Source organism: Caulobacter sp. FW305-C-30-S16, assembly GCF_058783025.1.
The window spans coordinates 808,191-1,011,523 of sequence record NZ_JBYSYH010000002.1 but is presented as its reverse complement, the minus strand read 5'-3'; the positions used below and the strand labels follow the sequence as shown (position 1 = coordinate 1,011,523).

Annotated in this window: 194 protein-coding genes, 7 tRNA genes and 1 pseudogene (1 of these 202 only partly in view); 90 read left to right on the top strand and 112 right to left on the bottom strand. The window is 68.7% G+C overall.

Features of this window, described 5'->3' with window-relative positions; genetic code table 11:
* The 3 genes from AC3WJT_RS11930 to AC3WJT_RS11920 form a co-directional block, all read right to left on the bottom strand.
* Positions 1-77, bottom strand: a 77-nt coding sequence (locus tag AC3WJT_RS11930; RefSeq protein WP_245158267.1) for a hypothetical protein, incomplete at its 3' end; no start/stop codon positions are given.
* Positions 78-129: 52 nt separating this feature from the next.
* A tRNA-Gly gene (locus AC3WJT_RS11925) sits at positions 130-203 on the bottom strand.
* A gap of 78 nt (positions 204-281) precedes the next feature.
* A tRNA-Tyr gene (locus AC3WJT_RS11920) sits at positions 282-367 on the bottom strand.
* 91 nt (positions 368-458) lie between these two features.
* Here AC3WJT_RS11920 and rlmB point away from each other — a divergent pair.
* The 3 genes and pseudogenes from rlmB (at position 459) to AC3WJT_RS11905 (ending at position 4,427) form a co-directional block, all read left to right on the top strand.
* Positions 459-1,268, top strand: a complete 810-nt coding sequence (rlmB, locus tag AC3WJT_RS11915) for a 23S rRNA (guanosine(2251)-2'-O)-methyltransferase RlmB (protein ID WP_492343331.1) — start codon at positions 459-461, stop codon at positions 1,266-1,268.
* A 1,605-nt stretch (positions 1,269-2,873) separates the two neighbouring features.
* Positions 2,874-3,395, top strand: a pseudogene (locus AC3WJT_RS11910) (hypothetical protein); the annotation flags it as partial.
* Positions 3,396-3,614: 219 nt separating this feature from the next.
* The gene (locus AC3WJT_RS11905) at positions 3,615-4,427 is read left to right on the top strand and encodes a TerC family protein (protein WP_492343330.1); all 813 of its coding nucleotides are present in this window, start codon (positions 3,615-3,617) and stop codon (positions 4,425-4,427) included.
* A gap of 19 nt (positions 4,428-4,446) precedes the next feature.
* Here AC3WJT_RS11905 and metG read toward each other — a convergent pair whose 3' ends face one another.
* Positions 4,447-6,162 carry a methionine--tRNA ligase gene (gene metG / locus AC3WJT_RS11900; protein ID WP_492343329.1) on the bottom strand — a complete coding sequence of 572 codons (1,716 nt, stop codon included), beginning with the start codon at positions 6,160-6,162 and terminating at the stop codon, positions 4,447-4,449.
* A gap of 138 nt (positions 6,163-6,300) precedes the next feature.
* Here metG and AC3WJT_RS11895 point away from each other — a divergent pair, with 138 nt between their 5' ends.
* The 9 genes from AC3WJT_RS11895 to AC3WJT_RS11855 all read left to right on the top strand — a co-directional run bounded on the left by AC3WJT_RS11895 (position 6,301) and on the right by AC3WJT_RS11855 (position 13,647).
* Positions 6,301-7,407, top strand: a complete 1,107-nt coding sequence (locus AC3WJT_RS11895) for a polyamine ABC transporter substrate-binding protein (protein ID WP_492343328.1) — start codon at positions 6,301-6,303, stop codon at positions 7,405-7,407.
* Entirely contained in the window at positions 7,404-8,597 is a 1,194-nt protein-coding gene (locus AC3WJT_RS11890) for an ABC transporter ATP-binding protein (RefSeq protein WP_492343327.1), read from the top strand. Before AC3WJT_RS11895 ends, AC3WJT_RS11890 begins: the two co-directional genes overlap by 4 nt.
* Positions 8,594-9,484, top strand: a complete 891-nt coding sequence (locus tag AC3WJT_RS11885; RefSeq protein ID WP_492343326.1) for an ABC transporter permease subunit — start codon at positions 8,594-8,596, stop codon at positions 9,482-9,484. The genes AC3WJT_RS11890 and AC3WJT_RS11885 overlap by 4 nt, the downstream gene beginning before the upstream one ends.
* Entirely contained in the window at positions 9,481-10,278 is a 798-nt protein-coding gene (locus AC3WJT_RS11880) for an ABC transporter permease (RefSeq protein WP_492343325.1), read from the top strand. Before AC3WJT_RS11885 ends, AC3WJT_RS11880 begins: the two co-directional genes overlap by 4 nt.
* A gap of 130 nt (positions 10,279-10,408) precedes the next feature.
* Complete coding sequence (locus AC3WJT_RS11875) at positions 10,409-11,506, top strand: pentapeptide repeat-containing protein (RefSeq protein ID WP_492343324.1); 1,098 nt, start codon at positions 10,409-10,411, stop codon at positions 11,504-11,506.
* Between the two features lie 78 nt (positions 11,507-11,584).
* A tRNA-Thr gene (locus tag AC3WJT_RS11870) sits at positions 11,585-11,660 on the top strand.
* A 20-nt stretch (positions 11,661-11,680) separates the two neighbouring features.
* A complete protein-coding gene (locus AC3WJT_RS11865; RefSeq protein WP_492343323.1) occupies positions 11,681-12,124 on the top strand; it encodes an SEL1-like repeat protein in 444 nt (147 codons plus the stop codon).
* A gap of 19 nt (positions 12,125-12,143) precedes the next feature.
* Positions 12,144-13,025: an alpha/beta hydrolase gene (locus AC3WJT_RS11860; RefSeq protein ID WP_492343322.1), complete on the top strand. Its 882-nt coding sequence runs from the start codon at positions 12,144-12,146 to the stop codon at positions 13,023-13,025.
* Positions 13,026-13,173: 148 nt separating this feature from the next.
* Positions 13,174-13,647 (top strand): YaiI/YqxD family protein, encoded by a 474-nt coding sequence (locus AC3WJT_RS11855; RefSeq protein ID WP_492343321.1) that lies wholly within the window; start codon positions 13,174-13,176, stop codon positions 13,645-13,647.
* On the opposite strand, the gene AC3WJT_RS11850 is transcribed toward AC3WJT_RS11855, so the two are convergent.
* The gene (locus AC3WJT_RS11850) at positions 13,644-14,201 is read right to left on the bottom strand and encodes a DUF1579 domain-containing protein (protein ID WP_492343320.1); all 558 of its coding nucleotides are present in this window, start codon (positions 14,199-14,201) and stop codon (positions 13,644-13,646) included. The two genes, AC3WJT_RS11855 and AC3WJT_RS11850, sit on opposite strands and share 4 nt — an antisense overlap.
* Positions 14,202-14,310: 109 nt before the next feature.
* Here AC3WJT_RS11850 and arfB point away from each other — a divergent pair, with 109 nt between their 5' ends.
* The 3 genes from arfB (at position 14,311) to AC3WJT_RS11835 (ending at position 15,746) form a co-directional block, all read left to right on the top strand.
* On the top strand, positions 14,311-14,736 hold the full coding sequence (gene arfB, locus AC3WJT_RS11845) for an alternative ribosome rescue aminoacyl-tRNA hydrolase ArfB (protein ID WP_492343319.1): 426 nt from the start codon (positions 14,311-14,313) through the stop codon (positions 14,734-14,736).
* Positions 14,737-14,855: 119 nt separating this feature from the next.
* Positions 14,856-15,392, top strand: a complete 537-nt coding sequence (locus AC3WJT_RS11840; protein ID WP_492343318.1) for a c-type cytochrome — start codon at positions 14,856-14,858, stop codon at positions 15,390-15,392.
* Between the two features lie 9 nt (positions 15,393-15,401).
* Positions 15,402-15,746, top strand: a complete 345-nt coding sequence (locus tag AC3WJT_RS11835; RefSeq protein WP_492343317.1) for a nuclear transport factor 2 family protein — start codon at positions 15,402-15,404, stop codon at positions 15,744-15,746.
* A gap of 10 nt (positions 15,747-15,756) precedes the next feature.
* On the opposite strand, the gene AC3WJT_RS11830 is transcribed toward AC3WJT_RS11835, so the two are convergent.
* Together AC3WJT_RS11830 and AC3WJT_RS11825 are read right to left on the bottom strand one after the other, a co-directional pair.
* Positions 15,757-18,111, bottom strand: coding sequence for a thiamine pyrophosphate-binding protein (locus AC3WJT_RS11830; RefSeq protein WP_492343316.1), 2,355 nt, complete (start codon positions 18,109-18,111; stop codon positions 15,757-15,759).
* 162 nt (positions 18,112-18,273) lie between these two features.
* Positions 18,274-19,470 (bottom strand): hypothetical protein, encoded by a 1,197-nt coding sequence (locus AC3WJT_RS11825; protein ID WP_492343315.1) that lies wholly within the window; start codon positions 19,468-19,470, stop codon positions 18,274-18,276.
* A 216-nt stretch (positions 19,471-19,686) separates the two neighbouring features.
* Between AC3WJT_RS11825 and AC3WJT_RS11820 the strand changes: the two genes are divergently transcribed.
* Entirely contained in the window at positions 19,687-22,329 is a 2,643-nt protein-coding gene (locus tag AC3WJT_RS11820) for an FG-GAP-like repeat-containing protein (RefSeq protein WP_492343314.1), read from the top strand.
* Positions 22,330-22,447: 118 nt separating this feature from the next.
* Here the strand turns inward: AC3WJT_RS11820 and AC3WJT_RS11815 are convergent, their stop codons facing one another.
* The 4 genes from AC3WJT_RS11815 to AC3WJT_RS11800 all read right to left on the bottom strand — a co-directional run bounded on the left by AC3WJT_RS11815 (position 22,448) and on the right by AC3WJT_RS11800 (position 28,394).
* Entirely contained in the window at positions 22,448-25,600 is a 3,153-nt protein-coding gene (locus tag AC3WJT_RS11815; protein ID WP_492343313.1) for an efflux RND transporter permease subunit, read from the bottom strand.
* Entirely contained in the window at positions 25,600-26,715 is a 1,116-nt protein-coding gene (locus AC3WJT_RS11810) for an efflux RND transporter periplasmic adaptor subunit (protein ID WP_492343312.1), read from the bottom strand. Before AC3WJT_RS11810 ends, AC3WJT_RS11815 begins: the two co-directional genes overlap by 1 nt.
* A 123-nt stretch (positions 26,716-26,838) precedes the next feature.
* Positions 26,839-27,441, bottom strand: a complete 603-nt coding sequence (locus AC3WJT_RS11805) for a hypothetical protein (RefSeq protein WP_492343311.1) — start codon at positions 27,439-27,441, stop codon at positions 26,839-26,841.
* A gap of 176 nt (positions 27,442-27,617) precedes the next feature.
* A complete protein-coding gene (locus AC3WJT_RS11800) occupies positions 27,618-28,394 on the bottom strand; it encodes a class II aldolase/adducin family protein (protein ID WP_492343310.1) in 777 nt (258 codons plus the stop codon).
* A 151-nt stretch (positions 28,395-28,545) separates the two neighbouring features.
* Between AC3WJT_RS11800 and AC3WJT_RS11795 the strand changes: the two genes are divergently transcribed.
* Positions 28,546-30,054: an amidase gene (locus tag AC3WJT_RS11795; RefSeq protein WP_492343309.1), complete on the top strand. Its 1,509-nt coding sequence runs from the start codon at positions 28,546-28,548 to the stop codon at positions 30,052-30,054.
* A gap of 89 nt (positions 30,055-30,143) precedes the next feature.
* Here the strand turns inward: AC3WJT_RS11795 and AC3WJT_RS11790 are convergent, their stop codons facing one another.
* Positions 30,144-31,895: a class I adenylate-forming enzyme family protein gene (locus tag AC3WJT_RS11790; RefSeq protein WP_492343308.1), complete on the bottom strand. Its 1,752-nt coding sequence runs from the start codon at positions 31,893-31,895 to the stop codon at positions 30,144-30,146.
* A 185-nt stretch (positions 31,896-32,080) separates the two neighbouring features.
* On the opposite strand from AC3WJT_RS11790, the gene AC3WJT_RS11785 reads away from it, so the two are divergent.
* From AC3WJT_RS11785 to AC3WJT_RS11775, 3 genes are read left to right on the top strand one after another with little or no spacing between them, the layout of a single operon-like run.
* Complete coding sequence (locus AC3WJT_RS11785; RefSeq protein WP_492343307.1) at positions 32,081-32,644, top strand: carboxymuconolactone decarboxylase family protein; 564 nt, start codon at positions 32,081-32,083, stop codon at positions 32,642-32,644.
* An 11-nt stretch (positions 32,645-32,655) separates the two neighbouring features.
* A complete protein-coding gene (locus AC3WJT_RS11780) occupies positions 32,656-33,105 on the top strand; it encodes a YHS domain-containing (seleno)protein (RefSeq protein WP_492343306.1) in 450 nt (149 codons plus the stop codon).
* A 7-nt stretch (positions 33,106-33,112) separates the two neighbouring features.
* Positions 33,113-33,592: a hypothetical protein gene (locus AC3WJT_RS11775; protein WP_492343305.1), complete on the top strand. Its 480-nt coding sequence runs from the start codon at positions 33,113-33,115 to the stop codon at positions 33,590-33,592.
* A gap of 184 nt (positions 33,593-33,776) precedes the next feature.
* Here the strand turns inward: AC3WJT_RS11775 and AC3WJT_RS11770 are convergent, their stop codons facing one another.
* The 4 genes from AC3WJT_RS11770 to AC3WJT_RS11755 all read right to left on the bottom strand — a co-directional run bounded on the left by AC3WJT_RS11770 (position 33,777) and on the right by AC3WJT_RS11755 (position 39,378).
* Positions 33,777-36,479: a valine--tRNA ligase gene (locus AC3WJT_RS11770; RefSeq protein ID WP_492343304.1), complete on the bottom strand. Its 2,703-nt coding sequence runs from the start codon at positions 36,477-36,479 to the stop codon at positions 33,777-33,779.
* Between the two features lie 111 nt (positions 36,480-36,590).
* Entirely contained in the window at positions 36,591-37,085 is a 495-nt protein-coding gene (locus AC3WJT_RS11765; protein ID WP_492343303.1) for a DUF2497 domain-containing protein, read from the bottom strand.
* 110 nt (positions 37,086-37,195) lie between these two features.
* Positions 37,196-38,680, bottom strand: a complete 1,485-nt coding sequence (locus AC3WJT_RS11760) for a TolC family outer membrane protein (RefSeq protein WP_492343302.1) — start codon at positions 38,678-38,680, stop codon at positions 37,196-37,198.
* Between the two features lie 125 nt (positions 38,681-38,805).
* Positions 38,806-39,378 carry a protein-L-isoaspartate O-methyltransferase family protein gene (locus tag AC3WJT_RS11755; RefSeq protein ID WP_492343301.1) on the bottom strand — a complete coding sequence of 191 codons (573 nt, stop codon included), beginning with the start codon at positions 39,376-39,378 and terminating at the stop codon, positions 38,806-38,808.
* Between the two features lie 166 nt (positions 39,379-39,544).
* Between AC3WJT_RS11755 and AC3WJT_RS11750 the strand changes: the two genes are divergently transcribed.
* Positions 39,545-39,618 (top strand) — tRNA-Cys (locus tag AC3WJT_RS11750).
* A gap of 35 nt (positions 39,619-39,653) precedes the next feature.
* On the opposite strand, the gene AC3WJT_RS11745 is transcribed toward AC3WJT_RS11750, so the two are convergent.
* Together AC3WJT_RS11745 and AC3WJT_RS11740 are read right to left on the bottom strand one after the other, a co-directional pair.
* Complete coding sequence (locus AC3WJT_RS11745) at positions 39,654-41,036, bottom strand: alpha/beta hydrolase family protein (RefSeq protein WP_492343300.1); 1,383 nt, start codon at positions 41,034-41,036, stop codon at positions 39,654-39,656.
* A 167-nt stretch (positions 41,037-41,203) separates the two neighbouring features.
* Positions 41,204-41,578 carry a c-type cytochrome gene (locus AC3WJT_RS11740; RefSeq protein WP_492343299.1) on the bottom strand — a complete coding sequence of 125 codons (375 nt, stop codon included), beginning with the start codon at positions 41,576-41,578 and terminating at the stop codon, positions 41,204-41,206.
* 266 nt (positions 41,579-41,844) lie between these two features.
* On the opposite strand from AC3WJT_RS11740, the gene AC3WJT_RS11735 reads away from it, so the two are divergent.
* Positions 41,845-41,919 (top strand) — tRNA-Asn (locus AC3WJT_RS11735).
* 27 nt (positions 41,920-41,946) lie between these two features.
* On the opposite strand, the gene AC3WJT_RS11730 is transcribed toward AC3WJT_RS11735, so the two are convergent.
* Positions 41,947-42,159, bottom strand: a complete 213-nt coding sequence (locus AC3WJT_RS11730; protein ID WP_492343298.1) for a hypothetical protein — start codon at positions 42,157-42,159, stop codon at positions 41,947-41,949.
* Between the two features lie 68 nt (positions 42,160-42,227).
* Positions 42,228-42,398, bottom strand: coding sequence for a hypothetical protein (locus AC3WJT_RS11725; RefSeq protein ID WP_492343297.1), 171 nt, complete (start codon positions 42,396-42,398; stop codon positions 42,228-42,230).
* 130 nt (positions 42,399-42,528) lie between these two features.
* Here AC3WJT_RS11725 and AC3WJT_RS11720 point away from each other — a divergent pair, with 130 nt between their 5' ends.
* Positions 42,529-43,101, top strand: coding sequence for a methylated-DNA--[protein]-cysteine S-methyltransferase (locus tag AC3WJT_RS11720; protein WP_492343296.1), 573 nt, complete (start codon positions 42,529-42,531; stop codon positions 43,099-43,101).
* A gap of 35 nt (positions 43,102-43,136) precedes the next feature.
* Here AC3WJT_RS11720 and AC3WJT_RS11715 read toward each other — a convergent pair whose 3' ends face one another.
* Genes AC3WJT_RS11715 through kynU form a run of 3 tightly spaced genes read right to left on the bottom strand, consistent with a single transcriptional unit; the run spans position 43,137 to position 45,585 of the window.
* Positions 43,137-43,913: an SDR family NAD(P)-dependent oxidoreductase gene (locus AC3WJT_RS11715; RefSeq protein ID WP_492343295.1), complete on the bottom strand. Its 777-nt coding sequence runs from the start codon at positions 43,911-43,913 to the stop codon at positions 43,137-43,139.
* Complete coding sequence (gene gloA / locus AC3WJT_RS11710) at positions 43,913-44,353, bottom strand: lactoylglutathione lyase (RefSeq protein WP_492343294.1); 441 nt, start codon at positions 44,351-44,353, stop codon at positions 43,913-43,915. The genes AC3WJT_RS11715 and gloA overlap by 1 nt, the downstream gene beginning before the upstream one ends.
* 11 nt (positions 44,354-44,364) lie before the next feature.
* Positions 44,365-45,585, bottom strand: a complete 1,221-nt coding sequence (gene kynU, locus AC3WJT_RS11705; RefSeq protein ID WP_492343293.1) for a kynureninase — start codon at positions 45,583-45,585, stop codon at positions 44,365-44,367.
* 181 nt (positions 45,586-45,766) lie between these two features.
* Between kynU and AC3WJT_RS11700 the strand changes: the two genes are divergently transcribed.
* Together AC3WJT_RS11700 and AC3WJT_RS11695 are read left to right on the top strand one after the other, a co-directional pair.
* Complete coding sequence (locus AC3WJT_RS11700) at positions 45,767-46,843, top strand: efflux RND transporter periplasmic adaptor subunit (protein ID WP_492343292.1); 1,077 nt, start codon at positions 45,767-45,769, stop codon at positions 46,841-46,843.
* 28 nt (positions 46,844-46,871) lie between these two features.
* The gene (locus tag AC3WJT_RS11695; protein ID WP_492343291.1) at positions 46,872-50,156 is read left to right on the top strand and encodes an efflux RND transporter permease subunit; all 3,285 of its coding nucleotides are present in this window, start codon (positions 46,872-46,874) and stop codon (positions 50,154-50,156) included.
* A gap of 10 nt (positions 50,157-50,166) precedes the next feature.
* Here the strand turns inward: AC3WJT_RS11695 and AC3WJT_RS11690 are convergent, their stop codons facing one another.
* Positions 50,167-52,020 carry an ABCB family ABC transporter ATP-binding protein/permease gene (locus tag AC3WJT_RS11690; RefSeq protein WP_492343290.1) on the bottom strand — a complete coding sequence of 618 codons (1,854 nt, stop codon included), beginning with the start codon at positions 52,018-52,020 and terminating at the stop codon, positions 50,167-50,169.
* The gene (locus AC3WJT_RS11685) at positions 52,020-52,793 is read right to left on the bottom strand and encodes a hypothetical protein (RefSeq protein WP_492343289.1); all 774 of its coding nucleotides are present in this window, start codon (positions 52,791-52,793) and stop codon (positions 52,020-52,022) included. The genes AC3WJT_RS11690 and AC3WJT_RS11685 overlap by 1 nt, the downstream gene beginning before the upstream one ends.
* Positions 52,794-52,911: 118 nt before the next feature.
* On the opposite strand from AC3WJT_RS11685, the gene AC3WJT_RS11680 reads away from it, so the two are divergent.
* Positions 52,912-53,520 carry an LOG family protein gene (locus AC3WJT_RS11680; RefSeq protein WP_492343288.1) on the top strand — a complete coding sequence of 203 codons (609 nt, stop codon included), beginning with the start codon at positions 52,912-52,914 and terminating at the stop codon, positions 53,518-53,520.
* An 11-nt stretch (positions 53,521-53,531) separates the two neighbouring features.
* Here the strand turns inward: AC3WJT_RS11680 and gltX are convergent, their stop codons facing one another.
* From gltX to fliX, 4 genes are all read right to left on the bottom strand, one after another.
* Positions 53,532-54,872 (bottom strand): glutamate--tRNA ligase, encoded by a 1,341-nt coding sequence (gene gltX, locus AC3WJT_RS11675; RefSeq protein ID WP_492343287.1) that lies wholly within the window; start codon positions 54,870-54,872, stop codon positions 53,532-53,534.
* Positions 54,873-54,960: 88 nt separating this feature from the next.
* Positions 54,961-55,371, bottom strand: coding sequence for a nuclear transport factor 2 family protein (locus AC3WJT_RS11670; protein ID WP_492343286.1), 411 nt, complete (start codon positions 55,369-55,371; stop codon positions 54,961-54,963).
* Positions 55,372-55,494: 123 nt separating this feature from the next.
* The gene (gene dksA / locus AC3WJT_RS11665) at positions 55,495-55,923 is read right to left on the bottom strand and encodes an RNA polymerase-binding protein DksA (protein WP_492343285.1); all 429 of its coding nucleotides are present in this window, start codon (positions 55,921-55,923) and stop codon (positions 55,495-55,497) included.
* A gap of 96 nt (positions 55,924-56,019) precedes the next feature.
* Positions 56,020-56,457: a flagellar assembly regulator FliX gene (fliX, locus tag AC3WJT_RS11660; RefSeq protein ID WP_492343284.1), complete on the bottom strand. Its 438-nt coding sequence runs from the start codon at positions 56,455-56,457 to the stop codon at positions 56,020-56,022.
* Between the two features lie 205 nt (positions 56,458-56,662).
* On the opposite strand from fliX, the gene AC3WJT_RS11655 reads away from it, so the two are divergent.
* From AC3WJT_RS11655 to AC3WJT_RS11645, 3 genes are read left to right on the top strand one after another with little or no spacing between them, the layout of a single operon-like run.
* Positions 56,663-57,769 (top strand): flagellar basal body P-ring protein FlgI, encoded by a 1,107-nt coding sequence (locus AC3WJT_RS11655; protein WP_492343283.1) that lies wholly within the window; start codon positions 56,663-56,665, stop codon positions 57,767-57,769.
* The gene (locus AC3WJT_RS11650) at positions 57,769-58,086 is read left to right on the top strand and encodes a rod-binding protein (RefSeq protein WP_492343282.1); all 318 of its coding nucleotides are present in this window, start codon (positions 57,769-57,771) and stop codon (positions 58,084-58,086) included. Before AC3WJT_RS11655 ends, AC3WJT_RS11650 begins: the two co-directional genes overlap by 1 nt.
* 13 nt (positions 58,087-58,099) lie before the next feature.
* On the top strand, positions 58,100-58,540 hold the full coding sequence (locus tag AC3WJT_RS11645; protein ID WP_492343281.1) for a flagellar basal body protein: 441 nt from the start codon (positions 58,100-58,102) through the stop codon (positions 58,538-58,540).
* 36 nt (positions 58,541-58,576) lie between these two features.
* On the opposite strand, the gene AC3WJT_RS11640 is transcribed toward AC3WJT_RS11645, so the two are convergent.
* Positions 58,577-58,957 carry a hypothetical protein gene (locus tag AC3WJT_RS11640; protein ID WP_492343280.1) on the bottom strand — a complete coding sequence of 127 codons (381 nt, stop codon included), beginning with the start codon at positions 58,955-58,957 and terminating at the stop codon, positions 58,577-58,579.
* Positions 58,958-59,151: 194 nt separating this feature from the next.
* Between AC3WJT_RS11640 and AC3WJT_RS11635 the strand changes: the two genes are divergently transcribed.
* Positions 59,152-60,342: an acyl-CoA dehydrogenase family protein gene (locus tag AC3WJT_RS11635; RefSeq protein WP_492343279.1), complete on the top strand. Its 1,191-nt coding sequence runs from the start codon at positions 59,152-59,154 to the stop codon at positions 60,340-60,342.
* Here AC3WJT_RS11635 and AC3WJT_RS11630 read toward each other — a convergent pair.
* Positions 60,339-61,040, bottom strand: coding sequence for a nucleotide-binding protein (locus tag AC3WJT_RS11630; RefSeq protein WP_492343278.1), 702 nt, complete (start codon positions 61,038-61,040; stop codon positions 60,339-60,341). The genes AC3WJT_RS11635 and AC3WJT_RS11630 overlap by 4 nt on opposite strands.
* 62 nt (positions 61,041-61,102) lie before the next feature.
* A complete protein-coding gene (locus AC3WJT_RS11625) occupies positions 61,103-62,698 on the bottom strand; it encodes an ABC-F family ATP-binding cassette domain-containing protein (protein WP_492343277.1) in 1,596 nt (531 codons plus the stop codon).
* A gap of 203 nt (positions 62,699-62,901) precedes the next feature.
* On the opposite strand from AC3WJT_RS11625, the gene AC3WJT_RS11620 reads away from it, so the two are divergent.
* The 3 genes from AC3WJT_RS11620 to uvrA all read left to right on the top strand — a co-directional run bounded on the left by AC3WJT_RS11620 (position 62,902) and on the right by uvrA (position 66,999).
* Entirely contained in the window at positions 62,902-63,393 is a 492-nt protein-coding gene (locus tag AC3WJT_RS11620; RefSeq protein ID WP_492343276.1) for a group III truncated hemoglobin, read from the top strand.
* Positions 63,394-63,473: 80 nt separating this feature from the next.
* Positions 63,474-63,941 (top strand): DUF1203 domain-containing protein, encoded by a 468-nt coding sequence (locus tag AC3WJT_RS11615; RefSeq protein WP_492343275.1) that lies wholly within the window; start codon positions 63,474-63,476, stop codon positions 63,939-63,941.
* Positions 63,942-64,107: 166 nt separating this feature from the next.
* Positions 64,108-66,999, top strand: a complete 2,892-nt coding sequence (gene uvrA / locus AC3WJT_RS11610) for an excinuclease ABC subunit UvrA (RefSeq protein ID WP_492343274.1) — start codon at positions 64,108-64,110, stop codon at positions 66,997-66,999.
* Here uvrA and AC3WJT_RS11605 read toward each other — a convergent pair.
* The gene (locus tag AC3WJT_RS11605) at positions 66,996-67,874 is read right to left on the bottom strand and encodes a hypothetical protein (protein WP_492343273.1); all 879 of its coding nucleotides are present in this window, start codon (positions 67,872-67,874) and stop codon (positions 66,996-66,998) included. The two genes, uvrA and AC3WJT_RS11605, sit on opposite strands and share 4 nt — an antisense overlap.
* A 224-nt stretch (positions 67,875-68,098) precedes the next feature.
* On the opposite strand from AC3WJT_RS11605, the gene AC3WJT_RS11600 reads away from it, so the two are divergent.
* Positions 68,099-68,407, top strand: coding sequence for a hypothetical protein (locus AC3WJT_RS11600; protein ID WP_492343272.1), 309 nt, complete (start codon positions 68,099-68,101; stop codon positions 68,405-68,407).
* A gap of 9 nt (positions 68,408-68,416) precedes the next feature.
* The gene (locus AC3WJT_RS11595) at positions 68,417-69,031 is read left to right on the top strand and encodes a glutathione S-transferase family protein (RefSeq protein WP_492343271.1); all 615 of its coding nucleotides are present in this window, start codon (positions 68,417-68,419) and stop codon (positions 69,029-69,031) included.
* Here AC3WJT_RS11595 and AC3WJT_RS11590 read toward each other — a convergent pair.
* From AC3WJT_RS11590 to AC3WJT_RS11580, 3 genes are all read right to left on the bottom strand, one after another.
* Positions 69,028-69,903, bottom strand: coding sequence for a hypothetical protein (locus tag AC3WJT_RS11590; protein WP_492343270.1), 876 nt, complete (start codon positions 69,901-69,903; stop codon positions 69,028-69,030). The genes AC3WJT_RS11595 and AC3WJT_RS11590 overlap by 4 nt on opposite strands.
* Complete coding sequence (locus tag AC3WJT_RS11585) at positions 69,900-70,652, bottom strand: hypothetical protein (RefSeq protein ID WP_492343269.1); 753 nt, start codon at positions 70,650-70,652, stop codon at positions 69,900-69,902. The genes AC3WJT_RS11590 and AC3WJT_RS11585 overlap by 4 nt, the downstream gene beginning before the upstream one ends.
* A gap of 156 nt (positions 70,653-70,808) precedes the next feature.
* Complete coding sequence (locus AC3WJT_RS11580; protein WP_492343268.1) at positions 70,809-71,741, bottom strand: hypothetical protein; 933 nt, start codon at positions 71,739-71,741, stop codon at positions 70,809-70,811.
* A gap of 105 nt (positions 71,742-71,846) precedes the next feature.
* On the opposite strand from AC3WJT_RS11580, the gene trmFO reads away from it, so the two are divergent.
* On the top strand, positions 71,847-73,250 hold the full coding sequence (gene trmFO, locus AC3WJT_RS11575; protein WP_492343267.1) for a methylenetetrahydrofolate--tRNA-(uracil(54)-C(5))-methyltransferase (FADH(2)-oxidizing) TrmFO: 1,404 nt from the start codon (positions 71,847-71,849) through the stop codon (positions 73,248-73,250).
* A gap of 102 nt (positions 73,251-73,352) precedes the next feature.
* Positions 73,353-75,419, top strand: a complete 2,067-nt coding sequence (locus AC3WJT_RS11570) for a S9 family peptidase (protein WP_492343266.1) — start codon at positions 73,353-73,355, stop codon at positions 75,417-75,419.
* Between the two features lie 73 nt (positions 75,420-75,492).
* Here AC3WJT_RS11570 and AC3WJT_RS11565 read toward each other — a convergent pair whose 3' ends face one another.
* The 7 genes from AC3WJT_RS11565 to yajC form a co-directional block, all read right to left on the bottom strand.
* On the bottom strand, positions 75,493-76,629 hold the full coding sequence (locus AC3WJT_RS11565) for a serine hydrolase domain-containing protein (RefSeq protein WP_492343265.1): 1,137 nt from the start codon (positions 76,627-76,629) through the stop codon (positions 75,493-75,495).
* Positions 76,630-76,709: 80 nt separating this feature from the next.
* Entirely contained in the window at positions 76,710-77,357 is a 648-nt protein-coding gene (locus AC3WJT_RS11560) for a squalene/phytoene synthase family protein (protein WP_492343264.1), read from the bottom strand.
* 63 nt (positions 77,358-77,420) lie between these two features.
* A complete protein-coding gene (locus AC3WJT_RS11555; protein ID WP_492343348.1) occupies positions 77,421-78,026 on the bottom strand; it encodes a urate hydroxylase PuuD in 606 nt (201 codons plus the stop codon).
* An 81-nt stretch (positions 78,027-78,107) separates the two neighbouring features.
* Positions 78,108-78,461 carry an Mth938-like domain-containing protein gene (locus AC3WJT_RS11550; RefSeq protein WP_492343263.1) on the bottom strand — a complete coding sequence of 118 codons (354 nt, stop codon included), beginning with the start codon at positions 78,459-78,461 and terminating at the stop codon, positions 78,108-78,110.
* 8 nt (positions 78,462-78,469) lie between these two features.
* On the bottom strand, positions 78,470-79,441 hold the full coding sequence (secF, locus tag AC3WJT_RS11545) for a protein translocase subunit SecF (RefSeq protein ID WP_492343262.1): 972 nt from the start codon (positions 79,439-79,441) through the stop codon (positions 78,470-78,472).
* Between the two features lie 10 nt (positions 79,442-79,451).
* Positions 79,452-81,050, bottom strand: coding sequence for a protein translocase subunit SecD (gene secD, locus AC3WJT_RS11540; RefSeq protein WP_492343261.1), 1,599 nt, complete (start codon positions 81,048-81,050; stop codon positions 79,452-79,454).
* 26 nt (positions 81,051-81,076) lie between these two features.
* Positions 81,077-81,385, bottom strand: a complete 309-nt coding sequence (yajC, locus tag AC3WJT_RS11535) for a preprotein translocase subunit YajC (RefSeq protein WP_492343260.1) — start codon at positions 81,383-81,385, stop codon at positions 81,077-81,079.
* A 117-nt stretch (positions 81,386-81,502) separates the two neighbouring features.
* Here yajC and AC3WJT_RS11530 point away from each other — a divergent pair, with 117 nt between their 5' ends.
* Entirely contained in the window at positions 81,503-82,342 is an 840-nt protein-coding gene (locus tag AC3WJT_RS11530; protein WP_492343259.1) for an ATP-binding protein, read from the top strand.
* Between the two features lie 18 nt (positions 82,343-82,360).
* Positions 82,361-82,600: a hypothetical protein gene (locus AC3WJT_RS11525; protein WP_492343258.1), complete on the top strand. Its 240-nt coding sequence runs from the start codon at positions 82,361-82,363 to the stop codon at positions 82,598-82,600.
* Positions 82,601-82,658: 58 nt separating this feature from the next.
* Here AC3WJT_RS11525 and AC3WJT_RS11520 read toward each other — a convergent pair whose 3' ends face one another.
* The 12 genes from AC3WJT_RS11520 to AC3WJT_RS11465 form a co-directional block, all read right to left on the bottom strand.
* Entirely contained in the window at positions 82,659-84,149 is a 1,491-nt protein-coding gene (locus AC3WJT_RS11520; RefSeq protein WP_492343257.1) for a peptidoglycan DD-metalloendopeptidase family protein, read from the bottom strand.
* A 190-nt stretch (positions 84,150-84,339) separates the two neighbouring features.
* Positions 84,340-84,996, bottom strand: a complete 657-nt coding sequence (locus tag AC3WJT_RS11515) for a protein-L-isoaspartate(D-aspartate) O-methyltransferase (RefSeq protein WP_492343256.1) — start codon at positions 84,994-84,996, stop codon at positions 84,340-84,342.
* On the bottom strand, positions 84,996-85,778 hold the full coding sequence (surE, locus tag AC3WJT_RS11510) for a 5'/3'-nucleotidase SurE (RefSeq protein WP_492343255.1): 783 nt from the start codon (positions 85,776-85,778) through the stop codon (positions 84,996-84,998). The genes AC3WJT_RS11515 and surE overlap by 1 nt, the downstream gene beginning before the upstream one ends.
* 17 nt (positions 85,779-85,795) lie before the next feature.
* Positions 85,796-87,076 (bottom strand): serine--tRNA ligase, encoded by a 1,281-nt coding sequence (serS, locus tag AC3WJT_RS11505; RefSeq protein ID WP_492343254.1) that lies wholly within the window; start codon positions 87,074-87,076, stop codon positions 85,796-85,798.
* A gap of 210 nt (positions 87,077-87,286) precedes the next feature.
* Complete coding sequence (gene tatC / locus AC3WJT_RS11500) at positions 87,287-88,204, bottom strand: twin-arginine translocase subunit TatC (protein ID WP_492343253.1); 918 nt, start codon at positions 88,202-88,204, stop codon at positions 87,287-87,289.
* Complete coding sequence (gene tatB / locus AC3WJT_RS11495) at positions 88,201-88,674, bottom strand: Sec-independent protein translocase protein TatB (RefSeq protein ID WP_492343252.1); 474 nt, start codon at positions 88,672-88,674, stop codon at positions 88,201-88,203. Before tatB ends, tatC begins: the two co-directional genes overlap by 4 nt.
* A 56-nt stretch (positions 88,675-88,730) precedes the next feature.
* Positions 88,731-88,946, bottom strand: coding sequence for a twin-arginine translocase TatA/TatE family subunit (gene tatA, locus AC3WJT_RS11490; RefSeq protein ID WP_492343347.1), 216 nt, complete (start codon positions 88,944-88,946; stop codon positions 88,731-88,733).
* A gap of 226 nt (positions 88,947-89,172) precedes the next feature.
* Positions 89,173-89,832 carry an SMC-Scp complex subunit ScpB gene (scpB, locus tag AC3WJT_RS11485; RefSeq protein ID WP_492343346.1) on the bottom strand — a complete coding sequence of 220 codons (660 nt, stop codon included), beginning with the start codon at positions 89,830-89,832 and terminating at the stop codon, positions 89,173-89,175.
* An 8-nt stretch (positions 89,833-89,840) separates the two neighbouring features.
* On the bottom strand, positions 89,841-90,659 hold the full coding sequence (locus AC3WJT_RS11480; RefSeq protein WP_492343251.1) for a segregation and condensation protein A: 819 nt from the start codon (positions 90,657-90,659) through the stop codon (positions 89,841-89,843).
* Positions 90,656-91,681: a beta-N-acetylhexosaminidase gene (gene nagZ / locus AC3WJT_RS11475; protein ID WP_492343250.1), complete on the bottom strand. Its 1,026-nt coding sequence runs from the start codon at positions 91,679-91,681 to the stop codon at positions 90,656-90,658. Before nagZ ends, AC3WJT_RS11480 begins: the two co-directional genes overlap by 4 nt.
* Positions 91,678-92,427: a cell division protein FtsN gene (gene ftsN, locus AC3WJT_RS11470; RefSeq protein ID WP_492343249.1), complete on the bottom strand. Its 750-nt coding sequence runs from the start codon at positions 92,425-92,427 to the stop codon at positions 91,678-91,680. The genes nagZ and ftsN overlap by 4 nt, the downstream gene beginning before the upstream one ends.
* Before the next feature lie 151 nt (positions 92,428-92,578).
* Positions 92,579-93,763, bottom strand: coding sequence for a deoxyguanosinetriphosphate triphosphohydrolase (locus AC3WJT_RS11465; protein ID WP_492343248.1), 1,185 nt, complete (start codon positions 93,761-93,763; stop codon positions 92,579-92,581).
* A gap of 79 nt (positions 93,764-93,842) precedes the next feature.
* Here AC3WJT_RS11465 and AC3WJT_RS11460 point away from each other — a divergent pair, with 79 nt between their 5' ends.
* Positions 93,843-94,175, top strand: a complete 333-nt coding sequence (locus AC3WJT_RS11460; protein WP_492343247.1) for a HesB/IscA family protein — start codon at positions 93,843-93,845, stop codon at positions 94,173-94,175.
* Positions 94,176-94,200: 25 nt separating this feature from the next.
* Positions 94,201-95,151, top strand: a complete 951-nt coding sequence (locus AC3WJT_RS11455; protein ID WP_492343246.1) for an alpha/beta hydrolase — start codon at positions 94,201-94,203, stop codon at positions 95,149-95,151.
* Here AC3WJT_RS11455 and AC3WJT_RS11450 read toward each other — a convergent pair.
* Positions 95,133-95,471, bottom strand: a complete 339-nt coding sequence (locus AC3WJT_RS11450) for a hypothetical protein (RefSeq protein ID WP_492343245.1) — start codon at positions 95,469-95,471, stop codon at positions 95,133-95,135. The genes AC3WJT_RS11455 and AC3WJT_RS11450 overlap by 19 nt on opposite strands.
* Before the next feature lie 36 nt (positions 95,472-95,507).
* Between AC3WJT_RS11450 and xth the strand changes: the two genes are divergently transcribed.
* The 5 genes from xth (at position 95,508) to AC3WJT_RS11425 (ending at position 98,892) form a co-directional block, all read left to right on the top strand.
* On the top strand, positions 95,508-96,287 hold the full coding sequence (gene xth, locus AC3WJT_RS11445; RefSeq protein ID WP_492343244.1) for an exodeoxyribonuclease III: 780 nt from the start codon (positions 95,508-95,510) through the stop codon (positions 96,285-96,287).
* A 143-nt stretch (positions 96,288-96,430) separates the two neighbouring features.
* Positions 96,431-96,805 (top strand): EthD domain-containing protein, encoded by a 375-nt coding sequence (locus tag AC3WJT_RS11440; protein ID WP_492343243.1) that lies wholly within the window; start codon positions 96,431-96,433, stop codon positions 96,803-96,805.
* Positions 96,806-97,034: 229 nt separating this feature from the next.
* Positions 97,035-97,682: a hypothetical protein gene (locus tag AC3WJT_RS11435; protein WP_492343242.1), complete on the top strand. Its 648-nt coding sequence runs from the start codon at positions 97,035-97,037 to the stop codon at positions 97,680-97,682.
* A 58-nt stretch (positions 97,683-97,740) separates the two neighbouring features.
* The gene (locus AC3WJT_RS11430) at positions 97,741-98,427 is read left to right on the top strand and encodes an NnrU family protein (RefSeq protein WP_492343241.1); all 687 of its coding nucleotides are present in this window, start codon (positions 97,741-97,743) and stop codon (positions 98,425-98,427) included.
* Positions 98,428-98,451: 24 nt separating this feature from the next.
* Positions 98,452-98,892, top strand: coding sequence for a group II truncated hemoglobin (locus tag AC3WJT_RS11425; RefSeq protein ID WP_492343240.1), 441 nt, complete (start codon positions 98,452-98,454; stop codon positions 98,890-98,892).
* Positions 98,893-98,895: 3 nt separating this feature from the next.
* Here the strand turns inward: AC3WJT_RS11425 and AC3WJT_RS11420 are convergent, their stop codons facing one another.
* The 5 genes from AC3WJT_RS11420 to AC3WJT_RS11400 all read right to left on the bottom strand — a co-directional run bounded on the left by AC3WJT_RS11420 (position 98,896) and on the right by AC3WJT_RS11400 (position 104,012).
* Positions 98,896-99,588, bottom strand: a complete 693-nt coding sequence (locus AC3WJT_RS11420; protein ID WP_492343239.1) for an aspartate/glutamate racemase family protein — start codon at positions 99,586-99,588, stop codon at positions 98,896-98,898.
* Between the two features lie 2 nt (positions 99,589-99,590).
* Positions 99,591-101,321: a dihydroxy-acid dehydratase gene (ilvD, locus tag AC3WJT_RS11415; RefSeq protein WP_492343238.1), complete on the bottom strand. Its 1,731-nt coding sequence runs from the start codon at positions 101,319-101,321 to the stop codon at positions 99,591-99,593.
* Between the two features lie 61 nt (positions 101,322-101,382).
* Positions 101,383-102,498 (bottom strand): serine hydrolase domain-containing protein, encoded by a 1,116-nt coding sequence (locus AC3WJT_RS11410; RefSeq protein ID WP_492343237.1) that lies wholly within the window; start codon positions 102,496-102,498, stop codon positions 101,383-101,385.
* A 3-nt stretch (positions 102,499-102,501) separates the two neighbouring features.
* Positions 102,502-102,978, bottom strand: coding sequence for a glutathione peroxidase (locus AC3WJT_RS11405; protein WP_492343236.1), 477 nt, complete (start codon positions 102,976-102,978; stop codon positions 102,502-102,504).
* Between the two features lie 134 nt (positions 102,979-103,112).
* Positions 103,113-104,012, bottom strand: a complete 900-nt coding sequence (locus AC3WJT_RS11400) for a Gfo/Idh/MocA family protein (RefSeq protein WP_492343235.1) — start codon at positions 104,010-104,012, stop codon at positions 103,113-103,115.
* Between the two features lie 94 nt (positions 104,013-104,106).
* Between AC3WJT_RS11400 and AC3WJT_RS11395 the strand changes: the two genes are divergently transcribed.
* From AC3WJT_RS11395 to AC3WJT_RS11380, 4 genes are all read left to right on the top strand, one after another.
* Complete coding sequence (locus AC3WJT_RS11395) at positions 104,107-105,108, top strand: NADP-dependent oxidoreductase (RefSeq protein WP_492343234.1); 1,002 nt, start codon at positions 104,107-104,109, stop codon at positions 105,106-105,108.
* Positions 105,109-105,292: 184 nt separating this feature from the next.
* Positions 105,293-106,198 carry a cobalamin biosynthesis protein CbiG gene (locus AC3WJT_RS11390; RefSeq protein ID WP_492343233.1) on the top strand — a complete coding sequence of 302 codons (906 nt, stop codon included), beginning with the start codon at positions 105,293-105,295 and terminating at the stop codon, positions 106,196-106,198.
* A gap of 81 nt (positions 106,199-106,279) precedes the next feature.
* Entirely contained in the window at positions 106,280-107,530 is a 1,251-nt protein-coding gene (locus tag AC3WJT_RS11385) for a DUF418 domain-containing protein (RefSeq protein ID WP_492343232.1), read from the top strand.
* Positions 107,527-108,006, top strand: coding sequence for a DUF4188 domain-containing protein (locus tag AC3WJT_RS11380; protein WP_492343231.1), 480 nt, complete (start codon positions 107,527-107,529; stop codon positions 108,004-108,006). Before AC3WJT_RS11385 ends, AC3WJT_RS11380 begins: the two co-directional genes overlap by 4 nt.
* A gap of 83 nt (positions 108,007-108,089) precedes the next feature.
* Here AC3WJT_RS11380 and AC3WJT_RS11375 read toward each other — a convergent pair whose 3' ends face one another.
* From AC3WJT_RS11375 to glmU, 5 genes are all read right to left on the bottom strand, one after another.
* Positions 108,090-109,463 carry a class II 3-deoxy-7-phosphoheptulonate synthase gene (locus tag AC3WJT_RS11375; protein WP_492343230.1) on the bottom strand — a complete coding sequence of 458 codons (1,374 nt, stop codon included), beginning with the start codon at positions 109,461-109,463 and terminating at the stop codon, positions 108,090-108,092.
* A gap of 176 nt (positions 109,464-109,639) precedes the next feature.
* Entirely contained in the window at positions 109,640-110,761 is a 1,122-nt protein-coding gene (locus AC3WJT_RS11370) for a DUF3500 domain-containing protein (RefSeq protein WP_492343229.1), read from the bottom strand.
* A 157-nt stretch (positions 110,762-110,918) separates the two neighbouring features.
* Positions 110,919-112,301: a glutathione-disulfide reductase gene (gene gor / locus AC3WJT_RS11365; RefSeq protein WP_492343228.1), complete on the bottom strand. Its 1,383-nt coding sequence runs from the start codon at positions 112,299-112,301 to the stop codon at positions 110,919-110,921.
* A gap of 41 nt (positions 112,302-112,342) precedes the next feature.
* Positions 112,343-113,023 carry a ribose-5-phosphate isomerase RpiA gene (rpiA, locus tag AC3WJT_RS11360; protein WP_492343227.1) on the bottom strand — a complete coding sequence of 227 codons (681 nt, stop codon included), beginning with the start codon at positions 113,021-113,023 and terminating at the stop codon, positions 112,343-112,345.
* On the bottom strand, positions 113,020-114,369 hold the full coding sequence (gene glmU, locus AC3WJT_RS11355; RefSeq protein WP_492343226.1) for a bifunctional UDP-N-acetylglucosamine diphosphorylase/glucosamine-1-phosphate N-acetyltransferase GlmU: 1,350 nt from the start codon (positions 114,367-114,369) through the stop codon (positions 113,020-113,022). Before glmU ends, rpiA begins: the two co-directional genes overlap by 4 nt.
* 54 nt (positions 114,370-114,423) lie before the next feature.
* On the opposite strand from glmU, the gene gph reads away from it, so the two are divergent.
* Positions 114,424-115,140 (top strand): phosphoglycolate phosphatase, encoded by a 717-nt coding sequence (gene gph / locus AC3WJT_RS11350; protein ID WP_492343225.1) that lies wholly within the window; start codon positions 114,424-114,426, stop codon positions 115,138-115,140.
* Between the two features lie 30 nt (positions 115,141-115,170).
* Positions 115,171-115,245: transfer RNA gene (locus AC3WJT_RS11345), tRNA-Val, on the top strand.
* A 37-nt stretch (positions 115,246-115,282) separates the two neighbouring features.
* On the opposite strand, the gene AC3WJT_RS11340 is transcribed toward AC3WJT_RS11345, so the two are convergent.
* On the bottom strand, positions 115,283-117,052 hold the full coding sequence (locus tag AC3WJT_RS11340) for a DUF4153 domain-containing protein (protein WP_492343224.1): 1,770 nt from the start codon (positions 117,050-117,052) through the stop codon (positions 115,283-115,285).
* Positions 117,053-117,190: 138 nt separating this feature from the next.
* Here AC3WJT_RS11340 and AC3WJT_RS11335 point away from each other — a divergent pair, with 138 nt between their 5' ends.
* The 4 genes from AC3WJT_RS11335 to AC3WJT_RS11320 are packed head-to-tail and all read left to right on the top strand — an operon-like array spanning position 117,191 to position 120,670.
* Positions 117,191-118,306, top strand: coding sequence for an ABC transporter permease (locus AC3WJT_RS11335; RefSeq protein ID WP_492343223.1), 1,116 nt, complete (start codon positions 117,191-117,193; stop codon positions 118,304-118,306).
* Complete coding sequence (locus tag AC3WJT_RS11330; RefSeq protein ID WP_492343222.1) at positions 118,303-119,115, top strand: ABC transporter ATP-binding protein; 813 nt, start codon at positions 118,303-118,305, stop codon at positions 119,113-119,115. The genes AC3WJT_RS11335 and AC3WJT_RS11330 overlap by 4 nt, the downstream gene beginning before the upstream one ends.
* Entirely contained in the window at positions 119,115-120,053 is a 939-nt protein-coding gene (locus AC3WJT_RS11325; RefSeq protein WP_492343221.1) for an MlaD family protein, read from the top strand. The genes AC3WJT_RS11330 and AC3WJT_RS11325 overlap by 1 nt, the downstream gene beginning before the upstream one ends.
* Positions 120,050-120,670 (top strand): ABC-type transport auxiliary lipoprotein family protein, encoded by a 621-nt coding sequence (locus tag AC3WJT_RS11320; RefSeq protein ID WP_492343220.1) that lies wholly within the window; start codon positions 120,050-120,052, stop codon positions 120,668-120,670. Before AC3WJT_RS11325 ends, AC3WJT_RS11320 begins: the two co-directional genes overlap by 4 nt.
* Before the next feature lie 84 nt (positions 120,671-120,754).
* Here the strand turns inward: AC3WJT_RS11320 and AC3WJT_RS11315 are convergent, their stop codons facing one another.
* From AC3WJT_RS11315 to folD, 3 genes are read right to left on the bottom strand one after another with little or no spacing between them, the layout of a single operon-like run.
* The gene (locus AC3WJT_RS11315) at positions 120,755-122,155 is read right to left on the bottom strand and encodes a D-arabinono-1,4-lactone oxidase (RefSeq protein WP_492343219.1); all 1,401 of its coding nucleotides are present in this window, start codon (positions 122,153-122,155) and stop codon (positions 120,755-120,757) included.
* A gap of 13 nt (positions 122,156-122,168) precedes the next feature.
* Entirely contained in the window at positions 122,169-122,597 is a 429-nt protein-coding gene (locus tag AC3WJT_RS11310) for a c-type cytochrome (RefSeq protein ID WP_492343218.1), read from the bottom strand.
* Between the two features lie 58 nt (positions 122,598-122,655).
* Positions 122,656-123,552: a bifunctional methylenetetrahydrofolate dehydrogenase/methenyltetrahydrofolate cyclohydrolase FolD gene (gene folD, locus AC3WJT_RS11305; RefSeq protein WP_492343217.1), complete on the bottom strand. Its 897-nt coding sequence runs from the start codon at positions 123,550-123,552 to the stop codon at positions 122,656-122,658.
* A gap of 69 nt (positions 123,553-123,621) precedes the next feature.
* On the opposite strand from folD, the gene AC3WJT_RS11300 reads away from it, so the two are divergent.
* Genes AC3WJT_RS11300 through AC3WJT_RS11285 form a run of 4 tightly spaced genes read left to right on the top strand, consistent with a single transcriptional unit; the run spans position 123,622 to position 127,763 of the window.
* Positions 123,622-124,116 carry a low affinity iron permease family protein gene (locus AC3WJT_RS11300; RefSeq protein WP_492343216.1) on the top strand — a complete coding sequence of 165 codons (495 nt, stop codon included), beginning with the start codon at positions 123,622-123,624 and terminating at the stop codon, positions 124,114-124,116.
* A 31-nt stretch (positions 124,117-124,147) separates the two neighbouring features.
* On the top strand, positions 124,148-125,329 hold the full coding sequence (crtY, locus tag AC3WJT_RS11295) for a lycopene beta-cyclase CrtY (RefSeq protein ID WP_492343215.1): 1,182 nt from the start codon (positions 124,148-124,150) through the stop codon (positions 125,327-125,329).
* Entirely contained in the window at positions 125,326-126,813 is a 1,488-nt protein-coding gene (locus AC3WJT_RS11290) for a phytoene desaturase (RefSeq protein ID WP_492343214.1), read from the top strand. The genes crtY and AC3WJT_RS11290 overlap by 4 nt, the downstream gene beginning before the upstream one ends.
* Positions 126,810-127,763, top strand: a complete 954-nt coding sequence (locus tag AC3WJT_RS11285) for a phytoene/squalene synthase family protein (protein ID WP_492343213.1) — start codon at positions 126,810-126,812, stop codon at positions 127,761-127,763. The genes AC3WJT_RS11290 and AC3WJT_RS11285 overlap by 4 nt, the downstream gene beginning before the upstream one ends.
* Here the strand turns inward: AC3WJT_RS11285 and AC3WJT_RS11280 are convergent.
* The 8 genes from AC3WJT_RS11280 to AC3WJT_RS11245 all read right to left on the bottom strand — a co-directional run bounded on the left by AC3WJT_RS11280 (position 127,760) and on the right by AC3WJT_RS11245 (position 134,105).
* Entirely contained in the window at positions 127,760-128,275 is a 516-nt protein-coding gene (locus AC3WJT_RS11280) for a sterol desaturase family protein (protein WP_492343212.1), read from the bottom strand. The genes AC3WJT_RS11285 and AC3WJT_RS11280 overlap by 4 nt on opposite strands.
* An 8-nt stretch (positions 128,276-128,283) precedes the next feature.
* Complete coding sequence (locus AC3WJT_RS11275; RefSeq protein ID WP_492343211.1) at positions 128,284-129,474, bottom strand: ABC transporter permease; 1,191 nt, start codon at positions 129,472-129,474, stop codon at positions 128,284-128,286.
* Complete coding sequence (locus tag AC3WJT_RS11270) at positions 129,471-130,409, bottom strand: ABC transporter ATP-binding protein (protein ID WP_492343210.1); 939 nt, start codon at positions 130,407-130,409, stop codon at positions 129,471-129,473. The genes AC3WJT_RS11275 and AC3WJT_RS11270 overlap by 4 nt, the downstream gene beginning before the upstream one ends.
* Positions 130,406-131,320: a polyprenyl synthetase family protein gene (locus AC3WJT_RS11265; protein WP_492343209.1), complete on the bottom strand. Its 915-nt coding sequence runs from the start codon at positions 131,318-131,320 to the stop codon at positions 130,406-130,408. Before AC3WJT_RS11265 ends, AC3WJT_RS11270 begins: the two co-directional genes overlap by 4 nt.
* Before the next feature lie 84 nt (positions 131,321-131,404).
* The gene (locus AC3WJT_RS11260; protein ID WP_492343208.1) at positions 131,405-132,028 is read right to left on the bottom strand and encodes a class I SAM-dependent methyltransferase; all 624 of its coding nucleotides are present in this window, start codon (positions 132,026-132,028) and stop codon (positions 131,405-131,407) included.
* A gap of 1 nt (position 132,029) precedes the next feature.
* Positions 132,030-132,476 carry an NUDIX domain-containing protein gene (locus AC3WJT_RS11255; RefSeq protein ID WP_492343207.1) on the bottom strand — a complete coding sequence of 149 codons (447 nt, stop codon included), beginning with the start codon at positions 132,474-132,476 and terminating at the stop codon, positions 132,030-132,032.
* On the bottom strand, positions 132,476-133,489 hold the full coding sequence (locus tag AC3WJT_RS11250; RefSeq protein WP_492343206.1) for a S1/P1 nuclease: 1,014 nt from the start codon (positions 133,487-133,489) through the stop codon (positions 132,476-132,478). The genes AC3WJT_RS11255 and AC3WJT_RS11250 overlap by 1 nt, the downstream gene beginning before the upstream one ends.
* 31 nt (positions 133,490-133,520) lie before the next feature.
* On the bottom strand, positions 133,521-134,105 hold the full coding sequence (locus AC3WJT_RS11245) for a glutathione S-transferase family protein (RefSeq protein ID WP_492343205.1): 585 nt from the start codon (positions 134,103-134,105) through the stop codon (positions 133,521-133,523).
* A gap of 93 nt (positions 134,106-134,198) precedes the next feature.
* On the opposite strand from AC3WJT_RS11245, the gene AC3WJT_RS11240 reads away from it, so the two are divergent.
* Both AC3WJT_RS11240 and AC3WJT_RS11235 read left to right on the top strand, forming a co-directional pair.
* The gene (locus AC3WJT_RS11240; protein ID WP_492343204.1) at positions 134,199-134,714 is read left to right on the top strand and encodes a 3D domain-containing protein; all 516 of its coding nucleotides are present in this window, start codon (positions 134,199-134,201) and stop codon (positions 134,712-134,714) included.
* 1 nt (position 134,715) lies between these two features.
* Positions 134,716-135,012 carry a putative quinol monooxygenase gene (locus AC3WJT_RS11235; protein WP_492343203.1) on the top strand — a complete coding sequence of 99 codons (297 nt, stop codon included), beginning with the start codon at positions 134,716-134,718 and terminating at the stop codon, positions 135,010-135,012.
* A 16-nt stretch (positions 135,013-135,028) separates the two neighbouring features.
* Here AC3WJT_RS11235 and AC3WJT_RS11230 read toward each other — a convergent pair whose 3' ends face one another.
* The 5 genes from AC3WJT_RS11230 to cobA are packed head-to-tail and all read right to left on the bottom strand — an operon-like array spanning position 135,029 to position 139,193.
* The gene (locus tag AC3WJT_RS11230) at positions 135,029-135,766 is read right to left on the bottom strand and encodes a phosphoadenylyl-sulfate reductase (RefSeq protein WP_492343202.1); all 738 of its coding nucleotides are present in this window, start codon (positions 135,764-135,766) and stop codon (positions 135,029-135,031) included.
* The gene (locus tag AC3WJT_RS11225) at positions 135,766-136,266 is read right to left on the bottom strand and encodes a DUF934 domain-containing protein (RefSeq protein ID WP_492343201.1); all 501 of its coding nucleotides are present in this window, start codon (positions 136,264-136,266) and stop codon (positions 135,766-135,768) included. Before AC3WJT_RS11225 ends, AC3WJT_RS11230 begins: the two co-directional genes overlap by 1 nt.
* Complete coding sequence (locus AC3WJT_RS11220) at positions 136,250-137,908, bottom strand: nitrite/sulfite reductase (protein WP_492343200.1); 1,659 nt, start codon at positions 137,906-137,908, stop codon at positions 136,250-136,252. The genes AC3WJT_RS11225 and AC3WJT_RS11220 overlap by 17 nt, the downstream gene beginning before the upstream one ends.
* Before the next feature lie 5 nt (positions 137,909-137,913).
* Positions 137,914-138,276: a DUF2849 domain-containing protein gene (locus tag AC3WJT_RS11215; RefSeq protein ID WP_492343199.1), complete on the bottom strand. Its 363-nt coding sequence runs from the start codon at positions 138,274-138,276 to the stop codon at positions 137,914-137,916.
* Positions 138,273-139,193, bottom strand: a complete 921-nt coding sequence (gene cobA / locus AC3WJT_RS11210; RefSeq protein WP_492343198.1) for a uroporphyrinogen-III C-methyltransferase — start codon at positions 139,191-139,193, stop codon at positions 138,273-138,275. Before cobA ends, AC3WJT_RS11215 begins: the two co-directional genes overlap by 4 nt.
* Positions 139,194-139,366: 173 nt before the next feature.
* Here cobA and gcvA point away from each other — a divergent pair, with 173 nt between their 5' ends.
* The 3 genes from gcvA (at position 139,367) to AC3WJT_RS11195 (ending at position 142,730) form a co-directional block, all read left to right on the top strand.
* A complete protein-coding gene (gene gcvA, locus AC3WJT_RS11205; protein WP_492343197.1) occupies positions 139,367-140,323 on the top strand; it encodes a transcriptional regulator GcvA in 957 nt (318 codons plus the stop codon).
* 61 nt (positions 140,324-140,384) lie between these two features.
* Positions 140,385-140,657 carry a chorismate mutase gene (locus AC3WJT_RS11200; protein WP_492343345.1) on the top strand — a complete coding sequence of 91 codons (273 nt, stop codon included), beginning with the start codon at positions 140,385-140,387 and terminating at the stop codon, positions 140,655-140,657.
* Between the two features lie 51 nt (positions 140,658-140,708).
* Positions 140,709-142,730 carry a S9 family peptidase gene (locus tag AC3WJT_RS11195; RefSeq protein ID WP_492343196.1) on the top strand — a complete coding sequence of 674 codons (2,022 nt, stop codon included), beginning with the start codon at positions 140,709-140,711 and terminating at the stop codon, positions 142,728-142,730.
* 6 nt (positions 142,731-142,736) lie between these two features.
* Here AC3WJT_RS11195 and AC3WJT_RS11190 read toward each other — a convergent pair whose 3' ends face one another.
* Positions 142,737-143,078: an Hpt domain-containing protein gene (locus AC3WJT_RS11190; protein ID WP_492343195.1), complete on the bottom strand. Its 342-nt coding sequence runs from the start codon at positions 143,076-143,078 to the stop codon at positions 142,737-142,739.
* 84 nt (positions 143,079-143,162) lie between these two features.
* Here AC3WJT_RS11190 and AC3WJT_RS11185 point away from each other — a divergent pair.
* Positions 143,163-143,238 (top strand) — tRNA-Lys (locus tag AC3WJT_RS11185).
* Positions 143,239-143,310: 72 nt separating this feature from the next.
* Here AC3WJT_RS11185 and tssH read toward each other — a convergent pair.
* From tssH to AC3WJT_RS11135, 10 genes are all read right to left on the bottom strand, one after another.
* Positions 143,311-145,905: a type VI secretion system ATPase TssH gene (gene tssH / locus AC3WJT_RS11180; protein ID WP_492343194.1), complete on the bottom strand. Its 2,595-nt coding sequence runs from the start codon at positions 145,903-145,905 to the stop codon at positions 143,311-143,313.
* Positions 145,902-146,948, bottom strand: coding sequence for a type VI secretion system baseplate subunit TssG (gene tssG, locus AC3WJT_RS11175; RefSeq protein ID WP_492343193.1), 1,047 nt, complete (start codon positions 146,946-146,948; stop codon positions 145,902-145,904). The genes tssH and tssG overlap by 4 nt, the downstream gene beginning before the upstream one ends.
* Positions 146,912-148,756 carry a type VI secretion system baseplate subunit TssF gene (gene tssF / locus AC3WJT_RS11170; protein ID WP_492343192.1) on the bottom strand — a complete coding sequence of 615 codons (1,845 nt, stop codon included), beginning with the start codon at positions 148,754-148,756 and terminating at the stop codon, positions 146,912-146,914. The genes tssG and tssF overlap by 37 nt, the downstream gene beginning before the upstream one ends.
* Positions 148,757-148,760: 4 nt before the next feature.
* Complete coding sequence (tssE, locus tag AC3WJT_RS11165) at positions 148,761-149,288, bottom strand: type VI secretion system baseplate subunit TssE (protein ID WP_492343191.1); 528 nt, start codon at positions 149,286-149,288, stop codon at positions 148,761-148,763.
* Between the two features lie 10 nt (positions 149,289-149,298).
* Complete coding sequence (locus AC3WJT_RS11160; protein ID WP_492343190.1) at positions 149,299-150,084, bottom strand: type VI secretion system accessory protein TagJ; 786 nt, start codon at positions 150,082-150,084, stop codon at positions 149,299-149,301.
* Positions 150,085-150,108: 24 nt separating this feature from the next.
* On the bottom strand, positions 150,109-150,597 hold the full coding sequence (locus AC3WJT_RS11155; RefSeq protein WP_492343189.1) for an Hcp family type VI secretion system effector: 489 nt from the start codon (positions 150,595-150,597) through the stop codon (positions 150,109-150,111).
* Positions 150,598-150,656: 59 nt separating this feature from the next.
* A complete protein-coding gene (gene tssC / locus AC3WJT_RS11150; protein WP_492343188.1) occupies positions 150,657-152,135 on the bottom strand; it encodes a type VI secretion system contractile sheath large subunit in 1,479 nt (492 codons plus the stop codon).
* 40 nt (positions 152,136-152,175) lie between these two features.
* Positions 152,176-152,688: a type VI secretion system contractile sheath small subunit gene (gene tssB / locus AC3WJT_RS11145; RefSeq protein ID WP_492343187.1), complete on the bottom strand. Its 513-nt coding sequence runs from the start codon at positions 152,686-152,688 to the stop codon at positions 152,176-152,178.
* Between the two features lie 103 nt (positions 152,689-152,791).
* The gene (tssA, locus tag AC3WJT_RS11140; RefSeq protein WP_492343186.1) at positions 152,792-153,817 is read right to left on the bottom strand and encodes a type VI secretion system protein TssA; all 1,026 of its coding nucleotides are present in this window, start codon (positions 153,815-153,817) and stop codon (positions 152,792-152,794) included.
* 67 nt (positions 153,818-153,884) lie between these two features.
* Positions 153,885-154,559 (bottom strand): OmpA family protein, encoded by a 675-nt coding sequence (locus AC3WJT_RS11135; RefSeq protein WP_492343185.1) that lies wholly within the window; start codon positions 154,557-154,559, stop codon positions 153,885-153,887.
* Positions 154,560-154,672: 113 nt separating this feature from the next.
* On the opposite strand from AC3WJT_RS11135, the gene AC3WJT_RS11130 reads away from it, so the two are divergent.
* From AC3WJT_RS11130 to tagH, 3 genes are read left to right on the top strand one after another with little or no spacing between them, the layout of a single operon-like run.
* A complete protein-coding gene (locus tag AC3WJT_RS11130; RefSeq protein WP_492343184.1) occupies positions 154,673-156,715 on the top strand; it encodes a type VI secretion system Vgr family protein in 2,043 nt (680 codons plus the stop codon).
* Between the two features lie 10 nt (positions 156,716-156,725).
* A complete protein-coding gene (locus tag AC3WJT_RS11125) occupies positions 156,726-157,286 on the top strand; it encodes a DUF6931 family protein (RefSeq protein ID WP_492343183.1) in 561 nt (186 codons plus the stop codon).
* 3 nt (positions 157,287-157,289) lie between these two features.
* Complete coding sequence (gene tagH / locus AC3WJT_RS11120) at positions 157,290-158,801, top strand: type VI secretion system-associated FHA domain protein TagH (protein ID WP_492343182.1); 1,512 nt, start codon at positions 157,290-157,292, stop codon at positions 158,799-158,801.
* A gap of 27 nt (positions 158,802-158,828) precedes the next feature.
* Here tagH and AC3WJT_RS11115 read toward each other — a convergent pair whose 3' ends face one another.
* Positions 158,829-159,203 carry a hypothetical protein gene (locus AC3WJT_RS11115; protein ID WP_492343181.1) on the bottom strand — a complete coding sequence of 125 codons (375 nt, stop codon included), beginning with the start codon at positions 159,201-159,203 and terminating at the stop codon, positions 158,829-158,831.
* Between the two features lie 92 nt (positions 159,204-159,295).
* Between AC3WJT_RS11115 and AC3WJT_RS11110 the strand changes: the two genes are divergently transcribed.
* From AC3WJT_RS11110 to AC3WJT_RS11090, 5 genes are read left to right on the top strand one after another with little or no spacing between them, the layout of a single operon-like run.
* On the top strand, positions 159,296-159,634 hold the full coding sequence (locus AC3WJT_RS11110) for a hypothetical protein (protein ID WP_492343180.1): 339 nt from the start codon (positions 159,296-159,298) through the stop codon (positions 159,632-159,634).
* Positions 159,635-159,639: 5 nt separating this feature from the next.
* The gene (locus tag AC3WJT_RS11105) at positions 159,640-161,349 is read left to right on the top strand and encodes a hypothetical protein (RefSeq protein ID WP_492343179.1); all 1,710 of its coding nucleotides are present in this window, start codon (positions 159,640-159,642) and stop codon (positions 161,347-161,349) included.
* A complete protein-coding gene (locus tag AC3WJT_RS11100; RefSeq protein WP_492343178.1) occupies positions 161,346-162,083 on the top strand; it encodes a hypothetical protein in 738 nt (245 codons plus the stop codon). Before AC3WJT_RS11105 ends, AC3WJT_RS11100 begins: the two co-directional genes overlap by 4 nt.
* 2 nt (positions 162,084-162,085) lie before the next feature.
* Positions 162,086-163,183 (top strand): PAAR domain-containing protein, encoded by a 1,098-nt coding sequence (locus AC3WJT_RS11095; protein WP_492343177.1) that lies wholly within the window; start codon positions 162,086-162,088, stop codon positions 163,181-163,183.
* Positions 163,180-163,680 (top strand): DUF4123 domain-containing protein, encoded by a 501-nt coding sequence (locus AC3WJT_RS11090; protein ID WP_492343176.1) that lies wholly within the window; start codon positions 163,180-163,182, stop codon positions 163,678-163,680. Before AC3WJT_RS11095 ends, AC3WJT_RS11090 begins: the two co-directional genes overlap by 4 nt.
* Here the strand turns inward: AC3WJT_RS11090 and AC3WJT_RS11085 are convergent.
* The 6 genes from AC3WJT_RS11085 to tssK are packed head-to-tail and all read right to left on the bottom strand — an operon-like array spanning position 163,643 to position 173,100.
* Positions 163,643-165,700, bottom strand: a complete 2,058-nt coding sequence (locus AC3WJT_RS11085) for a serine/threonine-protein kinase (RefSeq protein ID WP_492343175.1) — start codon at positions 165,698-165,700, stop codon at positions 163,643-163,645. The two genes, AC3WJT_RS11090 and AC3WJT_RS11085, sit on opposite strands and share 38 nt — an antisense overlap.
* 2 nt (positions 165,701-165,702) lie before the next feature.
* Positions 165,703-166,449: a PP2C family protein-serine/threonine phosphatase gene (locus tag AC3WJT_RS11080; protein WP_492343344.1), complete on the bottom strand. Its 747-nt coding sequence runs from the start codon at positions 166,447-166,449 to the stop codon at positions 165,703-165,705.
* The gene (gene tagF / locus AC3WJT_RS11075; RefSeq protein WP_492343174.1) at positions 166,449-167,000 is read right to left on the bottom strand and encodes a type VI secretion system-associated protein TagF; all 552 of its coding nucleotides are present in this window, start codon (positions 166,998-167,000) and stop codon (positions 166,449-166,451) included. The genes AC3WJT_RS11080 and tagF overlap by 1 nt, the downstream gene beginning before the upstream one ends.
* Positions 166,997-170,425, bottom strand: a complete 3,429-nt coding sequence (tssM, locus tag AC3WJT_RS11070; RefSeq protein WP_492343173.1) for a type VI secretion system membrane subunit TssM — start codon at positions 170,423-170,425, stop codon at positions 166,997-166,999. The genes tagF and tssM overlap by 4 nt, the downstream gene beginning before the upstream one ends.
* A 3-nt stretch (positions 170,426-170,428) precedes the next feature.
* On the bottom strand, positions 170,429-171,763 hold the full coding sequence (gene icmH / locus AC3WJT_RS11065) for a type IVB secretion system protein IcmH/DotU (RefSeq protein ID WP_492343172.1): 1,335 nt from the start codon (positions 171,761-171,763) through the stop codon (positions 170,429-170,431).
* On the bottom strand, positions 171,760-173,100 hold the full coding sequence (gene tssK, locus AC3WJT_RS11060; RefSeq protein ID WP_492343171.1) for a type VI secretion system baseplate subunit TssK: 1,341 nt from the start codon (positions 173,098-173,100) through the stop codon (positions 171,760-171,762). The genes icmH and tssK overlap by 4 nt, the downstream gene beginning before the upstream one ends.
* Positions 173,101-173,195: 95 nt before the next feature.
* Between tssK and AC3WJT_RS11055 the strand changes: the two genes are divergently transcribed.
* Complete coding sequence (locus tag AC3WJT_RS11055) at positions 173,196-174,623, top strand: peptidoglycan DD-metalloendopeptidase family protein (RefSeq protein ID WP_492343170.1); 1,428 nt, start codon at positions 173,196-173,198, stop codon at positions 174,621-174,623.
* A 143-nt stretch (positions 174,624-174,766) separates the two neighbouring features.
* Positions 174,767-178,285 carry a caspase family protein gene (locus AC3WJT_RS11050; RefSeq protein WP_492343169.1) on the top strand — a complete coding sequence of 1,173 codons (3,519 nt, stop codon included), beginning with the start codon at positions 174,767-174,769 and terminating at the stop codon, positions 178,283-178,285.
* 12 nt (positions 178,286-178,297) lie between these two features.
* On the opposite strand, the gene AC3WJT_RS11045 is transcribed toward AC3WJT_RS11050, so the two are convergent.
* A complete protein-coding gene (locus AC3WJT_RS11045) occupies positions 178,298-179,800 on the bottom strand; it encodes a flavin-containing monooxygenase (RefSeq protein WP_492343168.1) in 1,503 nt (500 codons plus the stop codon).
* 128 nt (positions 179,801-179,928) lie between these two features.
* Positions 179,929-180,714, bottom strand: coding sequence for a glutathione S-transferase family protein (locus AC3WJT_RS11040; RefSeq protein WP_492343167.1), 786 nt, complete (start codon positions 180,712-180,714; stop codon positions 179,929-179,931).
* Between the two features lie 369 nt (positions 180,715-181,083).
* On the opposite strand from AC3WJT_RS11040, the gene AC3WJT_RS11035 reads away from it, so the two are divergent.
* The 3 genes from AC3WJT_RS11035 (at position 181,084) to mdoH (ending at position 185,080) form a co-directional block, all read left to right on the top strand.
* Positions 181,084-182,262 carry an acyltransferase family protein gene (locus AC3WJT_RS11035; protein WP_492343166.1) on the top strand — a complete coding sequence of 393 codons (1,179 nt, stop codon included), beginning with the start codon at positions 181,084-181,086 and terminating at the stop codon, positions 182,260-182,262.
* Positions 182,259-182,984 (top strand): DUF998 domain-containing protein, encoded by a 726-nt coding sequence (locus AC3WJT_RS11030; RefSeq protein ID WP_492343165.1) that lies wholly within the window; start codon positions 182,259-182,261, stop codon positions 182,982-182,984. The genes AC3WJT_RS11035 and AC3WJT_RS11030 overlap by 4 nt, the downstream gene beginning before the upstream one ends.
* 158 nt (positions 182,985-183,142) lie before the next feature.
* Complete coding sequence (gene mdoH, locus AC3WJT_RS11025) at positions 183,143-185,080, top strand: glucans biosynthesis glucosyltransferase MdoH (protein WP_492343164.1); 1,938 nt, start codon at positions 183,143-183,145, stop codon at positions 185,078-185,080.
* 7 nt (positions 185,081-185,087) lie between these two features.
* On the opposite strand, the gene AC3WJT_RS11020 is transcribed toward mdoH, so the two are convergent.
* Positions 185,088-185,507: a hypothetical protein gene (locus AC3WJT_RS11020; RefSeq protein ID WP_492343163.1), complete on the bottom strand. Its 420-nt coding sequence runs from the start codon at positions 185,505-185,507 to the stop codon at positions 185,088-185,090.
* A gap of 35 nt (positions 185,508-185,542) precedes the next feature.
* Positions 185,543-187,393, bottom strand: a complete 1,851-nt coding sequence (locus AC3WJT_RS11015; RefSeq protein WP_492343162.1) for a phosphoenolpyruvate carboxykinase (GTP) — start codon at positions 187,391-187,393, stop codon at positions 185,543-185,545.
* Between the two features lie 267 nt (positions 187,394-187,660).
* On the opposite strand from AC3WJT_RS11015, the gene AC3WJT_RS11010 reads away from it, so the two are divergent.
* The 8 genes from AC3WJT_RS11010 to AC3WJT_RS10975 all read left to right on the top strand — a co-directional run bounded on the left by AC3WJT_RS11010 (position 187,661) and on the right by AC3WJT_RS10975 (position 195,688).
* Positions 187,661-189,778, top strand: a complete 2,118-nt coding sequence (locus AC3WJT_RS11010; RefSeq protein WP_492343161.1) for an acylase — start codon at positions 187,661-187,663, stop codon at positions 189,776-189,778.
* Positions 189,775-190,377 (top strand): glutathione S-transferase family protein, encoded by a 603-nt coding sequence (locus AC3WJT_RS11005; RefSeq protein ID WP_492343160.1) that lies wholly within the window; start codon positions 189,775-189,777, stop codon positions 190,375-190,377. Before AC3WJT_RS11010 ends, AC3WJT_RS11005 begins: the two co-directional genes overlap by 4 nt.
* Positions 190,378-190,445: 68 nt before the next feature.
* A complete protein-coding gene (locus tag AC3WJT_RS11000; RefSeq protein ID WP_492343159.1) occupies positions 190,446-191,684 on the top strand; it encodes an FAD-dependent oxidoreductase in 1,239 nt (412 codons plus the stop codon).
* Positions 191,684-192,034, top strand: coding sequence for a nuclear transport factor 2 family protein (locus AC3WJT_RS10995; protein ID WP_492343158.1), 351 nt, complete (start codon positions 191,684-191,686; stop codon positions 192,032-192,034). The genes AC3WJT_RS11000 and AC3WJT_RS10995 overlap by 1 nt, the downstream gene beginning before the upstream one ends.
* Positions 192,035-192,083: 49 nt before the next feature.
* A complete protein-coding gene (locus tag AC3WJT_RS10990) occupies positions 192,084-192,941 on the top strand; it encodes a transglutaminase family protein (RefSeq protein ID WP_492343157.1) in 858 nt (285 codons plus the stop codon).
* A gap of 33 nt (positions 192,942-192,974) precedes the next feature.
* The gene (locus AC3WJT_RS10985; RefSeq protein ID WP_492343156.1) at positions 192,975-193,121 is read left to right on the top strand and encodes a hypothetical protein; all 147 of its coding nucleotides are present in this window, start codon (positions 192,975-192,977) and stop codon (positions 193,119-193,121) included.
* A 130-nt stretch (positions 193,122-193,251) separates the two neighbouring features.
* A complete protein-coding gene (locus tag AC3WJT_RS10980) occupies positions 193,252-194,166 on the top strand; it encodes a hypothetical protein (RefSeq protein WP_492343155.1) in 915 nt (304 codons plus the stop codon).
* A gap of 70 nt (positions 194,167-194,236) precedes the next feature.
* Complete coding sequence (locus tag AC3WJT_RS10975; RefSeq protein WP_492343154.1) at positions 194,237-195,688, top strand: MFS transporter; 1,452 nt, start codon at positions 194,237-194,239, stop codon at positions 195,686-195,688.
* A 1-nt stretch (position 195,689) separates the two neighbouring features.
* Here the strand turns inward: AC3WJT_RS10975 and AC3WJT_RS10970 are convergent, their stop codons facing one another.
* The 4 genes from AC3WJT_RS10970 to AC3WJT_RS10955 all read right to left on the bottom strand — a co-directional run bounded on the left by AC3WJT_RS10970 (position 195,690) and on the right by AC3WJT_RS10955 (position 199,029).
* Positions 195,690-196,766: a Glu/Leu/Phe/Val family dehydrogenase gene (locus tag AC3WJT_RS10970; RefSeq protein ID WP_492343153.1), complete on the bottom strand. Its 1,077-nt coding sequence runs from the start codon at positions 196,764-196,766 to the stop codon at positions 195,690-195,692.
* An 83-nt stretch (positions 196,767-196,849) separates the two neighbouring features.
* Positions 196,850-197,842, bottom strand: coding sequence for an alpha/beta hydrolase (locus AC3WJT_RS10965; RefSeq protein WP_492343152.1), 993 nt, complete (start codon positions 197,840-197,842; stop codon positions 196,850-196,852).
* A gap of 42 nt (positions 197,843-197,884) precedes the next feature.
* Positions 197,885-198,130 (bottom strand): DUF3253 domain-containing protein, encoded by a 246-nt coding sequence (locus AC3WJT_RS10960; protein ID WP_492343151.1) that lies wholly within the window; start codon positions 198,128-198,130, stop codon positions 197,885-197,887.
* Complete coding sequence (locus AC3WJT_RS10955; protein ID WP_492343150.1) at positions 198,127-199,029, bottom strand: hypothetical protein; 903 nt, start codon at positions 199,027-199,029, stop codon at positions 198,127-198,129. The genes AC3WJT_RS10960 and AC3WJT_RS10955 overlap by 4 nt, the downstream gene beginning before the upstream one ends.
* An 88-nt stretch (positions 199,030-199,117) precedes the next feature.
* Between AC3WJT_RS10955 and AC3WJT_RS10950 the strand changes: the two genes are divergently transcribed.
* The 3 genes from AC3WJT_RS10950 (at position 199,118) to ppk2 (ending at position 201,252) form a co-directional block, all read left to right on the top strand.
* A complete protein-coding gene (locus AC3WJT_RS10950) occupies positions 199,118-199,570 on the top strand; it encodes a PaaI family thioesterase (RefSeq protein WP_492343149.1) in 453 nt (150 codons plus the stop codon).
* Position 199,571: 1 nt separating this feature from the next.
* Positions 199,572-200,072, top strand: coding sequence for a GNAT family N-acetyltransferase (locus AC3WJT_RS10945; protein WP_492343148.1), 501 nt, complete (start codon positions 199,572-199,574; stop codon positions 200,070-200,072).
* 127 nt (positions 200,073-200,199) lie between these two features.
* Complete coding sequence (gene ppk2 / locus AC3WJT_RS10940; protein WP_492343147.1) at positions 200,200-201,252, top strand: polyphosphate kinase 2; 1,053 nt, start codon at positions 200,200-200,202, stop codon at positions 201,250-201,252.
* A 25-nt stretch (positions 201,253-201,277) separates the two neighbouring features.
* On the opposite strand, the gene AC3WJT_RS10935 is transcribed toward ppk2, so the two are convergent.
* The 3 genes in view from AC3WJT_RS10935 to AC3WJT_RS10925 are tightly spaced (at most 20 nt apart) and all read right to left on the bottom strand, a layout consistent with a single transcriptional unit that may run on beyond the window.
* Positions 201,278-201,742 (bottom strand): molybdopterin-binding protein, encoded by a 465-nt coding sequence (locus tag AC3WJT_RS10935; protein ID WP_492343146.1) that lies wholly within the window; start codon positions 201,740-201,742, stop codon positions 201,278-201,280.
* Positions 201,742-202,371, bottom strand: coding sequence for a glutathione S-transferase family protein (locus AC3WJT_RS10930; RefSeq protein ID WP_492343145.1), 630 nt, complete (start codon positions 202,369-202,371; stop codon positions 201,742-201,744). The genes AC3WJT_RS10935 and AC3WJT_RS10930 overlap by 1 nt, the downstream gene beginning before the upstream one ends.
* A gap of 20 nt (positions 202,372-202,391) precedes the next feature.
* Positions 202,392-203,333, bottom strand: the 3' portion of a protein-coding gene (locus AC3WJT_RS10925) for a NupC/NupG family nucleoside CNT transporter (RefSeq protein WP_492343144.1). The gene runs 339 nt beyond the window's last position; only the last 942 of its 1,281 coding nucleotides appear in the window; its start codon lies off the right edge, out of view; its stop codon occupies positions 202,392-202,394.

The window sequence follows — 203,333 nt, the reverse complement described above, 5'->3', positions numbered from 1 at the left end:
GTCTTGCCGTGGTCAACGTGACCAATCGTGCCGATGTTGCAGTGCGGCTTGTTACGTTCGAACTTTTCCTTGGCCATTTTCTTTCCAATCCCTGGCGCCAGCGACGTCTGTGTAGATGTAGGGAGCGCCTGGAGCGGGTAGCGGGAATCGAACCCGCATCCTCAGCTTGGAAGGCTGCTGCACTACCATTGTGCTATACCCGCCCTGCGGCGGGATCGCGATGGACTCCCGTTCGTTTCAGATCGGGGCCCCTGTCGCCTGGAGGAGAGCCTTCAGCTGCGTGGTGGGGGAAGCAGGACTCGAACCTGCGAAGGCTGACGCCAAGGGATTTACAGTCCCTCCCCTTTGCCACTCGGGACATTCCCCCGCACGCGGTCTAAAGGCTTTCTTCCTTGGCGGCTCAAGCCCTCCGCAACGCGCGGAAAACCGTGGGGCCCCAAATCGGAGCGCGTCTTATAGTGTCGTCCCCCAAACAACGCAACGACCGGAAAACAGGCTTTCGTCCGCATCTCGATAAAGGCGGAAAAGCCCGTCCACAAAGGGTTTCCGGAGCCGACAGCAAGGATTGGCTGTGGGGCGTCCACGCCGTGGAGGCGGCGTTGGCGAATCCGAACCGCGGCCAGCCGCGCCGACTCCTGGCCACAGCGGACCGCGCCCAGGCCCTGACTCGCCAGTTCGGTCCGCAGAAGGTGCTCGACACGGTTGAGGCCGTGGAAATCGCACGCGCCCTGCCCGCCGGCGCGGTGCACCAGGGCCTGGCCCTGAAGATCGATCCGCTGGAGCCACTCTCTATTCAGGAGATGGGGTCGCCGGCCGAAGGCGTGATCATCGTGCTCGACCAGATCACCGATCCGCAGAACGTCGGGGCCATCTTCCGGTCGGCGGCGGCGTTCGGCGCGCGCGGCGTGATCCTGCAGGACAGGCACGCCCCGGCGCTGAGCGGCGCCCTTGCCAAGGCCGCCGCCGGCGCCATCGACCGTATCCCTCACGGGGTCGCCGTTAACCTTTCACGAGCGCTGGAGACCCTCTCAGACCTGGGGTGGCGCACGTTGGGGCTGGACAGTCATACGACGGTCAACCTGGCAGACGCGATCGATGGCTCGCCGACCGTTCTGGTCCTCGGATCCGAGGGCGAAGGCTTGCGCCGCCTCGTTTCCGAGCACTGCGACGTCCTGGTCAGGATCCCGATGCCGGGCGATTTCGAGAGCCTGAACGTGTCCAATGCGGCGGCAATCGCGCTCTACGAGGCGTCCAGAACTCGCGCGTAGGGAGAAGACGTTACGAGAATCTGAATTAAGCGTTTTGATTTCGTCGCCAAGGCGTGTTTTTCTTCCGCCTTGTGAAGGGCGGGACCTTGTTTTCCCGCCGTTTCGGCATGGGATCGGGGGTTCTCTATGTTGAAGGGCTTTGTGCGTTTGGCGGCCTGTACCGCCTCTGGCGCGGCTTTTCTGGCTTTGACGGGCTGCGGCGGCGCCGCGCCCGACGACGGCTACGCGGGTCCTCCGCCTTCCAGCTACGACCGCGGCGGCTCCGCCCCCGACCTGATGGGTCGCCCCGCTCCGGCGCGGTCCGGCTCTGACGGCCTGGCCGGCGGCCCGCGCACGTTCACCGGCATGGCGCCGATCCCGAACCCGGGCGACCTGAGCCGCGCTGAACGCGTGAAGTTCTATGGTCACAAATACGACCATCTACCTGAACCCAAAGGCAAATCCAGCTACACCTCGGGTGATGCCCCGCGGTTCCAGCTGGTCACCCGCCGCAAGGCGGACGGCACGCTGCAGATCGCCATGCGGCCGATCGCCAATCCCGAGGACATGACCGCCGCCGAACGGCGTCAGGTGTATGGCAACCGCTATGCGCCGCGCGCCGTGGCTGCCGCTCCGCGCCGCACCTGGCGGACCGCCGCCGCGCCTGCTCCGCGTCCGGTGACCGTCACGCGTCCAGCGGTCGCTCGCCCTGCCCCTGCCCCGGCGCCGATCGCGAAGGCCGCACCCAAGCCGGTCCCCGTGGCCCCGATCAAGCCGGCTGCGCCCACTCCCGTGATCGCGCCCGCCGCCCCGGCGGTCGTCGCCGCGGCGCCTGTCGCCAAGCCCAATCCGACGCAGCAGCTGCAGACGGCGGTGTCCGCCTCGATCAATCGCGGCGCCGCGCTGTCGGTGCCTGCGGATCTGAAGGCCGGCAAGGAAGCCGACGTCGTCCTGTCGCTGCCCGGCGATCTGCTGGCCATGGTGCAGGAGCAGGCCGCCAAGCTCGGCCTCGCCAAATCCGCCCGCAAGGTCAGCGCCTACGCCAACCTCCAGGGCCAAGGCTATGAAATCAGCCCTCCGGGACAGCAGACCGCGCCCGTCGCCGCCGGCAAGCCGACCACCTTCACCTGGAAGGTCAAGCCGACCGCCGCCGAAAAATCCCCGCTGAAGGCCGACTACGGTCTTGAGCTGAACGGTTCCAGGCCGAAGACCGCCTTCTCGGTCGGCTCGCTCGAGGAGGCCGTCGCCGCGCCGGTCGAAGCGGCCAAGGACGCCGCCAAGGGCTTCAAGCTGCCGTCCTTGTCGCTCAAGGCGCTGGCCTTCCCGTGGGTGCCCGATGAACTGCCGCTGGTCGGCAAGGTCGCGCGCGAAAATGTGGTCGGCGGCGCCCTCGCCCTGCTGGCCCTGCTGCTGCTGGTCTTCCTGGCCCGTGGCGCCAGCGCCAACCGCGCCCGCGCCGAACGTCGCCGCAAGTTCCGCACGATGCAGGACTACGGCGTCAACGAGCCGGAGCCGGAAGCGCACCACGCCAGCTACGTCAATCCGATGATCGCCGCCGCCGCGGGCGCCGCGGGCGGCTACGCCCTCGCCTCGCACGGCCACGACGATCACGGTCACGGTCACGACGACCATGCTCACGGGCATGACGATCACGCCGCGCACGGCCACGACGACCATGCCGCCCCCGGCCACGGGCACGACGATCACAGCCACGGCCATGACGGCCACGGACACGATGACCACGGCGCGCACCACACCTCTCATGACGCGCACGGGCACGACGACCATGGGCACGGCCACGGCCATGACGACCATGCCCACGGTCATGACGATCACGCCGCCCCCGGCCACGGACATGACGATCATGGTCATGGCCCGGCCGACCATGGACACGGACACGACGACCACGGCCACAGCGCCCATCCGGCGGCTCTGACCTCGCATGGTCATGACGACCATGGTCACGGCGGCCATGATGACCATGGGCATGGCCATGACGACGGCCACGGCCACGGCCATGAAGCGCCCGGCCACGGCGATGGGCACGACGATCACGGCGCGCACGGTCACGACGACCACGGCCACGGTCCCGCCCAGCATATCTCCCACACGCCGGTGAGCGGCCACGACGATCACGGGCACGGGCACGGGCATGGGCATGACGACCATGGCCACGGCCATGACGACCATGCCGCCCACGGGCACGACGACCATGGGCACGGGCACGATGACCACGGCCACGGCCATGATCACGGCGCTCACCACAAGGAACCGGAACACGCCCACTAGCGGCGGCCGAACCTGAACCGAGCCAGAACAGCCGTCGGCGCCCTTGCAAGGCGGCGGCGGCTGTCGCATTGAGAGCCCATGTTGGAAAGTCTGTTTGGCGCTGAAATAGCCGGTGCGGGCGCTGCCCTGCTCCAGGTCCTGATGATCGACCTGGTCCTCGCGGGCGACAACGCGGTGGCCGTGGGGCTGGCCGCCGCCGCCCTGCCCGTGGAACAGCGCCGCAAGGCGATCCTGATCGGTCTGGCCGCCGCCGTGGTCATGCGCATCGGCTTCGCGCTGATCACCGTGCAGCTGCTGGCGATCGTCGGCCTGATGCTCGCCGGCGGCTTCCTGCTGCTGTGGGTCTGCTGGAAGATGTGGCGCGAGCTGCAGGAACAGACGACTCACGACCAGGCCGAGTCCGGCGTCGAGATGGACCAGGCCCTGGCCGCCCATCACGGCGGCGGCGCCACGCCCGAAGAGCTGGGCATCAAGCGCAAGACCTTCGGCGCGGCGCTGCTGCAGATCATGATCGCCGACGTGACCATGTCGCTCGACAACGTGCTGGCCGTCGCCGGTGCGGCGCACGAGCACCCCTGGATCATGGTGTTCGGCCTGATCCTGTCGATCGCCCTGATGGGCGTCGCCGCGACCTTCATCGCCCGCCTGCTGAACAAGCACCGCTGGATCGGCTACGTCGGTCTGGTCATCGTGCTGTACGTCGCGGTGCACATGATCTGGGACGGCTATCGCTCAACCACGATCCGGGCGCTGCAGGTGAGTCAGCACAATGCCACCGCGCCAGCTTTCCTCGATATCGACGCTGACGAGATCACCAAGTTCTGCCGCGCCGAGACTGAAGAGGCCGCGCGCAAGACCTGCCTGGCCCAGGCGACGCCCGCGACGCCCTGAGCCTCGCGGGCCGACGGCGTCAGGCTTCGTCAGAGCCGCCGAAGCGTTCGGTCCACTCAGCGATCTGGTCGTCGGTGATCTTGGGGAACAGCACGTCCGGCACGCGGACCTGCCGCCCCGGTTCCAGCCGTGAAAGCTCGGCGGTCACGTCCAGCGAGGGCCATTGCGGCGGCCAGGGCTCGCCGAACGCCGCGCAGATCCCCTCCGCGGCGAACGGAATGAACGGCGCGCTGACCCGGCCGTAGAGGGCCGCGAGATTGAGGGCCGTGCGCACGACCACAGCGGCGCGGTCCCGGTCGGTCTTGATCGCCGTCCAGGGGGCGGCTTCCTGCAGATACTCGTTGCCCAGCACCCAGAGCGCCCGCAGCGCCTGGGTCGCCTTGCGGACCTCGATGGCGTCCATCTGGGCAGTCAGGTCCTCAAGCCGGGCGGCGACGTCGGCGCACAGCTTCGCCTCCAGCGGGCCGGGCTCGCCGCCCGCCGGGACGACGCCCTCGAACTTGCTCTCGTTGAACTTGCCGATGCGGTTGATGAAGTTGCCCAGGACGTCCGCCAGGTCCTTGTTCACGGCCGACTGGAACTGCTCCCAGGTGAAGGCCGTGTCCGAGCCCTCCGGCGCATTGGCCGAGAGATACCAGCGCCACAGGTCGGCGGGCAGCAGGTCGAGCGCCGCATCCATGAACACGCCGCGCTTGCTGCTGGTCGAGAACTTGCCGCCGTACCAGTTGAGCCAGTTGAACGCCTTGAGCCGCTCGACCTGCTTCCAGGGTTCACCGGAGCCGATGATCGTCGCGGGGAAGCTGACGGTGTGGAAGGCGACGTTGTCCTTGCCCATGAACTGGACGTACTCGACGTCTTCGGCGCCTTCATCGTTGCGCCACCAGCGCTTCCAGTCAGCGCCGGTCGCCTCGGACCATTCGACGGTCGCGCCGATGTATTCGATGGGCGCGTCAAACCAGACGTAGAACACCTTGGTCTCGAAGCCCGGGCGCGGCGCGCCGTCCTTGACGACCGGGATGCCCCACTCGAGGTCACGGGTGATGCCGCGATCGATCAGCCCCTCGTCGAGGTGCTTGTAGGCGATACCGCGGGTCAGGGCCGGCCAGCCGGCCGACTTCGAATCGACCCAGGCGCGGATCTTGTCGGCCAGCTTCGTCTGCAGCAGGTAGAGGTGGCGCGTGTCGCGCACCTCGATGTTCCGCGAGCCGCTGATGACCGAATACGGGTCCTTCAGATCCACCGGGTCGAGCAGGTTGCCGCAGTTGTCGCACTGGTCGCCGCGCGCCTTCTCGAAGCCGCAGTGGGGGCAGGTCCCCTCGACGTAGCGGTCCGGCAGGAACCGGCGGTCATCGATCGAGTAGACCATCTTGTCGGTCCGCTCCTCGATCAGGCCGTTCTTCTCCAGCGCTTCCGCGAAGTGCTGGGTCAGGCGGTGATTGGGCGCGTTCGAGCTGCGGCCGAACCAGTCCCAGCTGAGGCCGTAGCGCGCCGCCAGAGCTTTCTGAAGGTCGTGCTGCTCCGCGCAATAGGCGGCCACGTCCTGACCGGCGGCGGCGGCGGCCAGTTCGGCCGGCGTGCCGTGCTCGTCGGTGGCGCAGATGTAGAGGGTCTCGTGCCCCCGCGACCGCTGGAAGCGCGCGAACACGTCCGCCGGCAGCATCGAGCCGGCCAGGTTCCCCAGGTGCTTGATCCCGTTGATGTACGGCAGGGCGGAGGTGATGAGGATGCGGGCCATGGCGCGGGCTATAGCCGCCGTGCCCGGACTTGGGAAGTTGGGCGACGGCGCTACCGCGGAACGGTCAAGGGCTTTCGCGGCGCGCCCAAGGCCCTATAACGGTTTCCAGCCTTTCGGGGATATGTGGGGATGACGGGAATGACGGGTCTGACACGACGGTGGACTGTCGGCGTTCTGGGCGCCGCGGCGCTTGCGCTCAGCGCCTGCGGCGGGGGCGACAAGGAGCCCACGCTGCGGATTTACAACTGGTCGGACTATATCGACCCGGCGCTGCTGGAAGAGTTCACCAAGGAGACCGGGATCAAGGTCGTCTACGACACCTTCGACTCCAACGAGGTGCTCGAGACCAAGGTGCTGACCGGCGGGACCGGCTACGACATCGTCGCGCCGTCGAACCACAATGTGCCGCGCTACATCACGGCCAAGGCCATCGCGCCGCTCGACTTCGCCCGGCTGCCCGGCCGCAAGAACCTGTGGCCGGACCTGATGCAGCGGATGGAGCCGTTCGATCCGGGCGGCAAATATACCGTGCCCTACATGTGGGGCACGATGGGCATCGGCTACAACACCGCCGAGATCGCCAAGCGCCTGCCCGGCGTGACGGTCGACAGCTGGGACGTGGTGTTCAAGCCCGAGAACCTCGCGAAGCTGAAGGACTGCGGCGTCTATTTCCTCGATGCGTCCGAGGACATGTACGCCGTCACGCTGAACTACCTGGGCAAGGACCCCAATTCGCTGAACGTGGCCGACTATGAGGCCGCGACCAACCTGCTCGTCAGCCTGCGGCCGCACATCACCAAGATCCACTCCTCGGAGTACATCAACGCCCTGGCCAACGGCGACGCCTGTATCGCCATCGGCTACAGCGGCGACATCCTGCAGGCCGCGACGCGCGCCGAAGAGGCCAAGAACGGTGTCGAGATCAGCTATGTCATTCCCAAGGAAGGCAGCCAGGTCTGGTTCGACGTGTTCGCCATTCCCGCGGACGCCCCGAACAAGGACGCGGCCTACAAGTTCCTCGACTTCATGCTGCGTCCGGCGGTGATCGCGCGGGCCTCGAACTACACCGAGTATGCCAACGCCAACCTGCCCGCGACGGCGCTGGTCGACGAGGAACTGCGCACCAATCCGAACGTCTATCCGACGCCGGAGGTGTTCAGCCGGCTGTTCGTGACCACGACCAAGGAGCAGACGCTGCTGGAACAGGTGAACCGGCTCTGGACCCGGGTGATGACCGGACGATGAGCCGTCCGCCCGCCTCCAGACCGGTCCGCAGCGAAGCCGGCCGGCGCCCCAACATCGGGGCGGTTCGCTCCAGCTTCGCGCCGTGGAACGATCCCGACGCGACCCCTCTGGTGCGGTTCGAGTCGGTCACGAAGCGGTTCGGCGACCACGCCGCCGTCGATGACGTCTCGCTGGATATCTATCCGGGGGAGTTCTTCGCCCTGCTCGGACCGTCCGGCTGCGGCAAGACCACGCTGATGCGCATGCTGGCCGGCTTCGAAACGCTCGACGCCGGCCGCATCAGCCTGGCCGGCGAGGATCTCGCGGGCGCGCCGCCGCACAAGCGGCCGGTGAACATGATGTTCCAGAGCTACGCCCTGTTTCCCCACCTGAACGTCGAGCAGAACATCGCCTTCGGCCTGAAGCAGGAGGGCATGGGCAAGAAGGACATCGCCGCCCGGGTCGCCGAGATGCTGGCGCTGGTGAAGCTGGACGCCTTCGCCAAACGCAAGCCGGACCAGCTGTCCGGCGGCCAGAAGCAGCGGGTCGCCCTCGCCCGCGCCATCGCCCGCAAGCCGCGCATGCTGCTGCTCGACGAGCCGCTCGGCGCGCTGGACAAGAAGCTGCGCGAAGAAACCCAGTTCGAGCTGATGGACCTTCAGGCCGAACTCGGCGTGACCTTCCTGATCGTCACCCATGACCAGGAAGAAGCGATGGTCATGGCCGACCGGATCGCCGTTATGCGCGAGGGCAAGATCGTCCAGATCGGCCGGCCCGAAGAGGTCTACGAGGCCCCCAACAGCCGCTACGTGGCTGAGTTCCTCGGCGACGTGAACCTGTTCGAGACGACCGTCGAGGCCATCGAACACCCGATGGCGCATCTGAATCTCGCCGAGGCCCAGGCCGGCTTCTATGTCCTTGACGACGACTGCCCCGGGCCCGGATCGACCGTCTGGCTGGCCGTCCGGCCGGAGAAGATGCGCATCAGTCTCGAACCGCCCGCGGCCGATGCGCGCAATGTGCTGGCCGGCGAAATCTGGGACATCGGCTACACCGGCGACTGGACCAACTACATCGTCGAACTGCCCGGCGGAAAGCTGGTGCGGGTGGCGCGGGCCAACTCGCGGCGCTTCGTTGATCGGCCGATCGGCTGGGACGACAAGGTCTGGGTCAGCTTCGACCCCGACGCCGGCGTGGTGCTGACGGCGTGAGCCGCCCAAGGTCCAGAGCCGCCATCCTGCCGGGGCTGTGGCTGGCGATCCTGTTCGCCTTTCCGTTCCTGCTGGTGCTGCGGCTGTCGCTGTCCGACACGGCGCTGGCCATGCCGCCCTACGCGCCCCAGATCGACTGGTCGCGGGGACTGGACGGGCTGAAGGCCTTCTTCGCGGCGCTGGACTTCGAGATGTACGGCCGGCTGGGCTCTGACCGGCTGTACTTCGATGCCTTCATCTCCAGCCTGCAGTTCGCCGCCACTGGAACGTTCCTGGCGCTGCTGGTCGGCTATCCGATGGCCTACGGCATGGCCAAATGCCGGCCCGGGACGCGCAACATCCTGTTGATGCTGGTGATCCTGCCGTTCTGGACCAGCTTCCTCATCCGGGTCTACGCCTGGGTCGGGATCCTCAAGCCGCAGGGGCTGCTGAACGCCTTCCTCGGCCTGTTGCACATCCCGCCCGTCGACCTGCTCTACACCCCGGCGGCGGTCCAGATCGGGCTGGTCTACAGCTATCTGCCGTTCATGGTGCTGCCGCTCTATGCGGCGCTGGAGCGGCTCGACCAGACCCTGCTGGAGGCGGCCGCCGACCTGGGGTCGCCGCCGTGGAAGAGCTTCTGGCAGGTCACCTGGCCGCTCTCGATTCCGGGCGTCATCGCCGGCTGCCTGCTGTGCTTCATTCCGATGGTCGGGGAATTCGTCATTCCCGACCTGCTCGGCGGGCCGGGCTCGCTGATGATCGGCCGCTCGATCTGGATGGAGTTCTTCGCCAACCGCAACTGGCCGTTCGCTTCAGCGGTGGCCATCGTCCTGCTGGTCACGCTGATCGCGCCGATCCTCCTGTACCAGCGCCAGCAGGCGAAGGCGCTGGAGGCCGGGCAATGAGGCGCGGTCCGTCCTGGTTCAATCTGGTGTCGCTGACGCTCGGCTTCGCCTTCCTTTACCTGCCGATCGTGCTGCTGGTGATCTGGTCGTTCAACGCCAGCCGGCTCGTGACCGTCTGGGGCGGCTTCTCGACCCGCTGGTACGTGGCGCTGCTGCAGGACAGCCAGTTGCTGGACGCGGCGTGGGTGACGCTGCGGATCGCGCTGATGTCGGCCACGATCGCGACCGTTCTGGGCTCGCTGGCGGCCGTGGCGCTGGTGCGCGGCGGCCGGTTCCGGGGGCGGACGTTGTTCTCGGGCATGGTCTATGCCCCGCTGGTCATGCCCGAAGTGATCATGGGGCTGTCGCTGCTGCTGCTGTTCGTCGCCATGCGGTTCGACCGGGGCTTCTGGACGGTGATGCTGGCGCACACGACCTTCACCCTGTCCTACGTCGCCGTCGTCGTGCATTCGCGGCTGGTGACCTTCGACAAGTCGCTCGAGGAAGCCGCCCAGGACCTGGGCTGCACTCCGGCGCAGAGCTTCCTGAAGGTCACGCTACCCAATATCTTCCCGGCCGTGCTGGCCGGCTGGATGCTGGCCCTGACCCTGTCGCTCGACGATCTGGTGATCGCCAGCTTCACCAGCGGACCCGGGGCGACGACCCTGCCGATGCGCATCTACAGCCAGGTGCGGCTCGGCGTGACGCCCGAAATCAACGCGGTCTGCACGATCCTGATCGCCATCGTCGCCACCGGCGTGATCATCTTCTCGGTGGCCCAGAAGTGGAGAACGGCAGGCGTCGCCAAAAGCTGACGCGGCCGCGCGACTAATTACCCCCGTTCCGGGTAGCGGCAGGCTCCAGCTAAGGGATCAGTCACGCTTCCCGGCGTAGGCAGGGGCCATGTCACGGTCACGGTCCAGTCTATTACCTCGCGTTCTCCTGTTGAGCGCGGAAGCGTTCGAAGCGCGCATCAAGGCGCACGAAGCCTTCACGCGCGGTCGACCTGGCGGCGCAAGGGGTGACCTGCGCTACGCCGTCGCGCGCGGCATGCGATGCGACCGCCGCCGCCTGGCCGACGCTGACTTCACCGGCGCCGATCTGACGGGCAGCACCTTCGTCGGCAGCGATATGGCCAGGGTGAGCCTCTATTGCGCCAACCTGACCCGCTGCGATCTGCGGGGCGCCTCCCTGTTCCGGGCCGACCTGCGCGGCGGGACCTACTCCGGAGCGAAGCTCGCCGGCGCCAACCTCGACCAGGCCGACATGAGGGCCGCCGTCCTGTGCATCGCCGACGACGCGCTGGGGTTGAAATGGGTCGGGCCGCGCACCTCGATGAACGGGACGACCGCGAACGGCGCGGACATGAGCGACGCCGTGGCGGTCGGCGTGGACTTCACCAACTGCTCGATGCGCGGCGCCCTGTTGCGCAACGCAAACCTGAAGAACGCCAACTTTACCGACGCCAATCTGGACGGGGTTGATCTGGCCGGCGCCCGCCTGTCCGGCGTTCAGCTTCAGGGCGCGATCCTGACCAACGTCGACACGGGCATTCTGGAACGGTCCGGCATTCGCCTGACAGGCTGCGTCCTCGACCCCGGGGCTGCGGCGATCGCCCGGCTGGGAGACATCCGCAAGGAGCTCGACCGGTCGGAGGTCTGGGCCAAGACCAACGGAAAGGACGGTGCGCCGGCTTGTCTGGACGGTTTCGACCTCCGGCCGGCCAAGTCGCTGTTCACCAAGCAACTGCTCGCGGGCATGACCGCCCGGGCCTCCCAGGGCATCAGCGTCGACTTCTCGGGCGCTCAATTGCAGGGCGCCATCTTTGACGACGCCGACCTGCGCGGTGCGAGCTTCAAGGGCGCCGACCTGCGCGGCGCGTCCTTCCTGCGGGCCCGCCTGTCCCATGCCGTGTTCGAGGGCGCCGATCTGTCGGCCCTCGAAGGACAGGGTGGGAGCAGCCGGGTAGCACGCTTCGACGGCGCGGAACTGACAGGCACGGGCCTGGTCCACAGGCCTGCGCGCGAGTCCGAATTCATATGAGGCCGCGCGCCGGTTGACCCGGCGCCCCTTCTGTCAGAGGAAGAGCGCTCTGCGGCCCGGACGACCGGACCGTCGTCGGCCGGCTTAGCTCAGATGGTAGAGCAGCGGTTTTGTAAACCGAAGGTCACGGGTTCGATTCCTGTAGCCGGCACCACGCCCCACCCGGAGGGCCCTGTGACGAACGCCCGGTCCTCCGACATCCAGATCGAGGCCTGCCGCCTGTTCGCCGAGGCCGCCGATCGTCAGGACGAGGGCCGTCTGGTCGAGGCCGAAGCGCTCTACACCGTCGCCGCCGAGCTCGGCTATCCTCTGGCGATGAACAATCTGGCGATCCTGCTCGAGGACGTGATCCCGACGCCGCGGCCCGCGGAAGCGGTCTACTGGCTCAAGCGGGCCGTCGAGGCCGGTTACAGCGACGCGGCCTGGAACCTCGCGATGCGGCAGCGGCAGGCGGGCCGCAAGCGCTGGTATGTCCACTGGCTTGAGATCGCCGCGGGCATGGGCAATGACGACGCCCTCGCCGCCCTGCCGGCCGCCCTCGGTGACGGGCCCTGGTGGGCCCTCGGCGATGTTCCGCCGCCGCCGTTTGTGAAGGAGCCCGCGCCTGGCCAGACTTAGCGAAACCCTCGCAGACCGGATGACGGCGGAGACCCTCAAGGGCGTCGCGCGCGCCCGCAAGGCGGTCGACTTCATGCTGTCGCGTCGTGACCGGGCGTTGCCGCTGCTGGCGGAACTGCGCAACTTCACCGTCGAGGGCGCGGCCGGCCCCCTCGCCGCCCGCCTCTATGTGCCGCAGGGCGCGGAGACACCCGGGCCGATGCTGGTGTTCTTCCATGGCGGCGGCTTCGTCCTGGGCGACATCGAGACCCACGACGCCTTCTGTGTGCGGCTGGCCGATGCGGCAAAGGTGCGGGTGCTGGCCTGCCGCTATCGCCTGGCGCCCGAGGCGGCCTATCCCGGACAGCTCGACGATGCGCTGGCCGCGTTCCGCTGGATCTCGGCGCGGGCGGAAACATTCGGCGCGCGGCCCGATGCGCTGGCCCTTGGCGGAGACTCCGCCGGCGGCTACCTGGCCGTGGCGGCGACCGCCCGGATCAACGCGGAGACGCCGGGCGCGGTGACGGCGCAGGTGCTGGTCTATCCGTTGCTGACGCTGGACGACGACATCTGGGCCTCGTCCCTGCTGCAGGACAGCCGGATCGTCGGGCGACTGGCGGTCCAGTTCATCCGCGCGCAGTTGGCGACCACCGAGGCGCCGTCACTGCTGGGGACCCTTACGGAAAAGGCGCCGCCGACCCTGCTGGTCGCAGGCGGGCCGCTCGATCCCTGCCGGCCGGACGCCCTGAGCTATGCGCAGGAACTGGCCGCGGCGGGTGTCGACTTCGAGGAGCGGTACTACACCGCCCTGCCCCACGGGTTCATCAACCTGACGCACGTCTCGGCCCCGGCGCGCGAAGCGGTCGCCGAGATCGGGACGATGGCTGGCCGGCTGCTACGGCGCGTGTCCGCTGGCGGCTAGGCCCCGGCGGTCATCCTCCAGATGAGGGCGTCGATGTCGGCAAAGAAACGCTTCAGGAACAGCGGCATGGTGAATATCTCCCCAATGCTCATAGACCTCGCGTTAACGATTGTTGGCCGATTCGGGTTCCGGCGCTAAACGCGGGCCCATGACCGCCCCGCCCAGCCCCATCCGGATCTATATCGACGCCGACGCCTGTCCGGTGAAGGACGAAGTCTACAAGGTCGCCGCGCGGTACGGCCTGAAGACCTTCGTCGTCTCCAACAGCTTCATGATGATCCCGCAATCGCCGCTGATCGAACGGGTCGTCGTGGACGCCGGCCCGGACATCGCCGACGACTGGATCGCCGAGCGCGCCGCGCCGGGTGACATCGTGGTGACCAACGACATTCCGCTGGCTGACCGGGTGCTGAAGGCCGGCGCAGCCGCGATCAAGCCGAACGGCCAGCCCTTCACCGCCGACTCGATAGGCTCGGCCTTGGCCCAGCGCTCGATCATGGAGCACATCCGCTCGACCGGAGAGATCACCGGCGGGCCGAAGCCCTTCGACCGCAACGACCGCTCGCGCTTCCTGCAGGCGCTCGACGAGGCGGTGCAGAAGTCGAAGCGGATGCGGCGCTAGACCTTCACCCACTCCATCAGCCAGTTGTAGTCCCACGTCGCGCCGCCGTCCTTCGAGACACCCTGGCGCCAGCGGTGCGACCGGCCGGTGATCTGGTCCCAGACCCCGGCGTATTTGACCGGCTTGCCGTCAGCGTCCTTGTCGTCGGTGGTGAACATACCCACTCCGCCCACGAATCCGCCGGTCAGACCGGCCGCGCCCAGAGCCCCGCTCTTCGCGTTGACCCAGAAATCAGACCAGACCTTCGTCTCCAGATCGAGAAACCGCAGGCCCACGCCGCTGAAGTCGCGCGCCGGGATGCGCAGTTCCTCGACATGGCCGACGCCGCCGATGATCGACCAGCAGGTCGCCTCGCCCTCGAACACGTCCCACTCGCCCGGCGCCTTGAGGCGGCGATGACTGATCTTCCATTCTCCCGTGAGGAAATCGAAATCGCCCGGCTTTCCGACCACCGGCGCGGACGCGACGGCCGCCGGCGCGCCGGCGGCCACGGCGAGACCGGCGGCGGATTGCAGAACGCGTCTACGGGGAAGTCCCGGGGGTTGGATCGTCATGCGATGCACTCCTGTCGGCGGATCAACGGTCGTTCCCCTGTAGGCCAGGCCTCCTGACAGCATCTGTCAGCATGGCGCCGCGGGTCCGGTGCGGGTTAGAACTGCCGCGATGATCGAGATCACGCCCGCCATCGCACTGGACGACTCGGAGTTGGAGTTCGCCTTCATCCGCGCCTCCGGCCCGGGCGGGCAGAACGTCAACAAGGTGGCCACGGCCGTGCAGATGCGGTTCGACGCGCGCCGCTCGCCCTCGCTGCCCAACGACGTCAGCACCCGGCTGCAGAAGCTGGCCGGGTCGCGGTTGACTCTGGACGGGGTGATCGTCATCGCCGCCAACCGTCACCGGACGCAGGAGCGCAACAAGGCCGACGCGATCGAGCGGCTGGTCGAGCTGATCCGCAAGGCGGCCGAGCCACCGCCCCCGCCGCGCAGGAAGACCAAACCCTCCAGGGCAGCCAAGGCGAAGCGGGTCGACGCGAAGACGCGGCGCGGGTCGGTGAAGGCCATGCGCGGGCGCCCCGGCGGCGAGGACTGAGGCCGTTCGCGCGACCTCCCGGCAACGCCGCGGACTGTCCTGAATCAATTTCTGTCGCCGCCGTTGCATCGGCGGCAAAGGGGCGTAGCGTGCGGCCGCGTCAGTCGGGAGAATTTGCGATGCGTAGCGAACTCAAAGTCATGATCATGGTCAGCGCCGCAGCGCTGCTGACGGCCTGCGGCAAGGCTGCCGAGGCGCCTGCCGCGAGCGAGAATGCGGCCACGCCCGCCGCCGCTTCCACGCCCGCCCCGGCCGCGACGCCGGTTGCAGACGACGACGACGCCGAAGACAAGGCCAAGGCCCTGGCCGCCCTGCCCGCGCCGTACAATGTCGCCGACCTCGAGAACGGCCAGCGCAAGTTCGCCCTCTGCCGCTCCTGCCACACCATCGTCGAGGGTGGGGCCAACATGACCGGCCCGAACCTGTACGGCCTGTTCGGCCGCGCCGCCGGCTCCGTCCCGAAGTTCAACTATTCGGACGGCGTGAAGGCCGCCGGCTTCACCTGGGACCCCTCGCACCTGGACAAGTGGCTGGCCGATCCGCGCGGCTACATCCCGGGCAACCGGATGACATTCGTCGGCGTCAAGGATCCTAAAGACCGCACGGACCTTATCGCGTATCTTATGGTCGAGACGTCGAACAAGTCTGATGACTGACGGGGGTCAATGGGCGACACCGAAGCCCTGCTGACGCGCCTTTACGAGGCCTTCAACCGCAAGGACATCGAAGCGGTCGTCGCCCTTCTGCACCCGGACGTCAGTTGGCCCAACCTGTTCGGCGAGGGGCGGCTGCAAGGCCGCGACGCCATGCGCCTCATGTGGCGGGAACAGTTTTCGGCGATCGATCCCGAAGCCACGCCGGTCGCCTTCACGACCCTTCCGGACGGCCGACTGAAGGTCGACATCGCCTACGTCGTGCGCACGATGGACGGGAAGCTCTTCACCGAAGAGATGGCCACCAACATCTACCGCCTCGAGGACGGCCTGATCATCGGCATGGAGTGGGCCTGACGCCCGGCTCCTAGACCAGAAGATCGGCGCAGGCGTCGAGGATCGCGTCCGCGTCGAGGCGGTACTTCGCGTAGAGATCCGGCAGGTCGCCGGACTGGCCGAAGGTCTCCATGCCCAGCGCCCTCACCTTCTGACCCCGAACCGAGCCGATCCAGGACAGGGCCGCCGGCGAGCCGTCGATGACCGTGACCAGGGCGGCCGACGGCGACAGCGCCTCCAGCAAGCTTTCGATGGTCGCCTTGCGCTGTTCCCCGGTAGTCCAGCGTGCGCGGCCGGCGGCGGTCCAGTCAGTGTGCAGCACGTCGGGCGAGGTCACGGCCAGCAAGCCCGCGCCGGGCTCGTCCTCCAGCAACTGTTCGAAGGCGGCGAGCACCTCGGGCGCGATCGCGCCGCTGTAGACCAGCGCCAACCGGGCGTCCGGCGTCGGCGGCTTCAACCAGTAGGCGCCCGCCACGCAGCCGGCGCGCCAGGCGTCGTCGGCTCGCACCGGCTGGTCGATGACCCGCGTGGAGAGCCGCAGGTAGGTCGAGCCGCCGCCGCTCGCCTGGATGCGCTCGAACGCATGCGCCATGAGCACCGCCGTCTCGTCGGCGAAGGCAGGCTCGTAGCTGTCGAGACCGGGCTGGCTCATGCCGATCAGCGGGGTGCCGATCGACTGGTGGGCCCCGCCCTCCGGACCGAGCGTCAGGCCCGACGGCGTCGCCACCAGCAGGAAGCGGGCGTCCTGGTAACAGGCGTAGTTCAGGGCATCGAGCCCGCGGGCGATGAACGGATCATAGAGGGTGCCGACCGGGAACAGCCGCTCGCCGAACAGCGGGCCTGACAGCCCCAGCGCCGCCAGGGCGATGAACAGGTTGTTCTCGGCGATGCCCAACTCGACATGCTGGCCGGTCTCACCCATGGCCCAGACCTGGGCGGAGGGGATGCGCCGGTTCTTGAACACGTCCTCGTGGGCCCGACGGTGGAATACGCCGCGCCGGTTCACGAAGCCGCCGAGGTTGGTTGAGACCGTCACATCCGGCGAGGTGGTCACCACACGGCCGGAGAACTCGTCGGCGCCCTTGGCGATCTCGAACATAACCTTGCCGAAGGCGGCCTGGGTCGACTGCTCGCCGCCGCCCTCGACGGCTTTCAGCAGGGTGTCGGCGGAGGGTGTTGCGACCAGCGGCGCGACCTTGTGGCCGTCCTTGCGAGCGGCGAACGGCGCGGTCTCGACCAGCCGCTTCATCGCCTTCAGCTCATTGTCGGCGAGGCCGGAGAAGACGTCCCACTCCTCCCCTTCCCTCACGCCCAGCCGGCCGCGCAGCTCGGCGATCTGGGTCGGGGTCATCAGACCCGAATGGTTGTCCTTGTGGCCCGCGAACGGCAGCCGCCACCCCTTGACGGTGTAGGCGATGATGAACCGCGGCGCGTCGTCCTCGGCGGCCTTGGCGAAGGCCTCAAGGATCGTCTCCAGGCAGTGGCCGCCCAGCTCGGTCATCAGCAGCGCCAGGTCCGCGTCGTCCACGCCGGCGATGAGCTTCAGCGCCGCCTTGTCGCCGGCCAGGTCCGTCGTCAGCCGCTCGCGCCAGGCCGCGCCGCCCTGGTAGGTCAGGGCCGCATAGAGGTCGTTCGGAGCGCTCTCGATCCATGCCTGCAGCGCCGCGCCGCCCGGTTTGGCGAACGCCGCCGTCTGGCGCTTCGACCACTTCAGCGTCTCGACCGTCCAGCCGGCGGCCTCGAAGATCTCGCCGTAGCGGGTGAACATGCGGTCGGACGTCGTCGCGTCGAGGCTCTGGCGGTTGTAGTCGACGATCCACCAGGTATTGCGGACGTCGTGTTTGCAGGCCTCGATCAGGGCTTCGTAGATGTTGCCTTCGTCGAGCTCCGCATCGCCCAGCAGGCTGATCATCCGGCCCATGGCGTCCGGCTTCACCGCCCCGCGCGCGGCGAGGTAGTCCTGCGTCAGGGAGGCAAAGGCGGTCATCGCCACGCCGAGGCCCACCGAACCGGTCGAGAAGTCGACGTCGTCGATGTCCTTGGTCCGCGAGGGATAGGACTGCGCGCCGCCGAGCGAGCGGAACCGCTGCAGCTGGTCGATGGTCTGGCGGCCGTAGAGGTGCTGGATGGCGTGAAACACGGGGCTGGCGTGCGGCTTGACCGCGACGCGGTCCTGCGGCCGCAGCGCGCTGAAATAGAGCGCCGTCATCAGCGTCGTCATCGAGGCGCAGGACGCCTGGTGGCCGCCGACCTTCAGGCCGTCGCGGCTGTCGCGCAGGTGGTTGGCGTTGTGGATCGTCCAGCTGGCCAGCCAGAGAACCCGTTCCTCCAGACGGCGCAACAGCGCGATATCCTTGCCGCGAACAGCGAAACCGGCGTCGTCCATATGCGCCCTCTGGCAGGATCACGGGTCAGGTCTGCCCGTGCGGGGTGTGTCAGGGTTCATAGGCCGGAAGGCGGTCGAGCGCATCCGGAATGTACGATCGAGCGCCTGCATCCCGCACCGGGTCGCCACGGCCATCGAGACTGGGGAAGCCGAAACGGCCGCTCAGCCGACGGGATCCAGGTCAGACAGCATCTGGGTGATCTCCGCCCCCAGGCGCGCGACGGCGGCGGCCTGCGCGATCGCCATGTCGTAGACCATCAGGCTCTCGCCTGGGACCGTGTATCCCTGGCCGGTGTTGGCGACGAAGCCCGTCTGTTCCAGCTGTGCGACATACCGGCGGACTGTTTCCAGCGGCATATCGAGCACGACCGCGAGGCGTCTCAGCGAGACCGGCGCCCTCGTCGACTCGGGCGGCACCGGCATGTAGTTCGCGTACTTGAGGGACAGGGCGAGATCGGCGTTGAAGGCCCGGATATTCTCGATCAGGACGGCCAGCCCGACGAAGGACATCACCTTGGACGAGTCGATGACCAGATAGCCCTCGATGGTGAACTTCGAGAGGAACCGGATGAAGAGCAGGTGCAGACCGTGCCGGATGTCACCCGCCCTCGGCGCAAGGTCCTCGACCGTGCGAAAATTGTACTGGCTGTTCAGTGAGCGGAGATACCTGTCGACGGTCTCGAACTGTTCGAAATACGGGAACAAATCCATAATGGCCCGGGTCGACAGGGAGATCAGGTCTTCGTAATCTTGGCTCTGCTGAAAGGCGGTCGACAGCACGTAGCCCGCGTCAGACCGCTCAAGAAAACCCGATGCGACCAATGACATGAGGTAGCGGCGGGTCGTCTCGTCGTCGAAGCCGGACGTGGTCGCCACATGCGATGCAATAATCGGCTTGAACCGGTCGGCCGTCAGGCCGTCGCGGCGACTGATCCGCAGCAGCTCGGGGTCCTTCAGACTGTATTCGACATTGGCCACCCAGACCGCCAGGGCGACGCCCCCCAGGTTCAGGTTGCCGCCAAACGCACGCTTCCAGATCAGAGCCGTGTCGAACAGGATCTGACGCATATGGCGCCCGATGAGGCGGATCGGCGGGTTGGCGACGGGCTCTGTCATCGGAGAGGAATTGGACCAGCCGCGGCGCATCGCCGCAATCCCGAAATTCAGGGTGTCACGGCGGGTGCGGCGGCCGTCATGGCCCGGTTTTCCGGCCTCCGGACCGTCACCGGCGGCGGGTGTCTCATTCTGAGCAGTCGCGGCCGAGGACCGACGGGTCGCGACATACGCGCCATGACGAGACGCAAATGAAATCCTATATCTTGTTTTAAAATCAACGGTTACGTCGGCATTCTTTAGCATTCATGCTGCTCTCCGAACCGGCTCGCCGCAAGGCGATCCTTCATCTGGCCGCACGAGCGCGTCTCATTTTGAGCAGTGGTTGAATTGATGGCGCGCCGGCCGATCGCCAGCCTCGCAAGCGCGTGCCCGGCGCTGGTGCCGGGTCCGACAAGCGCTCAGGCAGTCAGACAACGAGAGTCTTGACCGCCGGCGCGCTGACCCTGGGGGGACAAGACGATGGCGACGCCCACGCTTACCGGCCTGACCGGTCCGACGTTCAACGAGAACACCGTCAACGGCACGCCCCAGGTGATCGACAGCGATGTCGTGCTGGAAGATGCGGACAACGACTTCAACGGCGGGACCCTGACCGTCAGCGGTCTGCTGGCCGAGGACACGGTCTCGATCCTCAATGGCGCGATCATCAGCCTCGCGGCGGGCGTGGTCTACTACGACGCGGACGGAGTCGGCGGCGCAGCAGCGGTTGCGATCGGCACGGCCTCCGGCGGCGTGGGCGGGGCGTTCACCGTGACCTTCAACGCGGCTGCTACTTCAGCGGCCATCGACGCCCTGATCGAGAACCTGACCTATTCCAACAGCAGCGACGCGCCGACGGCCAGTCGGACGCTGACGATCAACGTCCTTGACGCGGCTGGCCATGACATCCAGGGCACGTTTGCAGTCACCCAGCTGACCGGCGCCGCCGACCCGTTCGATGCGGGCGCCGTGAGCGGCTACAACCGCCCCACTGTGGCGGACATCGACGGCGACGGCGACCTTGATCTGATCGTCGCCGATGGCGGCGGGTTTGTGCACTATTTCGAGAACACCGGCTCCGCGACCTCGGCGGTGTTTGAGGAGCGTACGGGCGGGGCAAGTCCGGTCGACGGAATGGTTCTCGGCGGCTTCGCGACGACCACGCTGGTCGATCTGGACGGCGACGGGGACTACGACCTGTTCGCGGGCACCTACTTCGGCAATTACCGCTATTTCGAGAACACCGGCACCACCGTAGCGGCCGCATTTACGGAACAGACGGGCGGGGCCAATCCGTTCCACGGTATCAGTGTGGGCGTAATCCCGAACGGGGCGTTCGCTGACCTGGACAATGACGGCGACCTGGACTTCGTGTTGGGCGTCGTCGGCGCCATCGCCTATTTCGAAAACACGGGGTCGCCGGCGGGAGCGATCTTCACACAGCGCACGGGCGGGTCGAACCCGTTCGACAGCATCACCACGGTCCGGGCGGCGCCGACCTTCCATGATGTCGATCAGGATGGCGACCTGGACATGCTGGTGGGTAGCTATGTCAGTGGCACCCAGTATTTCGAGAACACGGGAACGGCCGCGGCTCCGGTCTTTACGGAACGCACGGGCGCGGCCAATCCCTTTGATGGCGTCAATATCGGGGGCAACATGTCGCCCGTGTTCGCCGATCTTGACGGTGACAACGATGCTGACGTGATCGTCGGCACGAACAACGCAATCCGTTACTTCCAGAACACCGCGAGCCACGGGGCAGCCGTGACCGTCAATGTCACCGCCCAGACCGACGTCTTCACCGGCGACGGCGGAGACAACACGATCAACGGCACGGCCGGCAACGACAACATCGACGGCGGCTCCGGGACGGACACGATCATCGGCGGGGCCGGCGCCGACTACCTCAAGGGCGGCTCCGGCGCTGACGCCATGACGGGCGGGACGGGCGACGACACCTATGTCGTCGACGACGCCGGCGACACGACCGACGAGACCGGCGGCGACGGCATTGATCTCGTGATCAGCCGGATCAGCTGGACCCTCGGCTCAGGTCTGGACAACCTGACCCTGGGCAATGCCGGGGCCCTGAGCGGGACCGGCAACGGTCTGGACAACGTCATCACGGGCAACAGCAGCGCCAACACCCTGAACGGCCTGGCCGGCGCCGATACGCTGAACGGCGGCGGCGGCGACGACATCCTCAACGGCGGCGACGACAACGACATCCTCGACGGCGGCATGCAGAATGACACCCTGGACGGCGGCGCCGGCGACGACCTGCTGACAGGGGGCGGGGGACACGACCGGCTGAGCGGCGGCATCGGCGCCGACACGATGCGCGGCGGCGTCGGCAACGACACCTACGTGGTTCAGGACGCGGGCGATGTCGTGGACGAAACCGGCGGCGGCGGCGCCGACGTGGTGATCAGCCGGATCAGCTGGACCCTGAGCGACGGCGTCGAGACCCTGAAGCTCGGCAATGGCGGAGCAATCAACGGTACGGGCAACGCGCTGGGCAACACCATCACCGGCAACAGCAGCGCCAACACCCTCGACGGCCTGGCGGGCGATGACACGCTCAACGGCGCCGGCGGAGACGACATCCTCAACGGGGGCGACGACAACGACACGCTCGATGGCGGGGCGCAGAATGACGACCTCAACGGCGGGGACGGGAGCGACAGGCTCCTCGGGGGCGTCGGGCACGACACGCTCAACGGCGGCGGCGGCACCGACCGCATGACGGGCGGGGCGGGTGCGGACACCTTCGTGTTCACCGCCGCCGACGTTCAACGCTCGGGTCCGGGCTTCGGCCTGACGGCCGACAGGGATGTGATCCTCGATCTGGGCTTCGCCGCCAATGACCGCATCGACCTCTCGGCCATCGACGCCAACGTCAACCTGGCGAACGATCAGGCGTTCACCTTCGTCAGCAACTTCACGGGCTTGGCAGGCGAGGCGACCCTGAAGTTCGTCAGCGGCAAGAGCGTCCTGCAGCTCGACGTCGACGGCGACGGCGTGGCGGACCTGATCGTCGAGATCAACGGCAACATCACCGGAACCACCGCCAACCTCTACACCGGCGGCGGGGACCTGAACGGCGGCTGGGTGCTGTAGCCTTCGTCGTCAGGGCGCGATCAGGAGGCGATGGCATGGCGGACCTGACCCTGATCCCCAACGGCGACCAGCGCGCGTCACAGGCTGACGTCAGGATGGAGATTGACGGCTGAAGGACCTACTCGGCCGGCGCGGCGGCGGCCGCGCCTTCCTTGTGTTCGAAGGCCTCGATCTGTCTCGCCGTCCATTCCGGCGACTTCGTGAAGCGCGCCAGCATGTTGTAGAACACCGGCACCACGAACACCGTCAGCAGGGTCGCGAAGATCGCGCCGAAGAAGATGGTCACGCCGATCGTCTGGCGGCTGGCCGCGCCGGCGCCCTGCCAGAGCATCAGCGGCAGCGCCCCGAAGGCGGCGGTGATCGATGTCATCACGATCGGTCGCAGCCGCAACACCGCCGCCTCGATCACCGCCTCGCGGATCGAGCGGCCCTGGTCGCGAAGCTGGTTGGCGAACTCGACGATCAGGATTCCGTTCTTGGCGGCGATGCCGATGAGAATGATCAGCCCGATCTGGCTGTAGGTGTTGATCGACTGGCCCGTCAGCAGCAGGCCGAACAGACCGCCGAGGGCGGCGAGCGGCACCGTCAGCATGATCACCGCCGGGTGGATCCAGCTTTCGAACTGCGCCGCCAGCACCAGGAAGACCAGCAGCAGCGCCATGCCGAAGGCCAGACCCACGGCGCCGGACGCCTCAAGGTAGTCCCGCGCCTGGCCGCCCCAGGTGTAGGTCACGCTCGGCGAGGGATTCTTGCGGATCTCGTCCTGGATGAAGGCGACCGCATCGGCGACCGTGAAGCCGGGCGACAGCTGGGCCGTCAGCTCGACGGACCGCTGCCGGTCCGTGCGTTCGCGATCCGGCGTGTCGCCCCGCAGCTGGGTCGTCACCACCGAGGACAGCGGGACGAGCGCGCCCGAGGCCGTTCGGACGTAGAGGGTGTTGAGGTCGCCGATGGTGCGCCGCTTCTCGAGATCGGTCTGGACGATGACGTCGTATTCCTGGCCGCCCTTGACGTAGGTGGTCACCCGGCGGGAGCCGAACATCGACTCCAGCACCCGGCCCACGGCCTGGGGCGTGACCCCGAGAGACGCAGCCTTCTCCCGGTCGATCTCGACCGACAGGCGCGGCGCCGTGGGCTCATAGTCGAGACGCGGGCGCGAGAAGCCGGGATTGCGCTGCATGGCGTCCCGGATCGGCTCCAGCCAGCGCGCGATCTCCGCGTAGTCATTGCCGAGGCCGACCAGGTCGACGTTGGTGCCCCCTCCCCCGCCGCCGCCGCCGCCGCGCTGGAAGGGGCCGCGCACGCTGGCCACGGCCCGCACGCCGGTGATGCCGCTAAGGCTCTTGTTCAGCTCGTCAGCGACCTGGTCGGAGGTCTTGGTCCGTTTGCCCCAGTCGTTCATCACCACCACCGAGTTGGCGGTGTTGAACTGGGTCGCGCCGAAACGCGGAATGCTGAGGATGTACCGGCTCGCCTCACCCTCTTCGTAGTAGCGGCGAACCTGGCTCTCGACGGTCGCCGCCGCCTTGTAGGTGTAATCGTAGCCCGCGCCTTCCGGGCCGCTGATCGAGATGTCGACCCGGCCCCGGTCTTCGGCCGGCACCAGTTCCTGCGGCAGGGTGACGAACAACACCGCCGCCAGGGCGGCCAGGGCGGCCACCAGGCCGAGCGCGCCGAAGCCCACGACGCGTGGCCCCAGCAGCATTTCGAGCGAGTTGCGATAGGAGGCCTTCACCTTGTCGACAGCGACGTCGACGCGCCGGGCGAGCCAGCCATTTCCCGAGGCCGGTCGAAGGAGCTTCGACGCCAGCATCGGCGACAGGGACAGCGCCAGGAAGGCCGAGAAGGCCACCGCCGAGGCGATCGCGACGGCCAGCTCGACGAACAGGCGTCCAATGTAGCCGGGCAGGAACATCAGCGGCGCGAACACCGAGATGAGCACGATGGTCGTGGCGATCACGGCGAAGAACACCTGACGGGCGCCACGGGTGGCCGCAACGGTCGGCGGCTCGCCGTCGTCCACCCGCCGCTGGATGTTCTCGACCACCACGATGGCGTCGTCGACGACCAGGCCGACCGACAGCACCAGCGCCAGCAGCGTCAGCAGATTGAGCGAGAACCCCAGCGGGGTCAGGACGATGAAGGTCGCCAGAAGGCAGATCGGCGCGACGATCGACGGGATCACGGCCGCTCGCCAGCTGCCGAGGAACAGCAGATTGACCATCGCCACCAGGGCGATGGAGATGCCCATGGTGATCCACACCTCATGGATCGCCTCCGCGGTGAACTCCGAAGAGTCCACGGCGATGATCACCTTTGTGCCTTCCGGCAGCGTGGCGTTGATCGCCTCGACTTCCTTGCGGGCGGCCTTGGCGATGGCCAGGTCGTTGGCCTGCGACTGGCGGGTCAGAACCATGCCGACCTGATCGACGCCATTGCCGCGGAATACGCGACGGGGTTCGGCCGCGCCCTCCTCGACCCGGGCGATGTCGCCGAGCCGGGTGACATAGGCGCCGGCGGCGGCGGCCTGGCCGGCGACCTTCACAGGCAGCCTGGCGAAATCCTCGGGCCTGGCGTAGCCGCGATTGACCCGAATGGTGAAGTCGCGGGCCGTGCTTTCGAGCGCCCCGGCGGGCAACTCGACGTTCTGGGAGCTGAGCGCGGTCTCGACGTCCTCGACGGTCACGCCGCGCGCGGCCATCCTGTCGGCGTCCAGCCAGATACGCATGGCGTAGAGCGGACCGTTCAGTCCGACGGTCGCAACGCCCGGGATGGTCGACAGGCGCTCCACGAGGAACCGGTCGGCATAGTCGGCCAACTGCAGCGGCGACAGCGTTGACGACGCCATGTTCAGGATGATGATCGGCGCGGAGTCGGCATTGGCCTTTGCGATCTGCGGCGGATCAGCCTGGTCGGGCAGCTGGTTGACCACGCGGCTGGCGGCGTCGCGCACGTCGTTGGCCGCCGTCTCCAGGTCGGTGTCCAGCTTGAAACTGATGTTGATCTGGCTGCGCCCGTCTCGGCTGGACGAGTTGACCCGGTCGATGCCCTGGATGCCGCTGACCTGGCGTTCCAGAACCTGGGTGATCCGCTCCTCGACGATTTCGGCGGAGGCCCCGCGATAGGTGGTCGTGATCGAGACCACGGGCGGATCGACGCTGGGCAGCTCGCGGATCGAAATGCTGAGGAAGGCCGCGAGACCCACGACGCAGAGGATGATCGCAGCAACCGCGGCGAAGACCGGCCGCTTGACCGAAAGGTCAGACAGCATCAGCCGGCCTTCCGCGCCGGGGCCGCTGCCGACGGGCGACGGGCGGGTCCGACCTGCACCGGCTGGCCGTCCTGGATCCTGTTGAGGCCGTCGGCGACAACCTTGTCGCCGGCCTGGAGACCGCCGGTGATCTCGACAAAGCCGCCTGCGGTCGAGCCGGTCTGAACGGCCTGTTTTCGGGCCGAGGCGCCGCCGCCGCGCGGGGTGATCACGAACACGAAAGCCTGGTCGCCCTCGAACTGGACGGCGGCCTCCGGCACGGCGAGGCCCTGCCGCGCGCCGTTGGCGATGGTGACGCGCATCAGCATGCCCGGCTTGATCCGGCCGCCCGGGTTGGCGAACTCGGCGCGGGCGGTGATGGCGCGGGTCGTCGCGTCGATCCGGCTGTCCAGCCGGGCGATGCGGCCCTGAATGGTCTCCGTCGGCCAGGCGTCCGGTCGGGCGGCGAGCGCCGCGCCCTCGGCGAGCATCGGCAGGTAGCGGTCCGGCACCTCGAAATCGACGCGCACCATGGTCAGGTCATCGAGGGTGACGATCGGCGCGCCGGGACTGATCAGCGCGCCCGGCGCAACATCGGTCAGACCCACGACGCCGGCGAACGGGGCGCGGATCACCCGGTCGAGCTTGCGGGCGCGGGCCGCCTCGACTCCGGCGCGGGCGGTATCGAGCGCCGAGCGGAACTGTTCCGCCGTCGCCCTGGGGGCGATGCCCTGGTCGGCCAGGCTCTTCCAGCGGGCATAGTCGCGCTCCGCCTGCGCCAGACGGGCCTGGGCCTCGATCAGGCCGGCGTCTTCCTCACCGGCCTTCAGCTCGACCAGCACCTGGCCCTTGCTGACCTGCTGGCCATCGCGGAAGCGGACAGCGGTCACCAGTTCGCTGGTGTTGGAGGTGATGGTGACGGACTCACGGCCCTTGGCCACGCCCAGCGCCTCGATGTTGTCAGCGAAGGGCCGGAGCGCGACCACGGCCTGGGCGACCGAAGCCGCCCGGCCGCCCGGACCGCCCGGTCCGCCTTTGCCTTTGGGTTCGGCTGTCGCCAGCTTCAGTCCGCCGCCGATCAGCATCAGCACCAGAAAGGCCGCGGCGGCGAACAGGAAGAAATGACGGCGGATCACGAAACACTCCCGGCGCCGGTCCGACCGACGGCATGCAATGGCACATATAGGGGCATGGCCGTTCACGTAAACCGTATTGAGGTGGCGGTAGCGTGACGGTGCGTTGCGGGTCTGAAAGGGAGGTCAGAACGAACGCCAGACAGCGAACACCGGTCCGGCTTCGGCGGGGCTGTCGCGGCCGGCCACGGACTGTCGCCAGCCGGCCTGCAATCGCCAGTCGCCGATACGCCTGACGGCGGAAACTTCCAGCTTCAGCCAGCGCGGCGGAACCGGATCCCGGTCAGCCTGACCGGCGTAGGCCTGGGCCAGCAGCAGCCAGCGCGCATCAGGCTCGAACCCCACGGTCAGGTCGAGATGGGTTTCATCCGGCAGGCCGGTCCGTTTCAGCCGCGCCACCTGCGCGTCGATGAAGGCCGCACGGCCGGCGACCGTGGCCGAGCGTCCGGTCAGCAGGCGAATCTCGAGATCCGCCCCACCCTCGCCCGGAGAGGCGTAACCGGCGTTGCGACCGTCGCCCGCATAGGCCCCGCCGACGTAGAGACTCACAGCCGACCGCTCGTCCTGCAGAAGCGCCAGCCGCAGGCCCAGCTCGAGCGGACCGCGACCGGCGTAGTCGGCGAAGCCGTCCTCGCCGCGCGTCCAGCCAATCCGCCCCTGAAAGGTCAGACGCGGCGTCAGGCCATGCTCGGCGTACAGGCTGACCGCGTCATCGGCGCGCGGGGGCATCGCGACCTGTTCGCCCGCCGCGTCGAAGAAGGCGTCGGCGCGCGAGCCTTCATACTTGAGGATCGCCAGGGTCTCGCCCGGGGGAACCGGCCAGGCCCCCGCCCGCGCAGACTGACAAACGAAGACCGCCGCGAGCGCCAGGCCCGCGGCGGTCCACTGAAGTATCGCCGTGATGCCTAGGCGTCGTAGCCCGGCAGGTTGCGATCCAGCTGACGCAGGCAGCCCGGCCAGGCCAAGCCGCCGATGCCGCCCATGCCGCGGCCCATCTGGCTGCGGACTTCCGCCTGGGCCGCGTCGGGCGCGTTCAGCACCCCGTCGCGTCCGGCCGAAAGCGCCATGACCTGCTGCTGACATGCACGCTCCAGATAGAACATGTTGAGCCAGCAGGCGGCTGCGGTTTCCCCCACCGTCAGGGTGCCGTGATTGCGCAGCAGCATGGCCGACTTGTCGCCCAAGTCAGCCACAAGTCGCTCACGCTCGTCAAGATTGAGTGCGATACCTTCATAGTCGTGATAGGCGAGTTGCGGCAGCACAATCAGCGCATGTTGCGACAGCGGCAGCAGCCCGCCCTTCTGGGCCGAGACAGCGACGCCCTGGTCCGAGTGCAGGTGCATCACGAACATCGCGTCCTCGCGGGCGGCGTGAACCGCCGAGTGGATCGTGAAGCCCGCCGGATTGATGAAGTACGGCGTATCCTGCAGCACCTTGCCGTCGAGATCGATCTTCACCAGCGAGCTGGCGGTGATCTCGTCGAAGAACATGCCGTAGGGATTGATCAGGAAATGGTGCTCGGGTCCCGGGATCCGGGCCGAGATGTGGGTGAAGATCATGTCGTCCCACCCGTGCAGGGCCACGAGACGGTAAAGGGCGGCGAGATCGACCCGCGCCTTCCACTCCTCTTCGCTGACCTTGCCCTTCAGCGAGCTCGCGCCCGCCATTGATCCATCGGCCATGGCGTTTCTCCTCCCGTGCCTGTCGTTGCCCACGAGAGTCGCGCCGCATGACGCCCGCGTCAAGCGGGGGGGCCGCTTGCGGACCCGCGTTCGACCGGTCAATCTGAACGCTGATCACGGACGCGACCAACGACGTCCGAGGGAGGGCTCCATGACCAATCTTACCCGCCGCGGCCTGATGGCCGCCTCCGCCGCTGCATCCGCCGCCGCCGCAACGCCGGCCGCCGCCCTGGGCTGGCCGGGCAAAAAGGTCGCGCCGCCCGCCCCTGCCGCCTGGACGCCCGACGCGACCACCCTGGCCGGCATGATCCGCAACAAGGAGATCAGCCCGCTCGAAGCGGTGGAGGCGGCGATCCGCCGGACCGAGGCGTTGCAGCCGACGCTGAACTTCATGGTCAATTCCGACTTCGACCGCGCCATCGACGCGGCGAAGAAGGGCGGCCAGACCGGCCCCTTCGCCGGTGTGCCCTTCCTGATCAAGGATCTCAACGACTACGCCGGCATGCCGACGCGCAACGGCTCGGCCGGCAGCCTTGGCGCCCCGCCGGCGACCGCCAACGATCCCTGGGTGGACGCTGCGTTGAAGGCCGGCTTCATCGTCATCGGCAAATCGGCCTCGCCCGAGTTCGGCTACCTGCCGACGACCGAGCCCCTCGCCTACGGCCCGACCCGCAATCCCTGGAACACGGGCCGGTCGACCGGCGGCTCGTCCGGCGGCGCGGCCGCTGCCACCGCGGCGGGCGTGGTCACCATGGCCCACGCCAGCGATGGCGGCGGCTCGATCCGGATTCCCGCCGCCTGCTGCGGCCTGTTCGGCTTCAAGCCTTCGCGCGGCCGCCTCGCGGGCAACACGGACATGCGGGTCATCGCCCTGTCGGTGAACCACGTCGACAGCCGTTCCGTGCGCGACTCGGCGGCGATGTTCGCGGCGACTGAACGCACCGACGTCGATGCGCCGTACCGTCCGATCGGCTTTGTCGAAAAGGCCTCGCGCAAGAAGCTCCGCATCGGCGTGCTGAGCGCCAGCGGCAACGGGCGCGAGCCGGACGCCGAGGTCCGCGCGGGCCTCGACGGCGCGGTGAAGCTGCTGCAGGCCATGGGCCACAAAGTCAGCGAAGCCGCCTGGCCGATCGACTCCGCCCGCTTCGGACAGGACTTCCTGACCCTGTGGTCGGCCGGCGCCGCCATGGATATCGCCGCGATGAGCAAGGCCCTTGGCCGGGCGCCGGACACGAAGATGGCCGAGCCGTTCTCGCTGGGCATGGCCGAACTTATCGCCAAGGCGCCGGAAGGCGCCGTCGACGCCGCGATCGGCAGGCTGGCGCAGGATTCAGCGGCCTATGACGGCTGGTTCTCGAAGTTTGACGTCATCGTCTCGCCGGTTCTGACCAAGCCGCCCGTGCCGCTGGGCTTCGTTTCGGGCGACGTGCCGTTCGCCGAGTTGTCGGCGCGGCTGACCGACTATGTCGGCTACACGCCGCTGCACAACATCGCCGGCGCCCCGGCGATGAGCGTGCCCCTGCACTGGACGGCCGACGGACTGCCGGTCGGGGTGCATTTCGCGGCCAAGGCGGGCAACGACGCGATGCTCTTCCAGCTGGCCTACGCGCTTGAGCAGGCCCAGCCGTGGGCGGGGCGCAAGCCGGGCGTAAGCGCATAGTTTGAAGGGGACATGTACCGCAGGTACGTGTCCCCTAAACCTGCCGCTCGATTGGGGGACACGTACCTGCGGTACATGTCCCCTGGCCCCTACTCCTCCTCGAACACCTTTTTCAGCTCGTTCTTCATGATCTTGCCGTTGGCGTTGCGCGGCAGGGTCTCGTGCCAGAACACGACCTTTTTCGGCACCTTGAAGGCGGCCAGACGGTCGGCGACGAAGGCGCGCAGTTCCTGTTCGGTGGCGGTCGCCCCCTCCTTCAGGGTCACCACCGCGCCCGGCTCTTCGCCGAGCGTCTTGTGCGGGATGCCGACGAGGGCCGCGTCCATCACGGCGGGGTGGTCGTAGAGGACGTTCTCGACCTCGATGCAGTAGATGTTCTCGCCGCCGCGGATCAGCATGTCCTTGGCCCGGTCGATGATGAAGCAGAAGCCTTCTTCATCCAGGCGCGCCAGATCGCCCGTGCGGACCCAGCCGTCGACGAAGGTCTGGGCCGTCGCCTCGGGCTTGTTCCAGTAGAGCTTCACCACCTGCGGGCCCTTGCACCACAGCTCGCCGACCGAACCGATCGGCAGTTCGGTGTAGGGCGCCTCGACCGTCATGATCTTCAGGTCGGTGACCGGCACGGGCGGGCCGCAGCTGTCGGGACGATGTTCGTAGTCCTCGGCCGAGTTGGAGGTGGCCGTGGCGCTGGTCTCGGTCATGCCCCAGCCGTTGCCGGCGTGGGATTTGGGCCAGACTTCCTTGATCTTGCGCACCAGTTCAGGCGCCGAGGGCGCGCCGCCGTAGGCCATGCTCTCGATCGAGGAGAGGTCGTACTTCTCCCGGGCCGGATGCTCGATGAGCTGCCAGGCGATGGTCGGCACGCCGCCGGCGCTGGTCAGCCGCTCGCGCTCGATGATCTGCATCGCCAGCTCGGGATCCCAGCGGCGGATCATCGCCAGCTTGGCGCCGGCGTAGAGGGTTGGGTTGAGCACCGCGAAACAGCCGGTGGCGTGGAAGAACGGCACGCTGAGCAGGCTGCCCTTCTGCGGCAGGGTGGGATCGGGCGCCGGCGGCATCTCGCCGCGACGCAGGAAGGCCCGGGCCCCGGCGCAGAGGGCCGAGAAGATGTTGGAGTTGACGTTGCGCTGGGTCGCCAGCGCGCCCTTGGGCTTACCGGTGGTGCCGGAGGTGTAGAAGATGGTCGCGTCGTCGTCCGCCTCGATCGGAACGGTAGGCAGGGGCCTGTCCGGCAGGCTCGCCCAGCTGTTCGGATCGCCGATGGCGTCCTCCAGCTTGCTGACGAACGGATGGGTCACCTCGTCGACCATCCGGCTGACGAAGACGTGCTCCAGGTCCGGGCAGTTGGGGAAGTGCTCGGCCAACCGGTCGAACCGCTCGGCGTCGACGATGCAGATCTTGCTGCCGGAGTCGGTCAGGCCGTACTCGAGCTCGGGCCCGGTCCACCAGGCGTTCAGGGGCGTGAGGATCGCGCCCAGACTCATGCCCGCATAGAAGGCCACCGGCCATTCCGGCAGGTTGCGCATGACGATGGCGACCCGGTCGCCCTTCTTCACGCCCTTGTCGGCCAGGGTCTGCGCGAAGGCCGCCACGGCGCGGTGGAAGGCCTCGAAGCTGACGCGCTCGTCTTCGTGGACGAGGAAGATCTTCTCGCCGTGCGCGCGGCCGATGGTGACCACGTCGCGCAGGGTGGGCGGAGCGTTCTTCCAGATCCGGGTCCTGATGCCGCGGATCTCGATCTCTTCCATCTCGGTCGGCATGCCGGGCGCGGTCAGGGCGGCGTAAGCCTCCCGGACGGTCATCGCGGGCCAGGACGTCTGGGGCTGGGCGGCGTCGGTCATGCAAAACTCCCTGGGACTGGACGGGCGTTCTTGCCGACGCCTCGCGTCGTCAAAAGCACAGGGTGGCCGGGGTTGCAAACGCCTGTTTGATCCCGGTGGCGGGCGACGCGCCATGCGCTGCGTGCATGAACATGATGCCGGGCGCCGGGATTACGCCGTTCAATGGAAACGGGCACCCTTCGGCCATGACGTCCTTCCCGCTGCACACCCGCGCCACCGCGCCGTTCGAGGCCAAGCCGTTCCTCGAGCAGGCGACCCGATCCATGGGCCACATCCCGCCGCTGCTGGCCCAGATGGCCGAGGCTCCGGCCCTGCTGGAAGGCTACGCCAGCCTGTCGGCGATCTTTCGCAAGAGCAGCCTGACGCCGCCGGAGCAGCAGCTGGTCCTGCTGGCCATCTCGGTCGAGCATGACAGCGCCTATTGCACGCCCGCCCATGCTGTCCGGGCGCGGCATGCGGGGCTCGATGAGCGCCTGATCGGTGATGTTCGCACCGGAGCGCCGATGCCGGACGCCAGGCTCGAGGCCCTGCGCGCGTTTGTCATCCAGATGGTTCGCGGCCGCGGCGTTCTGGCGCCGGACGCGCTGGAGGCCTTCCTCGCCGCCGGATTCACCCGCGCCAACAGCCTGGAGGTGATCCTGGCCGTCGGCCTCAAGACCCTCTCCAACTACGTCGCCCACGTGGCGCAAACCCCGCCTGATCAGGGACTGCCCGCCGATCTCCCGGCGACGTCCCGACAGGTCGCCTGAAGGACCCTGAGATGAAACGCCTGATCCTCGCGCTCGCCCTGGCGACCGCCGCCCTCCCCGGAGCCGCCCTGGCCGCCAAGCCGCCGGTCTATACCGCGCCCTTCTCGCAGGTCGCCGCCGGCGGCTACGACGTTGTGGCCTATTTCACGGTCGGTCGGCCGGTGAAGGGCGATGCGAAGTTCGCCACCGAATGGAAGGGCGCCAGCTGGCAGTTCTCGTCGGCCGCCAACCTCGCGAAGTTCAAGGCCAGCCCGGCCGCCTACGCCCCGCAATACGGCGGCTACTGCGCCTGGGCCGTGGCCAACGGATACACCGCCAAGGGCGATCCGCTGAACTGGAAGATCGTCGGCGGCAAGCTCTACCTCAACTACAACGCCGAGATTCAGTCTCGCTGGGTCAAGGACGTTCCCGGCTTCATCCGCAAGGGCGACGGCAACTGGCCGACCGTCCTGGGCAAGTGAGATCATCATGAAACGCTATCTGAAATACGTTCCCGACCTGATGGCCGTCTTCATGGCGGTGATCTTCCTCGACAGCCTGCGCTTCAAGTTCACCGACCATCCCAAGACGCAGCAAATCTTCGGCCTCCTCGACGGCTGGGCCGGGACCATCGGCGCGCCGGGCCTGTTCGGGCACACCGGGCTGTTCTCGCAATACGTCATCGGCTCGATCGAGCTGCTGGCGGCCGGCCTGCTGCTCGTGGGTCTGCATCCCCGCTTCAAGCACCTTCAGGCCGGCGGCGCGCTGGCCGGTCTGCTGGTGATGACGGGGGCGGTCAGCTTCCACCTGTTCACGCCGCTGGGGATCGACCCGAACAGCGACGGCGCCGGCCTGTTCGTCGCCGCCTGCGTGAACCTGGCGTTCGCGGCGCTACTGCTCGGCGTGTTTCGGCGGGCGGGGCTGCTTGAGCTGGTCCGGCGGGTAGCGGGAATTCCGAAACCCTTCTGACCACTTCTTTCGCTCCTCTCCCGCGAGGGAGAGGGGGACCATGCGGAGCATGGTGGAGAGGGAAGCATAGCTCCCGACCGTAGAATCTCTGGCGTTGAGAGACGGCGGGAGACCTGCACCATCGGCGCATCCCTCTCCACCAGCCTCCGGCTGGTCCCCCTCCCCCTCGCGGGGGAGGAAAGATTCAGCCCACGCCCTGCAACCGCCCCAGCGCCGCTTCCAGCTTGGCCTTGGCGGCTTCAGCCTCGGCCAGCTTCTCGCGGTTTTCCTCGATGACCTCTTCCTTGGCCTTGGCGAGGAAGTCGGGGTTGCCGAGCTTCTTGTTGACCCGCTCGATATCGCCGACGTGGCCCGCGATCTCCTTGGTCAGGCGGGCGCGTTCAGCGGCGAGGTCGATGAACTCCGCGATAGAGATGGACGCCGTCGCCTCGCCGATCGTGAAGGGCGCCGAGCCAGCCGGCGCGTCGCCGGCCTGGGCGCTGCCCAGACGGCCCAGCGTCAGGATCAGGTCGTTGTGACGCGCCAGCCGATCCAGCGTCTCGGCGCTGGCGCCGGAGAGGGTCAGCGGAATGCGCGCGCCAGGCGGCACGTTCATCTCGGCGCGGATCGAGCGGATCTCGGTGACCAGATCGACCAGCCAGCCGATCTCCGCCTCGGCGCCGGCGTCGATCCAGTCGGCAGGCAGGTCCGGCCAGCGGGTCGACATCAGGAAACCGTCGCGCGCCGGGCCTTCCTCGGCCGTCTTGTCCCACAGTTCCTCGGTCAGGAACGGCATGACCGGATGCAGCAGCAGCAGACACTGGTCGAGCACCCAGGCGGTCATGGCCTGGGTCTCGGCCTTGGCCGCTTCGTCCGACCCGTTGAGGATCGGCTTGGCCAACTCGACGTACCAGTCGCAGAAGACGTTCCAGATGAAGCGGTAGAGGGCGCCGGTGGCGTCGTCGAAGGCGCAGGCCTCCAGCGCCCGCGTGACCTCAGCCGCCGTCTTCGTCGCCTCGCCGCGGATCCATTTGTTGATCGTCTGGGTGACGGTCGCCGGCTCGAAGCCCTCGACGCGGACGCAGCCGTTCATCTGGGTGAAGCGGGTCGCGTTCCACAGCTTGGTGCCGAAATTCCGATAACCTTCAATGCGCTGTGTCGACAGCTTGATGTCGCGCGCCTGGCCCGACATGGCCGTCAGGGTGAAGCGCACGGCGTCGCAGCCGTACTGGTCGATGAGCTCCAGCGGGTCCATGACGTTGCCCTTGGACTTGCTCATCTTCGCGCCGGACGCGTCTCGCACCAGGGCGTTGATGACCACCCGCTGGAACGGAACCTGGCCGGTAAAGTGCAGGCCCATCATCATCATCCGGGCGACCCAGAAGAAGATGATGTCGAAGCCGGTGACCAGGGTGTGGGTCGGGTAGAACCGCTCCAGATCGGCGGTCTTCTCCGGCCAGCCGAGGGTCGAGAAAGGCCACAGGCCGGAGGAGAACCAGGTGTCGAGGACGTCCTCGTCCTGGGTCAGCGTCTTGCCGCCCGCCGCCGCGATAGCCTCGGCCTCGGTTTCGGCGACATAGACATTGCCGTCGGCGTCATACCAGGCCGGGATCCGGTGGCCCCACCAGAGCTGCCGGCTGATGCACCAGGGCTGGATGTTCCGCATCCACTCGAAATAGGTCTTGTCCCAGTTGGCCGGCTCGAAGACCGTCGCCCCCTCCTCCACCGCCTTGATGGCGGGAATGGCGAGGGTCTCGGCGTCGACGTACCACTGGTCCGTCAGCCAGGGCTCGATGACCACGCCCGATCGGTCGCCATGCGGGACCATATGGCGGGTCTTCTCGATGCTCTTCAGAAGCTCAAGGGTTTCAAAGGCTTCGATCACCATCTTGCGGGCGACAAAGCGGTCGTGACCGCGAAACTCGGCCGGCGCGTTCTCGTTGATCCTGCCGAAGGCGTCGAGGATGTTGATCGCCTCGAGCCCGTGGCGCTTGCCGACCTGGAAGTCGTTGAAGTCGTGCGCCGGGGTGATCTTCACCGCGCCCGAGCCCTTGGTCGGATCGGCGTAGTCGTCGGCGACGATCGGGATCGAGCGGCCAACGATCGGCAGCTTCACGGTCTTGCCGATCAGGCCCTTGTAGCGCTCGTCATCCGGATGAACCGCGACCGCGGTGTCGCCCAGCATCGTCTCGGGCCGGGTCGTGGCGACGACGATATAGTCGCGCGTCTCCCACTCCGTCGCCGCGCCCTCGTCATCGAAAGCAACGGGGTACTGGTAGGTGACGCCGTTCTCCAGCGGATAGGCGAAGTGCCAGTAGGCGCCGTCGACCTCTTTCTGCTCGACCTCCAGATCGGAGATGGCGGTCTGGAAATGCGGGTCCCAGTTCACCAGCCGCTTGTCGCGATAGATCAGGCCCTGGCGGTGCAGATCGACGAACACCTTGCGGACGGCGGCCGACAGGCCGTCATCGAGGGTGAAGCGCTCACGCGACCAGTCGCAACTGGCGCCCAGCCGGCGCAGTTGGTTGACGATGGTCCCGCCGCTCTCGGCCTTCCATTCCCAGACCTTGGCGACAAACGCGTCGCGGCCCATGTCGCGGCGGCCGACGTTGCCGGCGGCGGCCAGCTGGCGCTCGACGACCATCTGGGTGGCGATGCCGGCGTGGTCGGTACCCGGCAGCCACAGGGCCGCCTTGCCGCGCATGCGCTGGAAGCGGATCAGCACGTCCTGCAGCGTGTTGTTCAGCGCATGGCCGATGTGCAGGCTGCCGGTGACGTTGGGCGGCGGGATGACGATGCTGAACGGCTCGGCGTTCGGATCGTCCGTCGGGGCGAACGCGCCCGACTCCTCCCAGGCCTTGTAGAGGCGCGGTTCAACGGTCTTGGGATCGAAAGTCTTGTCGAGCATGGGAAGATTCACGAACGAAAACGGCGGCGCGCTGGCTGCGGCCGCCGGTCTCTATCAGGGGTGATCGGGATCGCGAAGCGGCCAGGCGTCGCTCCGGCTGAAGAGCGCGTCCTATCTGGAGAGCTTGTCGCGTACGATCTGCTCAACGAGACGGGGCAGGTTCTGATCGGCCCATTCGTTGAGCTTGGGCTCGAGAATGCTGCGGACCAGCTCCTCAATGGTCGTGCCGCCCGAGATCGAGGCGGCGCCCATCGTGTAGCTCGGGACCGGCGCGGGTTCGGGCGCGGCGGCGTAGACCGGCGCGGGTTCCGGCTCGGGCTCAGGTTCCCAGACGGGCTCGGGCGCAGCCCTGGGCGGGCTGTAGACGTCAAGGTCGCCGACCGTCTCGAAGGCGCTCGCCTCGACCGTCTCGGTCAGCTCGAGGACGTCATCGTCCTCGGGTTCAGGCTCGACGGGCGCGGGCGCCGGGGCGGCCATGACGACGGCCGACTCCTCGACCGGCGCGGCGGCTTCGGCGGCCGGGGGCGCGTCGTCCTCGGAGATGATTCGCCGAATGGAGGCGAGAATCTCCTCCATTGTCGGTTCCTGGGCGGTCTGTTCGGACATGATCGAGCCGTACCTGCGAGAGGCGATTCCAAGGTCCTAGCGTAAGCACGCCCCGCCGTTCGTGCAAACGGCGAACACGCGCTTTTGCTCACCCTTTTGAGGGGACGTGGTTAATTCGAGGTCGCGACGGGCGTATCGACCGAGCCGGCGGCCGGCGCAGCAGGCGTCGGGAACGAAGCCACGCCATCGATGAAGCCGAGAACCGGCTCCCACGGCGTCCATCCCAGCTTGTGGCTGAACTTCTTGCCGTTGGCCGTGACGTCGTACTGCTCGACGCCCGGGACCAGGTAGCGCGCCTCAAGCTTGCCCATGGCGGACAGCAGCACGGTCGCGGCGACGTATTCCTCGCGCCGGGCATTGACCAGCGACAGCTCGGCGCCGCGCAGCTCCTGCTCGGCGTTGAGCACGTCCAGCGTCGTCCGCAGCCCGACCTGGGCCTCCTGGCGGACGCCCTCGAAGGCGATTCGGGCGGCCCGGACCTGTTCTTCGTTGGCGGCGAGGTTGGCGCGCGCGCCGATCAGGCCATTCCAGGCCTGGGACACCGTGCGCAGCACGCTGCGGCGGGTTTCCTCGATGGCCTGGCGGTCGGCGCTGTTGCGCTCCTCCGCGGCCCGGACCTGCGAGCTGATCAGGCCGCCGGTGAACAGCGGAACGCTGACAGAGACCCGGCCGCTGACGCTGCGCTCGTAGTCGTCAAACGCGCCGCCGGCGCCCGTGGGCGGAATGAAGGACTGCTGGGCGGTCGAGCCGCTGAAGCCGAGCGAACCGGTCGCGGTCACCGTCGGCAGGCGCGAGGACCGGGCGATGGCGACGCGCGCGGCGCTCGCGCGCTCGGCGTACTGGGCGGCCAGAATTTCGGCATTGTTCTGTTCGGCGGTGTCGAAGGCGTCCTCGACGGCCGGCGGCAGGAAGCTTTCCAGCGAGGGCTCCGCCTCCAGGTCGCCGGGGTTCTGACCGACAACGGCGGCGTAGGAGGCGCGGCTGATGGCCAGCTGGGCCTGGGCCGAGGCCAGCGAGGCCCTGGAGCCGGCTAGGCGGGCTTCCGCCTGGGCGACGTCTGTGCGGGTGATTTCACCGACCTCGAAGCGCGCGCGGGCCTCGTCGAGCTGGCGTTGCAGCACGGCGACGTTTTCCTGGCTGATGCGCAGACGTTCCTGGTCGCGACGGATGTCGACGTAGGCGGTGATGACCTGCTGGATGACGCCGGCCTCGACACTGCGAAGGCCTTCACGGCCCGTCAGGATGTCGGCTTCGGCGGCGCCGATCTGCGAGGACACGCGGCCGCCGGTGTAGAGCGACTGGCTGACCGAGACGCCGGCGCTGCTGCCGCGCGCCGCGTCGCCGTCGTTCTGACCGTCCGAGGTCGACGCGCTGGCGGAGGCGTCGATCTGCGGGCGCAGGCCGGTGCGGGCCTGAACGATGCTTTCATCGAGCGCCCGTTGCGAGGCGCGCTGCCCCTGCAGCGTCGGGTTGGTCTGGTAGGCCAGGGCGATGGCGTCAGCCAGGGTTTCCGCGGAGGCCAGCGAGGCGCTCCCGGCGATCAGACCGAAACTGCAAACCGCGGCGAGAAGGCCCGCGCGACGACTCTTCAACATGGATTATCCCCAAGGACCCGCCAGCCAGGCGCGCCTTATATGATCGCCTGTAATGTCCGCCGCCAGTGGCGACCAGTTAAGCTTTTTTCACATGCCCTTTGCGGGCTTATTTCACTCTGTGCCGATTAGAAGGCGAAACCGTGAACGGGCTCGAAACCCGAGAGGTAGGGCGGCGCCGCGTCGAAGGAAGCCCGGCCGCCGACGCCGTCATCGGCTCGCAGATAGACAAACGCCTTGCCCATCGGGCCATTGCGCTCGACCACGCCCAGCCGGCCGCCGCTCTTCAGGGCGGCCTTCCAGCTGTCAGGCGCACGGGCGACCGAGCCTTCGCTGATGATCAGATCCCAGGCGCCGGCCGGAAGTGTCGCCAGATCGCCCTCGTCGAGCCGCGACACCTTGACGCCCATCGTCTCGAGAATCGCGGCGGCGTAGGGCGCTGCAATCGCCAGCGCCGTATCGCCGGCCCGGGGCTGAAGCGCCTGCAGCAGCTTGGCGGTGTCGCGCGGCCGCATCAGCCAGCGGCCGGGTGCGTATTCGACCTCGGCGTCGGCGTAGGCGGCGAAGGCCTTGGTCGCCGGCAGCAGGGTTTCACGCGCCACCACCCGGATGGCGTCCTGGATTCCGAGATCGGTGACGTCCGAAGGACGGACCTGGCTCTCGACCATGTTCAGCCGGGCGGCGGCGAAGTCGGCGCTCATGCGGGTTCTCTGGCGGCGTGAATGATGACTCTACAGGCGCGGCTTATAGGTCCGCCGGTAACGGGAACGCAATGCGAGCGTGGCAAGCCATTGAAAGCGTCCGCCGCCTCTGGTAGCGAGACGCCCCTTCCCGGCGCGCCGCCCGCGCCGGTGATGATGAAGACAAGGCCCGGTGGCGGAGTGGTTACGCAGAGGACTGCAAATCCTTGCACCCCGGTTCGATTCCGGGCCGGGCCTCCATCCGTCTTCGCCCCTTGGGCTTTGACGAGACACCCCTACCCCTCTGTCGGCGCGCTCAGACCGTCGATCCAGTCCGCCAGGACGCGTGTCAGCTCCGGATTGTACGGCTGCGGCGGCAACGCCCCTCCAGCGGCTCGCGTGGACTCACGGGCGCCCTCGCGCGTGCCGTCGAGGCCAAAGCCGTGGCCGGTGCCGGCCAACATGACGAAGCGGCCGGCCCCGGGGCGGTAGTGATTGACCACGTCGGCGATCAGGCGGTGGTCGCGGTCGTCGATGGCCGCAAAGTCCGCCTCGCCGTAGACCGCCAGCACCGGCGCGCGCGAATCGCGCCAGGCCGCCGTCAGCGGCTGCGCCGCGATCTGACGCCAGTAGGCCGCCGAGCGTCCGAGGATCTGGTCGTCACCGTCCCACTCCAGCGCCTCGCGCAGGAGCTGGGCCTGTTGCGGACTGTCCGCGGCGATCTGGCGCAGCGAGACGTTCTCGTTGAAGATCCGGTCCAGCAGCGGGCGCATGGCCTCGCCCAGGGTCGCCAGTTCGACCGGATCGGCCCCGGAGCTGTAGAAGCCCTGCACCCGGAAGATGTCCTGCATGTAGTCGCGCCAGTTGCGCAGCACCGTGCCGTAGACCGCCACGCCCCGGACAGGATCGCCCTCCGCGGCCAGCAGCGGAGCCTCGAGCCCGCCCATCGAATGGCCCAGCAGGACGACCCGCCCGGGGTCGACGCCGTAGTCGCGGGTCAGGGTCGCAAGGCCGGCGCGGAACGCGTCCAGTTCGGTGGCGAAGTCGCTCTGGAGGCAGGCCGGACCGCCCTGACTGTCACCCATGCCGGGCTTTTCGACCCGATAGGTGGCGATCCCGCGATCCGCCAGGCCCTGGATCAAGGCGCGGTAGGGATGGTCGGGCGTCGAGCCCTCCATCGTGGCGCAATAGTAGCCCTGGATCAGGAACACCACCGGGCCATCCCCCTTCGCCGCCGCCGGGGTGACGAGGATGTCCCGCAGCAGCCCGCCCCTGAACGGAACCGCGCCATATCGGGCCGTCGCGCCCTGGTAGGTCTCCTGGGGGCGCGCCACCGCCGCCGCGCTGCCGCGCGCCGCGGCGCCGGCCCTCAGCCAGGTGATGTCCACGGGCTGCCCGGCGCGGAGCTTGCCGGCCTGGGCGACAAGCGCCTGGTTGTCGCCGACCGTTGCACCGTTGAGGCCGGTCACGACATCGCCCGACTGCAGCCCGGCCCTGGCCGCCGTCGACCCCGGCGCGACCGACAGGACGCGCGCGCCGCCGCCGCCCGTCTCCACCGCGACGCCCAGCGCCGCCCGGCGTGCGAGCTCCGGCTGCGCCGCCGCCGACGCGGCGGTCGCTCCTGTGCAGATCATCAAGGCGGCGCTCGCCGCCGCGAACATCATCCCGTGTCGTGTCATCTGTCCCGCCCCGGCTCCGCGGACGCCAAGGCGTCCGCCATCCCATCCCGGTGACGATCTGGATGTCGAATTGTGGCGTTCGCTGGACACAATCGACGGCTAAGTCGCGGAAAACACGCGTCTTTGACTGAACTTTTTGTAATGAATCGCGCCGACCGCCGTGACCTTCACCGCGGCGGCGTGGTCTCCAGCGACTTCAGGTAGGCGATCAGCCCCTCGACCTCGTCGGGCGCGAAGGCGCGCGACGGCATCGCCTCGTGGCCGACCATGATTCCCTCGGCGAGCGCTTCGGCCAGATCGGCGACGTCGAATCGGCGATGCAGGTCGCGCCAGCGCGGCGCCCCTTCGAACGGGCTTTCGCCGGTCGGGCCGATAGCGTGGCAGGACGAGCATTCCGCCTCGGCGATCCCGCGGCCCCGTTCGACAGGCGGCACGCTCCGCGGCGCCGCGACCTGCGCCAGCGGCGCCGACGTCTGGCCGATGAGCGTCGCCAGGGCGATGGCGCACAACAGGCCTCTGGAAGCGAATCTGCGGTGGGTCATGGCGGAGTCCTGCACGGGTTGCAGTTTCTTCCGCGCCCCGACCACGCGCCTTGATCCGCGTCAAATCCGGGACGGGCGATCCTTAACCTTCGATTCACCATGCGGGCGCACCCTCAGGCTGTCTTCCATGAAGGCACCCCACCATCACCGACTTTGAACAGCCCGGCCTCACCCGCCGGGCTCTTTTTCGTGCCCGTTGCGGATGCAAGGCGCTTGCGCGCCCTGCCGGCCAAAGCTATAGCCCCCGCTCTTCCTGAGATGCGTGATCCGCGGTAGCTCAGTGGTAGAGCAGCCGACTGTTAATCGGCTGGTCGTAGGTTCGAATCCTACCCGCGGAGCCATCTTCCAGGGGCCCTTCCCCCACTCCCCTACTGCAGCGGCCGCGCCGCCGCATCGCCGGCCTCGATGGCGAGGATGCAGGCGATGATGTCGTCCCATTGGGCCAGGCCCGCAACGTCGCCCAGCGCGGCCAGTTCGGCGGCGCGCATGATCGCCATGACCTCCGCGTCTTCGCCGTACTGACCGATCAGGGCCAGGGCGGTCGTTCGGGTGGCATCTGACCAGGCTTTGGGAACGCTCATGGAGCCTCGCTGCGGTTGTCACGCGCGAGTTAGGCCGGGGCCGGACGGCGTCAATCGACGCGCGCCCCTCAGTCCTTGGGCTTGAGATCCGGCCGGGAGGCCAGGAAGGCGGCCTTCTCGGCGGGAGTCAGCACCTTGCCGGGCTTGCGGCGCGAGACCTTGGGCGTCGGTGGGGCGAAGGTGCCGGGCGGCGGCGGCGGGGCCTTGAGGTCGGAGAATCTCTTGATCGGCGGTTTCATCGCGGCCCCCGGCGGCGCTTCAGGCCCAGGACGACGGGCGAGTCCTGTCATGGCAGGTTCCGGCGACAAACCCAAAACACGGTTGTCGCCGCTTGGCGTTCGACGCGGAGGGCGCCACCCTCGCCCGGCCATGACTGCGCGCGCCTTCATCCTGTTCGACACCGCCATCGGCGCCTGTGCGCTGGTCTGGGGACCGGACGGCGTGGTCGGGGCGTTCCTGCCGGAACGGAACGCGGCGGCCCTGCGCGCCAGGATCGCCCGGCGCTTCCCGGACGCCGTCGAGACCCCTGCCCCGGCCGCGATCATCGCCGCCCGCGACGGGGTCGTTGCGCTTCTTGCCGGCGAGAAGCGCGACCTGCGGGACGTGAAGCTCGACATGGCCGCCACGCCGCCGTTTCACCAGCGGGTCTATGACCTCGTCCGCGCCATTCCGCCCGGCGAGACCCTGACCTACGGCGACGTCGCACAGCGGCTCGGTGCGCCGCGGGAGGCCGCCCGCGCCGTCGGCGAGGCGATGGGGCGCAACCCCTTCCCGATCATCATGCCCTGCCACCGGGTGCTGGCGGCCAACGGCAAGCCGGGCGGATTCTCGGCGCCTGGCGGGGTCGAGACAAAGCTGAAGATGTTGCAGATCGAGGGCGCGACGGTCGGCGAGACGCCGACGCTGTTCGGCGACCTGCCGCTCGCGGTGAAGCCCGCATAGGGGACATGTACCTTCGGTACGCGTCCCCTGCGGACCTAATCCACCGCCACCGTGTAATTCAGAGCGAGGCGGCCGCCGTCGGGATAGATCGTCTGGCCGGTCATGTAGCTGGCGTCGTCGCTGGCGAGGAACACCGCGACCCGGCCGATCTCGCGCGGCTCGCCGATACGTTTGAGGGGGGTCCGCGCCAGAACGCCGCGTTTGGCCGCCTCGTCCTTGAACACGCCCTTGAGGATCTCCGTGGCGATGGTGCCCGGGCCGATGGCGTTCACGCGGATGCCGTGTTCGGCGAGGCCCAGGGCCATGGTCTTGGTCAGCTGGTTGATCGCGCCCTTGGACGTCACGTACGGGACCTGTCCCGGGATCGCGAGCACGGCGTTGACCGAGCTCATGTTGATGATCACGCCCGGCTGCCCGGCCGCTACCAGCGCCTGGGCCACAGCCTGGCCGATGACGAACACGGCGCGGACGTTGACCGCCATCACCGCGTCGAAGTCCTCAAGCCTGGTGGTCAGGATATCGCCGGGCCGCAGGATGCCGGCGTTGTTCACCAGCACGTCGATGAGCCCCAGCGCCTCGCCGGCCTTCGCGACCGCCGCCCGGGCGGCCTCCGCGTCGGCGACGTCGCAGGCGATGCCGATCGTCTTGCGGCCGGTCTCGGCGGCGATGGCCTGCGCGGCGGCCAGGACGCCGGCTTCGTCGCGGTCGAGCAGCGCCACGTCGGCGCCCTCGCGCGCAAACTCCTGCGCGCAGGCCAGGCCGATGCCCTGGGCGGCGCCGGTGACCAGCGCCCTGCGGCCGACGAGCTTCATCACCAGACGCCCGTGTTCGGCATCGAGGCCCAGGGCTCGGCCGGCGGCAGGTTCGGGCCCTTCTGCAGCAGTTCGATGGAGATGTTGTCCGGCGAGCGGATGAAAGCCATGTGGCCGTCGCGCGGCGGCCGGTTGATCGTCACCCCGCCGTCCAGCAGGCGCTGGCAGGTCGCGTAGATGTCGTCGACCGCGTAGGCCAGATGGCCGAAATTGCGGCCGCCCTGATAGTCCTCGGTGTCCCAGTTGTAGGTCAGCTCGATCGTCGGCGCGCGCTTCTCGCGGGCGGCCTCAACGTCATCCGGCGCGGCCAGGAACACCAGGGAGAACCGGCCGGCCTCGACGTCGACGCGCGACACCTGGGCGAGGCCCAGCTTGTTCACATAGAAGTCCAGCGAGGCGTCGAGGTCCTTCACCCGGACCATGGTGTGCAGGTAGTGCATGAGCGGACTCCTCAGGTGACTTTTGCGCGGACCTTGAACGCCGGATCGTCGTAGGCGCGCGACGCGATGACTTCCACCAGCAGATCGGCCGCGCGGGCGACCTCGGCGAACGACAGGGGCAGTGGCGAGAGGCCGAAGCGCATGACGTCCGGCGCGCGGAAATCCCCGACGACGCCCCGCGAGATCAGGGCCTGAACGATAGCGTAGGCCTCCGGATGGCGGAAGGCCACGTGGCCGCCGCGCGCCGCGCCGTCTGCCGGGCTGATCAGCTCCAGGGCGCCCCCCGTCCGGGCGATGAACAGGTCACCCAGCGCGCGCGTCTTGGCCGCGATGGCCGCCGCGCCGGCCTGGACCGACAGGGCGACGCCGCCCTCGAGCGCGGCGAGGCTGAGGATCGGCGGCGTGCCACAGGCGAAGCGCTCGATGCCGGGCGCCGGCTGGTAGTCGTCGACGAAGGCGAACGGCGCGGCATGGCCCATCCAGCCGGAGAGGGGCGAGACCAGCGCGGCCTGATGTCGCGCGGCGACGAACAGGAACGCCGGCGCGCCCGGCCCGCCGTTCAGGTATTTGTAGCCGCAGCCGACCGCCAGGTCCGCGCCGCAGCCGTTGAGGTCGACATCGATGATGCCGGCGCTGTGGCTGAGATCCCAGATCACCAGGGCGCCGACGGCGTGGGCGGCACGGGTCAGCCGGGCCATGTCGCGGACCGCGGCGGTCTTGTAGTGCACGTGGCAGAGGACCAGCACGCCGACGTCCTGGCTCAGCGCGGCCTCGATGTCGCCGGCCTCGCGCAACTCCAGACGCCGCTCGCCGCCGAGCGTCCTGATCGCGCCTTCGAGCATGTAGAGGTCCGTCGGGAAGTCGCCAGGCTCGCTGAGAATGACGGACCGGCCGGGCCTGGCCTGCATCGCCGCCACCGCCAGCTTGTAGAGGTTGGCCGAGGTGGAGTCGGCGACGATGACCTCGCCGGGGGTCGCGCCGACGAGGGCCGCCAGTTGGTCGCCGACCCGCCGGGCGGCGCCGAACCAGTCGTGGCTGTTCCAGCCGCGCACCAGGCTCTCGCCCCATTCCTGCGCGACGACCCGGGACATGCGGTCACGCGTCGACAGCGGCAGCGGCCCCAGCGAGTTGCCACACAGGTAGGTCAGCCCATCCTGCCGCAGGAACGCATCGCGGAAGGGCGCCAGCGGATCCTGGGCGTCGAGCAGCAGTGGGTCCTGGCCGGCGGTCATCTCTGCCTTATCGGGCGCAGCAGGCAGCGAAACCAGCCCACAAAAACGGAACATTTCCGGAATTTCATTTGCGGGCCACTCGCAGAGTCAGCATATGGACAGTGTTCAGATAGGCTCCCGGGGATGGGTTTACGGACGCGCCTGGGCGCGCCCGACCACGGGTTGCGCTCCGGGGTCGTAGATGAAGATCAAACAATCCTACCTGGTCGCCGGCGGAATCGCGGCGGCCGTCGCCCTGTTCTTCATCATCGGCGGCATCGTCGGGATGTTCGGCAAGGACGACAAGAAGGCCGCGGCCGACGCCGCCGCGCCGAAGGGTCCCGCCGCGCCGCTCGTACAGGTGGCGACGATCCCGGAGGCCCTGCGCCCCTACATCGTCAGTGTCCGCGGCCGTACCGAAGCCAACAAGACGGTGATCGTCCGCGCCGAAACGGCGGGCCCGGTCGCCGCCACGCCGGCGCGCGAAGGCTCGTTCGTCACTCGCGGCACGGTGCTGTGCCGTATTTCCACGGACGCCCGTCAGGCCAGCCTCGACCAGGCCCGCGCCCTGCTGCGCACGCGCCAGCTGGAAAAGGAAGCGTCCGACCGGCTGGCCGCCCAGGGCTATCGCTCGCAGACCCAGGTGCTGCAGGCGCAGGCCAACCTCGACGGCGCGACCGCCCAGGTGCGCCAGGCGCAGGTCCTGCTCGACCAGGTCAACATCCGCGCGCCGTTCAGCGGCGTGTTCGACCGCCGCGAAGCCGAGGTCGGCGCCTATCTCGCGCCGGGCGGCGCCTGCGGCACCATGATCCAGCTGGATCCGCTGGTGATCGTCACCGACGTCGCCGAGCGTGACGTCAGCGGCATTCGCGTCGGCGCGGTCGCCACCGCCACCCTGGTGTCCGGCGAGGTCCTGTCCGGCCGGGTGCGTCTGGTCGCGCGGGACGCCGATCCGGCCACCCGCACCTATCGGATCGAGATCGAGGCGCCCAACCCTGGCGGCCGGTCGCGCTCCGGCCTGTCCGCCCAGGTTCAGATCACCACCGGCGCAGGGCCCGCCCATCTGGTTCCGACGACCGCCCTGGTGCTCGACTCCGCCGGCCGGCAGGGCATTCGCTACCTCGTCGAGGGCGACCGCGTCGCCTTCGTCGCGGTGACGGTGCTCGAAGAGACCCCCGAAGGCGTCTGGGTCACCGGCCTGCGCGGCGACGCGCGGGTGATCACCGCCGGCCAGTCCTACGTGTCCGAAGGCCAGAAGGTTCGCGTCCCGGCCAGGTAGCCGGAGCGTATCCAGGGGAAGCGAACAGATGAGCGACGCCCAGCACGATGGTCCGACCCCCAAGCGCGGACTGATGGACGGCCTGATCGACGGCGCGATTCTGCGCCGCAAGGTCGTGCTCGGCATCGCCGCCATCGCGACCGTCTTCGGCCTGATCACCTATCTGAACCTGCCGCGGGAGTCCGAGCCGGACATCACCGTGCCGTTCGTGATGATCCAGGTGCCCTACCCCGGCGTGTCGCCCGAGGACTCCGAACGCCTGCTCGTGCGCCCGCTGGAGCGCGAGCTTCAGTCTCTTGAGGGGCTGAAGGAGATGAACGGCGTCGCGATGCAGAACGCGGCGATGATCTACCTCGAGTTCGAGGTAAGCTTCAACAAAGACAAGGTCTTGCAGGACGTCCGGGCCAAGGTGGACATGGCCCGCGGCCGCTTCCCGCCGGACGCCGAGGAGCCGTTCATCCAGGAGGCCAACGTCAGCGACGATCCCTTCATCGGGATCATGCTGTTTGGCCCGGCTCCTGAGCGGACCCTCTATCAGACCGCCCGCGAGCTGCAGGACCGCTACGAGGCGCTGCCCGGCGTGCTGCGCACCGAGCTGAGCGGCGGTCGCGAAGAGTTCATGGAAGTGACCATCGATCCGGCGCGGATGGAGGCGGCCAACGTGACCGCCCCCGAGCTGGCGCAGGTCATCGCGCGCAACAACCAGCTGGTTCCGGCAGGCTATCTGCAGACCGACCAGGGCAAGTTCGCCGTCAAGGTCCCCGGCGTGGTCGAAAACCCCGCCGACATCCTCGCGCTGCCGATCAAGCGCAACGGCGACCGCCTGATCACCATCGGCGACATCGGCGAGGTGCGCCGCACCTTCAAGGAGCCGAGCCGGATCTCGCGGTTCAACGGCCAGCCTGCCTTCTCGATCGACGTGGTCAAGCGCTCGGGCGCCAACATCCTCGACTCGGTCAAGGACGTGCGCCGGATCACCGCCGAGGAGCAGGCGCGCTGGAAGGCCGCCGGGATGAACACGATTGAGGTCGACTACACCTTCGACGAAAGCGAGTTCATCGAGCGCAGTCTGACCATCCTGGAAAGCGGCCTGATCATCGCGACCATCCTGGTGATGATCATCATCGTCGCCAGCCTCGGCGTTCGCCAGGGCCTGATGGTCGGCATGTCGATCCCCATCTGCTTCATGATCGGCTTCCTGCTGCTCAAGGCGTTCGGCCTGACGCTGAACCAGATGGTGATGTTCGGCCTGGTGCTGGCCGTCGGCATTCTCGTCGACGGCGGCATCGTAGTCGTCGAGTACGCCGACCGGAAGATGGCCGAGGGCATGGACCGGGAGAAGGCCTTCGCCGCCGCCGGCAAGCGGATGTTCTGGCCGGTGGTCAACGGCACCCTCACGACGCTCTGCGCCTTCATCCCGTTCCTGTTCTGGAACTCGATCCCGGGCAAGTTCATGAGCTTCCTGCCGATCACCCTGATGATGGTGCTCAGCGCCTCGATCTTCGTGGCGCTGATCTTCACGCCGGCGCTGGGGTCGATCTTCGGTCGCAAGGCCGGCGTCGACGAGGAGCATCTGGCCGAGATCGAGAAGTCGGAGCGGGGTGATCCGCGCGAGATGAACGGCTTCATGGGCTGGTACGCGCGCACCCTCTGGGCCGCCGGCCACCACCCCATCCGGGTCACGGTCGCGGCGCTCGCGATCGTCTTCGGCATCATGTTCGCGTTCGGCGCCAAGGAGCACCGGACCGAGTTCTTCCTCGACGAGGATCCCGAGTACGTCAGCATCTGGGTCAAGGCGCGCGGCAACCTCGCCGCGCCGGCCGCCGACCAGCTGGTCCGCCGCGTCGAGCAGCGGCTCGAAGGCGTCAAGGGCATCGACAGCGTCTACGTCAGCTCTGGCCGCTTCAGCGGCGGCGGCGGCTTCGGCGCGCCGCCCAACGACGCCATCGGCCGCATCTCCGTCGACTTCCTCGATTTCGAGGGTCGCAAGGAGCTGGGCCTGCGCGGGGCCGACATCGAGGCGGAAATCCGCAAGCGGATCGCCGATGTGCCCGGCGTGCTGGTCGAGATCCGGCCGCCGCAGAACGGTCCGCCCCAGGGCAAGGACGTGCAGGTCGAACTGCGCGGCCCCAACCCCGACGCGCTGAACAAGGCCGCCGACATGGTCAAGACGCGCATGATCAGCGACCGCCAGCTGATCGAGCTGGACGACAACCGCGCCTCGCCTGGCATCGAATGGAACGTGAGCGTCGATCGCGAGGCCGCCGGCCGCTACGGCGTCGACGTGCTCAGCGTCGGCCAGGCGATCCAGTTCGTCACCGACGGCGTGCTGGTCGGCCGCTTCCGGCCTGACGACGCCGAGGACGAGCTCGACATCCGGGTCCGTTTCACGCCGGAGAGCCGCAACCTGGCGGCCTTCCAGAACCTGAAAATCAGCACGCCGATGGGCGCCGTGCCGGCCAGCTATCTGATCAGGCAGACACCCGGCCAGCAGGTAACCTCGATCCAGCGTCGCGACGGCCAGCGTCTGGTGATCATCCAGGCCAACGCTGCGCCCGGCGTCGCGGCCAACCTCAAGATCACCGAAATGCGCGAGTGGCTCGAAAAGGCCCCGCTCGATCCTTCGGTCCGCTGGAAGTTCACCGGCGCCGACGAGGAGGGCGCCGAAGCGGCGGTGTTCTTCGCCACCGCCATGGCCGCCGCCCTGTTCATGATGGGCATCATCCTGCTGTGGCAGTTCAACAGCTTCTACGGGATTTTCGTCACCCTGTCGGCGGTGGTCCTGTCGACGATGGGCGTGCTGCTCGGCGTGGTGGTCAACCTTTTCGGGACGTTCGAATACATCTCGGTGCTGATGCTGGGGACCGGGATCGTCGCCCTGGCCGGGGTCATCGTCGGCCACAACATCGTGCTGGTGGACACCTTCTACCAGCTCCGGCGTCAGGGCTATGCGGCGGACGAAGCGGCCATGCGCGCCGCCGTCCAGCGCTTCCGGCCGGTCATGCTGACCACCGTTGTGACCGTCATCGGCCTGCTGCCTCTGATGTTCCAGCTGCACCCGAACTTCCGAGGGGCGCATATGGAGTACAAGGCGCCGGGTTCGGAGTGGTGGGTCCAGCTGTCGGGCGCCGTGGTCTGGGGTCTCAGCTTCTCGACCCTGCTGACGCTGTTCCTGACGCCGGCCGCGCTGGCCGCGCCGGGCACGCTGGCCCGCCGCTTCGGCAACATCTACCGGCTGGTGCGCCACCGTGAGCGCTGGAGCGATCGCCGCCGCCATGGCGACGCGGTCCGGACCTCGCCGCCCAAGGCCTAGGCGTTCGGGGCTACTTCCCGCGCGTCTGGCGCTTCCACAGGGTGGCGTACTCGCCACCCGCTGCCAGCAACGCGTCATGCGCCCCGCGCTCGACGATCCGGCCCCGCTTGAGGACCAGGATCTCGTCGGCGTCGGCGATCGTCGACAGGCGGTGAGCCACGACCAGCGTCGTGCGGCCCTTGCGCGCCTTGCGCAGGGTCTCCTGGATCGCCGCCTCGGTGCGCGAGTCCAGCGCGCTGGTCGCCTCGTCGAGGATCAGCACGCGGGGATCCGCCAGCAGGGCGCGGGCCAGGCCGACCCGCTGGCGCTCGCCGCCGGACAGCTTCAGCCCCCGCTCGCCCACGCGGGTCGCCATGCCCTCGGGCAGGCCCTCGATGAAGGACGACAGTTCCGCCGCCTCGGCCGCCGCGGCCACCTCCTGCAGTGAGGCATCGGGCCGCCCGAAGGCGATGTTGACCTCCAGGGTATCGTTGAACAGCGCCACATCCTGGGGCACCAGCGCGACCGCCCGACGCAGCCCGGCCATCCGCAGTTCGCGCAGGTCGACGCCGTCGATCAGGATCCGCCCCGACTGGGGGTCGATCAGGCGCAGGGCCAGCCGCACCAGCGTGGTCTTGCCCGCCCCGGAGGGACCGACCAGCGCCACGGTGGTTCCCGGCGCTGCGCGGAAGCCGACGTCGGTGATCCCCTCGGACCGCGCGCCGTGGCGGAAGGAGACGGCCTCGAACACCACCTCCCCGCCCTGCCCCGCCGGGGCCGGCGGCAGATCGCGGGCGTCCGGGGCCTCGGCCACATCCGGGGCCTGGCGGCGCAGGTCGAGCATCGCTTCCATGTCGATGAACGACTGGCGGATTTCGCGATAGGCGAAGCCGAGGATGTTCAGCGGCCCATAGAGGTTGATCATGATCAGGACCGCGGCGGTGACGTCGCCCGGCCCCATCCGGCCCGCGGACGCCTCGTAGCCGGCCATCACCGCCATCAGGCCGAGGCCGAGGCTCATGATCCCGGTCTGGGCGGTGTTCATCAGGGTCAGGGAGTTGGTCGCCAGGATCTGGGCGGCGCTGTACTGCCGCAGGGCGACCTCGTAGGTCGCCACGGCGCGGCCCTCGGCGCCGAAGGTCTTGACCGTCTCGTAGTTCATCAGCGCGTCGACGGCGCGGCCGGCCGCCTCCTGGTCGGCCTCGTTGAGCGCGCGACGATGGGCGATCCGCCAGTCGGAGAAGGAAAAGGTCAGCACGACATAGACCGCGACGGTCGCCACTGCGACGGCCGCGAAGCGCCAGTCGTAGGTCACGGCCAGCACGCCGGCGGCGATGAACAGCTCGATGACCGTCGGACCGAGGTTGAACACCAGCGCCCGCAGCAGGAAGTCCATCGACCGCGCGCCGCGATCGATAACCCGCGACAGCGACCCGGTGCGCTTGCTCTGATGGAAGTCCATCGACAGCGACAGGGCGTGCGCGAAGGTCTCCGAGGCCGCCTTGGCCTGGGCGGCCTGGGCGACAGGGGTGACGATGGCGTCCCGGGCCTGGGGCGCGGCGGCGGACAGGAAGCGGATCAGGGCCCAACCCAGCGCCATGCCGGCGAAGGCAGCCCCGACCTGCACGCCCGCGCTCTGGCCGGCCGCCAGTCGGTTGACCGCCGCGCCCAGCAGCAGCGGCGCGGTCACGCCCAGCACCTTGCCGGCCAGGGTCAGAATCAGCGCCGTGGTCAGCCGCCAGGCCAGGCCCGGCGCCTTTGACCGCAGCACAAGGCCGGCGAGATCCTTCAGCGCCGTCAGCGGCCGGGCGCGGGGCCGCTCGGGCGGTTCAGACGGAACGCCGGAGGGTTCACCGCGGCGGGCGCGGGCGGCCTGAGCGCGCATCAGCGGCTCCCCGTCGCAGGATCGAACAGCAGCGTCGACTGCACGCCGCCGCCGGGCGTGCGCCAGTCGATCCGCCAGGCGCCGGTGAGCCGCGAGGCGCGATAAAGACCGCCCAGATCGGCTGGACGCGACGTGGTCACAGAGATCGTGTCCTCGCCCCCCTCACCGGAGATTTCCAGGTCATGGCCGGCCTCGCTCACCGGTCGGCTGAGCGCGAAACTGAAGCGGCCCTGCCGGTCGATCATCGAACCGCCGGCCGCCGCACGGTCGAGTCGCAGCCCGACCTCCGCATTGATGGTGCCGACGCCCGACACCATCGCCGCGCCGTCGCGGTCGAAATCCAGGGCCAGAATGCGGGGCCGTCGCGAAGGCGCTGACAGCACCAGCGCGCCCGCCCCGGGCCGCAGCTGGGCCAGGCGTCCGTCCGGCGTCAGGGCCAGGAACCCTTCGGCCTGTACGGACCGCTCGCCGACCATCATCGCCAGGCCATACAGCCGCAGGGTCGTCGCCGGCGGCGCCACGATCATCCAGGCGCCCTTGTCGTCGGCGCGAGCCTCTTTCTGGCCCCCATCGGGAGCCACCAGCAGCACGCGCGCGCCCGGCGCCGCCACACCGGCCAGGGCCGTGCCGCCGCGCCCGGCCCGCGCCGCCAGAACGCTGGGCGGCTTCACATAGCCGGCGACGGCCTCGGCCTTCGCCGCCTCGGTCTTCCAGGCCGGCCGCCCGCCTTCGTCACAGGCGGCGAGGGTCAGGAGCGGGAGCAGAGCCGCCAATACGCTCAACCGAACAGACACGACTCTTGCAACCCTGTCCCCAAAACCCGATCATGCAGAGCATAGTCCCACGGCGCGCCGGCGAGCGCGCCTTTTTCATCCCCGGAGCCCTCAGGAGATGCCCAGCCCGTCCGATCGCGTGGAATCCGTCTGCGTCTACTGCGGTTCATCGAATGATGCGGACCCTGCGTTCCTGTCCTCGGCCTACGCCATCGGCGCGGAAATCGCCAAAGCGGGCCTGACGTTCGTCTATGGCGGCGGCGGGGTCGGTCTTATGGGCGCCAGCGCGCGCGGCGCCCACGATGCCGGCGGCCGGGTCCTGGGCATCATTCCCGACTTCCTCCAGGGCCGCGAGCAGCCGTTCGATGACGTCGAGACCATCGTCGTGACCTCGATGCACGAGCGAAAGATGATGATGTTCGATCGGTCCGACGCCTTCGTCGTACTGCCCGGCGGCATCGGCACGCTGGAAGAGGTCGTCGAGCTGCTCTCGTGGCAACGGCTGGGCCTGCACGCCTGCCCGGTCGTGTTCTACAACCCGCGCGGCTTCTGGGACCCGCTGTTCGAGCTGCTCCACCACACGATCCGCGAGAATCTGTCGCCGCCGGAATTCGCCAACTCCTGGCGGTCGGTGGATACCGTCGAGGCGCTGATCCCGGCGGTTCTGGCGATGGGCGCCGATCTGGCCGGCGCCCGCACCAATCCCGACGTCGCGGACCTGACCTAGGCGGCAAGCCGTCAGGCGGTCTCGCCGGCCAGCCGGCGGGCCGCCTTCTCCCGCCCGATCAGGGGCAGCAGCGGCGCCATTTCCGGACCGTGGTCCATGCCGGTCAGGGCGCGGCGAAGCGGCATGAACAGGCCCTTGCCCTTGGCGCCGGTCTTTTCCTTCACCGCATTGGTCAGGGCGCTCCAGCTGTCGCCGTCGAGCATGGCCGGGAGAAGCGCGTGCGCAGCCGCGATGACCGGGCGATCCTCCTCGGCGATCAGCGGTTCGACGGTCCCGCCGACGACCCGCGCCCAGTTCGATGCGCCGGAGAACAGGCCCAGGTTGGCGCGGATCGCCAGCCAGAAGGGCTCGCCCAGATCGGCGCCGAGGTCGGCCAGCCGCGGCTGGGCCTCGCTGTAGTCCATGGCGTGCAGGACCGCGGCGTTCAGACGGGCCAGGTCGGCCTGGTCGTAGCGGCCGGGATGACGGGCCATCTTGCCGAACGTGAAGGCTGCGGCGAGCGCGGCGATGCTTTCGCCCGGCTCCAGCGGGTCGGAGGTGCCGATCCGGGCCAGGTGCGAGACGATCGCCAGCGGCTCATAGCCCTGCTCGCGCAGTTCCATGATCGACAGCGAGCCCAGCCGCTTGGACAGCCCCTCCCCGTCGGCCCCGACCAGCAGGGTGGTGTGGGCAAACTGCGGCGACTTCGCGCCGAGCGCCTCGAAGATCTCGATCTGGGCGCCGGTGTTGGTGACGTGGTCCTCGCCCCGGATCACGTGGGTGATGGCCATGTCGATGTCATCGACCACCGACGGCAGGGTGTAGAGGAACGCGCCGTCCTCGCGGATCAGCACGGGGTCGGACATCGAGGCGGTGTCCACCTCGCAGGCGCCGCGCGCCAGGTCCTCCCACTTCACCCGCTTGCCCTCGAGGCGGAACCGCCAGTGCGGCCGGCGGCCCTCGGCCTCGAGCGTCGCGCGTTCTGCTTCGGTCAGCTTCAGGGCCGCGCGGTCATAGACCGGCGGCTGGCCCCGGGAGAGCTGCACCTTGCGGCGGCGGTCGAGCTCCTCGCCGGTCTCGTAGCAGGGATAGAGCCGTCCGGCGGCCTTCAGCCGCTCCATGGCCTCGCGATAGAGCGGGAAGCGCGCCGACTGGCTGTACTTCTCGTCCCAGACCATTCCCAGCCAGGTCAGATCGGTCTCGATCCCCTGTTCGTATTCCTTGGTCGACCGCTCCAGATCGGTGTCGTCGATACGCAGCACGAACTGGCCGCCCTGCGCGCGGGCGAACAGCCAGTTGATCAGGCCGGTGCGAATATTGCCGACATGCAGTCGCCCGGTGGGCGACGGCGCGAAACGGACCCTGACGGTCATGGGAAAACGTCCTTCTCAGAGCCGGGCTAGGTCGGCTTTGGGAGGCCAGAAGTCAAGGTCATGGCCTTCCTCTCCCACCCGCGAGCGGTCAGACGGAAAGCGCCCGGTCGATGAACGCCGGGTCCGCGTCGTGCACCCAGCATTCCGCCAGCAGGTCCCCCTCCACCCGATAGACCAGCACGCGTTCGACCTCGCGGGTCTCGTCGCCGGCGGTGATCGACTCCCGGGCAAGGATCACGGCGCGGGTCGCGCCGGCCATGACGTCGTCGACGGCGATCAGGCGGCGGTTGGTGCGGCGGGTGAATTCCATCAGCGCCTCGATCGCCGCCGCCTTGCCGCGCTTCGTACCGGCCATCGGGTTGTTCCCGGACCAGTGCACGACAAAGTCGTCGCTGTAGGTCGCCAGCATCGCCGGAAAGTCGCCGGCAAGCCAGGCGTCGGCGTAGCGCTGCGCCGGGGCGAGGTTGGCCGCGCGGGCCGTTTCAGGGGTGCTGGTCATGATGCGCTCCGCCTCCTGCTGAGGCGCGAAGCCTGACCGCCAGGCACACCGGCGGTCAATTACCTCGCCGGTCATGCCCGCTCGATTGGGGGACGCGTACCTTCGGTACATGTCCCCATAAGATCAGTCGTCGCGATGGACCCGTTCGCGGCGCTCGTGCCGTTCCTGGGCCTCGACGCTCATCGTCGCCACCGGGCGGGCCTCCAGCCGGGCCAGGCCGATGGGTTCCCCCGTCTCCTCGCAGTAGCCGTAGGAGCCGTCCTCGATTCGGCGCAGAGCCTCATCGATCTTGGAGATGAGCTTCCGTTGCCGGTCGCGCGTGCGCAACTCAAGAGCTCGATCAGTCTCCGACGTGGCGCGATCGGCCAGGTCAGGATGGTTCTCGGTCTCTTTCTGGAGGTGGGTGACCGTCTCGCGAGATTCGCGAAGGATCTCATCCTTCCAGCCAAGCAACTTCTTCTTGAAGTACTCGAGCTGTCGCTCATTCATGAACGGCTCATCGTCCGAAGGACGATAACCGCTCTGTTCAGCAAGAACCGTAGCCGTCGTCATTGACGCCTCACGCCCCCATTTACGCCATGCTCACAAGAGCGAGGCCTTATAGCAAAAGCTCTGCAACGTTCAATGAAGCTCGCGCTCAGCGGGCGTTCATGCCGCGACCCTAGCCTGTTCGAGCTTTGCCAGCTCGACCGCGGCGCGGGTTTCAATCTCGTTCAGCACGCCTTCGAGCGCGCTGTCGTCCGTGGCCATCCGCTCCTCGCGAACCGCGCGCATCAGCCGGTCCAGGTCGCGGTGCGAGACCTCGCCGTCGATCAGCGCCAGCTTGACCTCGTCCAGCACATCCAGAATGCGGCCGGCCCGCCCCATGGCGCGTCGACGACGCTCCAGTGGCCCGCCGACGTCCTGCAGGGCGATCAGCGCATCAACCGAGCTGACCCCGGCCACGCCCATGCTGCGCGCGACATCGGCGGCCGCGCCGGCGCCGGTGGTCGTCGGCAGGGCGAAACTCCCCTGCCCGCCCGCCGGACGCGCCGCGCTTCTGGCGCCGCCAAGCGAACCTGCACTGCTGGTACCCGTGACTTTCATGGAGGCGATACGCCGCTCCGAACCCTTGTTCTGCAGCGAATGTCGGGCCTGAGGCTTGCGGCATGGTTAATGCCGGGCAATTTCTGCCGTCCGCCGGAGGGTGGGCGCGCCGATGCGGCTTAGCGCATTGCTTTTACTATCTTTTTTTCTGGCGCGGTTCTCGCAGGGGTGCGCGGGTGAGTGCCCAGCGTCCCGGCGGAGCGAAATGCGTCCAACTCTCGTAGGAAGTCTGATCCTGGCCCTGACCCTCGCGCTTGCGGGTCCGAGCTACGGCAAGTCGCGGATCAAGGACGTCGTCGCGTTCGAGGGCGTGCGCGAAAACCAGCTGACGGGCTACGGCCTGGTCGTCGGCCTGAACGGGACGGGCGACAATCTTCGCAACGCGCCGATGACCCGCCAGAGCCTCGAGGCGATGTTCGAGCGGCTCGGCGTCAACGTGCGCGACACCAATCTCAACACCAAGAACGTCGCCGTGGTGATGGTCACCGCCAAGCTGCCGCCATTCGCGGCCGCCGGCTCGGCCATCGACGTGACCGTTTCGGCGGCCGGCGACGCCAAGAGCCTGCTGGGCGGCACCCTGCTGGTCACGGCCCTGATGGGCGCGGACGGCCAGGTCTATGCGGTGGCCCAGGGCACGGTTCAGACCGGCTCGGTTTCGGCCTCCGGCGCCTCGGGCAGCTCGGTCAGCAAGGGCGTTCCGACCTCGGGCCGGATCGCCGCGGGCGCGACCATCGAACGCGAGACCGGCTTCCAGATGGCCCAGATGGGCCAGCTGCGTATGACCCTGCGCAATCCGGACTTCACCACCGCCCAGCGCATCGCCACGGCGGTCAACACCCGCTTCCCCGGGACGGCGATCGCCGAGAACCCGACCATCGTCACCATCCGCCCGCCCGCCGGCCAGAGCATGGTCGGGTTCCTGACCGCCGTCGAAACGCTCGAGATCGAGCCCGACTCGCCGGCCAAGGTGATCGTCGACGAGGTCAGCGGCGTCATCGTCATGGGCGACCAGGTCCGGATTTCCACCGTCGCCATCGCCCAGGGCAACCTGACCATCTCGGTCCAGGAAACCCCGCAGGTTAGCCAGCCGGCGCCCTTCAGCCGCGCCGGCGAGACGGTGGTCACCAGCCAGTCGGCGGTGAATGTCGAGGAAGAGCGCGGCCGCCAGTTGATCACGCTGAAGAGCGGCGCGTCCCTCTCCAGCCTTGTCGCCGGCCTTAACGCCCTGGGCGTCACGCCGCGCGACATGATCTCCATCCTGCAGGCGATCAAGGCCGCCGGCGCCCTTCAGGCCGACATCGAGGTGATGTGATGACCGCTCCCCTCTCTGTCGCCACCGACGTGCTGATGGGTCAGGCCGGGACGCCGACCGCCTCGACCGCCGACCTCGCCCGCAAGCGCAAGGCGGAGGAAACGGCCAAGGCCTTCGAGGCTTCGTTCCTGTCGACGATGATGCAGCCGATGTTCGAGGGCATCTCGACCGAGGCGCCGTTCGGCGGCGGCCAGGGCGAGTCGATGTTCCGCTCCTTCCTGACCGACGCAATCGCCAAACAGACGGCCAAGCGCGGCGGGCTGGGCATCGCCGACAGCATCCAGCGCGAAATGCTCAAACTCCAAGGTCTCAGTTAGAAAGACGCATTCCATGGCCCTCGACGCCCGCGACGCGACCGATCGTGTCGACCAGCTGATCTCCCTGACCGACCGCCTGACAGCGCTGATGGCCCAGCAGTGCCAGGCCTTCGAACAGCGCCGCCCACAGGACGCGGCCGTCCAGATGGAAGAGCTGTCGAAGCTGGCCAATATCTATCGCCACGAGTCGACGCGGGTGCGTCAGACGCCGGCCCTGATCGAATCCGCGCCGCTGGAACAGCGGATGAAGCTGATGCAGTCGACCGAGGCGTTCGACGCCGTGCTGGCCCGTCAGGGCCGCGCGCTGGAAGCCGCCCGCACCGTCACCGAGGGCCTGGTCCGCGCCATCGCCGACGAAGTCGCCTCGCAGCGCACCACAGGCGCCGGCTACGGCCCCGACGCCGTCAGCCAGGTCGGCGACTCCCGGGCGATCACACTGAACAAGCGCGCCTGACGAACGCGTTCGGAGGGCCGCTGCCGGGCGTCGCCGTCAGGTCCGCCTGGCCATCGCCAGGGCAAGCGTCGACGTCGCCGCCCCGGCGAGCCAAAGGGCCGGGCCAAGCAAGGCTTCGGGGCCTGACATGTGCCCGGGCAGAACGATGAAGAGCACAAAGGGAATGTCGGCCGCCGAGACTGCCAGCAGGTTGATCCAGTACCCGGCGCGGCTGTTCCGCCAGTTGAAGCCCAAGGCGACCACGACCGCGACGACGGCGAAAATCGCGACGTAGAACGCGCCCTGGAAGAGCCGCCCCTGGATGAGCCCGGCGTCCAGGCCGGCAGCGAACCGGAATGAGCCGGCGGCCGCAAGCAAGTGAAGAGCGCCCCAGGCGAAATAGAACGCCGCGCCAAGCGCAGCAAACAATCGGCTCATTTCGCTCCCCCCTTTGTGCGTCAGCCCGATCCGCCTTGCGGCGCGGGACAGCGGCTTGTCCGCGGAGTGTTAAACGGCAAATCAGCGTTCGACCAAGCGCCGCGCGCCGGTCGGTCGCCCGGAAGCGACAATCCCCCTTCATCCTATTGATCTGAATCACGGACGGAACGGGCGGTTCGCGGCTTCGTGAGACCATGTCGGTTGCCTGCCTCGCCACTCCGGACGCTGATCCTGACACGGCCTTCCTCGCCGAGGTTCGCGCGTTTCTCGCGGAGGCCCTGACGCCGGACCTGCGCGAGGCCGGTCGCCGCACACTGGGCGTCCATTCCGACATCGCCGCCTGCAAACTCTGGCACCAGCGCCTGCACCGCCGCGGCTGGATCGCGCCCGGCTGGCCGACGGCCCACGGCGGGGCCGGCTGGACCCCGCGACAGCGTTTCCTGTTCGACCGCGAGTGCGCGCTGAACGACGCCCCGGTGCTGTTCGCCGGCGGCATCCGCAGCCTCGGCCCCCTCATCATCGAGATGGGCACGCCGCTACAGCGCGCCCGCTATCTGCCGGCGATCCTGTCGGGCGACGACCTCTGGGCCCAGGGTTTTTCGGAACCCGGCGCCGGCTCGGACCTGGCGCGGGTCGCCACCCGGGCGGAGCGGGTCGGCGAGCACTACATCGTCGACGGCTCGAAAATCTGGACGACCGGCGCGCACCTCTCCAACCGGATGTTCGCCCTGGTCAGGACCCAGACAGGCGAGCGGCCGCAGCAGGGCCTGACCTTCCTGCTGCTCGACATGGCCTCGCCCGGCCTGACGGTCTCGCCGATCATCACCATCGACGGCGAGCACGAGCTCAACCAGGTGTTCTTCGACCAGGTCAGCGTGCCGATCGCCAATCGCATCGGCGAGGAAGGCCAGGGCTGGGCGGTCGCCAAGCGGCTGATGCAGCTGGCGCGTTCGAACAACACGCCGGCCGCGCTGGTGCGCCGCGTCTACCAGCGGGCGCGCAACGCGGCGCTCGCCAGCGAGGACCTTGAACCTGGCCTGATGACCCGGCTGATCACTGCCGAGATCGAGCTGACGGCCTTCGAGCAGACCGAGCTGAACCTGCTGCCGGGCGGGCGGCTGAGGGATGGCGATGCGACCAGTCCCTCCGTCCTGAAGCTCATTGGCAGCGAACTGCACCAGCGGGTCGCCGAGCTGGCCATGGAGATCGCGGGAACCGCGCGGAACCTGGCGCTCGAGCCCTTCCGCGATGAGGACGGCCCGCTGGCGGACGGCGCGCGGGCGACGGCCAAGCACTTCGCCACCCGGGCGGCGAGCATCTATTCGGGATCGAGCGAGACCCAGCGTAACGTGATCGCCCAGGCCCTCTCGCCGACGACGCGCTAGAACGTCAGGGACGCCGGGGTTTCCGTCGCCGCGATGAAGGTCGGCATGCGCACGGCCGGCCGCTCCGCGTGGAGCCGCGCATCGACCCAGTCCCACAGGGCGGTGATCTCGCTGGCGGCGGAGCTGGACGGCTCCATGTCCTGGGCGGTCGAGCCGCCGGCGACGCTGCGCTGATAGGCGACACGCGTGCGAAGGCCGATCGGCGCGACCGGGAAGCCGAGCCCGCGCAGGGCGGCGACCGCCTCCATCAGCACCGGGGCCTCGATCGACTGCTGGCGATGGGGCGCCTGGTTGAGCACGAACACCACCGGCCGGTGAAAGCGCGCCGCCAGCGCGGCGGAGTCGGCCACGGCGCGAATGTCGAAGAAGTTGGGACGCGCCACGACCAGACACAGGTCGGCGCAACGCACGGCCTGTTCGACCTCCTCCTCGATCGACGGGCCGGTGTCGACGATCATCAGGCCGACGCCGGCGCGGGCGGCGTCCTGCTGGCGCGCGAACAGAGCGCCGGGTTTGACCGCCTCGACGACAGGCTGGGCTTCGGCGCGCATACGCCGCCATTCGACGGCCGAGTGCTGACGGTCGGTGTCGGCCAGCAGTGTGACGTGGCCGGCCGCATGGGCCGCCGCGGCCAGATGCACGGCCAGGGTGGTTTTCCCGGTCCCGCCTTTGCGGGCGATGATGGCGAGTGTTTTCAACGCCGTGTCCCCGAACGAAACGATCCGGGGGTTGCACAGCAGGAACCATGCCCGGGCGACGGTCAGAGTCCTGGGGCCAGCACGACCTCGCGGGTGACACAGATCGCCCGGAGGAAATCGGGATCGTGGCTGACTACCAGCAGGGCGCCGTCGTAGGCCGACAGCGCCGCCTCGACAGCTTCAATGGAGGCGAGGTCGAGATGGTTGGTCGGCTCGTCGAGGATCAACAGCTGTGGCGTCGGGGCGGACGACAGCACGCAGGCCAGCGCCGCGCGCAGTCGCTCCCCTCCGCTGAGCGCGCCCACCATCTGCCGCGCGGCGGTGTTGCGGAACAGGAACCGCGCCAGCGCGGCCTGGGCGTCATTGACCGTCGCGCCGGGATTGAGCCGGCGGAAGGCGTCCAGGACGGTCTCCTCGTCCCGCAGAATTGCGGTCTTCTGGTCCAGCAACACCGCCCTGGCGCCGAATATCACCGTTCCCGCCGTCGGTTGCAGCTCGCCGGCCGCCAGACGCAGCAGGGTGGTCTTGCCCGTCCCGTTCGGCCCCGTGAGCGCGACCCGCTCCGGACCGGTGATCCGCAGGGACAGGCCTTCGATCACCGGCGTCGGCCCGTAGCCGAATGTCACGCCGTCGAGGGCCAGCACGGTTTTGCCGGCCGCCAGCCCGGAGGACGGCAGACCGAAGGCCAGCGTCCGCACCTGCTCGACGCGGGTCCGGGCGGCGTCCAGCGCCTCGGCGGCGGCCTCCCGCTGTCGTTCCGCCAGACGCTCGCCGCGACCGCCGCTCTGCTCCGCGCGCTCCGCCATGGCGCCCAGCAGGATCTTCGGCGCCGAGCCCGACGCGGCGTAGCGCCGGCCGGCGGAGTCGCGACGGTCCTTGCGTTCCCGCGCCTGCTGGGCGTCGCGTTCCATCCGGCCCTGCTCGCGCTCGGCGTCGCTCAGCGCCCGCTCGGCCGCGGCGCGCTCGGCGGTCTTTCGCTCGACGTAGAGATCGAAGTTCCCGCCATAGACCCTGGCGCCGAGGCCGGAGAGCTCGACGATCCGGTCCATCCGGCGGAGCAGCGCCCGGTCGTGGCTGACGACGACGGCGCCGCCCTTCCAGCGCTCGAGGAACGCCGCGAGGAAGCTCCGGGCCTCGACGTCGAGGTTGTTGGTCGGCTCATCGAGCAGGATGACGTCGGGCCGGGCGACCAGCAGCGCCGCCAGGGCGACGCGGGTGAGCTGGCCGCCGCTGAGACTGTCGGCCGGGCGTTCCGGCGCGAGCCCGCCCAGGCCGACCTCGGCCAGCGCCGCTTCCACCCGCACCGGCAGGGTCCAGTCCGCGACGTCCAGATCGGCCTCATCGCCATCGCCGGCCTCGATCCGCGCCAGGACAGACAGCGCCTCGGCGACCTCCAGCAGGTCGGCGACGGTCGCGCCGGGAGGCGGCTGCAGCGTCTGGCGCAGGACGCCGACGCGGCCCGACCGCGTCACGGCGCCGGTCGCCGGCGCCTGCTCACCGGTCAGCAGCCGCATCAGGGTGGACTTGCCCACGCCATTGCGACCGACCAGGCCGGTTCTCTCCCGCCCGATGGCCAGGGTCAGGGTGTCGAAGAGGACGCGGCCGTCAGGCGTGGCGGCGGAGACGGCGTCCAGGGTGAAGTACGGCAGGGTCGACATGAAGGCTCTCGAGCAGGTCAGCGGAAGCGGCGAAGCGGTTCTGCGTCCTGTCGATCATGGGAGCCTCCATCGGTGACCGGGCCGGTCCAGGAGCGAGCAATATAGGCCCTTCCCCTCCGCGACGGAAGCGCGCGGCCTTGATGCAGCACAGTGGCGGCCGCCGCCTCGGGAGCCTATCTGCGATCCGTGACCAGGAACCGACCGTGACCAGCCTTCCCTTCCCCGATGCCGGACCGCGTCTGTCGCGCGAAGAGGCCGAGGCGCGCCGGGCCGAGGCGTCGGCGCGAATCCGCGCCGCGACCGGCATTGATGAGGCGCTCATCTCCGACCTCGTCGAGGGCTTCTACGACCGGGTCAGGGCCGACCCCCTGCTCGGTCCCGTCTTCGCCGCGAGGATCGCGGACTGGGGTCCGCATCTGGCGCAGATGAAGCGGTTCTGGTCGTCGGTCGCGCTGGCCACCGGTGTTTATGACGGCCGGCCGATGCCCAAACACATGCGGCTGCCGGTCGATGCGCAGCACTTTGACCGCTGGCTGGCGCTGTTCGAGGAGACGGCGCAGGCGCTCTGCACGCCGCCGGCCGCCCGCCACTTCGTGACCCGCGCCCGCAACATCGCCGAAAGCCTCGAACTGGGCGTCGCCAACCACAACGGCGTCATGCTGGGCGTGGGCGAACGGTACCGTCGGGACGACTGATCGCGGAACAGCAAGTTCCGGGTCGCGGCGACCACGCGCTTCGACGAGGGTCCCGGCGAACACTTTCGCAGGAGCCCCCCATGTCCTTCGTTGTCACCGGCCTCGCGCCCGAACCCTTCGCACCCCTCTTCGGCGCCGACGAGGCCACCCTGGCCGCCGCAGGCGCGATCCGCTTCCGGGTCGACGCCAAACCGGGCTTTCCCTGCCGCATCTCCCTGGTGGACGCGGAACCCGGCGAAACGGTCCTGCTGCTCAATCATGAACACCAGGCAGTCGACACGCCCTACCGCGCCTGTCACGCCATTTATGTGCGCGAGGCGGCGGACGCGCCGGCGCGCTTCGAGAACTGCCTGCCGCCCGCCCTCGCCGACCGGCTGCTGGCCCTTCGCGCCTACGACCACCGGGACATGATGATCGACGCGGACGTCATCGAGGGACGCGACGCCATCCCGCTGATCGAGCGGATGATGGCCGCCCCGGGGACCGCATACCTGCACGCGCATAACGCCCGCCGCGGCTGTTTCGCCGCCCGCATCGATCGGGTGTGACCGCGAAGCGCAGCGCCTGCTGACACCGGATGTCACCAGACGGCCCCCGACCACGACCTCCCGGACCGACGTTCGCACATTGTTCTTGTGTTAATCGCGAGTCTGCGCGCTACATATGACGGTTGCCGCCGCGCCCTTCGGCCGGCTGAAGCGTTCCCGACAGGTCATGGCCGAACAACAGAACTTCATCCGCGTGCGTGGCGCGCGCGAGCACAATCTCAAGGACGTCAACGTCGACATCCCGCGCGGTGAGCTGGTGGTGATCACCGGCCTGTCGGGGTCCGGCAAGTCGTCGCTGGCGTTCGACACCATCTACGCCGAGGGCCAGCGCCGCTACGTCGAGAGCCTGTCCGCGTACGCGCGCCAGTTCCTGGAACTGATGAGCAAGCCGGACGTCGACCTGATCGAGGGCCTGTCGCCGGCCATCTCCATCGAGCAGAAGACCACCAGCCGCAACCCGCGCTCGACCGTCGGCACGGTGACCGAAATCCACGACTACATGCGCCTGCTCTGGGCGCGGGTGGGCGTGCCCTATTCGCCGGCCACCGGCCTGCCCATCGAGAGCCAGACCGTCAGCCAGATGGTCGACAAGCTGACCGCCCTGCCCGAGGGCGAGCGGCTGTATCTGCTGGCCCCCGTCGTGCGCGGCCGCAAGGGCGAGTACCGCAAGGAGATCGCCGAGTGGCGCAAGCTCGGCTTCCAGCGGCTGAAGATCGACGGCGTGCTGTATCCGATCGAGGACGCGCCGGAGCTGGACAAGAAGTTCAAGCACGACATCGACGTGGTCGTTGACCGGCTGGTGACGAAGAACGGCCTGGAGCAGCGCTACGCCGACAGCATCGAACAGGCTCTGCGTCTGGCCGACGGAATCGCGGTGGCGGAATGGGCCGATGCGCCCGCCGAAGGCGAGGAGCCACGGCGCATCCTGTTCTCCGAGAAGTTCGCCTGCCCGGTCAGCGGCTTCACCATCAGCGAGATCGAGCCGCGGCTGTTCTCGTTCAACAACCCGTTCGGCGCCTGCCCGGTCTGTGACGGCCTCGGCGCCAAGCTGGCCTTCGACGCCGACATGATCGTGCCGGACAAGGACAAGAGCCTGCACAAGGGCGCGGTGTCGCCCTGGGCCAAGGGCCCCTCGCCGCTCTACACCCAGACCCTGCAGGCGCTGGCCCGCCACTACGACTTCTCGATGGACGCGCCCTGGCACAGCCTGCCGGAGCAGGCGCAGAAGGTCGTGCTGTACGGCACCGGGACCGAGAAGATCCACTTCGTCTACGACGACAACGCCCGCAAATACGAGGTCAACAAGCCGTTCGAAGGCGTGTTGCCGAACCTGGAACGGCGCTGGCGCGAGACCGATTCCAGCTGGGTCCGCGAGGAACTGGGCCGCTACCAGTCCGACACGCCCTGTGACTCCTGCCACGGTGCGCGGCTGAAGCCAGAGGCGCTGGCGGTCAAGATCGCAGAGCGCAACATCGCTGAGGTCTCGGCTATGGCGATCCGCCCGGCCCGCGACTGGTTCGCGGCCCTGTCGGACACGCTTTCCGACAAGCAGATGGAGATCGCCCGGCGGATCCTGAAGGAGATCACCGACCGTCTGCGGTTCCTCGTCGACGTCGGCCTGGACTACCTGAACCTGTCGCGCGGCTCGGGCACCCTCAGCGGCGGCGAGAGCCAGCGGATCCGCCTGGCCAGCCAGATCGGCAGCGGCCTGACCGGCGTGCTCTATGTCCTCGATGAGCCGTCCATCGGCCTGCATCAGCGCGACAACACCCGCCTGCTGCAGTCGCTGCAGGGCCTGCGCGACCTCGGCAACTCGGTGCTCGTCGTCGAGCACGACGAGGAGGCCATCCTGACGGCTGACTATGTGATCGACATGGGCCCGGCTGCCGGCATCCACGGCGGCCATATCGTCGCCGAGGGCAAGCCCGCCGACATTCTGGCCAACCCGAAGAGCGTCACCGGCATGTACCTGTCCGGCGTGCGCGAGATCGCCGTGCCCGAACAGCGTCGGCCCATCTCGACCAAGCATGTGCTGCGCGTGACCGGCGCGACGGGCAACAACCTCAAGGGCGTGACGGCGGAGATACCGGTCGGCACCTTCACCTGCATCACCGGGGTCAGCGGCGGCGGCAAGTCGACCTTCACCATCGAGACCCTCTACAAGGCCGCCGCGCGCCGGTTGAACAACGCCAGCGACGCCCCGGCGCCCTACGAGAAGATCGAGGGACTGGAGAATTTCGACAAGGTCATCGACATCGACCAGAGCCCGATCGGCCGCACGCCGCGGTCGAACCCGGCCACCTACACGGGGGCGTTCCAGCCGATCCGCGACTGGTTCAGCCAGCTGCCGGAGAGCAAGGCGCGCGGCTACGGGCCGGGCCGGTTCAGCTTCAACGTCAAGGGCGGCCGCTGCGAGGCCTGCCAGGGCGATGGCCTGATCAAGATCGAGATGCACTTCCTGCCGGACGTCTACGTCACCTGCGACGTCTGCAAGGGCAAACGCTACAACCGCGAGACGCTCGAGATCCTGTTCAAGGGCAAGAGCATCGCCGACATCCTCGACATGACCGTCGAGGAGTCCGCCGACTTCTTCAAGGTCGTGCCGCCGGTGCGCGACAAGATGGAAACGCTGAAGCGCGTTGGCCTCGGCTACATCCACGTCGGCCAGCAGGCGACCACCCTCTCAGGCGGCGAGGCCCAGCGGGTGAAGCTGTCCAAGGAGCTCAGCCGCAAGGCCACCGGCCGGACGCTTTACATCCTCGATGAACCGACCACGGGGCTGCACTTCGAGGACACAAAGAAACTGCTCGAGGTGCTCCACGAACTGGTCGACCAGGGCAACACCGTGGTGGTCATCGAGCATAACCTGGACGTGGTGAAGACCGCCGACTGGCTGATCGACTTCGGGCCCGAGGGCGGCGACGGCGGCGGCGAGATCGTCGGCGTCGGCACGCCCGAGAAGGTCGCCGGCATCGCCGGCAGCTGGACGGGGCGCTACCTCGCCGAGGTGCTCAAGCGCCACCGCGACCGCGCCGGAGAGAAGCGCAAGCGCGCCTAGCGCGCGACCGCGGTGAGGCGTCGATAGATTTCCGGCGCCGGACACAGCAGGATCATCGACAGGAACGGACTGGCGATCACTGCGAACATCAGAAAGATGATCATGGGGGGCGTAAGCAGCGCCGTAAGCCCGCCCGCATTCGCCGGCTGCACCGGGCCGGCGCCGCCGGCCAGCAGGGCGGCGGCCAGCATGGCGATCGACAGGACCGCGACCCAGACGATCGCCGCCAGCACGATGGCCAGGACATAGGCGCCCAGCATCGGCCAGACGTGACCCCTGGTCATCCGCCAGGAGCCGAGCAGGGAGATACGCCCTGTCGCGAATGTCTGCGCCTTGGCCAGCGACAGGCGCACCGAGACGAAGATCGTAAAGCAGGTGACCAGAACAAATCCGGCGAATCCCAGCGCTCCGCCGAGGACCGGACTGATGGCCGCGCCGCCCGCCTGGAGACCGTCGAGCGCAACATTGCCGAGGAGGTTCAGGGCGGCCGATACGAGTCCCAGCAGAAGCAGGACCGCCAGCTGGCGAACCTCGTCCATGCCCAGCCGGATATAGCCGAAGGCGCTGTCCTGCGGCCGCAGCATCATGCGATTCACCGCCGCGCTCTGGACCGCATTGAGCAACAGGGACGGCACGATGACGGGCGCCACCGCCACCCAGAACTGGCCCGAGATCTCGAGCGCCTGCGCCTCGCTGAGTTGCGCCCCAGGCCCGCGGGCCATGAGGTCCGTCACGACGGGCCACAGCTTGGTCAGCACCGCCAGGAACATCGCAAGCGAGGTCAGACCGAACGCCACCATCCAGATCAGTGCGGCCCGGGCGTGCTCCCGCCCTGCCCTGAACCCGCTGAAGGCCGCATCCGACGCTGAAAACATGAATCCCTCACACCGCTTGTCCCGACTGGACGGTCACAAGGGGAGCATTCCGCGCGGCGCGAGGCAAGCGAGGCTCCGGCGCCGCAAGGTTGAGCAAAATCGTCGCGCTCGACCGCCGAGCGACATCAGAACGATGACACAGCCGGCCAGTCGTGCTCTTTTGTTGATCATCTGGGTTGGTGACGAGATCCCGATCCGCTTGCTTCTTCCCCAAGGGGGTCCCTGTGAAGGTTCTTCTTCTTACGCTTTTCGCCGCCGCCTCCGTCGCCACCGCCGTTGTCGCGGCTGAGGAGACGACGCCGGCCTCGACGAACCCGACCGCCGTGCCCGCCCCCACTGCGCCGCCTTCGTCGAAGAAGGACCCGAACGCCCGCATCTGCAAGACCAGCCCGGTGATCGGCACCCGCGTGCCCAGCCGCATCTGCATGACCCGCGCCGAATGGGAAGCCCGCGCACGCCAGGACCGTCAGGACCTGGAAGCCTCGCAGCGCGGCGGCCTGACCACCTGCGCGACCAACCCCTGCGGCGGCTGATCGTCTGACATGATCCTGTATGGAGAGCGCAACCCAGCGCCGAATCCGCGCCGGGTGCGCATCTTCATCGCCGAGAAGGGCATCGACCTTCCCGAGACGCGCGTGAACATGCGCGAACGCGAGCACAAGTCACCCGAACATCGCGCCCGAAACTCGCTCGGCCAGGTGCCGACGCTGGTGCTCGACGACGGCGTGTCGATCTCCGAAAGCGTCTCGATCTGCCGCTATCTGGAAAGCGTTCATCCGACGCCGGCGCTGTTCGGAACCACCGCGGTCGAACAGGCCCTGATCGACATGTGGATCCGCCGGGTTGAGTTTCAGCTGATGACTCCGGTCGGCATGTTCTGGCGTCACGCCCATCCGCTGACGGCCGCGCTGCTGACCCAGTTCAAGGATTTCGGCGAGTCGAACCGCGAAACCTATGCGCGGGTCTGTCAGTGGCTGGACAGGGACATGGATGACGGCCGGCCCTTCCTGGCCGGCGACACCTATTCCATGGCCGACATCTGCGCCCAGTCGACGGTCGACTTCGCGGCCTTCACAGGCCTGGAGCTGCCGCCTGAAACGCCGCACCTGCACGCCTGGCACGAGCGGGTGTCGACCCGGCCAAGCGCCTCGGCCTAGTCGGCGGCCGCGGCCTTGAGCTCACGGTAGGCGGCCGCCGGCGGCGCATAGAAGATCACGAACACCAGCACGATCAGCAGGGCCTGCAGCGCCATCTGCAGCAGCAGTTCGGCCAGCAGCCGGACCGCCAGCATCGGCGTGATGTTGGTCAGGTCCGGGCTGGCCAGCGCCCCCATCAGCGACAGGCCGCCCGTCAGCCTGGCCAGGATCAGCCCGAGTGTCAGGGCCGCGATGACCATCAGGATGGCGTAGAGGATCGTCAGGCCGAGGGTCATCAGAAGCCGCCAGAACTGGCCCTTGGTCAGCCGCCAGGCCTCCACGAGCCGGAAATGGTGCTCGGCGAAGGTCATCACCCCCGCCAGCGCGAGCCGTACGGCCAGCCATCCCAGCAGCGCGACGCCGCCGAGTGAGCCGACAAAGGTCACGGCGCCATGCAGGCCGCCTGAGGCGTTCGCCGCAATCACCACGGCGGCGCCATACAGGCCGCTTGCCAGAGCGAAGATGAAGATCACCAGCAGGCTGACGAGGAACATCCGCAGTTCGTCCGCGCTGATCTTGAGGTGCGCGAAGCCCTTGTCGTCCGGCGTCAGCACGGTGCGATAGACGGCCGTCACCAGCATGATCTGCATGACCACGGCCATCGGGAAGATGATCAGGATCGGCGTCCCGAACCGCGCGAGCAGTTCGCTGAAGTCCCGTTGCGCGCCCGTCGCCTCGACAGCAGCGAGGTTGCCGAGGTTCGGCAGCAGCAGGATCAGGATCATGGCCAGCAGGGCCAGCAGGTAAAAGCCCGTCCAGGCCAGCACGAGCCCGGGTCGCGCCCGGATGATGCGAAAGCCCTCGAAGGCCGTATCGGTCGGCGACAGCTTCATTCGGGTTCGCCCTCCCGCAGGCGCAGGTAGATGTAAGACATCATGCCGACCGAAATTGGAAGGTAGAAGCAGGTCGAGACAACACCGATCCCCAACTGGATCCAGTGCATCGCACCCGGCGCGTCGGCAAGATCGACGTAAAGCGTCGCCAGGCTCTGCATCGCAATCAGGGGCGCGCGGATCACCAGGGTCGCAAAGAGGATGCGCAGGACCGAGCCGCGCGTCCGCCTGAAGCTCGACAGGAAGCGCAGGCGGCCATCCACCGCCGTCGATGGCGCGGCCAGGGCAAGCGCCGCATCCAGGACCAGCAGCACGCCCAGGGTCATCATCGCGGTGACGATAAAGGCGCCCTGCCCTGCGGGGCTCATGACGCTGAAGAAGCCCTCCGGCGAGGAGGCCACGGCCGAGGCGAGGGAGAACCGGGCGAACACAAAGTCTAGCGTCGCGCCCGCCATCAGGACGATCGGCGCGAACAGGAAGGTCGTCATCAGACCGATCGCGACGAGCCGCAATTCCAGCCCACGGACTTGTAGTCCCAGGGGGCCGCGCTGCCCCTCCAGCGCCGGCGCAGGTCCGACCAGGGCGATGCGATAGCAGGCCGCCGCCGTCACGGAGCCGGCAAGGCCATAGATGATCCAGGCCAGCAGTCCGATCGGGGCGTTTCCGGCCGTGGTGATCGCCGCCAGGGCCGCGACGGCGATGATCAGCGGGCCCGCCACGTTCAGGACGTTGGCGCGCCAGAAGGTCAAGCCTGCGGAAACCGCCGACTGAACCGAAAAACGCGCCTGCGACATGCGACCCCTCGCGCCAGGAGCGCGGCTAGTTCCTGACCGGGTTAAACCCTGCTTCGCGCCGTCTGGCGACCGGATTTGCGGCCCACGGAAGAAGGCCGGCCGGCGTGTCCCTCAGGCCACGCCGTCGGGGCTACCACGCAGCTGCCGATACGCATCCGCCCAGGGCGCGGTAAAGATCACCGCCATCAGCACCGTGAGGATACAGGCGATCACACTGCCGCCGATGATCCACGGCAGCAGTGACTGGAACCAGACCGACGGATCCTGGCTGAAGAAGGCGACGATCCGCTCTTCGCTCCAGTCGCCCTTCATCGCGCCCGCGCCGATCACTGCCGCCACCGCGGCCAGGATGATGAGGCCCAGAATGATCTCGGCGACGATCACCAGGGCGACCAGCAGCAGGATCACCAGCACGAGACGCCAGCTGTTGCCGCGCGTCAGCGACCACGACTCCATGAGGCGGAAGTTCGAATCCGCGAACGTCATGGGGAACGCCAGGCAGAACCGGACGAAGAGGAAGATCATGACGCCGTACACCGGCAGCATCGCGACGCGCAGCATCACCATCTGGACCAGCGGATCGGCATTCTGGCCGGCCACGAAGATCAGCGGCACGACCACCGCCATCATCACCATGCCCAGGGCGAAGCCGACGATGCCGACAACGATGAACAGCAGCCCCAGCCACAGTTCACGCGCGCCCAGACGCAGATAGAACCAGCCGGAGTCCTTGGGAAACAGCACCGCGCGGTAGATCGCGCCCGTCAGCACGACCCGCATGACCAGTCCCGACAGCATCAGCACCGGAAGCAGGGCGAAGATCGAGCCCAGCATGGGCATGACCATCTCCGGCGTCGGCTCCACACCGCGCTGGTCAGCGGCGATGAGCTCGGTGACCGTACTGAAGATGCCGCCGAAGAGCGCGAACGCCGGCAGGAAGCCGACAACGCCCACGAACAACGCCCAGACCAGAACGGCCATCGGGTTGCGCCCGATGACGCCGAACCCTGAAAAGGCCGCCTTAACAACATCAAGTCTGACCACGATACGCCTCCCCGCGCCGCGTTAAGCTTGAAGACCATCACAGTTTCCGCATCCGCGCCACCTTGGCCGCTTTGCCGGCGGCCCGCTTGGGCCTATCTGTCCGCCATGACCATGAAACCTGTTCACGTTATCGGCGGCGGCCTCGCTGGATCCGAAGCCGCCTGGCAGCTGGCCGAGGCCGGCGTTCCCGCCATCATCCACGAGATGCGCCGCGACGGCGTGCGCACCGACGCCCACCAGACGGACGGGCTGGCCGAACTGGTCTGCTCGAACTCCTTCCGGTCGGATGACTGGCAGTACAACGCGGTCGGCCTGCTGCACGCCGAGATGCGCCGATGCGGCTCGATCATCCTCTCAAGCGGCGACAAGCATCAGGTGCCGGCCGGCGGGGCGCTGGCGGTGGACCGCGACGGCTTCTCGGCCGAAGTCACCGCCCGCATCGAGGCCCATCCGCTGGTGACCATCGTGCGCGAGGAAATCACCGGCCTGCCGCCGGCGGACTGGGACAGCGTGATCATCGCCACCGGCCCCCTCACCTCCCCGGCCCTGGCCGAAGCGATCCTGACCCTGACGGGCGAGGATGCCCTGAGTTTCTTCGACGCCATCGCCCCGATCGTCCACCTCGACTCGATCGACATGAGCAAGGCCTGGCGGCAGTCGCGCTATGACAAGGAAGGCCCGGGCGGCGACGCGGCGGCCTACATCAACTGCCCGATGGACCGCGAGCAGTACGACGCCTTCATCGACGCCCTGCTGGCCGGGCCAAAGTCCGAGTTCAAGGACTGGGAGAACGTGCCCTACTTCGACGGCTGCCTGCCGATCGAGGTGATGACCGAGCGCGGACGTGAAACCCTGCGCCACGGTCCGATGAAGCCGGTCGGCCTGACCAACGCCCACAACCCGACCGTCAAGCCCTGGGCCATCGTCCAGCTGCGCCAGGACAATGCGCTCGGCACCCTGTGGAACATGGTCGGCTTCCAGACCAAGCTGAAGCACGGCGCCCAGACCGACATCTTCCGCATGATCCCGGGCCTGGAGAACGCCCAGTTCGCCCGGCTCGGCGGCCTGCACCGCAATACCTTCGTCAACAGCCCGCGCCTGCTGGACGAGAAGCTCCGGCTGAAGGCCGACACGCGCCTGCGCTTCGCCGGACAGGTGACGGGAGTCGAGGGCTATGTGGAAAGCGCCGCGCTCGGTCTGCTCACCGGACGGCTCGCCGCCGCCGAGCGGCTGGGCCGGCCGATCGATCTGCCGCCGGCGACAACCGCCCTGGGCGCCCTGGCGACCCACATCACCGGCGGCTTCCTCGAAGGTCCCAAGGCGAGCTTCCAGCCGATGAACATCAACTACGGCCTGCTCCCGCCGATGGAGGCGCCGCGCCAGGACGCCGAGGGCCGCAAGCTGCATCCCCAGGATCGCGGCCGGGCCAAGAAGCGGTTGATGAGCGAGCGGGCGCTGAACGATCTCGAGGGCTGGCTGACGGGGAGCGTCCTGGCGGCCGCCGAGTAGATCCGGCCCCGCGGAAATTGCTGCCCCCGCTACTGGCGCGGACGGCATGACGCCCGTAGGGTGCCCGCCCTGTTGAGCAACGATCCGCCGGGAAACGCCCCTATGAAGACCATGCTTCGCCTGATCGCCGCCGGCGTCCTGGCGCTGTCGATCAGTTCCGCCGCAGATGCGCGCCCGTTCACCGCAAAGGACATGGTCACCCTCGACCGTCTGAGCGATCCGAGGGTCTCGCCGGACGGCCGGTTCGTCCTCTATTCGCGCCGCGTGGCCGACTACGACGCCAACAGGGCCAAGAGCGAGCTGTGGCTGATCGACCTGTCGGGCAAGACGCCCGCCGCGCCGCGCATGCTGGACGCCTCCACCGGCGGCGGCGTTTCCAGCGCCCGCTGGGGCGCCGACGGCCACAGCATCTATTTCCTGTCCTCGCGCAGCGGCTCGATGCAGGTCTGGCGCGCCGACGTCGCCGCGGCGGGCGCCAGCCAGGTCACGAAGCTGCCGTTCGATGTGGGGGGCTTCAAGACGTCGCCCGACGGCAAGACCCTGGCCGTCGCCATGGCGGTGTTCCCGGACTGCCCGACCCTGCAATGCACGGCTGATCGCGATGCCGCCCGCGCCGCGAAGAAGACCACGGGCGTGGTCTACGACAAGCTGTTCATCCGCCACTGGGACGAGTGGGCGGACGGCAAGCGCAATCACCTGTTCGTTCTGACCTTCGACGAAAAAGGCATCCACGCCGACAACCCCGTCGCCATCATGCAAGGCTTCGACGGCGACGCGCCGTCCAAGCCGTTCGGCGATGAGTCAGAGTTCACCTTCTCGCCGGACGGCAAGCAGGTGACCTTCTCGGCGCGTCTCGCCGGAACGACCGAGCCGTGGAGCACCAACTTCGACCTGTATGTCGCGCCCGCCGACGGGAGCGCCGCGCCGAAGAACGTCACCGAGGCGAACAAGGCCTGGGACACCGGCCTGGTCATTTCGCCGGACGGCAAGCTGGGCGCCTACCGCGCCATGAAGCGCCCCGGCTTCGAGGCCGACCGCTGGCAGATCATGATCCGGGACGAGGCGACCGGTCAGGCGCGCGCCCTGGCCGCCGACTGGGACCGTTCGGCTGACACGCTTGCCTGGTCGCCGGACGGCAAGACCCTCTACGCCACGGCCGGCGACGTGGGTCAGACGCGTCTGTTCGCCATCGACGTAAAGTCCGGCAAGGTCACGCCGCTGACCGGCCCCGGCCATGTCAGCGCCTTCGACGTCAGCAAGAAGGGCATCGTCTACACTCAGGACACCCTGGCCGGTCCGGCACAGGTGTTCATGATCGGCCTGAAGGGCGGCAAGCCCGTCCAGCTGACCAACGCAAACGCCGACAAGCTGGCCGGTGTCGAGTTCGGCGACTTCGAGCAGTTCAGTTTCCCGGGCTGGAACGGCGAGACCGTGCACGGCTATCTGGTCAAGCCGGTCGGCTTCGATCCGAACAAGAAGTACCCGGTCGCCTTCCTGATCCACGGGGGCCCGCAGGGCAGCTTCGGCAACCTGTTCCACTATCGCTGGAACGCCCAGACCTACGCCGGCGCCGGCTACGCCGTGGTGATGATCGATTTCCACGGCTCGACCGGCTACGGGCAGGCCTTCACCGACTCGATCAGCCAGCACTGGGGCGACCGTCCGCTGGAAGACCTGCAGAAGGGCTGGGCCTACGCCCTGCAGTCCTACAGCTTCCTCGACGGCGGCCGCGCCTGCGCGCTGGGCGGCTCCTACGGCGGCTTCATGGTCAACTGGATCGCCGGGAACTGGAAAGAGCCGTGGAAGTGCCTGGTCAACCACGACGGCATCTTCGACAGCCGCTTCATGGCCTATTCGACCGAGGAGCTCTGGTTCAGCGAATGGGAGAACGGCGGCACGCCCTGGACGCCCGGCACGACCTATTCGACGTTCAATCCGGCCGACCATGTAGCGAACTGGACCGTGCCGATGATGGTCATCCACGGCGGTCGTGACTACCGCGTGCCGCTGGAGCAGGGCATCGCGACCTTCACCGCCCTTCAGCGCAAGGGCGTGGAGAGCAAGCTGCTGTACTTCCCGGAAGAGAACCACTGGGTGCTCAAGCCGCAGAACTCGGTGCAGTGGCACGACGAGGTGCTCGGCTGGCTGAACGCCCACACCGCGCCGTAGTCACCGCCTCAGCGGGCAAGAAAAAGGGCGGGCGTCGCAATGCGGCGTCCGCCCTGTTCGTTTGTGAGGCGGGTCAGGAAGGGATCAGACCGAGCCCCTGCCACATGGCCACTGACAGCCCGAGGGCACGCATGTCGCCCGTGGTCGTGCCGGCCATGCGGTTCATCGCGTAGCCGAAGGTCGTACGGGCATCCATGTCGATGATCACCAGCGAGCCGCCATAGCCGCCCCAGAAGAAGCTGTTGGGGCTGGGCAGCGGCACCATGCCGCCGGCCAGGCCAAAGCCCATGCCGAACCGCACCGGCGTGCCGAGGATCAGGTCCGTTCCCTCGATCTGCAGCTCGAGCGCCTTGCGGCAGCCGGCCTCGGACATGAAGCGCTTGCCGCCGGAAACGCCGCCGTTGGCGAGGATTGTGTGCACCTTGGCGATCGAGCGGGCGTTGCCCGTTCCGCCGGCCGCCGGGATCTCTGCGCCGCGCCAGGCGCGCGTACGCGTCGCCCGGACGTCGATCCCGGGATTGTGGGACATGTTGTTCTGCAGCTCGGTCTGGACGCCGTCCGAGATCCCCACGCCGGGCGGCGGCGGAATCAGATCGGCGACGCGACCGTCTTCAGATGCGGGCAGGCCGATGTGGAAGTCGGCGCCCAGCGGTCCGGCGATCTCGTCGTGGAACACGGCGCCCAGCGACTTGCCGGCGATACGGCGGACAACCTCTCCGACCAGATAGCCCTGGGTCAGGGCGTGATAGCCGGGCGCCGTACCCGGCTCCCAGTAGGGCGCCTGCGCCGCCAGCAGCGACGTCGCCTTGTCCCAGTCGTAGAGATCCTCGGTGGTGATCGGCTCCTTCCAGCCCGACAGCCCCGCGCTGTGGCTCATCAGGTGGCTGACCTTGACCGCATCCTTGCCGTTGGCGGCGAACTCCGGCCAGTAGCGGGCGACGGGCGCATCGAAGTCGAGCTCGCCGCGATCGGCCAGCAACAGGGCGGTCAGGGCGGTCATCGTTTTGGTCGTCGAGTAGACGTTGATGATCGTGTCCTGCTCCCACGGCCGGGTCTTTTCCTCGTCGGCAAAGCCGCCCCAGAGGTCGACGACGGCTTCCCCCTCCAGCGTCGCGCAGAACGAGGCGCCGACGTCGGTCCCGTTGGCGAGGTTGGCCTCAAAGGCCGTCCGGACCGCGGCGAACCGGTCCTGTGCAAATCCTTCGGCCATATCGTTGTCGCTCCCCGTTTGCTTGTTGCGGAGAGCTTATGCCGATCCCGGCGGGCCGCGCCAGTTCACCCGGCGGCAGCCTAGCCGACCGTCCCGCGCAGAACGGCGAGGAACAGGCGCAGGCGTTTTTCCAGATCCCCCGGCTGGCGGCCTCGAGCGTAGGGCCCCGCCAGCGTTGCGTGCGCCACGGCGGGAAAGGCCGCCACGGGCAGACCCGCAAGCTCGGCCCGGGCGGCCTTCAGGGCCGTCAGGGCGGCGGGCGCATCCGCCCGGGCTAGCGCCGTCGCGCGGGCGGCCTGTTTCACCTGGTCGGCCGTCGCGGCCTTCGACAGCCGGCGGGCGGCCAGGGCCATCAGCAGGCCCTCGGTGGCGTCGGCGTGAGCAAGGGCCGCCGCCCCGGTCTTCGCGCCGTCCAGATCGCCCAGACGCGCCTCGGCCAAGGCCGCCAGCGCCGCAGCGGGGATGGCGCCGTCAGCGACCGCCTGCAAGACGGGATGGGAGCGCGGCGGCTTGCCTTCCGCGATTTCCTCAAGCCCTTCGCGCCACCAGGTCATGCGGATCTCACCCATCAGCGGGTCGCTGACGATCTGCGGGATACGCGTCAGTTCATGGTCGAGGGCGTAAAGCGCGATCAGGTCCGCGCGCGCCGCTTCATCCGCGACGAAGCGGCTGGACAACCAGCGGTCGGGATCAACCCGGCGGACAAGGGCGTCGAGATCTTCGGTCATCGCCTCAAACGAAGAGGGGCCCGCCAGCCGGCAGGCCCCTCCCCTCTTTTCGTCGCCCGGAGACTAGCCGAACAGCGTCTGGTTCATGGTCATGGCCGTCAGCATAGGGATGCTGAGCAGCGTGTTGATGCGCGAGAACTGCATCGCCGTCTTCGCCGCCTTGGCCTTGGCGTCGGCATCGGCTTCCTTGATGCCGAGGGCGATCTTCTGGTTCGGCCAGATCACGCCCCAGACGTTGATGAACATGATCGTGGCCAGCCACATGCCGATGCCGATCATGATGTGGCTCGGAACCTCGAAGCCTTCCGTGGCGCCGAGCGTGAAGGCCTCGACCAGATAGCCGCGGTTCCAGGCGAGGATCACGCCCAGCACCCACGTGGCCAGCGCGGCCCAGCGGAACCAGAACAGCGCCTCGGGGGCGATGTACTTGGAGACGGCCGGCTTCAGCTCGGCCGGGATCTCCGGCATCTTCCGGATCTGGACGAAGTTGAAATAGTACAGCAGCCCGATCCACAGGATGCCGCAGAAGGTGTGCGCCCACCGGAGCACGGCCTGCCAGAAGGTCGCGTCGAGCGCGCCATGGTGCTGGAAGAACACGAAGATCATCACCAGCGCCAGTGTGACGCTGAGGATGATGGTGTTGCGGAAATTGGAAAGAAGTCCGGCGATCATCGAAAAGCCCCTCAGAAGAGTCCTACCCTGGCGGTCAGCTATAGGCCGGTTCGGCCCGGCGGGTAAACCGTTTGCCGATCATACGGCGATGAGCGCCGCCGCCACCCGCCGGCCTTCGGAGGCGACGATGTTGTAGGTGCGGGCCGCGGCCTCTGTAGCCATGAACTCCAGCCCGACGCCCGCGGCCTTCAGGGCGTCGCGAACCTCGCGGGACGGCAGGCCGGGCGTGAGCCCCGTGCCGAGCAGCACAAACTCGACCGCGTCACGGTTGGCCAGCACATCGGCGAAGGCGTCGGGCGTCAGGGCCGCGAGGCTGGTCGCTGACCAGTCCCGCGCCACGTCGTCCAGGATCAGCAGCGAGCCCGGCCGCCATAGACCGGCGACGCGAAAGCCGCCGCCGCCCCAGGCGTCGATGGACGGAGGCTGCCTCACACTTGACCTCAGGGCCGCGAAGCCGCGCCGAACTTGATCGGCGTCGCCTCTTCCTCGCCGCGCTTGACGCCCCAGAGCAGGATCACCGGAGCGGCGACATAGATCGAGGAATAGGTGCCCAGCGCGATACCGAACATCATGATCACCGAGAAGCCGAACAGGGCCTCGCCGCCGAACACCGCCAGGCCGCCGAGCGCCAGCACCGCCGTGAGGCCGGTGATGATGGTCCGCGACAGGGTCTCGTTGATCGACAGATCGATCACCTCGCGCAGGGGCATCTTCTTGTACTTGCGCAGATTCTCGCGGAGGCGGTCGAACACGACCACCGTGTCGTTCATCGAATAGCCGATGATCGTCAGGATCGCGGCAATGGTCGTCAGGCTGAACTCCATCTTCGTGACGGCGATCAGACCGAATGTCAGCAGCACGTCGTGGAACAGGGCGACGACGGCGCCGAGACCGAACTGCAGCTCGAACCGGAACCAGATGTAGACCAGCATCAGCGCGATCGCGACCAGCAGGGCCAGGATGCCGCTGGTGAACAGCTCGCCGGAAACCTTGGCGCCGACCGTGGCGTCGTTGGTGAACTTGACCGACCCGAGCGCCCGCTCAATCTCCTGGCGGATCTCGGATTTCGCGGCGTTGGCGTCGCGTCCCGGCGGGTTCTGGAAGCTGACCATGGCGCCGGTGTTGTCGCCGAAGGCCTGAAGGCGGAACTCACCCAGCTCCCGCTCGGCGAGGGCCGCGCGCACCTTCGCCAGGTCGACGGTCTTGGGGGCGGTGCTGAATTCGAGGACGGTGCCGCCCTTGAAGTCGATGCCGCAGTTCAGGCCGCCGCAGGGGCCCTTGAACGGAATCAGCACCAGCGCCAGCGAGGCGATCGCCGCCACGATGGAGAGGGCGCCGGCGTATTTGGCGAAGTCCACGAACCGGAAGTTCGTCTTCACCGGCAGGATCTTGATCAGAGGCCAGAAGGTCATTGGGCGCTCCTCACGCGATCGGCAGCGTCTTGGGACGCGTGTATTTGAACCACATGGCCAGCAGAAGCTGGGTCACCACGACCGCCGTGAACACCGAGGTGAACACGCCGATCGACAGCGTCCAGGCGAAGCCGCGAACCGGACCCGCGCCGAAGAAGAACATGATCAGCGCCGCCAGCAGCGTGGTCAGGTTGGCGTCGATGATGGTCTCCATGGCGCGCGAGAAACCCGCGTCCATGGCGGTGACAAGCGGTCTCCCCGCCCTCACCTCATCCCGCATCCGTTCATAGATCAGCACGTTGGCGTCGACGGCCACGGCAAGGGTCAGGATCAGGCCGGCGATGCCGGGCAACGTCAGCGTCGCCTGGGTGGCGCTCATCGCCGCGATAATCAGCAGGCCGTTGACGATCAGCGCGATCACGGAGATCCCGCCGAACAGGCCGCCGTAGGCGAGCAGCATGAACACCAGAATGGCGGTGAAGCCGACCGCCGTGGAGATCTTGCCGGCCTCGACCGCGTCCGCGCCGAGTTCGGCGCCGACGGTGCGTTGTTCCTCGACCTTGAGCGGGGCCGGCAGGGCGCCAGCGCGCAGCAGGATCGCCAGCTCGTTGGCCGACTCCACCGTGTAGCTGCCGGTGATCACGCCGCTGCCGCCGGTGATGGCCGACTGGATGTTCGGCGCCGAGATCACCTTGCCATCCAGGACGATGGCGAAGGGCTTGCCGATATTCTTGCTGGTCACCTCGGCGAAACGCCGGGCGCCCTGTCCGTTGAAGCGGAAGGAGACCTGCACGGCGCCCGTCTGCGGATCGTTGACCTGCTGGGCGTTGGTCAGCATGTCGCCCGACACGTCGACCCGGCGGCGCACGACGTAGGCCTGGGCGTAGCGGTCGGTGCTGGGCAGGATTTCGGAGCCTGGCGGCAGGCGGCCGGCCATGGCTTCCTGAACCGTCACGCTGGTGTCGACCATCTGGAAGGTCAGCTTGGCCGTCTGGCCGATGACGGCCTTGAGTTTTTCGGGGTCGCTCTCGCCCGGCGCCTGGAGAACGATCCGGTTCGTGCCCTGGCGGGTGATCGCCGGTTCGCGCGTGCCAAGTTCGTCGACGCGGCGACGGATGATCTCGATGGACTGTTCCACCGCCGAGGCGGCCTGTTCCGACAGCGCCGCTTCCGGGAAGACCAGCTCGATCTGCTGGTCATCCCTACGGGTCAGGCGAAGGTCGGGCTGGTTGCTCTTGGTCAGCTGGACCAGCTTGCGCGTCATGACGCCGTAGGCGTCCGAGATCCGGGCCGGGTCGGTGATCCGCACCGTCGCACCGGCCGGGGTCGCGACGAGGTTCGTGAACGCGATCTGCTCGTCACGGAGGGTCTTGCGGACGTCCTCGAGGAGGTTGGTGACCTTTTCCTTCTGCAGCGCCCCGGTGTCGACCTCGAGCAGCAGGTAGGAGCCGCCCTGGAGATCGAGTCCGAGGTTCAACGTCTTGCGCGGCAGGAAACCCGGCATGGAGTCCCGCACGCTGGCGGGCAGCACGTTCGGGAGGGCGAACAGCAATCCAAACAGGACCGCCGCCGTGACGAGGACGAACTTCCAGCGCGCGAGCTGCATCATGACAGGTTAGGCCTTGGCGCTGTGGATCAGGACTTGGTGTCGTTGGCGATGGCGGCGGGTTCGCCCTTGCCACGCACCTCGGCGATCATCGACTTGATCACCTTCACCGTCACGCCCTGGGCGATCTCGACGCCGACTTCCTTGTCTTCGACGCGCACGATCTTGCCCGTCAGGCCGCTGTTGAGAACGATGTTGTCGCCGCGCTTCAGCGCACCGAGCATCGCCGCATGGTCCTTCATGCGCTTCTGCTGCGGGCGCCAGATCATGATGTAGAACAGGCCACCGATCATCAGCGGCAAGCCGACCAGCTGGATCAGGCTATTGGGATCAGTCATTTCGTCTCCGGAGAGGCATAGGGACAGGCGCGGCCGAATAGGCGCGCCAAAGGTCGGCGGAAACTAAGGTGTGGCCCCTCGCTTTGCAATGCGCGGCGCTGCCGGTAAGGGCGGGGTATGGACGATAAGACACAGACCCTGCTGACACGGATCGCCGAGGCGCTCGAGCGGCTGGCTCCGCAGGCGCCGCGCGAGCCGGATTTCGCGGCGGCGAGGCTCTTTCGGCATGAACCGGCGAGCAACACGTTTCCGGCGGCGCCGGATTATCCCCTGCCGCTCGATCTGCTGGTGGGCGTGGATGGCCAGAAGGCGCGCTTCCTCGAGAACCTCAAGCGGTTCGCCTGCCATCTGCCCGCCAACCACGCCCTGCTCTGGGGGGTGCGCGGCACCGGCAAGAGCTCGCTGGCGAAGGCGGCCTTCATGGCTGTCGCCGCCGACCATCCGGCGCTGAAGCTGATCGAGGTCGACCGAGACGAGGTCGCCGCCCTGCCCCCGCTGTTCGACAGACTGCGCGGCCGGCCGGAGCGATTCGTGGTGCTGTGCGACGACCTGTCCTTCGAAGACGGCGCGGCGGCGGCCAAGGCGCTGAAGTCGGCGCTGGAAGGCGGCGTCGCCGGCCCGCCGGAGAATGTGCTGTTCGTCGCCACCTCCAACCGCCGCCACCTGATGCCGCGCGACCACGCGGAGGGGCGCGGCATGATCGCCGCCGCCGAGGACGCCGAAGAAGAGGTCAGCGTTTCCGATCGCTTCGGCCTGTGGATCGGCTTCCCGCCGATGGACCAGGCCGGCTACCTCGACGCGGTGAAGACCTATGCGACGCGGTTTGGACTGACCGCGCCCGACCTGCACGGCCGCGCCCTGCGCTGGTCGCAACTGCGCGGGTCCCGCTCGGGTCGCATCGCCTGGCAGTTCATCCGCGACCTGGCCGGCGAGATGGGCGTGAAGCTGCCGAGCTGATCCCGAGGAGATACCTGCATGGGCAAGCCCTGGTTCAACCCCAAACGCTACGGCTACGGCGCCGGCCTGCCATGCAGTTGGGAAGGCTGGGCCGTTCTGGCGGCCTTTATGGCCATCATGCTCGGCGGACCGTACCTGCTGATCGACGTCGACTGGCGCCTGAAGGCCAGCGTTGGCGTGCTGGCCATCGTGGCGCTGGTGGTCATCGGCGTCGCCAAGACACGCGGCGGCTGGCGCTGGCGGTGGGGTCAGGACTAGACGAATCCCGGCCTACCCTGCCCGCGTACCCCGCAAGGGCGGGGAAGCGGATTCAAGACTACCGCATGCGCGGCAGAACCAGCCCCGGATCGACGGCCTTGGCCTTGAACTTCGGCGACGGCGAGTAGCGGATCTCGAAGTGCAGCTGAGGCTGGCTGACGCCGCCGCTGGAGCCGACCTGACCGATCTGTTCCCCGGCGCGGACGGTCTGCTGCATGCGCACGTCGGCGCGCGCCAGATGGCCATAGACCGTCACCCAGCCGTCATCGTGCTGGATCAGCACGGTGACGCCGAAGCCCGGGACGTCGCCGCCGGAATAGACGACCTTGCCGGCCGCCGCAGCGCGAACCGGCGTACCGGCGGGCGCGCCGACATTGACGCCGTCATTGCGCTGGCCGCCGGCCTTGGGACCGTAGCCTGACAGGATCTGGCCTTCGACCGGCCAGCTGAACCGGCCGCGGCCGAGCGCGGTGATCTGGTCGTCCGAGAGCACCGGCGGCCGGTCGTCCGGCACCACCTGCGGTGCGGGCGGAAGCGGCCTTGGCGTGACCGGCGGCGTCACCGGGCGGACGACCGGCGGCTTGACCGGCGACGGCGCGGGCGGGGTCGGGGTCGGGGTCGGACGGACGGGGGCCGGAGTCGGGCGAACGGGGACCGGCGTCGGCTGCACCGGCGCGGGCGTGGGTGTGGGCGTGGGCGCCGGAGTCGGACGAACCGGCACGGGCGCGGGCGTCGGAGCCACCGGGGCCGGCGCGTCGACCGTCGTGGTGATCGTCTTCTTCGTCGGACCGCTGTCCTTGTAACCCGCCGGCAGCCGCAGCTTCTGGCCGGGACGGATAGCGGAGTTGACCGTCAGGTCGTTCTCGTCCGCCAGGACCGACGCCTTGACGTTGAAGCGCTTGGCGATCGCGAACAGGGTGTCGCCCGGCGCGACCACATAGGCCTTGGCCCGGCTGGCGGGCCCCTTGAGCACCTGGCCCGGCTTCAGGCGGTAGGGTTCGGAGAGATTGTTGATCTTGGCCAGTTCGGCGCGCGACGAGCCCATGGCGCGGGCGACCGCGTCGAGCCCCTGGCCCTCCTTGACGGTGTAGGTCTTCGGACGTCCGTCGATGTCGACGACCTTGCCGGGCGCGAGGGTGATCACCTTGGTGACGGTCGTCGGGACCGGCGGCGGCGGCGTCGGTACGGCGCGCTCGGTGCGGATGACGGGCGGCGGCGCGGCGTCGGGCGTGACCGGACGCGGCGCGGGCGGCGGCAGCTCGCTGGCCTGGACCGGCGCCGGTCCCGGAACCGGCCGGGCCGGCGGCAGCGGATCGGACGGCGGGGCGGACCGGCCGGCGGGCAGCGGGTCGCCCATCTCGTCGGCCTCGGTCGGCGGCAGCCGCTCGGGCTCCGCCTGGGCCTGCACCGGGAACGACGGTCTGGCCAGCTGCGGCCCCGTGCCGGGGGCCGCGCCCTCGACGGTCGGATAGGCCGGTGTGGAGGCGCAGGCGGTCGTCGCGGCTGCAACGAAGGCCACCAGGGCGGTGCGGGAAAGGAAATGCGTCATCGCCGGTCCGTTTCTGTATCCGGATGGTGTCGTCCCGGCGGCCTTAAGCCCGCGTTAACCGCGACCTTGATCCGCCAGTCGAAAGGGTTGCGGAAATCAGCGCCCGTCGTGCTCAAGTCCCGAGATTCGGGGACCTTTGAGCCTCAATTGAGGCGAAACGAGGCATGCCGCCAGTGACGAAATTGTTAGATCACAGTTCGCGGGCGACGCCGTCGAGCAGGGGCACGAAGCGCACATCGCCCAGCAGTTCCACCTTGAAACCGCCCTGCCCGTCGCCGGCGTAGCGGCGCAGGCTCTGGACCGGCCCCTTGCCGATCGGCGCGACCAGCACGCCGTTGGGCTTCAGCTGGGCCAGCAGCTTCTTCGGCTCTTCCGGCGCGGCGGCGGTGACCATGATCCGGTCGAACGGGGCCTGTTCCGCCCAGCCTTCGCCGCCGTCGCCGAATTTGGTGACGACGTTGATCAGGCCCAGCGTCTTGAACCGCTCCTCCGCCTCCCGCATCAGCGTGCGATAGCGTTCCACGGTGTAGACCAGCCGCGACAGCCCCGAGAGGATCGTCGTCTGGTAGCCCGACCCGGTGCCGATCTCGAGCACCCGGGCACGCGGTTCGAGCGTCAGGGCCTGGGTCATCAGCCCGACAATGAACGGCTGGCTGATCGTCTGGCCACAGGCGATCGGCAGGGCCGAGTCTTCGAACGCCCGCTCCTTGAACAGGTCCGGCGTGAAGATCTCCCGCGGGGTCCGTTCGATGGCGTCGAGCACGCGCGGATCGGTCACCCCCTGCGAGCGGAGGGCGAGGATCAACCGCGCCATGCGCGTCCTGGAGGTTTCGGGCTCGTCGGTCATCAGCTCTTCGGCGGGACGCCTCCGATGAGGCCCTTGAGCTTGTTCACCGATTCCCTGTGCGTGAGGTCGATATGCAGCGGCGTGATCGAAATCTTGCCCTCGTAGATCGCCTTCAGGTCAGTGCCGTCCTCCGGCCTGGACAGTTTTCCGGAAAAGCCCATCCAGTAGTAGTCGCGACCGCGCAGGTCGGTGCGCTTGTCGAACGTGCGGATGTGGGTGTCACGGAAGCCCTGGCGCGTGACCTCGATCTCGGTCACCTCGGCCGGCGGACGCGAAGGGAAATTGACGTTCATCACCACGTCGACCGGCCAGCCCACCTCAAGCAGACGGCGCACGACGCCGGGGCCGAAGTGCTCGGCGGTCTCCCAGTAGGGAACGACCTCGTCATGGAAGGCGAGCATCGACTGGCTGAGGGCGATCGACGGGATGCCAAGAGCCATGCCCTCGATCGCGCCGGCGACCGTGCCCGACAGGGTCACGTCCTCGGCGATGTTCTGGCCGCGGTTGACACCGGACAGGACCAGATCAGGCCCCACGCCGTCGATCAGCTCGCGCACGCCCAGCATGACGCAGTCGGTCGGCGTGCCGGCGACGGCCCACTTGCGGTCGCCCTCCTTGCGCACCCGGATCGGGTCGGCGAGCGTCAGGGCCCGGCTGGCGCCGGACTGCTCGTATTCCGGCGCGACGATCCAGACGTCATCGGTCAGGGCGCGAGCGATCTTCTCGAGCGATTTGAGACCTTCGGCATGGATGCCGTCGTCGTTGGTGAGGAGGATTCTCATGCGTGATCCGGGGGCGCTCACGCGCCCGGCTCCAGGTGGGTCAGGCCGCCCATGTAGGGCTGCAGGACCTCGGGAATGGCCACCCGGCCGCCCTCGTCCTGATAATTCTCAAGCACAGCCACCAGCGTGCGGCCGACGGCGAGGCCCGAGCCGTTCAGGGTGTGGACGAACCGCGTGCCCTTCTCGCCGCGCTTCTGGCTGCGGGCGTCCATGCGCCGGGCCTGGAAGTCGCCGCAGTTGGAGATCGAGCTGATCTCCCGGAAGGTGTTCTGCGACGGCAGCCAGACCTCCAGGTCGAAGGTCTTCTTCGCGGTAAAGCCCATGTCGCCGGTGCACAGCAGCATGGTGCGGTAGGCGAGGCCCAGCTTCTCCAGCACCATCTGGGCGCTGGCGACCATGTGGTCGTGCTCGGCGGCCGACTGCTCGGGCGTGGTGATCGCCACCAACTCGACCTTCTGGAACTGGTGCTGGCGGATCATGCCGCGCGTATCCCGTCCCGCCGAGCCGGCTTCCGAGCGGAAGCACTGGGTCAACGCGGTCAGCCGGAGCGGCAGCTCCTCCTCGTCGGTGATCTGCTCCCGGACGAGATTGGTCAGGGAGACTTCGGCGGTGGGGATGAGGTAGTGCTCCCCCGTCGTCCTGAAGAGATCTTCCTCGAACTTCGGCAGCTGGCCCGTGCCGAACAGCGCCTGCTCCTTGACCAGCACCGGCGGGCTGACCTCGGTGTAGCCGTTCTGCGTCGTCTGCAGATCGAGCATGAACTGGCCGATAGCCCGCTCGAGCCGCGCGACGCCCTTCTTGAGCACCACGAAGCGCGAGCCGCTCATGCGGGCGGCGGCCTCGAAGTCCATGCCGCCGAGGCCCGCGCCGATATCGACGTGGTCGCGGGCGTTGTTCATCCGGCGCGGATCGCCCGATCGACTCTGCTCGACGTTGCCGGCCTCGTCGGCGCCGGCCGGGACCATCGCGTCCGGAATGTTGGGCAGGCCGGCCAGATGATCGCGCAGGGCCTTGCCGACCGCCGCTTCCGTCTCGGCCGCCGCCGCCATCTCGGCCTTCAGCGCCTCGACCTCGGCCATCAGGGCGGCGGCCTTCGCCTCGTCCCTCTGCGCCTTGGCCTGGCCGATCAGCTTGCTGGCCTCGTTGCGCCGCGACTGGGCGGTCTGCACCGCCGTCTGGGCCGCGCGGAGCTTCTGGTCGAGATCGAGCAGCACCGGCGTCTGCGGCTCAAGGCCACGAGACTTCCAGCCGGCGTCGAAGGCCGCCGGATTGTCGCGTATGGCTTTGATGTCGTGCATGGGAAGAACGCCGTCTGGAGTGAGGCGCTTTGTCTAACGGGCGTCGGGGGCGTTGCAAAGCGGCCCTGCGTGGTTCGAGACGCTCGCTTGAGGCTCGCTCCTCACCATGACGAATAGAGGTGCGATCCAACTCTGCCCGTCATCCTGAGGAGCGATCCCTCAGGATCGCGTCTCGAAGGACGCAAACTGTTGAATCGCGACCCTGCGACGTCAGACCGGAACCACATCCGTTCCGGCCGCCGCATCCTGCTTCTTCCGCCGGCGTTCGATCAGCCAGACGCACCAGATCGAAGCCTCGTAGAGCAGGCAGATGGGGATCGCGAGCATCAGCTGGCTGATCGGGTCGGGCGGGGTGAACAGGGCCGCGACGACGAACACGCCGACGATGGCGTAGCGGCGTCCCTCACGCAGCATGCCGCTGTTGACCAGACCGGCCAGGCCCAGCAACGAAACCACCACGGGCAGCTGGAAGCACAGGCCGAACGCCAGCAGCAGGGTCGTCACCAGCGTCAGGTAGTCGGAAACCTTGGGCGTCAGGGCCACATCGACCGCCGCGGTGGTGACCTCCTGGCTCAGCGAGAACCACATCACGAACGGCAGCATGAAGTAGTAGACCATCGCGCCGCCGATGATGAACAGGATCGGAGAGGCGGACAGGAACGGCAGGAAGGCCATCCGCTCCTTCTTGTAGAGCCCCGGCGCGACGAACGCGTAGACCTGCCAGGCGAGGACCGGGAAGGTCAGCACCAGCGCCCCGAAGCCGGCCATCTTCATCTTGGTGAAGAAGAACTCCAGCGGCGCGGTGAAGATCAGCTCCAGCTTCTGGGTGTCGGCGACCGGCAGCTCCTTGAGCCCGATCATCACCTTGATCAGGTCGAAGGCATGCGTGAGGTCGAACGGGTTGTGGTTCGGCATCGCCTTCTGCGCCTCGATCAGGGCGTTGGCCTTGACGAACGGCTGGAGCAGGAAGGTGTAGATCTCGTTGGAGAAGGCGAAGCAGATGCCGAACGCGATGATCACCGCGCCGACGCAGATGATCAGCCGCCGGCGCAGCTCGACCAGATGATCCAGCAGCGGCGCGCGGGAGGCCTCGATCTCGGCGTCATCAGGGCTCAGATCGTCGCTCACGAGGGCGTCTCCGCCTTCTTGCGCGACGCGCGCGGCTTGCGGGCCGGGGCGGCCTCCTCGACGATCGCGGCGGCGGCCTTCGGCGCGCGCTTGCGCTTCGGCTTGTCTGGCGCGGCGACGGCCTGCACCGCCTCTTCCGGCTCGGGCTGATAGCTGACGGGCGGGAACTGCACCGCGCCGCCCTGCATGCTGGCGTCGATGTCGGCGAAGACCTGTTCGCTCGCGGCGTCGCGCAGCGGGTTCATGTAGGCGCCCGAGCGCAGCGCCTCGACTTCCTTGCGCAGGTCGTCCAGCTCGGACTGGCGCGCCATCTCGTCGAAACTGGCGCGGAACTCGTTGGCCATGCTGCGCATCTTCGACACGAACTGGCCGAGCTTGCGCAGCATCCCGGGCAGGTCCTTGGGACCCACCACGATCAGGGCGACCAGGGCGATGACGAAGACTTCGGACGAACCGATACCGGGCAGCATGGAGGCGGCCTTAAGCCCGCGCGCGGGGCGCGATCAAGGGCGAAGTTCCAGGACCGTCAGTTGACGATCTTGTCCTTCTCGGTTTCGGAGCGAGGCAGCGGCTTGGCGGGGTCTTCGTCGACCTTGGCGCCGTCGCCTTTCAGGCCGTCCTGGAAGGCGCGGATGCCCTTGGCGGCGTCGCCCATCAGGCCGGACAGCTTGCCCCGTCCGCCGAAGACCACGGCGACAACCGCGATCACGATCAGCCAGTGCCAGATACTCAATCCACCCATCATGGCGGCGCTACTCCTTGAGGCGGGCGAGCCGATGCCCGCAGCGTTCGATTGTTGGAGCCAATATAGGCGGTTGCGGGGCCTGTCGCCAAATTAAAGGGCGGACACGGTCGCGCGTGGTTCGAGACGCTCGCCCGAGGCTCGCTCCTCACCATGACGAGCAGGGGTCGGCGCAAATGTTCGTCATCCTGAGGAGCGATCCCTCAGGATCGCGCCTCGAAGGACCCTACCCCGGCTCTTCCTCGCCGACATAGTCCTGCACGAACTCCGGCGCCTCGGGCCCGGCGCCCTCGAAATCGAGGGCGTCCTCGTCCTCGCTCGGGCGGGAGGGATCGGGCACGGCGAAGCCCGGCGGCAGGTCGAGACCGAGAAGGCCCGCGGCCTTCATGTCGGCCATACCCGGCAGGTCCGCCAGATTGGCCAGGCCGTAGTGTTCGAGGAAGGCGTCGGTCGTGCCGTAGGTCACAGGACGGCCCGGCGTGCGGCGGCGGCCGCGCATCCGCACCAGACCCAGCTCCAGCAGGATATCGAGCGTGCCACTGCTGGCCTGAACCCCGCGCACGGCCTCGATCTCCGCCCGGGTGACCGGCTGGTGATAGGCGATGATGGCCAGGGTCTCCTGCGCCGCCTTGGACAGTCGGCGCGGGGTGTCCCGCTCTTCGGTCATCAGGAAGGCCAGGTCGCCGGCCGTCTGGAACCGCCAGCGCCCGCCGACGGCGACCAGCTCGACGCCCCGGCTTTCGCACCGCACGCGCAGCCCCTCCAGCCCGGCCGCGACATCGGCGCCTTCCGGCAGGCGGCGGGCCAGATCGTCCAGGCTCAGCGGCTCGGCGGCCGCGAACAGCAGAGCTTCGATGCAGCGCTCCAGGTAGACGGCCTCGAAAATCGTTTCACTCACGCCACCGCCTCCGGCCGTTCCTTGCGCTTGCGCAGATAGAGATCGGCGAACGCCTCCAGCTGGCGAGCCTCGAGCTCGCCCTCCTTCACCAGCTCCAGGCTCGCCGCCAGGGTTGAGGCCAGGTAGGAGGCGCGGCTCGGCCCGTCGGACTCCACGGCCACTGGCGCGACCCCGGCCAGCGCGGTCCAGGCGGCGAGTTCGGGGAGCATCCCGCGCAGGCGATGGCGGGCGTCGTCGAGGGCGTAGGCCGTTGGAACCATCGGGCGGTAGCTGCGGTCGTGCTCGCGCTTCCGCTGGCCGATGTAGGCGCTCATCAGCTGGTAGAGGTCGCCCTCGATCCGGCCGGACGACAGGATCACCACCGCCTCCGGATCACCGCGCGTGAACACATCGCGGCGCAGCTGCGGCCGGGCGTTCAGGGCGTCGACCGCCCGGCGCATGGCGTCGAGCTTCGCCAGCCGGAAGGCCAGCTGGGCGGCGATCTCCTCGGCCGGCGCCTCGTCGGCTTTCGGCCGGTCAGCGCGAGGCAGCAGCAGGCGGGATTTCAGGTAGGCCAGCCAGGCGGCCATCACCAGATAGTCCGCGGCCAGCGAGAAGCGCAGGCTGCGCGCCTGTTTCACGAAGGCCAGATACTGGTCGGCCAGCTTGGTCACCGACATCTGCAGCAGGTCGACCTTCTGGCTGCGGGCCAGCGCCAGCAGCACATGCAGCGGTCCTTCGTAGCCGTCGATGTCGATGATCAACGCCTCGCCGTCCTCGGCCGCGTTGGCCGCGGCGTCGAAGTCGAGGTTGGGCTGGAAGGTCGCGTCGGTCATGCGGCGAGCCGCCCGTCGAAGGCCGCGTCGAACCGGGCGACGCCCGCCTCGACATCGAACGGCTCGGGCGACCGGGCCAGCCGGGCCATGGCGGCGTCCGCACGCCGCTTCGCCTTGCCGGCCAGGGTTCTGGCGCCGGCCACGACGGCCTGCATCTCGTCCATGCGGCCGTTGCAGTGCAGGATCATGTCGCAGCCGGCCGCCAGCGCCTTGCGGGCGCGGGTCCCGAAGTCGCCGTCGAGCGCCTTCATCGAGAGGTCGTCAGTCATCAGCAGGCCATCGAAGCCGATCGAGCCGCGGATCACCTGGCGGATCGCCGTGCGCGAGGTGGTAGCGGGGTTGCGGGGATCGACGGCGGTGTAGACCACATGAGCGCTCATCGCCATCGGCATGTCCGACAGAATCCGGAACGGCTCGAAGTCGACGGCCTCCAGCTCGGCCAGCGACGCCTCGACGACGGGCAGGTTCTCGTGGCTGTCGGCCATGGACCGACCGTGGCCGGGCATGTGCTTGAGGATCGGCAGCACGCCGCCGGCGATCAGGCCCTCGGCGGCGGCCCGGCCGAGCGTGGCGACCTCCGCGACGGTTTCGCCATAAGCCCTGTCGCCGATGATGTCGTGGGCGCCGGGAACCGGCACATCCAGCACCGGCACGCAGTCGACATTGATCCCGAGCGCGGCGAGATCGTGGGCCAGCAGGCGCGCCCCGAGACGGGTGATCTCCCGACGCAGCAAAGGGTCGTTGGTCGGCAACGTCCCGTAGGCCCGGCCGGGCGGATACCGTCGCCAGTGCGGGGGGCCCAGTCGTTGAACCCGCCCCCCCTCCTGGTCGATCAGGATCGGTGCGTCCGGATCGTCGACGGTGTCACGCAGAGCGGCGGTCAGGGCACGGACCTGGTCCGGCGTCTCGACGTTGCGCTTGAAGAGCACGAAGCCCCACGGCCGCACATCCCGGAAGAAGGCCGTCTCTTCGGCGGTCAGGACCGGTCCGAGGCAGCCGAGGATGGCGGCGTGGCGCGTCACTTCACAAAGCAGCTCTTGCCGGCGCCCTTGAGGCGTTCGCAGAAGGTCTGGGCCTCGGCGCGGCTGGCGAAGCCGGTCACCGAGGTGCGGTAAAGAATCTTGCCGTCGCGGTCGATTTCCTCGACCCGCTTGCCCTTGCCGGCGGCGAGGCCGGGGGCCACCGAGGCGGCGTCGTTCCAGCCGCGGTCGGCCATGGCGGCCGAGGAGAAGGCGCCGATCTGGACCATGGCGGGACCGCCCGCCGCAGGCTTGGGCGCGACCGCCGGTGTGGTCGGCTTGGGCGTGACCACCGCCACCTGAGCTGGCTTCGGCGCAGGCGTCACCGGCGCGGCGGCGACCGGAAGGGCCGGCTTGAGCGCCGCGGTCTCGACCGGCGCGACCGGCTGCGGGGCGGGACGCGGCTGCACGGGTTCGGGTCCCGGCGCGAAGGTCGGCTCGCCCTCGGCGAACTCGTCCTGCTTGTAGATCTGCAGACCGGCGCTGTCGTCTTCAGGCTGGGCCTGGACCGGCGGCGGCGCCTTGGTTTCGGCCACGACGGCGCCGACCGGCTGCGGCTCGTCGTTCGCGCCGCGTCCGCCGTCCTTGTAGAGCCAGAACCCGGCGCCTGCGAGCAGCAGCACCAGGATCACGGCGCTGATCATCAGGGTCGAGGAATTGGGCCCACCGCCCCGCACGGGACGCCGCGCGTCGAAGGTCAGCGGCGAGTCGGTCGGGGGCGTATAGGCGCCGCGGTCAGGATCGGACATCAAACAGGCTCCAGGGAGCGGCGGACCGGTCGTCGCGGCGAATCGCGCACCGACGCCGTCCAGTCTACCGAAGCGCGGCCCGAGGCCGCCAGCCGCCCAAGATCGCTACCGAACGGTTAATTTGAGGTTTCCGAAGGGTTAACCCGCGACCTCAGCTCCAGGCTTCCAGCTGGAACAGCCGCCGGTGTTCCTCGATGGCGAACCGGTCGGTCATGCCGGCGATGTAGTCGCAGACCACCCGCGCCCGGGCGCTGTCGTCGCAGTTCTGCGACAGCACGAACCATTCGCCGGGCAGCACCTCCGGCTCGGCATGGAACAGCGAGAACATGTCGGCGAGGATCCGCTTGGCCTGGCTGCGGGTGCGGTTGACCTTCCAGTGACGGTACATCCGTTCCATCAGGAAGGCGCGCAGCCGGGCGAGGTCTTCCAGCATCTCCGGCGAGAACGCCACCAGGGCGTGGTCGAGGCCGCGGACGTCGTCCGGCGAGGCGACGCCGGTGGCTTTCGCCCGGCGCAGGGTCTCGCCCATGACGTCGTCGATCATCGCCCCGATCATCCGCCGCACGGCCTCGAGCCGCGTCAGATGGTCATCGAGGCCGGGGCGCTCGGCCTTCACGCCGTGCAGGATCGGGCCGATCAGCGGCACGTCGAGCAGTTCGTTGAGACCGAACAGCCCCGCCTGCACGCCGTCATCGACGTCGTGGTTGTTGTAGGCGATGTCGTCGGCGATCGCGGCGACCTGGGCCTCCGCCGACGCCCAGCTGTCGAGCCGGAGCGGCCAGTCGGCGTCAAACGCGCTGACCATGCCCCAGGAAGGCCGGTCCAGTTTCCCGGTCACCGGCCCGTTGTGCTTGATGACCCCTTCGAGCGTCTCCCAGGTGAGGTTCAGCCCCTCGAAGTCGGGATAGCGGTGCTCGAGCTTGGCCACGACCCGGAAGGTCTGGACGTTGTGATCGAAGCCGCCCCACGGCTTCATGCTGTCGTCGAGCTGGTCCTCGCCCGCATGGCCGAACGGCGGATGACCCAGGTCGTGCGCCAGCGCCACCGTCTCAGCGAGATCATTGTCCAGCCCAAGCGCAGTGGAGATCGACCGGGCGATCTGCGCCACCTCCAGCGAGTGGGTCAGGCGCGTGCGGTAGTGATCGCCTTCGTGCGCCACGAAAACCTGGGTCTTCTCCTTGAGCCGTCGAAAGGCGGTGCAGTGGATGATCCGGTCGCGGTCGCGCGCAAACGGCGTGCGGGTGCGGCTCTCGGGACCCGGGTGCCGGCGTCCCTTGGAGTACAGGGGATTTTCGGCATAGGCCGCGCGCGGCGGCGGCTGGAATGGTTGCGGCATTGAGCAGCCTGAATTCGATCGCCCCTTTCCCCGGGGCGCGGGGTTGCACATATAGGACCTGAGGAAGTTTTCCACAGCCATGACCGACACCGCCGTAACCCTGTCCGAACAAGCCGCCCGCCGGATTCGCACGATTGGCGAAGCCGAGGGCCGCGCCCTGATGCTGCGTGTCGCCGTCGACGGGGGCGGCTGCTCGGGCTTCCAGTACCGCTTCGACCTGGTCGAGGGCGGCGACGCTGAGGACCTGCGGGTCGAGCGGGACGGCGCCACCGCGCTGGTCGACCCGATGTCGCTGGGCCTGCTCAAGGGCTCGGTGATCGACTTCGTCGACGAGCTGGCCAGCGCCGAGTTCAAGATCCGCAACCCCAACGCCCGGTCCAGCTGCGGCTGCGGCGTGAGCTTCTCCATCTGATCACCAGCCCCCGGGGGAAATCGACATGCTGGCAGCCCTGTTGATGGCCGCGGCCGTCGCGACCGCCCCCGTCCAGACCTTCGTTGACGTTCCCGGCGCGCCCGGTCCCCTGAAGGGCACCATGCTGGCGCCCGCCGACGGGCCGAAGGGCCCTGTGGTGCTGATCCTGGCGGGCTCGGGACCGACCGATCGCGACGGCGACAACCCGCTGGGCGTCAAGGGCGCGACCTATCGCCTGCTGGCCGAAGGTCTGGCGGCGCGGGGCGTCACCACCGTTCGCGTCGACAAACGCGGCATGTTCGCCAGCGGAACGGCGGCGGCGGATCCCAACGCGGTCACCGTCGAGGACCTGGCCCGCGACGCCCATGACTGGGCGACGAAGATCCGGGCAGAGACCGGCGCGCCCTGCGTCTGGCTGCTGGGCCACAGCGAAGGCTCGCTGGTCGCGTTGATCGCCGCGCAGACCCCCAGGGATATCTGCGGCCTGGTGCTGGCCGCCGCGCCCGGCCGGCGGCTGAGCGAGGTCATCCGCGAGCAGCTGACCTCGAACCCCGCCAATGCGCCGGTCCTGCCGCAGGCGATGGCCGCGCTCGATGCGCTCGAAGCCGGCAGGACGGTCGACACGACCGGCATGCATCCCGGCCTGCTCGGCCTGTTCCGGCCCGCTGTGCAGGGCTTCCTGATCGTGATGTTCCGGCAGGACCCCGCAAAGCTCGCGGCGGCCTACAAGGGGCCCGTTCTGATCCTGCAGGGCGACGCCGATATCCAGGTCCAGGTGGCGGACGCCAACCTCCTCGCCGCCGCAAACCCGGCCGCGAAGCTGGTTATCCTGCCGGGCATGAACCACATCCTGAAACAGGGCGCACGCGACCGCGCCGCCACCGTGGCCAACTACGCGGACCCGTCATTGCCCCTGGCCCCGGGCGTGGTCGACGCCATCGCGACCTTCGTGAAGGGTCAGCCGGGAACGAACTGAAGCACGACGATAATCGCGACGGCCCAGATCAGCGGGGCGCTCATCAGCGCCCAGGCTTGGGTCTCCTTCTCGCGCCGCCAGTAAATCCAGGCGACGAACGGCGCCACGATACAGACGATCCAGAACCCGATCATCAACAGAAACCCGATCCATGCCAACGGGTTGAGCAGGTTTCCTCGACCGTCGAAGATCAGCGGCGAGAACAGGGCCCCGATCGCGCCGAGCGGCATCAGACCGGCGCACAGACCCGTCGCCACGACCAGCAGCGCCTGCCGGGTGCGTCGATCAATCACCTCGTTGGTCTTGAGCGCCTTCGCCATGAGCCCTAGCCTCCCCCGCCGCAGCCGGAGCCGTCAATGCGACTCGCCACCTGGAACGTGAATTCGATCAATGCTCGCCTGGAAACGGTGCTGGGCTGGTTCGAGGAGGCGTCGCCGGACGTCGCCGTCCTGCAGGAAATCAAATGCATCGACGATAAGTTCCCCGCCGAGGCGTTCGAGCGGCTGGGCTACAACGTCGCCGTCCACGGCCAGAAGACCTACAACGGCGTGGCGATGCTCTCGAAGACGCCGATGGAGGATATCCGTCGCGGCCTGCCCGGTGACGACGCCGACGAGCAGGCCCGCTACATCGAGGCGGTGATCTCCGGCCCCAGTCCGGTCCGGGTCGCCGGCATCTACCTGCCCAACGGCAATCCGGTCGGCACCGAGAAGTTCGCCTACAAGCTGGCCTGGATGGCGCGGCTGCAGGCGCATGCAACCGAACTGCTGCGCTACGAAGAGCCGCTGGTGATCGCCGGCGACTACAATGTCATTCCCCGGCCGGAAGACGCCGACAAGCCCGAAGGCTGGCTGGGCGACGCCCTGTTCCAGCCGGAGAGCAAGGCGGCCTGGCGCGCACTGCAGAACCTCGGCCTGACCGACGCCTTCATGCAGATGGACGGCAGCGCCGGCGAATACACCTTCTGGGACTATCAGGCCGGCGCCTGGCCCCGGAACCACGGTATCCGCATCGACCACGCCCTGCTCTCGCCCCAGGCTGCGGACCGACTGACCGGCTTCGAGATCCATCGCGACGTCCGCGGCCGGGAAAAGCCGTCGGACCACGTTCCGGTCGTTGTGGAGTTGAATATCTAGATCCTCCCCATCGGGGGAGGTGGACCGGCTCAGCCGGGCCGGAGGGGGTCCGCTCAGATCTCGGCCGGCGTTTCGGATGACCCCCTCAGTCGGCTTCGCCGACAGCTCCCCCGATGGGGAGCATCCAGATAGGACTCTGCCCTGTGATCAAGCTGACCTTCTGCCTCACCCGCCTGCCCGGATTCACGCGCGAGGCCTTCCAGGACTACTGGCTCAATACCCACGCCCCGCTGGTCGCAAGCGTGAAGGCGCCCCTGCGAATCCGGCGCTACGTCCAGATGCACAGCCTGCCAGTCGAGATGAGTGCGGACACCCGCGCCTCGCGCGGCGGTCCGGAGGGCTACGACGGCGTAGCTGAGCTCTGGTGGGACAGTTTCGAGGATCTCGCCGCCAACGCCGCCGACCCCGCCGCCCGCGAGGCCGGGCGGATGCTGCTTGAAGACGAGAAGCGGTTCATCGATCTGACAAGGTCGCCCCTGTGGTGGGGCGAAGAGCGCGAGATCATCGCCACGCGATAATGTGAGCGACCGCTCACTTTTTGCTTGCGCGCCGGCCGGCGCCCGGATAGTGAGTGAATGCTCACATTCTGGAGAGATCAGATGCGCTCGTTCACCTACCCCGAGTTCTGCGCCGCCCTCGCCGGCGCGACACGCCCCGCCCGCAGCGGCCGCGCCGCCGTCCGCAAGCCCGCCTCCCGGGCCCCGCGGAAGGGCTGACGCCGTCCGGGACTCCCGCTAGCGTGGCGCCATGACCGACATGGCGCGCCTGTTTCTGCTTCTGGGGATCGCCGGCGCCGCCGTGACCTTCATCGGCAGTCTGGCGCTGTGGTTTCTCGACGAGCCCCGCCGTATCCGCCGGGCGCTGCGCCGGGTGCTGAAGAGCGAACCGGAGGCCATGGTGCTGGCCCAGGGCCGTGGGCGGGGCGCGGGCTTCTCGTTCGAGACCGGCCTCGCCGCCGTCGCCTGGGATCGGGGCGCCTGGTGCCTGATCTACCGCATCGACGAACTGATCGGCGCCGAACTGGTCATCGACGGCCAGGTGGCGGCGCGGGTCTATCGGGGCGAGCCGCGTCGGGCGCTGGAACAGCGGGTGTCCTCCGCCGACCAGGTCACCCTGCGGCTGATCTTCGATGATCCGCGAAACCCCGACTTCGATCTCGACCTGTGGCTCCGGGGCGACGAGGCCCGCCGCGACGACTGGTCGCCGCAGGCCGCGATTCAGGAGGCCAACCGCTGGCTGGCCCGCGCCGAAGCCATCCTGCGCCGACCGCCCGCCGCCCGACCGGCCCCGGTCGTCGCCGCGCCGCCCCCGCCTCCCCGCCCGGAGCCGGCGGAGGAAGACCCGCCCTGGGATGACGACGAAGACGATGACGGCGAGCCACCCCGACTTCTATAATTGACAGCGTAAATTTATGAGCGCACCTTCCCCGGATCGACCCTTGGGGAGGATCGTCATGACCAGTCTCATCGCCGCCGCCGTCTTCTTTGTGCTCCTGCATCTGCTGGTGTCAGGCACCGCCCTGCGTGGGGTTATCGTCAAGGCCGTCGGCGAAGGCGCCTTCATGGGCCTGTTTTCGCTGGCGTCGGTCGCCGGCCTCGTCTGGCTGGGCATGGCCTATGGCGAGGCGCGCGGCTCCGGCGCCCTCTACTGGGACCTCGGTCCGGGCGCGAAGCACGGCGCCATGGCCCTCGTCCTGCTGGGCTTTCTCCTCCTCGTCACGGGCATCCTGACGCCCAACCCGACGGGCGTGAAACAGGAGGGCGCGCTCGACAAGCCAGACCCCGCGAAGGGCATCCTTCGACTGACGCGGCATCCGTTTCTGTGGGGCGTCGCGATCTGGGCGCTGGCGCATCTGCTGGCGAACGGCGACGCGCCGAGCGTGATCCTGTTCGGCGCCCTGCTGGCCCTGGCCCTGTCGGGCGGCGCGAGCATCGACGCCAAGCGCGGCAAAGCGCTGGGCCCGAAGTACGCCGCCTTCGTCGCCCAGACTTCCAACGTCCCGTTCGCCGCGATCCTGGCCGGCAAGCAGAAGCTGTCGCTCGGCGAGATCGGCTGGTGGCGGCTGCTGCTGGCGGTGGTGATCTACGCCGCCCTGCTCTGGGGCCACCCGTTCCTGTTCGGGGTCAATCCGCTCGGCTGAGCCCCTCGGGAATGATCCTGGTCAATGATCGCCTGCCCCCCGCTACGGCAGGTCTCGATCATGGCCAGGACCGACACGATCGAACTTCCCACCGCTTCACCTTACGACCGGCTGGGCGGCGCGCCGGCCCTGCGACGGCTGGTCGACGCCTTCTATGACGCCATGGACCGGGATCCGGCCGCCGCCGGCATCCGCGCCATGCATGAGCCCGATCTGGATCCGATCCGCGACAAGCTGTTCGACTGGCTGAGCGGCTGGGCCGGCGGGCCGGCGGTCTACAATGCCCGCCCTGACCGGACCTGCATCATGTCGGCCCATGCGCCCTACGCCATCGGGCCGGCGGAACGGGACCAGTGGATGGCCTGCATGCGCACCGCCCTGGCCAGCCTGGAGCTCGGAGATGATGTCCGAGTGATGTTCGACGCCGCCTTCAGCCGCCTGTCGGACGGCCTGCGCAACCGCTGAGCGTCAGTCCAGGGCGAAGGCCAGCGCCGCGCGCGCGTGGATTTCCGCCGTATCGAACACGGGCAGCGCCGACTCCTCCGGCGTGGCCAGCAGGCCCAGCTCCGTACAGCCGAAGATGACCGCGTCGGCGCCCTGGTCACGCCTCGCCGCTGCGATCATGGCCAGCATGGTCGCCTTCGATTCCGGCAGGAACTTCCCGACCACCAGCTCGTCGAAGATGATCCGGTGCAGCTCGTCGCGCTCGGCCTTGTCCGGGATCACGGTCCCGACGCCCAGACCCGTAAGGTGATCGCGCAGGAACGGCATCTCCATCGTGTAGCGGGTGCCGAGCAGCAGGGGCCGGGTCGCGCCCGCCGCCTTCAGGGCGCTCGCCGTGGCGTCACCGATATGGATGAGCGGCAGCGAGACCGCCGCCCGAACCTGGGCGGCCACAATGTGCATCGTGTTGGCCCCGATCAGCAGGCAGTCAGCCCCGCCGGCCTCGACCTGCTTCGCAGCGGCGACCAGATGCCTCGCCACATCGTCCCAGCGACCGTCCGCCGCCGCCGCTTCGACCGGCGCGAAATCGACCGAGGCGATCACCATTTTCGCCGAATGCCGCCCGCCCAACCGGTCCCGGACCATGCGGTTGAGCTGCTGGTAGTAGTAGGCCGTGCTTTCCCAACTGACGCCGCCGATCAGGCCGATGGTCTTCATCGTCACAGATCGGCGTAGACGTGCCGCTCCCCGGCGAAGCCCGGATGCGTGACGGCGCCAAGGTGCGCGGGACCGACCAGCTGGGCGAACTTCCAGATCGCGCCGTTGCCATACTGGGTCTCGCGCGGCTTCCAGGCGGCCTTGCGGGCGGCGAGCTCCTCGTCGCTGACCTCGACGTCGATCGTGCCTTTCGTAGCGTCGATGTTGATGATGTCGCCGTCCCGGACCAGAGCGATCGGACCGCCAAGCGCCGCTTCGGGACCCACGTGACCGATGCACAGACCGCGCGTGGCGCCGCTGAACCGGCCGTCGGTGATCAGGGCGATATTGCTGACGCCCTGACCGTAGAGCGCGGCCGTGGTCGAGAGCATCTCGCGCATGCCGGGGCCGCCCCTGGCGCCCTCGTAGCGGATGACCAGCACGTCGCCTTCCTTGTAGTCGCGCGCCTCGACGGCGGCGAAGCAGGCGTCCTCGCCGTCGAACACCCGGGCCGGGCCGCGGTGCACCTGGTGCGCCAGCCCGGCGACCTTCACGATGCAGCCCTCGGGCGCCAGGTTGCCGTAGAGCCCGACAAGGCCGCCGGTGGGCGAAAGCGGATTGCTGATCGGCCGGATAACGTCCTGGTCGTCGCGCCAGACCACGTCGGCCAGGTTCTCGGCCAGGGTCTTTCCGGTGACGGTCATGACGTCGCCATGGAGATAGCCGCCCTCGAGCAGGGTCTTGAGCAGCATCGGCACGCCGCCGGCCTCGCCCATGTCCTTGGCCACGAACCGGCCGCCGGGCTTGAGATCGGCGATATAGGGGGTCCGCGCGGCGATCTCGGCGAAGTCCTTCAGGGTGAAGTCGACGCCGCACTCATGGGCCATGGCCGGCAGATGCAGGCCGCCATTCGTCGAACCGCCGGTCGCGGCGACGACCACGGCGGCGTTCTCGAAGGCCTTGCGGGTGCAGATGTCACGCGGGCGAATGTTCTTTTCGATCAGTCGCATGACCGCCTCACCTGATGCGATGGCATAGGCGTCCCGGTCGAGATAGGGCGCCGGCAGCGAGGCCGACAGCGGCAGCGCCAGGCCGATGGCCTCCGACACACAGGCCATGGTGTTGGCGGTGAACATCCCGCCACAGGCGCCGTCGCCCGGACAGGCATGCTGCTCGACCTGACACAGGCGCTCTTCGGTGATGGTCCCGGCGGAAAACTGGCCGACGGCCTCGAACACGTCCTGGACCGTCAGGTCCTTGCCATCGAGGCGGCCCGGCAGGATCGAACCGCCGTAGAGGAAAACGCTGGGCACGTTGAGGCGCAGCATCGCCATCATCATTCCCGGCAGCGACTTGTCGCAGCCCGCGACGCCCACGAGCGCGTCATAGCCGTGGCCGCGCATGGTCAGCTCGACCGTGTCGGCGATGGCGTCGCGGCTGACCAGCGAGCTACGCATGCCCTCATGGCCCATGGCGATGCCGTCGGTGACGGTGATGGTGCAGAACTCGCGCGGCGTGCCGCCGGCCTTCTTCACGCCCTCCGCGACCGCATGCGCCTGGCGCATCAGGGTCGTGTTGCAGGGCGCCGCCTCGTTCCAGCAGCTGGCCACGCCGACGAACGGCTGGGCGATCTCCCGCGTACCGAGGCCCATGGCGTAATAGTAGGAGCGATGCGGCGCGCGGGCCGGGCCCTCGGTCACATGCCGGCTGGGCAGTTTCGACTTGTCCCAGCTTCCGTCCGGCTTCCTGGCCATGGTCCCGCGCTCCTCGTTGCGGGCAACCGGTTAGCGCAGCAGGCCGCGCGACGGAAGAGGCTCAGGCCAGGAAGGCGTCAGCGATCCGCTGGGCGGGCTGCAGGGGATCGACGTCGATCTGGCCGAGGTTGGTCAGGACCGTCACCGCCAGCGCCTCGTCCGGCAGCATCATGACGATCGACCGGCCGCCGACAATGCTGCCGGCATGCCAGGCGCGGCGACGCCCCTGCCCGTCCGTGTCGACCTCCCAGGCGATGCCGAAATTGCCGCCGCCGGGCGTCCGGGCGCGATTGACCGTGAACATCTCCGCGCGGGCCTCGGGGCCCAGATAGCCGGGCCGGGTCAGGGCGCCGCAGAAGCGCACCACGTCCGGCGCCGCGCCCAGCAGGCCGCCGGCCGGCCACTTGTAGGCTGGGTTGATCGGCGGGCAGCGGATGATGTTGGTCAGGTCCGGATAGACCGGCTGGTAGTCGCTGACCCGGCTCGCCACCGGGACGCCGCGCACTTCCGGCGCGATGCTGGCCAGGGCGAGCGGACGGGTGACCTCCTCCGACAGCAGACGGGGAAACGACTTGCCCGTCGCGGACTCCAGAACGGCGCCGAGCAGCACGTAGCCGAAGCTGGAATACCGCATCACCTCGCCGGGAGGGGCGATCAGCGGATCATTGATGAAGATCGCCAGCCTGTCTTCGGTGCGAAGGTAGGTGCGGCTGTCGATCGCGCCGCCGGGCGCCGCAGGGTCGACGTCCCTTGGAATGTAGTGACGGATCCCCGCCTGATGGCTGGCGAGCTGGCGCAGCGTGGTGTTCTGGTGGGCCGGCGGCAGGTCCGGGCGATAGCGGCTGATCGGGGCGTCCAGGTCGATGACGCCCTGCTCCGCCAGGCGCATGACCAGCGCGCCGGTCATCACCTTGGAGACGCTGGCCAGCCGGAACCGGTCCTCGGACGTCGCCGGCAAGCGCGCCTCGAGATCGGCCATGCCGAACGCCTCGCTCCAGACCAGCCCGCCGTCATGCCAGACCGACACGGACGCCGCCGGGAACGGCGCGCGCGCCATCAGCTCGCCTGCGACCGCCCGCGCGCGATCAGCCGCACCCGTCTGCGCCCGCGCCAGGCCGGGGCCTGCGAGCGTCAGGGCGGCCGGGACCGCCAGAAGGGAGCGCCTGGAGATCTCCACCGCCTACAGCGCGCCCTCGATCGCGGCTTTCAGCTCGGCGTCGTCCGGCGTGGTGCGCGGGCCGAACACGTTGATCAGCGTCCCGTCCTTGCCGACCAGCAGCTTGTGGAAGTTCCACACCGGCTCCGCCGGCTCGCCGACCGCCGACACCGCCCACTTGTAGAACGGGTGCGCGCCGTCGCCCTTGACATCGACCTTGCTGGTCATAGGGAAGTCGACGCCGAAATTGGTGCGGCAGAATGCCTGGATATCAGCCTCGGAGCCCGGCTCCTGCCCGGCGAACTGGTTGCAGGGCACGCCCAGCACCACCAGCCCCTGGTCGCGGTAGTCCCTGTAGAGCTGCTCGAGCCCGTCGTACTGCGGCGTCAGCCCGCAGGCGCTGGCCACATTGACCACCAGCACCACCTTGTCCCTGAAGGTCGTCATCGGCAGCGCCGACCCGTCGATGGCGGTGAAGTCGTAGTCGTAGGCGGTGGTCATGCGAGGGGCTCCGGAAGCTCTATGCAACTATAGCTGCGACCCGCGCGATCACGAAGACCAATGCCCCATCACCTGTTCGCGTGGGGGAGTGCTGTCCGCAACAGGTCGAAAGCAGGCGCTCGATCCGACCGATCTCAGAACCCCGCCGCCTGCTCCACCGCGAGCGCGAGATCCAGCGCCCTCGCCGCTTCCTCGCCCGTCACCACCGGCCGTGGCGACAATCCGCGCACCGCGGCGACGAACCCGGCCACGCTGGTCCCCAAGGGATCCTGGCCGGCAGGCGTCTCGGTGAACGCCTCGTTCAGCGCAAACGGCGTGGAGTTGCTGAAGGCGCGAGTGACGAAGTCGATTTCCAGCACGCCGGAGGGATAGACGATGCGCATGGTCCGCTCGCGGGCCTCGGCGTTGCGGGCGGCGGTGAAGATGGCGGTGAAGCCGTCGCCGAAGGTCGCCTCGGCGCGGATCGCCTCCTCGTCGCCCTCGGCCTCCACGGCCAGCGGCTCGGCGTCGGTCAGCGACAGGGCCAGATCGATGTCGTGGATCATCAGGTCGAGCACCACCGAGACGTCGCGGCTGCGATCGGACCGCGGGCCCTTGCGCACGGCCTCGAGCAGCAGGGGCTTCTCCGGGATATCGAGCAGGCCCATAGCCTGGGACACCACCCGCTCCTGATGGCCACAGGCCAGCACCAGGCCGCGCTTCGCCGCTTCGGCGATCAGCCTGTCGGCGTCCTCGAGCGTCGTGGCCAGGGGCTTCTCCACATAGACCGGCTTGCCCGCCTTCAGGCAGGCCAGCGCCGTCGCCGCATGGGTCGTGCCCGGCGAGGCGACGGTTACGATATCGACCGCCGCCAGCAGGGCGTCGAGATCGCCGAAGGCCGTCACGCCGAGCTTGTCGGCCAGCGCCTGGCAGCGCGCCGGATCGACGTCGAAGATGCCGATCAGCTCGACGCTGTCCATCTGGGCATACTTGTTGGCGTGAAAGCCGCCGAAGACGCCGGACCCGACGACTCCGGCCTTGAGAACCTGTTCCATGCGGCGGTTCTAGCGCGCTTCTTCGCCTTCCGCGAGGTTCGGAAACGCGCTAAACGCCCGTTTGAAATTACAGAGAAAACCGGGAGAAACGCCTATGACGACCTCGCGCGAGATTCGCCTCAAGAGCCGCCCCGTCGGCGTGCCGACCGCCGACAACTTCGAACTGGCGACCGTCGAACTGCCCGCGCCCGGCGCCGGCGAGATCCAGGTGCGCAACACCTGGATGACCGTCGACCCCTACATGCGCGGCCGCATGAACGACGTGAAGAGCTACAGCCCGCCGTTCCAGTTGGGCAAGGTGATGGACGGCGGCGCGGTCGGCGAGGTGATCGCCTCCAATGACCCGTCGTTCGCCGTCGGCGACCTGGTCCAAAGCGGCTTCGGCTGGCGCGAGGCGTTCAACGCCCCGGCCTCGGCCGTGCAGAAGCTGAATACCTTCGGCCTGCCGCCGCAAACCTTCCTGGGTATCGCCGGCATGCCCGGCATGACCGCCTGGGTCGGCCTGCTGAAGATCGCCGCGCTGAAGGACGGCGACGTCGTCTTCGTGTCTGGCGCGGCCGGCGCCGTGGGTTCGGTCGTGGTGCAGATCGCCAAGATCAAGGGCCACACAGTCATCGGCTCGGCCGGCGGCGCGGAGAAGGTCGCCTTCCTCAAGTCGATCGGTTGCGATGAGGTCATCGACTACAAGGCCGAGACGGACCTGACCGCCGCCCTCGCCCGCGTCGCGCCCAAGGGCATCGACGTCTATTTCGAGAACGTCGGCGGCGAGCATATGGACGCGGCGATCGCCAACGCCCGCCCGTTCGCCCGCTTCGCCCTGTGCGGCATGATCAGCCAGTACAACTCGACCGGCGAGATGCACGGCACGAAGAACCTGATCCAGGCGGTCGGAAAGAGCCTGAAGCTGGAAGGCTTCATCGTCTCCAACCACTTCCAGCACATGCCGGAGTTCCTGCAGGACATGTCCGGCTGGATCAACGACGGCAAGCTGAAGTGGACCGAGACCATCGACGAGGGCATCGAGAACGCCCCCGGCGCCTTCCTCAAGCTGTTCAAGGGCGAGAACACCGGCAAGATGCTGGTGAAGCTGAGCTAGCAAGCCCGGGGACATATACCGAAGGTACGTGTCCCCTAAAGCAGGCCGTTCGACTGGGGGACACGTACCTGCGGTACATGTCCCCGACGGCGCCTTCATCACGAACGCGCGGGTTGTGAAGCCCGCGCTTCCTACGGCGGCCCGCGAAGGCTAAAAGCCCCGCCAATCTTTGGAGGGATAGCCCGTGTCGCGCCTTTTCAGCGCCTATGTGATGGTCGACTGGAGCGCCGCCGCCGCACCGCGGACGGGCAAGGATTCCATCTGGATCGGCGTCATCAAGCGCGACATTCGCTTTCGCCCGACCTTCGAGGCGTTCAATCCGGCCACGCGCGACGAGGCGATGAAGGCGCTCGGCGACATCCTCGCCGACCTGCGTCGCCGCAACGAGCGGGTGCTGGTCGGGTTTGACTTCGCGCTGGGCTATCCGGAAGGCACGGCCGCGAAGCTGGCGCTGAAGTCGCCGGACTGGAGCGGCCTGTGGGCGTTCATGGCCTCGAACGTCGTCGACAAGCCGACCAACGTGAACAATCGCTTCGCTGTCGCCGCCAAGATGAACCGGCTGATGACCGACCAGCCCTGGCCGTTCTGGGGCTGTCCGGCCAATGACGCCCAGCGCTGGCTGACGACCACCAAGCCGGAGGCGGACGCCAGCGGCCTGCCGCAACTGCGTCGCGCCGAGAAGCTGACCCAGGGCAAGGGCAAGTCCGGCGCGAAGACCGTCTGGCAGGTGTTCGGCAACGGCACCGTCGGAAGCCAGGCGATCGTCGGCATCCCGCGCGTCAAGGCGCTGGCCGACCAGATGGGCGACAAGGCGAAGGTCTGGCCGTTCCAGACCGGCTGGAAGACCCTGACGCCGGCCGATGTCGAGGGCCTCGAGGCCGTGTTCGCCGAGGTCTACCCGGCGCTGGTCGAGGCCCGGCCCGAGCCCGGCGAGGTTCCCGACCGCGCCCAGGTGCGGGCGCTGTGCGAGCATTTCCTCAAGCTCGACGAGGCCGGCGATCTCGGCGCCGCCTTCGGTCCCGGCGCAGGCGCCGAGCCGGAAGTGGTCGCGGTGGTCGAGGCCGAAGAAGGCTGGATCCTCGGCGTCTGACCCAAATCCAGCGGCGCGGCGATTGACTTCCGCCGGCCGCCGTTCACCCTCCCCGCATCATCGCCCTGGGGAGGCGCGCCGATGACCACCACGACTGAACGCTTCGGATCCATCGACGCCGTGCGCGGCTTCGCGGTGCTGGGCATCCTGCTGATGAACATCGTCGGCATGGGGATGCCGACGTTCGCCTACGTCGATCCGACCTACTACGGCGACCTGACCGGCGCCAATTTCTGGGTGTGGGCGGTCAACTTCGTCGTCACCGACGGCAAGATGCGGGCGCTGTTCACCATGCTGTTCGGGGCCAGCATGCTGCTGATCGCCGACCGGGCGGAGGGGCGGACGCCGGGACCGGCCGGGACCCACTACCGGCGGGTGTTCTGGCTGTTCGTCATCGGCATGATCCACGCCTACTTCCTGTTCTTCGGCGACATCCTGGTCTGCTACGCCATCGCCGGCGCGATTGCGTTCGGCTTCCGCAAGCTGGGGCCGCGCGCACTGATCCTGCTGGGCGCGCTCATCCTGGCGGGGCTGCTGGCGTACAAGATCATCGACGCGCAGCACCTCCAGGCCCTGCAGGCGGCGGTCGCGGCGAACACCGCAGACGCCGCCCAGCTCGCCCAGTGGAAGGAGGCGCAGCTGTTCCTGAACGCCCCGGCGGAGATGGGGGCCACGGAAATCGTCAAGATGCGTGGCGGCTTCCTCGACGCGCTGGAGAGCCGGGCTTACGCGGCGCTGATCGTCCAGCTGGGCTATCTGCCGTTCGACGCGATCCCGGAGGCCGTCGGCCAGATGCTGATCGGCGCGGGCCTGTTCCGGCTGGGGTTCTTCACCCTCGGCTGGTCCAGCCGGGCCTACGGCGCGATGATCGCGGTCGGCTACCTGGTCGGCGTCCCGGTGACGGCCTGGCTTTGCTGGTCGACTGTCGCGGCCGACTTCGAACCGGTTCGGCAGCACAGCCTGTTCGTGCTCACGGCCGCCCCCCGCCCGTTTATCGCCCTGGCTCACGCCGCCGTGCTGATGCTGGTCATCCGGACCGGCGCGCTGAAGGTGCTCACCAACCGGCTGGAAGCCGCCGGGCGGATGGCGTTCAGCAACTACCTGATGACCTCGATCATCACGACGCTGGTCTTCTGCGGCTTCGGCCTGGGGCTCTACGGCCAGCTGGAGCGGCATGAGCTCTACTATGTGGTGCTGGGCGTCTGGGCCTTCATCCTGATCTGGAGCAAGCCGTGGCTGGCGGCCTTCCACTACGGCCCGTTCGAGTGGGTCTGGCGGTCGCTGGTGATGTGGAAGCCACAGCCCTTCCTGAAGCGGAGCCCCGCCGCGTGACCGCGATCCGCGCCGAGCGCCTCTGCGCCGAGATGGACGGCGAGTTCGTCGTGTTCCTGATCGGCATGCGGATCAACAAGCTGTGGAAGGTCGCCAGCTGGCTGCCGGTCGTCCGGGCCATGCCCAGGATGCTGATTGAGCTGTCGAAGAAGCCGGAGCTGGGCCTGCTCCACTTCCGCAGCCATTTCGGCCTGCGCAACATCGTCGTCACGCAGTACTGGCGCAGCTTCGAGCTGCTGGAGGCCTACGCGAAGGCCGCGGACGCCGCCCACCTGCCGGCCTGGCAGGCGTTCAACAAGGCCGTCGGCAGCAACGGCGACGTCGGCATCTGGCACGAGACCTACGTCATCCGGCCCGGCCAGTACGAGAACGTCTACAACAACATGCCGCCGTTCGGCCTCGGCGCCGCCGGGACCCTGGTCGAGGCCAGGGGTCACCGCAAGGCGGCGCGGGACCGGCTGAAGGCCACGACATAGGGGACATGTACCGCAGGTACGTGTCCCCCAATCGAGCGCCCCGGGTTTAGGGGACACGTACCTTCGGTACATGTCCCCGGCGATCAGCTCGCCTCGCGCAGGCCGTCGCGGCCGTCCTTGAGCCGCTCGGCCACCAGGAACGCAAGCTCCAGCGCCTGCTCGCCGTTCAGACGCGGGTCGCAGTGGGTGTGGTAGCGGTCGCCGAGCTCGCCCTCGAGTACCGCGCGGGCGCCGCCCGTGCATTCGGTGACGTTCTGGCCGGTCATCTCCAGATGCACGCCGCCGGGGTGGACGCCCTCGGCCTCGGCCACGTCGACGAAGCCCTTCACCTCGGCCAGAATCTTGTCGAACGGCCGGGTCTTGTAGCCGTTGCCGGCCTTCAGGGTGTTGCCGTGCATCGGGTCGGTGGCCCAGACCACCGAGCGGCCGGCCTTCTTGGTCGCCGCCATCAGGCGCGGCAGGCGCTCGGCGATCTTGTCGGCGCCGAAGCGGCCGATCAGCGTCAGCCGCCCGGGCTCGTTGGCCGGGTTCAGCGTATCGATCAGCCGCAGCAGGTCGTCCGGCTCCAGCGTCGGGCCGACCTTCATGCCGATCGGGTTCTTGACCCCGCGGGCGAACTCGATGTGCCCCCCGTCCAGCTGGCGCGTGCGCTCGCCGATCCACAGCATGTGGGCCGAGGTGTCGTACCAGTCGCCCGAGGTCGAATCGATCCGCGTCATCGCCTCCTCAAAGCCGAGCAGCAGCGACTCGTGGCTGGTGAAGAACTCCACCTGCTTCATGCCCGGATGGCTCTCGGGCGTGACCCCGATGGCGGCCATGAAGGCCAGGCTCTCGCTGATCTTGTCCGACAGTTCGCGGTAGCGCGCGCCCTGCGGACTGTCGGCGACGAAGCCCAGGGTCCAGCGGTGGATGTTGTGCAGGTCGGCGTAGCCGCCGCCGGCGAAGGCGCGCAGCAGGTTCAGCGTCGAGGACGCCTGGCCGTAGGCCTTCAGCAGCCGCTCGGGGTCCGGCGCCCGCTCGGCGGCGTTGAAGTCCATGCCGTTGATGTTGTCGCCGCGGTAGGACGGCAGCGTCACCCCGTCGATCGTCTCGATCGGCTCGGAGCGCGGCTTGGCGAACTGGCCGGCGATGCGGCCGACCTTCACCACCGGCTTGCCGCCGGCGAACGTCAGCACCACCGCCATCTGCAGGATCAGGCGGAAGGTGTCGCGGATGTTGTCCGCGTGGAATTCCTTGAAGCTTTCGGCGCAGTCGCCGCCCTGCAGCAGGAAGGCCTTGCCCGCCGCCACATCGCCCAAGAGGCTCTTCAGCCGCCGCGCCTCGCCGGCGAACACCAGCGGCGGCATCCGGCGAAGCTCGGCCTCGACACGCTCCACCGCCCCCGCATCCGGATAATCCGTCGGCAGGTGCTTGGCGGGCTTGGCTCTCCAGGACGACGGGGTCCAGCGCTCGGTCATGATCTCAAACTCAAAAAGTGGACGCCGTCCTTATCGCACTGCGGCATTGAAGGCAAAATAATGCGCCCCAAAGGCGTGAAGGTCGCGTGAAAGGCATGGGCATGCGCGGCGAGAACCGTAGCGGGTTGATCAACGCATTCCAGCCTCGAACTGTTGCGAGGCGAAGCAGACGACACTCAGGGAGGCGGCTTCCGATGATGCCCGGCCGTGGCGTAGTGAAGCTTCAGAAGGTCTTCGCCGAAGTCGTTGGCCGCATCGCGCCATATGCTGTGGACGTGGTTGGCCTCGTTCTGAACGCGGTCGTATTCGATCAGGAAGGTTGGCCCCATGACCCGGTAGTATCGCCCGGAATTCGGGTCAGTTCCGCCAGCCCAAAGGAACGTCACCTTGTCAAAGCCGGCGAGATGGATCCGGCGGAGTTCGGCGTCCGCGATCTCAGGCCGATGCCTGCGCGCGTATTCCTCGATCAGACTCAGCAGCAGGCCACGTTGCTCAACGGTCAGGTCGCTCGCCGATATGCCTCGTCCGAGGGCCCCCACGGCAACCAAGTCTACCGACCGCGCGCCAAATGTCACAATGTCGGTTGGCGCGGTCGTTGAGACAATCGCCTCGCCGCGCTGCCTCCCGCTCAGGGAAAGGACTAACTGCAATCCAAGATCATCTTCCGCGGCGAGAACTCGCAATCCCTTGCGGGGCCCTTCGAGCACCTCGGCTGGATTGGTCCCGAAGAATGTCGGCGCGCCGGTGATCCCCTTCCCGTCGACGATGGTGAAGTTAATCGACAGATGATGGCCTTCGAAACGCCAACCCCAGGTTCCGGTAGCGGTCGGTTCGCCAAACATGGTGAGGAAGTAGAGCTCCGGGTCACGCACAGCCCCTTCGACACGTCCCGCTTTCAGGTCATGAAGGACCTGTTCCAGGCTCATGATCTGTTGAGCCTTCGCGAAGCCGCGACTGCTGAGCCCCGTCGAAAGGAACGCCCAGAGGAGGTTGCGTTGGGCGGGACTGAGCTCCTTGATGGAAAGACCCTTCCGGGGACGCGGAATGGCATGCCAATTCTGACGCTCGGGATCGTCGAAGTCGAACCTGACCTGCTGCTGCTGTGCTGGCGAAAGAGAATTCCAGAGCGCCATGGCCGCCGCCGCCATATCGGCGGCCACTTGGGTCTCGTCCTGCGCCCGGCCCACCGCGCCATATGGCGCTTCCACAGGACCGTGCGCCAAAGCGGAGACCGGTAGCATCCAGAACGCCGCACCAAAGACTACCGGCAACAGGCAGAGCGCTCTGATGAACACCATGAGCCAAACTCCTCCGACGAACCCATATCGAAGCTATCCCAAGACGTTGCGCTGAGCCATCCTGCACTGATGGCGTGGCGATGCCTTCTCAGCTCCGCTTGGGGTCAGGAGGGAGTCGGCATCCGTCGGCCGCCCCTCCCAGCGAGAGATCGCCCCCCTACCCCAGCTCCGCCGGCACATACTTCTCCCTCATCGTCACCAGTTCCTCCGCCGCCGTGGGGTGAACCGCACACGTCGAGTCCCACTGCTGCTTGGTCACGCCCATCTTCACGGCGATGGCGGCCATCTGGATCATTTCGGGGGAGTCGGGGCCGACGACGTGGACGCCGACGACCTGCTGGGTGTCCTGGCGGACCAGGAGCTTCATCAGGGAGCGTTCCTCGCCGCCGTAGAAGGTGACCTTCATCGGGCGGAACACGGCGCGGTAGACGTCGATGGGGCCGAAGGCCTTGCGGGCCTCGGCCTCGCCCATGCCGACCGTGCCGATCGGCGGCTGGGAGAAGACGGCGGTGGCGACCATGTCGTGGTCGAAGGTGGTCGGGTTGCCCCGGAACTCGGTCTCGGCGAAGGCGGCGCCCTCGCGGATGGCGACCGGGGTCAGGTTGATCCGGTCGGTGACGTCGCCGACGGCCCAGATGTTGGGGGCGCTGGTCTTGCTGAACTTGTCGACCTTGATCGCGCCGCGCTCATTGAGCTCGACGCCCGCAGTCTCGAGGCCCAGGCCCTTGACGTAGGGCTCGCGGCCGGTGGCGAACATCACCTGCTCGCTGGTGAACGTCATGCCGTTGTTGAGGGTGCTGACGATGCCGGCGTCGGTCTTCTCGAGGCTGTCGTGCTGGCAGCCGAGCACCACGGTGATGCCGCGCCGCTCCATCTCGTGCGCCAGGTGGGCGCGGATGTCGTCGTCGAAGCCGCGCAGGACATTGGCCCCGCGATAGAGCAGCGTCACCTTGCTGCCGAGACCGGCGTAGATGCCGGCGAACTCCACGGCGATATAGCCGCCGCCGACGATCAGGATGCTCTCGGGCAGATGGTCGAGGTGGAAGGCCTCGTCCGAGCTGATCGCGTGCTCGATGCCCGGCAGGTCCGCCGGATAGGTCGGCCGGCCGCCGGTGGCGACGAGGATCTTGTCGGCCGTGACGGTGCGGGGGTGCTCGCCGGTGATCTCGATGGTGTGGGCGTCCTTGAGGACCGCGCGGCCGTGCAGCAGGTCGGCGCCGGCCTTCTGCAGGTTGGTGACGTAGATGCCCGACAGGCGGGCGATCTCGATGTCCTTGGCCTGGAGGAAGGTCGGCCAGTCGAAGGTCGGCTCGTCGATGGTCCAGCCGAAGCCGCGGGCGGTCTTGACCTGCTGGGAGACCTCGCTGGCGTAGACCATGAACTTCTTGGGCACGCAGCCGCGGACCACGCAGGTGCCGCCGACCCGGTACTCCTCGGCGACCCCGACGCGGGCGCCGGTCATGGCGGCCAGCCGCGCGGCGCGCACCCCGCCGGAGCCTGCGCCGATGACGAAGAGATCGTAGTCGTAGGTGTCGGCCATGGAGGCTCCGGTCAGATCACAGTGTCGGGGCGGATATGGGGCTACGGGGTCCTGCTGACCACCCCGGCGTCCGTGCCGATCAGCGCCTCGTCGGCAAGATCGAGGAACAGGCCGTGGTCGACCACGCCGGTGACGCTCTTCAGCGCCGCGGCCAGCGCCGCCGGGTCGTCGATGGCGCCCGCCGCCAGGTCGTAGATGACGTTGCCGCCGTCGGTGACCACCACGCCGCGCTCGGCCGTGCGCAGGCGCGGCGGGGGCAGGTCGAACTCGGCGGCGATGTCGGCCAGGTGGCGTCCGGTGTGGGGGTGGCCGAAGCGGACCACCTCGATCGGCAGCGGGAACTTGCCCAGCACCTTCACCACCTTGGCGGCGTCGGCGATGACCACACAGCGGCGCGAGGCCTCCCAGACCAGCTTCTCGCGCAGCAGGGCGGCGCCGCCGCCCTTGATCAGCGACAGGCCCGGCCCGATCTCGTCGGCGCCGTCGACGGTCAGGTCGATAGCCTTGACGTCGTCCAGGCCGATCAGCGCGATGCCCAGCTCGCGCGCCAGGTTGGCGGTGGCCTCGGAGGTCGGCACGCCGCGGACGTCGAGCCCGCGCGCCGCCAGCGCCCTGACGAACCAGGCGGCAGTCGAGCCGGTGCCGAGGCCCACGACCATGCCGGCCTCGACGAGGTCAGCAGCGGCGGCGCCGGCGATGCGCTTCTGGTCGTCGGCGGTCATTTCGCGGCCTTCCGTGCGATCTTCATCGCCCTGAACCTCGCGGCCCAGCCGGGCTTTTCGGTCTGGACGCCGCGTTCGAGAGCCAGGGCGTCGGGCGCGACGTCCTTCGTGATGACGCTGCCCGAGCCGGTGTAGGCGCCCGCGCCGATGGTCACAGGCGCGACCAGCGAGGAGTTGGAGCCGACAAAGGCGCCCTCCCCCACATGGGTGTCGAACTTGTCGAAGCCGTCGTAGTTGCAGAAGATCGTCCCGGCGCCGATGTTGGCCTTCGCGCCGATCGTGCCGTCGCCCAGATAGGACAGGTGGTTGGCCTTGGCGCCCTTCCCGACCTTGACCTTCTTCACCTCGACGAAGTTGCCGATATGGGCGTCCTCGCCGATGTCCGCGCCGGGGCGCAGGCGGGCGTAGGGGCCGACGATCGCGCCGCTGCGGACGATGGCGCCTTCCAGATGGCTGAAGGCGCGGATCACCGCGCCGGTCTCGACCGTCACACCCGGTCCGAACACGAGGTTGGGCTCCAGGGTCACACCGCCGGCGATCTGCGTGTCGAAGCTGAGGAACACCGTCTCCGGCGCGGTCATGGTCACGCCCTCGGCCAGCAGGGCTGAGCGGGCGCGGGCCTGCCAGAGGGCCTCGGCGCGGGCGACGCCGGCCTGGTCGTCGGCGCCCATCACGGCGGTCTCGGAGGTGAAGGCCACCCCCACCCGCTTGCCGGCCGCATTGGCGATCCCGACGATGCTGGTGATGTAGAACTCGGCCTTGACGTTGTTGTTGTCGACGGCGGCCAGCCAGTCGAACAGCGGCCCGGCCGGCGCGCAGAGGATGCCGGAGTAGCAGGCGCGGACGGCCTTCTCTTCGGCGTTGGCGTCGCGGGCCTCGACGATGCGCAGCAGGCGGCCGTCGGCGTCCTGGATCATCCGGCCATAGAGCGCCGGATCGGCCGCCTCGAAGGCCAGCATGACCAGGTCGTCCCCGGCCGCGCGCCGCTCGAACAGCGGGGCGAAGTCGCCGGCCGTCAGCAGCGGACAGTCGGCATTGGTGACGATGACCTCGCCGGTGAACCCGGCCAGGGCGTCCTTCGCCGACAGCACCGCGTGCGCCGTGCCCAGCGGCGGGTCCTGGATCGCCACGGCGGCCTCGCCCAGGCGCTTGCGCACATGCTCGGCCACCGCCGGACTGTGGGTCCCGCAGACGACCACCACGCGCTCGCACCCGGCGGCCTGGACCGCATCGATGGCCCGGTCGAGCATGGTCCGTCCGCCGATCCTGTGCAGGACCTTCGGGGTCGGGGATTTCATGCGGGTGCCCTGGCCGGCGGCCATGATCACCGCGGCGCGCTGGCTCATCGGATCGACTCGTGACGTTGCATTCCGGTGAGCTTTACCCGAAAGCCTGCGACGATGCATGACCCGACCAAGACCCTCGCCAGCTGGACCATCGCCTTCGATCTCGACGGCACCCTGGTGGAGACCGCGCCCGACCTCGTCGGGGCGCTGAACGTCATCCTCATCGAGCAGGGCATGGCGCCCGCGCCGATGACTGCGGTGCGCCAACTCGTCGGCCACGGGCTGCGGGGCATGCTGCTCCGCGCCTTCGCCATGGCCGACCGGACCATCACCGAAGAGCAGATCGCGCAGCTTCGGCCGCGGATCGTCGACGTCTACCGGTCCCGGATCGCCCAGGAGAGCCGCCCCTTCCCCGGTTGCCTGCAGGCGCTGGCCGATCTGCGGGCGCGCGGCGCGGCGCTGGCGGTCTGCACCAACAAGCCCGAGGGGCTGGCCCGCCTGCTGCTGGACGAACTCCAGATGACCGGCCTGTTCGACGCCATCGTCGGCGGCGACACCCTGCCCGTTCAGAAGCCGGACCCGGCGCCGCTGCTTGAGGCCATCGCCCGCGCCGGCGGCGATCCGGCGCGAGCCGTTCTGGTCGGCGACGCCTCGCCGGATGTCGGCGCGGCGAAGGCGGCCGGCGTCCCCTGCGTCGTCTGCACGTTCGGCTACAACGACCTGCCGCCGGACGAACTGGGCGGCGATGTCGTGATCAGCCACTTCGACACCCTGGCCGGCGTGATCGCCGACATCGCGGCGTCTTGCCCCACGGCGGCCGAGTCGCTATAGACGCCGCCTCCCGGGCGAGAGCCCCAGAGCGGATGCGTAGCTCAGCGGGAGAGCACCTCGTTCACACCGAGGGGGTCACAGGTTCAATCCCTGTCGCATCCACCATTCTGCTTCGTCTCGCGAAGCCGGGCCGACCGGCTGCTCAGCGAGGCGGCGGCGCCTTCCGCTCAGCGCAGTTCCTGTAGGTTTCCTGCATCGGCACTCGCTCGCCGTTGATCTCCAGATCGCGCCACGGTCGCGACGGGACGAGCTTGAATCGGCCTTCGCGGAGGGCCTCGGGATATCCCGCGCAACCTGTCGGCACAAAGGCGCCGACCTTCGACCACTCCGCCGGACCTTTGGCGAAGACATCCGCATCGCCGGCCTGGATGACGAGGACCTCGTTTGCTCCGTCGCCGTCGACATCGGCGAGGATCGCGTTGCAGGCGCCGTTGATGTCCGCGTTTTCCGTGCCGCAATCAGCCTGCAGGCGGGCTTTGTCAGCCGCAGCCATGGTCAGGAAGTCGACGGGCAGAACGGCGCCGGCCGGCCATACCTTGATCGCCTGCGTCAGGTTGACGGTCTCCGCCGGCGGCCCTTCGGCTTCGCGCTCGCTCTCCCAGGCCAGCGCCTCCGTCGCCCGCTTGCCGACCTCACCGCCCTCCTTCTTCAGCGTCTGCAGGGCCGCCACGCCGTAGCGCTCGCTCTGGAACCGCAGGAAGCGGTAGTCGACCTTGTCAGGCTTCAGCCGACCGTCCGAGATCCGCGCCATCTGGCTGTCGACTGACAGGCGCGCCGGATCCGCCAGCGGCGAGAACAACGCCAGGATCAGGCCGACCGTGACGACCGCCGTGACGACGTTGGCCGTCTCCAGCCGCTTCATCCAGACGCCGGGCAGCACGGCCGCCAGGCTGTAGCCGACCGCGTAGAACACCCCGGCCACGACGCAGGCGGCGGCGATGATCCGGTCCGGCGTCAGGCCGTACTGGCCGATCCGCAATCCCAGCGCATAGGCGGCGACCCCGACCAGCGGGAGCAGCAGCAGCCCGCCGATGCGGCCGGCCCAGCGGAGAATAAAGGGCGTCGGCGTGTCCGGCTCGCCGTCCTGGTAGGCGGCGTTGATCAGCACGATCATCACGGCCGCGGCGCTGAGCAGGATGGCGGCGGCGCTGCGGGTCTTCCACAGCGGTTCCAGGCCCGTGAACGGCAGGGCCAGCATGAAGGCGCCGGTCAGGAACACGAGCACCGGCAGCAGCCAGGACAGCAGCGTCAGCGCCACCGTCCGGATGCCGCGGATCAGGCCGTGGCGGACGTCGGTAAGTTGCACGGCGGCGGCGAACATCGTCGTCGTGGCCGGAATGGCGAACCATGACTTTCGGGTCAGTTCTTCTACGAATTCAATGCCGATCAGCTTGAACAGCGCCGCGCCGAGGAACAGCACCAGCCAGAAGACGCCGACAAACCCGGCCGACATCACCAGTTGCACGCCGTGCTTCCAGGCCTGGTCGAAATAGGTCGGGAACCGCGCGATCAGCTTGCGGTCGCTGTCCGCGGCCGAGACGAGATGGTGGGTGATGAACAGGACTGCGGCGAGGAACACCATCGCCTGGCCGGAAATCCACTCGACGACCTCGTGCGCCGCGCGCCGGTCGATATCGTGGGCCCCGAGCGCCGCCAGGCCGGCCGCCGCGGCGAGGGTCCAGACGACCAGGGTGCGGCGACGCATGTCCGCCAGTCCGCCCAGGACCACGAACGGCGTGAACAGGACCACGGCCGCCAGGACCCCGAACAGCACCCCGTTGGTCGCCGGCCAGACCTTGTTGTCCGCAGCTTCGGTCAGGGCCCAGAGGGCGACGCCCTGCACCAGTCCTGTACCGATCCGCGCCAGCCCGATCGTGCGGGTCTGGCCTTCATCGTCCATGCCGTAGGCCATTTGAGCCCCCCTAATGGGTGAGAGCGTTGCGCAACACAGGGGCGAATACAATCACGCGCAACGCGCACGGGCGCTTTGCGTTAGGATGAACGCGTGGCAGGGTTCTGGCGCGACCCAAAGGACCATTGCGACTCCCGCATGAGCAAGCCCGCCGACTTCAAGCTCCAGCAGGGGGAGACAGGCGCGGCGGTGGTCCTGTCCGGCGACTGGACAGCCGAAGGCATGGGCGACGCCGACAATCGCCTCGCCGGCATTCTGGACGGCTCCAAGGCGATCTCCATTGACCTGATGACCATGGGCCGCTGCGACACGGCGGGGGCCTACGCCATACTCCGGGCGGTTGAAGGCTGTGCGAGCGGCGGGGCGATCGTCGCCAAGCCCGAGACCCGGCGTCTGCTGGACCTGGTCGCCGCGGCCGTCGAGGCGGAGCCGACGCCGACTGTTCGCGAGATCGGCATCTACAACCTGCTGGTCCGGGTTGGTCAGGGCGTCTTCAACATCATCAACGAGGTCATCGAGACCTTCGCCTTCATCGGGCGGCTGACCATGTCCGGCCTGCGGGGCGTCGCACGGCCGAGCAAGGTCCGCTGGGCGCCGATCTTCGCCCAGTGCGAGCGCGCCGGACTGGACGCTCTGCCGATCGTGGCGACCGGCACCGCCTTCATCGGCGCTGTTGTGGCGCTGATCGGGATCAACACGCTGACCGACTTCGGCGCGACGGTGTTCGTGGTCGAGACGATCGGCATCGCCGTGCTGCGCGAGTTCGGCATCGTCATCACCGCCGTCCTGATCGCCGGCCGTTCGGCCTCGGCCTTCGCCGCCGAGATCGGCGCGATGAAGATGCGCCAGGAGATCGACGCCATGCAGGTCATGGGCGTGGACCCGTTCGACGCGCTGGTCCTGCCCCGCTTCATCGCACTGTTGATGATGATGCCGCTGCTGACGTTCGTAGCGGACCTTTCGGGGATGGTCGGCGGGATGCTGGTGACCTGGAGCCTGCTGGACCTGTCGCCGACCTTCTTCATGCAGCGGATCGTCGATAACGTCGGGGCGACCCACTTCTGGGTCGGGATCTCCAAGGCGCCGATCATGGCCGCGGTCATCGCCGGCATCGGCTCGCGTCAGGGCATGGAGGTTGGCGGCGACGTCATCTCGCTCGGCCAGCGGGTCACCTCCGCCGTGGTCCAGGCGATCTTCACCATCATCGTCATCGATGCGATTTTCGCCGTTCTCTACATGAAGCTGGACGTATGAGCGGCCTGGTCGACGAGCATGACACCGAGGTCGCGCCGATCGAGATCATCGGTCTGCGCTCGCAGTTCGGCGACCACGTGATCCACGAGGACCTCGATCTGACCGTCAATCGCGGCGAAATCCTCGGCGTCGTCGGCGGGTCCGGCTCGGGCAAGTCGGTGCTGATGAACTCCATCATCGGCCTCAAGACGCCCGACGGCGGCACCATCAAACTGTTCGGCCAGGATATCGACACGGCCACCCGCAAGAACTGGACGTCGATCGAGCGCCGCTGGGGCGTGCTGTTCCAGCAGGGCGCGCTGTTCTCGTCCCTGACCGTGCGCGAGAACGTCGCCGCGCCGCTGTTCGAGCATACGCGCCTGACGCGCGCCGAAATCTACGAACTGGCCGACCTGAAGATCGCCCTGTCGGGCCTTCCGTCCCGGGCGGGAGCCCTGCGGCCGTCGGAACTTTCCGGCGGGATGATCAAGCGGGCGGCGCTCGCCCGTGCGCTGGCTCTGGACCCGCAACTGCTGTTTCTCGACGAGCCGACGGCTGGCCTCGATCCTATCGGCGCGGCGGCCTTCGATGATCTCATCGCGGACCTGTCGTCGAGCCTCAACCTCACGGTTTTCATGATCACCCACGACCTCGACACGCTTTACGCGATCACCACCCGTGTGGCGGTGCTGGCCGACCGGAAGGTCGTCGCCGCCGCGCCGGTGCGTGAACTGGAGCATTCCAGTCACCCGTGGATTCAGGAATACTTCCTGGGACCGCGAGGTCGGGCCGCAGCAGGGTCACGGGCAATGACGGGACACAGCGTCTGATGGAACGAAACGCCAATTACGCCCTCGTCGGCGTCGCCTCCCTGGCCCTCGTCATCGGGCTCGTGGTGTTCATCGTCTGGCTTGCGCGCCTGCAGGTGAACCGTGACTTCGACGAGTACGACATCCTGTTCATCGGGCCGGTCCGCGGCCTGTCCGAAGGCGGCGAAGTCCATTTCAACGGCATCAAGGTCGGGGAAGTCACCAAGATCGCGCTTGATAGCCGCGACCCCAACCGGGTGATGGCGCGGGCGCGGATCACGTCCGACGTGCCGATCCGCGAGGACTCCTTCGCGACCCTCGAGCCGCAGGGGATCACGGGCGTCAACTATGTCCAGATCACCGCGGGAACGCCGTCCAAGCGGCTGCTGAAGACCACCGTGGAAAGCGGCAAGATCCCGATCATCCGAAGCCAGAACAGCGCCCTGTCGGACCTGCTCCAGGGCGGCGGCACGGTGCTGTCGCGAACCATCGAAGCGCTGGACCGGGTCAACCGGGTGCTGTCGGACGAGAACGTCAAGGTCTTCGGCGCCGCCCTGAACGACGTCCAGGCGATCACCGCCGAGGCCCGCGAGCGCAAGGCGATCATCGCCGACGCCCAGAAGGCGCTGCAGAGCATCGATGCGGCGGCGTCGGAAATCACCGAGCTGAGCCGGTCCACCAAGGGGCTGGTCGACGGCGACGGGCGACGCACCCTGGCCGAACTGAGCGAAGCCGCGGCCGAACTGAAGGCCGCGACGCGCGACGCCCGCGCCATGATCGGCAAGCTCGACGGACCGACCTCGGAATTCGCCGACACCGGCCTGCCGCAACTGACCCGGGCGATCACCTCGCTTCAGGCCACCGCCGAATCCCTCGACCGGCTGGTCGGCGAGGTTGAACAGAATCCGCAGGGCGTCGTCTCCAAGGCGCCTGCCAAGGAAGTGGAGGTTCAGCCGTGAACCGTCGACTGACCGCCGCCGCCCTCGCGCTGACGGCCATCGCCCTGTCGGGCTGTATCTCGGTGTTCCCCAAGGCGGACCCGGCGCAATTGTACCGCTTCGAGGCCCGGCAGCAGCCGCAGTCGGCGCCGGCGGGCGCGCTGTTCGGCGTTCTGCGGCTGGGCACGAGCTTTCCCCGCGCCTCCGGGGGCGACCGGATCCTGACCGTCAACGACCGGGGCGAGGCCGCCTATATCGCCGGCGCCCGCTGGGTCTCGCCGGCGTCGGTGCTGTTCGACGAGCAGGTTTCGACGGCCTTCCAGGGCGCCGGCCGGGCCCGGCTGATCAGCCGCGGCGAGGTGATCAAGGCCGACTTCTCCCTGAAGCTCGATGTCCAGGTCTTCGAGACGCACTACGACCGGGGGCCCAAGGCCGCCCCGGAAATCGTCGTGTCGGTCCGTGGCGTGGTCACCCGCAATCGTGACCGTGCGCTGATCGGCGACCGGGTGTTCACCGCCCGCGTCCGTGCCGGCGAGAACCGCGTCGGCGCGATCGTGCCGGCCTACAACGCCGCCCTGACCCAGGTGCTCGGCGAGATCGTCGGCTGGGTCAATTCGGTGGATACGGCGGACAGCTGAGCGTCGGTGACCTGTACCAAGGGTACGTGTCCCCCAAACCCGTGACCGCTCGATTGGGGGACACGTACCTGCGGTACATGTCCCCTACAGGCCGAACAGCGTCTTCAGGTACGGATTGAGCAGCCGGCCTTCGGGATCGAGTTCGCGGCGGATTTCGAGGAAGTCGTGCCAGCGCGGATAGAGGGCGGCCAGGTCGCCCCCCTTGAGCGAGTGCAGCTTGCCCCAGTGCGGCCGGCCGCCGTAGCGGCGGAAGATCGGCTCGATCAGCTCGAAGAAGAACTGGTAGTCGTCGCGGTAATAGGCGTGGACGGCCACCGACCCGCGCGGCTCGCCCTGGAACGGCGACAGCCAGGCGTCATCCGGCGCGATGCGGCGCACCTCGATCGGGAAGAAGACGTCCGGACGATGCGTCTCGATCGTCTCGACCACCTCCTTGAGCGCCGCCAGTTGGGTCTCGTGCGGCAGGTGGTATTCCATCTCGTTGAACCGCACGGGCCGCTCGGTGGACAGCAGCTTCCAGCCCTCGTCGACCGCCGTCTCGGGCTTTGTGCCGCCGAGCAGCGCCTTCGCGGCCGCCTTGCGCAGCCCCGTCGAGAAGCCGAGCAGATTGCGCAGCCCCTTCAGGGCGTCGAGGAAGGCGTCGTCCGGGCTGGTCTCGCGGACCGTCGCGGCCTCATCCGTCTCGTCATGGGTGATGTTGGCTGCGAGGCCGGTGAAGGGCACCGCGTAGAACTCGAAGTTCCGGTGCGTCGCCCAGCGTTCCTCGGCCTTCGCCATCGCCTCCTCGAACGGCTCCAGCCACACGCGGCGGCGGAGGCGGCGGTTGGCGGTGGTCGTGAGGCGCGCCTTCGAGATGATCCCCAGCGCGCCGAGGGACACCCGGGCGGCGCTGAAGAGCTCCGGACGGGTCTTCGCATCGCAGTCCAGCACCGCGCCGCCGGCCGTGACCAGCGTGAGGGCCGTGACATCGCCGTGGATCGCCTTGAGCGTCCGGCCCGTGCCGTGGGTCGCCGTGCCGAGCGCGCCGCCCAGCGACTGCTTGTTGATGTCGGGCAGGTTGGCCATCGCCCGACCGTTTGCGGCCAGCGCCGGGCCGAGCGCGCCGAGCCTTGTCCCGGCCCGGACCGTGGCCTCGTCGCCATCCCATCCGACGACGCCGCTCATGGCGTCGAGCGAGACCAGCGTCCCGTCGGTGGCGCAGAGGCCGGTGAAGCTGTGGCCGGCTCCGGTGACGCGCACCGGCGCCGCGCCGCCCTTGAGCAGCGCCGACAGCTCCGCCTCGTCCTTCGGCGCGCTGCGCTGGGCCGGATAGCTGTGCTGGATGCCCGACCAGTTGCGCCAGACCGTGTGGCCCTTGCCGTCGGTCGACGGGGGCGCGGGCGGTTCAGGGGTCTCGCGATTGGCGCGGCCGATGGCGACCGCGCCGCCTCCGATGACGGCCGTCGCGGCCCCGCCTGCAATCAGCGCCCGCCGCCTCGAAATCATGGTGTCCCCCGACCTAGCCGGCCGACTCTTGCTGGTCCGCCATGAAGCGTATGAGAGCCTCCAGATCGGCCCGGGTGCAAGCGGTGCACTGTCCGCCGGCCGGCATGGCGTTGAATCCGAGGATGGTGTGGTCAATCAGCACCGGCATCCCCTGCTTCAGGCGCGGCGCCCAGGCGGCGGCGTCATGGACCATCGGCGCGCCGGACTCGGCAATGGCGTGGCAGGCCTTGCAGGAGGTCTCGTAGAGCCCGGCCAGCCGCGCATCGGCGGGCTTGAGGAGAGCGGCCTGCTCCGGCGTCGGGGCGGGTTTGGGCGCGGGGGAGCAGGCGACGAGTGTCGAAGCCAGCAGGAATGCGCTGAGGGTGCGTGCGTGGTTCGAGACGCGGCCTGACGGCCGCTCCTCACCATGACGAGCCGTTTTGCCATCCGCCCATCTCGTCATCCTGAGGAGCGCGAAGCGCGTCTCGAAGGACGCACAAAACTTATGCAACGCCATGGCCCTAGCCCTCCAGGCCATGCAGCCGCCTTGCGGCCGTCAGGGTGTTCTGCAGCAGGCAGGCGATGGTCATCGGGCCGACCCCGCCCGGCACCGGGGTGATCCAGCCGGCGACGGCCTTGGCTTCCTCGAACGCCACATCGCCGACCAGACGGGTCTTGCCTTCGGCAGCGCGGACAGGGTCGCGGGACGGAAAGCGGGTGATGCCGACGTCGATCACGGCCGCGCCCGGCTTGATCCAGTCGCCCCTGACCATCTCGGCGCGCCCGACGGCGGCCACCAGGATGTCGGCCTGCCGGCAGATGCCGGGCAGGTCGCGGCTGCGCGAATGGGCGATGGTGACGGTGCAGTCCGCGGCCAGCAGGAGCTGGGCCATCGGCTTGCCCATCAGGTTCGAGCGACCGATCACGACGGCGTTCAGCCCCCTCAGGTCGCCCAGCGCGTCCTGGAGCAGCATCATGCAGCCGACCGGGGTGCAGGAGGTCAGGGCCGGAAGCCCGCTGGCCAGCCGCCCGGCGTTGGTGACGGTCAGGCCGTCGACGTCCTTGTCCGGCGAGATGGCGGCGACGATGCGGGCCTGGCTGAGATGATCGGGGACCGGAAACTGGACCAGCACGCCGTGAATCGCCGGGTCGGCGTTCAGCCGGGCGACCAGCGCCAGCAACTCGGCTTCGCCGACGTCGCCCGGCAGCTTGTGGGTTTCGGAATACATGCCGGCGGCTTCGGTCTGGACGCCCTTGTTGCGCACATAGACCTCGCTGGCCGGGTCTTCGCCGACCAGCACAACGGCCAGTCCGGGCGTGACCCCGTGATCGGCCTTGAGCGCGGCGACCTCAGCAGCCACCTGCGTCCGAAGACGTTCGGAGAACGCCTTGCCGTCGATGATCGTCGCCTGCGCCATGCCTGGAGCCTCCCGGAACCTCGCTGGCCCCTACCCGTTCACCGGCCTGCGCGCAATCAGGAGGCCCCGATGGACGTCAATCGGCTCTTCACCCGCTTCTCCAACACCGTGTCCAAATGGACCGGTCGCCCCGCCGCCTTCGCCATCTGCGTCGTCGGCGTCGCGGCCTGGGCCGTGAGCGGGCCGCTGTTTGGATTTTCAGAGACCTGGCAGCTGGTGATCAACACCTCCACGACCATCATCACCTTCCTGATGGTGTTCCTGATCCAGAATACCCAGAACCGCGACAACGCCGCCCTGCACGCCAAACTGGACGAGCTGATCCGCGCCGGCGACTCCGACAACAAGTTCATCGGCATCGAACATCTGACCGACCAGGAACTGGAAATCATCCTGGAGGAATGCGAGCGGGCCGCGAAGGACCTGCACGCGGAACTTCATGAGAAGCGCCGCAAGGCCGCTCCGCGCGACAAGGCCTTGGACGACGACAAGCCGGGCCATCCCATGCCGACGAAGAAGCGAACGCCGGCGCGCAAACCGGCCGCGACGCGGAAGGCCGCCTAGTCTTCGCCCGACGCCGTGCTATCTCCGGGACATGGCTTCGCCTTCCGCAACCTCTGCCGATGTCGTCCTGGTGGGCGGAGGGCTGGCCAACGGACTGATCGCCCTGCGCCTCAAGACGCTGCGGCCAGCGCTGAAGGTCATTATCGTCGAGCACGGCGGGACTCTGGGCGGCCGCCACACCTGGAGCCATTTCGCCACGGACGTCAGCGCGGCGATCAGCGCCTGGCTGGACCCGCTGATCGTGCATCGCTGGGAGGGCTATGACGTCCGCTTTCCGGCTCACCGCCGAACCCTGACCACGCCCTATCGCTCGGTGACCTCCGACCGCTTCCACGAGGTCGTCCAGGGGGCGCTCGGCGACGACGCCTGGACCGGCGTCGCGGTCATGGACGTCCGACCTGACCGCGTGGTGCTGGAAGACCAGCGCGTCATCGAGGCCCGCTGCGTGATCGACGGCCGCGGGCCCCGCCCCAACTGGGACCTCGTCCTGGGCTGGCAGAAGTTCGTCGGGCTGGAGGTGGAGCTCGCCGCGCCGCACGGCCTGATCCGCCCGATCATCATGGACGCCACGGTCGATCAGCTCGACGGCTACCGGTTTCTCTACGCCCTGCCCTTTTCGCCGACACGGCTGCTGATCGAGGATACCCGCTACGCCGACGGCCACGACCTCGACCGCGAGACGCTGCGACGGGACGTCGAGGCCTACGCCGCGACCCAGGGCTGGAGCATCGAGGCGGTCGTGCGCGAGGAAATCGGCGTCCTTCCGATCGCCCTGGCCGGCGACATCGACGCCTACTGGCGGGCCTCCGACCTGCCTGAAGTCGGGCTGCGGGCCGCCCTGTTCCAGCCGATCACCGGCTATTCCCTGCCGGACGCCGCGCGACTGGCCGACGAGATCGCCGCGCTTCCGGACCTGACCACGGCGACGGCGCGCGCCTGCGTCGAGGCGCGCTCGAAACAACGCTGGACGGAGAGGGCCTACTACCGGCTGCTCAACCGCATGCTGTTCAGGGCCGCACGGCCCGGACAGCGATTCGTGGTGCTGGAGCGGTTCTACCGTCTGTCACAGGGCCTGGTGGAACGGTTCTACGCCGGGCGGATCACGCTGGCGGACAAGGCCCGCATCCTGATAGGCAAGCCGCCGGTGCCCATCGCGGCCGCCCTGGCGGTGCTGTCCGAACGATCGGTAATTCCTGGGGACGACAAGGCATGAGCAAGCCGCGCGCGGCCGTCATTGGTTCCGGCTTCGGCGGGCTGGCCCTGGCCATCCGTCTGCAATCAGCCGGGATCGACGTCACGGTGTTCGAGCGCCGCGACAAGCCGGGCGGCCGCGCCTACGTCTGGGAAGACGAGGGCTTCATCTTTGACGCCGGTCCCACGGTCATCACCGACCCGGACTGCCTGAAGGAGCTTTTCACGCTCAGCGGTCGCAAGATCGAGGACTATGTCGAGCTGCTGCCGGTCGACCCGTTTTACCGCCTTGTGTGGGAAGACGGCGACGTCTTCGACTACGTCAACGACCAGGCCGAACTGGACCGGCAGATCGCCGCCCGTAATCCCGCGGACGTAGAGGGCTATCGCCGCTTCCACGCCTATTCCGAGGAGCTCTACCAGAAGGGCTATGTCGAACTGGGCGCCGTGCCGTTCCTCGACTTCGGCAGCATGATCGCGGCGGCCCCGTCGCTGATGAAGCTGCAGGCCTGGCGCAGCGTCTATGGCAAGGTGGCGAGCTTCGTGAAGGACGAGCACGTCCGTCAGGCCCTGTCGTTCCACAGCCTGCTGGTGGGTGGCAGCCCGTTCGCCACCTCCTCCATCTACGCCCTGATCCATGCGCTGGAGCGGCGCGGCGGCGTGTGGTTCCCGCGCGGCGGAACCGGCGCCCTCATCCGGGCCCTGGTGAAGCTGTTCGAGGACCTCGGCGGCAAGATCGCGCTGAATGCGCCGATCTCGAAGATCGCCACCGCCGGCGGCCGTGTGACTGGCGTGATCCGCCATGACGGCGAGTTCGAGGCGTTCGACACGGTCGCGTCCAACGCCGACATCATGCACACCTACCGTGAGTTGCTCGTCGACGATCCGCGCGGCAAGGCGGCCAGCAAGGCGCTGGAGAAGAAGCGGTGGAGCCCGTCGCTGTTCGTCATCTACTTCGGGCTCAAGGCGGAACACCCGCAGATCCGGCATCACACGATCTGCTTCGGCCCGCGCTATCGCGAGCTGATCGGGGACATCTACAGCAAGGACACGCTGTCGGAGGACTTCTCCCTCTACCTGCACAACCCCTGCGCCACCGACCCCGGCATGGCGCCGCCCGGGGGCAGCGCCTTCTACGTCCTGTCGGTCGTGCCCAACCTTGAGACCGCCGACATCGACTGGGCGACCGAAGGTGAAGCTTATCGCGACAAGATCCTGAAATACCTCGAGGATCGCTACATCCCCAATCTGGCGCGCGACCTCGTGACCTGCCGCATCTTCACGCCCGACGACTTCACGACCGAGCTGAACGCCTGGAACGGCGCGGCCTTTTCGCTGGAACCGATCCTGACCCAGAGCGCGTGGTTCCGGACCCACAACCGCGACGACAGGATCCCCAATCTCTATTTCGTCGGCGCCGGCACCCATCCGGGCGCGGGCATCCCCGGGGTGGTCGGCTCGGCCAAGGCGACCGCGGCGTTGATGATCCCGGACATGGCCCCGTGAGCGAGGGACTTCCCGGACCGGATCTGGTTCAGGCCAGTCGCGAGACCATCCAGAAGGGCTCGCAGAGCTTCGCGGCCGCGGCGGCCCTGTTCGATCCGCAGACGCGCGCCGACGCGGAGATGCTCTATGCTTGGTGCCGGCATTGCGATGACGTCATCGACGGCCAGACGCTCGGCCACGACCGCGAGGTGCTCGACCCGGCCGAGGTCGAGGAGCGCCTCGTCGGCCTTTACGCCCAGACCCGCGCGGCGCTGGCGGGCCATCCGACCGACGATCCCGCCTTCGCCGCCTTCCGCGAGGTGGCGGCCCGGCGCGACCTGCCCGAGCGCTATCCGATCGAGCTGATCGACGGCTTCGCCATGGACGTCGCGGGGCGTCGCTACGAGACGATCGAGGACACGCTCGACTACTGCTGGCACGTCGCCGGCGTCGTCGGGGTGATGATGGCCATCGTCATGGGTGTGCGGCCCGATGATCTGCAGACCCTGCGCCGGGCGCAGGATCTGGGCCTGGCCTTCCAGCTGACCAATATCGCCCGCGACATCGTCGAGGACGCGCAGAACGACCGCATCTACCTGCCCGCCGACTGGTTGGCGGCGGCGGGCGTGCCGGAGACGGCCGTTGGTGATCCTGCCCACAGGGCGGCCATCGCGGGTCTTGCCCGCCGTCTGGTGGAGACCGCCGAGCCCTACTACGCCTCCGCTCGCTGGGGCCTGCGCGGCCTGCCCTTCCGCTCGGCCTGGGCCGTGGCGGCGGCGCGGGGCGTCTATCGCGAGATCGGGGTCAAGGTGGTGGCGCGCGGCGCGAAGGCCTGGGACGAGCGGGTCTCGACCTCGACGGCCGAGAAGCTGGGCCTCGCCCTCGGCGGCGGTCTGATGGCCGTGCGCGGCGCGACGCTGGATCGCTGGCGCGAGCCGCCGGAGCGGCCGGCGCTGTGGAGCAAGATCTAGAGCGGCGCTTCGGTGCCGTCCGGCGCGGCGGTCCGGAGGTCGACGTTGCGGGCCTCCAGTTGCGCCTTCAACTGGCGAACCGGCGGCGCCATCAGGAAGCCGAACGACACGCAGCCGTCCTTCGTGTGGACCGCATGGTGGAAGCGGTGGGCCTGGATCAGGCGCTTCCAGAATGCCGACTTGCCGCTCAGCGGCACCGGATAGCGGCGATGCACCAGCCCGTCGTGAAACATGAAGTAGATCGCGCCATAGGCGGTGATCCCCAGGCCGACCGGCAACATCCAGCCCAGCATCGTGTTCACGCCCAGCCAGATCGCCACGATGGCCGGAGCGGCGAAGACCACGGCGAACAGGTCGTTGAGCTCGAAGACGCCGTCGCGCGGCTCGTGATGCGATTTGTGCCAGACCCACATGAAGCCATGCATGACGTACTTGTGCATGACGAAGGCGAAGCCTTCCATAAAAGCCAGCGCGCCCAGAAACAGGGCCAGGCTGATCGCGAATTGCAGCATCGGAATCCTCAGCGGACGAGGCGCGTCGCCGTCTGGGCCAGCAAGAGGCCGAGCAGGCCGGTGACCGTCAGCACCGCCCAGGCAGGATACACCGCCGAGAGGCCCGCGTCCCGCCAGAGGATCGACTGATAGGCCTCAATCGTCCAGGCGTGGGGCGTCGCCCAGCCGGCCATCTGCAGCCAGGGCGGCATCAGGAACCGGGGCACCATGCTGCCGCCGATGGCCGCCAGGATCAGGATGATGAAGGTCGACAGCATCTGGCCCTGGTCGCGAGTCTTGCAGAACGACACGATGGCCAGCGCCAGCCCCGCCGCGCAGATCGAGGCGGCCACGACCGTGACCAGCCACGGCCCCAAATGCTGCAGGACCGGAACGCCGTAGATCAGCTGCGCCGTGGCGAAGATGGCGAGGGCCTGGACCATGCCCTGGGCGACCAGGAACAGGAACTTGCCGGTCACCACCGGGCCCATCCCGCGCGTGCCGGCGAGAATGCGGTCGGCGACGCCGCTGCGGCGCTCATCGATCAGCGACAGGGCGCCGGTCATGGCCGAGAACAGGGCGAAGAGGATGCTGACCGCGCCGGCGTAGTAGGCGATCGTGCCGCCGCCCTTCTTGGCGCCGGCGATGTCCTCGCGGGCGAACAGGGTCGGGCCTGCGGGCTTCGCGTCGCCTTTGGCCAGCACGGCGCGCGCCGCCGTCGCCACGGCGATCTGGCCCTGGCTGTAGCCGCCGACGGCCGGGGCGGTCTCGACCAGCGTGCGGGCCAGCAGGATGTCCGGCATCGCTCGCGCCATCGTCTGCTGCACGCGCGCCATGGTCAGGGGCGCCGCGACGGCGCGGCTGGGGTCGGACACGACGAGGATCGGGGCGCCCGGCGCGCCGGGGTCGCCGGCAATGATCACCCCGGCGTCGGCCTTGCCGGCCTTCACCAGGCGGCGCACCTCCGCGCCGGTGTCCGGGCTCGTCCGCTCGGCGCGGACATCCGGGTCAGCGAGCAGGGCGGCCGCGAGGCGCTGCGAGGCGGGCGTTCGGGCATCGTCGGCGATGGCGAGCTTGAGTCTGACGTCCTCGCCGGTGGCGCCGGCGAACACTGCCGAGAAGATCAGGAACACCAGCGGCGGCAAAAGGAAGGTCATCACCAGCGCGCCGCGGTCCCGCCACAGCGCCAGCGCCATGACGCGGAACATGGCCAGGATCATGCGGCGCGCCTCCAGTCGGCGACGAGGCTGAACAGGTTCTGCAACGACGGCGGCCGCACGCGGATCTCGCGCGGGATCATGCCCAGGCTGCGCAGGCGCCGGTCGAGCTGGGCCGCGGCGCTGTAGCCGCCTTCGTCGAGGCGGGCCCAGAGATTGCCCTTGCGCCGCTCCAGCCCTTCGGTGGCGAGGATGCTCTCGCCGTCCATGTCGGGTTCGACGTCCATCTGGACGAGGATCTCCATCTCCTGCCCGAAGGCCTGTTCGATCAGGGCGCGGGGCGAGCCCTCGAGGACCTTGCGGCCCTCCTTCAGGAAACCCACGCGGTCGGCGAGCGCACCCGCCTGTTCGAGATCGTGGGTGACGATCAGCACCGATACGCCGGTATCCCGCAGATTACGGATCACCGTATCCAGCGCCTCGCGCGCATCGATGTCCACGCCGACCGTCGGTTCGTCGAGGATCAGGAGTTGCGGCTGATGCAGGATCGCGGCGGCGATGTTGACCCGGCGCCGATAGCCGCCGGACAGGTGCTTCACCGGCACATGCTCGCGGTCGGCAGTGCGGGTGAGTTGCAGCGCGCGGGACACCGCCTCGCCCAGCGTGCGCCGGGAGACGCCGGACAGCCGCCCGAACACCTGCAGGTTCTCGCGCACGGTCATATGGCCATAGAGCGCGATTTCCTGCGGCACAAGGCCGAGCCGGGCGCGCGCGAGCGGCGAGGTGAAGGGGTTGTGGCCATCCAGCGCCACTTCGCCGGAGGTCAGCTTCAGCCGGCCGCAGATGGCGCCGACGAGGGTCGACTTGCCCGCGCCGTTGGGACCCAGCAGGGCGTAGATCTCGCCGGGCCGCACAGCCAGATCGACACCGCGAAGGACCTTGCGGCTGCCGTACTGGTGCTCGGCGCCCCAGACGTTGAGGATCGGGCGTTCGCTCACGCCGCCGCCTTTCTGGCTTCGAAGAGATCGTGGACGTAGCGCGCGAGGAGCCCCTGCCCCACGCCGGCCCTCGCCAGCCCCGCGTCGGAGGCCTTCAGATGGGCGTCGCGGGCGACCCGGGCGCCCTCCAGCCCGATCGCGGACACCAGCGTGGTCATGCCTGCGTCCTTGCCGACGTCCTTGCCGACGTCCGCGCCGCCCTCGACGTCGAGGATGTCGTCATGGATCTGGAACGCCAGGCCCAGATGGGTGGCGAACTCGCCTACGCCCAGCACCGCCAGCGACGAGGCGCCGGCGATAAGGGCGCCGGCCTCGGCGGCGGCGACCATCAGTACGCCGGTCTTGCGGTGATTGAGCAGGTCAAGGTCCTCGGGCGCACGGGCGCGGTCGCGGTGTTCCAGGTCCATCGCCTGACCGGCGACGAGGCCCGAAAAGCCGACGGCCCGGGACAGCCGCGCCGCCAGGTCGGCCTTCAGCGGTCCCGCCAGCCCCGGCGCAGAGGCGACCACGCCGTAGGCGAGATTGAGCAGGCCCACCGAGGCAAGGACGGCCGTCGCCTCGTCGAAGGCCTTGTGCGTCGTGACCCGTCCGCGGCGCAGTCCCGCGTCGTCCATGCAGGGCAGGTCGTCGAGGATCAGGGACGCCGCGTGGACCATCTCGCAGGCGCAGGCGACGTCGAGCGCGGCGGCCGGATCGCCACCGAATTCACGGGCGGTCAGCAGGGTCAGCATCGGCCGGAACCGCTTGCCCGGCGACAGCAGGGCGTACCGCGCCGCCTCGGCCAGCCGCGCCGGTCGCGCGTCACGGTCCGGAGTCAGCTCTGCCAGGCGACGCTCCACGGCGGCCTGGCATTGCTCGATGAAGGCGGCGTCGTCGTCCATGCCCTGCAGCGCTGTTCGGCTGTCCCCCAAGCGGACGCTCCATTTGAGGGAGGCCGCACGGGAGCGTCAACCGGCGATGCAGTTCCCGTGCAGATGATCCGGCGGCGGTCGCGTTCAGGCCGCGATGGCCTCGCCCCACTCGCTCCAGCCCAGCACTCGCGGCGTACCCGGCAGGTACATGCGTTCACTGCTGGTCACGGTGAAGCCGGCCCCCAGCACCGAGGCGGTGATCGGTCGTGTCAGGTGACAACCGCCGGCGATGGCCTTCCACATCGGCTCAAGTCGGCCCTGCCATTTCGCCACCCCGGCGTCGGGCGCCAGGCCATGCTCGCAGAACAGGAACCGGCCGCCGGGCTTCAGCACCCGCTTCGCTTCCGCCAGCGCCGTCGACGGCGACTGGACCGAGCAGAGGGTGAAGGTGCAGACCACGCAGTCGAAGCTTTCGTTCTCGAACGGAAGGGCCTCGGCGGTCCCCTTCTGGATATCGACCTTCAGCCCTTCCGGCCGTTCCGCCGCCAGGGCGAAGGCGCGCAGCTCGTCCGAAGGGTCGACCCCGGACACGCTCGAGACCTTCGCGGGATCGTAGTACTGCAGGTTCAGCCCGCCGCCGATGCCCAGCTCCAGCACCTTGCCGGCGGCCTTCGGCACCACCTTCACGCGCTGTTTCATGATCGGCTTGCTGGCGCAGGCGCAGCCGATGAGTTTCGGCATGATGTGCCGGTCGTAGAAAGACGTCATTTCAGCCCTGCCCCCGCATCCATTTCGCCACCGCCCAGGCATGCCCGTCATGCCGCAGCCGGCGGATCGCTTCTGTCGGATCAACCCACACCAGCGTGTGGTCGTCCTCGATTTTGAGCGTCTCGTCCTCGGCTGTCACCTCGACCGTGTAGACGCCGGCGATGTTGTTGACCGGTTCTCCGTCGGACAGGACGAAATACTGGCGGATTCCGGTGATCCGGGAGCCGGCGGTCACGACCAGGCCGGTCTCCTCGCCGAACTCGCGGATCAGGGCCTGAACCTCGTCCTCGCCGGGATCGATCGCGCCGCCGGGCAGGTCGAGATAGTCGCCGCCGTCATCCGGCGTCACCCGGACAACAGCGATCGTCCCGGCGCGCGAGACGATGCCGAACGCTGCGGGGCGCTCGCGATGCGTCCGGCCGGCGAGCGGTTCGCCGAACTGCGGCATCAGTCCTTGCCCACCATGGATTCCCAGGGATCGACCTTGCCGGATTCGACATCGGCGACGCTGACTTCGGGCCAGCCGACCTTGGCGTTGGCGCTGGCGCGCCAGCCCTCGACGATCATGTCGCGCAGCTCCGATGCCCCCGCGCCGACCCGCTTTGCCGCAAAGTCCGCGCCGCGGGCGTCGCCGGGCTTGAACTCCCCGGCCTTCCACATGCGGTAGAACGGCAGGACGAAGGTGTTGGTCGTCGCGAGGTAGGCGACCGTCCGCTTCTCGATCGGGCAGCCGCAGCTGACGAAGGGAGTCATCGCCGCGCGCGCCGCTTCCGGCGTCACCGCGCCCTTCACGTAGGAGCCCTCCCAGGGCACGTGAACTCGGTCGGTCGTGAAGCCCTCGGGGTTGGGATAGTCGCCCCAGCCGTTGTGATGGACCGAGGTGTGCAGCGGCTGGGAGCCGTCGCCGATGTAGTGCGCCAGATTGGCCAGGTTGGCGATCAGCAGCGCTTCCCGGCGCGCGCGATCGCGCTTGTACCAGGCCTTTTGCGCGCCCTTGGCCCGCTTGATCATGGCGGTGTCGACCCGCCAGTAGCCGAAGTCCTTCACCAGCTGCTGCCAGGTGTCGACAATCGAATACTGCAGGTAGCCGGCCTTCCATGTGTCGGTCCTGGCCGCGCGCAGCGTGGCTTCATAGTCCGCGCGGGTCTGCGGCATGTCGGTGAACAGCGGCCCGCCCATGACGCGCCCCTCGTCGTCGATGTCGATGTAGTGGGCTGGATCGCGGTTGCTGTCGTGGATCTTGCCGGAGCCCTTGGAGCGGTCCGGCTCGCGCGCCAGCTCGCCCATATCCGCCATCGCCTTGGGTCCGCGCAGGAAGGCCGGAACCTCGTCCGGAAGCGTCTCAACAGCCAGCACCCCGATGATCCGGTGCCCGGTGTTGCCCCAGGACGCGGCGGCGACAGGAGTCAGGCAAAGCGCCGTAACGGCGGCGAAGGCGGCAAGACGGTAGGCAAGTCGCATGGATCAGGACCTCAAACATCCAGGCCCCGGTCTAGGCGATCCCCAGCGCGGCCTCCACGCGCCCGATCCAGGCGACCACTCGCGGATAGTCCGCCAGATCGAAACCGCCCTCGTGCGCCACCCGGGTATAGGCGACCAATGAGACGTCGGCGAGACTAACCTGATCACCGACGAGGAAGGCGGTGTCTTCGAGCCCGTCCTCAAGCCGCTGCAGCGCCGCGCGCCCCCGTTCGACCAGCTTGCTGTCCAGCTCGTGGCGAGGCTTGCCCAGATAGGCCATCTGGAACCGGGCCACGGCGACGTAGGGCTCGTGGCTGTACTGCTCCCAGAACAGCCACTCGAACATCTTCGCCCGGTCGTAGGAATCGGCGGGAATCAGCGCCGATCCCTCGGCCAGATGGACAATGATGGCGTTCGATTGCGCCAGCGCCCGGCCGTCCGGCAGGATGACCAGCGGCACCTGACCGGCCGGATTCAGGGCCAGGAAATCCGGCGTCCGTGTCTCGCTGCGCAGCACGTCCAGTTCGCGCCAACGGTATGGAATCGCGAGCTTTTCCGCCGTCCATTTGACCTTCAGGCAGTTGCCAGAAATGCTGTCGCCGTAGACCGTGAGCATCGCCTCGCTCTCCTATGGGTTGATTCGTTCGGGTTGTTTCTCGCGCCGATGGCGGCTAGACAGCGCCTCCGAGAAACAAACAGGGGGGCGCGTTTGAAACGCATCCTGCCATGCCTCGCCGCGCTGGCTCTGGGGACGTTCACCCCGCCGGCGTTTGCGCAGTCCGCGGTCGATCCGATCGCTGACCTGATTCAAGACGCTCTCCAGGACTCCGCCCCGGCCGCGCCGGAGCCGACGCCGGACTGGGTTCTGAAGGCCAGCCTCTACCACGGCGGCGCGCCGGGGGTCGGCGGACGGGACTCGCTCGGCTGCCCGACGGTGGCGATGCGCACCGCCGCGATCGACCGGGCCATGATTCCCCGCCGCACCATCCTGTTCATCAAGGAAACGGTCGGCATGCCGATGCCGGACGGCTCGGTGCACGACGGCTACTGGTACGCCTCCGACGTCGGCGGCGCGATCAAGGGCAACCGCATCGACCTGTTCACCGGCTCGGGCCGTGGATCGATGGCGCCGATGATGAAGCTGAACATGCGCGCCGTGACCGTCTCGAAGGTCGGCACGTTCGAGGGCTGTCCCAAGGCCGATCGGAAGATCGCGGCCCGCTGAGATGGTCGTCGTCACCGGCTGGATCCTCGCCCGGCCCGGGACGCTCGCCGAGCTGATCACCCTCTGCCAGGCGCACAGCCGTCGCTCCCGCGCCGAGCCCGGCTGCATCAGCCATGACCTGTATATCGACAGCGAGAACGGTCTGAAGCTGTTCTTCTTCGAGCGCTGGGCGGACCGCGCCGCGCTGGAGGCCCATTTCGCCGTGCCGGAGTCGAATGACTTCATGCGCAGAGTGCGCTCTCTGTCTGCGGGTGGCTCCAGGGGGCCGGAAATCCTGGACATCGTTCCCTCTCTCTGAGGGGAGAGGGAAGTTCCTAGATATCCCCGCCCACATTTGGCGGCGATGGCGCGCGGGCGACGTGGATGCCGCACTCGGTCTTGTCCTGGCCGGCCCAGCGGCCGGCGCGGATGTCCTGGCCCTCTTCGACCGGCTTGGTGCAGGGCCAGCAGCCGATCGACGGAAAGCCCTGCGCCACCAGCGGATGGGCCGGCAGATCAAACTCGGCGATATAGGCGTCGAGGTCGTCCTTGCCCCAGTTGGCCAGCGGATTGAACTTCAGCTGGTGCTCGGCCTCCTCGACGACCGACAGGCGCAGACGGTCGCCGCCGTGGAAGCGCTTGCGGCCGGTGATCCAGGCGTCGAAGCCCTCCAGCGCCTTGTCCAGCGGGATCACCTTGCGGATGTTGCAGCAGGCGTCGGTGTCGGTCTTCCAGAGGTCGGCCTTGGGATCGTGCACGGCGATGTCGGCGAACCGCGGACGCAGGTCGCGCACGTCGGTCAGGCCGAGCCGCGCGGCCAGCTGCTTGCGATAGTCGAGGGTCTGGCCGAACAGCATGCCGGTGTCGAGGAACAGCACCGGGATGTCCTTGCTGACCTGGCTGGCCAGGTGCAGCAGCACCGCCGACTCCGCCCCGAAGGACGAGACCAGGGCCAGCCGCGACCCGAACTCCGCATAGGCCGCCTCGATGACCGTGCGCGGATGGGCCGCGCGCAGTTCGGCGTCCAGGCGGGCCGCCAGGGAGGGCGACCGCTCGAGTTGATCGAAGGCCATCAGCCTCGCTCCTCGAAGACCGGCGGACGGGCGTCGACCGCCCGCTGGTAGACATGACGGAACCGGCCGGCGGCGGCGGCCCAGTCCTCCGCCGTCGCGCCGTCGGCTGGCGCGAACGCATCCATGCCGCACCGGACCATGAACCCGGCCTGCTCGCGCAGGACATCGCCGACCGCCCTCACCTCGCCGCCATAGCCCAGTCGCTGACGCAGCAGGGTGGCGGAGGTGTAGGCGCGACCGTCGCGGTATTTGGGGAAGACCACCGCCACCAGCGCCAGGCGCGGCAGGTCGTAGGCCAGGTCCTCGACGGCCTCGTCGGGCTGGACGCGTACGCCAACCGCCCGGCCGGCGCCGATCAGGGCGTCGCCCTCGGCCTGGAACCGGGTCAGCGACAGGATCACCGCACCGTCGGCGGGAATGGCGTCCTCGTCGGCGATATCGGTGAAGACGTCTTCTGCAGACGAGAAGCGGCCGTCGGCCAGCTTAATGAGCGTCGGCATAGACGGCCTCCTTGAACGGAGCCATGCCCAGGCGACGGACGGTGTCGAGGAACCGCTCCTCGCCCGTGCGGGCCGAGAGGTAGGTGTCGACCAGCGCCTCGATGGCGTCCGGCACCTTGTCAGCCGACATGCCCGGGCCGAGGATCTGCGCCAGAGAAGCGTCTTCCTGTCCCGAGCCGCCGAGGCTGAGCTGGTAGAATTCCTCGCCCTTCTTGTCGACGCCGAGGATGCCGATGTTGCCCACATGGTGGTGGCCACAGGCGTTGATGCAGCCGCTGATCTTGATCTTCAGCTCGCCGATCAGCTCGGCGCGGTCGGCGTCCTCGAACCGCTGGGCGATGGCCTGGGCGATCGGGATGGCCCGCGCGTTGGCCAGGGCGCAGTAGTCCAGTCCCGGGCAGGCGATGATGTCGCTGATCAGGCCGATATTGGGGGTGGCCAGACCGGCCGCCTCCAGCGCCGCATGCACGGCGGGCAGGTCGTCCAGCTTGACGTGCGGCAGGACCAGGTTCTGCTCATGCGTCGCCCGCACGTCGTCGAGGCTGTAGCGCTCGGCGAGATCGGCGACGGTTTCCATCTGCTCGGCGGAGGCGTCCCCCGGCGTGGCGTGGTGGGCCTTCAGCGAGATCTCGACGATGGCGTAGCCGGGCTTCTTGTGCGGCTTGACGTTGTTGCGCGCGAACCGGGCCAGCGCGGGGCTGGCGGCCCTGGCGGCTTCAAACGCCTCCGAACGGGCGGGCAGGCTGTCGAACGCCAGCGGCGTGAAGGCGCCGCGGATACGGGCGAGTTCCGTGTCGGGCAGATCGGCCGGGGCGGAGTCGATCTTCGCCCACTCCTCCTCGACCTGACGGGCGAACTCCTCCTTGCCGAGGGCCGCGACGAGGATCTTGATCCGCGCCTTGTAGATGTTGTCCCGCCGGCCGTGGCGGTTGTAGACGCGCAGAATGGCCTGCAGGTAGCTCAGCAGGCTGCCGACCGGCAGATGCTCGCGGATCGTCGGTCCGACGTAGGGGGTGCGCCCCTGCCCGCCGCCGACGATCACCTCGAAGCCCAGCGCGCCGTCGCGGCCGCGGCGCAGCACCAGGCCGATGTCGTGCACGCGGGCCGCCGTGCGGTCCTTCGCCGAAGCGGTGACCGCGAACTTGAACTTGCGCGGCAGGAAGCTGAACTCCGGGTGGAGCGTCGACCACTGGCGGATTACCTCGGACCAGACGCGCGGGTCGTCGATCTCCTCGGCGGTGGCGCCGGCATAGGGGTCGGCGGTCACGTTGCGGATGCAGTTGCCGCTGGTCTGGATGGCGTGCAGGTCGACCTCCGCCAGCTGGTCGAGGATGTCCGGCGTATCGCCCAGCTTGATCCAGTTGAGCTGAAGGTTCTGGCGGGTCGTGAAGTGGCCGTAGCCCTTGTCGTAGGTGCGCGCGATGTGGGCCAGCCGGCGCAGCTGGCGGCTGTCCATCGAGCCATAGGGGATGGCGACCCGCAGCATGTAGGCGTGCAGCTGCAGGTACAGGCCGTTCATCAGCCGCAGCGGCTTGAACTGGTCCTCGGTCAGTTCGCCGGCCAGTCGCCGGGCGACCTGGCCGCGGAATTCCGCCGCCCGGTCGGCGACGAATTCCCTGTCGATAGCGTCGTAGCGATACATGCGGGCTACTTCCTGCGGATCAGATCGACACGGCCGGTCGAGCGGGCTGCGCCGGTGGCGGCGAGGATCGCCTCGACGCCGGCGCCGCCTTCGGCCTGCTTGCCGTGCGTGGGTTCATTGGTCGGGCCGAGCGCGCGCAGGCGCTCGCGGTAGCTGACAGGCGCCCAGCCCCCGGGCGCCTCGACGATATCGATCAGGTACGGATCGACGATCACAGTGGGCTGGCCCTTCGCGGTCTCGACTGCTGCGGGGCCGTCGGCGTCGTCAACGGCGAAGAACTGGGCGTCGGCGAAGCGCTCGATCCAGGCGCCGGCCTTCCAGAACACGACCTCGCCGTCGATCAGGCGGTTGGCGGTGAGGGCTTTCATTGACCTGCTCCCGATCCTCCCCGCTTGCGGGGAGGGGGACCGCCGAAGGCGGTGGAGGGGAGTCGGTGCACGGACTCCTCTCCACCATGCTCCGCATGGTCCCCCTCCCCAGCGATGCTGGGGAGGATTGAGGAAGAGAGGGCGAGGGCCATAGCCTCGCCGACGATCAGCAGAGCGGGGCCGGAGAGGCCTTCAGCCGTCGCGGCCAGCGCGCCCAGCGTCGTCGGATAGCGCGCCTCATCGGCGCGGCTGGCGTTGACGACGATCAGGGCCGGGGTGGCCGGGTCGCGGCCGGCGGCGGTCAGGCGCTGCGCGATCAGGCCGGCGGTCGACAGGCCCATGTAGATGACGACGGTCTGGTTGGCGCGGGCCAGATGGTCCCAGTCGAGGTTCGGGTCGCCGTGCGCGGCGTGGCCGGTGACGAAGGTCACGGCCTGGGCCAGCCCACGATGCGTCAGCGGCGCGCCGGCGCTGGCCGAGGCCGCCAGGGCGGCGGTGACGCCGGGGACGACCTCGCAGGCGATGCCCGCGGCGCGGCACTCTTCCAGTTCCTCGCCGCCACGGCCGAAGATGAACGGGTCGCCGCCCTTGAGCCGGACGACATCCAGACCCTGGCGGGCGAAGGCGACCAACAGGCGGTTGATGTCGTCCTGCGGCAGGGTGTGGCGGCTCTTGCGCTTGGCCACGTCGATCAGGCGCGCGCCCGGCGCGGCCATGGCGAGGATGTCGGCTGAGACCAGACCGTCGTGAACGATAACCCCGGCCGCCGCGATCAGCCGCGCGGCCTTGAGCGTCAGCAGCTCCGGATCGCCGGGGCCGGCGCCGACCAGCCAGACCTTGCCCGGCGCGGTCGCGGTCGTGACACCATCAAGCGCGACGAGGCGACGGGGCTGGGATGCGCGGGAGACCCGGGACATGGTGCGATAGTTTCTCTATAAGGACAGACGAGTCGGGGCGGGACGAACCGGAACGGTCCGCCCCGCCACTCGTCCGCTGGCGAAAGGGCCGTTAAGCCACCGGACGGTTGCAAACTGGGTTCGCGGCGCCCACTTCGCAAACCAAGAGTTCTGCCGGGGGCCTCAGGATTTCTATGGAACGATCAAACGAGCGCCGACGGCTTCCACCGCTGAACGCGCTGCGCGCTTTCGAGGCCGCCGCGCGCCACCTGAACTTCAGCCGCGCGGCCGACGAACTGTCGGTGACGCCGGGCGCCGTCAGCCAGCAGATTCAGAACCTCGAGGATTACGTCGGCGCGGCGCTGTTCAAGCGCACGCCCAAGGGGCTGTTGCTGACCGACGCCGCGCAGACCGCCCTCCCCGCCCTGCGCGAAGCCTTCGACCGGCTGGCCGAGGCCGCCGGCCTGCTGACGGCCGCCGTCGACGGACGCCGCCTGACCCTGACCGCAGCCCCGTCCTTCGCCGCCAAGTGGCTGGTGCCGCGCCTGGGCAAGTTCGAGGAGGCTCAGCCGCAGGTCGACGTCTGGCTGAGCGCCGGGATGGAGGTCGTCGATTTCGCCAGCGGCGAGGTCGACCTGGCCATCCGTTACGGCGGCGGCCGCTATCCCGGCCTGGAAGTCACGCGCCTGCTCAGCGAGACGGTGATTCCGGTGATCAGCCCGGCGCTGCTGGCGACCCATCCGCTGGACGATCCCTCCGAACTGACCGGCCATATCCTGTTGCATGACGGTTCGCCCGACGCCGACGATTCCTGCCCTGACTGGGCCATGTGGCTGGCGGCGCGGGGCATCAAGACGGTCGACGGCACGCGCGGCCCTCGCTTCAACCAGTCCAGCCTGGTGATCGAGGCGGCGGTCAACGGCCGGGGCGTGGCCCTCGCCAAGCGCACCCTGGCCCAGGCGGACCTCGATGCGGGACGACTGGTGACGCCGTTTCCCATCGCCACCGCCGTGGACTTCGCCTATTACGTCGTCCACCCCAAGACCAAGGGACGACTGCCGCAGGTGAAGGCGTTCGTCTCCTGGCTTTCCTCGGAGGCCGCCGCCCATGAGGCGGCCCTCCAGACCATGGACAACGGTGCCGGTATCTGACGTGGCCAGAGATGTTTTGAACGCGACGGGCGACCGCATCGCGCCCCTCGAATGCACCACCATGGCCGAGGTCCGGCAGGGTGTTGACGCCCTCGACCGCGCCCTGGTCGCCCTGCTCGCCGAGCGTCAGGGCTATATGGACGCCGCCGCCCGCATCAAGCCGGACCGCAATGTCGTGCGCGACGAGGCCCGCATCGAGGACGTGGTGAGCAAGGTCAAGGCCGCCGCCCGCGAGGCCGGCCTCTCCGAGGCCATCGCCGAGCCGGTCTGGCGCACCCTGGTCGACCGCTGCATCGCCTACGAATTCGGCGTCTGGGACCGCACGCGGGGCTAGCTCCAGCGGCCGGAATCCGCCCACCCTTCGCGTTCGCGGGGGAATTGCGACATGCGACGCTGGACAGCGGTTGTCATCGGTTTGATCGGCGTTGCGCTGGTCGCCTGGGGTCTGACGCGGCGGCCTCCCGCCAAGCCTCCCGCGCCGCAGACGAACGCCGCCTTCACAGTCGCGGACCTGCATCGCATCTCGGACGTCGCCGAGCCGGTGTTCGCCCCCGACGGTGCGAGTCTCGTCTACAGCGTTACCACCGACAATCTCGAGACCGACGCACAGGTCAGCGACCTGTGGCGCGTCGACTGGGCGACCGGCGAGGCCAGCGCGCTCACCAAAACGCCGAAGGCCAGCGAGTGGGCGCCGTCGTTCAGCGCGGACGGTCGCTGGATCGTGTTCCTCGGCGACAAGGACGGCGAGAGCGACACCCAGCTCTGGCGCATGCCCGGCAAGGGCGGCAAGGCCCGGCAGGTCAGCGAGGTCCCCGGCGGCGTCAGCGACTACGCCCTCTCGCCCGATGGCGAGAAGGCCGTCGTGGTCGTCGAGACTGGCGGCCCCGAAGCCAACGCCGCCGGCACGACGCCGCCGATCGTCATCGACCGCTACCAGTTCAAGGAAGACACGCGCGGCTACCTCGACGCCCGCCGCCAGCAGTTGCTGATCGTCGATCTGAAGACCGGCGAGACGACGCCGCTCACCCGCGGCGACTTCGACCACTGGCTGCCGGCCTGGTCGCCGGATGGCAAATCGATCGCGTTCGTCTCGAAGCGCCGGGGTCCGGATCCGGACCGCAATCTGGACTTCGACGTGTACGTGGTTCCGGCGAGCGGTGGCGAGCCACGCCGGATGGGCGACTTCGCCGGCGCGGACTCCGACCCGGGCTGGGAATCACGGCCCGACTGGTCGCCGGATTCGAAGCGGCTGGTCTGGCTGCGCTCGGCCGAGGACAAGTGGATCTACTACAGCCCCTGGCAGATGGTGGTCGGCGATGTCGCCACAGGACGGGCGGCGCCGGTCGCCTGGATCGACCGGTCGGTGAATCACCCGCGCTGGTCGCCGGACGGCAGGAGCCTGCTGGCCCTGATCGAGCAGGACCGCGACACGCTGCTGGCGCGGATCGACCCGGCCAATGGCCGTATCGACTACCTGACCGGCGGCCGGCGCTTCGCCTACGACTTCGCCGCCGGCGCCGACGGACGCATCGCGGTCCTCGATGGCGCCAGCGATGCCCCGAATGAGCTGCGCACCGTGGGACCGGGCTCCCGCCCCCTGACCCGCCACAACAGCTGGCTGGCGGGCCGCAAGCTGGCGACGACCCGCGATGTCAGCTTCCTCAGCGACGGGATCGAGATCCACGGCATCCTGACCCTGCCGCCCGGCTACGACCCCGCCAAACGCTACCCGACGATCGTCAGGCTGCACGGCGGGCCGGTCTACCAGTACAGCCACGAATTCATGGCCGACTGGCAGCTCTATGCGGCCAACGGCTACGTGGTGCTGGGCATCAACCCACGCGGCTCCTCCGGACGCGGCTTCGACTTCGCCCGCGCCATCTACGCCGACTGGGGCAATGTCGATGTCCGCGACATCAAGGCCGGCGTCGACTGGCTGATCGCTGCGAACATCGCCGATCCCGAACGGCTGGGCGTCGGGGGCTGGAGCTATGGCGGCATCCTGACCAACTACGTCGTCGCCAGCGATCCGCGCTTCAAGGCGGCGATCAGCGGGGCCGGCATGTCCAACTTCCTCGGCGGCTACGGCGCCGACATGTACATCCGCGAGTACGAGCTCGAACTGGGCCTGCCGTGGCGCAACACCGAGACCTGGACGCGCCTCAGCTATCCGTTCCTGCACGCCGACCGGATCACGGCGGCGGTCATGTTCCAGTGCGCGGAGGAGGACACCAACGTTCCCTGCCTCGGCGCGGAGCAGATGTACCAGGCGCTGAAGTCGCGGGGACTGAACACCCGGCTGGTGGTCTATCCGGGCGAGTTCCACGGCGTCTCGACGCCGAGCTACCGGGCCGACCGGCTGACGCGGAATCTTGCCTGGTATGACCGGTTTCTGAAGGCGCGGTAGCCCGCCCTACCCCTTCAGCGACCGCAGCGCCCGCTCGTGGCGGTAGGCGGCGATGTCGAAGAGCGCGGCGTCCAGCGCAGCGTGCACGTCGGGCAGCGCATGAATGCCCTGGATCTCCGCCCGCTCGCAGGCGTCGCCCAGCGCATGGGCTCCGACGCCGCGCGCGGCGCCCTTCACGGTGTGGACCGCGTCGCGCCAGGTTTCGGAGGTCGAACTGATCATCGGCGACCACATCTGGGCCTGTTCCTGGAACAGCCCGAGGACCTCGTCGATCACCTCTTCGTCGCCCGCGGCGAACTGTTCCAGATACGGAAAATCGACCGCCCCGGTAATGTCGCGTCTGGCCATCAGTATCGCCCTTGCGTCCCCGGAACTTTCGGCTATGTTCCGCGCCCTCGCCGCCGGGCCTCGCAGAGCCCCGTCCGTCGATACGGGTGCATAGCTCAGTTGGTAGAGCAGCTGACTCTTAATCAGCGGGTCGTAGGTTCGAATCCTACTGCACCCACCACTTTTCCCTCAGAAAAGTAGCGGGATCGCCCAACGGGGCGGCTTTCACAGGCCGCCCCGCCGCGCGACTCACCTAGGCGATGGCGTAGGTGAAGGCGCCGTCGGTCACGCCGACGCTGACCGATTCGACCGAAACCCCGTCCATCTGCCGCCGCAGCAGTTCGATCGACAGTTCCGGCAGCATGCTGTTGGTCAGGATCGCGTCGATCATCCGCCCGCCCGAGGCCAGCTCGGTGCAGCGCGAGACGACGAAGTCCACGACGTCCTGGCCGAACGTCATGGTGATGGCGTGGTTGTCGGCGATCCGGCGAACGATGCGGTTCAGCTGCAGGCGCACGATGCTGTTGAGCATGGTCGGCGACAGCGGCGCGTAGGGCAGCACCACCAGGCGGCCCAGCAGCGCGGGCGGGAACACCTTCAGCAGCTCCGGACGCAGGGCCGTGGCCAGCGCTTCGAAGTCCGGCGCCATCTCCTCGTCCTCGCAGAGGTTCGAGATCAGGTCGGTGCCGACGTTGGAGGTCAGGAGGACCAGCGTGTTGCGGAAGTCGATATGCCGCCCCTCGCTGTCGTCCATGTAGCCCTTGTCGAACACCTGGAAGAACATCTCGTGGACGTCCGGGTGTGCCTTCTCCACCTCGTCGAGCAGCACCACCGAATAGGGCCGCCGGCGCACCGCCTCGGTCAGCACACCGCCCTGGCCGTAGCCGACATATCCGGCCGGCGCGCCCTTGAGGGTCGAGACCGTGTGGGCCTCCTGGAACTCGCTCATGTTGATGACGATCAGCGAGTCGTCGCCCGCGTACATCAGCTCCGACAGGGCGTGCGCCGTCTCGGTCTTGCCGACGCCCGACGGGCCGCAGAGCATGAACACGCCGACCGGCTTGTTGGGATTGTCCAGACGGGCCCGGCTGGTCTGGACGCGCTTGGAGATGGCGTCCATGGCAGGGTCCTGGCCGATGACGCGGGTCTTGAGCGCCTCGGCCATGTTGAGCACCGAGGCGATCTCGTCCTTGACCATCCGGCCGACCGGGATGCCGGTCCAGTCGCCCACCACGGCCGCGACCGCGTCGGCGTCGACCTCGGCGAAGACCATCGGCGAGTCGCCCTGGGCCGCGCGCAGGGCCGCCAGGGCCTCGTCGAGCGCCTTGCCGGAGTCACCGGCGCCTTCGCTGGTCCGGAAGCTCTCCCGGGCGGCGATCAGGGCCTCCAGCGCGGTCTTCTCGGCCGCCCACTTGGCCTCGGCCTCCGCGACGGCCGCCTTGCCCTCTTCCAGCCGCTCCTTGAGGGCCGGAATGCGCTCGCCGGCGCCGTAGCGGGCGGCGGTCTCACGTTCGGCGACGGCGATCTCGACCTCGAGCAGCTCCACCGTGCGGCGGCGATCCTCGACCGGGGCCGGCGTCGCATGCTGCGACACCGCCACGCGGGCGCAGGCTGTGTCCAGCAGGCTGACGGCCTTGTCCGGCAGCTGCCGGGCGGGGACATAGCGTTGCGAAAGCTTCACCGCCGCCTCGACCGCCTCATCCAGCACCACCACCGTGTGGTGCTTTTCCATCATCGGCGACACCGAGCGGATCATGGCGATGGCCTTGTCCGCATCCGGCTCGGCCACATTGACGGTCTGGAAGCGGCGGGTAAGCGCCGGGTCCTTCTCGAAATACTGGCGATACTCCGCCCAGGTCGTGGCGGCGACGGTGCGCAGCCGGCCCCGCGCCAGCGCGGGCTTCAGCAGGTTGGCCGCATCGCCGGTCCCGGCCGAACCGCCGGCGCCGATCAGGGTGTGAGCCTCGTCGATGAACAGGATGATCGGGCTGGCCGAGCCCTCAACCTCGTCGATCACCTGACGCAGCCGCTTCTCGAACTCGCCCTTCACGCTGGCGCCGGCCTGCAGCAGGCCGATGTCGAGAGAATAGAGCGCCACGTCCTTGAGCACCGGCGGCACGTCGCCGTCGACGATCCGCCGGGCCAGGCCCTCGACCACCGCCGTCTTGCCGACCCCGGCCTCGCCCGTGAGGATCGGATTGTTCTGCCGGCGGCGCAGCAGGATATCGATCACCTGACGGATCTCGGCGTCGCGGCCGACGATCTTGTCGATCTCGCCGGAACGCGCGCGCGCCGTCAGGTCGACCGAGAACTTCGCCAGGGCGCTTTCGCCCGACGCCGCCGGATCGCCCGCCGACACGCTGCCCGCGCCGGCCTCGGACGATCGGGCGGTCATGGCGTCGAACTCGGCGACCAGCCGGTTGGGGTCGATGCCGCCGAACTCCCGCGACATGGCGGTCAGGGCGTTGTTAAGCACCGGCGTGATGAGGGCCGCATAGAGGATGTGGCCGGTCCGCACGGCGTCGCCGTGGAACACCAGCGAGGTGGCCTTCCAGCCCTCGGCCAGGGCCTCGCCGAACGCCGGCGAGACATCCGAGAGGGCGCTGGCGCCGCGCGGCAGCTTGTCGAGGAAGGCGGTGATGTCCGCCGACAGACGCCCCTCGTCGACCGCGAAGCGCGCAAGGATGGCCGCGACGTCGCCGTCCGGCGTGCGCACCAGGACATCAACCAGATGGGCGAACTCGACGTAGGCGTTGCCGCGCTTCTTGGCGCCGGCCATGGCCTCGTTGACGGCCTGCTGCCCGGCGGCGTTCAGCCGTCCGACCAGCGTTGCGTAGCTTACACTCAATTCAGCCCCCTCTTGACCCCGATCGCTGCGGACTCCCGCTTCAGGCGGGCGTCGGCGCGATAATTTGAACCTTTTCGTGGCGCCATCCAGCTGGACCAGCCCAGCCGTGCGCCGCGTGACAGACAGGCCGGCGCGGCCCGCCCCTCTTCAATCTCCAGCTCGAGCTCCCACTCCAGGTGGGGCGGCGAGAGCGCGGTCAGCGCCTCGGCGGCGACCGCGAAGCGTGCGCCGGACGGCAGCAGGCTTTCGTACTGCGCCATGTCCGTCGCCCGGACCCTCACCCGGAAGGCGTCGTCGGCGATCCGCACGCGGGGGCCCAGACAGGCTCCTGCGCCCAGGCCGGCGAACCCGCCGCCGGCCGTCAGGCTGGTCTGGTCTTCGGGCAGGATGGAGCGCCAGCGCCCGACGAACTCCTGGACCGTCACCGGAAGCCCCAGGAGGCCGCTAAGGCCGTCTGTCAGGGCCGCGGCGCTGCGTCGGCTGAGGAACAGGCCGGCCGCATGCAGGCGCATGGACGGCGACAGGGCGGACGTCCCGTCAGGCGCGCCGTCGCCGGCCGAGGTCACCGCGGCGACATAGCGGGCGAACTGGTCGTCTTCCGGCCGATCCGCCTGCGCCGCCGGCTGGCTGTCGGCCCAGGCGCGGTAGAAGAACTGCAGCATCCGCCCGGTCAGCAGGTCAAGGAAGCCGCCGAACGGCTGTTCCTTGGCGTAGCGGCGCTCGTAGACCGCGTACTCGGTCAGATGCAGCGGCAGGGCGCCCATGGGGCCGGTAAGGCCGAGGAACCGGCTGCGGATCTTCGGGCGCTTGCCGTCCTCGACCTCGATCGACTCCAGCGTCGCGGCCGGGAAGTCCATCGAGGCGGCATGGGCCAGGGTGGCCACGTCCTCCTGTGGCAAGCGGGAGCGCCCGACACGCGGCAGCTTGCGCGATCGGGTTTCCGCCTGCCGCAACAGCGCGAAGAAGCCGTAGTGGCTCGCCTCGGACGCCGCCTCGCGCAGGAAGATCAGATGGTCGGTCTCAGGCCCAGTCTTGGCGCCCAATGCGCGAAGTCTCCCAGCTCGGGGCTGTCAAAGGTGGTTTCGATGAAGGTGTTGATCGAGGCGAACTCGGACAGGAACCGCTCCAGCACCGAGGCGAACAGATACATCCGGCCATTCTCGAAGGCGGCGTCGTCGAGCGTGATGCGCAGCTTCAGGCCGCGGGCGAAGGCGGCCCGGTCGGCGCCGCCGAGGCGCCGCGTCGTCGGCGACGAACTGACCCGGCGAATGCCGTCGACCTGGCGCTTCATCGCGGTGTCGTCGTCCTGGCCGTACAGAACCAGGTGGTTGTGCAGCCGGTTGGCCGCTTCCTCGGGCGTGCCTTCGGTGAAGGACGAGTAGTTCGGCGTCAGGTGGGCGATCACGCGCCAGGCCGCGTCCGACAGACCCTTCGGCGGGCGGGGACGCGACGGCGGGCGCACCAGCACCGCGGATTTCACAGCAGCGTCGGTGAGGGTCAGCCGGTCGCCCTTGCCGCCCAGCCGCAAGAGCTCGGGCAACTCGCGGTTGGTCACCAGCGCCCGCACCGACAGCTCGGTGATGTTGGCCAGCCGCTCGGTCTGGTTGGGCGCGGTCAGGCTGATCCAGGTCTCGCTGCCGACATAGTCTGACCGCTTGCGGCGGCGCTGCTCGCGCGTGGAGAGCCGCCGCGTCCGCAGCCGGGTCACGTAGTAGACGGCGTCCCGCCAGTCATAGAGCTGGCTGCCCACCGCGTGCAGCGGCGCAACCGGATGGCTCTGGCCCTTTCGATCGAGGGCCTTCACGTCGAGCAGGCGATAGACCTCGTAGTCCAGCCGGCGGGACCGGTCCGGCATGACCTCGTGCTCGTGCTGGGTGCTGTTCACCGGCGTATTGGCCAGCTGCAGCTCGAACAGGTTCACCACCGGCGAGCAGAACAGCCGCAGCGTGTCGGCGTTGACCACGCCGCGCAGGGCCGCGGACTCGCGCGAGAACAGCACCACGATCTCGCACCGGCGGCCGCAGCCGGCGAAGGCCAGCCTGAGGCCCTTCAGCTCGACGAACAGGAACCGCTCGGGGCAGGCGAAATACTCCGACAGGATGCGGTAGCCGCGGAATGAGCGGCCGTCATGCGGCAGCACCGCGCACTCGTCGCCGAAGCCATAGGCCTCTGGCTTCGGCAGTCGCGACAGATGTTGCGCGTCCGGTCCGCCGACCACCGCGGCCACTTCGCCGAGCATGTGCCGGTAGAGCTCGCCCGGCACGGCTTCGGAGCCCGACAGGTAGATCGGCAGGCTGTCGATCGTCAGGCTGGAGAGGTCGGCCTCGCCGGTCGCCTCGAACACGATCCGCACCCCGGCCCTGGCGTCGACGCCGGCCTGGTAGGCGGCGACCATGGCGCGGGTCGGGAGGTACTCGGCCTCGGCGATGCGCAACGGCCAGAGCGTCACGTCCTGGGTGCTGCGGAACTGGCAGGCGGTGTCATGGCCGGGCGTCGGCGCACTCATGCGCGACTGCCGCGGAAGCGTCAGGCCGGCGGCCAGCGCCGGATCGCCGTGATCCGGCTCGAACGCGGCGATCGCGATCGCCGGCGTCGGCGAGACATAGTTGGGTTGCACCGCCTGGAGCAGGTGCTGGGTGAACTCGGGGAACTGGTCGTCGAGCTTGAGATGAACCCGCGCCGCGAGGAAGGCGACGCCCTCGAGCAGGCGCTCGACATAGGGATCTGGCTCGTCCGGGAATTTGGGACCGAGGCGGCCGGCCACAACCTCGTGCTCGTCGCCGAACTCCCGGGCGGCCTCGCGCAGGTAGACCAGCTCATCGTTGTAGGCCTGCAGCAGGCGGGGATCCATCGGCTCAGGTCCTCACCGTGACCGAGCCCGTATCGGCCTCGACGTCGGTCAGGAACTGAACCGGAGACGCCTTCTGCGGCGAGTTCAGTTCAGCCTCGATCATGTAGGTGACCGCGTTCTCACGCAGGACGCCCTCGCGAGGCTCGACCACCAGGGTGGTGCTGTCCAGCCGGGGCTCGAACACCGTCAGGGCCGTGCGGATCTGTCGGGCGCGGCTCTGGATCGAGGCGGTGTTGGTGGCCTTGCCCGCCAGTTCCGGGACGCCGAAATTCAGCACCGAGGTCGCCACCTCCGGATAGGGCGTCAGGTCGATCGCCGCCTCCAGACTGGCGGTGTTCAGCAGCCAGCTGACGTCGCGCCGGATGGCGTCGCGCAGCGGGCCTTCGCCGTACTGATCGGCGTTCGGCGCGATGAACTCGCGCAACGACTCCAGGATGCCCCGCGCGTTGGCGTCCGCGGTCTTGGCGCTGGAGAACTGCGCACCGGCGGTGAGCTTGTCGAACAGACTGGTGTTGAACCGCGAACCGGTCACCGCCGCACCGTCAGGAGAAGGTCAGGTTGCGGAAATCAAGCAGCCCGACATCGCTGTCGCCGCCAAGGGACCAGACTTTCTGACCCAGACCGGTCTCCCCGGCGGGGGACGGGCGCCAGTCGGTGCGCCGGCCGAGCCGAAGGTCCGCGTCCGCGGTTTCGCTTCCCGGATAGCGGGCCGGCAGGAAGCCGGCGGCGGACTGGCCCGACCGCAAGCCGATCTGCACCGGCAGCCAGATCAGGTCGCGCAGGTCCAGCGGACCGTCGCTGGTGACATGGGTCACGGCGGCGAAGGGCACAATGCCCCAGCGGCCGCCGACGATGGCTTCGAAGCTCGGGCCAAAGCGGGGATCGGCGTCGGCGATCCAGTCGAAGGCTGTGCCGTCACACGTGCCGGGCGTGTCCTCTGCGGCGTCAAAGGCCGCGTCCCGCGCAGCGTCGCCGCCGGCGGCGTCTCCCCGGGCATAGGCGCCCAAGGCTTCAGCCAGCTGGTCGGCCCAGGGCGCGGTCGACGCCAGAACAGGAAACGCGCCCTGCCCTGCAAAGGCGGCGGCGCGTTGCCGTTCGGCCTCGATCAGCTGGCTGACCACGACCGCGTTCATCTGCATTTCCGGGTCGAGCGACGCCAGGGCCTTTACCTGGGTCGCCGCCTTGTCCCATTCGCCGTTCAACGCGAGGACCTGGAACAGGAAGTTCCGCGCCCCCGCATCGTCCGGTTTCGCCTTCACGGCCTCTACCAGGGCGGTGCGGACACCCTCCAGGTCGCCTGCAGCCAGGAGTTCGTCCGCGCCCGCCATGGTTTGTCGTCCCTCCGTCCGGGACTAGAGGGTCTTGGCGGCGGCGATGTCGTAGCCGAAGGAGACCGAGGCGCCGGCGCCGCCGGAGCTGCCCGACTGCGGCGTGTACTCTTCCTTGATCGTCTTGAAGTTCAGACGCACGCTCTCATAGAGCAGCGGCGAGCCGGGCTCGCTGTAGACGTGCGTGGAGGTGACGAGGATATCGGTCATCTCGATCTTGAAATAGACCAGCTGCTCGCCGCCGGCCTTGCGGACGACAAGCGTGCCCTTCTTGATATGGTCGCCGCGGGCGCAGGACTTGAGCAGCACCGGCGTCGACAGATCGACGCGCTTGATGACCTCGATGTCCTGGAACTTGACCTTGCCGAAGCCCGAGCCCGAGCCGTACTGACCAGTGCCTTCGTTCACCGCGCCCAGGCGAAGGCTCAGGACCTGGATTGCGTCCTTGAACTTGTCGTCGGGGGACTCGCCCTTGATGCCATCGAGCTGAAGGAAGGCGTCAACATCGGCCATGAGTATCTCCACTGCATGCGGGCTGCCCCCGCGTCTGATCCACTACGCGAGGGTAAAGGCTACTGAGATCCGCCGCCGAGCTTGGAGACCATGCTGATGGACACGTCCATGCCCTCCAGCTGGTAGTGCGGAACGAACTGGAACTGGCCCCGGTAGTAGCCGGGGTTTTCTTCGTCAGGCGTGATGTTGATCATCGCCTTCTTGAGCGGCTTGCGGGCCTTCTCCTCTTCGGAGGAGGCGTCCGGTTGGCCGTCAACATACATGTTGATCCAGCTCTCGAGGTCCTTCTGCAGCTGCGGCGCCTCGCGGGCCGAGCCGACCCAGTCGCGGACGATGCACTTGAGATAGTGCGCGAACCGGCAGCTGGCGAAGATGTAGGGAAGCCGCGCCGACAGGTTGGCGTTGGCGGTCGCCTCCGCGTCCGTATAGGCCGCCGGCGAATGAACCGTCTGGGCGCCGATGAAGCTGGCCTGATCGGTGTTTTTGCGATGGATCAGGGCCATGAAGCCGGCCTTCGACAGCTCGCCGTCGCGGCGGTCGCTGATGGCCACCTCGGTGGGGCATTTGGCGTCGATCGTGCCGTCGTCGGTCGGGAAATAGGCCATCGGCAGGTTCTCGACCGTGCCGCCGCCCTCGACGCCGCGGATGCGCGTGCACCAGCCGTAGGACTTGAAGGCGTCCGTCACACGAACGCCGAGCGCGTAGGCCGCGTTGGTCCACAGGTACTTGTCGTGGTCGCCGCCGGTTTCTTCCTCGAAGACGAACTCGTCGATGGGGTTGTCGGAGCCGTACGGGCTGCGTCCGAGCGTGCGCGGCATGGCCAGCGCCAGATAGCGACTGTCGGAGCTCTGACGGAACGTCCGCCAGCCCGCGTACTCGGTCGATTCAAACTTCTGCCCGATGTCGCGGACATTGTTGATCTCGGACCAGTTCTCCATGCCCATGATCGAGGGCGCGGCGCCGGCGATGAAGGGAGCGTGGGCGGCGGCGCCGATCTTGGTCAGGCCGCGCATGATCTCGACGTCGGGCGGGGTGTGGTCGAAGTGATAGTCGCAGACAAAGGCGCCGTAGGGATGGCCGCCCAGCTTGCCGAACTCGTCCTCGTAGATCTTCTTGAACAGCGGGCTCTGGTCCCAGGCCGCGTCCTGGTACTGCCGCATCTGGCGGCGGATCTCTTCCTTGGAGATATCCATGACCCGGACCTTCAGGTCCGCACCCGAAGGCGTGTTCATCACCAGGTAGTTCAGGCCGCGCCAGGCGGCCTCAAGCTTCTGGAATTCGGGGTTGTGCAGGATCGCGTTGACCTGTTCGGACAGCTTGCGATCGATCTCGGCCCGCATCGAGGACACCGTGGCGAAGATGTCGTCGCCGATGATCCTCGCATCCGAGACGGCCTGCTGCGCCAGAGTCTGCACCGCCTGTTCGATCCGCGCCCGCGCGGTATCGTTGGTGGGCTTGAATTCCTTCTGCAGTAGCGCAGCGAACTCGTCGACCGCCTCGGCCGCGCCCGCTGCCTGTTGCTCCACCTGCTGCGCCATATGCTTCGAGCCTTCAGTCAATCAGAGGGGTTACGCCGTATCAGCCTTCGGACGGCTCATCGGGAGTGGACTTGGACGCCAGAGCCTTCATCAACTCGGGGTCCTTCATGACCTTGTCGAGCAGATCCTGGGCGCCGTCCTTGCCGTCCATGTACTGCAGCAGGTCGCGGAGCTGGTCGCGCGCCTCCAGCAGCTTGGCCAAGGGTTCGACATTGCGCGCGATCGCGCCCGGCGAGAAATCATCCATCGAGTTGAACGTCAGGTCGACGCCCAGCTTGCCTTCGCCGGTCAGGGTGTTCTGGACCTGGAAGACGGCCCGGGGGGCCATGCCACGCATCTTCTGCTCGAAGTTCGTCATGTCGAACTCCTGGAAGTCGCGGGCGCCGACCGGCTTGCGCTCGACCTTGGACTGACCCGACAGGTCCGACATCACGCCCATCACGAACGGCAAGGATTCCTTGCGGACGGCGTTGTTGGTCTGGACCTCGTATTCAATGTGCACGCGAGGCGCGCGGTTTTCCTTGATGAAACGCTGACCGCTCTTTGAAGACATATCTGAAAGCCCCCTGATCGACCTGCGCGCTTACGCGGTTCGTCGAACCTCAATATCGACCCTAGACCGGACTGGGCCACCCCTCAACCGCCAACGTTACAAGTCATTCCTGTTCCGAACGCGGTGACAACACCTTGCGCACCTCGCGCAGGGCGTCGGGGTTGATTTCGGCAAGCACGGAAAGGAAATCCATCTTCACCCAGCCCTTCGCCCGGCGCAGCGCAGTGGCTACCGGGCTCGAGGGCTCGCAGCGGTCGTAGTAGTCGCACACGGCATCCAGCGCGCGAATCACATCGTCGCGGTTGTTGATCGCGCCGACCGCCTTTCCGGAGCCAGCGGCCCCGCCGCCGGAGGGCGATGACGTCACGGCCGGGCCGCCCGCCTCGGGCGCGGATTCGGCGGGCGCCTCCGCCGCGTAGCTGGCCAGGGTGCTCCGGAGCGCCGCAATGGCCTCCGACGCGCCGGAGAACGACGGCGCCGGGCCATCGGGAGCGTTGTCGCGGAAGGCCCTGGAGATCCGGGCGAACCCGGCGGTGATGCGGTCGAGCGCGGCGATCGCGACGGTCGGCGCGGACGGGTCTTCGGACAGCCCCTCGAGAAACGCCTGGCGGCGCTCCGCGGGGTCGTAGTCCTCGGTGGCCGGCTTGCGGAAGCTGATCAGGTCCGCGCCGCTGAACGGGCCACTGCGACGACTGTCGAGAATGATCGCTTCCCGCACCGGCGTGATGAAGGAGCTGCGGGCGTCGAGCGCCCGGATCGCGCTGACCCGCTCCATCAGATCGTCGGGGTCCTCGGTCTCCGGCACCGGGTGCACGCCGGCCCAGAAGGTCTCGAGCAGGCCGGCCAGGAGTTCGACGCCGTCGGCGGCTCCGGCAAGGGAGCCGGCGCGGGCGGCCGACCGGGCGACGTAGCCCGCGGCGCGGATGTCCCGGGTGCTCGCCACCAGCGCCTCGGCGTCGCGGGCGAGGCCGCGCCAGTCGATGTCCAGGCTCTCCGGATCGACCAGTTCGTCGTCGGCGCGGCTGAACGCCTCGCGCAGCTTCTCGAAAGAAGGCGAGCCCCACTGATCGTCGCCGCAGGGCGTCTCGTCCGACAGCGGCGTCAACAGCGCCGCGACTTCAATGGCCATCAAGCCCCCGCCTGCAGAAAAGGCCGCGCCAACATCGGCGTCGGCAGTCCGGCCATCGACACGCCGATCAGTTCAGACGCATGAATTCGACGCGGCGGTTGCCGCAGCTCTCGGGATCGTCCGGGAGCGCCAGATGTTCAGCGCCGAATCCGCGCGTCCTCAACCGGGCCTCGGCCACGCCCTGCGCGACCAGGAAGTCCTTCACCGCCGCGGCGCGCTTTTCCGACAGGGGAATGTTCACGTCGTCGGCGCCGGTCGCGTCCGTGTAGCCGGCGACTTCGAACGAAAGCGGCTCGAGCTTGGTCTTGAGGGCCACGGCGATCTGCTTGAGATTCGCACGGCTCTGGGGCGTCAGGTCGGCCGAGCCCAGGGCGAAGGTCAGGCGCATGTCCGCGAAGGACAGGCCGGAGGTGTCGACGGGCTTGGCGGTGCAGGCCGTGGCGACGCGGCGAACCGGCTTGGCCGGACGGGTCACGCGGGTCGGCTTCGAGGCCTGTGGCTTGACGACGCCGCCATCGCCCTCGCCGCCCGTCGCCATCACCCAGCGGCGCGTCTTCTTGCTCGCGCTCGCGGCGGCGTCGCATTCTTCCTGGGTCTTCGGCGCGGGGCACGGCTTGGGGCCGTTCAGAATCGCGGCCACGACCTGATCGGCGGTGTACTCGGGAGCGGGGTCATCAGCTGCGACAGCGATCGGAGCCCATCCGATCAGAATTGTCAGCGCAGCCAGCGAGGAAAGTCGCATTACCGTTCTCCGAACGTCGGTCCACAAAACAATAGCCAAGTGGGCGGGGGGCGGGCAACACTAATAGCGTGTGCGGCGACACAAGAGATTGTCGCTGGTGACGGGGCGCGTTCATGGCGACGGAACGAAGCCAGACAGGACGTCTGGCGACGATAGGCACGAGCCTGCGGCAGGATCAGGTGGTCCTTGAGCGGTTCTCGATGCGCTCGCGGCTGGGCGAACCTTTCCTGATCTCGGCCGAGGTGCTGGCCGAGGAACCCGTCGACTTCTTCGACGCGCTCTATCAGCCCGTGGTCATCAGCACGACCGGCCTGACAGGGGTCGCCCGTCGCTTCCACGGCCTGCTGTTCGCCGTCGAGCGACTCGACGACGGCCAGACGACCATCCGCTACAGGCTGACCGTCCGCTCCTGGCTGGATACCTTGAAAGAGCGATCCAACGTCCGGATTTTCCAGCACAAAACGATTCAGGATATCCTGCAGGAGGTGTTTCAGGACGCCGGCTGTTCCGACTTCGACCTGAGCGGCATCACCGGCCAGTACCCGATAAGGGAGTACTGCACCCAGTACCGCGAAACCGACTTCAACTTCGTCTCCCGGCTGATGGAAGAGGAAGGCATCTACTACTTCTTCCGGCACGAGGACGACCGCCACACCCTGGTCGCCAGCGACGGCCCTGCGGCGCACGAACCGTCGGCGGAAACGCCGACCGTGGATTTCATGCCGCCCGGGTCGAACCGCTCCCGCCGGCGGGTGAATATCTGGCGCTGGGCCGAACGGATCGCGACCGCGCCAACCGAAGTGATGCTGGGCGAGCACCATTTCCTGAAGCCCCGCGATGCGAATCGCGAGTCCGTCGCCGCCTCCGAGGCCCCCAACCGCGCCTCGGCGAAACTCTATGACCATCCGGCCGAGATCGGCGGGTATGTCGAAGGGGGCGTCTTCGAGGGAGGCCAGGCCGGCGCCCAGGCCAAACGGCGTGCCGGCGTCATGCTGCAGGCGGCCCGCGCGGCTTCCCGGCGCTTCGTCGGCGAGGGCGACGCGTTCGGGGTCAACAGCGGCGATCGCCTGACCCTGGCGGCGCACCCCGAGAAGGGCCTGAACGGCGACTACCTGATCGTCGGCGCAACCCATTCCTTCGCCTCGGAGGCCTACCGCTCCGACGGCCCCGACGACTACCACATCGACGTCATGCTCGAGGCGGTGCCGTTCGCCGTGCGCTGGCGGCCCGAGCGCGTCGCCACCCGCCCCCGCACACAGGGACCGCAGACGGCGCGGGTGGTCGGGCCGCTCGTCAATCCCGGCCCCACCGACGACACCATCCATGTCGACAAGCACGGCCGGGTGAAGGTGCAGTTCTTCTGGGACCGCGAGGGCGACTGGAAGGACGACAGTTCATGCTGGGTCCGGGTGTCGCAGGGCTGGGCCGACGGCGGGTTCGGCGCGGTCATGCTGCCGCGCATCGGCCAGGAGGTGATCGTCGACTTCCTCGACGGCGACCCCGACCGGCCGATCATCACCGGCCGCGTCTACAACGCCGACAAAATGCCGCCCTACCCGCTGCCCCAGCGCAAGACGGTCTCGACGATCAAGTCCCGCACCGTCGGCAAGGCCGGCTCCTATCCCGAAGCGGAGGAGCCGCCCGGCTCGGGCGAGCCTGGCTTCAACGAACTGCGGTTCGAGGACGCGGGCGGCAAGGAAGAGGTCTTCCTGCACGCCCAGCGTGACCGCAAGGCCTGGGTGCGCTTCGACGACAACGAGAAGGTCGGTCGCGACCAGGTCGGCAGGATCGGCCGTAACCGCAGCACCGCCGTGAAAAAGAACGTCGCCCTCGTCATCGAGGAGGGCGACGAGAAGCGCGAGATCACCAAGGGCTCGCGCAAGACGACGATCAAGGGCGATGACAACGAGACGATCCAGAGCGGCAACTACAGCCTGAAGGTTTCATCCGGAAAGGCAACGATCGAAGCCGCGCAGTCGATCGAGCTGAAGGTGGCCAAGACCTCGATCAAGCTGACGCCGCAGGGCATCACCATGACCGGCCTGACCATCGCCATCGACGCCAAGACCACCCTGTCGGCCAAGGGCGGCCTGACCACCGAGGTCAAGGGCGGCCTCTCGCTGACGCTCAACGGCGCCGTCGTGATGATCAATTGACGGTTTGGCGATGAACACCTGGATCCGCGTGAAATGGACGGAGGCCGGACAGGTCTTGCGACTGCTCGGCTGGCCCGAGGCTGACGGCCCGGCCGCGACCCTGCCGCCGGACGCCTTCTTTCGTCAGCTGCGCGAGACCGGGCGCGATGACGACGCCGCCGAGTTCCTGGCCCTGGCCCTGCCCCGCTGGGAGGCAGTCGCCTGGGCGGCCCGCGCCGTGCGCGACCTGACCGCCGATGACGACCTCGACCCCGGATCCGAGGAGGCGCTGAAAGCGGCCTTGCTGTGGGTCCAGGACCCGACCGAGCCACGCCGTCGCGCGGCCCAGGCGGCGGCGGAAACCTCCGCGGAAACGGGCGCGGCGCGGCTGGCGGCGCTGGCGGCCTTCTATTCGGGCGGCTCGATCGCGCCGCTGGACTGTGAACCGCTGCCGGCGCCGCGCGACGCGGCCGGTCGCTGCGCCGCGGGCGCGGTGCTGGTCGCCGCCGCCTGCGCCCGTGAGCCGGCCGCGGCCCTGGCGCGCTGTCTCGACGCCGGCGTGGCGCTCGCGGCGTCGCGGGGCGAGGACTGACCGGTGGCGCTGACGCTGACCATCGTCAACCTGGACCGGCTGGACAACGGCGAGCCGACGCAGCTGGTGCTCGACCGGCACGGGGCCCGGATCGGTCGTTCGCCGCATGCGGACTGGTGCCTGCCCGACCCGCGCAACCATATCTCCTCGACCCATTGCGAGATCGAGTTCCGCGATGGCGGCTACCTGCTGTCGGACAAGTCGACCAACGGCCTGTTCCTGAACGGCGCGGCCGAGCGGCTGCCCCGGGCGCATGTGCTGGCCGAAGGCGATGAACTGGCCATCGGCCACTACCGGATCAGCGTCAGCCTGTCGGGCGCGGACCAGGCCAGGACGACGCAGCCGGAGCCGGCCAAGGGCTGGAGCGGCTGGGACTCGACGCCCGGCGCCGCCCCCGCTGCTCCGCCGTCCGCGGGCTGGGGCGACCCGCCGCCCTCGCAGGCGACAGCGCCATTGTCCGGCTGGGGCGATCCCGCGCCGGCCGCGCCCGCGCCCCAAGCCTCGCCGGGATGGGGCGCCGCGCCGCTGTCGCCTCCGCCGGCGTCCGGGGGCTGGGCGGCGGAACCGGCCGGGCTGCGAGGAGATCCGGCGGAAGCCGACAGCCGCTGGCGCGAGCCGGGCGCGGCGATCACCGGTCGCGGTGCCGGATCCGACGCCTGGAGCGCCCCCTCCCTCGCCGGCCAGAGCGCCTGGCCCGAACCCGCCGCGACCGCCGCCCCCTCGCCTGCCGCGCCTCAGGCTCCGGCCTCTGACGCCGTCGACGTCTGGTCGCGGATGGCCTCGGTCAACAGCGTCGACTGGTCGCGGGGCGGCATGGACGGCGCGGCGGCCTGGGCTTCACCGCCGCCGGCCCCTGCCCCTGCTCCGCCGCCCGCGACCACGGCAGAGGCAACGGTCGTCCACCCGACGCCCGCCGCGCCATCCGGTCCCGATCCCTGGACCGAGTTGCTGACCGCCGCCGGCCTCACGCCGGCGGACGTCGACGGCGATCCGGCGGAAGCGGCCGCCCGCGCCGGAGACCTGATGCGCCGCATGGCCGCCGGCCTGGTGGTGATGCTGGAGGCCCGCGCCCGCGCCAAGGCCGAGCTGGGCGCCCAGGGCACGTCGCTCGACCTGTCGGGCAATAACCCGTTGAAGTTCGCCCGCACGCCGGAACAGGCGCTGGGCCAGCTGCTGAACCCGCCGCAACGCGGCTTCATGCCGGCTGATCGCGCCGTCGAGGACGGGTTCAAGGACCTGCAGGCGCACCAGATGGCCACCCTGGCGGCGATGCAGGGGGCCTTGCGCACGACGCTGGACCGCTTCTCGCCCCAGGCCATCCGCGACCGCGCCGAGGGTCGTGGCCTGCTGGCCAAAATCCTGCCCGGCGCCCGCGAGGCGGCGCTGTGGAAGGCCTATGAACGGGAGTTCGAGGGCGTGGTCCAGGGCTCGGACGAGGCCTTCATGGATGTCTTCGCCAAGGCCTTCCGTCGCGCCTACGAGGACGCGGCCAACACGATGCGCCGGAAGCGCTGAGCCATGGCCCGCGCCGCCCGCAGAGCGTCAGCCGTCGCCCAGCCGCGCCAGGGTCGCGCGCAGCTTGAACACAGCAGCGCCCTCGCCGCCGGCCTCCTCGCCACCCTCGCCCAGAATGCGCTTGAGGCTTTCGACGACGATTCCGCGGTGGGCCAGGGTGCAGACCATCGTTCCGCCGGCGAAGCCCGACGCAAACCCCACGAGCCAGCCCGGCACCGACCCGACGCCGGGCACCATCACCGCCCCGACGCCCGCCGTCGCCACCGCGATCCCGCCGCCGGTCGTCATGCCGAACTTCGAGCAGTGCCGCAGGACCGCGGCCATCGTCTTGGCCTCGCTGTCATGCAGGTTGAGCATCTCGCCCAGCGCCTTGAGCGTCTCTTTCTCAGCTTCCGGATCCATGACCTTGCCCCCGTCTCGTCGGGGGGATGGGACCGTGGATGGCAGCGGGGGTCAAGCGGTCGCGGCGCCGTAAATGCCGGCGGGGTCTGCTGATGGCGATCTCCGTCGTCAGCATCACCGAGGCGCAGATGGCGGGCTTCCGCGGCGCCATGGTCAGGCGCATGGCCAGTCACGTCGTCGCGTTTCTGACCTCGCACAAGGCGCCCTGCCCGCCACCCGATCTGCTGGAGGCCTGGGCCCATGACGCGATGGCGGCCGGCTTCGAGATCACGGAGGACATCCTCCGGTTCATGGTCCTGAGAACGCGATGCGAGAAGGCCCTGTTCTCGCGAATCATGATCGAGCCGGACGTCGAGCCGGTCGTGCGACTGTTCCATATGGAGGCCGAGCACGCCGAGCTCTGGTCGCCCATGATCGACGATCTGGGCTGACGGGCATGGCCGGAAACCGCCAGACCAACGCCGCAACAGGCACGACCCGCTGCAAGGCGGACAAGGCCAAGCCCTGCGACGTCTCGACCTTCTCGATGACCGTCACAGACGGGATGGGCAAGAGTCACACCTTCTCGACCGACAAGTCCCTCAAGCGGAACGCCACGCCCGCCAACACGCCGGAGCATGCCGCCAAAGTCCTGCGCACAATGGATTTCTATGTGGAAGTCCTGGGATCAGGCGGAGCGCCAGGCGGAAAGGCGAAACAGGCGACGGTGAGTGCAACCGCCGCCTACGTCGGAGGGTGCGGCAGGGTCGAGCACAGCAAACCCCTGCTGCTCGACTCGCAGCATGCCGGCATCCAGCAGATCACCGGCTCGGTCCTGCTGACCGCCCCGCCCGACTTCAGCGCCTATGAGGACGCCGGTGCGGTACTCGGCTCGGCGAGCCACGGCTATACGGTCATGGCCACCGCCTGCGGTCGGCGTCAGAGCGTCGTCGAAGTGGCCCGCCGGCCTCTCATGGGAAAGGTCGCGGTCTTCACGCCCCAGGACTGGTCGCTAAAGCTCACCTCGCCCGCGGGATGGAGTTTCGGCTTCAGCCGGGAGGGCGGGATGACCTCGTCATCGTCGTACCAGCGCAAGACGCTCGGCGCCGTCCAGATCAAGACATCGGCGTCCCGTGACTCCTTCGGCAAGGTCACGAAGGTCAGCGGCGAGCGGAAGGACGGCCTGTACGGCGAGCGTAGCACCGAGGTCACGACGACCGACGACAAACAGTCCTCGTCGACCAAGTACACCGTGGCGGAAAACGGCTTCTTCACCCGGCGTGAAATCGCCGAGAAGATCGAGCACGAGTCCGGCGGGCCGTTCGAGCGCGGCGACCTGACTGACAAGACCAAGCTCGACATGCGCGGAACCAAGCTGGAGATCCTGCGCAACGGCGAGTCGGTGGTCGACTCCAAGGAAGTCGTCGAAGACTTCACGATGGCGATGGACGCCATCAAGGACGTCGTCGATGTCCTCAAGGGACTGCCGAAGGCCGGCTACTGGATCGAGGGATCGGCGACCTTTCTGGCCATCTCGCTGGAAGGCAACTGGAAGCGCAAGGCGGCCGCGTTCACCGGCCCCAGAACCGTGTGCCTCGGCAACCAGTGGAAGCTCGATCTCACGGGGCAGCTGGTCAAGGCCGACCTGACGGTCGGCGCCGGCGTCAAACTGCAGGCCATGTCGTCCCTTGCGGGCGGGGTCGAGCTTTACGCCTATTTGTCCGGTTCCCTGAAGCTGGCGGTCAGCGCACGGATCCACGAGGCGGGCGAAAAGGATCCTGATCAGTCGAAGCCTTCCGCGCCGGCAAAGGGCACTCTGACGTTCGAAGCAGGCGTCCATGGTCAGGCATCTGTCGCGGGCGCCGGCTGGCGCTACCAGCGGACAGCGTCGATCCAGGGCAAGATCGAAGCGACGCCGAAGATGATCACCGGCGGCGCCGAGGTCACCATGGTCATCACCAGGGGGCAGTGGCGCTACAAGGTCGTCGCGCAGAAGGACTGGCTCGGACGACCGGAAGAATACGAGATCGACGACCTCTGGGCCTGGAGCCCGAACAAGCTCAGCGAAAAGGACATTGCGAAGAAGGAAAACGAGCCGGGCTGGAAGCGGACATCGGTCATCCAGTTCAGGACCGGCTCGCCCTACCTGCAGGCGACCTGGACATGAGCACCCTGTTCTATTTCCAGATTGAGGCCCGCGAGGCGACCGCCGCGGCAAGGGTCAACGACATTCCGGTCTGGCGCGGCGAGGGCGTCGAGATGGAGGGCGCCGGGGTCTGTCTGAACGGTTTGCTCAAGGGCGACGACCGGCTGGACATCATCGGAGCCTGGCCCCGGGGCGCTGAACCCGGCGACGGTCGCATGACCTTTACGCTGGGCGGCTACGCCCCCGGGGAGATCGTCGGCGTGGACGGCGACCCGATCCTGCGGGACGAGATTTCGGATGCCTCGCCTGACCCTCGCATCACCTACCAGCGGCGGATAGCGACCCCGCTGGACGCGCGTTGGGCCTGGATGGACGCGCCACAGGTCGATGCCGCCGCTCCCGGCGCGGTCGCCTTTGTGGAACAGATCGCGGACGCCTTCAGACGCGGAGACGCCGACACGGTTGTCGGCTCCATGGCCCCCCTGCTGGCGGACAGGCCCGGGGCCTTCCCGGATGACAACGTCGAGGCCTATGTCGCGAGACTGCGCGAGGCGATCACCCTGCCGGCCTTTGCGGGCGCACCGGTTCCGACGCCGGTCGAGCTGGTGTTGCGTCCTGCCGCCGATGGCCGACTGCTGGAACCGCTTGACCGCAATGGCGCGCCCTACATCCGCAAGACCCTGCGCGGCGGTGAGTTCTACCCGCTTCCCATCCTCATCGGCCGCCATGGCCCCGACTGGGCGATCTTCAGGTAGCCATGCCCCCAGCCGCCCGCATCACCGACTTTCACGCCTGCCCGATGGTGACCCCCGGCACCCCGCCGATCCCGCATGTCGGCGGGCCGATCATCAAGGGCTCGTTCAATGTCCTGACCGGCAAGCTGCCGCAGGTGCGGGTCGGCGACATGGCCGTCTGCGTCGGCCCGCCGGACACGATCGTGAAGGGCTCCAGCGGCGTCTTCGTCAACAAGATGCCGGCCGCGCGCATCGGCGACAGCACGGCCCACGGCGGCACAATCGTCGCAGGCCTGCCAACCGTGATCATCGGCGAGAGCAAGTCCATCAGCGGCGGCGGGGCGGCGGTCCCCAAGGGCGCGCTGATGCTCGCCTATTCGGATTTCGTCGCGCAGTTGAAGGTCCTGATCGACGCCCAGCGCACGGGCGCGCCGTTCTGTGAGGCGTGCTTCAAGGCGGCGCAGGCCGAGGCGAACGAGGAGGCGTTGATCGCCTCGTTGTCCGGTGGGCTGAAAAAGGCCGACGAGCAGCCTCTCGCCTTCGCGTCACACCCTGCGTCTCCGCCCGCAGCCGGAGCCAGAACCCCGGCCCAGGAGCACGTCGCGTCGCAGAGCCTGCCGGCCGGCCGGCATCCGCCGATGGCCCTGCCGACAAATACGCCCCGCACCTGGACCGTCGCCACCCTGACAGCGGCGCAGGACACCGCGAGAGCTGATCCCGCCTTCCAGCCGGCAAACCATGTCACGCATTGCAATCAGGCGCTCGTTTCCATGATGAATGAGCTCGGCGCGCCGACGACCGGTCTGGTCGACGCCCAAGGCAACGCCCTGCGCGCCAACGCCATGACGGCAAACCTGGCAACGTCGCCAGACTATCGTGCTGTTACGCCTGAAGAAGCCCAGCGCCTGGCGAACAATGGCAGCCTCGTGATCGCGGCCCGGGCCAATCCAGGCGGATCGGGGCACGTCGCGCCGGTGCGCCCAAGCGGCGTGGAGGGTGACGTAATCACCGGAAACTCCGGACCAATCCTGAGCAACGTCGGCAGCAGCGTCGGCGTGATGCGGCAGAGTCTGGTCTTCCGAAGGGACACGCCGCCAACCTATTACGTCCTCGATCAATGACATCCCCCCGCCTCTACGCCGTCCTCGACTGCGCGGCTGATCCGGCGCTGCATGAGCATGTCGCGCGGCTGGAGCCGGAGGGGGCGGCGTGTCTGTTCGAGGGACCGCTGCATCCGGAGCTGAAGGCGGCGTCGCCGCATGTGGTCGAGCTGGCGCCGACCGATCCGCTGTCGAAGCTCTGGCGCGGCGCGGGCTGGGGGCGGTCGTGGGGGATCCTGATCTCGTCGCGGGCCGGGCTGCCTGCGGTGCGGCGGCGCCTGCGCCACTACACCCAGGCGAAACTGCCGGACGGGACCGGGCCGGTGCTGTTCCGCTTCTGGGACCCGCGCGTGTTCCGGGTCTGGCTGCCTCTGGTCGAGGAGAGCGAGCTCGGCGGCTGGTTCAGCGATATCGACCGCTACATCGTCGAGACCGAGGACGGCGCCGGGTCGCTCCGCTATGGCCTGAAGGACGGTCGGCTCACGGTCGAGCCGGGGCCCCGGCCGGCGGCGGGATAGCGCCCGGCGCGGCCGCCGACGGCGCGCCCCCAACCACCTGGTACCAGGTCATCTGGGTCCGCCAGCCGTTGGTCCGGGCCAGTTCGCCGAACCGCGCGGCGAAGTCAGGGCCGGGCAGCGTCTCATCGGTGCTGGAGAGTCCAAGGGAGGCCACGCCAGGGCCGGAGATGACCACGATGCCGCTGACGACGGCCTTTTCGTCGCAGACCGTCAGGTCGGCGCCGTCCGGCCTCAGCTTCTGGCTCGCCGGCGCGCTCGCGGTCAGCTTCTCCAGTTCGCTCCGGCCATAGAAGAACGGCTGCATCGCTCCGTTCGGGCGCAGGCCCAGAACGGTTGGCTCGCCGGGCATCTCGCCGGTCTGCAGCGCGATAGGGATTGCGGCGACCGGTCGGGTGGTTTTGCACTTCCCGGTATCCGGAAGCAGATGGAACGTCGGCAGGCTGACCGAGGTCGGGCCGACGGACACCCACGGCCGCTGCACCTGGGCCGGCGGCATGCGCACGGACCGCAGGGCGTCGATCACCCCGCAGGCGCCCGGATCCAGCCGTACAACGCCACTCGTGTCGATGCGCGAGACCGGATGGCGGGCGGCGACCAGCGCGCGGCTGACGGACTCTGCGGCCGTCGCAGGATCGCCAGCCGAGCCGGTCAGGGTGACCGACAGGCCGCCCTCCCCGCGCGACAGGTCCACGACTTCCAGCCAGCCGCACTGGACCTTCGCCAGCGCCCGCTCCGCCACCATGGCGGGCGGCTGGGACGGGGCGGTCGCCGCGGCTTTCGCCGCCTGATCCAGCGCCGGATCGCGTTTGGGCGCGATCAGCATCGCCACGACGAACGCGGTGACCAGCAGGGCGACGCCGCCACCGATCGAGGCCAGGACCGGCATCGACAGCTTTTCCGGCAGTTTGAAACCGCCGGGCGTCCCGGGCGATTTCGCCTTTGCGCCCTTTCCGGTCTGAGCCGGCGAGTCCAGCGCCGCGATCAGCTCGGCCATCGAGCGGAAGCGGTCCTTGGGATTGGCCGCCAGCATGCGGTCCAGGATGCGGCGCAGGTTCGGCGGCGCCTCGGATGTGTCCGGCCCGGCCCGGCGACGGTCGACGGCGTCCACGACCGTCACGCCCATGTCGACGGGCTTGCCCTTGGCCAGCGCCAGCACCACCAGGCCCAGGCTGTAGATATCGGTCCAGTCGCCGACCTCGCGGCCGTAGTCCCCCAGCTGCTCCGGCGCGACAAAGCCCAGCTTGCCGGCGAAGCCGTCGCCGATGATCGTGCCGCCCGGCGCGTTGCCGTCGCGGGCGATACCGAAGTCGATGATCTTGGCCGAGGCCAGCCCGCCGCCCGGCAGCAGGATGTTGTCCGGCGCGATGTCACGGTGGAGCACGCCGGCGGCGTGGGCGGCCTTCAGGCCCTCGGCCATGCGCCGCGTGAAGGCGATCAGGTCGTTCTCGGTCGGTTGCAGCGTCTTGAGCACGTCGACCAGCTGCACGCCGTCGATGAACTCGGTGACGATGTAGAACGGGCCCAGCAGGCGGTACTGCACGATCGCCGGGTGATGCACCTGGGTCAGCTGGCTGAGGGTGCGCGCCTCCTTCTGGAACATGCGCCGCACATCGTCATCGTCGGCCAGCGAAGCCAGGATGACCTTGATGGCCACCCGCTCGTCGGGGTTGTTGACGTTGAACCCCTCGTAGACCTCGCCCATCCCGCCGCGCGCGAGGAAGCGCTTGATCTCGTAGATGCCGTTGAGCACCTCGCCGGGCGCGAGGCGGCCGCCGTCGCGGTTGCCCGATCCCGATGCAGGCGGCGGGGACGGAGGCGGCTCCATCGGCGGCGGCATGGGCGAAGCGCCCCAGCCGGAGCCGGCGTCGGAAGCGCCGCGGGGCGCGAACACCGTCGGTTCGTGCGCCTCGGGCGGAGGCGGCGGCGGAGAGGGCGGCGGTGCGTCGGGCGTCGGCTCCTCGCCCGAGAACCAGGCGGACTCGGCGTCCTCGCCGTCTGAGGGATCCTTCGGATCGGGCATCGTCAGGCCCCCGCCAGCCGAAGGGCGGTGACTTCCTCGCAGACCACGCAGACCGCCGTCACATTGTCAGGCGCGCCGCGCTGGATGGCCAGGTCGACGAGAGCGGCGCTGGCGGCCGCGGCGTCCCGGCCGGCCAGGATGGCGGCGATCTCGGTCTCGTCGGCGACGCCGTGCAGGCCGTCGCTGCACAGCAGGATCACATCGCCCGGCTGCAGATCGTCGACCACCGCGTCGACCAGCAGCTCGGGCTCCACCCCGACAGCGCGGGTGATCAGGTGGCCCATGGGATGACCCTTGACGTCGTGCGGCTGCAGCAGCCCGCGGTCGGCCATCTCCTGGACCTGGGTGTGGTCCCGCGTCAGCTGCACCAGCAGCCGGTCGCGCAACAGGTAGATGCGACTGTCCCCGGCCCACAGGCAGCCCAGCCGCGCGCCCCGGACCAGCAGGACGACCACGGTTGAGCCGGCCCGGCCGCCGGTTTGCTGGCCCATGTCGTAGATGGCGGCGTTGGCCCGGTGCAGGACGTCCGCCAGGGTTTCCAGATCGACATCGAACGCGCCGGTCAGCGGCGCGGCGGCCATCTGCGAAACGATCAGGCCGGAGGCGACTTCGCCGTCCTGGTGGCCGCCCATGCCGTCGGCAACGACCCACAGCCCGGCGTCGTCGCGCAGCAGCATGGCGTCCTCGTTGGCGCTGCGCACCAGCCCGGGATCGGTCACGCCGGCGGCCCGGCAGCGGATTGCCTGCATCACGCCCTCATCTCCGCGGAAACCGTCTGGGCCATCAAATCGGCCAGCACCTGCGCCGGCGCGGCGTCATCGGCAAGCGGCGCGTCAAGTTCGGCCGCCCACCAGCGGCTCCCCTGCCCTGCCGCGCCGGCGTCAGCCGGACCCGGCGATGCGACCGCGTCGAGCACCGCCGCCGGCGGGATCGCTCCGGTCATCGCGTCGTAGAGCGCCTGTTCCGAGCGGCGCGCGATCTGGTCGCCCCGCTGTCCCGCGACGGCCTCGTCGAGCCCTTCGAGGCCGGCGACCAGCACGAACCGGCGCCCGGCCGCGTCCATCGAGGGCGTGGCCGCCCCGGCCCGCCACCCCGGTCCCAGCTCGCCCGGTCCCGCCACGAACAGCAGTGGCGGGCAGGCCAGATGCGCGCCCTCGAAGTCCGCGCCGAGCCGCGCCTTTGCGGCCGCCAGATTGCCGGTCGCCCAAAGGTCCCAGGCGTCATGGTCGCCGGCGCCCAGGCGGATGAAATCCCCCTGGGACGGGTGCTTGCCGAACAGGAACGGCGCGCCGTCGCTCATAGGCGCGCCGGGCAACGGAAGCTGAACGGCCCGGTCCGGCTGAACGGATTGGCGACGCCCTGGATTTCCATCTTCAGAACGGCCGTCGAGGCGCCTTCGCCGAAGGTCGCCCGGACCACCTGGGACTCGCCCCGGCCACGGTCGAACAGCCGGAACATCGCCCATGGGCCGACGGCCTGGGCCAGCACGCGGGAGCGGCCGTCCACCGTCGCCCGCAGTTCGGCGCGGGATCCGGCCATTGGCATCCACTGGAACAGGCGCGGGCCGTCATCGGGCGACAGTTCCTGGTTGGAGCCGCTGATCGACAGCTCCAGCTTGCTGACCGAGGCGCCCATGGAGTCGACCGAGACCTGGAACGCCAGCCCGCCGGACATCAGGCCGCGAATGTCCGCGGCCTTCTGGAACTGCTCGGGCGTGGTCGGGTCGAAGCTCGCCGACGCCGGCCCCTCCCAGCGCCAGACGGCGCCGGTGGTGTTCATCATGCCCTGCAGCCGGCCCTCGAAGTTGCGGAACGCGCCGCCTTCGCCGAACAGACGCTGCATGTCCTGCAACGGAGCATCGGTCATCGAGGATCGAACGAACGGATAGGCCTGACCGACCACCCGCTGGCAGTCCTGCCGCAGCAGATCGAAGTCGGAGGCCAGCGCGCCGGTGACGGCGGTCGTCTGTGCCGCATCGCTCTGCTGGGCGGACTCGGTGACGAAGGCGCGCATGTCTTCCGGCGCCGCTTCGGTGGCCAGGGCCGCGCCGGCGCGTGCGGCGTCCTGGCGGGCCTGATCGCCCATCATGCCGCCGCCGGACCGCTCGATCGTCGCCTTGGCCTGCCGGGCGGCCTTCAGCTTGTCGAGGAAGTCGTCGATCGCGCCGCGGCCCTTGGGATCGCCGACCCAGGCCGCCATCGGCTGGAAGGCCATCTGGATCTGCTGGCCGGCGTCGATTCCGCCGCCGCCGATGCCCGCGCGCATCGCCCCGCCGACCTGGCCCATTCGCGACGCCGCCGCATCGAGCGCCGCCTTGCGACCCGCGCCCAGCGACGCGAAGTTGGTGTTGCGGTGGATCTCCAGCAGGAACAGCTTGAGCGCCGACGGCGGTCCGAACAGGGCGTTGGCGGCGACGTCGTCGCTGAAGTAGTTGGCCGGCTTCGGTGTCGCTGCGACGGCCTTCCAGCGCTGGATGTATTCCGCGGCGTAGCGCTGGGCGACGGCCGCGTTCAGGTCGTGCAGCTGGTCCATCAGGGCCGGATTGTTGGACTGGGGCCCCAGCACCCAGAGATCGGCCTTCATCGCCGCCTTCACGTTGGGCAGGCCCTTCAGATAGGCGGCGACGTAGCCCTCCGGCGTGAAGAAGTAAGGCACTGACAGCGCCTCGACCTCCGGCCCGTTGGCGAAGGCGCGGAACGAGCCGGGCAGCAGGCGGCTGGGCGTCCAGTCGGCGCCGGCGCGGGCGGCCTCGCTCGAGCGCAGCAACGCATAGGCGCGGTCCGCCGCCGGCATCGCCTCGACCGCGTCGCGGCTGGCCTTCACCACGCCCGCGTCGAGCGGCGCGCCGCCCTTGGCCCAGACCTGTGACATGTCCTCGTCGGCGAGCAGCGCATCGAGGTGCCTGACCATCTGGCCGCGCACCTCGCCGAAGTTCGAACCGGCGAGCGAGGCGGCCTGCCAGTCCTGGACCAGCCAGTTGCGCACCACCTTCGGATCGACCGAATGCTGACCGCCGAGCATCAGGTAGGACTTCAGGGCGTCGTAGAGCGCCCCGCCGTCGCTGGCGTTGGCGCGCTGGAATTCCTCGAGTCGCAGAAGGCTTTGCGGCAGAAGCGTCCGGCGCAGGCCTTCGAGGTAGGCTTGGCGGGCGGCCTTGGCGAGACCGCTCTGGAACAACCCGAGCCGCATCATCAGCGGCGCGCCGCGCTTTTCCTGGTCGCAATAGCCGCGCGGCAAGGCGCAGAGGGCGTTCAGCGCCTCGACGGAAGCGTCAAAGCCCGGCGCGGTTTCATCCATGCGGGTCAGGCTGAGGCCGGACTCGTCCAGCTTGGCCTGGGCCGCGCGGGTGGCGGCCTCCAGCTTGATCTGGAAGTTCCGGTTGGCGCTGTAGCTGACGGTCCAGGCCGTCAGGCAGAGCAGTACGGTCGCCGCGATGGCGCCCATGCCGGCCACCAGGATGCGCGAGCGGCGCTTCAGCGCCTCGGGCGTCGCCTGGACCATGCCGGCTTCGCCGAAGATCACCTCGGTCATCAGCCGGTTGAGGAAGTAGGCCCTGCCCCCGCCGCTGCGTGCCGCCGCCGGCGTGTCGAACAGGGTCGCCAGGCCGCCCAGCACGCGGTCCATCGGCGAGCCTTCCTGCACGCCGCTGGTGAAGTAGAAGCCGCGCAGATGCGCCGTCCCCTCGGCCGCATTGGCCGGGAAGGCGCCGTCGAGGAAGCGGGCCACGCGGGAGCGCAGGCCGGCGAACTGGACCGGGAAGCCGAGGATCAGGCTGCGCCGCCGGGCGTCCTGCTCTTCCTGCAGGCGGGTCGTGGAGCGGTTGGCGATCGACCGTGCCAGCTGGTCAAACTCACGCACAGCGGCGATCTGTCCGGGCGCCGTCTCGGCGACGTCGAAGGTCGCGCCGAGCACGGCCCGCCGTCCGTCGACGTCGAGGTCGTCGAAATACTCGGAGAAGCCGGCGATCAGGTCGGACTTGGTGAAGACCACATAGACCGGGGCCGAGACCTCCAGTCCGTCGCGCAGTTCGACCAGCCGGCGGCGGATCGTCGAGGCGTGGCGGTCGAGGGTCGCGGCGTCGGCGGTCAGCAGCAGGTCCACCGGGAAGGCCACCAGCACGCCGTTGATCGGCTGGGCTGGCCGGTTCTTGCGCAGCACGCTCAGGAAGGTGGTCCAGCCCTCGCGATCGCGCGCGTCGCCGGTGTCCTGGGTCGTGTAGCGGCCGGCCGTGTCGACCAGCACCGCTTCGTCCGTGAAGCAGAAGTCGAGGTTGCGGGTGCCGCCCAGGCCCTGCAGCCGCGCGTCGGAGAACGGGAACCTCAGGCCGGAGTTGGCCAGCGCCGTGGTCTTGCCGCCGCCGGGCGGGCCGACGATGACGTACCAGGGCCGGTCATAAAGATAGCTGCGCCGGCCGCCCGAGGCTGACTTCAGCTGCGACAGGGCTTCGGCGAGCCGTGACGCGACCGCCTTTTCCTCGCCGCCCGTCGCGCTGCCCTGCGACAGGGCGTCGGCGATGGCCGCGGCCGCCTTGCGCGCCTTGAGCACGCGCAGCACCGCCAGCCCGCCCCAGACCGCGATCACCAGCGCCAGCAGCGTCAATCGCCACGGCCAGCGCAGAACCGGCAGCACGAGCGGCAGCAGGAACACCAGCACCAGGGCGACGACCACCGCGATGGCGATCGAGATCACCCACCAGTTGCCCAGCCACTTCTTCAGATTGGCCATCGCCTAGTCTCTCCGCTCGACGATGACTTCGACACGACGGTTCTGGCTGCGTCCTTCCGGCGTGTCGTTCGAGGCGACAGGCTGACTGTCGCCCGCGCCTTCGACGACCACACGGCCAGGATCCCGCAGCCGCTTGCGCACGAGACCCGCGGCCATTTCCGCCCGCGCCTTCGACAGGGCGAAGTTGTCGGCGAAGGCCAGCCTGCGCGGCGGTGTGGAGTCGGTATAGCCGACGACCCGGATCGCGCCCGGCTCGGTGTCCAGCGCCATGGCGATGCGGTCAAACAGGGCCATCTGCTCCGAACGGAGCTGGTCGGATCCCGGGTCGAACAGCTGGCCGACGGTGGTGCGCACGCGCACGGTCGACGGATCCTCGATCACCTCGACGAGGCCCTGCGCCCGCTCGGGCGCGAGGAAGGTGCGGATGCGGCCGGCCTGGGCGCCGGCGTCGGGAACCATCACGGTCTGCTGTCGGGCCAGGGTGAAGGGGCCGGCGCGCGTGAAGGTCTGCAAGGCGGCCATCGCCGGCCGTCCCTGGGTCGCGAGCGCCACCCGGAAGCCGACATAGGCCAGCAGCAGCACGGTCAGCGCCACCGCACCCACGAGGATCAGCGGACCCCAGATGCCCGGTGCGGAGGCCGGCTGGTCGGCGCCGCGCCAGCGCGGCGAGAGTTCTGTGCGGGACACCTGCGAGGCCGCGCCGAGAACCTGGTGCACCCGCAGCATCAGGCCATTGTGCGCCTGACGGCCGTCGGCGGCGACGCGATAGCGGCCCTCGAATCCGGCGGCCATACAGGCGTGGTAGAGGGCCAGCAGGTCGCGGTTCTCGACCGGCTGGGCGATCATCTCATCGAGCAGACGCCAGAACCGGTCGCCGCCGATGGCCTCCTGAAAGAAGCGGACGACCAGGCTGCGCTGCGCCCATTCGGCTGCGTCGCCCTCGTGCCCCGGCAGGTTCAACGCCACGTCATCGGTCGTCGCGGCCATGGCATAGACCGCGCGGCGGAGTTGCTCGGCCGTCAGGAATCCGGTGAAGCGCGTCTGGAAGTCGGCGATGTCGGCGGCGGCCTTGGCGTGCAGTTCGGGCAGCGGCATCCGGACCCGCCCGGCCCTCAATCCCGCCAGCAGCGACAGCAGCGGCGCGGCCTCGTTGGTCAGCGGGTTGGCCGGGTCGTACAGCGTTCCCGGAGGCGGCACGTCGTCGTTCGTCGGCGCGGCCGGACTGGCGACGTAGCCCTCCTGTCCCGCAGGCTGCGCGGATCGCTCGGCCATCGCCTGTTGCAGCGGCGAGGGCCGGAAGACCGTGCGCTGAGGCGGGCGGCGTTCGCCCTCGCTCATCGCCGCACCCGCTTGACCCACCACAGCTCAAGCTTCAGCCCGGGCCAGTCGCCGGACACATGCAGCCCGATCGACGGCGCCGCAGCCAGGTCCGGCCAGTCGGGCGACGTCCGGTCGAGCTCGAAATAGGTGTAGCCCGGCACGATGCGGATCTGCGCCGGCGGGGTCGGCGTCTGGGAAATCCGCACCCCGGCCTGCAGGGCGTTGGAGACGATGTCCCGCATGCGCAGAACCGAGCCGACCTTCACCAGCGAGCCGAACCGCTGCTGGATCATCTCGGGCGGGGTCTTGGCGCTGACCGCCAGATAGAAGTTCGCCGTCTCGAACAGCGAGCGGTCCTGGACCAGGGCGGTGTAGGCGCCCGGCCCGACCGCCTCGAGCGGCAGTTGCCCGGCCGACCGTTCGAACATCGCCGACAGCGACCGCTGCAGCGCCGCATGCACGGGTGCGAAGGTCATCTGAAGGTTTTCGTGGTCGTAGAGCGGGAAGTCCGGCGGCCGCCGTTCGGACAGCGTCAGGGTGGCGAGTTCGCCGGCCATGCCGACGAAGGCTTCATAGAGCCGCTCCGGATGCAGGTTCGGCAGGCCGGCCAGATGGGTCAGCTGCGGCGTCCATTTATTGAGCGAAAGCAGCAGCAGGAAGGAAGCGAACGTCTCGGCCCCGCCGTCCGTCGCCTCGACCGCCCGGTGCGCCAGTTCGTCGATCCGCTGGTTGGCCCGGCCGATCACGTCAGTAAGGAACCCGGGCAGGCACGGCGCGGCGTTGGCGCTGAGCGTCGGCGGAATGAAGTTCTCGTCGAAGATCACCCGGCCGTTGAGCACTTCCCGGACCCGGGCCAGCGCCAGCACGACGCGCCCCTCGATCTCCTTGGGTGCATGGCCGAACGAGAGGTTGGGCCGCGCCAGTTCAACGCCCTCGCCCGACCGCTCCTCGGCGGACGCGTCATAGAGTTCTTCCTCGTCCACGGCGAAACGGGTGGAGGCGACGACCCGCTCGCGGGGCTGGAACTCCAGCGCGCCGGCCTGGGCCGGCGGCAGGGTCACATAGATCACGGCGTCGCGCAGGTCGGACGGCAGGTCGATGGGCCGGGGCGGCGGCAGGTCGCTCGGGATGCTGATCGGCGCGCCGTCGCGCAGGACCGCGATGAGACTTGTGACGCCGAACTTGCCGAGTTGGGCGAGGGTCTCGTCGATGACGAGTGAGCGCACGCCCCACGGATAGGACGTCAGCCCGTCGGCCCGCGCATTGACCAGCGACTCGGTAAATCGATCCTGCTGCTGGAAGTGCTGGGGCCTGAGAAACAGACCCTCGTGCCAGGCTACCCGGCTACCACCCATCAAACGCCCCCGAACCCTGTTCAACGAACAGTATAAGCGCGTCAATTGCGGCGGCGGAAGCGAAACCCTAGGATGACTGCGTCAGGGTGGAATGAATGATCGGCGGCGACGAGAGAGACGACAATTCGCCGGACGACGCGCCCTCGATGGACCCGCGAACCTGGCTGCAGCTGAAGCCTGAGCCTGACGCCGCGCAGGCCGGTGACACGCCGGACGCGGAGGCGAGTTTCAATCCGCAAACCTGGTTCAAACCCGGCGTCGCCCCTGTCGCGGCCAAGGAAAACCCGCCGGCGGGCCTGGACCGTCGCCTGGTGCTGGGCGGTGGCGCGGCGGCCGCAGTGCTGGGCGTCGGCGGCCTGTGGCTGGCGACATCGCGCAAGGCTCCGGCAGCGCCTTCGAAGGCTGCTCCGGTCGCCCCGGCCGACCCCGCCGTCCCCGTCACCGAACGGGCGCAACGCGTGCGCGGCCTGTCGGAAGTGATCACCGCCCTGCGCAGCGCGGGCGCGCCGGCAGGCGATATCGATTCGGCCGCCGGCATGCTGGGGCCGGTGGTGGGGTCCGAGACGACCGACATGCGCCTGTCCTTCGCGGTCTCAACCCAGGGCGCGCCAGCGCTGGTCTCGCTGGTCCTGCGCCGGCCCGACGGTTCGGGCGCGCGCCTCAAGCGGTCCGCCGGCGTGCTGGTTCTGGAGCCGCTGGGCTCGGCCCTGGCGCGCCAGATCCGCGTCATCCCGGGGGAGATGGACGACCGCAGCTTCTATTCGTCCGCCGTTTCGCAGGGGCTGGATGACAGCCTGGTCGAGGAATTCGCCTCGACCTTCGCCTACGACTTCAACTTCTCGCACGAGATCGACCGGGGCGATCGCTTCGAAGCCGGCATCGAGCAGACGGTCAATGACGCTGGTGAGACGATCGGCGTCGGCAGGCTGGTCTACGCCTCGCTCAATACGGCGAAGAACAGCAAGGCCTTCTACCGCTTCCAGCCGCCCGGCGAGACAGAGGCGTCCTGGTTCAGCCGCGACGGGCGAAGCGCAGTGCGCAACCTGATGCGCTCGCCCCTGGCGGTGGCGCGGGTCACCTCGCTGTTCGGCATGCGCAAGCATCCGGTGCTCGACGGCGTAGTCCGCCAGCACAAGGGGGTCGACTTCGGCTGCCCGGAAGGCACGCCGGTATTTGCGTCGGCGGATGGCGTGATCGCCTTCGCCGGGCCGCATGGCGGACACGGCAATTATGTGAAGATCCGGCACAGCGAGACGCTTGAGACCGCCTACGCCCACCTCAGCGGCTGGCCCGCCGGGTCGGTCGTGGGCACGCCGGTCCGGCAAGGCCAGGTGGTCGCGTTCAGCGGCAACACCGGCACCTCCTCGGGGCCGCACCTGCACTATGAGGTCTGGGTCGAGGGACAGGCGGCCGATCCGCTGACCTACGTCTCCAAGGAAACGCGAACACTCACCGGCGAGGTTCTGACCCGGTTCACGGCCTATATGGACGAAATCGACCGCCTCCGACGCAACGTCGTCTAGGGCCTGTCCCCGCGCGCACACTGCTCGCCGAACGGCGTGCTTGACCTTGACAGATAGCAGCGGGCGCTATGATGGGTAGCAATCCCGAATTGCGACAGGTCTGGCTGGTCGCGGGCGGGACGCGTTAGTTGGGAGACGGCTGAGTGATCCGGTTTTTCGCTCTGTTGGCGCTGACGGTGCTGATCACCGTGACGAGCGCTTCCGAAGCCATGGCGCAGAACTCCGGGCGAAAGTTCGCCCTGGTGATCGGCAACGCCAACTATCTGTACGTCGGCAACCAGCTCACCAATCCAGTCAATGATTCCAAGGCGATGGCCGCGCAGCTGCGCAGCTTCGGCTTCAAGGTGACCGAGAAGGAAGACCTCGGCCGCGCCGACATGGTCAGCGAGATCAACGCCTTCATCGATCAGCTGGCCAAGGACGACGTCGTCATCATCTACTACGCCGGCCACGGCATCGAATATCGCGGGCGGAACTACCTGGTCCCGACGGACGCGAAGATCGAGAGCGAGGGCCAGATCGAGGGCTATTCCGTCGATTTCGGCCAGCAGATCCTCGACAAACTGGCGGAGCGCCAGACCAACAACATCATCATCATCGACGCCTGCCGCGAGAGCCCGTTCGCCTTCCGGCGGCGCGGCAACGGCCTGGCCGCGATCGACCCCTCGCCCGGCACGCTGGTGCTGATGTCGGCGGCCAAGGACCAGGAAGCGTTCGACGCCGGCGGCGGCGCCAACAACAGCATCTTCACCTCGGCCCTTCTGAACGCCATGCGCAAGCCGGGCGTGGATATCGACGGCGCGTTCGGCGCGGCCGCCTATGAGGTGTCCACCAAGTCCGACCGCCGGCAGACGCCGACCCGCTTCGGCAATCTGCTCATTCCGCCGATGCCGCTCGACGGCGGCGGCCGGGCCGTGATCACCCCGCCCGTCTACGCCGCCCTGCCCCCGCAACAGCCGGTCTACACCCCGCCGCCGCCGGTCCAGCCGGTCTATGTTCCCCCGGCGCCGCAGCCGACCGCGCCGGTCTATGTCCCCCCGGTCCAGGTGGCCGTGGCGCCGCCGGCGCCCGTCTACACGCCCCCGCCGCCCGCACCGGCGGCCGAGCCTCCGGCCCAGACGCGCTCGGCTCTGCCACCCCAGCTGACTGCGCAGCCCCCGGCCGCCAGCGCGCCGATCTACCAGCCTCCGTCCTACCAGGCCCCGACACCGGCCGCGCCCGCGCCGGCGCCGCAGCAGATGGCCAGCCTTCCCCCGTCGACGGCGCCCTACACGCCGTCCGGCGGCGACGGCGCCGCGGCGATGGCGGCGACCGGCAGCAGCATGCCGCGCCCGGTCCTGCCGCCCGAGCCGGTCTTCAAGCCCCTGCCCGCGATTTCGGCGCTCGGCTTTCCGCAGCGCTTCTGCTCGCAGAACGAGGCCAACGCCTTCAACCGCGACATCCTCCTGCCGCTGCAGGCCGACGCGCGGGCCAACTCCGACGCCGCCCTCGCCTACCAGCGCACCATGAACGCGATGTGGAGCCAGTATCGCCGCGAGAACTCGGTGTTCGTGCCGCTGCTGGTGACCGAGGCGAAGCGCTGGGAAGAGATCGCCAAGAGCATGACCGCCGTCACGCAGCAGTTCGTCGACCAGTTCGATGTGCTGATGTCGATCCCGACGAACAACTGCGGTCGCCGCGAACAGACCACGTTCCCGATGCCCCGGGCCCAGGCGGTCATCGTCCCGCCGTCGCAGCCGGTGCAGATCCAGGCGCAGGCGGAGGCGCCCGCGCCGGCGCCCGCTCCGATCCAGCTGGCCTCGGCCGCCCCGATGCGTCAGGCTCCCATCGCCGCGCCGCCGCCGGTCCAGGTCGCTCCGGCGCCAGTGGCGCCCGCACCGGCCAAACCTGTCGCTGTCGAACCCGCGCCCGTAGCGCCCGCACCCGTGGCGGCCGCGCCCGCGCCGGCGCCCGCGCCCAAGCCGACCTCGCCCCTGCCGCCCGTCACGACCCAGTCGAGCGCGCCCGACAAGTGGGCCGAGCCGCCGCCGGCCTCTGCCGCGCCCGCGGCCCCCAGGACGGTCGAGGTCGCCACCGCGCCGCCGCCTGTCCAGGTTCAGCCTGCCGCGGTCAAACCCGCGCCCGCGCCCGCGCCGGAGCCGCCGGTCGCGCCCCGCCGCACGCCGACTCCCGCCCCGATGTCGACCGGCGCAATCGACGGGCTGGGGGGCATTGCCGCCCCGGTCGTCTCGGTTCCGACAGCGACCCGGATCAAGCCGGCGACGCCCGCTCCCGCCCCCGCCCCTGCTCCGGTGGTCAAGACGCCCGAGCCTGCCCCCGTTCAGGTAGCGACCGCTCCTGCCGCGCCCGTGGTCAGCGCGCCGCAACCGTCCTCCGGAAAGTGGGCTGAACCGCCTACGGCAGGCCCTGCGCCCAAGCCCGTCCAGACCGCGGCGCTGACCCCGCCGGCGACCACGCCGGCAGCGCCGCCCAAGCCCGTTGTGGTCGCGCCTCCTGCACCGAAGCCCGCACCGCCAGTCGTCGCCAAAACCGCACCGGCGCCGCCCGTCCAGACCGCGACGCCGGCGCCCGCCCCGAAGCCCGCCCCGGTGGCGCCCGCGCCCGCGTCCGGTCCGACCGCCGCCACGGTGAAGCTGGCGCTCGCGTTGCCGCCGCCGGCCACGCCGCTCGCGCCTCCGCCCGTCGTTGAACCCGCCGTGACCGCCAAGCCAGGCAAAGGCAAACCGGCCGTCGCGGCGGCGCCGGTCCGACCGTCGGCCTCGCCCGCCGTCCGCGAGATCGAGACCGGTCGCGCCCTGGCCGCCCGGGGCGACTTCGCCAACGCCCTCGCCGCGTTCGAGCGGGCGGTCGCGGCCGAACCCTCCAATCCGGATGCGCTGGTCGGTCGCGGTTACGTTCGGATGCTGACCAATGATGACGCGGGCGCGCAGGCGGACTTCAACAAGGCGCTGACGTTGCGCGCCAACTTCGCCGAGGGCTTTTACTACCTGGGTCAGCTCTACAAGAAGAAGGGCCTGGCCACCGCCGCGATCCAGCAGTTCGACAAGGCCCTGGCCGTCGACGTGAAATACGCCCGCGCCTATGTCGCCAAGGGCGAGACACTCGAGGCCCTGGGGCGGATCCCGGAGGCGTTCGCCGCCTATGACCTGGCCGTGAAGAGCGACCCGGCGCTGATCGGCGCCTACATCGCCCGCGGTCGCGGCTACTTCCTGCAGGCCGACTACGCCCGCGCCTGGGACGACTTCCAGGCGGCGATCGACAAGGATCCGTTCTCCGAGGACAGCTTCTACGGCCGCGGTCGGGCGGAGCTGGCGCTGAAGCGGTTCAACGAGGCGATCTCGACGTTCGAGGAACTGGCCGGACGGCGTCCGGACTACGGCGTCCAGTGCAGCCGCGGCATGGCCTATCTCGAGCGCGGCCTGGCCAACCGCGACAAGAAGGACCGCTCTGACTTCCAGAAGGCCTATGACAGCTTCGGCGAGGCCATCCTGCTTCGCGCCGGCGACACGACCGAGGCGACCAACCGGCAGGGCTACGCCAAGGCCCTGGCCTTCAACAAGATGGCCGGCATCGCCGCGGGCTTCGCCTCGTCTCTGGTGGGGGCGCAAAAGCCCTCGCTGGCGACCCTCGACCCCGCTCGCGCCTGCGCCAGCGGGGCCTGAACCGGGGCCGGCCTACCGGTACTGGAAGGCGCCGTCGTCGAGATCGATCGTCGGGAAGATGTCCTTTTCCGCCCAGTAGTCCTGGGTGTGCTGCCACTCGGGCTTGTCGCCCTTCTTCGGCAGCAGGTGCATCCCGCGCATCAGATAGCCCGGGTTGAAGTTCTCCGGATCCATCCAGTCTGACAGGACCATGTCCTTGTCTTCCGGCCGCAGCGTCGGGGTCATCATGGTCGCCCCCTTCGACTTCATGTGGTTCAGCAGCCGGGCGACGAAGTCGCCGATCAGGTCGGCGCGCAGGGTCCAGCTGGCCCGGAAGTAGCCGAACACCCAGACCATGTTCGGAACGCCGGTGAACATCATGCCGCGATAGGTCACCGTATCGGCGAAGTTCAGCGGCTTGCCGTCGATGGTGAAAGCGATGTCGCCCAGGACGCTCAGATTGAAGCCCGTCGCGGTGACGATGATGTCGGCTTCCAGTTCCTGGCCGGACTTCAGCAGGATGCCCTTTTCGGTGAAGCGGTCGATCTCGTCGGTAACGACGGAGGCCTTGCCCGACACCACGCCCTGGAACAGGTCGCCGTCCGGCACGAACGCGATCCGCTGCCGCCAGGGGCGGTACTTCGGCGTGAAGTGCTTCTCGATGTCGAAGTCGGGGCCGACGAAGGCGCGGACGCCCGCCAGCAGTTCCGCCTTCACCGCCTCGGGCTGCTCGACCGCCAGCTTGGTGAAGGCGGCCTGGTCGAACAGCACCTTTCGACGGACGATCTCGTGGATCCAGGTCTCGTCGATCTGCAGTTCGCGCAGGGTGTTGGCGAGCTCGTTCTCGTTGCGACCCGGAATGAAATAGGTCGGCGACCGCTGCAGCAGGGTCGTGTGCGCCGTGTCGCCGGCGATGGCGGGCACCAGCGTCGCGGCGGTCGCGCCCGAGCCGATCACGATGACCTTTTTGTTCTTGTAGTCGAGGTCTTCAGGCCACGTCTGCGGATGGACGATCTTGCCCTTGAAGGTCTCCATGCCCTCCCACTCAGGGGTGTAGCCTTCCGAGTGGCGGTAGTAGCCCTGGCACATCCAGAGGAAGTTACAGGTGAACCGGACCGGCTGGTTGGTGTCCGACCGGAAGCCCTCGACCGTCCAGCGGCGGTCCTCGGTGGACCAGATCGCGGCGGTGATCTTGTGGCCGTAGCGGATGTGACGATCGAGGTCGTTCTCCTCGATCACCTCGCCCATGTATTTGAGGATTTCCTCGGCGCTGGCGATCGGCGCGCCGACCCAGGGCTTGAACCGGTAGCCGAAGGTGTAGAGGTCGCTGTCGGACCGGATTCCGGGATAGCGGTGCATCCACCAGGTGCCGCCGAAGTTCTCCAGCCCTTCAAGCACCACGTAGCTCGTGCCGGGGCACTGGGTCTTGAGGTGATAGGCGCCGCCGACGCCCGAAATTCCCGCGCCGACGATGAGGACGTCGAAATGCTCGGTGGTCGAGGCGGCAGGCTTCGTCAGGGTGTCGGTGGCGCTCATGGACGTTTCCTCTGCCGGGTTCGTCCCGGACGCTATGGTTCGAAGCCAGAGTTCAACGCCCCGGCTAGGTTATCGTTGATCAGGATCAAGCCGCACTCAAGGACCCGCGGTGATTTTTACGCTCGTTGTCAGACCGGCTCGTCGTTGAACCGGATGTTGCCGCGCTCGAGCCCCTTCAGGACCACCTCGATGCCGCCGGAGCGGATCATCCATTCGAGACGGTGATCCCGGTACTGGCGCTTGAACAGGCCCGCGTCGACGATCCCGGCGACGGCGGTCATCGCCTTGACCGCATCGCGCGCCGCCTCGAACGCCGCAGCGACGGACGGCCGGCCACGGGCCCGGTCCAGCCATGCCGCCAGGGGCGAGCCCGCCGCCGGCCCCATCCCGAACCCGGCCGCGCCCTGGACATAGGGGACCGCGCTCAGGTCGGCCCAGCCGAAGGTCTCCCCTCCGAACCAGGGGCCTGCCCCCAGTTGCTTTTCCAGCCAGATGTTCAGACGGCCGATCTGGGCGCCCGCATTGGCCAGCAGGGTCTCGGCCAGCAGCCCCTCGGCGCGGCGGAAATAGGTGATCTCCGAAAGGCCCCAGTTGATCGCCTCGTAGTGGGTGTCGCAGACCTCCTCGAGCATCCGGGCGCGGGCTCGCGCCAGCGGATCAGCGGGAAGCAGGGCGGGCGTCGGGAACCGGTCCTCGATGAACTCCAGGATCACCGTCGAGTCGAAGATCGGCGCGCCGTCGACAAACAGTACGGGCACCTCGCCGCGCGGACTGGCCACCCGGAAATCGCCCGGCGTGGCGCCCGAGCCGATGGCCTCCGGCGTGCGAACCGTAAAGGGAACGCCCTTCTCGGCGAGGGCGATCTTGACCTTCTGGGCGTAGGGCGACAGCGGATGTTCAAGGAGCTCGATCATCTCGCCATGGGGCGGGATCGTCGGGCGGGCGTCAACGGGGACGCAAGGGAAGCCCGGGCCAAAAAAACGGACCCCGGCTCGATCGCTCGAACCGGGGCCGAATACGGCGGGCGGCCAGGACAGACCGGCCCGCAGGGACCCCGGACCCCCTCCGACAGGAAACCAGGACGCCCTATCCAGCCCGGGGCATCGCCGGCGACCAGCGCCGAAGCGTGGCCGGCCGGGGAAATCCCGCGAATCCCTTCGCACCTGCACAATTTGACGGCGGTCAGTCCGTGCGCTGCGCAAGCGATAACCACTGCAGGGGGCGTTTTCCTGCCCTGACCGCCGGTTGCGTCGTTCCATGGTTTTTGCGATGCAGCGTTCCAGATGACCCAGCCCGCCCCCTCACAGCGCCGCGCTGACCTCGACTGGATCCGGGTGGGGGCCTTCGGCCTGCTGATCCTGTTCCACGTCAGCCTCGTGTACGCGCCCTGGGACTGGCACGTTCACAGCACCCACACTTTCGGCTGGCTGGAAGAGGCGACCGCGGTCACCGGCCCATGGCGCCTGACCCTGCTGTTTCTGGTTTCTGGCGCCGCGCTGCGGTTCATGAGCCGCCGGTACACGCCGGGCGAGGTTCTGAAGGCGCGACTGGCCCGGCTCGCCCCGCCGCTGATCTTCGGCGTCCTGTTTCTCGTCCCGCCGCAGGCGTGGCTCGAAGCGGTCTCGAAGGACAGCTGGGACGACGGTCTGGGCGCCTGGTGGCTCAAGGAGTTCAGCCCTGCGGGGCTGGCCGACGGCGTGCCGCTGAACCACCTCTGGTTCGTCGAGTACATCACTGTCTACAGCCTCGCCGCCGTCGCCCTGATGACGCGCCCCGACTGGCTGGCGAAGCTTGAGACCGGTCTGGAACGCGTCCTGTCCGGATGGCGCCTGCTGGCCGTCCCGATCGTGTTCTTCATCCTCGCGCGCCAGCTGCTGTTTCCCTGGTTCGGCCAGACCAACCAGCTATGGGGCGACTGGTACAACCACCTCATCTCCCTCGGCGTCTTCCTGTTCGGCTTCGCCGTCGCCGGTCGGGAGACCATCTGGAAGACCTTCGAGGCCCAGCGCTGGCGCGCGCTCGGCGTTGCACTGGTCTCGATCCCGCTGCTGATGGCCATCACGGCCTCGCCGGACGGCCTGTTCTGGTTCGGCTGGCCCCGGCGCATCGCCTACGGCCTCGAGCAATGGTCGGTGATCGCCACCATACTCGGCTTCGGAAGTCTGTACCTGCGCAAGACGGATGGTCCGCTGCTGCGTTACCTGACCGACGCGGTCTTCCCCTGCTATCTGGCGCACCAGACGATCCTGGTCATCGCCGCCTTCCTGCTGAAGCCCGCGGGCCTGCCGGCGTTCGTCGAGGCCGGCCTGCTGGTGACGGCGACGCTGGGGGGCAGCGTACTGGTCTATGAGCTGGCGCGACGCAGCGGCCCCCTGCGACCGCTCTGGGGCCTCAAGCGCCACGCCGCGCCCAAGGCCGTCGCCGCCGGATCCCAGAATTCCCGCCCGACGGAGGTCGCGTGACCCCGTTTCGTCGTCGCAGGATCCTGCTGCGCATCGGTATCGCCGCGCCGATCGTTGCGCTGGCCTGCACCCTGATCGCGGTCGCCCTGTTCCCGGGCTTCAACCACGCCACCCAGTTCCTCAGCGAACTGGGCGCCGGCGGGGCCCGACATCCGCAGGTGTTCAACGCCGGGGTGGCCTTTTCCGGCATCGGGGCGGGCATCGCCGGGATCGGCTTCGGCCTGGCGGTCATGGCGCTGGGCGGCTCGCGGATCGCCGCCGGCCTCATCGCCCTGGCGTTCGTGCTGGCGGCGATCGGGCTCGTGGTCGGGAGCATCTATGTCTGGCCCGATCCCCGGCACCTGTTCATCAACCTCGGGCTCGGCATCCAGCTGGCGCCGCTGTTCCTGCTGTGGGGCCTGCGCCGCGCGGCGGGCGTGAGCCGGCTGCGCTGGTTCCTGGTCGCGGTCTTCGTGCTGATGGCGTTCCTGACCGTGATGACCAAACACCTCGTCCTGCCGGGCACGGTGAACCCGCAGAATGTCGGCTGGTGGGAGCGGGCCTTTGCGATCGTGCTGGTCGGCTGGGTCGGGATCGCGGCGTTTCTGCTCGAGCGGCGACTCATCGCGCTGGCGCTGGAGAGCGCGGAGACTGTCCCTGACGACGCGACTCGTCTACGGGACGAGGCCGCGCTGGTCACGGACGCCTCTCAATTGCGTGATGACCGCTCGATCACGAACTGATCACGACCGATTTTGCGGCGCCACTGCGAAAAAGCGCATTTTCTGCACGGGTTATCGACAAAACCGCTTGCGAGGTTGCACCGCAACATAACATAAGCGTGATCGCAATTCCCTGACCCGCTGGCTGCGGATTCTCCCTCTCGATCACGGCGACCAAGATGGACGGTACGAGCAACCTGGCGATCCAGTACGACACACCGGCCTACGCCGGGTCGTACGCCGCCGCGCCCGAGCGCGAACACCTGCCCGCGCCCGCCCCCCTGTCCATGCCGCGCCAGCCGCTGCTCGATGGCGGCGTCATGGCCGACCGCGCGCCGCTGACCTCGCCCGCCGATATCGTGCGCCGCCGCACCATCCTGTTCAGCGCCACCCTGCTGATGACCGCCCTCGCCTCGTGGGAGCCGATCCGGCTCTACGCCAAGGACGGCTTCCTGCCGTTCGAGGTGCTGGGCCTCGGCCTGTTCCTGGTGCTGATCACCGCCATCTCCTGCTGGTTCTGCAGCGCCGTCATCGGCATGACCCTGCTGCTGACCCGCGGCGACAAGGACGAACTGGGCTTTGGCGAGGTCGCGCCCCGGCCGACCGTCCGCACCGCCCTGCTGATGCCGCTCTACAACGAGGACGCCCAGGCCTCCTTCGGTCGCCTCGCGCAGATCGAGCGCTCGCTGTCGAGCCTGAGCGTCACCCAGGCGTTCGACATCTTCGTCCTCAGCGACACCACCGACGACCGCGTGGCCGCCAGCGAGTGGGCGGCGTTCCAGACCTTCCGCCTGCAGTCCAACTGCCGCGTCTATTACCGCCGTCGCCGCGAGAACACCGAGCGCAAGGTCGGCAACCTGTCGGAATGGGTCCGTCGTTTCGGCGGCGCCTACAGCCACATGATCGTGCTCGACGCCGACAGCACCATGACCGGCGAGACCATCCTGCACCTGGTCGACGGCATGGAGCGTCACCCCGGCATCGGCCTGATCCAGACCACCCCGGCGATCGTCGAGGGCAAGACCCTGTTCGCGCGCGCCTCGCAGTTCGGCGTGCGCCTGTACGGCCGGGTCGCTTCGGCGGGCCTGGCCTGGTGGTCGGGCTCGGAGGCCAGCTACTGGGGCCACAACGCGATCGTCCGCGTCCGCGCCTTCGCCGACTGCTGCGGCCTGCCGAGCCTGCCGGGCCGCAAGCCGTTCGGCGGCCACATCATGAGCCACGACGTCGTCGAGGCCGGCCTGCTGCGCCGCGGCGGCTGGGGCGTGCATGTCACCCCGACCCTGACCGGCAGCTACGAAGAGACCCCGCCCAGCCTGCTGGAATTCATGAAGCGCGAGCGCCGCTGGTGCCAGGGCAACCTGCAGCACATCGCCCTGCTCCGCGCGCCCGGCCTGCACTGGATGAGCCGCTTCCAGCTGGTCGTCGGCCTGATGGCCTATCTCGCCTCGCCGATCTGGCTGCTGTCGCTGATCGCCGGCCTGTACATCCAGATCCACAACAAGCCCGACTGGGGTTCGTGGTGGTACTTCCTGCACCCCGAGCTGAACCCGATGCTCTGGGCGTCGCTGCTGACCACCGGCATGCTGCTGGGCCCCAAGCTGATGGGCGTGGCCCTGGTGCTGAGCCGTCCGCAGGAGCGTCGCGCCTACGGCGGGACGAAGGTCCTGCTCAAGAGCGTCGCGGCCGAGATGGGCCTCTCGGCCCTGACGGCCCCGATCTACATGATCGGCAACACCCGGGCGGTGTTCGAGATCCTGATGGGCAAGGACGCGGGCTGGCATGCCCAGAACCGCGACGCCGACGGTCTGTCGCTGGCCGACGCCAAGCTCAGCTTCCGCAACGAGTTCTTCGCCGGGATGTTCTTCCTGACCGCCCTGGCGATGCGCCCCGATTTGCTGCTGTGGATCTGGCCGATCTTCGTGCCGATGCTCTTCGCGCCGCGGATCGCCGCCTGGACCTCCAGCCGCGCCGCCGGCCAGAAGGCCTTCAACGCCGGCCTGCTGATCACGCCGGAAGAACGCGCCGCGATGGTGGTTTCTGTCGAGACCCATCAGGGCGCCGACGTCGTCCCGATGCCGGTCCGCACGGTCAACCCGGCGCTGATGGCGGCGGAATAGCCGCCGGCTAGTCGCAAATCGGGAAGCCGCGCCGGTCGTTTCGCAGCGGCAAAGTCCTGAAGTCACCGTAGGGGATGGTCAGCCTGGCCGTCCGTTTGCCGATTTCGCCCGCCAGTTCCGGCGTTGCGGCCGTCTTCGGCGCAGCGAAGTACAGCCGGCCACCCTCGGTCCACGAGCGCGCGGCCACGGGAAGGCCCAGGTCTCCCTCGGCGGTCTGGACGACAACTCTCGGCCGAGCGGACGGCGAGCGCACGAAGACGCGCACGCCGACGACGTCGCCCGTTTCATCGTGCACACAGATGGCCGAGTAGGTCGCGGCGCCGCGAAGATCGAAGGGAGTCGTCGGCGCCGGAACATTGCCTGCCGACGCCGCCGCCGGCGCCAGGAGCGCCAGGGCCAGCCCGGCCCCCAGGGGTGCGCGTATCATGACGATACGCTGGAGCGCTTGTCCAAAACCGCCCCTCAGGCCAGTTCCGCCACCTTCGCGCCGGCGCCTTCGAGGCGAGCCTTGAGGGCGTTCAGCTGGCTCCACAGCTCGGCCGGCATGCGCTCGCCGAACTTCTCGTAGAAAGCCGGGATCAGCGAGGCTTCCTCGCGCCACACATCCACATCGACGGTCTTGAGCAGCTTGATCTGCGCCTCCGTGAGGCCGAGGCCCACGGTGTCGAGCGACCCCGGCGCCGGGACGCGGCCGATGGCCGTATCCACCGCCGCAGCTTCACCTTCCAGACGGTCGAAGATCCACTTGAGCACGCGGCTGTTCTCGCCGTAGCCCGGCCAGACGAAGCGGCCGTCCTCGCCCTTGCGGAACCAGTTGACCATGAAGATGCGCGGCAGCTTCTCGGGGTCGGCGTTGCCGCCGACCTTCAGCCAGTGGCCGAAGTAGTCGCCCATGTTGTAGCCGCAGAACGGCAGCATCGCGAACGGGTCGCGGCGCAGTTCGCCGACCTTGTTCTCGGCCGCGGCGGTGCCTTCCGAGGCGACCGTCGAGCCCATGAAAACACCGTGCGCCCAGTCGAACGCTTCAGTGACCAGCGGCACGGCGCTGGCGCGACGGCCGCCGAACAGGATCGCGCTGATCGGCACGCCGCGGGGATCGTCCCACTCGCTGGCGATCACCGGACACTGGGCGGCGTCGACGGCGAAGCGGGCGTTCGGATGGGCGGCGGGCTCCGGGCTCTCCGGCGTCCAGGACCGGCCGCGCCAGTCGGTGAGGTGCGCGGGCTTCTCGTCGGTCAGGCCTTCCCACCAGACATCGCCGTCGTCGGTCAGGGCCACGTTGGTGAAGATGACGTTCTTGTCGAGCGCCTCGATGGCGTTGCGATTGGTGCCGATGCCGGTGCCCGGCGCCACGCCGAAGAAGCCGGCTTCCGGGTTGATGGCGTAGAGCCGGCCATCTTCGCCGAAACGCATCCAGCAGATGTCGTCGCCGACCGTCTCGGCCTTCCAGCCGGGGATCGTCGGCTGAAGCATGGCGAGGTTGGTCTTGCCGCAGGCGCTGGGGAAAGCCGCCGCCACGAAGCGCACCGCGCCCTTGGGGCTGGTCAGCTTGAGGATCAGCATGTGCTCGGCCAGCCACCCCTCGTCGCGGGCCATCACGCTGGCGATGCGAAGGGCGTAGCACTTCTTCCCGAGCAGGGCGTTGCCGCCGTAGCCCGAGCCGTAGGACCAGATCTCCCGGGTTTCGGGATAGTGGACGATATATTTGATCTCGTTGCAGGGCCACGGCACGTCGGCCTGACCGTGTTCCAGCGGCGCGCCGAGGGAATGGACGGCCGGCACGAAGAAGCCGTCCTCGCCCATCTGGTCCAGCGCCTGCTTGCCCATGCGGGTCATCACCCGCATCGAGACGGCGACATACGCGCTGTCGGTAATTTCCACGCCGAGCGCGCTGATCGGCGAGCCGATCGGACCCATGCTGAACGGCACGACGTACATGGTCCGGCCGCGCATGCAGCCGTCGAACAGCAGCTTCAGGTCGGCCCGCATTTCGGTCGGATCGAGCCAGTTGTTGGTCGGCCCGGCGTCGATCTCATTCTCGGAACAGATGAAGGTGCGGCTCTCGACCCGCGCCACGTCCTTGGGATCGGAGGCGGCGTAGAAGCTGTTGGGGCGCTTTTCCGGATTCAGGCGCTTGAGGGTGCCGGCTTCGATCAGAAGCCCGGTCAGAGCGTCCCACTCCGCGTCCGACCCGTCGCACCAATGCACGCGCGCCGGCTTGGTGAGCGCCGCTATGTCCCGCACCCAGGCGAGCAGTCGTGCATGTTTTGTCGGAGCCTGGTCCAGGCCCGGAACAATTGATTCGCCGCCCATCACCGGCGTCCTCCTTGTAACGGGCGTCTCGAAACCGGCCTTTGATGGCTCTTGTATCGACGCCTTGCGCAGGGGTCTTCGGTAACGGGCGAGAACCGCTCGGGCAAGCTGAAAGCGCGTCCACCCATCGTCCGGACAAGGACTTTGAGCGGGAAATCGCCGTTGCCGTAACGTCGCCCGCCCGAACGTGACGCGCGCAGGGTGATGTCCGTTGCGCCTCGCCGCGCCAGCGAACAGGATTGCTGCCGAACCACCCTGGGGAGTCGGATGCGCTGGATCTGGAGAGGCCTGCTCGCGGTCGCGGGACTGGCGCTGGGCGTTGTCGTCACCGTGCTGCTCGTCAGCGCGGTCAGCGCGCCGCGCAAGGCCGACCTGACGCCGCTGATCGAGAAGGCGCGCAACTACGATGTGGTCATCCGCCGCGACCGGTTCGGGGTGCCGCATATCCTGGGCAAGACCGATGCGGACGCCGCCTTTGGCCTGGCCTTCGCCCATGCCGAGGACGACTTCGAGACCATCCAGACCGTCGCGCTGGCCACGCGCGGAACCCTGGCCGCCAGCGAGGGGATCAAGGCCGCGCCGGGCGACTATATCGTCAGCCTGCTGGGGGTCTGGAAGACGATCGACGCAAAGTATGACCGCGATCTGCCGCCGGACGTGAAGGCGGTGCTGCAGGCCTACGCCGACGGGGTGAACTACTACGCCGCGCGCAATCCCGGGAAGGTGACGTCCGGGCTGCTGCCCCTGACCGGCAAGGACATCGCCGCCGGCTTCGTGTTCAAGACGCCGTTCTTCTACGGCCTCGACGGTGAGTTGAAGCGCCTGACCAACGCCACCGAGGACGGCCTGCCCAAGGGCTCCAACGGCGTGGCCATCGCCCCGTCGCGCTCGTCGGACGGCGCGACCCGCCTGCTGGTCAACTCGCATCAGCCCTACAGCGGCCCGGTCGCCTGGTACGAGGCGGTGGTCGAGAGCGGCGAAGGCTGGCACGTGGCCGGCGGGTTCTTCCCCGGCTCGCCGTTCATGCTGCACGGCCACAACGCGGATCTCGGCTGGGCCAACACGGTCAACAACCCGGACCTCGTCGACATCTACCGGCTGGTGATCAACCCGGAGAACAAGGACGAGTACCGCCTCGACGGCAAATGGCGGAAGCTCGACAAGTCCACGGCGAAGCTGCGCGTAAAGCTGTGGGGACCGTTCAGCTGGACGGTCAACAAGGAGGTTCTGGGCTCCGCCCATGGTCCGGTCATGCGGACGAAGGGTGGAACGTTTGCGATCCGCTACGCCGGTATGGATACCGTCCGCCAGCCGCTGCAGTACTGGCGGCTCGACAAGGCCCGCTCGCTCGAGGAGTGGAAGGCGGCGATGGCGCTGCAGGCGCTGCCGAGCATCAACTACGTCTACGCGGATGCGAAGGGCAACGTCGGCTACGTCTACAACGGGCTGTTCCCCAAGCGCCGCGAGGGGGTCAACTGGTCCGGCGTCCTGCCCGGCGACCGGTCGGATCTGATCTGGACCGGCTACCTGCCGTTCGAGCAGGTGCCGCAGGTCTGGCAGCCGAAGGGCGGGCTGGTGTTCAACGCCAACAACACGCCGTTCGAGGCCACCGCCTTCGGCGACGGTCTGGACCCCTACGCCTTCAGCCCGACCATGGGCATCCAGACCAACATGACCAACCGCTCGCTGCGTCTGGTCGAGACCTTCGCGACCGATGCCCAGATCACGCCGGAAGAGTTCCGCGCCTGGAAGTTCGACACGGCCTACAGCCATCGCTCGTCGGTCGCCGCGCTGGTCGGCGAGCTGCTGGCGCTTGATCCCAAGGGGGACGAGGAGATCATCGCCGCCCAGGCGATCCTCGCCCGCTGGGACTACACGACGAAGGTCACGAGCCGTGGCGCCGCCCTGGCCATCCTGACGGCCCAGCCGGTGATCACCGGCCGCGACAGCCACGATCCGAAGACTCCGACGCCGCGCAAGGCGCTGCTTGAGACGATCAAGCTGCTCAGGACCCACTTCGGGCGTCTCGACCCTGAATGGGGCCAGGTCAACCGTATCCGCCGCGGCCGGGTAGACCTGCCCATCGACGGCGGGCCCGACACCCTTCGCGCCGTCTACGGCAAGCCCGGCGACGACGGCCGCCTGACCGCGCTCGCCGGCGACACCTTCATCATGTTCGTCAGTTGGGACCGCGACGGCGTCCTCTCCAGCCAGAGCATCCACCAGTTCGGCACGGCGACGATGGACGCCTCGAAGGCGCACTACAGCGACCAGGCTCCGCTGTTCGCCGCCATGCGCTTCAAGCCGGTGCTGTTCACCGAAGCGCAGCTGGCCGGCAACGTGGTCGAGACCTATCGGCCGGGTCAGCGCGCGGCGGCGAAATGAAGCTTTACTGGCATCCGGTTTCGCTCATGCCCTGGCGGGTGCGGATCGCCCTCGCAGAGAAGGGACTGGCGTTTGAGGAGGCGATCATCGACCTCCCCGGCGGCGCCTCGCACAGGCCGGAGTTCCTGGCGCTCAATCCCTTTGGGCAGGTGCCGGTGCTGGAGGACGACCGGCGGGCGTTCGCCGAGTCGACGGCGATCCTCGAATATCTCGAAGAGACCCGCCCGGAGCCGGCGCTCATGCCGACATGCCCGTCAGCGCGGGCGGAGATTCGCCAGCTCATGTGCTGGAGCAACGGCCCCTGGATGATGTCGTGGAAGCGCTGGCTGGCGCCCGCTTCGATGGGATTTCCCGACACCGCCGAGCTTCGGGCGCAAGGCCGCGAAGAGCTTGAACACCATGTGGCCCTGCTGGCTGGCCGGCTCGAACGGGGGCCATGGCTCGTCGGCGACTACTCCCTGGCCGACATCTGCTATGCGCCGCTGGTGCTGATGGCGGACCGGACGGGTCTGTCGGTTGGACCTGCCGTGGGCGCCTGGCTGGACCGCCTGCGTGCGCGCCCTGCGGTGCAGGCCGCAATGGCGCCGATTCTCGGCTGACGCCGGGTCACGGTTGCCAAGGCGAAGGACGGGCCTAGGGTCACGCCCAACACGGTTCGGAGCGGCATATGTCTGACTTTCACGAGGTCATCATCGTCGGCGGCGGCGTCGGGGGCTCCGCCCTTGCCGCGAGCCTGGCCGGTTCGGGCGTCGACGTCCTGTTGCTGGAGCAGACGGACGTCTATCAGGACCGCGTCCGCGGCGAGTGGATCGCGCCCTGGGGCGTCACGGAGGTGCGCCGGATGGGTCTGCTCGACACCCTGCTGGCCGCCGGCGGCCATTATGTCGCGCGACACATCACCTATGACGAAAGCCGCACGCCGGCCGAGGCAGAGGCCAAGACCCTGCCGCTCGGCATCTTCGCGCCCGACGTGCCCGGCCCGCTGACGCTCGGCAACCCGCACCACTGCCAGACGCTGTTCAACGAGGCGACCCGTCGCGGCGCGACGACGTTGCGTGGCGCGCTGGTCACGGCGATCACGCCGGGCGCCGAGCCGTCGGTGACGTTCCTGCACAACGACGTCGAGCACACCGTCCGCTGCCGGCTGATCGTCGGCGCGGACGGACGGGCCTCGGCCGTCCGCGAGGCTGTCGGCATCACCCTGCATCAGGACAAGCCGCACCACTGGTTCGCCGGCATGCTGGTCGACCAGGCGCCGGACTGGCCCGATGATCTCCAGGCCATCGGCACCGAGGACGATTTCGCCTTCCTCGCCTTCCCGCAGGGCGACGGCAAGGTGCGGCTCTACGGCAGCTACGCCCTGGAGCAGAAGCGGCGCTTTTCAGGTCCGGATGGCCAGCGTGCCTTCCTCGAAGCCTTCCGCGTCGAGTGCAGCCCGATCAACGAGGCCATCGTCGCCGGCGCGCCCGCCGGGCCGGTGCTCAGCTTCTTCAATAACGACACCTGGACCGACCAGCCGTTCGCCGAGGGCGTCGTGCTGATCGGCGACGCGGCCGGCTGGAACGACCCGATCGTCGGGCTGGGGCAGTCGATCACCTATCGCGACGCCCGGACCGTCCACGAGGTCCTCACCGGCGGGGCGGACTGGTCGCCGGCCGCCTTCGCCGACTATGCCGTCGAACGCACCGAGCGAATGCGCCGCCTGCGGTTCTGCGCAGGCCTGACCTCGGTCCTCGACGCCGAGTTCGGGCCCGAGGCCAAGGCCCGCCGTCGTCATCACTTCGAACGCAGCGCCGAAGACCCCACGCTCGGGATGCACGGCTTTGCGGTGATGGCCGGACCGGAGGCCATGCCGGCCGAAATCTTCACGCCGGAGCACCGCGCGCGCGTACTGGAGGCCGCCTGATGGATATCGCCGACTTCAACAGCCGCTGGCTGGCCGCCTGGACCGCCAAGGACGTCGAAGCCCTGGTCGGCTTCTACGCCCCGGACTGCACCTACAAGGACCCGCAGACGGCCGCCGGCATCGTCGGCCACGACGCCCTGCGCGCCTATCTGACAGCCCTGTTCGCGTCGACGCCGCCCATGACCTACACGCCGGAAACGGTCTGGAGCATCGAGAACGGCTTCTGCGGTCGCTGGTATTGCACCTTCGAGGGACCTGACGGCCCGGCCCGGATGCGCGGCTTCGATCTGGTCGAATTCGACGGCGACCGCATCGGCTGGAACGAGGTTTACGTCCACCCCCTGCCCTGATCGCCGGGTTTGATGGAACCGGCGGGCGCGCGACGGGTTCTCCGGCGGCATGGCCCGCCTGATCATCGTCCACGAAACCCGCTACAGCTACGAGCGCCCGGTGCTCTTCGGGCAGCATCGGCTGCTGGTCCGGCCACGCGACAGCCATGCGATCCGCGTCATCGAGGCGCGCCTCTCGCTGTCGCCGCCGGGCGACACCCGCTGGGTCTATGACGCGCTCGGCAACTGCGTCTGTCTGTATGAGCCCCGCGGAGAGGCGAAGTCCCTCAGCATCGTCAGCCGGCTCGTCATCGAGCGGTTCCCGGCCCCGTTGTCGCCGGACGATCCCCAGACCGCCATGCCGATCCTCTACAGTCACGAGGACCGCCTCGTCCTCGCGCCCTACATCGCGCCGGAGACGGACGAAGAGGGCGACGCGCTGCTGAAGTGGCTGGCCTCACAGATCGGCCCTGCCGGGGAACCGGCGCTCGATCTGCTCATGCGCATGACCCTCGCAATCCACGACGGGTTCGAATACCGGGCGCGTCATACCGAAGGCGTCCAGTCGCCGAGTGCGACCCTGGGCCTGCGCAGCGGCGCCTGCCGGGACTTCGCCTGGCTGATGATCGAGGCCCTGCGGAGACTGGGCTACGCCGCCCGCTTCGTCAGTGGCTACGTCAACAGCGGCGTGCGCAGGGGCGCCGGCGCGACCCACGCCTGGGTGCAGGTGTTCCTGCCGGGGCTGGGGTGGACCGAGTTTGACCCGACGAACGGCCTGGCCGAATCCGCCGATCTGATCCGCGTCGCCGTCGCCCGGACGCCGCGTGGCGCCGCTCCGGTCAGCGGCGCGATCCTCGGCGATCCCGGCCAGTCAGACCTGACGGTGAGCGTTGCGGTTTCTCCCGAAGCACCGGCGTTCGCCGCCTGAAGACCCGTACCAGCCCGCGTAGGAGGGACAGAGATGAGCAAAGGTTTCCAGCAGCAGAACCCCTGGGCCACGTTCAGTCCGCCGCGCACAGATCCCCTGCCGCAGCACGGTCGCAAGGCCGACAGCAGCTGCGCAAAGCCGGACACGCAACGCCGCGCTCCGCCCCGTCCCTGCCACTGAGCACCCGCAGGGCGGCTCACAACGGGCCGCATTTGTGGGCGATTCCGCCTCGCTCGCCTCGCGAGCGGGGTTGCTTGTGGCCGCAGGGACGTTAACCATTGCAACAGAGTGCAGTGGGGAGCAGCGCTGGATGCGCGCACTGACGGCCACGGCGGTGTTTACGGTCACAGTTCTGGGCGCGGCCGCGCTCAGTGCGGCCACGAGCATGAGCGCCGCGACCGATGGATTGACCTCCGACTCGCTCATCGCCGGATCCCGTGTCGGCGACGCCTTCAGCGGCATGCGCGCCCCGATCCCCGACGACCCGGACGCGCCGATCACGACCGGACGCTGGGCGGAAGACGCGGCGCCGGTCGAACTGGCGGGCGGCCCCGCAGCGACCCAGGTCGCGGTCGCCCCGCCCGAACCCATCCGCCTTTCGCGCCCCGCGGCGCAGGCGCCGGCCGGCCAGGCGCAGCTCGCCCTGCTGGACGTCCCCTCGCCGCGAGCGGCTTCGTCGGGGCTGACCGTGCCGCTGTCCCGCATCGCCCTGACCACGCCATCCCGCGCCCCGGATGTCGTTCCTGAACCCCGCATCCAGTTGACGATCAGCGAGCAGGTGCCGTCCGCACCGGGCGCCGGACTGGATGTAACGACGAGCATCTTTGACGAGCCGATCATCGCGCTTCGCCCCACCCGGCCGGTCTTCGACATCAAGCGGTTCGCCCTGCGCGTCGGCCCGAGCCAGAAGGTCGGCAAGAAGGGCCGCTGGTTCGTCTTCGCCGCAGGATCCGGCCAGGCTTTCGGCCTGAACCTGATGCGCGACCCCTTGCGCGGCTGGAAGCCCGCCGGCTGGTCGGTCGAACAGCTGGCCGAGTTCGGCAAGGCTCAACTGGGCATCGGCTGGCGCAAGGATTCCCGGCAGATCGCCGCCAGCGTGGCCCGCAGGGAAATCAGCGCCTACGGCATGTCCCGCGAGGACACCGTTTTCGGCATCAGCTTCACGGTCAGCGGCAAGCCGCCGGCCAAGGCCCGCCACGAGCAGCGGTTGCCGCGCGCCTACTAGCACGGCCATTCTGGCCCGACCGGGCCGATTCCGTTTGAAGCCGCGCCATCAGCGGCGTTAACACCGTCACGTGCCAGATCCAGTGACCGACCCGGCGGCGTCTGATGCGCCGCTCCCGCCGCCTGTTCAGGTCGTGCCGCGGATCGCCTATCTGGCGGTGGCCAGCGCGCTGTTCATGGAATTCATCGACTCCACCGCGCTGTCGACGGCGTTGCCGACCCTTGCGCGCGCGTTCGACGCCGATCCCCTGCATCTGAAGCTCGCGCTGACGTCCTACATCCTCGCCCTGGCCGTGTTCGTGCCGATCAGCGGCTGGGCGGCCGAGCGGTTCCAGCCGCGACGCGTGTTCCTGGCGGCGATGGTGGTGTTCCTGACGGGATCGGCCCTGTGCGGTTTCTCGACAAACCTGGGCGAGCTGGTCGCCGCCCGGGTTGTGCAGGGCATCGGCGGCGCGCTGATGACGCCCGTGGCCCGGCTGATCGTGGTCGGCTCCGCCCCGCGCAGCGATCTGATCCGCGCCATGGGCTGGTTCACCATGCCGGCCCTGCTCGGGCCGCTGATCGGGCCGCCGCTGGCGGGATTCGTGCTGTCGGTGGCCGACTGGCCGTGGATCTTCTTCATCAACATCCCGATCGGCCTGCTCGGGATGCTGGCGGTCCTGCGGTTCGTGCCGCGGCTGCCGAGCGTCTACCCCGGGCCGTTCGACTGGAGCGGGTTCGCCCTGGCGGCGTCGGCGATCACCGGCGTCGTGGTCGTGGCCGAGACGGCCGGCCTCGGCCTGCTGCCCTGGTGGGGACAAGTCGGCGTGGTCGCCGCCTCGCTGGCCAGCGGCTGGCTCTATCTGAAGGTGTCGCGCGCCAAGCTCCGCCCGATCCTGAACCTGGACCTGCTGCAATACCCGACCTTCCGCGCCAGTCTGCTCGGCGGGACCCTGATGCGGCTGGGCGTCGGCGCCGGCCCCTTCCTGATGCCGCTGCTGCTGCAGGTCGCCATGGGCTGGACGCCGCTCCAGGCGGGATCGGTCACCCTGGCCGGCGGCCTGGGCGTGTTCATTTCCAGACCGTTTGCCGCCCCGATGCTGCGCCGATGGGGCTTCCGCGCGACGCTGCTGAGCCTGGTCGCCCTGACCGCTGCGCTGACGGCCGCGCCGGGCTTCTTCCGCGTCGATACGCCCGCCTGGGTGATCATGGCCTTCCTGGCGGCCGCGGGCTTCGCGCGGTCCAGCCAGTTCATCGCCACCAACTCCATCGCCTTCGCCGACGTGCCGCAGCACCAGATCGCCCAGGCCTCGACCCTGTCGGTCGTGGCCCAGCAGATCGGCCTCGCCATGGGGGTCAGCTTCGGCGGGCTGATGCTGCATTTCGCGCGCGGCTCGGGCGGCGATCTGACGCCCGACCGGTTCACCATCCCGTATCTGGCCGTCGGGGGAACCACGCTGCTCTCAGCGCTGGTCTACTACCGGCTCGACCGTAACGCCGGCGCGGCGATCAGCGGCGCAAAGGCAGCCGGGGAGACGTCCTAGTTCAGGCCGCCTTGCGGGCCGCGACGGCCCCGGCGATCCGGGCCTTGGCCATTTCGTCGGCGACCTCATGGGTCGGACGTTTCTCGGCCAGCGACGCATCGAGGATTTCGCCGAGCGTCGCGGTCAGGCGCGTGAGCTTGGCCTCGACCCAGCCGGGGTCGAACGCCGTCCCCGCCTCGATGGCGGCGATTTCAGCGGCCACATTGATGATGCCGCCGCCGTTGATGACGTAGTCGGGCGCGTAGAGCAGGCCGCGCTCGAACAGCAGGGCGCCGATCTCGGGCGAGGCCAGTTGGTTGTTGGCCGCGCCGGCGATCACCCGCCCCTTGATGCGGCTCAGTGTCTCTGCATTGACCGCGCCGCCGAGCGCGCAAGGCGCGAACACCTCGGCCTCGACGTCGAAGATCGCGGCCGGCGGCACGATGGTCGCCCCTGTGCGGGCGGCGACCTGCGCCAGGGCCGCCTCATTGACGTCCGTGATGATCAGCTCGGCGCCGGCATCAGCCAGCTTCCCGGCCAGATACGCCCCGACGTGGCCGACGCCCTGGATCGCCACGCGCACGCCCTTCAGGTCACGGCCGTAGGCGCGCTCGACGCAGAGACGCAGGCCGCGGAACACGCCCTCGGCCGTCACCGGACTGGGATCGCCCGACGCCGCGGCATGGCCTTCAAGGCCGGCGACATAGCGGGTCTGCTTGCGGGCGCTTTCGAGATCGGCCGGCGAGACGCCGACGTCCTCGGCTGTCCAGTATTTGCCGCCCAGCCCCTCGACGGCGCGGCCGAAGGCCTCGAACAGCGCGGGCGTCTTCTGGGTGCGGGCGTCGCCGATGATCACCGACTTGCCGCCGCCCAGCGGGATATCGGCCAGGGCGTTCTTGTAGGACATCGCGCGGGACAAACGCAGGGCGTCGGTCAGCGCCGCGTCGTCTGTTTCATAGGGCCACATCCGGCATCCACCGGCCGCCGGACCGCGCGCCGTGGAGTGAATGGCGATGATCGTCTTCAGGCCGGTCTTTTCGTCAAAGACCGCATGGACGCCTTCGTGGTTCTCGAAGGCGGGCGAATCGAAAACAGACATGCCGGGTTCCGGGGCAATTCGGGGGAGAAACGTGCGCCGGCGATTTACGCTCCGTCAACCGCCCCGACAAGCCGGAATGATCCTCAGGCGGGCCGCCGCGTCGGCGCGGGGATTGGCGGCGGCGCGGAAGGAAGGCTCGCCATCGGGTCGCGAATGAAGGCCGCGATGTCGGCGATCACCACCGCACGCTGAAGGTCGCGCGTCAGCAGATGGTAGCCCTTGTTGTAGTAGGCCGTGCGGCTTCCCGGCCCCAGACGGGCGGCGGCCTCGAAGCTCGGCGCCTTGGGGATGACCTCGTCGTTGGCCCCGTAGAAGTACCCCACGGGCACGCGGATCCGCCCGGTCGACTCCCAGGCCGTCTGCATCAGATCGACCAGCCCGTAGAGGGTGTCATTGCGCGCGCCCCAGATCAGCATCGGGTCGCGGCCCATGGCGACGAGTTCTTCGTAGTTGTCGCTGGGATGGACGCGGTCGGTCACCCAGGCCGGCGGCTTGATCACGGTCTCCCCGGCCAGATGCGCCGTGAACCAAAGCGCCGTCTTGTAGGGCAGCGGCTGGGCTGCCCAGCCCCAGACCGCCGGGGCCATCAGCACGACGCGGTCGGCGGCGGGCGGCCGGTCCGAGGCGAAGGCGGCGATCGCCACGGCCCCGCCCATGCTCTCGCCGGCCACGACCAGCGCGGCGCGCGGATGGCGCTCGCGCAGAAGAGCGACGAACACCCGCAGGTCTTCGGTCATCAACGCCTCGCCGCCCCAGACGCCACGCCCCGGCGATCGGCCAAAGCCCCGCTGGTCGTAGGCGTAGGTAGCGATCCCCTGCTGCGCCCAGACCGGCGCAGCGAAATGGAAGGCGTTGGAATAGTCGTTCATGCCGTGCAGGGCGGCCACGACCACGGTCGGCTCCCCCTCCGGCAGCCAGCGCTTGAGACCCATCCGGCCGCCGTCGAAGCTGATGAAGGTCTCACCCTCCAGCGCAGGCCCGCCGAACCCCGGGTCCGGCGCGCCCGCAACCTGGATCATCGGCGCGCACCCGGTCACGGCGGCGCTGGCGGAGAGCAGGAACAGGCGACGGTTCATGGCCTCAGATTGCCCGCGACAGTCTGGCGATTAAAGGGCGGCTCAGGCCGGCGGCAGGCGCAGGCGATAGACGCCGCGGAAGCTGTCGGGGTCGGCGGGCTTGCCGTGGCGGGTGATGACGACCGTCCCCGCCCGCGCCATGCCGACAGCCGTCGACCGCACCTGACCCAGCACACGCTGCCAGCGCTCGGGCTGGATGATCTTGGCCACTTCTGACGGATCAATGCTCTTGCCCGGCGGCAGGGCCTTGAGCAGGTCGAGAATGGCGTCTTCGATAGGTGAGGTCATGCGGCGCGGTCCAGACTGGCTTCGCGAGGCATACGCCGGGGCGCAGCAGGATCAAACACCTCCCAGCGGCCGTTGCGGCGAATAAACAGCTGATCGCTGACCAGATCGTTGCCGGCGAAGGCCCGTTCGGACTTCAGGATGGCCACCAGCGCATCGATGGACTCCGGATCGCCCTCGTAACCCAGCAGCAAGGCCGTCCGCGAGAAGACGACGACGATCGGGTCGCCCTTGCCCTTCAGCGGCGCCTGCGTCCAGACGTTGTCGAGCAGAAGCAGGCTCGGCCCCAGCCCGCTCTCGGTGGTGACCATCGAGACGCCGTCGCGGAGTGCTTCGGTCCGGATTTTTCCCACGGCGGCGCCGGTGTTGGCCAGCGCCCGCGTCCAGGCGTCCGCGGAGGGAAGCGCCTCCTCGACGGTGGCCCGCGGTGGATAGGAGTAGCTCTGGGGGTGGTCGAGGCCGAGCAGCACCACGAGGTCGCCCGCCAGGGGCCGACTGACCGGCAGGTCAGTGTCCAGAGTCGGCTTTCCGGAACGAGCGCGCATCTTGCCGACCTCGTCGAGGAAGCCCGCCGGGCGGATCAACAGCCGCAGATCGGCCGGCGCGAGCGGAGCATCCTCTGCCTCCGCGGCCGTTGCCGAGACCGCGACACCGACGAACCGCATGATCACCTGGTCGAGCGACGACGGGTCGCTGAGGTACTGCCGATAGGCGTTGCCGAGGTACATCCGCACCTCGCCCTCGCCGACGCCGGTCACCTCAAGCTCGTCCAGGGACAAGACCTTCACCTTGAAGTCCGGGTTGGCCGCCTCGAGCCGCGCAACGACCCGATCACGAAACTGGAGGCGCGTGATCACGCCGTCGGCGGCCATTGCCGCGGGCGACAGCGCCGTCAGCAGCATGCACGCCATCGCGACGCACCACCGCGCAATCCCTGTTCGCATGTTCCCGATCCCCGGCTAAGAACGCCCGACGAAAGGATCACAGCTCATGGACGGCGGCAACGAGGTCTCAAACGGACCGCGACCTGTATCGGAAGGCCAGTGGGCCGGTTGGCGGACCTGGGACGGAGATCCGTTCGAGACCCAGTCTGGCCCCTACTATTTCCGCGTCGAGGACGACGGAACGACGCGCTGCGCCTTCCGCGCCGAGCGCAAGCACATGAACGGCGGCGGGTTCATGCACGGCGGCTGCATGCTGACCTTCGCCGACTTCGCCCTGTTCGCCCTCGCTCACGAACATCTTGAGGGCAGCCACGCGGTGACCGTCAGCCTCAACGGCGAGTTCATCGGCCCGGCCCACGAGGGCGACCTCGTCGAGGCGACCGGCGAGGTGGTCAAGGCCGGCAAGTCGATGGTCTTCATCCGCGGCCTGGTCTCGACCGGCGGCGCGCCGATGCTGTCCTTCTCGGGCGTCATCAAGCGGGTCGCCCGGAGGCTCTGACGTGGCCCTGGTCGACGCGACGCCGGATGACATCCCCGCGATCATGGCGATCGAGCGGAACCCGGCCTACGAGCTGTTCATCGGCCACTTCGAGGCCGAGGAACACGCCGCGCGGATGGCCTCGACCAACGACCACTACTTCGTCTGGCGCGAGGACAGCATCGTCGAGGCCTTCGCCATTCTCTCGAAACTGGCCGAGCCTCACGGCGTGGTGCTTCTGAAACGCATCGGCGCGGCGGCGACCGACACCGGCCTCAGCCGCCGGATGATGCCGATCCTGATCGACCGCGTGTTCGAGCGGTTCGGCGCCAACCGCTTCGAGCTGGACGTGGCGGTGCTCAATCCGCGCGCCACGCACGTCTACCGGCGCGAGGGCTTCGTGCAGGAAGGGACCGTGCGCGAGGTCTACCGCCACCGGAACGGCGCCTATCACTCCTCGCACCTGTTCTCGATGCTGCGGCGGGAGTGGGACGCCCTGCCGCGTCGTCAGTCGAAGGCCTGACCCGGCCCCCCAGGCCGTCCGCGCCACGCTCCGCTTGATGCAGGTCAACTTCGGCTCGGAGCCGGGTCGCTAGGCTCACGCGTTGGCGGCGCCGGCCTAAGCCGGCGCCTTTGAACCGGGGGCGAGAATGGACCAGGACGAGACGGGGACCGGCGTGCCCGACGTTGTGGAAACCTTGGCGGAGGCCCGCACCGAAGCTGTGCAGGAGGCCGAACTGGCGGCCCTCGCGGACGTCGCCCGGACGAACTCAGGCCCGGACCTTGGCGACGTGCAGGCGCTGCTCGACGGCGCTTCGCCCGATGACGCCGAGCGGATGCGCCGCTCACTCGGCATGCCAAAGGCCCCGCGACAACCGCGCCACGCTGGCGACGAGTTGGCGCCCGACTGGCGCAGCGGCGCCTATCCCTACCGCTACAAGATGCTGCGCCGGGACTACGAACAGCAGAAGTTCGTCCTGCAGACCGAGTTGCTCAAGCTTCAGGCTTGGGTGAAGGATTCCCGCCAGCGGGTGATCATCCTGTTCGAGGGACGCGACGCCGCCGGCAAGGGCGGCGCCATCAAGCGGTTCATGGAGCACCTCAACCCACGGGGTGCCCGGGTCGTCGCGCTGGAGAAGCCAAGCGATGTTGAGCGCGGCCAATGGTATTTTCAGCGGTACGTCCAGCACCTGCCGACCACCGGTGAAATCGTCCTGTTTGATCGCAGCTGGTACAACCGGGCGGGCGTCGAGCGGGTCATGGGCTTCTGCAGCGACGACGAGTACGTCGAGTTCCTGCGCCAGGCGCCGGAGTTCGAACGCAACCTGGCCCGCAGTGGCACCCACCTGATCAAGTTCTGGTTTTCCGTCAGCCGCGAGGAACAACGTCGCCGCTTCAAGGAACGCAAGGTGCATCCCCTCAAGCAATGGAAGTTGTCACCCGTGGACCTCGCCTCGCTCGACAAATGGGATGACTACACCCGGGCGAAGGAAGCCATGTTCTATCACACCGACACAGCGGACTCGCCCTGGACGGTGATCAAGTCCGACGACAAGAAGCGGGCCCGCCTGAACGCCATGCGCTACATTCTCCGCTCGCTCCCCTACACGGGCAAGGACCCGGCCCGTGTCGGCGATGTGGACGACCTGATCGTCGGCCGGGCCAGCGTGATCCACGAGCGCGGCGAGCACCGCTCGGGCTGACGCCCGGCGCGCGCCGGCACGACAGCTAGGGCGCAGCCACCACCGTTACAGAAACCACCTGCCGCACGCCGCGATCAGGTCGCGCGTCCGCGTCGATGACGAGGCGCAGGGGCCCCTCCTCCGCCGCCAGCGGTCCGGCCTTGCGGCGGTCGGCGAGGATGATCGCGCTGTCGCGGAAACTGGCGTCGGTCTCGACGATCGACAGCACGGCGCGATAGCCGTCCTTGCCCGTGACCACGACAAAGGCCTGCATCGGCTTGCCATGCAGACGCGGCCCCTGCGGCACGCCGGCCTCGCGCAGCACGGCCGACAGGCTGACCCCGTCGTAAGCCGTCTTGCCGCCCAGTCGGGCCTCGGCGCGGGGCAGCGCCGCAAGCGCCTCAGGCGAGAAGGTGGTCACCTTTCCTTCGGCGTTGGTCACGGTCAGCGTCTGGGCCAGCGCCGCGACGGGCGAGAGGACCAGGGCGACGGCGACCAGCAGCGCGCGCATCAGGCCGCCACCGTTCCGGCCACGGCCGCCGGCCGGGCCATCATCGCTGCATACCAGCGCGTGGCGTTGGTCATCTCCTCGGGAATGCGGAACCTGGCCATCCGCGCGAAGTCGATGGATGTGGCGGCCAGGATGTCGGCCATGGTGATCCGGTCGCCGGCGATGAACTCGCTCTCGGCCAGCCGACGGTCGAAGAACTTCATCGTCCGGGTCGCCCCGGCCCGATTCGTCTCGGCGATCTCGGGGATCTGCTTTTCCAGCGCGGCGAGCGCCGGGTGGCTGTGGCGGACGGTCATCATCAGCGGCGTGGCCAGCATCATCTCGGTGCGGCGGCACCACATCTCGATGACAGCCACCTCTTTCGGATCGCGGCCGAACATGTTGGGCTCGGGGAAGACGCTTTCGAGATAACGGCAAATGGCCACCGACTCGGTGATCGCCGTCCCGTCGTCCATCTCCAGCATCGGCACGTTGGCCAGGCCGGCCTTGCCCAGATAGTCGGGCTGCTTGTGCTCGCCGTTGAAGATGCTGACGTCGATGATCTCGACCTGATCCTCCGCGCCCTTCTCGGCCAGGAACCAGCGTACCCGCCGCGGATTTGGCGCCCGCAGGCTGTCGTAGAGTTTCACGGCGCTTCCCTCTGATTTTCTTATAGAATTCCGAACAGCTCGCGCGGCATGGCGCCGACGACGGCGGCCGTCATGCAGGTGGCGAGGAAGCCGGCCAGCAGGGCCTTCCAGACCATGCTGATGACCTCGGCGCGGCGCTCGGGCATCAGCACGCCCATGCCGCCGACCGTGATCCCGACCGACCCGACATTGGCGAAGCCGCAGAGGGCGTAGGTCATGATCATCCGGGTCCGCTCGGTCATCTCGCCCTCCGGGATGTTGCCCAGCTGGATGAAGGCGATGAACTCGGTGAGCATAAGCTTCACGCCCAGCAGCCAGCCGGCCTTCGGCGCCTCGTCCCAGCTGATGCCCATGCTCCAGGCCAGCGGCGCAAACACGATGCCGAGCAGCCGCTCGATGGTCACCGGCTCGCCCCACAGCGGCGGCAGCAGGCCCAGCAGGCCGTTGCCGATCGCCACGAAGGCGACGAACACGATCAGGATGGCCGAGATGTTCAGCACCACCATCAGGCCGTCGGCGACCCCTTTGGTGATAGCATCAATCGAGCTGTCGTATTTCAGCAGCGATGTGTAGTCGACCTGAACCCCGGTCTGGCCGCGCTTCTCCGGCACCATCAACCGGGCCAGCAACACGCCGGCCGGCGCGGAGACCACCGAGGCCACCAGCACATGGGCGGCGGCGTTCGGCAGGGCGTTCTTGAGGATGGTGGCGTAGGCGACCATGGTCGAGCCGGCGACGGTGGCCAGCCCGACGACCATCATCATGAACAGCTCCGACCGGGTCAGCTTGTCGAGATAGGCGCGGATGATGATCGGCGTCTCGACCATGCCGACGAAGATGTTGGCGGCGGTGGCCGTGGCCGACGCGCCGCCCATGCCCATGGTCTTCTCGAACAGGAAGCCGAACGCGCGGATGATCAGCTTCAGCACGCCCCAGTGCCACAGCAGCGCGGACAGCGCCGA

What these genes read in the sequence shown, in the direction of transcription:
- uvrA (WP_492343274.1), top strand. Translation starts at nt 64,108, where the DNA reads ATGGCCGAACAACAGAACTTCATCCGCGTGCGTGGCGCGCGCGAGCAC.
- AC3WJT_RS11315 (WP_492343219.1), bottom strand. Translation starts at nt 122,155, where the DNA reads ATGATTTCGAGGCGGCGGGCGCTGATTGCAGGCGGGGCCGCGACGGCC.
- AC3WJT_RS11650 (WP_492343282.1), top strand. Translation starts at nt 57,769, where the DNA reads ATGACCGCTCCCCTCTCTGTCGCCACCGACGTGCTGATGGGTCAGGCC.
- AC3WJT_RS11835 (WP_492343317.1), top strand. Translation starts at nt 15,402, where the DNA reads ATGGGCGACACCGAAGCCCTGCTGACGCGCCTTTACGAGGCCTTCAAC.
- AC3WJT_RS11700 (WP_492343292.1), top strand. Translation starts at nt 45,767, where the DNA reads ATGAAGATCAAACAATCCTACCTGGTCGCCGGCGGAATCGCGGCGGCC.
- AC3WJT_RS11605 (WP_492343273.1), bottom strand. Translation starts at nt 67,874, where the DNA reads ATGTTTTCAGCGTCGGATGCGGCCTTCAGCGGGTTCAGGGCAGGGCGG.
- AC3WJT_RS11680 (WP_492343288.1), top strand. Translation starts at nt 52,912, where the DNA reads ATGCCCAGCCCGTCCGATCGCGTGGAATCCGTCTGCGTCTACTGCGGT.
- AC3WJT_RS11105 (WP_492343179.1), top strand. Translation starts at nt 159,640, where the DNA reads ATGGCCGGAAACCGCCAGACCAACGCCGCAACAGGCACGACCCGCTGC.
- AC3WJT_RS11635 (WP_492343279.1), top strand. Translation starts at nt 59,152, where the DNA reads ATGTCGGTTGCCTGCCTCGCCACTCCGGACGCTGATCCTGACACGGCC.
- surE (WP_492343255.1), bottom strand. Translation starts at nt 85,778, where the DNA reads ATGAGAATCCTCCTCACCAACGACGACGGCATCCATGCCGAAGGTCTC.
- AC3WJT_RS10965 (WP_492343152.1), bottom strand. Translation starts at nt 197,842, where the DNA reads ATGAACCGTCGCCTGTTCCTGCTCTCCGCCAGCGCCGCCGTGACCGGG.
- AC3WJT_RS11855 (WP_492343321.1), top strand. Translation starts at nt 13,174, where the DNA reads ATGACCGCCCCGCCCAGCCCCATCCGGATCTATATCGACGCCGACGCC.
- AC3WJT_RS11625 (WP_492343277.1), bottom strand. Translation starts at nt 62,698, where the DNA reads ATGTCGACCCTGCCGTACTTCACCCTGGACGCCGTCTCCGCCGCCACG.
- mdoH (WP_492343164.1), top strand. Translation starts at nt 183,143, where the DNA reads ATGGACGGTACGAGCAACCTGGCGATCCAGTACGACACACCGGCCTAC.
- AC3WJT_RS11570 (WP_492343266.1), top strand. Translation starts at nt 73,353, where the DNA reads ATGAAGACCATGCTTCGCCTGATCGCCGCCGGCGTCCTGGCGCTGTCG.
- arfB (WP_492343319.1), top strand. Translation starts at nt 14,311, where the DNA reads ATGATCGAGATCACGCCCGCCATCGCACTGGACGACTCGGAGTTGGAG.
- fliX (WP_492343284.1), bottom strand. Translation starts at nt 56,457, where the DNA reads ATGAAAGTCACGGGTACCAGCAGTGCAGGTTCGCTTGGCGGCGCCAGA.
- AC3WJT_RS11825 (WP_492343315.1), bottom strand. Translation starts at nt 19,470, where the DNA reads ATGCTAAAGAATGCCGACGTAACCGTTGATTTTAAAACAAGATATAGG.
- AC3WJT_RS10970 (WP_492343153.1), bottom strand. Translation starts at nt 196,766, where the DNA reads ATGTCTGTTTTCGATTCGCCCGCCTTCGAGAACCACGAAGGCGTCCAT.
- dksA (WP_492343285.1), bottom strand. Translation starts at nt 55,923, where the DNA reads ATGACGACGGCTACGGTTCTTGCTGAACAGAGCGGTTATCGTCCTTCG.
- tssB (WP_492343187.1), bottom strand. Translation starts at nt 152,688, where the DNA reads ATGTCTTCAAAGAGCGGTCAGCGTTTCATCAAGGAAAACCGCGCGCCT.
- tatB (WP_492343252.1), bottom strand. Translation starts at nt 88,674, where the DNA reads ATGCTGCCCGGTATCGGTTCGTCCGAAGTCTTCGTCATCGCCCTGGTC.
- AC3WJT_RS11080 (WP_492343344.1), bottom strand. Translation starts at nt 166,449, where the DNA reads ATGCAGGCAATCCGCTGCCGGGCCGCCGGCGTGACCGATCCCGGGCTG.
- tssK (WP_492343171.1), bottom strand. Translation starts at nt 173,100, where the DNA reads ATGGGTGGTAGCCGGGTAGCCTGGCACGAGGGTCTGTTTCTCAGGCCC.
- AC3WJT_RS11460 (WP_492343247.1), top strand. Translation starts at nt 93,843, where the DNA reads ATGACCGACACCGCCGTAACCCTGTCCGAACAAGCCGCCCGCCGGATT.
- AC3WJT_RS11695 (WP_492343291.1), top strand. Translation starts at nt 46,872, where the DNA reads ATGAGCGACGCCCAGCACGATGGTCCGACCCCCAAGCGCGGACTGATG.
- AC3WJT_RS11015 (WP_492343162.1), bottom strand. Translation starts at nt 187,393, where the DNA reads ATGGGCGGCGAATCAATTGTTCCGGGCCTGGACCAGGCTCCGACAAAA.
- AC3WJT_RS11035 (WP_492343166.1), top strand. Translation starts at nt 181,084, where the DNA reads ATGACCCAGCCCGCCCCCTCACAGCGCCGCGCTGACCTCGACTGGATC.
- AC3WJT_RS11450 (WP_492343245.1), bottom strand. Translation starts at nt 95,471, where the DNA reads ATGGCGAAGGCGCTCAAGACCAACGAGGTGATTGATCGACGCACCCGG.
- AC3WJT_RS11230 (WP_492343202.1), bottom strand. Translation starts at nt 135,766, where the DNA reads ATGGCCTTCGATCAACTCGAGCGGTCGCCCTCCCTGGCGGCCCGCCTG.
- AC3WJT_RS11290 (WP_492343214.1), top strand. Translation starts at nt 125,326, where the DNA reads ATGAGCAAGCCGCGCGCGGCCGTCATTGGTTCCGGCTTCGGCGGGCTG.
- AC3WJT_RS11020 (WP_492343163.1), bottom strand. Translation starts at nt 185,507, where the DNA reads ATGATACGCGCACCCCTGGGGGCCGGGCTGGCCCTGGCGCTCCTGGCG.
- cobA (WP_492343198.1), bottom strand. Translation starts at nt 139,193, where the DNA reads ATGTCCCGGGTCTCCCGCGCATCCCAGCCCCGTCGCCTCGTCGCGCTT.
- AC3WJT_RS11690 (WP_492343290.1), bottom strand. Translation starts at nt 52,020, where the DNA reads ATGCGCGCTCAGGCCGCCCGCGCCCGCCGCGGTGAACCCTCCGGCGTT.
- AC3WJT_RS10950 (WP_492343149.1), top strand. Translation starts at nt 199,118, where the DNA reads ATGGACGGCGGCAACGAGGTCTCAAACGGACCGCGACCTGTATCGGAA.
- AC3WJT_RS11800 (WP_492343310.1), bottom strand. Translation starts at nt 28,394, where the DNA reads ATGGCCGATGGATCAATGGCGGGCGCGAGCTCGCTGAAGGGCAAGGTC.
- AC3WJT_RS10985 (WP_492343156.1), top strand. Translation starts at nt 192,975, where the DNA reads ATGAGCAAAGGTTTCCAGCAGCAGAACCCCTGGGCCACGTTCAGTCCG.
- xth (WP_492343244.1), top strand. Translation starts at nt 95,508, where the DNA reads ATGCGACTCGCCACCTGGAACGTGAATTCGATCAATGCTCGCCTGGAA.
- AC3WJT_RS11465 (WP_492343248.1), bottom strand. Translation starts at nt 93,763, where the DNA reads ATGCCGCAACCATTCCAGCCGCCGCCGCGCGCGGCCTATGCCGAAAAT.
- AC3WJT_RS11420 (WP_492343239.1), bottom strand. Translation starts at nt 99,588, where the DNA reads ATGAAGACCATCGGCCTGATCGGCGGCGTCAGTTGGGAAAGCACGGCC.
- yajC (WP_492343260.1), bottom strand. Translation starts at nt 81,385, where the DNA reads ATGACTGATCCCAATAGCCTGATCCAGCTGGTCGGCTTGCCGCTGATG.
- AC3WJT_RS11880 (WP_492343325.1), top strand. Translation starts at nt 9,481, where the DNA reads ATGAGGCGCGGTCCGTCCTGGTTCAATCTGGTGTCGCTGACGCTCGGC.
- AC3WJT_RS11560 (WP_492343264.1), bottom strand. Translation starts at nt 77,357, where the DNA reads ATGACCGAAGATCTCGACGCCCTTGTCCGCCGGGTTGATCCCGACCGC.
- AC3WJT_RS11385 (WP_492343232.1), top strand. Translation starts at nt 106,280, where the DNA reads ATGACCACCACGACTGAACGCTTCGGATCCATCGACGCCGTGCGCGGC.
- AC3WJT_RS11425 (WP_492343240.1), top strand. Translation starts at nt 98,452, where the DNA reads ATGATCGCCTGCCCCCCGCTACGGCAGGTCTCGATCATGGCCAGGACC.
- tssA (WP_492343186.1), bottom strand. Translation starts at nt 153,817, where the DNA reads ATGGCCATTGAAGTCGCGGCGCTGTTGACGCCGCTGTCGGACGAGACG.
- AC3WJT_RS11335 (WP_492343223.1), top strand. Translation starts at nt 117,191, where the DNA reads ATGAGCAAGCCCGCCGACTTCAAGCTCCAGCAGGGGGAGACAGGCGCG.
- AC3WJT_RS11405 (WP_492343236.1), bottom strand. Translation starts at nt 102,978, where the DNA reads ATGACCACCGCCTACGACTACGACTTCACCGCCATCGACGGGTCGGCG.
- serS (WP_492343254.1), bottom strand. Translation starts at nt 87,076, where the DNA reads ATGCACGACATCAAAGCCATACGCGACAATCCGGCGGCCTTCGACGCC.
- AC3WJT_RS11565 (WP_492343265.1), bottom strand. Translation starts at nt 76,629, where the DNA reads ATGGCCGAAGGATTTGCACAGGACCGGTTCGCCGCGGTCCGGACGGCC.
- AC3WJT_RS11615 (WP_492343275.1), top strand. Translation starts at nt 63,474, where the DNA reads ATGTCCTTCGTTGTCACCGGCCTCGCGCCCGAACCCTTCGCACCCCTC.
- tssF (WP_492343192.1), bottom strand. Translation starts at nt 148,756, where the DNA reads ATGGATCCCCGCCTGCTGCAGGCCTACAACGATGAGCTGGTCTACCTG.
- secD (WP_492343261.1), bottom strand. Translation starts at nt 81,050, where the DNA reads ATGATGCAGCTCGCGCGCTGGAAGTTCGTCCTCGTCACGGCGGCGGTC.
- ftsN (WP_492343249.1), bottom strand. Translation starts at nt 92,427, where the DNA reads ATGTCCGATCCTGACCGCGGCGCCTATACGCCCCCGACCGACTCGCCG.
- AC3WJT_RS11045 (WP_492343168.1), bottom strand. Translation starts at nt 179,800, where the DNA reads ATGAGCGCCACCGACACCCTGACGAAGCCTGCCGCCTCGACCACCGAG.
- AC3WJT_RS11785 (WP_492343307.1), top strand. Translation starts at nt 32,081, where the DNA reads ATGACGTCCTTCCCGCTGCACACCCGCGCCACCGCGCCGTTCGAGGCC.
- AC3WJT_RS11160 (WP_492343190.1), bottom strand. Translation starts at nt 150,084, where the DNA reads ATGGCGGGCGCGGACGAACTCCTGGCTGCAGGCGACCTGGAGGGTGTC.
- AC3WJT_RS11770 (WP_492343304.1), bottom strand. Translation starts at nt 36,479, where the DNA reads ATGCTCGACAAGACTTTCGATCCCAAGACCGTTGAACCGCGCCTCTAC.
- AC3WJT_RS10960 (WP_492343151.1), bottom strand. Translation starts at nt 198,130, where the DNA reads ATGACCTCACCTATCGAAGACGCCATTCTCGACCTGCTCAAGGCCCTG.
- AC3WJT_RS11095 (WP_492343177.1), top strand. Translation starts at nt 162,086, where the DNA reads ATGCCCCCAGCCGCCCGCATCACCGACTTTCACGCCTGCCCGATGGTG.
- AC3WJT_RS11090 (WP_492343176.1), top strand. Translation starts at nt 163,180, where the DNA reads ATGACATCCCCCCGCCTCTACGCCGTCCTCGACTGCGCGGCTGATCCG.
- AC3WJT_RS10980 (WP_492343155.1), top strand. Translation starts at nt 193,252, where the DNA reads ATGCGCGCACTGACGGCCACGGCGGTGTTTACGGTCACAGTTCTGGGC.
- AC3WJT_RS11890 (WP_492343327.1), top strand. Translation starts at nt 7,404, where the DNA reads ATGAGCCGTCCGCCCGCCTCCAGACCGGTCCGCAGCGAAGCCGGCCGG.
- glmU (WP_492343226.1), bottom strand. Translation starts at nt 114,369, where the DNA reads ATGAGCCAGCGCGCCGCGGTGATCATGGCCGCCGGCCAGGGCACCCGC.
- tagF (WP_492343174.1), bottom strand. Translation starts at nt 167,000, where the DNA reads ATGAGCGACGGCGCGCCGTTCCTGTTCGGCAAGCACCCGTCCCAGGGG.
- gph (WP_492343225.1), top strand. Translation starts at nt 114,424, where the DNA reads ATGCATGACCCGACCAAGACCCTCGCCAGCTGGACCATCGCCTTCGAT.
- AC3WJT_RS10955 (WP_492343150.1), bottom strand. Translation starts at nt 199,029, where the DNA reads ATGCTGCTGACGGCGCTGTCGCCCGCGGCAATGGCCGCCGACGGCGTG.
- AC3WJT_RS11110 (WP_492343180.1), top strand. Translation starts at nt 159,296, where the DNA reads ATGGCGATCTCCGTCGTCAGCATCACCGAGGCGCAGATGGCGGGCTTC.
- AC3WJT_RS11255 (WP_492343207.1), bottom strand. Translation starts at nt 132,476, where the DNA reads ATGCCGCAGTTCGGCGAACCGCTCGCCGGCCGGACGCATCGCGAGCGC.
- AC3WJT_RS11805 (WP_492343311.1), bottom strand. Translation starts at nt 27,441, where the DNA reads ATGCCCCCGCGCGCCGATGACGCGGTCAGCCTGTACGCCGAGCATGGC.
- trmFO (WP_492343267.1), top strand. Translation starts at nt 71,847, where the DNA reads ATGACCATGAAACCTGTTCACGTTATCGGCGGCGGCCTCGCTGGATCC.
- AC3WJT_RS11530 (WP_492343259.1), top strand. Translation starts at nt 81,503, where the DNA reads ATGGACGATAAGACACAGACCCTGCTGACACGGATCGCCGAGGCGCTC.
- AC3WJT_RS11010 (WP_492343161.1), top strand. Translation starts at nt 187,661, where the DNA reads ATGCGCTGGATCTGGAGAGGCCTGCTCGCGGTCGCGGGACTGGCGCTG.
- AC3WJT_RS11220 (WP_492343200.1), bottom strand. Translation starts at nt 137,908, where the DNA reads ATGTATCGCTACGACGCTATCGACAGGGAATTCGTCGCCGACCGGGCG.
- AC3WJT_RS11085 (WP_492343175.1), bottom strand. Translation starts at nt 165,700, where the DNA reads ATGCCCGATCCGAAGGATCCCTCAGACGGCGAGGACGCCGAGTCCGCC.
- AC3WJT_RS11190 (WP_492343195.1), bottom strand. Translation starts at nt 143,078, where the DNA reads ATGGCCAGACGCGACATTACCGGGGCGGTCGATTTTCCGTATCTGGAA.
- tatA (WP_492343347.1), bottom strand. Translation starts at nt 88,946, where the DNA reads ATGGGTGGATTGAGTATCTGGCACTGGCTGATCGTGATCGCGGTTGTC.
- AC3WJT_RS11725 (WP_492343297.1), bottom strand. Translation starts at nt 42,398, where the DNA reads ATGAAACCGCCGATCAAGAGATTCTCCGACCTCAAGGCCCCGCCGCCG.
- AC3WJT_RS11740 (WP_492343299.1), bottom strand. Translation starts at nt 41,578, where the DNA reads ATGACCCACCGCAGATTCGCTTCCAGAGGCCTGTTGTGCGCCATCGCC.
- AC3WJT_RS11715 (WP_492343295.1), bottom strand. Translation starts at nt 43,913, where the DNA reads ATGAAGCTCGTCGGCCGCAGGGCGCTGGTCACCGGCGCCGCCCAGGGC.
- AC3WJT_RS11395 (WP_492343234.1), top strand. Translation starts at nt 104,107, where the DNA reads ATGACGACCTCGCGCGAGATTCGCCTCAAGAGCCGCCCCGTCGGCGTG.
- folD (WP_492343217.1), bottom strand. Translation starts at nt 123,552, where the DNA reads ATGGCGCAGGCGACGATCATCGACGGCAAGGCGTTCTCCGAACGTCTT.
- AC3WJT_RS11815 (WP_492343313.1), bottom strand. Translation starts at nt 25,600, where the DNA reads ATGCTGTCTGACCTTTCGGTCAAGCGGCCGGTCTTCGCCGCGGTTGCT.
- AC3WJT_RS11325 (WP_492343221.1), top strand. Translation starts at nt 119,115, where the DNA reads ATGGAACGAAACGCCAATTACGCCCTCGTCGGCGTCGCCTCCCTGGCC.
- AC3WJT_RS11000 (WP_492343159.1), top strand. Translation starts at nt 190,446, where the DNA reads ATGTCTGACTTTCACGAGGTCATCATCGTCGGCGGCGGCGTCGGGGGC.
- AC3WJT_RS11200 (WP_492343345.1), top strand. Translation starts at nt 140,385, where the DNA reads ATGGCCGAGGTCCGGCAGGGTGTTGACGCCCTCGACCGCGCCCTGGTC.
- AC3WJT_RS11435 (WP_492343242.1), top strand. Translation starts at nt 97,035, where the DNA reads ATGACCGACATGGCGCGCCTGTTTCTGCTTCTGGGGATCGCCGGCGCC.
- AC3WJT_RS11745 (WP_492343300.1), bottom strand. Translation starts at nt 41,036, where the DNA reads ATGACACGACACGGGATGATGTTCGCGGCGGCGAGCGCCGCCTTGATG.
- AC3WJT_RS11155 (WP_492343189.1), bottom strand. Translation starts at nt 150,597, where the DNA reads ATGGCCGATGTTGACGCCTTCCTTCAGCTCGATGGCATCAAGGGCGAG.
- AC3WJT_RS11595 (WP_492343271.1), top strand. Translation starts at nt 68,417, where the DNA reads ATGATCCTGTATGGAGAGCGCAACCCAGCGCCGAATCCGCGCCGGGTG.
- metG (WP_492343329.1), bottom strand. Translation starts at nt 6,162, where the DNA reads ATGGCCCGCATCCTCATCACCTCCGCCCTGCCGTACATCAACGGGATC.
- AC3WJT_RS11375 (WP_492343230.1), bottom strand. Translation starts at nt 109,463, where the DNA reads ATGACCGAGCGCTGGACCCCGTCGTCCTGGAGAGCCAAGCCCGCCAAG.
- AC3WJT_RS11400 (WP_492343235.1), bottom strand. Translation starts at nt 104,012, where the DNA reads ATGGAACAGGTTCTCAAGGCCGGAGTCGTCGGGTCCGGCGTCTTCGGC.
- AC3WJT_RS11275 (WP_492343211.1), bottom strand. Translation starts at nt 129,474, where the DNA reads ATGATCCTGGCCATGTTCCGCGTCATGGCGCTGGCGCTGTGGCGGGAC.
- AC3WJT_RS11525 (WP_492343258.1), top strand. Translation starts at nt 82,361, where the DNA reads ATGGGCAAGCCCTGGTTCAACCCCAAACGCTACGGCTACGGCGCCGGC.
- AC3WJT_RS11775 (WP_492343305.1), top strand. Translation starts at nt 33,113, where the DNA reads ATGAAACGCTATCTGAAATACGTTCCCGACCTGATGGCCGTCTTCATG.
- tssM (WP_492343173.1), bottom strand. Translation starts at nt 170,425, where the DNA reads ATGGCCAATCTGAAGAAGTGGCTGGGCAACTGGTGGGTGATCTCGATC.
- AC3WJT_RS11840 (WP_492343318.1), top strand. Translation starts at nt 14,856, where the DNA reads ATGCGTAGCGAACTCAAAGTCATGATCATGGTCAGCGCCGCAGCGCTG.
- crtY (WP_492343215.1), top strand. Translation starts at nt 124,148, where the DNA reads ATGGCTTCGCCTTCCGCAACCTCTGCCGATGTCGTCCTGGTGGGCGGA.
- gltX (WP_492343287.1), bottom strand. Translation starts at nt 54,872, where the DNA reads ATGACCGTCAGGGTCCGTTTCGCGCCGTCGCCCACCGGGCGACTGCAT.
- AC3WJT_RS11115 (WP_492343181.1), bottom strand. Translation starts at nt 159,203, where the DNA reads ATGGATCCGGAAGCTGAGAAAGAGACGCTCAAGGCGCTGGGCGAGATG.
- AC3WJT_RS11215 (WP_492343199.1), bottom strand. Translation starts at nt 138,276, where the DNA reads ATGAAAGCCCTCACCGCCAACCGCCTGATCGACGGCGAGGTCGTGTTC.
- AC3WJT_RS11005 (WP_492343160.1), top strand. Translation starts at nt 189,775, where the DNA reads ATGAAGCTTTACTGGCATCCGGTTTCGCTCATGCCCTGGCGGGTGCGG.
- AC3WJT_RS11300 (WP_492343216.1), top strand. Translation starts at nt 123,622, where the DNA reads ATGGACGTCAATCGGCTCTTCACCCGCTTCTCCAACACCGTGTCCAAA.
- tssC (WP_492343188.1), bottom strand. Translation starts at nt 152,135, where the DNA reads ATGGCGCAGCAGGTGGAGCAACAGGCAGCGGGCGCGGCCGAGGCGGTC.
- AC3WJT_RS11125 (WP_492343183.1), top strand. Translation starts at nt 156,726, where the DNA reads ATGAACACCTGGATCCGCGTGAAATGGACGGAGGCCGGACAGGTCTTG.
- gcvA (WP_492343197.1), top strand. Translation starts at nt 139,367, where the DNA reads ATGGAACGATCAAACGAGCGCCGACGGCTTCCACCGCTGAACGCGCTG.
- AC3WJT_RS11330 (WP_492343222.1), top strand. Translation starts at nt 118,303, where the DNA reads ATGAGCGGCCTGGTCGACGAGCATGACACCGAGGTCGCGCCGATCGAG.
- AC3WJT_RS11895 (WP_492343328.1), top strand. Translation starts at nt 6,301, where the DNA reads ATGACGGGTCTGACACGACGGTGGACTGTCGGCGTTCTGGGCGCCGCG.
- AC3WJT_RS11280 (WP_492343212.1), bottom strand. Translation starts at nt 128,275, where the DNA reads ATGCTGCAATTCGCGATCAGCCTGGCCCTGTTTCTGGGCGCGCTGGCT.
- AC3WJT_RS11755 (WP_492343301.1), bottom strand. Translation starts at nt 39,378, where the DNA reads ATGAGCGCCGACTTCGCCGCCGCCCGGCTGAACATGGTCGAGAGCCAG.
- AC3WJT_RS10935 (WP_492343146.1), bottom strand. Translation starts at nt 201,742, where the DNA reads ATGCGCGCGCTGCTGGTCGCCGTCGCCCTGGTCCTCTCGCCCGTCGCG.
- AC3WJT_RS11250 (WP_492343206.1), bottom strand. Translation starts at nt 133,489, where the DNA reads ATGCGACTTGCCTACCGTCTTGCCGCCTTCGCCGCCGTTACGGCGCTT.
- AC3WJT_RS11720 (WP_492343296.1), top strand. Translation starts at nt 42,529, where the DNA reads ATGACTGCGCGCGCCTTCATCCTGTTCGACACCGCCATCGGCGCCTGT.
- ilvD (WP_492343238.1), bottom strand. Translation starts at nt 101,321, where the DNA reads ATGGCCAGGAAGCCGGACGGAAGCTGGGACAAGTCGAAACTGCCCAGC.
- AC3WJT_RS11670 (WP_492343286.1), bottom strand. Translation starts at nt 55,371, where the DNA reads ATGACCAGCACCCCTGAAACGGCCCGCGCGGCCAACCTCGCCCCGGCG.
- AC3WJT_RS11790 (WP_492343308.1), bottom strand. Translation starts at nt 31,895, where the DNA reads ATGACCGACGCCGCCCAGCCCCAGACGTCCTGGCCCGCGATGACCGTC.
- AC3WJT_RS11520 (WP_492343257.1), bottom strand. Translation starts at nt 84,149, where the DNA reads ATGACGCATTTCCTTTCCCGCACCGCCCTGGTGGCCTTCGTTGCAGCC.
- AC3WJT_RS10990 (WP_492343157.1), top strand. Translation starts at nt 192,084, where the DNA reads ATGGCCCGCCTGATCATCGTCCACGAAACCCGCTACAGCTACGAGCGC.
- AC3WJT_RS11370 (WP_492343229.1), bottom strand. Translation starts at nt 110,761, where the DNA reads ATGGTGTTCATCAGAGCGCTCTGCCTGTTGCCGGTAGTCTTTGGTGCG.
- AC3WJT_RS11135 (WP_492343185.1), bottom strand. Translation starts at nt 154,559, where the DNA reads ATGCGACTTTCCTCGCTGGCTGCGCTGACAATTCTGATCGGATGGGCT.
- AC3WJT_RS11430 (WP_492343241.1), top strand. Translation starts at nt 97,741, where the DNA reads ATGACCAGTCTCATCGCCGCCGCCGTCTTCTTTGTGCTCCTGCATCTG.
- gor (WP_492343228.1), bottom strand. Translation starts at nt 112,301, where the DNA reads ATGGCCGACACCTACGACTACGATCTCTTCGTCATCGGCGCAGGCTCC.
- gloA (WP_492343294.1), bottom strand. Translation starts at nt 44,353, where the DNA reads ATGCACTACCTGCACACCATGGTCCGGGTGAAGGACCTCGACGCCTCG.
- AC3WJT_RS11340 (WP_492343224.1), bottom strand. Translation starts at nt 117,052, where the DNA reads ATGGCCTACGGCATGGACGATGAAGGCCAGACCCGCACGATCGGGCTG.
- AC3WJT_RS11655 (WP_492343283.1), top strand. Translation starts at nt 56,663, where the DNA reads ATGCGTCCAACTCTCGTAGGAAGTCTGATCCTGGCCCTGACCCTCGCG.
- AC3WJT_RS11640 (WP_492343280.1), bottom strand. Translation starts at nt 58,957, where the DNA reads ATGAGCCGATTGTTTGCTGCGCTTGGCGCGGCGTTCTATTTCGCCTGG.
- kynU (WP_492343293.1), bottom strand. Translation starts at nt 45,585, where the DNA reads ATGACCGCCGGCCAGGACCCACTGCTGCTCGACGCCCAGGATCCGCTG.
- AC3WJT_RS11760 (WP_492343302.1), bottom strand. Translation starts at nt 38,680, where the DNA reads ATGTTGAAGAGTCGTCGCGCGGGCCTTCTCGCCGCGGTTTGCAGTTTC.
- AC3WJT_RS11850 (WP_492343320.1), bottom strand. Translation starts at nt 14,201, where the DNA reads ATGACGATCCAACCCCCGGGACTTCCCCGTAGACGCGTTCTGCAATCC.
- AC3WJT_RS11235 (WP_492343203.1), top strand. Translation starts at nt 134,716, where the DNA reads ATGGTCGTCGTCACCGGCTGGATCCTCGCCCGGCCCGGGACGCTCGCC.
- AC3WJT_RS11055 (WP_492343170.1), top strand. Translation starts at nt 173,196, where the DNA reads ATGATCGGCGGCGACGAGAGAGACGACAATTCGCCGGACGACGCGCCC.
- AC3WJT_RS11455 (WP_492343246.1), top strand. Translation starts at nt 94,201, where the DNA reads ATGCTGGCAGCCCTGTTGATGGCCGCGGCCGTCGCGACCGCCCCCGTC.
- AC3WJT_RS11195 (WP_492343196.1), top strand. Translation starts at nt 140,709, where the DNA reads ATGCGACGCTGGACAGCGGTTGTCATCGGTTTGATCGGCGTTGCGCTG.
- AC3WJT_RS11820 (WP_492343314.1), top strand. Translation starts at nt 19,687, where the DNA reads ATGGCGACGCCCACGCTTACCGGCCTGACCGGTCCGACGTTCAACGAG.
- AC3WJT_RS11480 (WP_492343251.1), bottom strand. Translation starts at nt 90,659, where the DNA reads ATGACCGACGCGACCTTCCAGCCCAACCTCGACTTCGACGCCGCGGCC.
- AC3WJT_RS11795 (WP_492343309.1), top strand. Translation starts at nt 28,546, where the DNA reads ATGACCAATCTTACCCGCCGCGGCCTGATGGCCGCCTCCGCCGCTGCA.
- secF (WP_492343262.1), bottom strand. Translation starts at nt 79,441, where the DNA reads ATGACCTTCTGGCCTCTGATCAAGATCCTGCCGGTGAAGACGAACTTC.
- AC3WJT_RS11040 (WP_492343167.1), bottom strand. Translation starts at nt 180,714, where the DNA reads ATGATCGAGCTCCTTGAACATCCGCTGTCGCCCTACGCCCAGAAGGTC.
- ppk2 (WP_492343147.1), top strand. Translation starts at nt 200,200, where the DNA reads ATGGACCAGGACGAGACGGGGACCGGCGTGCCCGACGTTGTGGAAACC.
- AC3WJT_RS11765 (WP_492343303.1), bottom strand. Translation starts at nt 37,085, where the DNA reads ATGTCCGAACAGACCGCCCAGGAACCGACAATGGAGGAGATTCTCGCC.
- AC3WJT_RS11590 (WP_492343270.1), bottom strand. Translation starts at nt 69,903, where the DNA reads ATGAAGCTGTCGCCGACCGATACGGCCTTCGAGGGCTTTCGCATCATC.
- AC3WJT_RS11515 (WP_492343256.1), bottom strand. Translation starts at nt 84,996, where the DNA reads ATGACCGACGAGCCCGAAACCTCCAGGACGCGCATGGCGCGGTTGATC.
- AC3WJT_RS10995 (WP_492343158.1), top strand. Translation starts at nt 191,684, where the DNA reads ATGGATATCGCCGACTTCAACAGCCGCTGGCTGGCCGCCTGGACCGCC.
- AC3WJT_RS11860 (WP_492343322.1), top strand. Translation starts at nt 12,144, where the DNA reads ATGACGGCGGAGACCCTCAAGGGCGTCGCGCGCGCCCGCAAGGCGGTC.
- AC3WJT_RS11310 (WP_492343218.1), bottom strand. Translation starts at nt 122,597, where the DNA reads ATGACGAGATGGGCGGATGGCAAAACGGCTCGTCATGGTGAGGAGCGG.
- rpiA (WP_492343227.1), bottom strand. Translation starts at nt 113,023, where the DNA reads ATGACCGCCGACGACCAGAAGCGCATCGCCGGCGCCGCCGCTGCTGAC.
- AC3WJT_RS11245 (WP_492343205.1), bottom strand. Translation starts at nt 134,105, where the DNA reads ATGCTCACGGTCTACGGCGACAGCATTTCTGGCAACTGCCTGAAGGTC.
- AC3WJT_RS11130 (WP_492343184.1), top strand. Translation starts at nt 154,673, where the DNA reads ATGGCGACGGAACGAAGCCAGACAGGACGTCTGGCGACGATAGGCACG.
- AC3WJT_RS11225 (WP_492343201.1), bottom strand. Translation starts at nt 136,266, where the DNA reads ATGCCGACGCTCATTAAGCTGGCCGACGGCCGCTTCTCGTCTGCAGAA.
- AC3WJT_RS11780 (WP_492343306.1), top strand. Translation starts at nt 32,656, where the DNA reads ATGAAACGCCTGATCCTCGCGCTCGCCCTGGCGACCGCCGCCCTCCCC.
- AC3WJT_RS11830 (WP_492343316.1), bottom strand. Translation starts at nt 18,111, where the DNA reads ATGGACGACGCCGGTTTCGCTGTTCGCGGCAAGGATATCGCGCTGTTG.
- AC3WJT_RS11905 (WP_492343330.1), top strand. Translation starts at nt 3,615, where the DNA reads ATGTTGGAAAGTCTGTTTGGCGCTGAAATAGCCGGTGCGGGCGCTGCC.
- AC3WJT_RS11645 (WP_492343281.1), top strand. Translation starts at nt 58,100, where the DNA reads ATGGCCCTCGACGCCCGCGACGCGACCGATCGTGTCGACCAGCTGATC.
- AC3WJT_RS11730 (WP_492343298.1), bottom strand. Translation starts at nt 42,159, where the DNA reads ATGAGCGTTCCCAAAGCCTGGTCAGATGCCACCCGAACGACCGCCCTG.
- icmH (WP_492343172.1), bottom strand. Translation starts at nt 171,763, where the DNA reads ATGAGCGAGGGCGAACGCCGCCCGCCTCAGCGCACGGTCTTCCGGCCC.
- AC3WJT_RS11100 (WP_492343178.1), top strand. Translation starts at nt 161,346, where the DNA reads ATGAGCACCCTGTTCTATTTCCAGATTGAGGCCCGCGAGGCGACCGCC.
- AC3WJT_RS11260 (WP_492343208.1), bottom strand. Translation starts at nt 132,028, where the DNA reads ATGACGTCTTTCTACGACCGGCACATCATGCCGAAACTCATCGGCTGC.